Source organism: Mycolicibacter kumamotonensis, assembly GCF_002086285.1.
GTDB classification, from domain to species: domain Bacteria; phylum Actinomycetota; class Actinomycetes; order Mycobacteriales; family Mycobacteriaceae; genus Mycobacterium; species Mycobacterium kumamotonense.
The window spans coordinates 110,845-283,327 of record NZ_MVHU01000002.1 but is presented as its reverse complement, the minus strand read 5'-3'; the positions used below and the strand labels follow the sequence as shown (position 1 = coordinate 283,327).

Genomic DNA, 172,483 nt, shown 5'->3' with positions numbered 1-172,483 from the left:
GGCTCGGGCGGAGCGAGGGCGGGCGGCGGACACAGCGGTGGGCAGAACGGGAAGGCGGGCTCCGGGGACGGTGTCGGTGCCTCGGGCGTCGGTGGCGCCTCGGTCGTGGTCGGGGTGGGGGTGACCGTCTCGGTGATGGTCACCGGGGGCTGCTGCAGCCTGGTGCGCGGCACCCAGGTATAGGCCGGGTCGGGGATGAACCCGGGCGGCACCACCTGCGGGGCGGCCGGTGGTGTCGGCTCCGTGCGGTAGGTGTCGTAGACCCACCACACCGCGACGAACGCGATGATCAGCACCACGGTCGAGGTGCGGATCCGGCCATTGAACAGGTGCACCGGCCAGCGCCGCTTCGCCGCGTCGCGGGTGGCCTCCGGCTTCTTCGGGCTCAGTGTCACGAGGCCTCCCCCGGCTTGACCTCACCCGCGGTGACGACGCCGGCCGATGCCAGTGCCCGCACCACCTGGATGCGCAGCCGGCGTCCCACCTCGAATTGCTTGCCGGGCAAGGTGCGGGCCACCATCCGCAGATTGACGACGCCGAGTTCGATGCTTTCCACCCCCATGATCGACGGCTGATCCAACAGCAGATCCCGCAGTGGGGCGTCGGCCTCGCGCGCGTTCTCACAGACCTGGTGCAGTACCTCGTTGACCCGGTTCAGGTCGGCGCTGGTGGGAATGGGGATGTCGACGACGGCGCGCGCCCAGTCCTTGGACAGGTTCAGCGAGCGGACGATGTTGCCGTTGGGGACGGTGAACACTTCGCCGTCGGCGGTGCGCAGCTTGGTCACCCGCAGCGTCACGTCCTCTACGGTGCCGAGCGCCTCCACCGACGCCCCGACCATGCTCAGCTGCACCAGATCACCGAAGCCGTACTGCTTTTCGGTGATGATGAAGAAGCCGCTGAGCAGGTCCTGCACCAGCTTCTGGGCGCCGAACCCCAGGGCGCCACCGATCACCGCGGCCGGTCCCACCAAGGATCCGACCGGGACGTCGAGGATTGCGGTGATCTCCACGGCGACCACCACGGCGAGCATGGCCACCGACACCCAGGAGATCACCGAGGCGACGGCCTGCCGGTGCTTGGACGCCTCCGAGCGCACCAGCGCGTCGCTGGCCTGAAAGCCGAGCTCGAGCCGGCGGGTGACGCGGCGTGCGGCCCAGGTGATGAACCGCGACGCCAACACCGCCCCGATCAACAACAGGACGATCCGCAGTCCCTTGGTGATGACCCACTCACCGATCTCACTGCGCCACAGGGCGTGCCAGCGCTGTCCCGGCGAGAAGGCCAAAACCATGAACTCAGTCGCCTTCGGGCCTGTTGCGCCACCGGATTCCGGCTTCCAGGAATCCGTCGATATCGCCGTCGAGCACCGCGGCCGGATTGCCGACCTCGTACTCGGTGCGCAGGTCCTTGACCATCTGGTAGGGGTGCAGCACATAGGAGCGCATCTGGTTGCCCCACGAGCTGCCGCCGTCGCCCTTGAGCGCGTCGAGCTCGGCGCGTTCCTCGGAACGCTTGCGCTCCAACAACTTCGCCTGCAGCACCCGCATCGCCGACACCTTGTTCTGCAACTGGGACTTCTCGTTCTGGCAGGTGACCACGATCCCGGTCGGAATGTGGGTGAGGCGCACCGCCGAGTCGGTGGTGTTCACCGACTGCCCGCCGGGGCCGCTGGAGCGGTAGACGTCGACCCGGACGTCACCTTCGGGGATGTCGATGTGGTCGGTGGTCTCCACCACCGGCAGCACCTCGACCTCGGCGAACGACGTCTGCCGGCGGCTCTGGTTGTCGAACGGGCTGATCCGCACCAGCCGGTGGGTGCCCTGCTCCACCGAGAGCGTGCCGTAGGCGAACGGGGCGTGCACCGCGAACGTCGCGCTCTTGATCCCGGCCTCCTCGGCGTAGGAGATGTCGAACACCTCGACGCCGTACTTGTGCTGCTCGGCCCAGCGGACGTACATCCGCATCAGCATCTCCGCCCAGTCCGCGGCGTCCACACCGCCCGCCCCGGAGCGGATCGTGACCAGCGCCTCGCGTTCGTCGTACTCACCGGAGAGCAGGGTGCGAACCTCCATCGCCTCGACGTCGGCCCGCAGCGAGACCAGCTCGGCGTCGGCTTCGGCCACCGCATCGGCGGCGGCCTGGCCCTCCTCCTCGGCCGCCAGTTCGTAGAGCACCGGCAGGTCATCCAGGCGCCGGCGCAGCTCCTCCACCCGGCGTAACTCCCCCTGGGCGTGCGACAACTCACTGGTCACCCGCTGGGCGCGGGTCTGCTCGTCCCACAGGTTCGGGTCGGATGCCTCGTGTTCGAGCTTGTCGATGCGGCTGCGCAGGCCGTCGACGTCTAGCACCCGCTCCACCGTGGTCAAGGTGGTGTCGAGGGCGGCGATCTCAGGCTGGCGGTCGGGTTCCACGTTTACCGAGGTTACCGGCGGCCGTCGGGGGTCGACCTCTAGCATCGGGGTTAAGCCGGTGCATGTACGACTTCCCCACAGGAAAGAAGGTTCGAGGATGCGGCCCTACCACGTCGCGATCGTCGGCTCCGGTCCGTCCGGGTATTTCGCCGCGGCCTCCCTGCTCAAGCTGGCCGCGGGCGGCGAGGTCGATGTGCGCGTCGACATGCTGGAGATGCTGCCCACGCCGTGGGGTCTGGTGCGCTCCGGCGTGGCACCCGATCACCCGAAGATCAAGTCGATCAGTGCGCAGTTCGAGAAGACCGCCGCCGATCCCCGATTCCGGTTCTTCGGCAACATCGCCGTCGGCGAACACGTCCAGCCCGCAGAACTTGCCGAACGCTACGACGCGGTGATCTACGCCGTGGGAGCACAGTCCGACCGCCACCTCGGTATCCCGGGCGAAGACCTGCCCGGCAGCCTCGCGGCCGTCGACTTCGTCGGCTGGTACAACTGCCACCCGCACTACACCGACATGACTCCGGACCTGAGCGGTAAGCGCGCGGTGGTGATCGGCAACGGCAACGTGGCCCTGGACGTGGCCCGCATTCTGGTCAGCGACCCCGACGAGCTGCGGAGCACCGACATCGCCGACCACGCGCTGGAACTGCTGCACCCGCGCGGTATCGAAGAGGTGGTGATCATCGGCCGGCGCGGGCTGCTGCAGGCCACCTTCACCAGCCCCGAACTACGAGAACTGGGCGAGATGAAAAGCCTCGAGGGCGTCGACGTGGTGATCGAACCCGAAGAGTTAGACGGCATCACCGAGTCCGACGTCGACGCCTCCGGCAAACACGCCAAGGCGAACTTCAAGGTGCTCAGCGGTTACGTCGGCCGCGAACAGCATCCGGGCAACCGCCGGATCGTGTTCCGGTTCCGCACCTCCCCGATCGAGATCCGCGGCGAGGGCCGGGTCCAGGAGATCGTCCTGGGCCGCAACGAGCTGGTCACCGACGAAGACGGCAGGGTCAGCGCCCGCGACACCGGGGAGCGCGAGGTGCTGCCGGTCGATCTGGTGGTGCGCGCGGTCGGCTACCGCGGGGTGCCGACGCCGGGTCTGCCGTTCGACGAGCGCAGCTGCACCATTCCGCACACCGACGGCCGTATCGAGGGCACCCGCAACCAGTACGTGGTCGGGTGGATCAAGCGCGGGCCCTCGGGGGTGATCGGTTCCAACAAGAGCGACTCGCAGGCCACCGTCGATACACTCGCCGCCGACCTGGCCGCTCGGGCAGCAGCAGCCGAGTTGCCCGATGTCGACGCGGACCGCGATGTGCAGCTGCTCAAGTGGCTGCTGTCACGCCAGCCCGACCTGGTGACCGGCGAGCACTGGCAGCTGATCGACGCCCACGAGCGATCCAGCGGGGAGCCGCACGGCCGGCCCCGGGTCAAGCTGGTCAGCGTCGCCGAGATGCTTCGGGTCGGGCGCGGCTGAGCGGGGAGCGTGCTGCGACGCGCGCAAGAGTTCCCGACGCGACGCCGCCGGCCGATTCACTCCCCGGGGGATGGTGGGGCTACCAGATTCCAGTTGTCGGGGTTGCGCGGCGAGTACACCACCGGCAGCAATTCGCCGATGCGCGGCCAGTTGGCCACGTCGACCGCCAGGCGCTGATAGACCTCGTGCTCATCCAACGTGGGTCCGTTCAGCACGCCGGTGATCGTGACGTACTGCACCCCGTCGACGTCGGGTCGCGGACTGACACCGGTGACCAGCAGGGTGCCCTCCTGCGCCCCGCCGCCCGGTCCGGGCCGGAAGAACCGCGGCGCCAGGAACACCGCCAGAATCGCCAACAGCAACAGCAGCGCCCACATCTCCCACATCAGGCCATGGTAGGACTGCAGCCATGGCGCAGAGCAACGACAATCTCGACCCCGATCTCCACGAGGACCTGACCCTGGCGTTGGCCCTGGCCGACCGGGCGGACTCGATCACCCTGGCCCGCTTCGGCGCACTGGACCTGCGGGTGGACACCAAACCGGACCTCACCCCCGTCACCGACGCCGACCAGGCGGTCGAGACCGCGCTGCGCGAGATGCTGGCCGCCGACCGGGCCAACGATGAGATCCTCGGCGAGGAGTTCGGCGGCACAACGTCTTTCAGCGGCCGCCAGTGGATCATCGATCCGATCGACGGCACCAAGAACTTCGTGCGGGGCGTCCCGGTCTGGGCCACCCTGATCGCGCTGCTCATCGACGGCGTGCCGCGCATCGGAGTCATCAGCGCCCCCGCGCTGAGCCGGCGATGGTGGGCCGCCGAAGGCCAGGGCGCGTTCGGCACGTTCGGTGACGGCCCGGCGCGACGACTGTCGGTGTCGGCGGTGGGCGACCTGGACTCGGCCAGCCTGTCGTTCGCCGGCCTGACGACCTGGGCCCTGCGCGGTCTGCGCGAGCAGTTCCTCGACTTGACCGACGCGGTGTGGCGGGTGCGGTCCTACGGCGACTTCTGGGCCTACTGCCTGCTGGCCGAGGGCGCCGTCGACGTCGTCATCGAACCGGCGGTGTCGGTGTGGGACCTGGCCGCCCTGGATGTACTGGTGCGCGAGGCAGGCGGGACGTTCACCGATCTGAGTGGCGCCCCGGGCCCGCACGGCGGCAGCGCGGTGGCCGCCAACGCCCTGTTGCACGAGCCGACTCTGGGCCGCCTGACCGCGGGTTAGGGGCACCGCGGTGGGCGCCCGCTGACGAATTCGTCACACCTTACTATCGAGTCATCTTACTTCGGAGTAAGGTGGTCTCACCGATACTTTTCACTTTCAGTGAGGCCCTGACATGACTGACACCGCATCCGTCACCCCCGGCTCCAAGAACAAGCGGTCGACCCGCTCGAGCGCGATCGGCCTGGAGAAGCCCAAGCGCACCCCGATCGCGACCGCCCTGGCTCTGGTCACCCCCCTGGTCAGCCGAGAGTTCCTGGACCGGCATAACCTGCGCAACCCCCTCAACCGGACCCTGAACTATGGGGTCAAGACCGTCTTCTCGGTGGCCGGGGCCACCGGCCGCGAGTTCAAGCGGGTCCAGACCCTGGGCAAGGCCCCCACCCGGCTCAAGGCGAGCGGCAAAGACTACTTCGACCTGACCCCCGACGACGAGCAGCAGATGATCGTCGAGACGGTCGATGAGTTCGCCGCGGAGATTCTGCGCCCGGCCGCCCACGACGCCGACGAGGCCGCCGACTACCCGCCCGAACTGATCGGCAAGGCCGCCGAACTGGGGATCACCGCGATCAACATCCCCGAGGACTTCGACGGGATCGCCGCACACCGCTCCGCGATCACCAACGTGCTGGTCGCCGAGGCCCTGGCCTACGGCGACATGGGCCTGGCGCTGCCGATCCTGGCGCCGGGCGGTGTGGCCGCCGCGCTGACGCACTGGGGAAGCGCCGACCAACAGGCCACCTACCTGCCGGAGTTCGCCGGTGAGAACGTCCCCCAGGCGTGCGTGGCCATCACCGAACCGCAGCCGCTGTTCGACCCCACCAACCTCAAGACCACCGCCGTGCGCACCCCCAGCGGCTACCGGCTGGACGGCGTCAAGTCCCTGGTGCCGGCGGCGGCGAACGCCGAGTTGTTCATCGTGGCCGCCCAACTCAACGGCAAGCCGGCGCTGTTCATCGTGGAGTCCTCGGCCCAGGGCCTGACCGTCAAGGCCGACCCGAGCATGGGGATCCGCGCCGCGGCACTGGGCCAGATCGAGCTGAACAAGGTGTCGGTGCCGCTGACCGCCCGCCTCGGCGAGGACGCTGCGACCGATTCCGACTACTCCGAGGCGATCGCGCTGTCGCGCCTGGGCTGGGCCGGGCTGGCGGTCGGTACCAGCCACGCGGTGCTCGACTACGTGATGCCCTACATCAAGGAGCGCCACGCCTTCGGCGAGCCGATCGCCCACCGGCAGTCGGTGGCGTTCATGTGCGCCAACATCGCCATCGAACTCGACGGCCTGCGGCTGATGGCCTGGCGCGGGGCGGCTCGTGCCGAGCAGGGTCTGCCGTTCATCCGAGAGGCCGCGCTGGCCAAGCGGATCGCCACCGACAAGGGCATGCAGATCGGCCTGGACGGCGTGCAGCTGCTCGGCGGTCACGGCTACGTCAAGGAACACCCGGTCGAGCGCTGGTACCGCGACCTGCGGGCCATCGGCGTCGCCGAGGGCGTCCTGGTCATCTGAGTCCACGTCATTCCCACCGATAACGATCTGAAAGACCTGACATGGCAATCAATCTGGAACTCCCCAAGAAGCTGCAGAATGTCATCGAGATGACGCACGCCGGCGCCGCCGAGATGCTGCGCCCGATCTCGCGCAAGTATGACCAGCGCGAGCACGCCTACCCGGTCGAACTCGACACGCTCGAGACGCTGTTCGAGGGGGTGTCGAAGGCCGGCGGTAACGCGTTGGCCGGGGCCGAGGCGTTCCGCGAATCCGAGGGCAAAGAGGGCAACCGCAACGGCGCCAACATGGCCGCGCTGTTGCAGGTTCTCGAGATGAGCTGGGGCGACGTCGCTTTGATGCTGTCGGTGCCCTACCAGGGGCTGGGCAACGCGGCGATCTCGGGCGTGGCCACCGACGAACAGCTCGAACGCCTCGGCAAGGTGTGGGCCGCGATGGCGATCACCGAGCCGAGCTTCGGTTCCGACTCGGCCGCGGTGAGCACGACGGCCACCCTGGACGGCGATGAGTATGTGATCAACGGCGAGAAGATCTTCGTCACCGCCGGCTCGCGGGCCACCCACATCGTGGTGTGGGCGACGCTGGACAAGTCGTTGGGGCGCGCGGCGATCAAGTCGTTCATCGTGCCGCGTGAGCACCCCGGCGTCACCGTGGAACGCCTCGAGCACAAGCTGGGCATCAAGGCCTCCGACACCGCGGTGATCCGGTTCGACAACGCCCGCATCCCCAAGGACAACCTGCTGGGCAGCCCGGAGATCAACACCGAGAAGAGCTTCTCCGGAGTCATGGAGACCTTCGACAACACCCGGCCGATCGTCGCGGCGATGGCGCTCGGGGTGGCGCGGGCGGCCCTGGAGGAGCTGCGCAAGATCCTCACCGACGCCGGTGTGGAGATCTCGTACGACAAGCCGGCCCACGCGCAGAGCGCCCCGGCCGCCGAGTTCCTTCGGATGGAGGCCGACTGGGAGTCGGCGTACCTGCTGACGCTGCGCTCGGCGTGGCAGGCCGACAACAACATCCCCAACTCCAAAGAGGCGTCGATGGGCAAGGCCAAGGCCGGCCGGATGGCCACCGACGTCACCCTCAAGACCGTCGAGCTGGCGGGCACCACCGGTTACTCGGAGCAGACGCTGCTGGAGAAGTGGGGCCGCGACTCGAAGATTCTCGACATCTTCGAGGGCACCCAACAGATTCAGCAGTTGGTGGTGGCCCGCCGGCTGTTGGGCCTGTCGTCGGCCGAGCTGAAGTAGGATCGCTCGTTCACCGACCAGCCTCGATGGCGGCCATGATCGCAGCCCCTTCATGGCCGCACTTCCACTCCAGGCCGATCGGGCCGCCGCCTGCGAGATCATCTACTCTGCGCCGGATTTCACCGGACACGACGTAGGCTTGCAAGTCCGCACCCGGGCAGGACGTGCCGGACGTCAAGTCCCGGTGACTGGCCAAGGTATCGGTGCGGATCTGGAAGGTCTGTGCCGCCCACGCCAATACCAGTGCGACACTTTCAAGTTGAGCCTCTGGGACAGCCTGCTCGTCGAAATTCCCTTCGCACAGTACGAGGAAGTGCCCGGCCGGATCGTAATCCGTTGCGGTATCGCCGATCAGGCCGGTATCGCGCAGCTCGAAAATGTTGCCGTCGAGGTCGATTCCGACATGGTAGGCGATGTCGATCCAGCCGTGCTCGTCCTGGTGGTATCGCTGATGTTGGCGGAGTCGCTCGGCGATGGTGCGATTGTCACTCAAGACGACGCCGGAATGGTGGATCGTCATCCGGGTGATCCGGTGCGGCCGCCCACCGGGCAGTGCCGGCCGGGCACCCCAGGCTTCGCGGCACAGCAACACGCCCGAGGGCGGCGTCGGCTCGGCGACCGGTGGAGGCACGCTCTGCGGCGCAGCGACGGTTTCGGGGGGACCGCCGGCGTCCGTCAACGGCACTGAGTTCACGGGGGTTTCGGGCTCGGCTCCCTGCCGGGCCCTCGTCCGCTGCGAGCATGCCCCCAGTGCAACGGCCAGTCCCAACCCGCCGCATAATTGCAGCAACTGCCGTCGGCCTGCGTCCATGCCCGCCACCATACGGACACCCGCCGAGGATCTGGTGACCTCACCGGCAATGTCGGCTGGAGTCCATGATCGGGTTCCATGTCCGGGGGTCTCGATACCATTCCGCCTATGCCACTGACCGATGGTGAAAGGTTCGCCGGATACAGCATCCTGCGGCCTCTCGGTACCGGCGGAATGGGCGAGGTCTACCTCGTACAGCACCCCCGACTGCCGCGCCAGGAAGCGCTGAAGGTGCTGCCCGCCGACATCAGTGCCGACCCGGCATACAGACGACGATTCGCACGTGAGGCCGACATCGCCGCCTCACTCTGGCATCCCCACATCGTGGAGATCCACGACCGCGGAGAATACAACGACCAGTTGTGGATCACCATGGACTATGTGGCCGGTACCGATGCCGCGCGCCTGCTGCGGGACCACCACCGTTACGGAATGCCGGTCGACGATGCGCTCAAGATAGTCACCGCGATCGCCGACGCGCTCGATTACGCCCACCAGCGAAAACTGCTGCACCGAGACGTCAAACCCGCGAATATTCTCATCTCCGAGCCGGGATCCGCCGACCGTCGCATTGTCTTGGCAGACTTCGGGATCGCCCGCGATACAGATGAAATCAGCGGATTGACCGCCACCAACGTCGCCATTGGAACCGTCGACTACGCCGCGCCCGAACAACTCATGGGCCGTCCCCTCGACGGCCGTGCCGATCAGTACGCCCTGGCCTGCACCGCCTTTCACCTCTTGAGTGGTAGACCGCCGTTTGCTGACACCAATCCGGCCGCGGTTCTCGCCGCCCATCTTTCAGCGCCGCCGCCGAGGGCGGGAAACTTGCGCGTCGGCCTTGCTCCGATGGATGACGTACTCGCCAAGGCGATGGCCAAAGAACCCTCCGAACGGTTCGGAAGTTGCCGCGAATTCGCGACGATGCTGGAGCGGTACGCGGCGGGCGGCGCTGCTCCGGGCGAAAACACACGCGGCGCCGCGAATGCCGCGTCCGCGGCGAAGCCTGGTGTCGCCGGGAAAGTCGCTGACGCACCAGCCGATTCCCTTACCATCCCCCGGAAGGTGGCGCTGACCGGCGGCAGCATCGCCGCACTGGCAGCGGTCGGCATGGTCGCCTTCGTCGGTGCCCGGCTGGCACAGCCGAGTTCGGTGCACGACGCCCCGACACCGCCGGCCGCGCCCTCAACACCGGCCGATTATCAAGAGCCTGTCGCGACCGTCACCCGCCCCGCGGCACCGCCGGTCACTGTCACCCAGGCCGCACCGCCACCGATAACGGTCACCAGGCAGGCGGCACCGCCGCTGATCCCCCCTTCCCCTCGTGACACGACCAGGGCGGGGACTCGTCCGGGTGACCTCGGGCTGGGCACGCCGATCAGTTTTCCAAGCTGCGACGGCCAGGGAGTTGTCATCCTCGGGTCGGTCACCACCCCGGGGCTGTATGCGGCGGGTGTGCAACGCCTGCTCGACGCGCACCCTGGAGCGTTCTACCTGCGCACCGACACCAGCTGCCCGTCCCTGAGGCAAGCTACCGACGCCGGCAATCCCATATACGCGGTATTCAAGCCGGCCGGCACGACCCGGGCGCAGGTGTGCAGCGCCGTCCGCGCTGCGGGCGGCAACGCTTATGGCAAGTGGCTGAACGCGACCACCGACCCCGGCTACGTCATCACCTGTTGATCCCCGAGTGCACCGGCGTCCTTTGCGATCACGAGCCGGCTCGGCGGGAGAATCCGGGCCGTCCGGCGGTTGCCCCCGCTCTAAACAAAAAGTAATATCGCTTTTACTTTTGGTCGATCAGTCGGGAGCCGCCGATGGAATCCTTCGTTCACCTGCGCAAAGGCACCACTCCCCAGCGCCTGCACGCCGATCTGGACGGCCTGAAGGACGACGAGCTGGGCCGCGGCGGGTTCACCGGCCGCACCGCCAACATGTACCGGCGGCACGACCCGACCGCCTACCGCGCCCAGGGTCCGCTGCGCCCCATCGACGTCCTGGCCTCGCAGCTGCAACCCGCCGACGCCACCGACCCCGCCGGACACCCCCTGCGACTGTTCGACAACAACGACTGCTGCATCTCGCTGTCCCGGCGCTCGGCGGAGATGCCGTTTCACGTCCGCTACGTAGACGGTGACCTGTTGTGCTTCGTGCACGCCGGCACCGGACGATTGGAAACCGAGTTCGGTCCCCTGGACTACCGGCAAGGCGACTGGGTGTATCTGCCCAAGGCCACCACCTGGCGTCAGTTGCCGGCCACCGAGACGACCCTGCTGCTGATCGAGGCCACCGACGAATTCCGGGTCCCACCACCGGGCCCACTGGGCCGGCACTTCCCGTTCGACCCGTCGCAGGCGGTGATCCCCGAGCCGACCCCGCTGGAGGACGACGGGCGAGATGCCTACGAAGTCAGGCTCATCCACCGGCCTATCAATGGCGTCGAGATGACATCGCTTGTCTACCAGCATAATCCGATCGACGTGGAAGGTTGGCGCGGCGACAACTTCGCGTTCACCTTCAACATCGCCGACTACAACGTCGTCACCTCCGATTCCGTGCACCTGCCCCCGACGGTGCACCTGTTCATGCAGGCCACCGGGGTGTACGTGATGAACTTCCTGCCCAAACCCGCCGAAGGGGTGCCGGGCACCGAGCGCACCCCCTGGTATCACCGCAACGTCGACTACGACGAGATCGCGTTCTTCCACGGCGGGTCGCTCTACGGGATTCCGATGCCGCCGGGCCTGATCAGCCATGCGCCGCAGGGCGTGCACCACGGCGCCCCGGAGAAGGCGCGCGAACGGGCCCGGCGCAAGTTCGACGACTACCAGCGCGTCGACTGGCAGGTCGTCGCCATCGACACCCGCCGCCGGCTGACCCCGTCACCGGAAGTTCTCGCCCACGACCTAGGACAGCACGCATGACCGCCAAGCACGACTACGACCGCATCCCCTATCTGATTGCCTACCAGAATAATTCGGGTGTCCGTGACGTCTACGGCGGCGTCGCCGAGCTGGTGGTGCTGGAGAGTTACCTGCTGCGGCCCAAGGACGCGCCGAGCGATACCGTCCTGGTGTTCATGCACCCGATCGGCGGGGGCGCCTACCTGCCGATGGTCAACGCGCTGGCCCGCGCCGGCCATCACGTCATCTACTGCAACAGCCGATTCCGCGGCACCGACTCCGCCCTTCTGATGGAAAAAGTGGTCGAAGACCTCGGCGAATGCATCAAGGATGCCAAGAACCGGCTCGGCTACTCCAAGGTGGTGCTGGCCGGCTGGAGCGGCGGCGGCTCGCTGTCGCTGTTCTACCAGCAGCAGGCGCAGCATCCGACGGTGACATCCAGCCCGTCCGGTGACGGCCCCGACCTGACCACGCTGGGGCTGGTCCCCGCCGACGGTGTCATGCTGCTGGCGGCACACATCAGCCGGCACGGCACCATGACCGAGTGGCTGGACGCCTCGATCCTCGACGAATCCGATCCGACCAAACGCGACCCGGAACTCGATCTCTACAACCCGGACAACCCCAACCAGCCGCCGTACACCCAAGAATTCCTGGACCGCTACCGGGCCGCCCAGATCGACCGGAACCGCCGGATCACCGCCTGGGTCAAGGCGAAGCTGGCCGAGCTCAAGGCCGCCGGGCGCCCCGAGGACGAATTCGCGTTCGTCGTGCACGGCACCATGGCCGACCCGCGCTGGCTGGACCCGACCGTGGACCCCAACGACCGCACTCCCGGCAGCTGCTATCTGGGCGATCCGCAGGTGGTGAACATGAGCCCGGTCGGCCTCGCGCGGTTCTGCACGCTGCGCAGCTGGCTGTCGCAGTGGAGCTACGACGACGCGAACGGCGACGGGGTGGACTGCGGCAACGACATCGCGGTTCCCGCCCTGGTGATCGGCAACATGGCCGATGACGCCTGCACCCCCAGCCACACCCGCCGGCTCTACGCGGCGATCGGGCACCCGGACAAGGAAATGCACGAAATCCCCGGCGCCAACCACTATTACGCCGGCCCGGATCAGCGCGGTGCGCTGCGCCAGGCGGTGGACATCGTCACCGATTGGCTGGGCCGGCATGACTTCGTAGGCTCGTCGGTATGACTGCAACTCCCGTCGGTGCGCTAGACGGCATCCGTGTCATCGAACTCGGCACGCTGATCTCCGGCCCCTTCGCCGGGCGGCTGCTCGGCGACATGGGCGCCGAGGTCATCAAGATCGAGCTGCCCGGCAAACCTGATCCGCTGCGCACCTGGGGCCAGGCCGAACAGGACGGGCACCACTTCTTCTGGACCGTGCATGCCCGCAACAAGAAGGCAGTCACCCTGGACCTGCGCACCGACCGCGGCAGCGAGCTGTTCCTGGAGCTGATCGAGCACGCCGATATCGTCGTGGAGAACTTCCGCCCCGGCACACTGGAACGCTGGGGCCTGGGATTCGATCGGCTGCGGCAACGCAACAAAGGCATCATCCTGGTGCGAGTCTCCGGTTACGGCCAGACCGGTCCGGACGCGCACAAGGCCGGGTACGCCTCGGTCGCCGAGGCGGCCAGCGGGCTGCGGCACATGAACGGCTTCCCCGGCGGACCACCGCCACGGCTGGCACTGTCTTTGGGCGACAGCCTGGCCGGCATGTTCGCCGCGCAAGGTGCGCTGGCCGCGCTCTACCGGCGCACCGTCACCGGCCAGGGCCAGGTGGTCGACGTCGCGCTGACCGAATCCTGCTTGGCCATCCAGGAATCCACGATTCCGGATTACGACGTCGGTGGCGTGGTACGCGGGCCGTCCGGAACCCGCCTGGAGGGCATCGCGCCGTCGAACATCTACCAATCCGCCGACGGCAGTTGGGTGGTGATCGCCGCCAACCAGGACAGTGTGTTCGCCCGGCTGTGCCAGGCCATGGGCTCCCCCGAGCTGGCGACCGACCCCCGGTTCGCCGACCACGTGGCGCGCGGCAGCAACCAGGACGAGCTGGACGCGATCATCGGCGAATGGGCGGCGCAACGTAAGCCCGACGACATCATCGCGACGCTGAGCGATGCCGGAGTGATCTCCGGTCCGATCAACACCGTCGCCGAGGTGGTCAACGATCCGCAGCTACGCGCTCGCGGCATGCTCGCCGAGCATTGGGACGAACGTGCCGAACGCACGGTGTTGGGCCCCGGGATCATCCCGGTGCTTTCGGAAACCCCGGGCGCTATCCGTAACGCCGGGTCGGCCCGGCCCGGACAACACAACGCCGAGGTCTTCGCCGGGCTGCTGGGCAAGACCGAAGCAGAACTGGATGACCTCCGCGCCGAGGGGGTGCTGTGATTCCCAGCCAGGTCTCGATCCGCGAGGTGGCCATGCGCGACGGGCTGCAGATCGAGCAGCCGATCCCGTTGCGCGCCAAACTCGAACTGCTGGACGCGATCGCCGCCACCGGGGTACGCGAGGTCGAGGTGACCTCGTTCGTCTCCCCCACCAAGGTCCCCGCCCTGGCCGATGCCGCCGAACTCGCCGCCGAGCTGTGGCGCTACCCCGACCTGGAGTTCTCCGCGCTGGTCGCCAGCCCCGGTGGCGCCGCCCGGGCGGTGGCCGCGGGCCTGACCTCGATCGAGTATGTGGTGTGCGCCTCGGATTCGTTCAGCTCGGCCAATGTCGGCCGGCCGACCGCAGAGGCCGTCGCCGCGATCCCCGACATCGCCGGCATCGCCCACGACGCCGGAGGGACCGCCGAAGTCATCATCGCCACCGCCTGGGACTGCCCGTTCGACGGACCGACACCGCCCGCGCGCGTCACCGAGATCGCCGCATCGGCGCGCGCGTTCGGAGTCGACCGCCTGTCCATCGCCGACACCATCGGCACCACCACGCCGGCGCGCGTCACCGATCTGATCGCGGCCGTGCGCCCGATCATCGGTGAGATGGCACTGGGGGCGCACTTCCACAACACCCGCGGCGCCGGGCTGGCCTGCGCCTATACCGCGGTCAGCTGCGGTGTGACGCGCCTGGACGCCTCCGCCGGGGGCTTGGGGGGCTGCCCGTTCGCGCCCGGCGCCACCGGCAACATCGCCACCGAGGATCTCGTCTACCTGCTGGGCGACTGCGGCATCGACACCGGCATCGATTTGCAGGCCGCCATCGCCGCGGCCGGCGTGGCCAGTTCGGTCGTCGGACACCCATTGCCCAGCGCGCTGCTGGCCGCCGGTGACCGGAAGCGAGACTGAACGCCACCATGTCCAGCCAGCGGGAGCTCAGCTCGAAAGGCCGCCAAACACGCCAGGCGATCGAGCAGGCCGCTCGGAAACTGTTCGCAGAACGCGGTTTTCACGGGACCACGCTGGCCGACATCACATCCGCGGCCGGCAAGTCCCCGGCGGTGCTCTACCGGTATTTCCACGACAAAGAAGATCTGCTCGCCACCCTGGCGGAGTCATTTCTGACCGACGTGGTGGAGCCTTCCGGGCTGAAAATGGGACTGCCGGACTCCGCGCAGGACACCGAGTTCTTCACCTCGGCGGTCAGCGCCTACTGGAGCATGTTCAAGCAGAACATCGGCGTCATGATCGCCGTCGCTCAACTCGCGGCCACCGAGCAGCGATTCGCCGCGCTGCAAAACGAATTCCGCCGATTCGGTATGGAGGTCGTCGCCGCCTCGGTTCGGCGCGCGCAGCAGCAGGGCCACGGCCTCGATCTCGACCCCGACCACATCGCGGCGGCGATCGCGCTGCTGTTCGAGAACTTCACCGTCGTCTTCGTCGGTCCGTCCGGACCGGGCTGGCGAATCAGCGACAGCGACGCCATCGCTACGCTGTCGACCATCTGGAGGAAGACCCTGTACGGCTGCTGACCACCGACAAAGGACATGCCATGGACTTCACACTGCCCGAACATCTTCCCGCATTGCTGGCCGAGATGGACGATTTCATCGAGCGCGAGATCGCCCCGCTGCAGGCCGAGAACATGCAGTACTTCGACCATCGCCGCGAGTTCGCCCGCACCGACGTGGAGAACGGCGGTATCCCGAACCGGGACTGGGAGGAGCTGCTCGCCGAGATGCGCCGCCGGGCCGACGCCGCCGGATGGCTGCGCTACGGGCTGCCGTCGTCGGTGGGCGGCCGCGACGGAACCAACGTCGACATGGCGGTGATCCGGGAGCATCTGGCGCACAAGGGACTCGGCCTGCACAACGACCTGCAGGACGAGTCGTCGATCGTCGGGAACTTTCCGCAGGTGATCATGATGGAGCGGTTCGGCACCGACGAGCAGCGCCGGGAGTGGTCGCAGGCCCTCATCACCGGTGAGCGGTCGATGGCATTCGGCCTGACCGAACCCGCGCACGGCTCGGATGCGACCTGGATGGAGACCCGCGCCGAGCGCGAAGGTGCCGGCTGGGTGATCAATGGCGCCAAGCGGTTCAACACCGGCGTGCATCGCGCCACCCATGACCTGGTCTTCGCACGCACGTCCGGGGACCCCGGCTCGGCGCGTGGCATCACCGCGTTCCTGGTGCCCACCGACACACCGGGTTTCCGCGTGCCGTTCTACTGGTGGACGTTCAACATGCCCACCGACCACGGCGAGGTGGAGCTCAACGACGTCCGGGTGCCCGACGACGCGATACTCGGCGAGGTGGATCGTGGCCTGGAGGTGGCCCAGACGTTCCTGCACGAGAACCGGATCCGCCAGGCGGCCTCCAGCCTAGGTGCCGCCCAGTACTGCATCGACCGGGCCGCCGAGTACGCCACGCAACGTGTGGTCTTCGGCAAGCCGTTGTCGGTGAATCAGGCCGTGCAGTGGCCGTTGGCCGAGCTGGCCACCGAGGCCCAGATGGTGCGCCTGCTGGTGTATTACGCGGCCTGGCATCTGGACCGTGACCACCACCTGGAGGTCTCCGACAAGGTGTCGATGGCCAACTATCGCGCCAACCGGCTGGTCTGCGACGCCGCGGACCGGGCCATCCAGACCTTCGGCGGGATCGGCTACACCCGCCACGAGCCCTTCGAGCACATCTACCGCCATCACCGCCGCTACCGCATCACCGAGGGCGCCGAGGAGATCCAGATCCGCCGGGTCGCGCAGCGCCTGTTCGGATTCGACCGTCGGCGATGACTGCCGATCGGCTGGCCGAGCGGCTGCCCGGGGTACTGGCGCCGGCGTTGGGTCCGGTCGTCGTCGAGGGCCTGCGAGCGCTGACCGGCGGCGCCAGCCGGGCCACGTGGGCATTCGATGCGGTGGTGCAGTCCGGGGAATCCCCGCAGCGGCGGGCGTTGATCCTGCGCACCGGACCACCCGATGAGATCCACGCCAGCATGGAGCTGGAAGCCCATGCGCAACGGGCCGCGCGCAAAGCCGGCGCCCCGGTGCCGACGGTACTGATCGCTGACAATTCGCCTGCGGCACTGGGAAATCCGTTTTTGATTTGCGACGCTATTCCCGGCGAGACGGTGGTTCGACGCATTGAACGTCAGCTCGACGACGCCGGACGCCAAGCCCTGTTGCACCAGTGTGCGCAGGCGCTGGCGGCCATTCACCGCGCCGACCCGGCGGGCATCGCCCTCAGCGCGGAAGACCAGCTCACCGCCTGCCGCAATCAGCTGGACGCGATGAACGACACCACGGCCCCCTTCGAGTGGGCGTTTCGGTGGCTGGACTCCCATCGCCCGCCGCCGGCCCCGCCTCAGCTGGTGCACGGTGACTTCCGGATGGGCAACCTGATCGTCGACGGCGCCGAGCTGGCGGCCGTGCTGGACTGGGAGCTGGTACATCTCGGCGACGGCTGTGAGGACTTGGCCTGGTTCTGCCTCCGGGCCTGGCGGTTCGGCGCGCCGATCGAGCGCGGCGCCGGCGGGCTGGGACCGATCGAGGCGTTCCTGACCGCCTACGAGCAGGCCGCCGGCACGGCGGTCGACCGCCGGCGATTCGACTGGTGGCTGCTGCTGGGCACGCTGCGGTGGGGAATCATCTGCCGCTACCAGGCCGAGCGGCACCTGAGCGGGCAGACGCGCTCGGTGGAGCTGGCGACCATCGGCCGGCGGGTCTCCGAAACCGAATGGGACCTGCTGCGACTGCTGGCTCGCGCCCCCGACGAGGACACTCGCAGCGCAGCGACGGGCGAAGGGGCCGGGCCATCGGGGCCGGCTGTGACCGGCCGGCGCCCCACCGCGGCCGAGCTCATCGCCGCGGTCGCCGAGTTCCTCGACACCGATATCCGGGCCGCCACCGAGGGCCAGGTCAACTTCCACGCCCGGGTGGCCGCCAACGCGCTGCGCATCGTCGAACGGGAGTTGTGCGACCCCGCGGGCAGCGCCGAGACCCAAGCGCTGACCGGACTGGGTTTCGCCGACGAAGCCGCACTGGCCACCGCCATCCGTGCCGGTGAGTTCGACGACCGGCCCGATGCGCTCACCGCCTGCCTGTACACGCTGGTGCGCCACCGGCTGGCGATCGACCACCCCGGCTACGACCGCTGACGTTAGAGTCACTGCGCGACAGTCACTTCGACGGCGGTCGGCCAAACCCGCTCTACCGACGCCACGCGGGCAGTAGCATCTGCACCGTGTCTGACTCCTCGTCCTCCTCAGAAGCGCTGCGGATCCTGGTCTACAGTGACGACGCCGCGACCCGCTCCCGGGTCATCACCGCCCTCGGCACGCGCCTGCACCCGGATCTGCCGGAGCTGAGTTATGTCGAGGTCGCGACGGAACCGGTGGTGATCCGGAAGATGGATGCCGGCGGAATCGACCTGGCCATCCTGGACGGGGAGGCCACCCCGGCCGGCGGCATGGGTGTGTGCAAACAGCTCAAGGACGAGATCACACCCTGCCCGCCGATCGTCGTTCTGACCGGCCGCGCCGACGACGTCTGGCTGGCGAAATGGTCACACGCCGACGCTGCGCTGGCACACCCGGTGGACCCCATGGCCCTGAGCCGCACGGTGCTGGGTCTGCTGCGCACACCGACCCCCAGCTAGCGCGGCGACCCCAACTTCACCTTCGCGCCGTCGAGCCCCGCCGACCCACTCGGCCCATACGACGGCCCCAGCATCGGCTCTCCTCCGTCGAGCCTCGCCGACCCACTCGGCCCATACGACGGCCCCAGCATCGGCTCTCCTCCGTCGAGCCTCGCCGACCCACTCGGCCCATACGACGGCCCCAGCATCGGCTCTCCTCCGTCGAGCCTCGCCGACCCACTCGGCCCATACGACGGCCCCAGCATCGGCTCTCCTCCGTCGAGCCTCGCCGACCCACTCGGCCCATACGACGGCCCCAGCATCGGCTCTCCTCCGTCGAGCCTCGCCGACCCACTCGGCCCATACGACGGCCCCAGCATCGGCTCTCCTCCGTCGAGCCTCGCTGACCCACTCGGCCCATACGACGGCCCCAGCATCGGCTCTCCTCCGTCGAGCCTCGCTGACCCGCCGGGTTAGGGCGCCCTCAGAAGCGAATTACGCTGTGGCCGTTGACCGCTGCGATAGGTGACTCCCGTCACAGTTAACGGCAATTTCGGATTCTTCCCGACCACCCGGTTGCCGCACGTTAGGCTGTGCGTGAACTCACATCGACGCCCGGAAGGGAACTACGTCACCGCGTATGAACCTGTACATGCCGATCTTGGGGCTCGCCGCGCTCGCCGCCGGTTTCGCCGTATTCTCCGTGGTCATGGCGTCGCTGGTCGGCCCCTCGCGCTATAACCGGTCGAAGCTGGAAGCCTACGAGTGCGGGATCGAACCCACCGACCAGCCGGTCAGCGGGCCGCACGCCCCGCCCGGGCAGCGTTTCCCGGTGAAGTACTACCTGACAGCGATGCTGTTCATCGTCTTCGACATCGAGATCGTTTTTCTCTACCCCTGGGCGGTCGCCTTCGACGGGCTCGGGGTGTTCGCCCTCATCGAAATGGTGCTGTTCGCCGCCGTCGTCTTCGTCGCGTACGCCTATGTCTGGCGACGCGGCGGACTGAATTGGGATTGATCCGGAGTAGGCGGGCATAAATGGGATTAGAAGAGCAGCTGCCGAGCGGTCTCCTGCTGTCCACCGTGGAAGACCTGGCCGGCTACTTCCGCAAAGGGTCGCTGTGGCCGGCGACCTTCGGTCTGGCCTGTTGCGCGATCGAGATGATGTCGACGATGGCCCCCGACTACGACCTGTCCCGCTTCGGCATGGAGGTGTTCCGGGCCTCGCCGCGGCAGGCCGACCTGATGATCGTGGCCGGCCGGGTCAGCCAGAAGATGGCGCCGGTCCTGCGGCAGATCTACGACCAGATGGTAGAGCCCAAGTGGGTGCTGGCGATGGGGGTGTGCGCGTCGTCGGGCGGGATGTTCAACAACTACGCCATCGTGCAGGGGGTAGACCATGTCGTCCCGGTCGACATTTATCTACCCGGTTGCCCGCCCCGGCCGGAGATGCTGATGTACGCAATTCTCAAGCTGCACGAGAAGATTCGCGACATGCCGTTGGGCGCCAACCGGGAGCAGGTGATCGCCGCGACCGAAGAGGCGGCCCTGTCGGCCCCGTCCACCTGGCAGATGAGGGGGTTGCTGCGGTGAGCCAGGGCACTGTCGACGGCGACGACCGGGGCGACACCGGCGACGTGATCAAGGTCCGCCGGGGACTGTTCGGCGCCGCCGGCCCCGGCGACACATCCGGGTACGGGCGGCTGGTCACCGAGGCCGCGCTGCCCGGTGAGACCCCGCGGCCCTACGGCGGATACTTCGACGAACTCGTGGACACACTGACCGAGGCGTTGCAGCGCGACGGTGTCGAATTCGCCGACGCCATAGAGAAAGTGGTGGTCTACCGCGGCGAGCTGACCCTGTATGTCCATCGGGCGCAGCTTCCGGTGGTCGCCCAACTGCTGCGCGACGAACCGGCCCTGCGCTTCGAGCTGAGCCTGGGGGTCTCCGGCGTGCACTATCCCGCCGACACCGACCGTGAGCTGCACGCGGTCTACCCGCTGCGGTCCATCACCCACAGTCGCCGGGTGCGGCTGGAAGTTGCTGCCCCCGATGCGGATCCGCACATTCCTTCGCTGTACGAGATCTATCCCACCACCGACTGGCACGAACGGGAGACCTACGACTTCTTCGGGATCGTCTTCGACGGCCATCCGTCACTGACCCGCATCGAGATGCCCGACGACTGGCACGGCCACCCCCAGCGCAAGGACTACCCGCTGGGCGGCATCCCGGTTGAGTACAAGGGCGCGCAGATACCGCCGCCGGACCAGCGGAGGGCCTACAAGTAATGAGCAGCGAGACGCCCCGCACCGTGCTGAACGTCGGCGGGCAGGAATGGGACCAGGTGATCGAAGCGGCCAAGGCCGCCGACCCGGGTGAACGCATCGTCGTCAACATGGGACCGCAGCACCCGTCGACACACGGAGTGCTGCGGCTCATCCTCGAACTCGACGGCGAGACGGTGACCGAAGCCCGTTGCGGCATCGGATATCTGCACACCGGCATCGAGAAGAATCTGGAAAGCCGTTACTGGACCCAGGGCGTCACGTTCGTGACCCGGATGGACTACCTGTCGCCGTTCTTCAACGAAGTCGCCTACTGCCTCGGAGTGGAGAAGCTGCTCGACGTCACCGACGAGATCCCGGAGCGCGTCAACGTGATCCGGGTGCTGATGATGGAACTGAACCGGATCTCCTCGCACCTGGTCGCGCTGGCCACCGGCGGCATGGAACTGGGCGCGCTGTCGGTGATGCTGTTCGGCTTCCGCGAACGCGAACTGGTACTCGACATCTTCGAGACGATCACCGGCCTGCGGATGAACCATCAATACATCCGGCCCGGCGGGGTGTCAGTGGACCTGCCCGACGAGGTGTTCCCCCAGATCCGCGACTTTCTCGAACTGATGCCCAAGCGGCTCAAGGACATCGAGGATCTGCTCACCGAGAACTACATCTGGAAAGCCCGCACCAAGGGCGTGGGCTACCTGGACCTGACCGGATGCATGGCGCTGGGCATTACCGGACCCGTCCTGCGGTCCACCGGCCTGCCTTATGACGTCCGTCGTGAAGAACCCTACTGCGGCTACCAGGACTACGAATTCGATGTGATCACCGATGACGGCTGTGATGCCTACGGCCGCTACCTGATCCGCATCGCGGAGATCAAGGAGTCACTGAAAATCGTCGAGCAATGTCTAGAGAAGTTGGCCAAGTTGCAGGGCGATCCGGTCATGATCGAAGACCGCAAGATCGCCTGGCCGGGTGACCTCACGGTCGGCCCGGACGGCCAGGGCAACTCCAAAGAGCACATCGGCTGGATCATGGGCCACTCGATGGAGGGATTGATCCACCACTTCAAGCGCGTCACCGAGGACCTGTGGGTGCCGCCCGGGCAGGTGTTCGTCTCGGTCGAGTCACCCCGCGGCGAGCTCGGCGTGCACATGGTCAGCGACGGCGGCACCCGGCCCTACCGGGTGCACTACCGGGACCCGTCGTTCACCAACCTGCAGGCCGTCGCCGCCATGAGCGAAGGCGGACTGATCGCCGACGTCATCGCCGCGGTCGCCAGCATCGACCCCGTCATGGGCGGGGTGGACCGGTGAGCCAGACGAACGGTCAGGCCAAAAAGACGGGCCGGGGCCGACTGATGCCGCCCACCGCCGGCACCGACGGCAAGCGGGTCTTCCTGCAGCTGGGCCGGCCGCCGGAGGAACCGAACCAGTTCAACCATCCCGACGCGCCGCGCACCTACCCCGAGGAGGTGCGGGCCCGGCTGGAAGCCGACGCCAAGCAGATCATCGCCCGCTACCCGCAGCCGCGCTCGGCCATCCTTCCGCTGCTGCACCTGGTGCAGGCGCAGGACTCCTACATCACCCCTGCCGGCCTGGCGTTCATCGCCGAAGTGCTCGGCATGACCGGCGCCGACGTCGCCGGGGTCGCGTCGTTCTACTCGATGTACCGGCGTGACCCGACCGGCAAGTACCTGGTCGGCGTCTGCACCAACACCCTGTGTGCGGTGATGGGCGGCGACGCCATCTACGAGGACCTCAAGGAACACCTCGGGGTGGACAACGACCAGACCACCGCCGACGGCGCGGTCACCCTGCAGCACATCGAGTGCAACGCCGCCTGCGACTACGCGCCGGTGGTGATGGTCAACTGGGAGTTCTTCGACAACCAGACCCCGGAATCGGCGCGCGACCTCGTCGACCGGCTGCGCGACGGCCACCAGGTGCGCCCCACCCGCGGGATGCCGTTGTGCAGCTTCACCGAGACCGAACGAATCCTCGCCGGCTTCCCCGACGAACGCTCCGACGACGGCCAGGGCGGCGCCGGCGCGGCGACCCTGGCGGGCCTGCAGATCGCCCGCGAGCACGGGATGACCGCACCGGATCCCGGGACCGACGGGGGCGGAAAATGACACTGCCGGGGGGCACACCGCTGACACCGGTGTTGAGCAGCTACTGGGACGACCCCGAGTCGTGGACGCTGCAGACCTACCGTCGCCACGGCGGCTACGTCGGCATGAGCAAGGCGCTGGCGATGGCGCCCGACGAGGTCATCGAGCTGGTCAAGGACTCCGGGCTGCGCGGCCGCGGCGGTGCGGGATTCTCCACCGGCACCAAGTGGTCGTTCGTCCCGCAAGGCGATCAAGGCGCCGCGGCCAAGCCCCATTATCTGCTGGTCAACGCCGATGAGTCCGAGCCGGGCACATGCAAGGACATGCCGCTGCTGCTGGCGACGCCGCACGTGCTCATCGAGGGCATGATCATCTGCTGCTACGCCATCCGGGCGCGCCAGGCCTTCATCTACGTGCGTGGCGAGGTGCTTCCGGTGGTGCGCCGGCTGCAGGCCGCGGTCGCCGAGGCCTACGACGCCGGGTTGCTGGGCACCGACATCGACGGCAGCGGATTCGACCTGGACGTCACCGTGCATGCCGGAGCGGGCGCCTACATCTGCGGCGAGGAGACCGCGCTGATCGATTCGCTGGAGGGCTACCGGGGCCAGCCGCGGCTGCGGCCGCCGTTTCCGGCGGTAGCCGGTCTCTACGCCTCGCCCACGGTGGTCAACAACGTCGAGTCCATCGCCAGCGTGCCGTCGATCCTGCGTAACGGGGCGGAGTGGTTCCGGTCGATGGGTACCGAGAAATCCCGTGGCTTCACCCTGTATTCGCTGTCCGGGCACGTGAATCGGCCCGGACAGTACGAGGCCCCGCTGGGCATCACGCTGCGCGAACTGCTTGGTTACGCCGGCGGGATACGCGACGGACACCGGTTGAAGTTCTGGACGCCGGGCGGTTCGTCGACTCCGCTGCTGACCGAAGAACATCTCGACATCCCCCTGGACTACGAGGGTATGGCTTCGGCGGGATCGATGTTGGGCACCAAGGCATTACAGATCTTCGACGAGACCACGTGCGTGGTTCGCGCCGCTCGGCGCTGGTCGGAGTTCTACAAGCATGAGTCCTGCGGGAAGTGCACACCCTGCCGCGAGGGCACCTATTGGCTGGTCCCGATCTACGAACGGCTGGAGACCGGTCGCGGCACCCGCGAAGACCTCGACACCTTGCTCGACATCGCCGACGTGCTGTTCGGAAAATCCTTCTGCGCCTTGGGCGACGGTGCGGCGATGCCGGTGAAGTCGTCGATCGAGTATTTCCGTGACGAATACATCGCCCACCTTGACGGGGGCTGCCCGTTCGACCCGAAAGCGAGCATGTTCGTGCCCAACGGATCCCACGGCGGTGTGGCGTGACTCAACCCCCGCAGGCCGACGGCCAGGAGTCGGTGACGTTCACCATCGACGACCGGCAGATCACGGTACCCAAGGGCACCTTGATCATTCGGGCCGCCGAGCAGCTGGGCATCGAGATCCCGCGGTTCTGCGACCACCCGCTGCTCGACCCGGTCGCGTGGTGCCGGCAATGCATGGTCGAGGTGGAGGGCCAGCGCAAGCCGCAGCCGTCCTGCGCGGTCGCCGCCGCCGACGGCATGGTGGTGCGTACCCAGCACACCTCCGCCGAGGCCGACCGGGCCCAGCACCTGGTGATGGAACTGCTGCTGATCAACCACCCGCTGGACTGCCCGACCTGCGACAAGGGCGGCGAATGCCCGCTGCAGAACCAGGCGATGGCCCACGGCCGCACCGAGACCCGCTTCGAAGAGACCAAGCGGACCTACCCCAAGCCGATCAACATCTCCTCGCAGGTGCTGCTGGACCGAGACCGCTGCATCCTGTGCGCACGCTGCACCCGGTTCTCCGACGAGATCGCCGGGGACAAGTTGATCGAGATGATGGACCGCGGCGCGCTGCAGCAGGTCGGCATCTACACCGAGACGCCCTTCGACTCCTACTTCTCCGGCAACACCGTGCAGATTTGCCCGGTGGGCGCGCTCACCGGCGCCTCCTACCGGTTCCGGGCCCGCCCGTTCGACCTGGTCTCCACGCCCAGCGTCTGTGAGCACTGCGCGGCCGGCTGCGCGCAGCGCACCGACCACCGTCGCGGCAAGGTGATGCGCCGGATGGCCGGCGACGACGCCGAGGTCAACGAAGAGTGGAACTGCGACAAGGGACGCTGGGCGTTCACCTACGCCACCCAGCCCGACCGGATCAGCACGCCGCTGGTGCGCGATGACAGCGGCAACCTGGTACCCACCTCGTGGCCGCACGCGCTGGCGGTCGCGGCACGCGGCCTCGCCGCGGCGCGCGGACGCACCGGCGTGCTGGTTGGCGGGCGGATGACCGCCGAAGACGCCTACGGCTACGCCAAGTTCACCCGGGTGGCGCTGGGCGGCGACGACATCGACTTCCGGGCGCGCACCCAGTCGGCCGAAGAAGCCGCGTTCCTGGCCGCGCGGGTGGCCGGGCGCGGTGTCGCGGGGCCGTCCGGGGTCACCTACGCCGACCTGGAATCCGCCCCGGCGGTGCTGCTGGTCGGCTTCGAACCCGAGGAGGAATCGCCGATCATCTTCCTGCGGCTGCGCAAAGCGGCCCGCAAGAAGGGCGCCAAGGTCTTCAGCGTCGCCCCGTTCGCCGACCGCGCACTGACCAAGATGTTCGGCACGTTGGTGCCGACCGTCCCCGGCGGCGAGGCGGCGGCGCTGGACGCCATCATCGACGGCTCCGGCCACGCCGAACTCAACGAGGCGCTGCGCCGGCCCGGTGCGGTGGTGCTGGCCGGCGAGCGGTTGGCGGGCTCACCCGGGGCATTGTCGGCGGCGGTTCGGCTGGCCGAGGCGACCGGCGCGCGCCTGGCCTGGGTGCCGCGCCGTGCCGGGGAGCGCGGCGCACTGGATGCCGGGGCCTTGGCGGGCCTGCTGCCCGGCGGGCGCCCGCTGGGCGACGCATCCGCGCGGGCCGAAGTCGCCCGGGCCTGGGGCCTCGACGGCCCCGACGACCTGCCCGCGCAGGCCGGGCGAGACACCGACGCCATCTTGGCGGCCGCCGCCGACGGAACGCTGAGCGCGCTGCTGGTCGGCGGGGTGGAGCCGGCTGACCTGGCCGACCCGGCTGCGGCGCTGGCTGCGCTGGATGCGGTCGGATTCCTGGTCAGCCTCGAGTTGCGGCACAGCGAAGTCACCGAACGCGCCGATGTGGTGTTGCCGGTGGCCGCGGCGGTCGAGAAGTCCGGCACCTATCTCAACTGGGAGGGCCGGCCCCGCCGCTTCGGTGTCGCGCTGGGTGAACGCGGCACCCTGGCCGACGTGCGGGTGCTCGACGCGATCGCCGAGGAGATGGACGTCGCGCTGGGGCTGCCGTCGGTGGAGGCGGCGCGCGACGAGCTGGCCCGGTTGGGCGTCTGGGACGGCGAACGGGTGACCGTTCCCGACGTGGCGCCGGGCCGTCCGGGTCAGCCGGACTCCGGCGAAGCCGTGCTGGCCGGCTGGCGCATGCTGCTGGACAACGGTCTGATGCAGGCCGGTGAACCGAACCTGGCCGGCACCGCCCGCAAGCCGGTGGCACGACTGTCGGCTGCGACCGCCGCCGAGATCGGTGCCGCGCCAGGCGATCCGGTCACGGCCAGCACCGAGCACGGACAGATCACCCTGCCGCTGGTCATCACCGAGATGCCGGACCGGGTGGTGTGGCTGCCGATGAATTCACCTGACTCAGCGGTGCACCGCGACCTCGGGGTCGGCCCGGGTGCGGTGGTACGGATTGGACGCAGACCATGAGCGATCCCTGGTGGCTGATGCTGGCCAAGGTGCTGGGAATCTTCGGGTTCCTGGTGTTAACCGTGCTGTTCGCGATCGTCATCGAACGAAAGGTGCTGGGGCGCATGCAGATGCGTCCCGGACCCAACCGGGTGGGACCGAAGGGCTGGCTGCAGAGTCTGGCCGACGGCATCAAGCTGGCCCTCAAGGAGGACATCACCCCCGTCGGCGTCGACCGAGCGATCTACGTACTGGCCCCGATCATCTCGACGGTGCCGGCGATCACCGCGTTCGCGGTGATCCCGTTGGGTCCGGAGGTCAGCGTCTTCGGCCATCGCACCGCATTGCAGCTGGCCGACCTGCCGATCGCGGTGCTGTTCATCCTGGCGATGTCGTCGATCGGGGTGTACGGGATCATCTTGGCCGGCTGGTCGTCCGGGTCGGCGTACCCCCTGCTGGGCGGCATCCGCTCCACCGCCCAGGTGATCTCCTACGAGGTCGCGATGGGATTGTCGTTCGCCTCGGTGTTCCTCTACGCCGGGACGATGTCCACCTCGGGCATCGTGGCCGCCCAGGACGGGGTGTGGTTCGCCTTCCTGCTGCTGCCGTCCTTCATGGTCTATCTGACCGCGATGGTCGGTGAGACCAACCGGGCCCCCTTCGATCTGCCCGAAGCCGAGGGCGAACTCGTCGGCGGCTTCCACACCGAGTACTCGTCGTTGAAGTTCGCGCTGTTCTTCCTGGCCGAATACATCAACGTCACCACGGTTTCGGCATTGGCCGTCACGTTGTTCTTCGGCGGCTGGCATGCACCGTTCCCGATCAACCTGTGGGCCGGCGCCAACCAGGGCTGGTGGCCGCTGTTGTGGTTCACCGCCAAGGTGTGGGGTTTCATCTTCATCTACATCTGGCTGCGCGCCACCCTGCCCCGGCTGCGCTACGACCAGTTCATGGCTCTGGGCTGGAAGATCCTGATCCCGGTGGCGCTGACCTGGGTGCTGCTCGCCGCGGTGATGCGCAGCCTGCGCAACGACGGCTACCCGCACTGGGAAGTCGTGCTGATAACCCTCAGCACGCTCACCACGTTGGCGGTGCTGGCGGCACTGCATCGTCGCTTCAGCGCGGTGAACACCCAGCGCGCCGCACCCGCGCCGCCGCCCGTCGTCGAAACGCCGGGTTCATTCCCGACACCACCGCTTCCGCAGCGCACTTCGCCGCGGGTCAAGGAGGACGTCAATGGCTAAGCTCCGAGACGCTCTGGCCGGGTTCGGCGTCACCTGGAAAACGATGTTCAAACGGCCGATCAACGACGGCTACCCGGAGCGCAAGAAACCGACGGCGCGGCGCTACCACGGCCGCCATCAGCTCAACCGGCACCCGGACGGGCTGGAGAAGTGCATCGGCTGCGAACTGTGCGCGTGGGCCTGCCCGGCCGACGCCATCTATGTCGAGGCCGCCGACAACACCGACGAAGAGCGCTACTCCCCCGGCGAACGCTACGGCCGGGTCTACCAGATCAATTATCTGCGCTGTATCGGCTGCGGGCTGTGCATCGAGGCCTGCCCCACCCGCGCCCTGACCATGACCAACGACTACGAGATGGCCGCCGACAACCGCGCGGATCTGATTCTGGAACGCCACCAGCTGCTGGCGCCGCTGGAGCCCGGCATGACAGCACCGCCGCACCCGATGCCGCCCGGCGCCACGGACAAGGACTACTACCTGGGCCGGGTCAGCCCCGACGGGCTCGATGAGAACCCCGACCTGTTCGTCATGCTGGATCGCAAGAAGCAGGGTAAGGCTTGATGGGCGCCACACTGCTCGCTGCCGACATCGTCGTCCGCACCTCCACCGGGGAAGCGGTGACGTTCTGGGTTCTCGGCGCCCTTGCGCTGGTCGGTGCGGTCGGGGTCGTCACCGCGGCCAAGGCCGTGTATTCGGCGATGTTCCTGGCGATGACGATGCTCTCCCTGGCCGTGTTCTATTTCGTTCAGGACGCGATGTTCCTCGGTGTGGTGCAGATCGTGGTCTACACCGGCGCGGTGATGATGCTGTTCCTGTTCGTGATGATGCTCATCGGCGTCGACTCCGCCGAGTCACTGGTGGAGACCCTGCGCGGCCAGCGGGTCGGCGCCACGCTCGCCGGTATCGGCTTCGGGGTATTGCTGATCGCCGGGGTCGGCGGCGCCACCATGCACCTGCGCCGGATCGGCGCTCCCCCGGCGACCGGGACCTCAGCCGAGTCGGGCCAGAGCAACGTCGAGGGACTGGCGGCACTGATCTTCACCCGCTACCTGTGGGCATTCGAACTCACCAGTGCGTTGCTGATCACCGCGGTGGTCGCGGCCATGGTGCTGACACATCGGGAACGGCTGCAACCGCGGATGACGCAGCGGGAGCTGTCGATCCGGCGCTTCCGGTCCGGTCGCCGCCCGACGCCGCTGCCGACGCCGGGCGTCTACGCCCGGCACAACGCCGTCGACATCGCCGCCCGGCTGCCCGACGGGACCTATTCGGAGCTGTCGGTGTCGGACACCTTGCAACACCGCTGGGTCGGCGCCACCGGCAACGCGGCGCACGCCGGCGATGGGGAGGAGTCGGGCCAGTGAATCCGGAGAACTATCTCTACCTCTCGGCGATGCTGTTCACCCTGGGCGCCACCGGAGTGATGTTGCGGCGCAACGCTTTGGTGATGTTCATGTGCGTCGAGCTGATGCTCAATGCCGCCAACCTGGCGTTCGTCACCTTCGCCCGGCTGCACACCCAGCTCGACGGCCAGATGGTGGCGTTCTTCACGATGGTCGTCGCCGCCTGCGAGGTGGTGATCGGCCTGGCCATCATCATGACGATCTTCCGGGCCCGGCGATCCGTGTCGGTCGACGACGCGAACCTACTGCGCGGCTAGGAGTTGGGGAGCGCTATGACGAATCTGAGCCAGCTGAGCTGGCTGCTGGTGGCCCTGCCGGCGGCCGGCGCATTGATCCTGTTGCTCGGGGGGCGGCGAACCGACCGGTGGGGGCACCTGCTGGGCAGCGCCACCGTGCTCGCCTCCTTCGGGATCGGTCTGGCACTGCTGGCCGAGATGCTCGGCAGGCCCGATGACGACCGGGCGATTCACACCCACCTGTTCAGCTGGGTGCCGGTCGGAGCGCTGCACGTCGACTTCGGGGTGCTGATCGATCCGCTGTCGATCTGCTTCGTGCTGCTGATCAGCGGTGTGGGCGCGTTGATCCACATCTACTCGATCGGCTACATGGCCACCGACCCCGACCGCAGACGCTTCTTCGCCTACCTGAACCTGTTCGTCGCGGCGATGCTGCTGCTGGTCGTCGCCGACAATTACCTGGGCCTCTATGTCGGCTGGGAGGGGGTCGGCCTGGCGTCCTACCTGCTGATCGGGTTCTGGTACGCCCGGCCGGTCGCGGCGGCGGCCGGCAAGAAGGCCTTCGTGTCCAACCGGGTCGGCGATATCGGGCTGTCACTGGCCATGTTCGCCATGTTCGCCGGCTTCGGCACGCTGTCCTTCGACGGATTGTTCAGTGCGGTCGGAGACGCCGGCCCCAGTGGGCTCACCACCGCGATCGGCCTGCTGCTGTTGCTGGGGGCGTGCGCCAAGTCCGCGCAGGTGCCGCTGCAGGCCTGGTTGTTCGACGCGATGGAGGGCCCGACCCCGGTGTCGGCGTTGATCCACGCCGCCACCATGGTGACCGCCGGGGTGTACCTGATCGTGCGCTCCGGGCCGGTGTATGACCTGTCTGCCGACGCCCGCCTGGCGGTCGTGGTGGTCGGGGCGCTCACGCTGCTCTTCGGTGCGATCATCGGCTGCGCCAAGGACGACATCAAACGGGCGCTGGCCGCCTCCACCGTCAGCCAGATCGGCTACATGGTGCTGGCCGCCGGACTCGGCCCGGCCGGCTACGCCGTCGCGATCCTGCACCTGCTCACCCACGGCTTCTTCAAGGCCGGACTGTTCCTGGGCTCCGGTTCGGTGATGCACGGGATGAACGACGAGCAGGACATGCGCCGCTACGGCGCGCTGCGCGCCTTCATGCCGGTGACGTTCGTGACGTTCGGGCTGTGTTACCTGGCGATCATCGGGGTGCCGCCGTTCGCCGGCTACTGGTCCAAGGACGCCATCATCGAAGCCGCGCTGGCCAGCGGCGGAACGCGAGGCTGGATCCTGGGCGCGGTCACCATCCTGGGCGCGGGGATCACCGCCTTCTACATGACCCGGGTGATGCTGATGACGTTCGGCGGCGAGCGCCGCTGGGCCGCCGACGAGAGCGAGGTCAGTGCCGAGCGGGCACTGCAGCATCCGCACGAGTCCCCGCGGGTGATGACCTGGCCGATGATCGTGCTGGCGGTCGGCGCGGTGGTATCCGGCGCGGCGCTGACCATCGGCGGGCGGCTGGAGCACTGGCTGGAGCCGGTGGTGACCCCGGTGGCCCTGGAGCATCCGGGGGGCCATGAGACGGCGCACGCCATCCCGGCCTGGCTCACCGGCGCGGTCACCCTGGGCATCGTCCTGCTCGGTGTCGCACTGGCCTACCGCATGTATGGCCGGAGACCGATACCGGTCACGGCCCCCACCGATGTGTCGCCCCTGACGGTGGCGGCCCGCCAGTATCTCTACGGCGATGCCTTCAACGAGGAGGTGTTCATGCGTCCCGGTAACCGACTGGCGCAAGCCCTGGTCGACGTCGATGACCGGGCGGTGGACGGTTCGGTCAACGCCGGAGCCGGACTGGTCGCGATCGCGTCGATCCTGGTGCGCCGCCTGCAGACCGGCTTCGTGCGCTCCTACGCGCTGACCATGCTGGCCGGCACGGTGCTGGTCGTCGCGGTAGTCCTGGCGGTGCAACTGTGAACACGAACGTGCCCTGGCTGAGCCTGCTGTGGCTGGTGCCGTTGGCCGGCGCCGGCCTGGTCATCGTGCTGCCCGCCGGGACCGCCCGGCTGGCGAAGTGGACCGGGCTGCTGGTGAGCCTGGCGCCGTTGGCGGTGGCGATCGTGGTGACCGCCGGCTTCGACACCACCCCGGTCGCCGCGCCCTACCAGTTCGTCGAAAACCATTCCTGGATACCGGCGTTCGGGGCGAACTACACGCTCGGCGTGGACGGTATCGCGGTGGTACTGGCACTGTTGACCACCGGACTGGTGCCGCTGCTGATGCTGGCCGGCTGGAACGACGGTGGTGACCGCACCCGCGGCCCGCACGCCTTCGCCGCGCTGACGCTGACCGTCGAGGCGATGGTGCTGATCTCGCTGGTCTCGCTGGACGTGCTGCTGTTCTACGTGTTCTTCGAGGCGATGCTGATCCCGATGTACTTCATGATCGGCGGTTTCGGCACCGGCGCCAAACGCTCCCAAGCGGCGCTGAAGTTTTTGCTGTACAACCTGTTCGGCGGCCTGATCATGCTGGCCGCGGTGATCGGGGTCTACGTGGTGAGTGCCCGGGAGGGCTCCTCGGGCGGCACCTTCGACTTCCGCGAACTGGTCTCGCTGTTCTCCTCGGCAACCACCACCGTGGATCCCGGTGTGCTCAAGCTGCTGTTCGCCGGTTTCATGTTCGCGTTCGCCGTCAAGGCTCCGCTGTGGCCGCTGCACCGGTGGCTGCCCGACGCCGCCGTGGAATCCACCCCGGCCACCGCGGTGCTGATGATGGCGGTCATGGACAAGGTGGGGACCTTCGGCATGCTGCGCTACTGCCTGCAGCTGTTCCCGGACGCTTCGACGTATTTCCGCCCGGCCATCATCGTGCTGGCGGTCATCGGGGTGGTCTACGGCGCGATGGTGGCGATCGGCCAGCGCGACATGATGCGGTTGATCGCCTACACGTCGATCTCGCACTTCGGCTTCATCATCCTGGGGATCTTCGTGATGACCACCCAGGGCCAGAGCGGTTCGACGCTGTACATGCTCAACCACGGGCTGTCCACCGCGGCGCTGTTCCTGATCGCCGGGTTCCTGATCGCCCGGCGGGGCGGCACCCGGGCGATCGCCGACTACGGCGGCGTGCAGAAGGTGGCCCCGGTCATGGCCGGCACCTTCATGGTGGCGGCGATGGCCACCCTGTCGCTGCCCGGACTGGCGCCGTTCATCAGCGAGTTCCTGGTGTTGGTGGGCACGTTCAACCGGTACTGGCTGGCTGCGACGGTCGGCTCGACCGCACTGGTGCTGTCCTCGATCTACATGTTGTGGCTCTACCAGCGGGTGATGACCGGCCCGGTCACCGCGGGCAACGAACGCATCCGCGATCTGGTGCCGCGGGAACTCGTGGTCGTCGCACCGTTGATCGCGCTGCTGCTGTTCCTGGGTTTCTACCCGAAACCGGTGCTGGACATCATCAACCCGGGCGTCGAGCACACCTTGACCACGATCGGTGAGACCGACCCGGCACCGCTGACCGCTGAGGGGGCGCACTGACCATGTCGGGCATGCCAACACCCCACGTCGAATACGACCTCCTGCTGCCGCTGCTGATCGTCTTCGGCACCGCGGTCACCGGCGTGCTCTTCGAGGCGTTCGTGGCCCGGCGGGCGCGCTACCTGATGCAGGTTCTGCTCGCCATCGGCGGATTGGCCGCCGCGTTCGTCGCCGTCGTCGCCGTGGGCCGCGAGCTGCCGGCCGCCGGGCGCCTCGCGGTGCTGGGCGCGGTGGCGGTCGACCGGCCGGTGCTGGTGCTGCAGGGCACCGTGCTGCTGGTCGGGATCATGGCCGTCGTCTTCATCGCCGAACGCAACGTCGGCGCCGCCGAGGGCCCGGGCGCCGCCACCGCCCCGACCGCGCCGCCGGGCACCCGCGGCCGGGCGGGCCTGGATTCGTTCACTCCGCAGGCATCCGCGGTCCCGGGCAGCATCACCGAACTCGAGGCCGCCCGCGCCGGAGTGACCCAGACCGAGGTGTTCCCGCTGACCGTGCTGGCCATCGGCGGCATGATGGTGTTCCCCGCCGCCAACGACCTGGTCACCATGTTCGTGGCGCTGGAAGTGCTCTCCCTGCCGCTGTATCTGCTGTGCGGGCTGGCACGCTACCGTCGCCTGCTGTCGCAGGAAGCGGCGCTGAAATACTTTCTGCTGGGCGCGTTCTCCTCGGCGCTGTTCCTGTTCGGCGCCGCCCTGCTCTATGGCGCCACGGCCACTCTGGCACTGCCCGAGATCGGCGAGCAGTTGTTCGCCCACAGCAGTGACCCGCTGGCGCTGATCGGCGCCGGCCTGCTGTTGGTGGGGCTGTTCTTCAAAGTCGGCGCCGTGCCGTTCCACTCCTGGGTTCCCGACGTCTACGTCGGTGCGCCGACACCGATCACCGGTTTCATGGCGGCCGCGACCAAGGTCGCCGCCTTCGGGGCGATGCTGCGGATCGTCTATGTCGCGCTGCCGGCCCTGGAGGCGCAGTGGCGTCCGCTGCTGTGGCTGATCTCGGTGCTGACCATGGTGGTGGCCACCATCGCGGCGATCACCCAGACCGACATCAAGCGGATGCTGGCCTACTCCTCGATCGCCCATGTGGGTTTCGTGCTGACCGGCGTACTGTCCGCGATCCCGGCGGGCGTCTCCTCGACGCTGTTCTACCTTTTCGCCTACAGCTTCTCCACCGTGGGCGCCTTCGCGGTGGTGAACCTGATCCGCGGCTCGGGCGGCGAAGAAGAACTCGACATGTCCCGGTGGGCCGGGCTGGGACAGCGCTATCCCGTTGTGGGCCTGCTGTTTTCGATGTTCCTGCTGGCGTTCGCGGGTATCCCGTTGACCAGCGGCTTCGTCAGCAAGTTCGCGGTGTTCAAGGCGGCCGCCGAAGGCGGCGCCGTCCCGCTGGTGGTGATCGGCGTGATCGCCAGCGGCGTCGCCGCCTACTTCTACGTCCGGGTGATCGTGCTGATGTTCTTCACCGACTCCCCCGACGACCCGCCTCAACTCGTGCTACCCCGCGTGTGGAGCAAGGCCGCGATCGCGCTGTGCGCCGCGGTCACCATCGTGCTGGGGGTGTTCCCGCAGCCGCTGCTGGATCTGGTGGATGCCGCGACGGTATTCGCCCGGTAGCCGCCGGACGCCGGTCATCATGGACTGATGGACGACCAATCATTCGAGCGTCTGGCCGCGATGCTGGACTACAGCATGTTCGTGGTAACGACCGCGGCCGACGGGCATCGCTCGGGCTGCCTGGTCGGGTTCGCCACCCAAACCAGCCTGGCGCCGCTGAGGTTTCTGGTCGGGATATCCCGACGCAACCACACCTTCGGGGTGGCCGCCCGCTCGCAGCACCTGGCCGTTCATGTGCTGGAACGCCGCAGCCTTGAGCTCGCCCGGCTGTTCGGCGGCCAGACCGGCGACGACACCGACAAGTTCCAGCACTGCAGCTGGCACACCGGCCCCGCGGGTATGCCGATCCTCGACGACGCCGCGGCCTGGTTCGTCGGCAAGACGCTGAGCCGTATCGAACTCGGCGACCACCTGGGCTACCTGCTGGAGCCCGTCGCCGGGCATGCCTCCCGCCCGGCCGGGCGGCTGCTGGCGTTCTCCGACGTCGGCGACATCGAGCCCGGCCACGACGCCTGACTTAGGGCTCAGCTCGGCCGGCGAATCGGTAGGCCGGCGGCCTGGTAGATCGCGTCGATGACCGCCATGTTCTCGATCGCGTCCTGCGGCGTGGTCCGCACCGGCGCGCCGCGCAGCACGGCGTCGGCGAACGCGTCGAGCTGGTAGGCGTAGGAGGCGCGGTGGGTGAAGCGCTCGACGCGCCTGCCCCGCTGCGAATGGACCCGGAGCCGGTGGGGGTACTGGGGCATCAGCGGATTGAGCGCCCGCAGTTCGCCACGATCACCGGTCACCCGGGCACTGACTTGCAGCAGGTTCGACGACCACAACGAACAGCGGATCGACCCGGTGTGTCCGGCCGGGAACCGCAGCTGCGCGGTCATGGCCCGGTCGATCTGCGGATCACGCAGTTTCGCCTGCGCGGAAGCGACTTCCGGCGTCGCGCCGCCGAAAGTACGAGCCATGTGCACCGCATAACAGCCGGCGTCCATCAACGCGCCGCCGGCCAGCGTGAAGTCGTAGCGGATATCGGAGAACCGGGGCAACGGGAAGCTCAAGGCGGCGTCCACCCGCCGCAGCGTCCCCAACTCCCCCGAGGCGATGATCTCCTCGATGCGCAATGTCATCGGGTGATACCGGTAGTGGAACGCCTCCATCACCACCCGGTCGGTTTTCGCGGCCACCTCGGCGATCTGGCGGGCCTCATCGGCGTTGGCGGTGAACGGTTTTTCGCAGAGCACATGCTTGCCGGCGGCCAACGCCGCGCGTGTCCACCGTCCGTGCAGGTTGTTGGGCAGCGGGTTGTAGACGGCGTCGACATCGGGGTCGGCGATCAGCTCGTCGTAGCCGTCGTGCACCCGGCCGATGCCGTGCTTGGCGGCAAAGGCCCGGGCCCGACCGGCGTCGCGCGCCGCGACCGCGCTGACCACCACCTCGGGGTTGTCGGCAGCGGGCTTGAGCAGCGACACCGGGGTGATCCGGGCGGCACCGAGCACCCCGATTCGCAGTCTGGGCTGGGTCATCGGTCCGTGGTCCTTTCCAGGATGAAACCGGCCACCCGCCGGCCCGACAGTTCCGCGCAGGTCATGTCGATCACCGCTCGGGCCTGCTCGCGAACCGGGGTCTGCGGATCCAGCACCGATAGGTAGACCTCGTGCGCGGCCAGCGAATCCACCGCGGTGTCGAGGTAGCCGTCGACGGTCTCGACGTGGGTGGGCGCCGGTCCGTTCTGGAACAGCCAGCGCGGCGGGTCGGTCAGGCTGTCCCAGGCGCCGGTGACCGCGGCGGCGAACTCGATGTGGTCGCGTTGATTGGGGGCGCCCGAAGCGAACTCCGCGCCACCGTAAATCGCCACCACGACATCGGGGCGGAGTTCGGCGATCACCGCGGCGATCTTGTCCCGCAATGCCGGCGTGTTACGGATGTTGCTGTCCGGGAAGTCCCAGAAGTCGACGTGGGAAACCCCGACGATCGCCGCCGCCCGCCGCTGCTCGTCCTCCCGCAGCGGCCCGGCCTGCTGCGGGGCCATACCCTCAATGCCCGCTTCGCCGCGACAGGCCAGGGCGTAGCGGACGGTTTTGCCGGCGGCGGTCCATTTGGCGACCGCGGCGGCGGTGCCGTATTCGGGATCGTCGGGGTGCGGAACCAGCACCAGCAACGAATCCCAGTCGGCCGGAAAGGGCTGCGGTTCGGTCGGTGCGGTCATCGCGCTAGGCCATCACGCCGTGAGCGATGATGTCGGCGGTTCGTTGGACCCAGTCGCCGCCGAGGTCGTCGTCGGGGCGCAGCATCATTCCCAGCAGCGTTGCGCCGCCGATCAATTCGACCAGTCGGTCGGGGTCCACGTCTGCTCGCGCGACGCCGCGGCTCACCGAATCGGCCACCCAGTGGCGCATCACCTCGAACAGGCCCTCGAATCGTTCGAGGATGCGGGCGGTCAGCTCGGCGTTGCCGGCCATGTCGGCGATCAGCCCGGGCAGGGCGGCGCGCACCACCGGGCTGGTGAACGCATCGCGCGCACCGGCCGTCATGGCCCGCAGGTCGCCGGCCACATCGCCCGGCGGTGCGGTCACCGCGCTCGGCGGCACCGAGAACGCGGCCTCGTGGACCAGTTCGGCCTTGCTGGGCCACCGGCGGTACAGCGCGGTCTTGGTCGTGCCGGCCCGCTCCGCGACGGCCGCCAGGCTCAGATTCGAGTACCCGACCTCGACAACCAGTTCCGCAGCGGCCTTCAATATGGCAGCGTCGATACGGGGATCACGGGGCCGCCCGGCGCCGGATCCCTTGTCAACCGGTGAAGGTTCTGCTTTCATAACGCTACCTGTCGTATCGTAATTAGTGTGACGGAGGATGCAACCGTGGTCGACCAACCGACTGTGGAAAGGGATGTCGGCCGGATGCAACGTTCCAGCCGCGATGTCACCACGCTGCCCACGGTAATATCTCGCTGGCTTGCCACCCAGTTGCCCGGCGGGGCCACGCCGGAGATCACCGTGGAAAGCGGCGTCGACACCAACGGCATGTCGTCAGAGACGATCATGCTCACCGGCCGCTGGCTCGCCGACGGCGCCCCGGTCGAGCAGCGGTGGGTGATGCGGGTGGCCCCTTCCGACGAGGACGTCCCGGTCTTTCCGGCCTACCGGTTGGACCACCAGTTCGAGGTGATGCGGCGAGTCGGCGAACTCACCGACGTCCCGGTGCCGAAGGTCCGCTGGATCGAACCCACCGGCGAGGTCCTGGGCCGGCCGTTCTTCTTGATGGACCGCGTCGACGGCCAGGTGCCCCCCGACGTCATGCCGTACACATTCGGCGGCAACTGGTTCGCCGACGCCACCGCCGAGCAGCAGAAGACCCTGCAGGACTCCACCATCGAGGTACTGGCAAAGCTGCACGCGATCCCGGACGCGGCAACGACGTTCGACTTCCTCGACGAGGGCCGCAACGGCGAGTCCGCACTGCACCGGCACTTCGCCCATATCCGGGACTGGTATGAGTTCGCGGTGCCCGACATCGGCCGTTCGCCGCTGCTGGACCGCACCATCGCCTGGCTGGAGGCCAACTGGCCGGCCGACGCGGCCGCCGGGGAGACGGTGCTGTGCTGGGGCGACTCCCGGATCGGCAACGTGCTTTACCGCGACTTCCGTCCGGTCGCCGTGCTGGACTGGGAGATGGTGGCGCTGGGACCGCGCGAACTGGACGTGTCCTGGGTGATCTTCGCGCACCTGGTGTTCGAAGAACTCGCCGGGCTGGCCGGCTTGCCCGGGTTACCGCAGGTGCTGAGCGAAGACGACGTCCGAGCCCGCTACCAGGAGCTCGCCGGTGCCCAACTCGGGGACCTGCACTGGTTCTACGTCTATGCGGGCCTGATGTGGGCGATCGTGTTCATGCGCACCGGGGCCCGCCGGGTGCATTTCGGGGAGATGACGAAGCCGGATGACCCCGAGTCCCTCTTCTACCACGCAGGGTTGCTGAAAAAGCTGATCGGAGAACAGAACTGATGCTGGGACCACTCGACGAATACCCGGTTCACCAACTGCCGCAACCGATCGCCTGGCCGGGCTCCTCGGACCGCAATTTCTACGACCGGTGCTACCTGAACGCCCATGACCGTTCCGGGGACATCTTCTTGATCACCGGTTGCGGCTACTACCCCAACCTCGGCGTGAAAGACGCCTTCGTTCTGGTGCGGCGCGGCGACACCCAGACCGCGGTGCATCTGTCGGATGCCATCGACTCCGACCGGCTCAACCAGCACGTGGGGGGCTACCGCATCGAGGTCACCGACCCGCTACGTTCGCTGCGAGTGGTCCTGGAGGACACCGAAGGCATCGCGGTCGACCTGCGCTGGCAGGGCCTGTTCGACGTGGTGCAGGAACAGCCGCACATCCTGCGGTCGGGCAACCGGGTCACCCTGGACGCGCAGCGGTTCGCCCAACTCGGCTCGTGGAGCGGTCAGATCGTCATCGACGGCGAGGAGATCCCCGTCGACCCGTCGGTCTGGATCGGATCACGTGACCGCTCCTGGGGCATCCGCCCGGTCGGCGAACGTGAACCGGCCGGCCGGCCCGCCGACCCGCCGTTCGACGGCATGTGGTGGCTGTATGTGCCGATGGCGTTCGACGACTTCGCGGTGGTGATGATCATCCAGGAGGAACCCGACGGGTTCCGGTCGCTCAACGACTGCACCCGGATCTGGCGCGACGGGCGCGTCGAACAGCTGGGCTGGCCGCGGATCTCCACCCGCTACCGCTCCGGTACCCGGATCGCCACCGGCGCCACCATCGAGGCGACCCGGCCGGACGGCACCCCGGTGGTCTTCGAGGTGGAATCCAAACTGCCGGTGCCGATTCACGTCGGCGGCGGGTACGGCGGCGACACCGACTGGCTGCACGGGCAGTGGAAGGGCGAGAAGTTCACCGAGCGGCTGACCTACGACATGACCGATCCGGGCGTCATCGCACGCACCAGCTTCGGGATGATCGACCACGTGGGGCGTGCGGTGTGCCACGACGGCGATGCCGCCCCGATGGAGGGCTGGGGACTCTACGAGCACGGGGTGCTGGGTCGGCACACCCCGACGGGATTCCCCGACTGGGTCACCATGGCCCCCTGACCGATCGCCCGCAGCAGCGGGCGGGGCCGCGCCCGTCAGCGCAGTTCGGTGACGATCTCGCCGATCAACGCCGGCGCGATGGGCGCCGCCTGGTAGATGCAGACGGTGTCGGAGATTCCCTCGACCCGGTCACGGATGTGTGCGGCCACCTGCGCCGGTGTGCCGCAGGCGGCGATGGTGTGCAGCACCTCGTCGTCGATCCGCGCTCCCATCTCCGACCAGCGGCCCTGTTTGGACAACGCGTTGAGTTCGGGCTGCAACTCCTGCCAGCCGTGTTCGGCCAGGACCGGCGCATAGGCGGGCGTCGACGCATAGAAGCCGAGCAGCCTCCGGGTGGCGGCTTCGGCGGCCTCCCGCTCGGCGTCGGTGGCACCGGTGGCCACGATGACCTCCGGCACCACGGCGAACTCCGCTGCGCTCCGGTCGGCCCGTTGCAGCCCGGCACGCACCGCAGCCATCGTTCGCTGGTGCAGGAATCGCTTGGTGGAGAACGGCATCACCAGCAGTCCGTCGGCGTGCTCGGCGGCCGCCCGGGTCAACCGGGGCCCCAACGCCCCGACGTAGATCGGCGGGGCGCCGTGTGGGTTCGGCCCCGGGCTGAACGTCGGGGTCATCAGGGTGTGCCGGTAGTAGTCACCGCGAAAGTCCAAGCGCGCACCGGTGTTCCAGGAATCGAAGATCGCCCGCAGCGCTGCGATCAGTTCGACCATGCGGGCTACCGGCTGGTCGAACGCGGCGCCGAACCGCTTCTCGATCTGGGTGCGCACCTGAGTGCCCAACCCCAGCACGAACCGCCCACCGCTGAGCAACTGATGGTCGTTGGCCTGGTGCGCCAGATGGATCGGGTTGCGCGGGAACGCGATCGCGACGTTGGTCATCAGATCCAGCCCGCCCACGCCGGCCGCCAGCGTCAGCGGCGCGAACACGTCGTGCGGGCCCTCGAAAGTGAACACCCCGTGCACGCCGGCGTCGCGCAGCTCGCGCGCCTGGTCGGCGACGCCGGTCAGTCCGCTCAGCGCGGTGAGGACTTTCAATGCCGTTAGGAGATGATTCCGCTATCGGCCGCCAGAGTGCGTCCGGATCCGGTGGCCAGCTCGACCAGGTCACGCAGTTCGCGATTGACCGCTTCGGGGTGTTCGAGGATCGAGCAGTGGCCTCCGCTGAGTTCGACGAACCTAACGAGATTCGGTGCGGTCGAGGCGATCCGGTGCGACGCGACGATCGGCAGCAGCCGGTCACGGGTGCTGCCGATGACCAGGGTCGGTACCGTCAGACCCTCCAGGCTGATGTGCGACGGGCCGAGAGAATCGACCAGCACCCGCACCCAGTGCCCTCGGCTGGCCGCCGGGGTCTTGGCGAAAAGGTCGCAGATCAGCGATGCGACAGAGGCATCGGCCTCGCCGCCGACCGCGAGCATGTGCACGAACCGCCGCACCGCCAAGTTCGCCGGCCCGACGATCGGGGTATTGCCGAACGTCAGCAGCACGCGGCGCGCCGTCTGCACCCGCACCTGCTGCAGCGGCGGCGGAACCCGGAACAGGTCGACGTGCGCAAGCAGGTCACCGGTGGTGGTGTTGATCAACGCGACCCCGTCGGCGCGCTGAGCGACCCGGTGCCGGTAGCGATCCGACCAGGCGCTGATGGCGATACCGCCCATCGAATGCCCGGCGATCACCGCGCGCTCCCCCGGCTCCAGGGTGGCTTCCAGCACCGAATCGAGATCGGAGGCCAGGTGGGTCAGGCTGTAACCGCCGCGCTTGGGCACCTCGCTGCGCCCGTGACCACGGTGGTCGTAGGCGATCACCCGATAGTCGCGGGTCAGGTCGGCGATCTGGTGGCCCCAGACCCGGATGGCGCAGGTGATCCCGTGTGCCAGCACGATCGGGTAACCGTCGGGTGGACCGAAGACCTCGGCGTGCAGGCGGGTTCCGTCGGCTGCGCGGACCGCGACGGTGCGGCCGGACGGCAACGCCGCCGGGATCGTGCCGGCACGAAGCTGCCGGCGGGACCTAGGAGAACTCATGGCCACCTCATAGAAGATGCGGCCACACTGCCGCATCGTGAGTGTACGCCCGGTGGTCTAGGTTTCTCGTTAGCCACTGCTCTCCAGCTGACGAAGGGGTCGCCCATGCGCGCGGTACAGATATCCCAGCTCGACGGACCGGCAGCTGCCCGGGTGGTCGACCTCGAGGAACCCGCCGACGACGGCGCCGTCGTCATCGACGTCCACGCCGCCGGCGTGGCCTTCCCCGATGTGCTGCAGTCCCGCGGGCTCTACCAGTACAAGCCCGAACTGCCGTTCGTTCCCGGCGGGGAGGCCGCCGGCGTGGTGCGCAGCGCCCCACCCGGCGCCCATGTCCGCGCCGGCGACCGGGTGGCGGCACTGACCATGCTCAACGGCGCGATGGCACAGGTGATCGCGCTGCCCGCCGAGCAGGTGTTCAAGCTGCCGGACACGGTGTCGTTCGAGGCCGGGGCGGGGCTGCTGTTCAACGACCTCACCGTGCTGTTCGCGCTGACCACGCGGGGCAAGCTGTCGGCGGGCGCCACGGTGCTGGTGCACGGCGCCGCCGGCGGCATCGGCACCTCCACGCTGCGACTGGCCGGCCCGCTGGGCGCCTCCCGGGTGATCGCCGTGGTCTCCAGCCCCGCCAAAGCCGAGGTCGCCATGGCCGCCGGTGCCACCGACACGGTGCCGGCCGACGGGTTCCGCGAAGCGGTCGCCGAACTGACCGGCGGCAAAGGTGTGGATCTGGTGCTCGATCCGGTCGGCGGTGACCGGTTCACCGACTCCCTGCGCTCGCTGGCCCCCGGCGGGAAGCTGCTGGTGGTGGGGTTCACCGGCGGTGAGATCCCGATGGTGAAGGTAAACCGGCTGCTGCTCAACAACATCGACGTGGTCGGGGTCGGTTGGGGCGCGTGGGTGATGTCGCATCCGGGCGAGCTGGAGCGGCAGTGGTCGGCGTTGGAGCCGATGTTGGCCTCCGGGGCGGTGGCCGCGCCCCAACCGCAGGTGTTCGCTTTGGAGCAGGCCGCCGATGCGCTGGCGGCGCTGGAGGACCGCACCGCGGCCGGCAAGGTCGTGCTGCGGATGCGGGACTAGGGCAGCTTGGCGGCGGCCGCAGTGAGATTGCCACGTCCCCGGCCGATTTCGGCCTCAACCGGTCGTGTCGACGCCGATGAACTCAGCGCGGCATCGAGCTAGGTGTCGGCATCGTTGATGCGTGCCTTGAACTCTGGGCACTCGACCAGCGGGGTGTGAGTACACGTCACCGCGTGGGTGAGGCTGTCGCGCATCCGGACCAGGCGCGCGATTTCGGTATCGAGTTGGCGGGCCTTCTCGGCCATTCGCGCCCGCAATTCGGTGTCACTGGGCGTGGCCCGTAGAAACCGCTCGATCTGGGCGAGGGTGAACCCGGCCGCTTTGGCGCAGCCGATCAGCGCGAGCCGGTCAAGCACCTCGGGTTCGTAGGTGCGGCGAAGGCCGTTGCGCTCGCCCGAGCTGATCAGCCCGCGCCGCTCATAGAACCTCAGTGCCGATGACGCCAGGCCGGATCGTGCGGCCACCTCGGCGATGTCCAGCATCGGCCTCTCCTTGACTTGAAGTGCGGTTCAAGTCAGACACTAGCGCTGAACCACCCGCAAGGAAAGGAAACCGAGATCATGCCGCTACACCCCCAGGCCCGCGCACACCTGGAGCGACTGGCCGACAGCAACTTCGCCGACCTGCACGCCTTCGCCCCCGAACAGGTCCGGCAGGGCATGCGCCTGATGACGCATGCCCTGGGCGAGGGCCAAGCCGTCGCCAGCGTTCGTGATCGCGTCATCGCCACGCCGGCCGGCGACCTGCCGATCCGGATCTATCACCCGCAGCCGGACCAGACGCGCCCGGTGGTGGTGTTCTTCCACGGCGGCGGATTCGTGCTCGGCGACCTCGACACCCACGACGAGCTGGCCCGGGCGCTGGCCAACCGTTGCGGGCGGGTCGTCGTCTCCGTCGACTATCCGCTGGCCCCCGAGCACAAGTATCCGGCCGCGATCAACGCGGCCTTCGCCGCGACGACGTGGGTGTCCGACAACGCCGCCGAGCTCGGGGGCGACGGCGCCGACATCGCCGTCGCCGGGGACAGCGCCGGCGGAAACCTGGCCGCCGTGGTCGCCCTGATGGCACGCGACGCCGGCGGTCCGGCGATCACACACCAGGTACTGATCTACCCCGACTTGGATTTCCGGCGCTCCAACGTCTCGATCCGGGAGTTCGCGGGCAAGTACGGCAACATCAGCCGCGCAACCCAGCACTGGTTCATGGACCACTACCTCACCGGCGAGCACCAGAAGCTCGATCCGCACGTCTCGCCGCTGCTGGCCCCCGATCTGCAAGGCCTCCCACCGGCCTTCATCGTCACCGCCGAGTTCGACGCGCTGCGCGACGAGGGCGAGCAGTACGGTGCACGACTGCGCGAGGCCGGGGTCCCCACCACCGTCAATCGCTACGAGGGCATGATCCACGAGTTCATCCGCTGGCCGTTCGACGATGCCGGACGTGCGCTGGACGATATCGCCGACGCGCTGGCGCAGACACCGGTGACTCCGCGGGAGTGACCGGCGCCGCCCTGCACGCCGCCGTGTGCTGAGGCGATGACAGGATGAGCGCCTGCTCGACTGGCCGCCGCGCGGGCGGTTCGACGGAAGGAGCAACGCCATGACGACGCGCTCGGCGCACCAGGTCAAACGTCGGAGTGTCATCCAGTCGCTCACCGGGCTGAGCGTCCGCTACGTCGAACGTCTGATGCCCGATCCCTATCTGTTCGCGGTGATCCTCACGATCATCGTCGCCGGCATGGTCGCTGTGCTGGTGCGCGGAGCATCGGCTTCGGACATGGTGACCGCCTGGTACAGCGGGGTGTGGGGGCCCGAGAACATCTTCACGTTCGCCTTCCAGATGGTGCTGATCCTTGTCACGGGCTACACGCTGGCCGAGGCCCCGGTGCTCAAGCGGGTGATCGTCCGCGTCGCGGGAACACCACGAACCCAGGTGCAAGGGGCGCTGCTGTGTTTTTCTGTCAGCGTCGTTCTGTCCCTGGTGAACTGGGGCCTCGGGCTGGTGGCCGGTGCGCTGGTCGCCCGGCAGGTCGCACGCCGATTCCCCGACTCGCATTTCGGCTACCTGATCGCCGCGGCGTTCATGGGCTTCATCGTCTGGACACAGGGGCTCTCATCGTCGATCGCGCTGGCGAACACCGATGCCGCCAGCCCCATCAACGTGATCCACAAGATTGCCGGATTCACCGTGCCGTTGAGCCAGACCATTTTCCAGCCCTACAGCTGGCTGGCGGCGATCATCGTGCTGGCGGCGCTCGCGCTCGCGGTGTGGCGGATGGAGCCATCCATCGCCCTGGCGCCGGATCCCGCCGTGTTCGAAGACGAAGAACAGCCTGTCGAGCCGGCACGCGGCAGCACGTTCGCCGAATGGCTGGAAGACCAATGGATTCTCAACGTGCTCGTGTTCGCCGCGGGTATCGGGTATTTCGTGATGAGTGGTATGGGACTGAACATCTCCTCGATGATCATGCTGTTCACCATCACCAGTGCGCTGTTGCACCGCACACCGATCCGCTTCATCCGGGCATTCACCGGCGCCGCGAAGGTGTCCGGCCCACTGTTGCTGCAGTACCCGCTCTACGGCGGCCTGGTCGGCCTGCTGGCGTATCAGGGCGCCGAGGACTCCAAGCCGCTGCAGACACTGCTGGCCGAGACGCTGGTGAACGGCGCGACGCAGTACACGCTGCCCTTTTTGACGTTCATCGGCTCGGTGATCATCAGCCTGTTCGTGCCATCCGGAGGGGGTCATTGGGCGGTGCAGGGCCCGATCGCCGTCGACTCGGCACTGGCGATCGGCCAGCACTCACCCGCCTATCTCGGGTTGATCTCCATGGCCGTCGCCGTCGGTGAGGGCGTGGCGAACATGATCCAGCCGTTTTGGCTGCTGCCGCTACTGGCCATCGCCAAACTCAATGTGCGCCAAGTGATGGGCTTTACGGTCGTGGCTTTCGTGATCGGCGTGGCGGTGCTGGGGACTATGACCTTGATTGCGCCGTGGGTGCTGTGAACCGGAGCGATCACCCACCCGCCTAGGGGCTCTTTCTCGCCGCGCCGAACCGCCGCGCACCGTAGGCGGCGATTCCGACGGCGAACACCGCGATCCCGGCCAGGATCGAGGAAAGCGGCAGTGCGAACGCCACGATCACGCACCCGGCCAGCCCGACGATCGGGATCAGCCGCGGTGGACGGCCTTCTTGGGCCGACAACGTCCAGGCCGAAGCGTTCGCCACCGCGTAGTAGACCAGGACGGCGAACGACGAGAATCCGATAGCGGCACGGATATCGGTGGTGGCAGCCAGGATCGCGACCACGACACCCACGCCCAGCTCGGCGCGATGGGGCACCCCGAACCGCGGATGCACCGCGGCCAGCACCGGTGGCAGATACCGGTCGCGGGCCATTGCCAGCGTCGTGCGCGACACCCCCAAGATCAGCGCCAGCAACGACCCCAAGGCCGCGACCACCGCCCCGATCCGTACCACCGGGGTCAACCAATGCGCACCGGCCTCAGTGGCGATCTGCGCCAGCGGCGCAGCAGATTCGGCAAGACCCTGCGCGCCAAGCATATTCAATGCCGCGACCGCTACCAGCACATAGACCGCCAGCGTGATACCCAGAGCGATCGGGATCGCCTTGGGAATGGTGCGCGATGGGTCACGCACCTCTTCACCCAATGTGGCGATACGTGCGTAGCCGGCGAAGGCGAAGAACAGCAGCCCCGCCGCCTGGAGCACTCCGCCCGCCGACGGCGAGGACCCGCCGGCCTCCGCCGCTGGAACGCTGTGGGCGCCGAGGCCGGTAATGATCACCGCGGCCAGCACCGCCAGCACGATCGCCACGATCACCCGCGCCAGCCACGCCGACTTCTGCACGCCCACCAGGTTCACCGCGGTCAAGGCGGCCACGGCGGCCACCGCGACGGCGTGCGGATGCTCCGGCCAGGCGTAGAAGCCGACCGTCAACGCCATCGCCGCACACGACGCGGTCTTGCCGACCACGAACCCCCACCCGGCCAGGTATCCCCACAAGGGCCCGAGGCGCTCACGCCCGTACACGTACGTGCCACCCGAGGTCGGATACGCCGCCGCCAAGCGTGCCGAGGAGGTCGCATTGCAGTATGCGATGACCGCCGCGATCGCCAACCCCGCCAGCAGCGCCCCGCCGGCCGCTCGCGCCGCCGGAGCCAGGGCCACAAAGATCCCGGCGCCGACCATGGACCCCAGTCCGATCGTCACCGCATCGAAGACACCCAATTGGCGAGGCAATGCCGCGGACGCGCCCGTTTCGACACCGGGCACGGGCTTATCCGGTCGGGGCGGTTCGTCCGGCATCGAAGATCCTCACCCCGCAGACACGTCGACATTGCACCGAGTCTGTCCACGATATTCGCTGGTGATGGCGCAGGCATTTCAGCGGAGACGACAACGGCCCCCGGAGGAATCTCCGGGGGCCGTGGCCACTAGTAGCGGGGACAGGATTCGAACCTGCGACCTCTGGGTTATGAGCCCAGCGAGCTACCGAGCTGCTCCACCCCGCGTCGGTAGCTACGAGGTTACCGAACACATGACCAAGGCGCCAAATCGCCTCGTCCGGCCGCGCTCCTGCCCCGACAACCGCAGGCCCGGTCAGGGGTCCCACCGCCACCGCAGTACCTCGCCGGCCCCGGGCGACGGCTTCGCTAGGATCGCTGAAATGTCGACCTGTCACGAACAGGATCTGACCCGGGCACCGGATTTTTGGCCGGCCACCGGAGTCGAGCGGTCCGATGCCGAGCAGCGATCAGCCCGAGAATCCGACGCACGCTACCGGTTCCGTCGACGCAAGGCACCGATGTGATCATGTCGTCACCCGTGGTGCAGGACCTGGACCGCAACAGCATGCTGTGGCATGTGCTGGCCGACCGGCGTTTTCTGTTCGTGTTGCCCAGGGCGGTGTGTCTGCTGATGCTGCATCCGGGCATCGCCGCCGGCATCACCGAGCATGCGCTGATGCGCGATCGGATCTGGCTGCATAAGAAGCGGACCGTCACCCAGGCGGTCAACTATGTCTACACCGATGTCGACATGAGCCCTCAGATCCGGTTCTCCCACGAACACGTCAAGGGCGTGGATGGTTTCGGCCAGAAGTACCATGCGCTCAGCCCCGAAACCTTTCACTTTCAGCATGCCGCATACGTCGAGTCCCTGTTCTTCATGGTCAACACCTTCATCCGGCCACTGGACGGGAGCGAACACGAGCAGCTCTACCAGGAGTGCTGCGCTTGGTACCGCCGGTACGGCATATCAGCCCGGTCGATGCCGCCGACCTGGCCGGAGTTCCTCGATTATTTCGAGAACTACTGTCAGACACAGCTTTTCGCCGGGCCGCACTTCGAACCGTACCGCCGGCAGATTTTCGCTCCCACCGACTGGTGGATGCGCACGGTCCCGCACCGGGCAATCCGGGCCCTGCAGCACCCGCGCGCCCGGGAACTCACCGGGGTCAGCGTCACAGTCGCCGACCGTTTAGCGCTGCGGCAGTTCGTCCAGCTGGCTCGACTGTCCGCACTTACGCCCCGACACCACTGGAATGCCCGGGCACGCGCCGCACTTCGCACGGACATCACGCGGGATTCCGCCTGACAGCAGCGGGCGCCTGATCTGCCCGCTACTTGGTGTTGTTGAACTTCTCCATCGCGTCGTCGAGGCGCTGCAGCGCCGACCCGTAGCCCGCGAAGTCACCGCGGCGCTGGGTGTCGCGCACCGCGGTGATCGCCGCTTCGATCTCGCGCAGCGCCGCGGCCTTGGCCGGAGACAGCTCCGCGCTGCCCGCCGGCGGGGCCGGCACCGCGGCGGCGGGCGGGGCGGCCGCCGGCGGCGGCTGCTGGGCGGTGCCGCCGTCGGTGGGTGCGATATCGGTCGCCGCCGCGCTCGCCCCGGGCCCGAACAGTCCGGTGAGCGCATCGGAGACGGTCGGCCCGTAGCCGATCTTGTCGTTGTACATCATCGCCACCCGGATCAGCCGCGGGTACGACGACGCCGCGTCACTGGAGCCAGGAGAGGCGTAGACCGGTTCGACATAGAGCAGGCCACCCTGGGCGACCGGCAGCGTGAGCAGGTTGCCCCACCGGATGCGGTTCTGGTTGTCGCGTCCGATCACCCCGAGGTCCTGGCTGACCGCGGTGTCGGTGGTGATCGCGTTGTTGGCCAGCTTGGGGCCATTGACCTGACCGGGAATGGTCAACACGGTGATCTTGCCGTAGGTGTCCGGATCCGAGCTGGCGGAGATGTAGGCGGCCAGATAGTCGCGCTTGAACCGGTTCATCGCGCTGGTCAGCTGATAGGACGCCGAACCGTCTTCCTTGACAAGGTTTTTCGCGACGATGTAGTACGGCGGCTGGAAGCTGCTGGCGGTCGGGTTGGGGTCCAGCGGCACGTCCCAGAAGTCCGACGTGGAGAAGAACGTGATCGGGTCGTTGACGTGGTACTTGGCCAGCAGCATCCGCTGCACCTTGAACAGGTCCTCGGGGTACCGCAAGTGCTCGGCGAGCTCGGGCGAGATCTCCGACTTGGGCTTGACCGTCCCGGGGAACACCCGCATCCACGCCTTGAGCACCGGGTCGGCCTCGTCCTGGGCGTAGAGGCTCACGGTTCCGTCGTAGGCGTCGACGGTGGCCTTCACCGAGTTGCGGATGTAGGACACCCGCCGGTCGGGCAGCAGCCGGTTGAACTCCACCTCTTTGGAGTCCGCGGTCGCCGACGACAGCGACGTCAGCTGCGAGTAGGGGTAGTTGTCCAGCGTGGTGTAGCCGTCGATGATCCACACCAGCCGCTTGTTGACGATCGCGGGGTACACCGTCGAATCGGTGGTCAGCCACGGCGCCACCGCCTGCACCCGGCTGGCGGGGTCGCGGTTGAACAAGATCTTGCTGTCCGAGCCGATCACGTTGGAGAACAAGAAGTTGCGTTCGGCGAACTTCGCGGCGAACACGCTGCGCGCCAACCAGTTTCCGATGGGTACACCGCCGGCACCGGTGTAGGTGTAGTTCTTCGTCTCGACGTTGGTCTCGTAGTCGTATTCACGGTCCGGGCCGTTGCGTCCGACGATGGCGTAGTCGGCGATGGTGTCGGCGATCACCGGGCCGTAGTAGACGCGCGGCTGGTCGAGGCGGGCCGGCCCCTGGGAGACCACACTGCCGTTGGCGCCGACCACGTTCGCCAGGAACTCCGGGTAGCCGCCGTTCTGGTTGGGGTCGTTGGCGATTCCGCGCACGGTGTTGGCCGGCGAGGCGATGAACCCGTTGCCGTGGGTGTAGACGGTGTGCCGGTTGATCCAGTCGCGCTGGTTGTCGATCAGCCGATCGGGGTTGAGCTCACGGGCGGCAACCACGTAGTCGCGCAGCTGGCCGTCACTGTCGCGATAACGGTCGATGGTGAGCTGATCAGGGAAGAAATAGAAGTTCTTGCCCTGCTGGAACTGGGTGAACGCCGGGCTGACGATGGTCGGGTCCAGCAGCCGGATGTTGGAGGTGGTCGCGACATCGGCCCCCACCTGCGCGGCCGTGGCCCGCGCGTCACCGCTGTAGTCGCGGTAGGTGACCACGTCCTCGGTCAGCCCGTAGGCCTGCCTGGTCGCGGCGATCGAACGCGAGATGTACTCGCTCTCTTTCTGCGCCGCGTTGGGTTTGACGCTGAACTGCTCGACGATCAGCGGCCAGCCCGCACCGACGACCACCGACGACAACAGCAACAGCACCAGACCGACCGCCGGAATCTGCAAGTCGCGTAGCACGATCGCCGAGAACACCGCGACCGCGCAGATCAGTGCGATCGCCAGCAGGATCATCTTGGCCGGCAGCACCGCGTTGATGTCGGTGTAACCGGCCCCGGTGAACGGCTTGCCGGCGCGGGTGTGGCTGAGCAACTCGTAGCGGTCCAGCCAGTAGGCCGCGGCCTTGAGCAACACCAGGGTGCCGATCAGGCTGACCACCTGGATACGCGCCGGGCGGCTCAGGACGCCGGCACGGCCGGACAAGCGGATGCCGCCGAAGATGTAGTGGGTCGTCAGGTTCGCGACGGTGGCCAAGAACAACGTCACCAGCAGCAGCCCGACCACCAGCCGGTAGAACGGTAGATCGAAGGCGTAGAACCCGAGGTCCTTGCCGAACTGCGGATCGGCGATCCCGAAATCATCGCCGCGCAGGAACAACTGGATGCGCACCCAGTAGCTCTGGGCCACGATCCCGGCCAGCAGACCGATGCCCGCCGGTATCCCGAAGCCGACCAGCCGCAGCCGCGACAACACCGCCGTGCGATAGCGGGCCACCGGATCGTTGGCGCCGTTGCTCGGCACGAACACCGGCCGCACCCGGAAGGCCATTGCCAGCGCGGCGAAGACGATCCCGCCGACGACCAGCCCCACCACCACGAAGGCGACCAGCCGGGTCAGCAGGGTCGTGACGAAAACCGACCGGTAGCCCAACTCCCCGAACCACAACCAGTCGACATAGCCGTCGATCAGCCGCGGCCCCACCAACAGCAACAGGATCACGGCGAGAGCGCTCCCGATCATGATCCGGCTGCGCGGGGTCAACTTCGGCATTCTCGCGGTGGGCCGCATACCCACGTGCCACGCTCCCTAGCTCGGTTGTCCTGACGGCCCCACTGTAGCCAACTCCGGTCTCAGCAAGAGGGTGGCTGACCTCCGCCGGTGAGGGTCCGCAACGCATCCACCGCCTGGGCGAGGCTGTCGACCTTGATCAGTTGCAAGCCGTTGTTGTCAGATCGGGCCTCGTAGCAGTTGTCGGCGGGGACCAGAAACACCGTCGCACCGGCCTCCCGGGCCGCGATCATCTTGTGCGTGATGCCGCCGATCGCGTCGACCTCACCGTTGGCCTTGATGACCCCGGTGCCGGCGACGAAGTTCTGGCCGGCGAGCCCGCCGGTGCTGAGTTTGTCGACGACGGCCAGGGAGAACATCAGGCCGGCGGAGGGACCGCCGATGTTGGCGAGATTGAAGTCGATGGTGAACGGCGCCCACGGCGCGTCGAGCACCGAGACGCCGAGGAATCCGTTGGGGCGGTCCTTGTTCTCTCCCAGCGTAATCCGCGCCGTACCGGGCGCGGCGTTCTTGCGCCGGTAGTCGATGACCACCGTCTCGCCCGGCTTGGTGTCGGCCAGCCGGGAGGTGAACTGTTCGACGGTGTAAACGGGTTCGCCGTCGACCGCGTCCACGGCGTCACCGGCCTGCAGCGCGCCCGCCGACGGCCCCGGGTCGTGGACGTCGGCCACGGTCACCGCGCTCGGGTAGCGCAGGTAGCCCAGCGCGGCGTATTCGGCGCTCTGCTCGGATGCCCGGAAATCGGCGTTGTTGTCCTCGTCGACCTCCTCCCGGGACTTTCCGGGCGGATAGACCAGGTCACGGGGCATGAGCTGTTCACGTCCGGACAGCCACAGGGCCAGCGCCTCACCCAGTGTCAGCCCGTCACGCTGGGACACGGTGGTCATGTTCAGATGACCCGTGGTGGAGTGCGTCGTCGTGCCCTGGATGTCGACCACCTGCTTGCCGTCGACCATCCCCAGCGTGTCGAAGGTGGGGCCGGGCCCCAGCGACACGAAGGGCACGGTCACCGCTGCCAGCAGTACGCCAAACACGGCCACCGGCAGCAGTGCCGCCAACAGCGTCAGAATCCGCCTGTTCACCCCGGGTATGGTAAACGGCCGCGGCCCGGGCCCGTCCGCTCCGGGCCGGAGCGACCGCGCATCGCACATCGCCGGATGCCGGTGGGTACGGTTGTGTCTATGGCTGATCTGCCCTTCGGTTTCTCTTCCGGGGACGACCCCGACCGCGAGCGGCCCGGGGGGCGCGATCCTGGTTCGGGCTCCGGGCCGAGCGATCCGTTCGGCGTGGGTGCCGCTTTCAACATCGCCGATCTGGGCCAGATCTTCACTCAACTCGGCCAGATGTTCAGCGGTGCCGGCACCGTGGCCGCCGGCGGCCGGCCGGCCGGGCCGGTCAATTACGACCTGGCCCGCCAAGTCGCGGCGAAGTCGATCGGTTCGGTGCCACCGGTCACCGCCGCGACCAACACCGCCATCGGCGATGCGGTGCATCTGGCCGAGACGTGGCTCGACGGAGTGACCTCATTGCCGGCGGGCACCACCAGCGCGGTGGCCTGGACCCCGGTGGACTGGGTGGAACACACCATGGCCACCTGGCAGCGGCTGTGCGACCCGATGGCCGCGCAGGTGTCGTCGGTGTGGGCCTCGGCGCTGCCGGAGGAGGCCAAGAGCATGGCCGGTCCGCTGATGTCGGTGATGTCGCAGATGGGCGGGCTGGCGTTCGGATCGCAGCTGGGCCAGGCGCTGGGCCGATTGTCCGGGGAGGTACTGACCTCGACTGACATCGGGTTGCCTTTGGGCCCCAAGGGGATTGCCGCGCTGCTGCCCGGTGCGATCGAGGAATTGGCCGGCGGCCTAGAGCAGCCGCGCAGCGAGATCGTCACCTTCCTAGCCGCCCGTGAGGCCGCGCATCACCGGCTGTTCTCCCACGTGCCGTGGCTGGCCAACCAATTGTTGAGCACCGTCGAGGCCTACGCCCGGGGCATGAAGATCGACATCCGTGGCATCGAGGAGCTGGCGCAGGGTTTCGACCCGATGTCGATGGGCGACCCCTCGGCCATGGCCGACCTGCTCAATCAGGGGGTGTTCGAGCCCAAGTCGACTCCCGAACAACTGGCCGCCCTGGAGCGGTTGGAGACCATGCTGGCGCTGATCGAGGGCTGGGTGCGCACGGTGGTGACCGCGGCGCTGGGCGATCGGATCCCGGGCACCGCCGCACTGTCGGAGACCCTGCGTCGCCGCCGGGCCACCGGTGGCCCGGCCGAGCAGACCTTCGCCACCCTGGTCGGCCTGGAGCTGCGCCCCCGCAAGCTGGCCGAGGCAGCGGTGCTGTGGGAGCGGCTGACCACGGCGGTCGGGGTCGATGCCCGCGACAAGGTGTGGCAGCACCCCGACCTGCTGCCCGAGGCCGCCGACCTCGATGACCCGGCCGCCTTCATCGACCGGATGCTCGGCGGTGACACCAGCGGTATCGATTCCGCGATCGACCAGGCGATCGCCGAGTTTCAGCGCGAGACCGACGAGACCGGCGACACCGGCGAGGAGTAGCGGCGCCGGGTTGTCAGGCCTTCCCGGCCTTTCGACCCCTGTGGATGACGGGCGGCGCCGGCACCGTAGGACATGACAGGGTCGGCCCGTGAGCAGGGTTGATTCCGAGGGGCCCGCCTACACGCTGGACCCGGTACGCCCGGTGCTGCTGCGCCCGGACGGGGCGGTGCAGGTCGGGTGGGACCCTCGACGGGCCGTCCTGGTTCAGCCGCCACGCGGCCTGACCACTACCGGCCTGGCAGCCGTGCTGCGCGCGATGCAGTCCCCGACCACGGCCGCCGAGCTACGGATCGAGGCCGCCCGGCACGGCCCGGTCGACAGCGCAGAGCTGGACGACCTGCTGGCCGAGCTGCTCGACGCGCGCGTCGTCGTCCGCGCCGGCGGCCCACGCCGGCCGCGCCACGCGGTGTCGCTGCGGGTGCACGGCCGCGGGCCGCTGTCGGACCTGCTGGTCGAGTCGCTGCGCTGCTCGGGCGCCGTAGTCCGGCACAGCAGCCACCGGCACGCCGAAGTGAGCACCGCCGGCACGGATCTGGTGGTGCTGACGGACTATCTGGTAGCCGACCCGCGGCTGGTGCGCGAATTGCACGCCGAGCGGGTGCCGCACCTGCCGGTGCGAGTGCGCGACGGCACCGGCGTGGTCGGCCCGCTGGTGCTTCCCGGCAGGACCAGCTGCCTGGGCTGCGCCGACCTGCACCGCCGCGACCGGGACGCCTCCTGGCCGGCGGTGGCCGCCCAGTTGCGTGACACTGTCGCTCACACCGACCGCGCGACGGTGCTGGCGACGGTGGCGCTGGCCCTGAGCCAGGTCGAAAAGGTGATCGCGGCGGTGCGCGGGATAGCCGCCGACCGGGTCCTGGCTCCCCCGCCGACGCTCAACGCCACCCTGGAATTGGATCTGGCCACCGGCGCGGTCCTGACGCGGCGCTGGACGCGTCACCCGCTCTGCGATTGCTGACGTCGCACCCCACCGGCAATCCCGCACGCGGTGACCGGCGACACAACGCCGTCATGGATGATGGACAGGTGTCAGAAATCAAGCGCGGGAGCGCGGCGCGCAATGCGAAGCTGGCCAGCCTGCCCGTCGGCTTCGCCGGGCGGGCCGCCCTCGGTCTCGGGAAGCGGCTGACCGGCAAGTCCAAGGACGAGGTCACCGCCGAGCTGATGGAGAAGGCGGCCAACCAGCTGTTCACCGTCCTGGGTGAGCTCAAGGGCGGCGCCATGAAGGTCGGTCAGGCACTGTCGGTGATGGAGGCGGCCATCCCCGAGGAGTTCGGCGAGCCCTACCGGGAGGCGCTGACCAAACTGCAGAAGGACGCCCCGCCGCTGCCCGCGGACAAGGTGCATCGGGTCCTCGATGCCCAGCTGGGCACCAAGTGGCGGGAACGGTTCTCCTCGTTCGACGACACCCCGATCGCCTCGGCCAGCATCGGCCAGGTGCACAAGGCGGTGTGGGGCGACGGCCGTCCGGTGGCGGTCAAGATCCAGTACCCCGGCGCCGATGCGGCGCTGCGCGCCGACCTGAAGACCATTCGGCGGTTGACCGGCGTGTTCAAGCAGCTGGCGCCCGGGGTCGACGTCCAGGGTGTCGTCGATGAGCTGATCGAGCGCACCGAGATGGAGCTGGACTACCGGCTGGAGGCCGACAACCAGCGCATCTTCGCCAAGGCCTATGCGGGCCACCCGCACTTCCTGATCCCCAACGTGGTGGCCAGCGCACCCAAGACGGTGATCCAGGAGTGGATCGACGGTGTCGGCATGGCCGAGATCATCCGCAACGGCACCGTCGAGCAGCGGGACCTGATGGGTACCCGGCTGGCCGAATTCACCTGGGACGCGGCGCGCCGGCTGGAGCTGATCCACGGCGACGCCCACCCGGGTAACTTCATGCTGCTGCCGGACGGCCGGATGGGCGTCATCGACTTCGGTGCGGTGGCTCCGATGCCCGGCGGCTTCCCCCCGGAGCTGGGCGCCGCCGTGCGGTACGCCCGAGACAAGGACTACGACCAGGTCATCGCGACGATGCGCAAGGGCGGCTTCATCCAGAAGGGCCAGGACGTCTCGGTCCGCGAGATCGACGAGATGCTGCGCCAGTACGTCGAGCCGGTGGAGGTCGAGACGTTCCACTACAGCCGCAGATGGCTGATGAGGATGGCCGGCAAGCAGCTGGAGCGCCCCGTCGAGCAACTCAAGACCGCCCGTCAGCTGGACCTGCCGCCGAAGCTGGCGATGCCGATGCGGGTGCTCGCCTCGACCACGGCGATCATGTGTCAGCTCGACGCCCACGTGCCGGTCAAGCGGCTCTCCGAGGAATTGGTGCCGGGGTTCACAGATCCTGACGTCGAAGCGGTCGGGCCCTCGGCCTGACCGCGCCGGCCGCTCACGCGGCCACCGGCTCCTTGCGGGGCCGGCCGCGGGGCCGCTTGCGGCCGATGACGGCGCCGCGGTCGAGGATCTCCCCGCCCCACACCCCCCAGGGCTCGGCGCGCTGCAGCGCCAGCGCCAGACACTCCCGGCGGATCGGACAGTGGCCGCACAAGGCCTTGGCCCGCTCCAGGTCGGTCGGGTCGTCGGCGAACCACAGGTCGGGGTCGCGATTGCACGGCAACTCGGGGAGTCTTCGGGTGCGCACTTCGGTGGTGGACATCGGCTGATCACCTGCTTTCCGGTCTGGGGTGATCCGGGCCGGGCGGCGAATTGCCGGGGAAAAACAATGGCCACGGATCCTGGTCGGGTCCGTGGCCTTCGGGCGGCTGGGGCTGGCGGTTAGGGCGAACCCCGATGCACGGACGCGTCGACGGCGGCGGCATGACGTGCCGCCGCCTCGGCAGCGGCATGGCGCGCGCCGGCCGGACGTACTCGCAAGCCGCTGATCGTGGTCATGATGTCCGAGGTTAGCCGGTCGGCGCCGGGACTCACAACCGAATTAACTGTCACGAGGGTCACCCCCGGTTGCGGACCAGCTCGAGCACGTCGGGACCGAACTGTTCCAGCTTGCGCGCGCCGATGCCCGGGATGGCGACCAGGGCGGCCTCATCGGCGGGCAGCATCTCGGCGATCGCGGTGAGCGTGTTGTCCGAAAAGACGATGTAGGCGGGCACTTTCAGCTCGGTCGCGGTGCGCAGCCGCCAGTCTTTGAGCGCGACCAGCAGCTCGGTGTCGACGTCGACCGCACACGTCTCACACCGGCTCAGCATGATGGCGGCCGGTGTGCTCAGCGCCTTGTTGCACACCCGGCAGTGCTTCGGACCACCGCGGGAGCGGCGCCGGGCGGAGGTCTGCGACGCGGACTGCGTCACCGCGCCGTCGATACCGTTCAAGAACCGTGACGGCTTGCGGCCTGCCCGCCCGCCGGGGGCGCGGGCCAATGCCCAGCTCAACGCCAGGTGCACCCGGGCGCGGGTGACGCCGACGTAGAGCAGCCGGCGTTCTTCTTCGACGGCTTCGCTGTCGGCGCCGTGCGCCAGGGCGTGCGAGATGGGCAGGGTGCCGTCGGCCAGGCCCACCAAAAACACCGCATCCCACTCCAGCCCCTTGGCGGCATGCAGCGATGCCAGCGTGACACCCTGCACCGTGGGCGGGTGGCGGGAGTCCGCGCGCATCCGCAGTTCGGTCAGCAGGCCGGGAAGGTCCAGGTCGGGGCGCTGCGCGACTTCGTCGTCGACGAGTTCGGCCAGCGCACCGAGGGCCTCCCAGCGTTCCCGCGCCTTGGCCCCGCTCGGGGGTTCGGCCGTCAGCCCCAGCGGTTCGAGCACGCCGCGGACCAGCTCCGGCAGCGGCGACCCGCCGTCGTCGCCGCGCTGGGCGACTCGCTGCAACGCCACCAGTGACTGCCGGATCTCCTGGCGGGTGAAGAATCCCTCTCCCCCGCGGACCTGGTAGGCGATGCCGGCTTCGGTGAGCGCCTCTTCGTACACCTCCGACTGGGCGTTGATCCGGTAGAGCACGGCGATCTCGGCCGGCGCGGTGCCGCCCTCGATCAGCCGGGCGATCGCCTTGGCCACCGCGGTGGCCTCGGCGACCTCGTCGGGATACTCCCGAAAGCTCGGCGCCGGACCGGATTCGCGCTGACCGACCAGCTTGAGCTTGCTGCCGGCCACCCGGCCGCGGGCCGCGGCGATCACCCGGTTGGCCAGCGACACCACCTCGGGAGTGGACCGATAGTCGCGTTCGAGGCGCACCAGGGCGGCGTCGGGGAACCGGCGGGTGAAGTCGAGCAGGTAGCGCGGGGAGGCGCCGGTGAACGAGTAGATGGTCTGGTTGGCGTCACCGACGACGGTCAGATCGTCGCGCTGACCCAGCCAGGCCGACAGCACCCGCTGCTGCAGCGGGGTGACGTCTTGGTATTCATCGACGACGAAGCAGCGGTAGCGGTCCCGGAATTCGGCTGCCACCGCCGCGTCGTTCTCGATGGCGGCGGCGGTGTGCAGCAGCAGGTCGTCGAAGTCGAGCATCGCCACCTCGCCGCGGGCCTTCAGCGCCTCGTAGCCGGCATAGATCTCGGCGAGCTTGGCGGCGTCGACCGGGGTGTCCCGGCCGGCGGCCGCCACCGCCTCCGGATACTGCTCCGGCCCGATCAGCGACGCCTTGGCCCATTCGATCTCACCGGCGACGTCGCGGACATCGTCGTTGCTCAGGCGCAGCCCGGCATGGCCGGCGGCCCGGGCGACCACCCCGAACTTGCGGTCCAGCAATTCCCAGGCGGTGTCGCCGACCACCCGCGGCCAGAAGTAGCGCAGCTGCCGCCGCGCGGCGGCGTGAAACGTCAATGCCTGAACCGCGCCGACGCCGGCCGGGTTGCCGGCGGCCGAGCCCAGGGCGCGCAGCCGCGAGCGCATCTCACCGGCGGCACGCTGGGTGAACGTCACCGCCAGCACCTGCCCGGGCGCGACGTGACCGGCCGCAACCAGTTGGGCGATCCGGTGGGTGATGGTGCGAGTTTTGCCGGTCCCGGCACCGGCCAGCACGCACACCGGCCCCCTTGGCGCCAGCACCGCGGCGCGCTGCTCGTCGTCCAAGCCGGCGATGAGCGCATCCATGGCGTCCATCTTGACAGGGACCTCCGACGCCCGGCCGCGAGCGGCCCGGGATTCACAACGACTAGCGTTGAGCACTATGACTGTTAGCGATCCGCCGCTCATCATGTACACCACGCAATGGTGCGGTTACTGCCGCCAGCTCAAGAAGGCCCTGGAGAAGTTCGAGATCGGCTACGACGAGATCGACATCGAGCAGGATCCCACCGCCGCCAAGTTCGTCGAGGAGGCCAACGGCGGCAACCGCACGGTGCCGACGCTGCGCTTCGCCGACGGTTCGACGATGACGAACCCGACCGGGCGTGAGGTCAAGGCGAAGCTGGACCGGCTCAGCAGCTGATTCATTGCGCGAGCCTTAGTTGCGCGAGCAGACGCAGAATCGCATGGTTTTTGTCCGAATAGTGCGATTCTGCGTCTGCTCGGCCACTAAAGCGCGGCCCAGGACTCGATGATCGTCCGGGCGATCGAGATCGACCCGGGCAGCAGCAGTTTGGCGTCCGCGGAGCCGCCGTTCCAGGCCCCCGCAGCCAAGGCGGCCCGCACCTCATCCCGGGTGAACCAGTTGGCCTCGGTGATCTCACCGTCACTGAACACGAACTCCTGGCCCGGGTCGGCGACGGCATGGAAGCCGACCATCAGCGAGCGCGGGAACGGCCAGGGCTGACTGCCCAAGTAGCTGACATCGCGCACCGCCAGGCCGACCTCCTCGTGGACCTCTCGGACCACGCAGGCTTCGAACGACTCGCCGGCCTCGACGAACCCGGCCAGCAGCGAGAACATCCGCACCGGCCAGTTGTGCTGGCGGGCCAGCACCACCCGGTCGGCGCCGTCGTGCACCAGGCAGATCACCGCCGGATCGATCCGGGGGAACTCCTCGGCGCCGGTGATGGGATTGACCCGCGCCCACCCGCCGCGCACCGGTTTGGTCGGTGTGCCGTCGACGGCGGAAAACCGTGCGTTCTCATGCCAATTCAGCAGGGCGATGGCCGAGGACACCAGCTGTGCGCTGGTGTCGTCGAAGACGTCTCCGATGGCCCGCAGGTCCAGCACCGAGACATCGCCGTCGGGCGGCGCCTGCAGTGCACCACGGATCGCCCAGACGTGCCGGCCGTCCTCGAGGCGGCCCAGGAACACCGCGTCGGGCGGCGGCGCGTCACCTAGTTCACCGGCGTCGTGCAACACCACCCGGCCATCGGCGACCAGCACCTGGTTGCGGGGATCGACCCGCAGCAGCGCGGCGGCCCGCCAGCCGGCGACGGCCGCGTCGGTATCGGTGCGCAACTGATCGGCCCGGTCCGCCCCGATCCGCGACAGCAGGGGCACCTGGCGCAGCTGGAAGCTCACTGGTTGCCCACCGTTCGGACGTAGAGCAGCCGGTCGCCGGCCTCGATCGCATCCACTTCCGGTGCGTCCAACCGCAGCAGCTGCCCGTCGCGGACCACGCCGAGCACGATCTCGCTGAGATGCTTGGCCGATGCGCCGACCTCTTTCTGCTCCACCTCCCGCTCGGCGATGGAATACCCGGCGTCGGGGGTGAGCAGATCCTCGATGATCTCCACCACGTTGGGCGTGGTGGTGGCGACGCCGAGCAGCCGCCCGGCGGTCTCGGAGGACACCACCACCGAGTTGGCCCCGGACTGCTCCAGCAGGTGCTGGTTCTCGGCTTCCCGGATGGCCGCCACGATGGTGGCGTTGGGGGCGATCTCGCGGGCGGTGAGGGTCACCAGCGCCGCCGTGGCATCGGAGCCGGTGGCCACCACGATCGCCGACGCACGCTGGGCGCTGGCCAGCCGCAGCACGTCCGACCGGGTTGCGTCGCCGTCCACCGTCACCAGCCCGGCGCTTTTCGCGCGCTCGAGCACGGCCCGGTCGTTGTCCACCACGACGATGTCGCTCGGGGTGGTCTCGTCGTCGCCGAGCATGGCCGCGATCGCGGTCTTTCCCTTGGTGCCGTATCCGATGACGATGGTGTGGTCTCGCACTCTTCTCCTCCAACGCTGAATACGGAATGCCTGCCGGGAAGTCTCGGTGAACGCCTCCACCGTCGTTCCGACCAAGAGGATCAGGAACGCGATCCGCAGCGGGGTGATGACCGCGACGTTGATCAGGCGGGAGAACTCGGTGACGGGCGTAATGTCGCCGTAGCCGGTGGTCGACAGTGTCACGGCCGAGTAGTAAAGGCAGTCCAGGAATGTCAGCCGGTCACCCTGCACGTCCTGGTAGCCGTCCCGGTCGACGTAGACGAAGATCGTGGACACCAGCAGGGCCGCCAGCGCGATGGCCGAGCGCCGGTAGACGGTGCGGCCGGGACTGGACTGCCCATGAGGGATGCGCAGGACCCCGACGAGCGCATAACTGGGCTGGGCGGTCAGCGTCTCGTCGAGACGACGCAACCGTCGCCAGCTAGCTCCTGCCACGACGGGCGGTCATCGGTCGCACCTGACGCACGGACCCACTGTAACCACACGTGTCGTCAACAGTTGAGCAGTGCGGCCAGCTCGGCGAAATCGGGTAGTTCATCGGGCACGACGGTGGTGCCGCTGCGCACGTAGTGGAAGGCGGCCCGAACCTTGGCCGGCGGGCAGCCCGTCAGCGCCGCCCACGCCAGCCGGTACACGCCGAGCTGAACGGCGGCGTGGCGCAGGGCCTCCGGCCCGGCCGGCGCCGACCCGGTCTTCCAGTCCACCACGGTGACGCCGCCGTCCGGTTCGGCGAACACCGCGTCGATGCGGCCGCGCAGCATGGTCTGCCCGAAGGCCATCTCGAAGGGCACCTCGACGGCGACGGGCGAGCGGGCCGCCCACGCCGAATCCAGGAATGCGGCCTGCAGCTCCGCCAGTTCCTGCGCATCGGCCCGGGCCGTGTCGGCGTCGGCCGCACCGGGCAGATCGTCGAGTTCGAAAAGCCGCTCGGCGCCGAAGAGCCGCTGTACCCAGTCGTGAAACGCGGTACCCAGCAAGGCGTGTGGGTCCGGGCGGGCCGGGAGCCGGCGGGTCAGCCGCTGCGCCGCACCGGCCGGGTCGCGACTCAACTCGACCAGGTTGCTCACCGAGACCTGGCTGGGCAGCGTCCGGGCCGGCTGCGCGGCGGCCAGGGCCCGCTCGGCCAGCAACGCATCGACGTCGGCGGCCCACGGGCTGTCGACCGGCGGCAGACCATCCTGTGCTTCCCCGGCCCGCAGCGCCGCGGTGACCAACGCTGCGCCGCGGTCGACGTCGCCACGCTGCCCGGCCAGTGGATCTGCCGGCCAAACCGCTTCCCTGGCGGTGTCGCACAGCGGGTTTCGCTCCCCGGCGGCCGGCGCCTGCGCCCACTGCTCGACCACCCCGCAAGCCCGCCCGGCGGACGCCGCGCTGTCGATGACCGCCTTGAGTTCGGTCAAAAACTCCGACGGGCCGCGCGGCTTGGTCTCCCCGACACCCCAGTGATGACCGGAGACCAGCAGGGTGTCCTCGGCGCGGGTGACCGCAACGTAGAGCAGCCGGCGCTCTTCGTCCACGCGGCGCTGATCCAGCCGGCTCTGATGCTCGGAGATGGTGTCTGACAACTGCTTTCGATCGGTGACCGCGCCGGTGTCGAGTACCGGGACACCGTGGGCGCCCAAATCGGCGCGGTCGCCGCGCAGCAGCGGCGGCAATTCGGAGGCATCCGAGAGCCAGCTGCGCCGCGACGCGGTCGACGGGAATACCCGCGCCACCAGGTGCGGCACCGCCACCACCTGCCATTCCAGTCCCTTGGCGGCGTGCACCGTGAGGATCTGGACCCGGTCGGCGGCGACCGCGGGTGCAGCAGGGGCCAACCCGTTCTCCACCACGGCCGCGGCATCCAGGTATGCCAGCAGGTCCGGCAGCGACGCCGGGCCCCCGATACCCTCCCCGTAGCCGGCGACCACACCGGCGAACGCGTCGAGCTGTTCGGTGCCGGACACCGCCACCGGCTGCGCCGCGAGCACCTCACAGTCCAGGCCCATCACCCGGCGCACCTCGGCGACCAGGTCGGGCAGCGGGTGCCAGAGGTGTCCACGCAGCACGGTCAGCTCCTCGGCCAGTGCGACGATGCGCCGGTACCCGGTGGCCGAATAACGCTCCGCCGGCCCCGGATCGGCCAGCGCGTCGGCCAGGCATGCGGTGTCGGCATCCGGGCCGGCCTGCGCGGCGACCTCGGCAGCCGAGACCGACCCGGCCGGGCGATCGGGGCGGGCCAGCTCAGTCGCCCGCCGCCACAGGGCGGCCAGGTCGGCGGCGCCGAGCCGCCACCGCGCTCCGGTCAGCACCTGGATCGCCGCGGCCCCGGCAGTCGGCTCGGCGACCAACCGCAACATCGCCACCAGATCGGCGACCTCGGGCACCGACAGCAACCCGGCCAACCCGACCACCTCCACCGGGATGCCGCAGGCCCGGATCGCCTCGGCGAACGGCGCGGCGTCGGAGTTCCGCCGTACCAGCACCGCGGCGGTGGGGGGAGCGACGCCGTCGGCCGCTGCTTGCCGGTAGCGCTGTTGCAGCGCCTCGGCCACCCACCGGTGTTCGGCGGCCACGTCGGCCAGCAGCGCCAGCCGCACCCCGCCCGGGGGCGCGTCCGGCCGCGGCCGCAACGTGTGCACGGTGACGGAACGCCGCCGGGCCTCCGCGGAGATCTCATTGGCGACGTGCAGCACCTCCGGCGGGTTGCGCCAGCTGGTCCGCAGTTCCAACGTCGGGGCGGGGGTGCCGTCGGAGAGCGGGAAGTCGGTGGCGAATCGGGGCAGGTTGGTCGCCGAGGCGCCGCGCCAGCCGTAGATCGACTGAATCGGGTCGCCCACCGCCGTCAGGGCCAGCCCGTCATCGACGCCGCCGCCGAACAGTGATGACAGCGCGATGCGCTGAGCGTGGCCGGTGTCCTGATACTCGTCGAGCAACACCACCCGGTAGGTGGCGCGCAGCCCGGCGCCGACGGATTCGTCGGCCTGGGCCAGCCGTGCGGCGGTGGCCATCTGCGCACCGAAGTCCATCACCCGCTCGGCGCGCATCCGCTGATGCAGGGCGTCGATCAGCGGCACCAGCTGGGCGCGTTCGGTCTGGGTGTCGAGCATCTTGAGCAATGACTGGTTGGGTTCGGCGCGTTGACGCGGCCCCGGTGGCAGGGTGTGCACCAGCCGCTCCAACTCCAGATGGGTGTCACGCAACGCATCGGTGTCCACCAGGTGTTCGGCCAGCTGCCCGGCCAGGCGTAGCACCATGGCGGTGACCGCGGCCGGATCCCGGTCGGTGCGCAACTCGCCGCGATAGCCGCTGACCACGTCGAACGCCAGCTGCCACAGCCCGGTCTCGGTGAGCAGCCGGGTGTCGGGCTCGATGCCCAGCAGCAGACCGTGCTCACGCAGCAGCGCGCCGGCGAACGCGTGGTAGGTGCTCACCACCGGGGCCGACACCACCGGGCCGAAGCCGGGGGCCCCGGGTTCGGCGACCATCAGACCGGCGCCGGCCAGCCGGGCCAGCCGGGAGCGGACCCGCCGCAGCAGTTGCCCGGCGGCCTTGCGGGTGAACGTCAGGCCGAGCACCTGGCCGGGGTCGGCGTAGCCGTTGGCGACCAGCCACACCACCCGGGCGGCCATCGTCTCGGTTTTGCCGGCCCCGGCCCCGGCGATGACCACCAGCGGGCCCGGCGGCGCGGCGATGACCGCGGCCTGCTCCTCGGTGGGCTGGTGCAGCCCGAGTGCGGCCGCCAACTCGGCCGGGCCGTAGCGGGCGGTCATGCGCCGCTCCCGCCGGTGTGGGCCGGGCAGATCGGCCGGATCGGGCAGTGCCGGCAGCCGTCGTTGACCCGGGCGGTGAACTGCGGGCCGGCGGTGGCGGCGGCCGCCTGCGCGATCCGCCGGCGCCATTGGTCGCCGGTCTCGGTGGTGAGCGGGTCCTGTTCGCGCTCGGCGGCGCCGACGGCTCCGGGCTTGGCCGGATACACCAGCCGGGCGCCGCCGGGCTGCTCGTCGGGCCCGAGGAGCCCGGCTTCCACCGCCAGCTGGTACACGGCCAGCTGCGCGTGCTGTTGGGCGTCGTCCTTGCTGACCGGGGTCTTCGCGGTCTTGACGTCGACGACCACCAGCCGCCCGGCGGCGTCTCGTTCGATCCGGTCGATCCGGCCGCGTAGCCGCACCCCGTCGCCGGTGTCGAGCGGCCCGTCGAAGGCGACCTCGGTGCCGACCTCAGTGAGCTGGCCGCGGGTATGCGCCCGCCACGCCAGGAACGTCTCGATCATGGCGCGGTGCCGGTCACGTTCGTTGGCCGAGTACCACGGCGACTCGAACGGCAGTTGCCGCCAGGCCCGGTCCAGTTCAGCCAGCAGTTGTTCTGCGGTGACCGCGGATTCGGCGACCAGGGCGTGCATCACCGACCCGATCGTTGAACGCAGATCGCGGCCGTCGGTTCCGCCGTGGCGTTCGGCCAGCCAGCGCAGCGGGCAGTCCAGCAGGCTCTGCAGCGCCGAGGGCGACAACGTCACGACCCGCCCGTCACCGGCACGCCACAACGGCTCCTCGGTGCTGACCGGAGCCGTGCCGTGCCAGCCGGCCGGGTCGGCCCCGGGCACCCCGGCACGTGCCAGGCGCGCCAGTTGCGTTGCGGCGTCAGCGCGTTCGGCCTCAGCGACAGTTCCGGCCGGGGCGCACACCACGGCCCGCAGCCGCCCGACAAGCCCGGCCGCCGACAGCACCGGCGGCGCCACCACCGGTGGCGCCGGTGCCCGATCAGTGTCGGAGGTTGCGCAGGCCGCGAGTTCGGTGACGAATTCCGACGGGAGCTGCTCCTCGGCCCCGTCGGTACTCCCCTCCCCGTCGACGGCGGTGAGCATCAATTGCCGGCGCGCCCGGCCCATCGCCGCCACCAGCAGCCGCCGCTCCTCGGCCAGCAGCGGCGCCCGGGCCGAGACGTCGTCACCGAGGCCGTGCAAGGTGTCCAGCAGCCGCTGGGTCCCCAGCACACCGCCGCGCGGAACGGTATTGGGCCACAGTCCTTCCTGCACACCGGCAATGACGACCAGATCCCACTCGCGGCCCAGGGCGGCATGCGCGCTGAGCACAGCGACCGCCTCGGCGCCGGCCGCGGGCTCGGCCCTGGGCATCACCAGTTGCATGGCGCTGACGTGCTCGACGAGCCCGGCCAGGGTCGCGCCGGCGGTACGCGCGGTGTACTGCTCGGCGAGATCGAACAGCGCGGTTACCGCATTCAAGTCTCGGCCGGCTTGGGCGCCGGCCGTCCCGCCGCGCTCGGTTGCCGACAACCAGCGCTGCTGCAGCCCGGACCGATTCCAGGCCTGCCACAGCGTGTAGTGCGGGTCCCGGCCGTCGGCGTGGCTGCGGGCCGCGGCCTGCAGCACCGCGCGCACCCGCCGCAGCGGGCGGGCGTGCGCGGCCGGCAGCTGGCCGGAGTCACCGGACAACACCGCCGCCAACCGGTCGCCGGAATCTGCTTCCAGCGCGCCACCGCGGCGCAGGATGCGCTGCAACTGCCGCAGCGAGATCGGATCCATCCGCCCGATCGGGCCGGTGAGCAGTTCCAGCGCCCGACGGCCGTCCACGCCGTCGGCGGCGCACTCCAGCACGCTCAGCAGGGCGGCCACCGCAGGCTGCTCGGCCAGCAGGCCACCGGGTGCGGGCAGGGTCACCGGAATGCCCGCGGCGGCCAGGCTGCGGGGCAAGCGGGCCGCCGCGCGCGGAACCGAGCGAACGATCACCGCCATCTGCGACCACGGCACACCAGAGATCAGGTGGGCGCGTCGCAGCGTGTCGGCGATCAACGCGGCCTCGGCGTGACCGGAGGCCGCGGTGCGCACGGTGACCGAGCCGTCCTCGGGCCCGGCGCCCGTCAGGCGGCGGGCGGTGCCGGGCCCGGGCAGCCGGGCGGCGATGGTGTTGATGGCGTTAGCCACCGCCGGGGCGCAGCGGTGCGAGACCGTTAATGTCACCGCCGGGGTGGCGGCGCCGTCGGTGTCGTCGGCCAGCAGGGCGGCGGGCTCGGCGCCGCGGAACCCGAACACCGCCTGATCCGGGTCGCCGGCGATGACGGTGCGCTCGACGCCGGCGGCAAGCACCCGCACCAGCCGGGCCGCCTGCGGGTCGAGTTGCTGGGCATCATCGACCAGCAGCAGCCGGATCCGGCGGCGTTCCTCGATCAGCAGGTCGGGGTCGGTGGCGAAGGCCTCCAACGCGGCCCCGACCAATTCCGCGGCGCCCAGGGCCGGGGTGGTCGCCTGGGGGGCGGCGGTGCCGACCGCGGCACGCAACAGCATCACCTGTTCGTACTGCCGGGCGAAGCGCCCGGCGGCGGCCCACTCCGGGCGACGGCACCGCCTGCCCAGCCGGATCAGCTCGGCCGGATCGACGCCGCGTTCGGCGCAGCGTGCCATCAAGTCCCGCAGTTCGGTGGCGAAGCCGTCGGTGGCCAGGGCCGCGTGCAATGACGCCGGCCAGGCCCCGGCGCCGTCACCGGCGAGCAGTTCGCGGATGACGCTGTCCTGCTCGGCCCCGGTGACCAGCCGGGGCGGTGCGGCCTCGGCGCGCCGGGCAGCCCGCTGGAGCACCGCGAAGGCGTAGCCGTGCACGGTGCGAACCAGCGGTTCTCTGACCGCGCGGGCCGAAGTGGGCCCGCCCGCCGCCAGCACCGTGGCGGTCAGCGCCCCACGGACCGCCGCCGGCAGCCGGCCCGACCCCGTCAGCAGCAGCAGCGAATTCGCGTCGGCGCCCGCGGCGACGTGAGCCGCGGCCACCTCGACCAGCAGGCTGGTCTTGCCGGTCCCCGGGCCGCCACGCACCCGCAGCACGCCGCGTGCACGCGGGTCCAGCGCCGCCTCAGTGTCGGCGGCCGGCGACTCCCGGTGCTGCGTCATACCGCCCATGACAGCACTGCCCTCTGACAACTCCGGCCGCGGCTGGCACCATCGACGGGTGAATTCCGATCATCTCCTGCACGTGCACCGCTACGGACCGCCCGCACCGGCCCAGATCCTGGCGATCCACGGTCTGACCGGACACGGCCAGCGCTGGCAACACTTGGCCGACGATCATCTGGAGGAATTCAGCGTCGCGGCACCGGATCTGATCGGTCACGGCCGCTCGTCGTGGGCGGCGCCGTGGACCATCGACGCCAACGTGACCGCGCTGGCCGCGCTGCTCAAGCGCTGCGCCGATCAGCCGGTCCTGGTGGTCGCGCATTCTTTCGGCTGCGCGGTGGCCCTACAGCTGGCCGCCAGCCATCCGGATTTGGTCGGCGCGCTGGTGCTGCTGGACCCGGCGGTCGGCTTGGACGGCGGCTGGGTGGCTCAGATCGCCGATGCGATGCTGGCCTCCCCGGACTATCCCGATGCCGCCGAAGCACGCGCGGAAAAAGAACACGGCTCCTGGGCCGACGTGGCCCCGGCCGTGCTCGACGCCGAAGTCGACGAACACCTCATCACCTTGCCGAGCGGGCGGGTCGGCTGGCGCATCAGCATCCCGGCGATGATGTCCTACTGGAGCGAGCTGGCCCGTGACATCGTTCTGCCCGCGCCGGGTACCGCCACCACGCTGGTGCGGGCCACCCGAACCTCACCCCCGTATGTGGGCGAAGACCTCATCACCGCGCTGACCGAACGGCTGGGACCGGATTTCCGGCTGGTGGACCTCGACTGCCAGCACATGGTGCCACACGCCAGGCCCGGCGAGGTTGCCGAGCTGATCCGCGCCCGGTTGCCCGTGTGCTGATGGCTCCGGTGACCGAAGCCCAAGTGGAGGCGGTGCGCGCGCTGGTCGCCGCGATCCCCGCCGGCCGGGTCGCCACCTACGGCGACATCGCCTCGGCCGCAGGGCTTTCCAGTCCCCGCATTGTCGGATGGATCATGCGCACCGATTCCGCCGATCTGCCGTGGCATCGGGTGATCCGGGCATCCGGTCAGCCGGCGCCGCACCTGAGCACGCGGCAGTTGGAACGGCTTCGCGCCGAAGGGATTCTGGCCGCCGACGGCAAGGTGGATCTGCGCACCGCGCGCCACCGGTTCTGACGCTACAGCGCCAGGCGTACCAGTGCCGCGGTGCGCGCCAGCCCGGGGAACGCCTCGGCCGTCGACCGCGGGTGCAGGGCGTGTACCGCTAGCCGGAACATCAACGCGCGCAACAACATCTGCGGCCATTCGGGCAGTGATTCCCAGCGTTCGATGAGGCCGTCGTCGGCGTCACCCCAGGACAGGGCGTCGACCACCACCACGCCGGCGGCCCAGGATGCCGGGCGCCAGTACGGGGTGATGTCGGTGATGCCGGGCGCCGCGGCACCGGAGAACAGCACCGTGCCGTACAGATCGCCGTGCACCAGCTGGCTGGAGCTCTTGGTGGGCTTGCGCAAGGTGGCGAGCTGATTGATCAAGTCGATCGAGCGCTGGCCGTCCACCGAACCCGGGGCCAGCTGGGCACCGGCCTGCAGTGAAGCGAACGGCCGTTCCTCCCACGCGGCCCGATCGGCGGCGATGAACACGTCGACGTCGGCCCACGGCGCCACCGGCGCCTGGGTGAGGAACCGGGGCCGCTCCAGCTTGGCGGTGGCCTCGTGCAGCCGAACCGCCGCGGAGACCACCTCGTCGTGACGGGGCTCCGGGCTGCCGGCCACGTAGGTGTCGGCCCGCCAGCCCGACACCACGTAGCGTCCGTCGGTGGAACGCACCGGCCGGGCCAGCCGGATGCCGTCGGCGAACAGCGTCTCGCGTACCTTCGCCGACCAGGCGGCCCTGGCGTGGTCGGCGACCATCGACACCACCACTTCCCCGCACTTCCAGCCGTCCTCCCATCCGGCGCCCAGCGGGGTGGGTGAAACGCCGCGAAGGCCGAACGTCGCCAGCACATGTTCAGGCGGCGGCTCGACAGTCACACGGTCAGCCTAAGCGGTGATCACAAGCGTGGCGCGGAGCCTCGCCGGGGGTCGGTGCGGTCGTCCCAGCTTCGGCTCTCCTGCGTCGAGCCTCGCTGAACCGCCGGGTTCTAGCGGCGGTCCCAGCTTCGGCTCTCCTGCGTCGAGCCTTGCTGAACCGCCGTCAATACATGACCATGTCGGGCTGCATCTGCTTGGCCCACGCCACAATTCCCCCTTGCAGGTGGACCGCGTTGGCAAAGCCGGCCTTCTTCAGGGTGGCCAGGGCCTGGGCCGAACGGACCCCGGTCTTGCAGTACAGCACCGACATTCGGTCTTGCGGGAGCTTCGCCAGGCCCTCGCCGGTGTTGATCATCGACTGCGGGACCAACTGGGCACCCTCGATGCGGTTGATCGCCCACTCTCCCGGCTCGCGCACGTCGATCAGTGCCAGCTGTTGCCCGGAGTCCAGCAGCTCACGCAGCTCGGCGGGCGTAATCGTGGACCCGGCGGCCGCGGCGGCGTCCTCCTCGGGAACCACGCCGCAGAACGCGTCGTAGTCGACCAACTCGGTAATCGCCGGCGTAGCGGGGTCCTTGCGGATCGCAATGGTGCGATAGCTCATCTCCAACGCGTCGTAGATCATCAGCCGCCCCAGCAGCGGTTCTCCGATACCGGTGATCAGCTTGATCGCCTCGGTGCCCATCACCGACCCGATCGAGGCACACAACACCCCAAGCACTCCGCCCTCGGCGCACGAGGGCACCATGCCCGGCGGCGGGGGCTCGGGGTACAGATCGCGGTAGTTGAGGCCGCGCCCGTCCGGCGCATCCTCCCAGAACACCGACACCTGGCCCTCGAAGCGGTAGATCGACCCCCAGATGTAGGGCTTGTGCGCCAGCACCGCCGCGTCGTTGACCAGGTAGCGAGTGGCGAAGTTGTCGGTGCCATCCAGGATCAGGTCGTACTGCGCGAACAGTTCGACGGCGTTGGTCCGGTCCAGCCGCACCTGGTGCAGCTGCACCCGTACGAGCGGGTTGACCTCGGCAATCGAGTCGCGGGCGCTTTCGGCTTTGGTGCGGCCGATGTCGGAGACCCCGTGGATGACCTGGCGCTGCAGGTTCGACTCTTCGACGACGTCGAAGTCGATAATCCCGAGGGTGCCGACGCCGGCGGCGGCCAGATACAGCAGAATCGGCGCGCCCAGTCCGCCGGCGCCGATCACCAACACCCTGGCGTTTTTAAGTCGCTTCTGCCCCTGCACGCCGACATCGGGAATGATCAAGTGGCGGCTGTAGCGCGCTACTTCATCCCTGGTCAGCTCGCCGGCCGGCTCCACCAGCGGCGGCAGTGATATCGGCACCGGGCAATCTCCTCAACGTCGCGTCTGCCAACCCATCACAGCAGCTGGTGGGGGCAACGACAAACCGCGGGTGAAGCTTCCCGAAGGGCAGTTGACCGGCTCAGGGAATCGGAGCCGGCCACGGGTTGAACCGGCAGGTCTTGCCGTCGGGCTTGACCCAGTCCGGGTCGAACTTCGCCGCGTCGTCATTGGAGGTGCCGAACGTCTGCTGCATCATCACCGGCGCCAACGCGTCCTGCTTCTCGCACGGTTCGTGGTGTTGATAGCCCAGGGCGTGACCGACCTCGTGGTTGATCAGGTACTGCCGGTAGGAGCCGATGTCGCCCTGGAAGGGCACCGCGCCGCGAACCCAGCGGGCCTCGTTGATGAACACCCTCGGTTCCGACCTCACCCCGTAGGACGGGTTGTAGCAGGACGCTTCCAGCGGGATCTCGTAGCCGCAACCCTCCCGGACCGTCATCGGCGAGGTCAGCGAGATGCGGAAATCCGGTTCGACGCCGCTGGTCGCGTCCACTCGGACGAACCCGATCTGCGGCGTGTGCGTCCACCCCTTGGGGTTGCGCAGGGTCTGGTCGACCATCCGGGCGAAGGCGTCGTCGCCGCCGAAAGCCGTGGTGTCGATGCCGTTCTCCACCTCGATGGTGTAGGCGAACACCTTCTCGGTGCCTCGCCCGAACACCGGTGTGGTGCCCGGAATGATGTGCCAGGCCATGTCACCGGCCTCGGTGAACGGCCCGCCGTCGGGCAGCACACCGGTCGGCAGGTTGACGTCGAATTCGGTGAGGCCGCGCGGTGGCGCGCCGATGATCGACGTGCCGGCCGATCCGATCGTCGGCGGGCCCTGGACCGGTTCGTTGGTGTCCGGGGCACGCACCCCGGTGCCGGTCACGGTCTGATACACCACGACGACGGTGAGCACCATCAACACCGGCAGCGCGTAGGCGCGCCAGCCGTAGGTGGACACGAACCTGCCCAGCCAGCTCTGCCGGCGCCACTGCCGATGGACGTCGCGATCGGAGCGCAGCCGTCCGGCGCCGGCGGCCAGCGGGTCACGTTGCGCGCGCAGCGGTTCGCGGAAACGATCCCGAAGCACCGGGGCTCGACCGCCGCCGTGTTGCCCCGGGTCGTAGGTCACCGTCCCAGGATGACACAACCGCTGCGAGCTGCGACTCTTCGCCGCGCCAGGGAGGGGTGGTCGGGGCCGTCGGGACACCAATCGACACCGTCTTGGTGGATGTCGCTGGCGGAAGTGGCGGGTGCAGCGCGTAGTCTCGCTCTCACGCACCGGCCGACGGGCACTCGTTCCGTCGGTCGGCCGAATCCGGATTGAGGAGTCGATGAGCAAACCGATCGACACGGCCGAGCGGGGTGGCGCCAAGCCGGCCGGCCGCGGCTCGGGCAATGCCAAAACGCCGGCGGTCAGCGGCCGCCGGGGTAGTCGGCTGCCGCGCGACGAGCGGCGCGGCCAACTGCTGATCGCGGCCAGCGAGGTCTTCGTCGACCGCGGCTACCACGCGGCCGGGATGGACGAGATCGCCGACCGCGCCGGTGTCAGCAAACCGATCCTCTACCAGCACTTCGCCTCGAAGCTGGAGCTGTACCTGGCCGTGCTGGCCCGGCACGTGGAGAACCTGGTCTCCGGGGTGCGGCAGGCGTTGCGGACCACCACCGACAACCGGCAGCGGCTGCGCTCGGCGGTGCAGGCGTTCTTCGACTTCATCGAGCACGACGGTCAGGGCTACCGGCTGATCTTCGAGAACGACAACGTCGCCGAGCCGCAGGTGGCGGTGCAGGTGCGGGTGGCGACGGAATCGTGCATCGACGCGATCTTCGATCTGGTCAGCCACGACTCGGGCCTGGACCCGCACCGCGCCCGGATGGTCGCGGTGGGGCTGGTCGCGATCAGCGTGGACTGCGCCCGGTACTGGCTCGACAGTGATCGCCCGATCTCCAAGGAAGACGCCGTCGAGGGCACGGTGGCGTTCGCCTGGGGCGGACTGTCACACGTGCCGCTTACCCGGTAGCGGCTTCCGAACCGATCCCGAACCCGACCCGCCGGCTGTCGGCAATGCCGATCTCCACATAGGCGATCTTGGCGGTCTGCACCAGGAATCGGCGGCCCTTCTCGTCGGTGAGCGACAGCAACCCCGGGTTGTCGGGCGCCTGGCTCAGCGCCGCGGCGACCAGTTTCTCGACCTCATCCGGCGTCTGCGCGCTGTTGATGACCAGTTCGCGCGAACTGTCAGTGACCCCGATCTTGACCTCCACGCCGGCCCCTTTCATTTCGCGTTGGGCGTTGCTAAGCAGGCTAGTGGACGGCCGCGGGATTGGGGCGCACCGGCCGTTCGCCGTCGGCGATAACGACGTTTCGCGCCGTGGTCGATGCGGACCCAGTCACCGGCGGGATCCCGAAACGCGCAGTCCCGCACCCACTATGGCGACATCTCCGGTCGCCAGTCGAACGTGTCGTGGGGCGACGGGTGGGTCGCGTGCCCGTCAGGCCAGTCCGAGTTCGCGCATGCGTTCGTCGTGGGTGCGCTGGATTCGTTCGAAGAACCCGGCCAGATGCGTCAGCCCGGCGGCCCCGGACATCACCAGGTCGACCAGTTCGTCGTGGTCGGCCAGCACGTACTGCGCCTGGGTGATCGCCTCGCCGAGCAGCCGCCGCGACCACAGCGCCAGCCGGCTGCGTTGCCTGGCGCTGGAGGTGACCGCACTGCGCACCTGTTCGACGACGAACTGGGAGTGCTTGGTCTCGGCGAGCACCGCCCGCACCACGTCGGCCGCCTCGCCGGGCAGACCGTCGGCGATCGCCAGGTAGAAGTCGGCGGCCATCGCGTCCCCGACGTAGGTCTTGACCAGTGCCTCCAGCCAAGTGCTGGGCATCGTCAGCCGGTGATAGTTGTCCAACGCGGTGGCGTATTTCGACATCGCAGCCACCACGTCGACCCCGCGGCTTTCCAAGGCTTCGCGCAGCAACTCGAAGTGGCCCATCTCGGCGGCGGCCATGGCCGCCATCGAGATCCGCCCGCGTAGATCGGGTGCCATGCGGGCCTCGTCGGTGAGCCGGTAGAAGGCCGCCACCTCGCCGTAGGCGAGCACGGCGAAAAGCTCGTTGACACCGGGATGATCGGCTGATATTCGCGGCTGGGATGCCTGCGTGACCGGATCGGCTGAGGGAACCGAATTCATCACCACACTGTAGGCGTTGCGCCGCAATCGACCGATCCCCGGCCCGACCAGGTACTGTGGGTGGCAGGCAGTGCCATTTCGGCGCTGCCGCGCAATGTGCGTACACGCGGTTGGCCCGCCTCCTCGGCGAGTGCAGGGCCCCCGAATCGGCAAGTCAGGTATCGACCGTCACAGCGTGTGCGCCCCGACCACACCGCGATCGACTCACATACCGCGCCGAATTCGAAAGGCCCCTGCCAACGCATGACCCCGCTTATCTCCACCACCCGTCCCACCTCCCCACCGAGCTTCGCCGAACTGGGCGTTCGCGACGAGATCGTCCGCGCACTCGCCGAGGACGGCATCGAGCACGCCTTCGCGATCCAGGAGCTGACGCTGCCGCTGGCCCTGGCCGGCGACGACCTGATCGGCCAGGCACGCACCGGCATGGGCAAGACCTACGGCTTCGGCATTCCGCTGCTGCAGCGCGTCACCACCAGCCCGGACCGGCCGCTGACCGGCGCACCCCGAGCGTTGGTCGTGGTGCCCACCCGTGAGCTGTGCATCCAGGTCTCCGGCGACCTGGCCGACGCGGCCAAGTACCTGACCGCCGGGGATCGTCCCCTGTCGGTGCAGGCCATCTACGGCGGCCGGCCCTACGAGCCGCAGATCGAGGCGCTGCAGGCCGGCGCCGACGTCGTGGTCGGCACCCCCGGCCGGTTGCTCGACCTGGCACAGCAGGGCCACCTGCAGCTGGGCGGCCTGTCGGTGCTGGTGCTCGACGAGGCCGACGAAATGCTGGACCTGGGCTTTCTGCCCGACATCGAGCGCATCCTGGCCCGCATCCCCGACGACCGGCAGTCCATGCTGTTCTCCGCGACCATGCCCGGCCCGATCATCACGCTGGCCCGCAGCTTCATGAACCAGCCGACCCACATCCGCGCCGAGGCGCCGCACTCCTCTGCGGTGCACGACGCCACCGAGCAGTTCGTCTACCGGGCCCACGCCCTGGACAAGGCGGAACTGGTGGCCCGGGTGCTGCAGGCCCGCGGCCGCGGCGCCACGATGATCTTCACCCGCACCAAACGCACCGCGCAGAAGGTCGCCGATGACCTCAATGAGCGCGGATTCAAAGTGGGCGCGGTGCACGGCGACCTCAACCAGGTGGCCCGCGAGAAGGCCCTCAAATCGTTCCGCACCGGCGACATCGACGTGCTGGTCGCCACCGACGTGGCCGCCCGCGGCATCGACATCGACGACGTCACGCACGTCATCAACTACCAGTGCCCCGACGACGAGAAGACCTACGTGCACCGCATCGGCCGCACCGGCCGCGCCGGCAAGACCGGCGTCGCGGTCACCCTCGTCGACTGGGACGAGCTGGCCCGCTGGACGCTGATCGACAAGGCCCTCAACCTGTGCTGCCCGGACCCGGCGGAGACCTACTCCAGCTCCCCCCACCTCTACACCGAGCTGAACATCCCCGCTGAAGCCGGCGGCACCGTCGGTAAGCCGACCCGGGCACCGGCCAAGCGGGCCGACGGTGAGACCCGCCAGACCGCCGATCGGCAGCGGGCGCCCCGTAACCCCAACCGGTCCCGGCGGCGTACCCGCGGCGGCCAGGCCGGCACGGCCGACGCCGCGCCGCAGGCCGCCCGGCCCGGCGATGCCGGCGAGGCCCGCACCGCCGGCACATCCGAGGACACCGGGCAGAGCGCGCCGCGCCGTCGTCGTCGCCGGCGGCCCAGCAAAGCGGCAGCCGCCACGGTGAACGGCAGCTGAGTCGGGCCGACGAGATGGTGCGACCGGAGCGCCGTACCCCCGGCGATCTGGTGGCCGCAGTGGTGATCGCGGCCGCGGTCGTCGTCGCCGGGGTGATCGTCTGGTGGACCAGTGACGCCCGCGCCACCGTCAGCCGGCCGGCATCGGACTCGACGACCAATCCCCCGTCGGCCACCGTGGTGCCGGCAGCGCTGAAGCAGCTGTGGACGGCGTCCAGCCCGGTCACCAGGGCTCCGGTTTTGGTCTCCGGCACGGTGATCACCGGAGACGGGCCGCAGATGACCGGGCGCGACCCGGTCACCGGCGAGGAACGCTGGAGCTATGCCCGCGGGGTCGACCTGTGCGCGGTGTCGTGGATCTACCGCTATGCCGTCGCGGTGTATCCCGACGCCCGCGGCTGCGGTCAGGTCAGCGCGGTGGTCGCCGCGACGGGCTGGCGGGGGCCGGCTCGAACCAGTTACGCCGACAAGAGCGTGACCGTCACCTCCGAGGGCAGCGCGGTGCTTTCGGCCGGAAGCACTCGTCTGGAACTGTGGCGCTCGGACTTGGTGCGGGTGTTGTCCTACGGCGAGATCGACGCCCGGGTCAAACCGTCGGCCCGCGGGCGCGGCCAGGGCTGCACCCTGGTGTCGGCTGCCGCGGCGTCGTCGGCGGTCTCGGTGCTCGAATCCTGCCCGGGGCAGGATGATCTGCAGCTGACCCTGCTGCGCCCCGGCAAGGAAGAAGACGAACCCGAGCGCCAGCATGTTCCCGAGCCCGGTGTCACCGCCGACTCCGGGGCCCGGGTGCTGGCGGTCACCGACTCCGACTCGGGCACCAACACCGCCGTGTATCTGCCCACCCCGCAGCCCCGGGTGGAAGTGGTCGACCAGACCGGCACCACGATCGCCAAGACTCTGCTGCCGGGCAAGGCCAGCCCCGACAGCGCCGCCCTTCAGGTGTCCCGGCCCACCGGGTTGGTCTGCTGGTGGACCGGCGACGCCGTGATGGTGTTCGACTCGGGCAGCCTGGCCTACCGCTACACCGTTGCGGCGGCCGGGGCCACCGTTCCGCTGGGGCCGGCGGCGCTGATGGCCGATCGGCTGCTGATCCCGGTGACCGGCGGGGTCGGCGTGTTCAACCAGCGCACCGGCGCACCCGAACGCGTCATCCCGGTCAGCCGGCCGCCCGGAGTGTCGGCGGTGTTCCCGGCGGTGTCGGGTCCCACGGTGCTGGAACAGCGCGACGACACCGTGGTCGCGCTGGGCTGAGCCGCGCACCGGTCGCCGCCGTCACCGCCGCGAACGTGCGCAGTTGTACGGCCCAACACGGCGTGTCGGTGTACAAACACGCACCCTCGCCGGATTAGAGCCCTCGCCGGGCGGCTAGACCTCGGGGGTGAAGGTGGGCAGTGCCGTGCCGCTCTCCCAGTGCTTGAGCAGCGCTTCGGCCAGCTCCCGATAGGCCTGGCCCCCCTTGTTCTTTCGTCCCGCGAGCACCGACGCGCCCGAGGCGCTGGCCTCGGCGAAACGCACGGTGCGCGGGATGGGCGGGCCCAGCACCGCCAGACCGTACCGGTCGGCGATGTCGAGCAGAACGTCGCGGGTGTGGGTGGTGCGCGAGTCATACAGCGTCGGCAGCGCCCCGAGCAGACGCAGCTTCGGGTTGGTGATCTGCTGGACGTCGGCGACGGTGCGCAGGAACTGGCCGACGCCGCGATGGGCCAGGGTCTCGCACTGCAGCGGCACGATCGCCTCTCCGGCCGCGGTAAGCCCGTTGAGGGTGAGCACCCCCAGCGACGGTGGGCAGTCGATGATGGCGACGTCGAACTCGTCGTCCAGCTTGGCCAGTGCCCGCTGCAGGGCGTACTCCCGGCCGGCTCGCATCAACAGCATCGCCTCGGCGCCGGCCAGATCGATATTGGCCGGCAGCAACGTCATGCCTTCCTCAGTCGTCACCAGTGCGGCGTTGGGTTCGACCTCGCCGAGCAGCACCTCGTGCACCGACACCGGCAGCTTGTCGGGGTCATGCCCCAGGGAGAAGGTCAGGCAGCCCTGCGGGTCGAGGTCGACCAGCAGCACCCGCTGGCCAAGTTCGGCCATCGCCGCCCCCAGTGACGCCACCGTCGTGGTCTTGGCCACGCCGCCCTTCTGGTTGGCAACCGCCAATATCCGCAGCCGGCTCATGTGGCGCCGCCCCTCTCCCGATCAAGCGGGTGGTACCCCCACATCGCTTCCTCCCTATGCAACACACGCCATACTGGCACGGCTTGGGGTCCGGCAGCACCAAACGCGGCTCGCTGTCCGCCGTCGGGCAGAATCGACGGGCGTGGGCATCGAGGAGCACCGACTGCTGTTGCTGCGCCACGGTGAAACCGAGTGGTCGAAAAGCGGGCGGCATACCGGGCGCAGCGATTTGGACCTGACCGACACCGGTCGGCGCCAGGCGGTCGCCGCCCGCGCAACAGTGGCCAAACTCCGGCTCGACAACCCGCTGGTGGTCTGCAGTCCGCGGCGGCGCGCCCAGGTCACCGCGGAGCTGGCCGGCCTGCACGTCGACGAGGTCTCCGACGATCTCGCCGAGTGGGATTACGGCCGCTATGAGGGTCTGACCACCGCCCAGATCAGGGAATCCGAATCGGACTGGTTGCTCTGGACGCACGGCAGCGCGGGCGGGGAGACCGTGGCGCAGGTCAGCGATCGCGCGGACCGGGCGGTCGCGTCGGCGCTGCGGCAGCTGGTCGCGCGGGACGTCGTCTTCGTCGGGCACGGTCACTTCTCCAGGGCGGTGATCACCCGTTGGCTCCAGTTGCCGTTGGCCGATGGTGCGCGGTTCGGGATGCCGGCTGCGTCGATCGCCGTCTGCGGGTTCGAGCACGGGGTGCGCCAGCTCGCCGCACTCGGGCTGACCGGGCCGGGGGCCTAGGGGTTTGACGACACCGCCGACCAGGACGCCGCCGACGGCACCGGCGTTCGTACTGTCCGGACCGGCCGGGACGCTGGCCGCCGACGGGATGGCGACCGGATTCTGCGATGTCGGTGCGGCGCAGGCCGCGCTGATCTCCGGGGAAGCACCGATTGTGGTGGGGGCGTTGCCTTTTCATCCACGCGGTGCCGCCGCACTATTCGTCCCGGACCGGGTGCGCGACGACTACCCGCGGGCGCCGCGCGCCGGTGCAGCCCTGCCCGCGGTGCATATCGTGGCGCAGCTGCCGGAGCCTGATGAGCACCGCGCCCGGATCCGCCGGGCACTCGGCGAACTGACCGCACCGCGAGGTGAGCTGCGCAAAGTGGTGCTGGCCCGTGGCCTGCGGCTGGCCGCCGATGCGGCGTTGGACGCCGGCACCGTCCTGCGCCGGTTGATCGCCGCCGATCCGAGCGGTTACGGCTATCTGGTCGACTTGAGCGCGGCCGGGAGCGCATATGCCGGGGTGGTCCTGGTGGGCGCCAGCCCCGAGTTGCTGGTCGCTCGCAACGGCGACCGGGTCACCTGCCGGCCGTTCGCGGGCTCGGCGCCGCGCTCCCCCGACCCGGCCGTCGACGCCGCCAACGGGGCCGCGCTGGCCGCATCGGGCAAGAATCGCCACGAGCATCTGCTGGTCGTCGATCAGTTGCGCAGCGCGCTCGGGCCGCTGTGCACCGAGCTCGACGTCGCGCCCGAGCCGCAGCTCAGCAGAACCGCCGCGGTGTGGCACCTGAACACCCCGATCACCGGAAGACTGCGCGACACCTCCACCACCGCACTGGATCTGGCCCTTGCCCTGCATCCGACGGCCGCGGTCGGCGGCGTGCCGACCGCCGCAGCGGTCGACCTTATCACCGAGCTGGAGGACGACCGGGGTTTCTACGCCGGCACGGTCGGTTGGTGCGACGCCCGCGGCGACGGCCGGTGGGTGGTGTCGATCCGCTGCGCGCAACTGTCCGCCGACCGGCGATCGGCGCTGGCCCACGCCGGCGGCGGGATCGTAGCCGAATCCGACCCGGATGAGGAACTGGCCGAAACCGTGACGAAGTTCAGCACGATCCTGTCGGCGCTGGGCGTTGCGCCGCCCAGCGCACCGCGGCGGGACTGAACAGCGCCGCCAGCACCGCGACCGCGGCCACGCCGACCACGACCCCGTAGCCCCAGCGGTGCGAGCCGACTCCCAGGTACCAGGCCACCGGCAGCAGGGTCAGGTTGAGGAACACCGCGATGCCGCGGCCGAGCCGACGGCCCCGCAGCAAACCCCAGCCCGAGGCCAGTACCGCCGCCCCGACCAGCGCGAACCACGCCGCGGTGCCGTAGCCGTTGACCACCCGCTGATCCGCCCCGGCCACCGCGCGTACCACCAGCACCAGCGCGACGACCAGGCCGAGCGCCCCCTGTGCCGCAACGATCAGGCCCGCACCGCGCACCGCGCGCGGTGGATCGACGACGGCGTTCACGCCGCCAGCCTAACCATCGGGTGCCATTCCCTGGATGCCCATAGACTGATGCGTTGTGCGTGCCGTGCTGATCGTCAATCCCAATGCCACCTCGACGACCCCGGCCGGTCGTGACCTGCTGGCCCATGCGCTTAAGAGCCGGCTCGACCTGAGCGTCGTGCACACCGACTACCGCGGTCACGCCATCGAGATCAGCCAGGCCGCGGCCGCAGACGGGATCGATCTGGTCATCGCCCATGGCGGCGACGGAACGGTGCACGGCGTGGTCAACGGCCTACTGGGAGCGCCCGGTTCGGCGCCGCCGAAACACCTGCCCGCGGTGGCGGTGGTGCCCGGCGGTTCGGCGAATGTCTTCGCCCGTTCACTGGGCATCTCCGCCGACCCGACGGTCGCCACCAATCAGCTGATCGAATTGATCAACGGCCGTGGGGGCCAACCGAATTGGCGCCGGATCGGGCTGATCGACTGCGGCGAGCGGTGGTCGGTGCTCAACGCCGGGATGGGTGTCGACGGCGAGGTGGTGGCCGCCGTCGAGGCCGAGCGCGAGAAGGGCCACGCCGTCACCGCGCTGCGCTACGTCCGGGCGGCGATTCCCGCCGTGCTGGCCACCACTCGCCGGCCGCCGACGTTGACGCTGCAGGTGGGCGACGAGGAGCCGGTTGCCGGCGTGCATTTCGTGTTCATCTCGAACTGCAGCCCGTGGACCTATGCCGACCAGCGCTGCGTGTGGACCAACCCCGACACCACGTTCGAGTCCGGGATGGGCGTGTTCGCGACCACCAGCATGAAAGTGCTGCCCACCTTGCGACTGGTCCGGCAGATGCTGTCGAAGCGGCCCAAGCTGAGCGCCAAGCAGCTCATCCGTGACGACGATGTGAGTGCGCTGCGGGTGGACGCGGGCGACACACCGATCGCCACTCAGATCGACGGCGAGTACGTGGGATTGCGTAGCGCGATGACGTTCCGTGCGGTTCCCGACGCCCTCGACGTCGTCGCTCCCCCACACAAAAAGGCTGACTGACCTGCGGAGATGCTGCTCAATTCGGTCGATGAGCACACAGTTGAAACCACTGTAGTACACGTCGGCGGCCAGACCGGGACCAACCCCTCGCAGGCGTGACGTTGGCCACGTGATAATGCACACTCTTGACATCTGTCCAGGCTGTGAAACGATCGAGCGATCGGATGCAAGCCGTAATCATTTCTTGCCGCCGCTTATTACAGCCGAAAACAAAGTTGCGCGCCCCGCTGCGCTCAGAGTGAGGAGTTGGAGACTTATGGATTGGCGCCACAAGGCGGTCTGTCGCGACGAGGACCCGGAGCTGTTCTTCCCGGTGGGAAACAGCGGGCCGGCACTCGCCCAGATCGCTTCCGCTAAGCAGGTCTGCGCCCGGTGTCCCGTGGTCACCGAGTGCCTTACCTGGGCGCTGGAAACCGGCCAGGATGCCGGCGTGTGGGGCGGCATGAGCGAGGACGAGCGGCGCGCGCTCAAGCGGCGCAACGCCCGGACCCGGGCGCGCAGCGGGGTCTGACCCAGCAGCCAACTTTCGACGCGGCCCCGACCTGGTCGGGGCCGCGTCGTTTTGCGCCGGCCCCGCCGGGCCTTACAGGATCGGACGGGTCCGCCGGCTTCCGACCGGAATCCTCAGCACCATCTCGGTGCCGCCCCCGGGAGCGTCGCGCGCGGTCAGCGACCCGCCCAGTTCCGCCGACACCAATGTGTTGACGATCTGCAGGCCGAGCCGGTCGGAGGTCTCCAGGCGGAAACCGGCGGGCAGGCCGTGGCCGTCATCGTGCACCACGACGTCGAGCCAGCGCGCCGACCGTTCGGAGCGGATCGTCACACTGCACCGTTGCGCATCCACATCGAAGGCGTGCTCGATGGCGTTCTGCACCAGTTCGGTGATCACCATGACCAATGCGGTCGCCCGGTCGGCGTCGAGTGTCCCGAAGGTTCCGGTCCGGGCCACCCGGATGGGGGTGTCCACACTGGCTACGTCGTTCATCATCGGCAGGATCCGGTCGATCACCTTGTCGAGGTTCACCACCTCGTCGACCGACATCGACAGCGCTTCGTGCACCTGGGCGATCGATGACACCCGCCGAACCGATTCCAGCAGCGCCTCGCGCCCTTCGGCGTTGGCGGTGCGGCGGGCCTGCAGGCGCAGCAGCGCCGCCACGGTCTGCAGGTTGTTCTTCACCCGGTGGTGGATCTCGCGGATCGTCGCATCCTTGGACAGCAGGGCGCGGTCACGGCGCTTCACCTCGGTGACATCACGGACCAGCACCGCGGCGCCGGCCGGCCGGCCGTGCACGATCAGCGGCAGCGTACGCAGCAGCACCACCGCGCCGGCCGCGTCGACCTCGAACCGCATGCTCGATCCGCCGGCCAGCGAATCACGGACGTGCTCGGCCAACTCGTGCGCCTCGAACGGATCGGAGATCAGCGGCCGGGTGACGGCGACCAGGTCGTGGCCGGCGAGTTCGGCGGCCAGGCCCATCCGGTGGTAGGCCGACACTGCGTTCGGGCTGGCGTAGCGGACCGTGCCGTCGACGCCGAGCCGGATGAAGCCGTCGCCGACCCGCGGGCTCGAACGCGACACCGCGATGTCACCGACGTCGGGGAAGGTGCCCTCGGAAAGCATGTGCACCAGGTCCGCCGCGCAGTCCAGGTAGGCCGCCTCCAGCCGACTGGATTCGCGCTCGCCGGTCAACGCGGTCTGGTGGGTCAGCACGGCCACCACCCGGTCGCCGTGCCGTACCGGGACGGCTTCGGTATTGCGTTGGCCCGCAACACCTTCCCGCCCGATCACACCCGATTCGAATGCCCGCGCCACCAGCGGCATCGACTCCGCGTCGGCGAGGCTTCCGACCGCGTCGGTGAGCAACACCGTGGGGGCGGTGTTGGGCCGGCACTGTGCCACACACACCAGGGCGCCGCTGGCGTCGGAGTCGCGGCGCACCCACATCAGGTAGTCGGCGAACGACAGGTCCGCCAGCAGTTGCCACTCCCCGACCACCGCGTGCAGGTGGTCCACCGCGTTGCCCGGCAAAACGGTGTGTTCGGCAAGCAGGTCACCGAGGGTGGACATCGGTCACGTCACGCCGTGGGAATGCGGCGGTCAGCTGATCACGGCAATGAGATCGCCGGCCTGGATGACGTCGCCGACCTTCACCGCCACCTTGCTCACGGTGCCCGCGGTCTCGGCCAGCACTGGAATCTCCATCTTCATCGACTCCAGCAACACCACGGTGTCGCCCTCGTTGATCTGTTCGCCCTCGTGGACCACGACTTCGAGCACGCTGGCCACGATCTCCGCGCGAACGTCCTCGGCCATCTTCACCTCGTTCATCACCCAGTCAACGATTCCTAGTCACCCAAAATTCTTCGTCTTATGGAACCACAACCCCGCTCCGCCGTTGAGTAGGGCGCACAGTTGGCGCCCCGGCGGGCTCCCCGGCCGCCGACTAAGCGAACTCCAAGACAACTAAGGAGACGTTGAGAGTTCGATCCGTGACCGTGTCGTGTTTCTGCTGTGACAATTGCATAGCACCGTTACTCGAGTGTTTCGAACGCGTGACGAATTCGCCGTGACGCGGGGGACGAATCGAAGTCGAGCTGAGGAGTGCGCGTTGTCTGAAAACCGTTTTGCAAACCCACGTGTCCGGTTGCCCCTGGTGTGCGCCGGCGCGATGACACTGGCCACGCTGGGATTCGGTGTCGCCTCGGCCAAGGCCGCCCCGACGCTGGTCGACGAGCCGATGCCGCTCCCGGCCCCGATCGGCGCCCCGGCGCTGCCCGGCGTGCCGGGACCGGCCGCCGCAGGCCCGGCCGCCGGCGTGAACGCCGCCAACTCCTTCCTGCAGGCGCTCAACGGCATGCTCAACCGTGTGGTGCCCGGAGTCGGGTCGATCATGCCCAGCGACGTCAGTTCGCTGACCCCGCCGACCGCGGCCGTGCCCGGCGCGCCCGCGCTCGGCACTCCGCCGGCGTTCGGCGCTCCCGCGGCCGCCGCCCCGGCCGCGCCCGTGCCGCAGACCCTGGCGGGGGCGCGCAGCTTCCACTGAGGCGCACGCGCTGAGACGCACAGACCGCGGTGGCGGGGCCGGTTGTCCACGGCCCCGCCACCCGCGTCATACCCGGGTGTGAGAGACTGGCCAGCCGGAAGATGCTAGGAGGATCGATCATGGCAAAGCGTGGACGCAAGAAGCGCGATCGCAAGCACAGCAAAGCCAACCACGGCAAGCGCCCCAACGCGTAGCGCGCTGTCTCAGGCCGTCCCAGCCTTCCCAGGCCGTCCCGGACCCGCCCGCCGCTAGCCTTCGCGGTGGATGATCGTGGTACGGCCGATCTCCAGCCGGACCCGCTCGTAGAGCTGCCGCGGCGCCTTGTCCCCGCTGCACTTGCGCGCGATCAACGCCTTGATCCGCTCCTCGACCCCGTAGTGGCGCAGGCAACCCGGGCATTCCTCGAGGTGCCGGCGCAGTTTGGCCTTGGTTTCGGCGGTGCATTCGCCGTCCAGCAGCGTCCACACCTCGGCGATGACTTCCGAACAGTCGGCGGCCGGGCCGTCGGGGTCCGGTGTAGCGCACTCACTGCGGTGCTCGGTCACGACGACACCTCCTCCGATGCCTGACCGTCACGGATGAACCCGCGGTCCCTGGCGACATCGGCCAACAGGCTGCGCAACTGGCGTCTGCCGCGGTGTAGGCGCGACATCACCGTGCCGATCGGCGTATCCATGATCTCGGCGATCTCCTTGTACGGGAATCCTTCGACGTCGGCGTAGTACACCGCCATCCGGAATTCTTCGGGAAGCTGCTGCAGGGCCTCTTTGATCTCGGCGTCCGGCAGCGACTCCAAGGCCTCGACCTCCGCCGAGCGCAGACCCGTCGACGAGTGCTCGGCGGTGGCGGCCAGCTGCCAGTCGGTGATCTCGTCGGTCGGGTACTCGGCGGGCTTGCGCTGCTTCTTGCGGTAGCCGTTGATGTAGGTGTTGGTCAGGATGCGGTACAACCACGCCTTGAGGTTGGTGCCGTCCCGGAACGACCGGAAGCCGGCGTAGGCCTTGACCATGGTCTCTTGCAGCAGGTCCTCGGCGTCAGCGGGATTGCGGGTCATCCGCAGCGCACCGCCGTAGAGCTGGTCGAGCATCGGGATCGCATCGCGTTCGAAGCGCGCCGTCAGCTGCTCGTCGGTCTCGTCGGAACGAACCGGGGCCGCCGTCTCGGTCCCGGTATCGGTCGCGCTATCGCCGTCAGCCATCGTGATCGCTGCAGTCCCTTCTGTCGCGGTGCCCACAACCAGCCCAGCCGATGGCTCGATTTCCAGCAGACCAATCGCCGTTGACACCCGGACTCCTTCCCGATCCTAGGACGGTGGACCACAGCCGCGCGTAGTGACCGCGCACTGCCTTGCTCAACAGCGTCGGCCATGACGCTATTTCCCGCCGTATTCTGGCCCGGTGAGTCGCGCGGCAACCCGGGCCATCGCGGCCCTGACCACCGCGCAGGTACCCCATGAGGTGCTGCGCTACCACCACGCACCGGATCAGCGCTCGTTCGGCTCCGAGGCCGTCGAACAGCTCGCCGCCGCGGGGCCGTCCGGGGTGCGGCCCGAGCAGATCTTCAAAACACTGATCGTGCGGCTTACCGGGGCGGCGCCGCCCGCCTTGGCGGTCGCGGTGCTGCCGGTACCGGCGACGCTGTCGTTGAAGGCCGCCGCTACCGCGCTCGGCGCGTCCAGGGCGGCGATGGCCGACCCGGCGGCGGCGCAACGGGTGACCGGCTACGTACTGGGCGGGATCTCTCCGTTCGGCCAGCGCAAGGCGTTGCCGACGGTCGTGGACGCCTCGGCGGTGACGTTCGAGCGGGTGCTGTGCAGTGCGGGCCGGCGCGGCTGGGACCTGGCGGTGGCGCCGGCGGATCTGATCCGGCTCACCGATGCGGTCGTAGCCGACCTCAAGGCCCGGTGAGCACCGTCAGGCGCTGGATCCCTGGACCGGCCCGGGGCCGGCACTCGGCGTATCTCCGAGCGCCTCGCCGAGGGTCGCGCAGAACGACAACTGCCCCTCAAGGCCGACCGCCTTCACGACCCGGGCCACGATGGGTTGGCTACTCACCAGGCAGAGCGCGACGCCCCGGCGCCGACACCCGCTCGCTTCCTCGGCCAATGCCGCGAAGCCACAGATCCCGATGAAGTCCAGTTTGCTGGTGTCAACGATCAGCGGACCCGGGGCCGCGGTGATCGCGGCGGCCTCGCCGACCAGTCGCCGCCACACCGACACGTTGGACGCGTCGACGCTGCCGGCCGCGGACACCAGCAGCGCTGAACCGCTGCGTTCCAGAATCACGCGCACTTCGTCGTCCGGCCGGGCCATCATCGCGGCGAGCGCCTCACGGCGGGCGCGACCGTTTTGGGCCGGGACCTTCGCGTCGGTCCCCACCTGATCCGGCGCCTGCCCGCCGTTGCGCCGTCCCCCGCGGCGACGGAGTTTACAACGTAAACCGAACAGCATGTCGATGAAGCTACGCCAGTCGGTTTACGTTGTAAACCCGGCCGCGGCCGCGAGGAGACCGATCGCCACCAGCGCCACGGCCCACGCACGCCGGCTCGACCGAGGACTGGCATCGGGCCACGTAGTTGGTGTGCGGCACGGCCTGACCGGCGATCAGCACGGTGGCCACGTTGTTGGCGTTGGCGTCCGGGCGTATTGCCATCAGCCGCTCCCGGGCGGGGCCGTGCCTTATCGGGATGTCAGTCGCGGAAGGCGTCTTTGATGTTCTCGCCAGCCTGCTTCAGGCTGGATTTGCCCTGGTCGGCCTTGCCCTCGTTCTTCAGGTCGTCGTTGCCGGTAGCCCTCCCGGTGGCCTCTTTGACCTTGCCTGCGGCGTCCTGCGCGATGTTTCTCACCTTGTCCATCAGTCCCATGCGAAGCTCCTCCCTCACTCGTGCCGAACTCGTGTGCGCTACGTACCCACGGTGTTTACGTCGTAAACCCGTGGTCGGGCGGGCGCCTCAGCGCCGGGTGAGCAGTTCGAGCCGGTCGAGGATGGCTTCCAGCGCCTCTTCGAATTCGGCGCCGCTGTGGTCCTGGGACAGCATCGGCTGCAAGCGCCGCAGGTGCGGATAGTCAGTCAGGTCGCGTACCGGCCGGTTACCGTCCTCCAGCAGCCCCTCCTCGGGGTGCAGGTCCGCCCCGCGGGCAGAGACCTCCAGCAGCAGATGTCCGATCAGAAACGTCGTATAGGAGCGATAGGCCGCCACCGCGGCAGTGTCGTCGAACCCATACGAAATCAGCGTGTCGAGGAAGCTTTCCATCCAGCGCAGGCTGCGCAGCGGCGGCCGAACCCACGGGGCCTCGGGGGCCTGCGTGGCAACTAGCGGGAAGACCTCCGGATGGTCGAGGGCGATCTTGCGAACACCGTGCGCCAGCCGCACCAGGTAGTCCTGCCAGCCGTCTTCTTGGCGGCGCGCGGCGAGCTGATCGGCGTAGAGCCGGTCGATGATGTGGTCGACGACACCGGTGAGCAGGTCACCGCGGCCGTGCACGTAGCGGTAGAGCGCCATCGCCTCGACTCCGCAGGCCGCTCCCAGCGCGCGCATGGTCAGCTTGGACAGGCCGTGGCGGTCGATGAAGGCGATGGCCATCTCCAGAATCCCGTCGCGGCTCAAGTGCGACGACGAGCGCAGACCATCGACGCCGCCGGACCCCTCGGCGGCCGGCGGCCGCCGGGCGTCGCGATCGTCGGCAACCATCCGAACCACCTCTCTTGGCGATTGATCCGTCAGTTTACGGCGTAAGCGGACCGGCGGACCGCGCTCGGCCGGTATCTGCCCCGCATGCTCACGGCTGCCCGCGCTGCAGCATAGGGTGAGTCCATGCCTACCCCAGGACCACTCTCCGGCAAGACCATGTTCATCTCGGGCGCCAGCCGCGGGATCGGCCTGGCGATCGCCAAGCGGGCAGCCGCCGACGGCGCCAACATCGCGCTGATCGCCAAGACCGCCGAACCGCATCCCAAGCTGCCCGGCACCATCTACACCGCGGCCGCCGAGATCGAGGACGCCGGCGGACAGGCGCTGCCGATCGTCGGCGACATCCGCGACGGGGAGTCGGTGGCCGCCGCGGTGGCCGCGACCGTGGAGCGGTTCGGCGGGATCGACATGTGCGTCAACAACGCCTCGGCGATCAACCTCGGCTCGATCCTCGAGGTGCCGCTGAAGCGCTTCGACCTGATGAACGAAATCGAGGTCCGCGGCACGTATGCGGTGTCGCAGGCCTGCATCCCGCACATGATCGGCCGGGACAACCCGCACATCCTCACCTTGTCCCCGCCAATCCGTCTGGAGCCGAAGTGGCTCAAGCCGACCGCCTACATGATGGCCAAGTTCGGGATGACGCTGTGCGCACTGGGTATGGCCGAGGAGCTGCGCGAGCATCAGATCGCCTCTAACACCTTGTGGCCGCGCACCCTGATCGCGACCGCCGCGGTGCAGAACCTGCTCGGCGGCGACGAGGCGATGGCCCGGTCCCGCAAACCCGAGGTCTACGCCGACGCCGCCTACGCGATGCTGACCCGGCCGGCCGGCTCCTACACCGGCAACTCGGCGCTCTGCGAGGACGTACTGCTGGAGTCCGGCGTCACCGACCTGTCGGTCTATGACTGCGTTCCCGGCGGCGACCTGGGCGTCGACCTGTGGGTGGACACCGTCAACCCGCCGGGCTACGTCGCGCCCTAGTCGACCTCCGCTCAGAACAGCGCCGCAACGGCCGCCGGGGCCGCATCCGGTGCGATGGCCAGTTGCGGCATGAAACTGGACCAGCGAGGTGGCCATGGCGGCCACGTCGTCGTCGAGCGATCAGCGGGAATCGCCCGGGGCGCCCGGCTCCTCCGCCCGCAGGGGAATGACCAGCCGGAAGCACGCGCCGCCGGAGTGCGGAACGCAGGTCAGCTGACCACCGTGCGCGTCGGCCAGCGCCCGCGCGATCGGCAGGCCCAGCCCGGCGCCGCCGTGGTCGCGGCCGCGGGCGCTGTCCAGGCGTACCAGCCGGTCGAAGATGCGCTCGGTGTCCTCGGGGCGGATACCGATCCCGGTGTCGGTGACGGTCACTTCGGCGGCGCCGCCGACCCGCTTCACGTCGACGGTGATGCGCCCGCCGGGCGGGGTGTAGCGGCGGGAGTTGTCCAGCAGGTTCGACAGGATCTGTGCCAGCCGGGTCGGGTCCGCCCGTACGGTCAGGGTGTCCAAGCCGGTGCGAGCCAGGTGCAGTTGCGGGGCCAGCAGAGCCGCCCGCTCGAGCTGGGTGTCGACCATTCCGATCAGGTCGATGTCTTTGAGCTCCAATGGCAGTCCGGCGTCGATGTAGCTCAGGTCGAGCATGTCGGTGACCAGCCGGGTGGCGCGACGGGCCTCGGCGAGCAACATCGTGGCGCGGCGGTGCTGGCGCAGCACCTCGGGCTCGACGGAGTCCTCGTCGGCGCACTGGCCGACATCCTGGCCGACATTGCCGGCGATCTGTTCGGCGGCGGCCTGAATGCCCGCGATCGGGGTGCGCAGCTCGTGCGCGGCGTCGGCCAGAAAACGCCGTACCGCCGCTTCCGCCCGCTGCGCTTGGTCAGCGGCCCGCCGGGCGCGCTCCTCGGAGTCCTCGAGCTCGTCGAGCATGTCGTCGAAAGCGCTTGCCGCGCGGCCGAGTTCGGTTTTCGGCCGGTCGGGCCGCAGGCGCCGGCCCCGGTCCCCGGTGGTGATGTCGCGGGCCAGATCGGTGAGCCGGTCCAGCGGCGCGAGCATGGCCCGGCTCACCCCGGCCAGCAGGATCGCCGCCACGGCCAGGGTTCCCAGCCCGGCTTCGATCATCAGGTGCTGCAATCGGTGCAGCGTCTCGACCGCCTCGGTGGTATCGGCGACCAGGATCACCCGGTCGCCGTTGGCGAGCGGATGCACCAGCACCGTCGCGGTGTCGTCGGGCTCCAGGGGCGGCGGTGGAAGCCTCGATCCGGTGGTCGCATCGGGTTCGATCGCGGGGTCGCCGTAGCTGGTCCCGTCCGCGGTGACCACCAGCGCACCGATGACCCCGCCGTTGAGCTGCTCAGCCAGCTGATCGGGAGAGATCCCTAGTGCGACAAGGGAATCAGCTCGCTGGGTGGCGGTGGACAGCCGTTCGTGAAGGCTACGGTTGGCCAGCGCGGTCAAGGTGGCGTTGATCACCAGGCCCATGGTGATCATCAACAGCGCGAGCAACCCCAACGCCATCACCGTCAAACGACGCCGCAGTGACGGTGTGGCTGTCATGAGGCCGACAATTGCAGCCGATAGCCGATCCCGCGCACGGTGTGCAGGATCCGCGGCCCGTGTGCCTCCAGCTTCTGTCGCAGCCCGCTGATGTGGACCTGGACCAGGTTGGCGTCGTAGGCCTCATACCCCCACACCGCGTTGAGGATCTGCGCGCTGCTGACGATGCGGCCACGCTGTTCGACGAGGTAGACCAGCACCCGCAGTTCGGTGGCGGTCAGGCCCAACGGGGTGCCCGAGCGCGACGCCACCCCGGCGTCGACGTCGACCATCAGGTCGCCGAACTGCACGGCCGCCGGCAGCCGGCCGCGGCGGCGCAGCACCGCACCGACCCGCGACACCAGCTCGGCGAGCTCGAACGGCTTGACCACGTAGTCGTCGGCGCCGCCGTCGAGACCCCGCAGCCGGTCGGGCAGGCCGTCGCGCGCGGTCAGCAGCACCACGCCGACCTCACCCCAGCGCAGGATCACATCCATCAGCGCGAAGCCGTCGCGGCCGGGCAGCATCACGTCGAGCACCACCAGATCCGGCCGGAACCCGTCCAGCACCTCCTCCAGGCCGCTGCCGTCGGCCTGGGCGTCGGTCAGATAGCCGGCGTCGGCCAGCGCTTCGCTGACCATTTCGCGGATGGTCTCGGAATCCTCCACCACCAGCACCCGTGGGGTTCCCACGCTGAAGCTCTCGGCGCCCCGCGCCGAGGGATTGCCGCCTCGCCGCTCGGCGGACCGGGAATCGGCCATGGTCCATTGATAACACCGTCGCGCCCGGTTGGGGAGCACCCGCCGGCCGGTTTTCGTCGGCCCCGGGTTCTTCAGGTTCACTTCAACTTCACCGTTTACCGTCGGCATCAACGACTGCGGACAGTGGTGCGCCCAGCTGTGCGTCGACCGGCGCGAACAGGGGGAATTCAGGAGAGACCATGATCCCTACCGCTAACAGAATGGTCTAACAATGGATTTCGCGATGTTGCCGCCGGAGGTCAACTCGGCCCGAATGTATTCCGGCGCCGGCGCCGGACCGTTGCTGGCCGCTGCCTCAGCCTGGAGCTCACTGGCCGCCGAACTGAACGCCGCCGGCGTGGCCTACGACTCGGTGATCGACGAATTGTCCAGCGGCTGGGCCGGACCCAGCTCCGCGGCGATGGCGGCCGCTGCCGCACCCTATGCCCAGTGGATGCATGCCACCGCAGCCCAGGCCGAGCACGCGGCGGCACAGGCCAGAACCGCCGCGGCAGCCTATGACACCGCGTTCGCGCTCACCGTGCCACCGCCGGTGGTCACCGCCAACCGCGCCCAGCTGATGACCCTGCTGGCCACCAACTACCTGGGCCAGAACACCGCGGCCATCGCCGCCACCGACGCCCATTACTACGAGATGTGGGCCCAGGACGCCACCGCGATGTACGGCTACGCCGGCAGCTCGGCCGCCGCCAGCAGGCTCGCCCCGTTCACCCCGCCGCCCAAGACCACCAACCCCGCCGGGGCGGCCAACCAGGCCGGCGCTGTCGGGCAGGCGGCCGCCACCGCGGCCGGAAGCCACACCGACACCGTGGCCGCAGCGATCACGCAGGCGCTGCAGGGCCTGACCACGCCCGGTTCGGCGGCCGGATCGAATGCGTCCCTGGTCAGTTCCATCGGGTCGGCGGCGGCGCTCGAGCCCGGCCTGGCGGCGTCGTACGCGGCGCTGGCGGCCAGCCTGTTCGGCACCTTCGTCATCGACTCGGCCGGCACCTTCGGTGTCGACGCAGCCGGCTCCTTCGGTATCGACCTGATCGGGGTCGGCGAGATCGAGAGCGAACTTCTGCCGGAGATGGCGCTGGCCAACGCCGTGACTCCGGTGACGGCCGAGATGGGCGAGGCAGCCACCCTCAGTGGCTTGTCGGTGCCGCAGACCTGGGCTACCGCGGCCCCGACCACAACGGTCATCCAGCAGGTCGGCGGGGCGTTGCCGACGGCCGCCGAGAGCGCCATCCCCACCGCGGCAGGGGCCACCACGCTGCCGCTGGCCGCGATGGCCGCCGCCGGTCTGGCCGGCCGCGCCACCGCCGGCGTCGGGCGCGGTCGCGGTGGCGGCGCCGCGGCCACGAAGGCGAAGGCGACAGCTCCCCCGCGCGTGCCGCGCCCGGTCGTCCAAAAACGTGACCCGAAGCCGGAGTCACCGCCGATGCGTCCGCTGAACGGTCCGATCACCCGGATCTCCGGCGAGCTTCGGGAGCTGGCCGACCTTCGCGACGCCGGGATCCTCACCGAAGAAGAGTTCAACGAGGAGAAGCGGCGCCTGCTCGGCCGGTAACACTATGGATTTTGCGTTCTTGCCGCCGGAGATCAACTCGGGCCGGATGTATTCCGGCGCGGGCGCGGGCCCACTGCTGGCGGCCGCGGCATCCTGGGATGCGCTGGGCACCGAACTGAACACCGCGGGCCTCGCCTACGAATCGGTGCTCACCGAGCTGTCGGCCGGCTGGGCCGGGCCCAGCGCCGCGGCCATGGCCGCGGCCGCCGCACCGTACGCCCAGTGGCTGCGCGCCGTCGCGGTCCAGGCCGAAGAGACCGCCATCCAGGCCCGGGCCGCCACCGCGGCGTATGAGACCGCATTCGCCATGACCGTGCCGCCGCCGGTCATCGCCGCCAACCGCAGCACGCTGATGGCGCTGGTCGCGACCAATTTCCTGGGGCAGAACACGGCCGCGATCGCGGCCACCGAAGCCCACTATGCGCAGATGTGGGCCCAGGACGCCACCGCCATGTACGGCTACGCCGCCGGTGCCGCCGCAGCCACCAAGCTCGTTCCGTTCGCTCCACCGCCGCGCACCACCAATTCGGCGGGGGCGGCCGCCCAGGCCTCCGCGGCCGGGCACGCGGTGGGACAGGCCGCCGCCACCGCCGCCCAGGGGCAGGGCGGGGGCATTGTGGCCGGGCTCGGCCAGGCGCTGCAGGGTCTCACCGCCCCGTCCGCCGCCGGTTCGTCGGCGGGTGTTTCCGCGCTGGCCGGTCTGATCGCTCCGCTCACGGCCGCGGCCTCGGCCAGCGCCCCCACCGTCGAGCTCGCCAACGCCGGCCTCGAACTGATCGTCGACTCGATGGGCACATTCGGCATCGACGCGCTCGGATCGTTTCTGTTCGATCCGCTCGGCGTCGCCGGTGTCGGCGAGGAACTGCTGCGCGCCGCGATGGCCGGTGCCTTACCGGTGACCGCCAGCATGTCCTCGGCGACGTCGATCAGCGGCTTGTCGGTGCCGCTGGCCTGGGCCTCTGCGGTGCCCTCGGCGATCGGTCAGGTCGGCGTGTCGTTGGCGTCGACCGCGACGTCCGCCGCCCCGGGTGTCGCCGCCGGCGAGACGATGGTGCCCGCGGTGGGGATGGCCGCGGCGGGCCTGGCGGGCCGGGCCAGCGCGGCCGCCGCCCCGGGCCGCCGGGTCCCGACCACCGGCAGCACCGCCACCCCGGGCCCGGCGGCTTCACGACGGCCGAGCGAGCTGCCGGAGCTATCGCCGGAGTCGGCGTTCGGCCTGCTGATGGGCGCCGACGTCGAACTGCGTGAGCTGGCCGAGTTGCGCAGCGCCGGAATCCTCACCGACGAGGAGTACGCCGCCGAGAAGCAAGCCCTCGTCGGCCGCTAGGGCGCGCTACAGCAGGTAGGGCTGCTCGGGCTGCGGCGCGGCCGGCGCGATCAGCTCTGGGCCGTTGTTGCCGACGCTGTTGACCAGCGTGGAAACCTCACGCAACACGATCCCCTGCTCTGATGGGCGGTGGGCCAGTAGCGCGGTGTCAACCGGCGAATCGGGATCCAGCCAAGTGTCCCAATGGTTTTCGGGAAGCAGCAGGGGCATCCGGTCGTGGATCTCGGCGAGTCGGCCGACCGCCCCGGTGGTGATGATCGTGACACTGAGCAGCGGGGCGGATCGCCGATCGCCTCGCCACACCGACCACAGGCCGGCCGCGAACAACATCGCGCCGTCACCGTGGATGTAGAACGGGGTTTTGCGGGCCTTTTTCCCGGCCGGTGCGCCGGATTGCTGCGGCGCGGGCCGCCATTCGTAGAAGCCGTCCATCGGAACCAGGCAGCGCCGGTGCTCGGCGGCCGAGCGGTAGGCCGGCGAGGTGGTGATCTTGTCGGCGCGGGCGTTGATCAGCAGCGGCCCCCCGGCGACCGGCGCACCGTCGGGGCCGGCTTTCGTCCATGGCGGCACCAGCCCCCACCGCATCAGCCGGACCCGACGGGTGGGCACATCGTCGGGGTCGGTGTGCCGGCTCACCACGGTGGCGACGGCGTCGGTCGGCGCCACGTTGTAGCTCGGACCCGGATACGCGTCCGCCGGAATCTCATTGACCGCGTCGATCTGCTCGGCCAGCAGCGCCGGGTCGACGGTTACCGCGAAACGCCCGCACATACCCTCATGGTGACAGCTAGTCGAGCCGGGTGGCGGTGACGGCCCAGAACGGCATGTGCACCAGGTTGTCTTCCAGCAGGGGCTGCAGGATCGCGAACCGCTCCGCCAGCGCGCGGACCCCGGCCACCAGGTCCTCCCGGCCGAGCGCCTCCATCACCGCGATCATCTCGGTGAACGCATTGGGGTCAAAGGTGCCTTGATAGGTGGTGGTCCCGATGTGGTCGATTCGCCACCCCGCCTCGGCGAGCAACGGCCCGAAACGCTCCGGCGACAGGCCGTCCAGTTGCCAGCCGTTGACGTTGTGGCGGCCGGCCTCGAACATGAACAGCCGTGCCTGCGGCTTGGTGGCCCGATGCAGGGCACGCGCGTAACGAAGCTGGCTGTCCTCGTCGTCTTGAAAGACGTGATAGAACGCGCTGTCGACGACGGTGTCGAAACGGCCGTCGAACCCGGCGAGCTCGACCGCATCGGCCACCTGGAAGTCGACCGTCACCCCGGCTGCCGCGGCGTTGCGCTGCGCCTGCGCGATCGCGACCGGAGACTGATCAACTCCCGTTGTCGAATAGCCTTGAGCCGCATAGTGAATGGCGTGATGCCCCGGACCGGTGCCGGGATCGAGGACCTCTCCGCGCAGCGCTCCGTAAGCCACCAGCTGCTGCACCGCCGGCTGCGGGCGGCCGATGTCCCAGGGCTCGGGCGGACCGGCGGGCGCTACGAACTCGGTATCGCTGCTCATCGCTGACCACTGTGCGCGACGCCGGTGAACGGCAACACAACGGCTGGTGTACGAACGGCGATGACCGGCCCGGTGATGGCAAGATCGCCGCTGTGCGCCTCTCAGTGCTCGACCTCGCGCCGGTACGCACCGACCAGTCCAGTGCGGACGCGCTGGCCGCCACCACGCGCCTGGCGAAGCTGGCGGACCGGCTCGGCTACCGCCGGTACTGGGTCGCCGAGCACCACAACATCCCGTCGGTGGCGGCGACCAGCCCCGCGGTGCTGATCGCGATGCTGGCGGCCGCCACCTCGCGGATGAGGGTCGGTTCGGGCGGGGTGATGCTGCCCAACCACGCACCGCTGGTGGTGGCCGAGCAGTTCGCGCTGCTCGAGGCCGCCCACCCCGGCCGCATCGACCTGGGCGTCGGACGGGCGCCGGGCGCCGACCCGGTGGCGTCGATGGTGTTGCGCGGCCCCGTCGGCCGCGGCGATCGGGACACCGACGACTTCCCCGACCATCTCGATGACCTGATCGCCCTGCTGGGCTCCGCCGGCGTATCGGTAGCGCTGCCCGACGGCAGCTATGTCCTCAAGGCGACACCGCACGCGCTGAGCTCACCGCGGGTCTTCCTGCTCGGGTCATCGATGCAGTCCGCCCGCGTCGCCGCCGCCAAAGGTCTTCCGTACGTGTTCGGCCATCACCTGTTCGGCGAGCACACCGCCGAGGCGCTGGCTCTCTACCGGTCGGAGTTCGTGCCGAGTGCGGTCGCCGCAGAGCCGGTCACCTTCTTGACCGTCAACACCGTTGTCGCCGAAACACACGCGGAGGCAACCGCTTTGATACTTCCCCACTTGCACCTGCAGGCACGCACTGCGACGGGGCAACCACCGAGTCGACTGGAACTGGTCGAAGAAGCCCAGCAAGCGACGCTGACCCCGCAGCAGCACCACGTCGCCCGCGGTGAGCTCGAGCGCGCCGTGGTGGGAACACCGGCCGAGGCGCTGGCGCGGTTGCGGGAGCTCGCCCGCCGGTTCGGGGTCGACGAGGTGATGCTCAATCCGGTCGCCTCGGCTCGGCGGGGCGCCGATCCGGGCACCGCGCCGGGACGCGAATCCACCCTGGCGCTGCTGGCCGACGCACTGGACTGAAGGTGAACCGCTGGTGACGGCTGCCCGACTTCGGGGTGCCGATCGGTGAATGAATCAGGTGCGGTTCCGAACGGTCGGTGAACAACTGCTGACAGTCTGCGAAAAGCCAGCTCCGCGGGTGGGTCGCGGCGTTCAGATCGCCTAGCGTCGGCGGTGTACCCAACCGGGTAGCGCGATCCGCATCTCGACGATCGCAGATGACGAAGGACTCGACGAGGAGCGTTATGTCGTTCGTAACAACGCAACCCGAGGCGCTGATGGCCGCGGTTGCAAACCTGCGGACAATCGGGTCGGCGATGACCGCCCACAGTGCCGCGGCCGCGGCACCGACCACCGGCGTGGTTCCGGCCGCCGCCGACGAGGTCTCCGCGCTGACCGCGGCGCAGTTCGCCGCGCACGCCCAGGCCTACCAGATCGTCAGCGCCCAGGCCGCGGCCGTCCACGAGATGTTCGTGAACGCCTTGAGCAGCGGGGCCGGCGCCTACGAGGCCACCGAGGCGGCCAACGCCGCCGCGGCCGGTTAGGCCACCGCGATGGATTACCTGTCGTCACCGCCGGAGGTGACCTCCACCAAGATCTATTCCGGACCGGGTTCGGAACCGATGACGGTTGCGGCGTCGGCGTGGAGCTCGCTGGCCGCCGAACTGAAATCGATTGCGGCCTCCTATCGGGCGGTGATCAACCAGCTCACCACCGAGGAATGGCTCGGGCCGGCGTCGGCGACCATGGCAACCGCGGCGGCGCCCTACATCAACTGGATGGAGCTCACCGCTGCGCAGGCCGAGCAGGCCGCCGGACAGAGCCGTTCCGCCGCGTCGGCCTACGAGACCGCGCGTGCGACGATCGTGCCGCCGATGGCGGTCATGGCCAACCGCCAGCAGTTGCAGCAGCTGGTCGCCACCAACATCCTCGGACAGAACACCCCGTCGATCGCGGCCACCGAGGCCGAGCACGGTGAGATGTGGGCGCAGGACACGCTGGCGATGTACGGCTACCACGCCCAGTCCAGCGCAGCGACCAAGCTCAGCGACTTCACGGCGCCGCCGAACCCGACCAACCCGGGCGGCGAGGCCGCCACCGGCAACGCGGTCGCCCAGGCGGTCGGCTCTGCCTCGGCGACCCAGGCCACCAAGGCGTCCAGCACATTGCAGAGCCTGGTGAACTCGCTGACTACGAAGGCCGCCGACGCCACTACCGGCAACCCCGCCCAGGACATCCTCAACGACCCGAACTACCTGCTCGGCAACCAGGCGATGACTCAACTGGTGACTAACGCGAACCTGCAATCCAACAACGTCTGTGCGGTCTGGCGTGGTGTGAGCGGTGTGCTCGGCCTGCAGAAGCTGGCGGCCGACTCGGCCAAGGCCGCGTCGTCGGGAGCCGCGAGCGCGGCCTCGGGGGCGGCCGGAGCCGCCTCGGGCGCGGCCAACGCCGCCACCGGTGCCGCCGGTTCGATCGGGGGCCTGTCGGTGCCGCCGACCTGGGTTCCGCCGGCCCCGCCGGTGAGCACGCTGGGCCCGGTGTCCGGCGGCTCCTGGGTGCCGGTCGGTCCCGCGGCTGCAGCACCGGTCCCCTCGGCGGGCGGAATTCTCGGCACGACTCCGATGGCCCCCCCGGCGGGAATGCCCGGTATGCCCGGCGTCCCCGCCGCGGCCGCGGGCGCGGCCGGAGCCGGATACCGCGGGTTCGGTGCGCCGCGCTACGGAACCGCGTTGACGGTCATGCCGCGACGTCCATTCGGCGGATAGCACCAAGGGGCCTAGTGATCGACTACGGGGCACTGCCACCGGAGATCAATTCCGCGCGGATGTACGCGGGAGCCGGCTCCGGTCCGATGCTGGCAGCTGCGGGCGCCTGGGATGTGCTGGCCGAAGAGTTAAGCCTGACGGCGGCCGCGGTGGACATGACCATCGCGGATCTGACCAGCGGCCCGTGGCGTGGGCCCTCGGCCACCGCGATGGCGGCGGCGGCGCTGCCGTTCACCACCTGGTTCAAGACCACCGCCGCGCAGGCCGAGCTGGCGGCGAGCCAGGCCAAAGCCGCCGCGGCCGCGTTCGAGGCCGCCTTCGCGATGACGGTTCCGCCCCAGGTGGTGGCGGCCAATCGGGCGCAGCTGTTGCTGTTGGTCGCCACGAACTTCTTCGGCCAGAACACCCCGGCCATCGCGGCGACCGAAGCCCACTACGCGGCGATGTGGGCGCAGGACGCCGCGGCGATGTACAGCTACGCGGGTGGGTCCGCCGCGGCCACGCAGCTGTCGGAGTTCACCTCGCCGCCACAGACCACCAATCCGGCCGCGCCCGCGGGGCAGGCCGCCGCCTCCGCCCAGGCCGCCGGCAACTCCGCAGCATCGCAGGCCGTGACCGCGACGCAGTCCTTGACCGCGGCCCAGTCGGTCGCCCAGGCAGGCACCGCCACCGGGACCGCGGGTTCCTCGGGCACCACCGTGCCGCCGGCCACCGCGGGCCTGCAGCAGCTGGTCAGCCAGCTCACCACGCTCACCGGCTACACCAACTCGGCGATGGGACTCTTCCGGATCAGCGATTCCGTCGGTCAGGGCCTCAACGGCTGGGAGGTGTCCGGGCAGGCAATCTCGGAGTCCCGGGCGTTCCTGACCGACATAGCCAAGGCCGCCGAAAGCTCCATCAAAGGTGTGGGAACCGCGTCGATCCGGACACCGGGTTTCGGCGCCATGAGCCCGTCTGTCGCACTCGGTAAAGGCATGCAGATCGGCGGCCTATCGGTGCCACAGAGTTGGCCGACGACGCCCAGTTCGGTCAACCCGGCGACCCTGGTGTCGAGCCGGATCGCCGCGTCGGCCGCCTCGGAGGCCGGCATTATGCCCCGGACCGGCATGGCGGGCATGGCCGGCCTTCCCGGCGCCAGTGCCGCCGCCGGCGGGCCAACCGGCTTCCGGTTCGTGCCGCGCTACGGCTACCGCCACCGCGTGATGAACCGGCCGCCCAGCGCCGGATAACGACCGGCTCCACGCCGGCATGCCCCGAGGCCGGGCGACGCCGGTGTCAGGCCGGTCTGGCGGGCTTCGTCTCGACGTCACCGATGATCTCGGCCGGCGCGTCACCGAAGCGGCTCGCGACCACCGGGACCCAGATCTGGGCGCCACGCTGACCGCACTCGTTGGTGTCGACGGTGGCGACCATCGCGCCGTGCAGCACACCCGGGATGGTGGGCTCCAGCGACAGCACCTGGGTGGTGGTCTGATTGTCCAGCCGCCCGTCGGCGCCCACGCACGGTACCTGCAGCTCTTGTGGCCGAGACCGCCAGGTGCCCCGGTCGTATTCGAGCACCATCTGGGTGCCCCCGTCGGGCATGGTGGCGGCCTTATGGTGGTCCTTCTGGTCGAGCATCGTCGCCGTGGCGGTGCACAGTTTGTCGTCGCACGAGGAGCCGACGGCCCACCAGGTGCTCACGTTGGGCGGCTGCGGGTTGGGGACGCCGTTGTACTTTTCCCCCGCCCGGTTGGCGTCGACACGGAAGGTGCCCTCGAACGCCGGCGCCGTCGGGGGCGCCACCACGCCGGCCGGTGCCTCCTCGGCGGCGGTCGCCGTCTCCGTCGGCTCGTCGGTAAGCAGCCGCGGAATCACGGTCGCCACCGACCCCACCAGCACCAGGGCCAGCGGCAGCACGATGGCCGGGCGAGCCAGCACCGCGAGCCGGCGTCGAGGTACCGCGGCGGGCCCCGCCGGCCGCGGGACGCCCCGGACGACGGTGCTGGCCGCGTCGGATGCCTCGTCGGCGTCCGGGTCTTCGAGCCGCTCGGCGAGTGCCGCAACGAAATCCGAACAGTTCCGGAACCGTTCGGCGGGGTCTTTGGCCAGCGCCGCGGCGAGCACGTCGTCGAACGGCTGCAGCTCGGGACGCTGCTCGCTGACCAGCGGCGGGGGCGTGTTCAGATGGTGGCTGATGACCGTCACCGGGTTGTCGTGCTGGAACGGCGGCGTCCCGGCGAGCATCTGGAACGTGGTGGCGGCCAGCGCGTACTGGTCGGCCTGTGCCAGGCCCTCCGAACCCATCAGTTGCTCCGGGGCGGCGTAGGCGATGGTGCCGATCGCCAGGTTGCTCGCGGTCAGCCCGCTGGGACCGCTCAGTTGCCGGGCGATGCCGAAGTCGGCGAGCACCGCGTTCAGGTCGCCGTCGTCTTGCTCGGTCACCAGGATGTTGCTGGGTTTGACGTCGCGGTGCACCACGCCTTTGCGGTGGGCGTAGTCGAGCGCGCCGGCGATGGACGCCACGATCGGAATGACGGCCGCAGCGGGCATGCCGGCCGGAAACCTGCGGCAGATCAGTTCGCCGAGTGTCTCGCCGTCGATGTACTCCATCGCGATCCACAGCCGCCCGCGATACTCACCGCGATCGTGCACCCGCACGATGTTCGGGTGATCGAGCACCGCGGCGGCTTCGGCTTCCCGCCGGAAGCGCTCCTCATACTCGTCGTCGGCGCTCAACGACCGGCGAAGCACCTTCAGCGCGTCGTGGCGCGGCAGCCGGGGATGCTGAGCGAGGTACACCTTGCCCATCCCGCCAGCGCCCAGCAGTTTGAGGATGGTGTACTCAGCAAAAATCGAGCCCGCTGCCAGAGCCATGCCGCCGATCGTAACGATCCAGGGTGAACGGCCGGGTGATGCGAAGCGGCCAACCGGCAAAGAACGCCCCACGTGCGCCGGATACCGGCGCCGGCGAAACGCTGGCAGGATGAAACGGTGACGACTTGGCCGGCACCGACCACCAGCACCCCTGTCAACGCAACGGTCACCGTGCCCGGTTCGAAGTCCCAGACCAACCGGGCCCTGATCCTGGCGGCGCTGGCGGCGGCGCGCGGCGGCGAAGTCTCCACCCTCTCCGGCGCCCTGCGCAGCCGCGACACCGACTTGATGCTCGACGCGCTGCGCGCCCTGGGTCTGCGGGTCGAGGCGGTGGCCCACCAGGTCACGGTCAGCGGCGAGCTCGATCCCGAGCCGGATACCCGGGTGAACTGCGGGCTGGCCGGCACCGTGTTGCGGTTCGTGCCGCCACTGGCGGCGCTGGGCACCGCCACGGTGATCTTCGACGGTGACGAACAGGCCCGGGCCCGGCCGATCGCGCCGCTGTTGGACGCGATGCGGGGCCTGGGCATCGCGATCGACGGTGACACCCTGCCGTTCGCGATCAAGGGCGCCGGGTCGGTCCCCGGCGGCACCGTTCAGATCGATGCGTCGGCGTCCTCGCAGTTCGTCTCCGGCCTGCTGCTGGCCGCTGCCGCGTTCGACGACGGCCTGACCGTGGAGCACACCGGCGCTTCCCTGCCCTCGGCGCCACACATCGCGATGACGGTGGCGATGCTGCGCCAAGCCGGAATCGACGTCGACGACTCGGTCGCGAACCGCTGGCGGGTGCGGCCGGCGGTTCCGGCGGCCCGCCACTGGGAGATCGAGCCGGACCTGTCCAACGCGACACCGTTCCTGGCAGCCGCCGTCGTGACCGGGGGCGAGGTGCGCATCGCCGACTGGCCGGCCGTCGGGGTTCAACCGGCCGATGCCATCACCGACATCATCGGCCGAACGGGCGCGGTGATGCGCCACGCCGAGTCGCAGCTGCAGGTGCGGGGGCCGGGCAGCTACGCCGGCTTCGACGTCGACCTGCGCGCGGTCGGTGAGCTCACCCCCACGGTGGCCGCACTGGCCGCCCTGGCCGAACCCGGATCGGTGTCGCACCTGCGCGGTATCGCGCATCTGCGCGGGCACGAGACCGACCGGCTGGCGGCGCTGACCACCGAGATCAACCGGCTCGGCGGCGACAGCATCGAGACCCCCGACGGCCTGGTGATCACCGCGACCCCGCTGCACGGCGGAACCTGGCATTCCTACGCCGATCACCGGATGGCCACCGCCGGCGCGATCATCGGATTGCGGGTCGCCGACGTCGAGGTGCAGGACATCGAGACGACCGCCAAGACGCTGCCCGCGTTCCCCCGCATGTGGGCGGAGATGCTGACCGAATCGGGTTCGGTCGCTTGAAGCCCGGCGACTACGACGAGTCCGACGTCAAGGTCCGCTCCGGCCGTGGCTCCAGGCCGCGCACCAAGATCCGCCCCGAGCACGCCGACGCGCAGTCGGCGATGGTGGTCAGCGTCGACCGCGGCCGCTGGGGTTGCGTGCTCGACGACGACCCGGACCGCCAGGTCACCGCGATGCGCGCCCGCGAGCTGGGCCGCACCCCGATCGTCGTCGGCGACCACGTCGACGTAGTCGGGGACCTCTCCGGCCGGCCCGACACGCTGGCCCGCATCGTGCGGCGGGGACCGCGACGAACAGTGTTGCGGCGCACCGCCGATGACACCGATCCCACCGAACGGGTGGTGGTCGCCAACGCCGACCAGCTGCTGATCGTGGTGGCACTGGCCGACCCGCCGCCACGCACCGGGCTGGTCGAGCGGGCTCTGATCGCGGCCTACGCCGGTGGCCTGACGCCGATTCTGTGCCTGACCAAGACGGACCTGGCCGATCCCGAGCCGTTCGCCCAGCAATTCGCCGATCTGGATCTCACGGTGGTCACCGCCGGCCGTGACGACCCGCTCGAGGCGGTGGCAGAATTACTGGCCGGCCGAATCACCGTGCTGCTGGGCCACTCCGGTGTCGGCAAATCAACCCTGGCGAACCGCCTTGTTCCCCAAGCTGACCGAGCTGTCGGCGAAGTCACCGACATCGGCCGCGGGCGGCATACCTCGACCCAGTCGGTGGCGCTGCGACTGATCGGATCCGGCTGGGTGATCGACACTCCGGGTATCCGATCCTTCGGCCTGGCCCACATCTCCCCCGATGACGTGCTGATGGCGTTCTCCGATTTGGCCGAGACGATCACCGAATGTCCGCGCGGCTGCGGGCATCTGGGACCTCCAGCCGACCCCGAGTGCGCCCTGGACACGCTCACCGGACCTGCGGCACGACGGGTCTGCGCCGCACGGCAGCTGTTGGCGACGCTCCGCGAGGGCTAGCGCCCCCGGTCAGCAGCGCTCAGGCCGCCAGCGGGACCCGCTTGGCCCGGCGCCAGCCCCGCACGGTCGCGATCGCAGTCTTGAGCCCGCGGCGCCGCCCGGTCGCCGGGTCGGTACCGGAGTAGCCGGGTTCCAGTGCGGCGAACATCTTCTCACTGCGGGTCTCCGGAGCATCGTCGGCGCTGTCGCGCAGGAACCGGTCCGGCAGCGACAGTTTGGCGATGGTGCGCCAGGTCTTGCCGTACTGCACCAGGAACGGTCCTGAGGTGTAGGGCAGGTCGTACTTCTCGCATACCTGACGCACCCGCTGCGCGATCTCGGGGTAGCGGTTACTGGGCAGGTCGGGGTACAGGTGATGCTCGATCTGATGCGACAGGCTGCCGCTGAAGAACCGCATCGCCGGCCCGGCGTCGATATTGGCGCTGCCCAGCAGCTGGCGCAGATACCAGTGGCCGCGCGACTCACCGACCATGTCGGTCTTGGTGAATTTATCGGCGCCGTCCGGGAAGTGACCGCAGAAGATGATCGCGTTGGACCAGATGTTGCGGATCACGTTGGCGATCACGTTGGCCTTCACCGTCGAGGCGAACGTCGCGCCGGGCGACAGCGCAGTCAGAGCCGGGAAGGCGACGTAGTCCTTGAACACCTGCCGGCCGGCCTTGCCGGCGAACTCCCGCAGCCGCACCAGGGTCGCCGCACGGTCGCTGCGCCCCATGAAGATCCTTCCGATCTCCAAGTGCTGCAACGCGACTCCCCACTCGAAGCCAACCGCCAACATGATGTTGTAAAACACGTTGAACAGGTTGAAGCGCTTCCAGGGCACGTCGCGGGTGACCCGCAGCAGGCCGTAGCCCACATCGTCGTCCATGCCGAGGATGTTGGTGTACTTGTGGTGGGCGAAGTTGTGGGTGAAACGCCAGTGCTTGGACGACCCGGCCATGTCCCACTCCCAGCCGCTGGAGTGGATCTCCGGATCATTCATCCAGTCCCACTGGCCGTGCATGACGTTGTGGCCGATCTCCATGTTCTCGATGATCTTGGCCACGCCCAGGGTGGCGGTGCCGGCCCAGCGGGCCGAGCGGCGCGTGCCGGCGGCCAGCAGCACCCGGCCGGTCACCTCGAGAATGCGCTGGGCGGCGATGGTCCGGCGGATGTAGCGGGCGTCGCGCTCACCGCGGGAGTCCTCGATGTCACGGCGGATGGCGTCGAGCTCAGCGGCAAGGTTCTCTACATCGGCGTCGCTGAGGTGCGCGAACACCTCGACGTCGGTTACCGCCATCAGACCGCCTTCCAGGGAGCTTTCACTACTTGACCTACGCCATCGTAACCTACGTCTGCGTAGGTTACCAGCGGGTAACTGTCAGACGTCCAGCTTGCAGTCGCCGGCGGCCGTCGAGACGCAAGTCTGGATGCGGGTGCCCGGTTCGTGGTCGGCGCCGCTGCGCAGGTCGCGGACCCGGCCGTCGACCAGCTCCACCACGCAAGACTGACAGATGCCCATCCGGCAGCCGAACGGCATCTGGACCCCGACGCTCTCCCCCGCTTCCAGCAGAGTCGTCGCCGCATCCGTGACGACGCTCTTGCCGCTGGCCGCGAAGGTCACGGTACCCCCACCCTCGGCCACCGCGGTACGCGCGACCGCGAACCGCTCGATGTGCAGTTGATCTGCGATCCCCGCGGCCGCCCAGAGGCGCTCGGCGTCGCCCAGCAGCGCCGCCGGCCCGCACGCCCAGGTCTGCCGGCCGCGCCAGTCGGGCACCTCCGCGTCCAGCGTGTCGGGCCCGGACAGGTCCAGTCGGCCCTGCGAGCGGGTGGCGCGAAACAGCAGCCGGTAACCGGGGTGTTGGCGCGCCAGGGCGGCCAATTCGTCGGCGAAGAGCATGTCGGCGGTGGTGGGAGCCGAGTGCACGTGCACCACATCGGTGATGCCGTCCCGGCGGGCCAGGGTGCGCAGCATCGACATGACCGGTGTGATCCCGGACCCGGCGGTCACGAACAGCACCGTGGCCGGCGGCGGGTCGGGCAGCACGAATTCGCCCTGCGGAGCGGCCAGCCGCACCACGGTTCCCGGCGCGACGCCGTCGACAAGGTGGCTGGACAGGAAGCCTTCGGGCATCGCCTTGACCGTGATGGCGATGGTGCGCGCGCCGCTGACCGGGGTCGAGGTCAGCGAGTAGGACCGCCAGCGCCAGCGGCCGTCGACCAGCAGGCCGATGCCGATGTACTGGCCGGCGGAGTAGTCGAAGTGAAAGCCCCAGCCGGGCTTGATGACCAGGGTCGCCGAGTCGGCGGTTTCTCGCCGCACCTCCAGCACCCGGCCGCGCAGTTCGCGGGCCGACCACAGCGGGTTCGCCAGCCGCAGATAATCGTCCGGCAGCAGCGGCGTGGTGATCCGGGTGGCGATGCGGCGCAGCGCATTCCAGCCCGGATGGCGGTCTGCACCGACGACGGTGGGCCGCCTGGTGTCTCCCACGTTGGCGGTGATCGTCGAATGCTTCTTGCTCACTGATTCAGCCCCTGCTCGCTAACCCGAAGGTCGATAAACCTACGGTAGCGTAGCTTGTCCTGGCCGGCATCAGAGCAGGTCAAGCAGGAACGGCAGCTCCTGGGTGGCGTACCAGGCCAGGTCGTGGTCCTGGGCATCGCCGACGGTCAGCTCGGCATCCTCGTTGCCGAGGTCTGCATCGTCGATCACGGCCACCGCCGCGCGCACGGCGGGCTCTGCGGCCGCGTTATCCACATACGCCGCGACCACGTCGCCGATCGTGACCGGCCCGTCCAGCCGCACCACGGCGGCATCCAGGTCGGGTCGGGCGGTGACCGGCTCGACCTCGGCGACCAGCACCGCTCTGCGAGTGGGCAGTGACTGGTCGGCCGGGGCCGGGTCGGCGGCACCGAGCAGCCGCAGCGATGCCAATGCCGCTTCGCCGAGGGCGACCTCGGCCAGTTCGTCCTCGTCGCCGTGCGCGTAGGACTCCCGCAGGGCCGGCGTCACCGCGAACGCCGTCCCGCTGACCGGCCGGAGTGAACCGTCGGCGACCAGCTGCGTCAGCATGGCCAGCGTCGCCGGGATGTACACGCGCATGAGTCCAGACCCTAACCCGCCCGGGCGCGGCAGCTCATGCCTCGCCCATCAGTGTGGCGGCGTAGTCGTCCACGTAGTGGTAGTTCCCCCGATCGGGGCGCTGATAGTCACCGCTACCGACGGGTTGCTCCGGCAGGTCCACCTGTGGGAGCGCCACCTCGCCATAGGGAATCGTCGACAGCAGGTGCGCCATCATGTTCAGTCGCGCGTGCTTCTTGATCTCCGACTCGACCACGTACCAGGGGCTTGCCGCAACGTCGGTGTGCGCCATCATCTCGTCGCGGGCCCGCGAGTAGTCCTCCCAGCGGTTCACCGCCTCGAGGTCCATGGCAGACAGCTTCCACTGCCGCAGCGGATCGTTGCGCCGCTTGCGGAACCGGCGCAGTTGCTCGCCCTGCGAAACCGAGAACCAATACTTGCGCAACAGGATCCCGTCGTCGATCAACAGCCGCTCGAAGACCGGGGCCTGCGCCAAAAACCGCGCATGCTCGTCCGGCGTGCAGAACCCCATCACCTTTTCCACGCCGGCGCGGTTGTACCAGGACCGGTCGAACAAGGTGATCTCGCCGCGAGCCGGCAAGGCCGCGACGTAGCGCTGGAAGTACCACTGCCCACGTTCGCGCTCGGTGGGCGCCGGAAGCGCTGCGACGTGCACCACGCGCGGGTTGAGGCCTTCGGTGATCCGTTTGATGGCGCCGCCTTTGCCTGCCGCGTCACGACCTTCGAAGATCACCACGACCCGGGCACCGGTGGCGCGCACCCATTCCTGAAGTTTGACGAATTCGATCTGCAGGCGTCGCAATTCGGCCTCGTAGACGTGGTCGGCTATCCGACGCCCGGCCGGCGCGCCGCTCACGTGGCCGCCTCCAGCAGCTCCGCGAGTGCCTCGTCCAACAACGCCGAGACCAGCCCGACGTCACTCATCGACTTGCGGTCGGCGTTGACCCCGTAGTACAGCGTGCCGTTGTAGGACGTGACGCCGATGGTGAACGCCTTGTTGGGCAACAGCGGTGGCACGCTGTAGGTCTCGAGCAGCTTGGCGCCGCAGATGTAGAGCTGGCGCTGGGCGCCGGGTGCATTGGTGATCAGCAGGTTGAACACCCGCCCGGAGAACCCGGCGAAGGCGGTCGCGACCCGGACTCCCATCGCGTGCAGGGTCGGCGGCGCGAATCCCGAGACGGTCAGGATGGTGCGGGCGTCGACCAAACCGGTCGACGTGGGATGGGATTCGGTGGCATAGGCGATCTGGGAGAGCCGGACCACCGGATTGGGTTCTCCGACCGGCAGATCCACCAGGAACGGGGTGACCGCACCGATGGGCTGGCCCGCGGTGTCGTATTCATGGTCCGGGTACACCGACAGCGGAGCCATGGCCCGCACCGTGCGGGTCGATCCCACCGGCTCGCCGCGGGACAGCAGCCAATTGCGCAATGCTCCGGTGATCACCGCGAGCACGACGTCGTTGATGGCACAGTCGTAACGGGCCCGTACCGTGCGGTAGTCCTCCAGCGCTCCCTGCGCCACCGTGAAGAGCCGGTTCTGCGACACCTGGGTGTTGAGCGGACTCTGCGGCGCCGTTCCGCGCGCGATCACCCGCGCCGTGTCGAAGGCCTTGCGGCCCAACCAGGTCAGCGGGCTGCCGACGGTCGATCCGACCGCTTGCAGCTGGGTTCGGGGCGCCGCCACCCAATCCGCGACCGCGCCGAGGACCAGCTCGGCGGCGCCGGGCTCGCGCCGCGGAACCCAGATGTCCTCGTCGAACGGCGGCGGGCGTTGCGTCCGGTCGACCAGGACGTGCCCGAGGGCCGGTGCCGCCATTCCGTTGACCAGGGTCTGATGCGACTTGATGTAGAGCGCGATCCGGTTGCCGGCCAGGCCCTCGATCAGATACATCTCCCACAGCGGCCGGAGCCGGTCCAGCGGCTGCTGGCTGAGGTAGGCGGTCAGCTCGTGCAGCTGCTGGTCGCTGCCGGGAGACGGCACCGCCAGATGTCGTACGTGGTAGGTGATGTCGAAGTCGTGATCGTCCACCCATACCGGGCGGGCCAGGCCCATCGTGACTTCGCGGATCTTCTGCCGGTAACGCGGGATCTGCGGCAGCCGTTGCTCCACCGTCTCCAGCAACTTCTCATAGGGAAGTCCGCCACGCGGGTTGCGCAGGATGTACAACGACTGGACGTACATCGGTGTGGTGGTGTTGTCCAGGCGATAGAAGGAGGCATCCGTCGCCGACAACCGGTTCACCATGCGGCCCGTCCTCCCTACTGTCTCGATCCGAATGGGCGCTGCGGGCACCCCGAACCGGAGAAAAACACTGCCGCCCACGGTAGCCCGCCCGAGCCGCGCAGCGCACGCGGATACGGCCCGGCCGCGCACGCGAATACGGCCATGCCGCGATTGTGCGATGATCTCCGGACACCTGCCACTCTCCAGCAGGACCGTCCGATCGGATCGACCGTGGAGAGCTGCCATGACCGCCGACCCCACCCCAGCCGTGCGCTCGACCGTCGCGCCGGTGATCGACTTCGAACCACCGGCCCGCGCGGTGGTACCGCGCCGGCCGGTGCAGCGGGCATCGGCACCGCTGTCGCGACCCCGCCGCGGTCATCCGCCGGGAATGCGGGCGGACCGGCCCGCGCGCGGCGGGCTGCCGGAGGCGCTGCAGTCGGCCGCCGTGTTCGCCGATGCCGCGCTGCGCCGGGTCCTGGAGGTCGTGGACCAGCGCCGCCCGGCGAAACACCTGCATCCACTGCTCGCCGCCGGGCTCGCCGAATCGGTGCGGTCGCTGCGCCCGGGCGCAGCGGCGGCCCGGGGCGGGCTGGCGACACTGCAGCGGGTGCGCGTCCAACCGGCCGGACCCTCCGAGCCCGCCACCGCCGTCGAGGCGTTCGGCACCTACCGGCGTGGCCGGCGTACGCATGCGCTGGCCTGCCGCATCGAGCGGGTCGCCGGGCCCGGCGGTGTCACGGCCTGGCAGATCGTCGCCCTGCACATCGGCTGAGGGCTTCGCGCTGTTGCAGGCCGAATCAGCTCTTGCGCGTCTTGGGCGGTTTGGGTCCGCGGCCTTCGCGGCGGGCGGCCTCCCGGCGCTCCCGCCGTGATGTCGCACCCGCCGGCTGCAGGTCGCGGCTGCGCCGCACCTGAGCCGAGCCGTCCTCGTCGGGGCCGGTGTAGGTCAGCCCCGCGGTACCGTCGGCACCCGGGGCCCCGTTGGCGCCGTCGATCCCCTTGGCGCGCAATCCCATGTCCGCCAGTCCCTCGGGCGCGTCCATCGGTGCCACCGACGGCGCCGGGGCGGCCTCGACGGCGACGTTGAACAGGAAGCCCACCGATTCCTCTTTGAGCCCCTCGAGCATGCCCGTGAACATGTCGAAGCCCTCGCGCTGGTATTCCACCAGTGGGTCGCGCTGAGCCATCGCCCGCAGACCGATGCCCTCCTTGAGGTAGTCCATCTCGTAGAGGTGTTCGCGCCACTTGCGGTCCAAGACGGACAGCAGCACACCGCGTTCCAGCTCGCGCATGGCCCCGGGCCCGGCGGTCGCGTCGACCTCGGCCTCCCGTGCGGCATAGGCGTTCTCGGCGTCGGCCAGCAGCGCCTCGAGCAACTCCTCGCGGGTCAGGTCGTCGGCTTCGCCGACGTCGTCGGCGTGCAGCAGTTCGTGGTAGTCGATGCCGACCGGGTACAGGGTCTTCAGCGCGGTCCACAGCTGTTCGAGATCCCAGTCCTCGGCGTAGCCCTCACTGGTGGCGCCGCTGACATAGGCGGTGATCACGTCGACGAGCATGTCGTGGGCCTGCTCGGCCAGGTTCTCGCCGTCGAGGATCCGGCGGCGCTCGGCGTAGATCACCTTGCGCTGCTGGTTCATCACCTCGTCGTACTTCAGAACGTTCTTGCGGATCTCGAAGTTCTGCTGCTCGACCTGGGTCTGGGCGCTCTTGATCGCCCGGTTGACCATCTTCGCCTCGATCGGCACGTCGTCGGGCAGGTTCAACCGGGTCAACAGCGACTCCAGCGCGGCACCGTTGAACCGCCGCATCAGCTCGTCACCCAGCGACAGGTAGAACCGCGACTCCCCCGGGTCGCCCTGTCGGCCGGATCGCCCGCGCAGCTGGTTGTCGATGCGCCGCGATTCGTGCCGCTCGGTGCCCAGCACGTAGAGGCCACCGGCCTCGATCACTTCCTTGGCCTCGGCGGCTGCCTCCGCCTTGATCGCGGTCAGCGTCTCGTCCCAGGCGGCTTCGTACTCCTCGGGGGTTTCCACCGGGTCCAGGCCCTGGCTGCGCAGCTTCTGGTCGGCCAGGAAGTCCGGGTTGCCGCCGAGCACGATGTCGGTGCCGCGGCCGGCCATGTTGGTCGCCACGGTGATCGCGCCGCGCCGGCCGGCCTCGGCGATGATGTGCGCCTCACGCTCGTGCTGCTTGGCGTTGAGCACGTTGTGCGGAATGCGCCGCTTGGTCAGCTGCTTGGACAGGTACTCCGAGCGCTCCACGCTGGTGGTGCCGATCAGCACCGGCTGACCCTTCTCGAAGCGTTCGGCGATGTCGTCGACGACCGCGGCGAACTTCGCCTCCTCGGTCTTGTAGATCAGGTCGATCTGATCGGTGCGGGCCATCGGCTTGTTGGTCGGGATCGGCACAACGCCCAGCTTGTAGATCTCGTGCAGCTCGGCGGCTTCGGTCTCGGCGGTGCCGGTCATCCCGGCGAGCTTGTCGTAGAGCCGGAAGTAGTTCTGCAGGGTGATGGTGGCCAGCGTCTGGTTTTCGGCCTTGATCTCCACCTGCTCCTTGGCCTCGATGGCCTGATGCATGCCCTCGTTGTAGCGCCGCCCGACCAGCACCCGGCCGGTGAACTCGTCGACGATGAAGACTTCGCCGTTGCGAACGATGTAGTCCTTGTCGCGGTTGAACAGCTCCTTGGCCTTCAGTGCGTTGTTGAGGTAGCTGACCAGCGGCGAGTTGGCCGCCTCGTAGAGGTTGTCGATGCCGAGCTGATCCTCGACGAACTCGACCCCGGCCTCGTGCACCCCGATGGTGCGCTTGCGCAGGTCCACTTCGTAGTGAACGTCCTTCTCCATCATCGGCACGATCCGGGCGAACTCGGTGTACCAGTGCGAGCTGCCGTCGGCCGGCCCGGAGATGATCAGCGGGGTGCGGGCCTCGTCGATCAGGATGGAGTCGACCTCGTCGACGATGGCGTAGTTGTGCGCGCGCTGCACCAGCTGATCGAGCGAATGCGCCATGTTGTCGCGCAGGTAGTCGAAGCCGAACTCGTTGTTGGTGCCGTAGGTGACGTCGGCGTTGTAGGCGGTGCGGCGCTCGTCGGGGGTCATTTGGGACAGGATCACCCCGACCTCCAGACCCAGGAAGCGGTGCACGCGCCCCATCCACTCGCTGTCGCGTTTGGCCAGGTAGTCGTTGACGGTGACGACGTGCACGCCCTTGCCGGAGATCGCGTTGAGGTAAGCCGGCAGCACACAGGTCAGGGTCTTGCCCTCACCGGTCTTCATCTCGGCGACGTTGCCGTAGTGCAGGGCCGCGCCGCCCATCAGCTGCACGTGAAACGGCCGCTGGCTCAGCACCCGCCAGGCCGCCTCGCGAGCCACCGCGAAGGCCTCCGGCAGCAGGTCATCGAGTGATTCGCCGGCGGCGTGGCGCGCCCGGAACTCGTCGGTCTTGGCTCGCAGTTCGGCGTCGGTCAGACTCTCCGCGTCGCCGGAGAGGGTGTCGATGTAATCGGCGACCTTTCTGAGCCGTTTGACCATGCGGCCTTCACCAAAACGCAGCAACTTGGACAGCACGGCTATGTCCCCTACTCAGTCTTCGGCATTACGGTCTTGCGCATTACGAGCGTCACCCATGGTAGGCGACACCGCCGCGGTGCCCGGCTTTGCCGCGTCGGAGAGGTGTTCGGGCCGGCTCAGACCAACCGGATCAGGCCGTAGTCGTAGGCGTGGCGTCGATAGACCACCGACGGCTGGTCGGTCTCCTTGTCGTGAAACAGGAAGAAGTCGTGGCCGACCAGCTCCATCTCATACAGCGCGTCATCGACGGACATCGGCGTCGCCGGATGCTCCTTGATGCGCACGATCCGGCCCGGCTCGTGGTCGTGGTCGACAGACAGCCCGCCGTCGGCCGGTCCGGCCCCGGCGCGGCGGTCCGGCTCGGCGGTGCCGTCGCGGTCGAACGCCGCCGCCAGGAACTCCGGGTCCAGCGCGGTGGACCCGGTCGCCTCGGCCACCGAGACCGGGGTCTTGTCGCCGTAGGAGACGTTGCGGCGGTCCTTGCCGCGACGCAACCGGCTCTCCAGGCGGTCGATCGCGGCCTCGAACGCCGCGTAGAAGCTGTTGGCGCGGGCCTCGCCCCGCACCACCGGCCCGCGGCCGTGCGCGGTGATGTCGATCTGCTGGCAGGATTTTCGCTGCCGGCGGTTGTTCGCGTGCTTGAGCTCGACGTCGAACAGTCGAATGGATCGGTCCAGCCGCTCCAGGCGCGCCAGCTTCTGCGACACATAGACGCGGAAGTGGTCCGGGATCTCGACGTTACGGCCCTTGACCACGATTTCGGCACGCCCCGACTGATCGGGGCTCTCGTCGGCATCGACCGGCGTACGGCTGGTTTCCACGAATTGACTAACCATGCTCGACACTCTTCTTTCGTCGTCTCGACCACGTACTCCCACGGTTCCCCGTCCCTTGATGACGACCGTAGCCATGCCGCCCGATACGTGCCACCGGTTTGACGCACCCGTTGCCAGTTGGTGGCCGGGTCGGCATCAAGCCGCCGCGATCACCAGCGCGGCGGCCACCCGAACCCCGCCACGACGCAGCACCCGCACCGACTCGGCCAGGGTGGCGCCGGTGGTGACGACGTCGTCGACGATCAGGACGTCACCGCCGCGACCGGCGGCGACCGGCAGCCGGCGCCGGTTCAACAGCACCCGGCCGGCGATGTTGCGTTCGCGGGCGCCGCTGCCCAGGCCGACCGAGTCCCGGGTCAGTGCCCGCATCCGCAGCGCCGGCGCCACCGTCACGCCGGGATGTCCCGCCGACGCCGCGACCGCGATCCGACCGATCGGGTCTCCGCCGCGCTGCCGGGCGGCGCTGCGCCGGGTGGGCGCGGGGACGATCGTCAGGGGCGAATCGAGCATCCGCCAGCACAGCAGCCGCTGCAGCGCGACGGCCAGTGTCAACGCCAGCGGTGCGATGAGATCGGTGCGCCCGTGCTCTTTCACCGCGACGATCGCCTGCCGGCGGGCTCCGGCGTAGCGGCCCAGCGCGAACACCGGCACCTGCGGGTCGAGCCGAGGGCTGGCCAGGCGGGGCTCGCCGGGCCCGACGGCGAGCTGCGCCGCGCAGTCGGCGCACCATCGCGTCGCCGGGGCGCCGCAACCACCGCACTGCCGGGGAAGCACCAGATCCAATCCAGCGTCGAGCACCTGCCGAGACTGCCACCGGGCACCGACAGACCGGCCCCGAAAATTGCTACTACGCTATGTAGTATCCCCATGTCAAGGGGTATTTAGTCCACGGCGACCCTGTCGCCAGACCCCAAAACCGTGAGGTCCCTAACAGATCGACGGTATTTGCTCCGCGACGCTGTTAGCGTCCCCGTCCATGACCACCAAATCGACACAGATGGGCACGCCCACCGGCGATTCCGGCCGCGCCGGGGCGCTGGTCGGCAAGGGCTGGGCCCAGGGCGTGGCACTCGTGATGATCTTCGGGTTCCTGGTGATGGGGATCCTGGCCTATCGCACCTACACCGCATCGATGCCGATGCCGGACAAGGTCGTCACCGAGACGGGCCGGCAACTGTTCACCGGCGACGACATCACCCGCGGGCAGGAGCTGTTCCAGGCCCGCGGGCTGATGCAGTACGGGTCGGTGCTGGGCCACGGCGCCTACCTCGGCCCGGACTACACCGCCGAGTACCTGCGGCTGGCCACCGAGAACGTGGCCGGCCAGTTCCAGGCACAAGGCGTGCCCGACCCGCACAATGAGGTGGTCGCCGAGTTCCGGACCAACCGCTACAACGCCGACACCGGCACCCTGGTCTTCACCGACAAGCAGGCCCGGGCCTTCACCGACATCCAGCGCCACTACGCCGAATACTTCGGCGAAGACTCCACCAAGTACGGCCTGCTGCCGCGCATGATCACCGACCCCGGTGAGATCCGCGACCTCACCGCGTTCTTCGCCTGGACCGCCTGGGCCTCGGCCGCCGACCGGCCCGGCCACACCTACAGCTACACCAACAACTGGCCCTCGGAGCCCCGCGTCGACAACGGCCCCACCGGATCGGTGGTGGTGTGGTCGATGCTGTCGTTGATCGCGCTCCTGGGCGGCATCGGGATCATGTTCACCGTCTACGGCCGCTGGAGCCAGAACATCGGCTGGCACGGCACCGAGATGACCAAGCTGGAGTTCCGCCAGCCCGGCGACGTGCCGTTGACCCGCTCGCAGCGGGCCGCGATCTGGATCTTCGCCGTCGTCGCGGTGCTGTTCCTGGCGCAGACGCTGTTGGGCGGCGCCGTCGAGCACTACCGCGCCGACCTGTCGGCGTTCTACGGAATCGACCTGGCCAAGATCCTGCCCTACAACCTGGCCCGAACCTGGCACCTGCAGTTGTCGCTGTTCTGGACCGCGGCGGCGTTTTTGGCCGGCGGCATCTTCCTGGTGCCGTTCATCACCCGCCGCGAGCCCGGAAAGCAATCGGTGCTGGTCTACGGCCTGCTCGGGGCGCTCGCGGTCGTGGTCTTCGGATCCCTGGCGTTCGAGGCGCTGTCGATCTTCGGGGTGATCAAGCCGGGCACCGCGCTCTCCCAGCAGTGGGAGTTCCTGGACCTGCCGCGGCTGTTCCAGGTGCTGCTGATCGTCGGGTTGTTCCTGTGGATCTTCATCATCTGGCGCGGCATGCGCGCGAAGCTGGCGACCACCTCGAAGATGAACCTGCCCTGGCTGTTCTTCTTCACCGGTCTGGCCATCCCGAGCTTCTATGCGGTCAGCTTGCTCGCCGGCAGCGACACCCACTTCTCGGTCGCCGACTTCTGGCGCTTCTGGATGGTGCACCTGTGGGTCGAGGACTTCCTGGAGCTGTTCACCACGGCGATGGTGGCCTACATCTTCGTCCAGCTCGGGGTGGTGCGCGAACGCGTTGCGCTGCTGGTGATCCTGCTCGACATCATCTTGTACTCCGCCGGTGGCGTGATCGGCACCATGCACCACCTGTACTTCTCCGGCACCCCGGTGGAGCACATGGCGCTGGGCGCGTTCTTCTCGGCCGCCGAGGTGATCCCGCTGACCTTCCTGACCGTGGAGGCCTGGGCATTCCTGCAGCTGGGTGCGCGTCAGGAGGCCGGTGGCCAGCACAACTTCCCGGCGCGCTGGGCGGTGATGTTCCTGGTCGCGGTCGGATTCTGGAACTTCCTGGGGGCGGGCATCTTCGGTTTCCTGGTGAACCTTCCGGTGGTGTCCTACTACGAGATCGGCACCGCACTGACGGCCAACCACGCGCACGCGGCGATGTTCGGGGTCTACGGCATGCTCGCGGTGGCGCTGGCGATGTTCGCCTTCCGGTACGTGATCCCGGCGGACAAGTGGCCCCACAAGCTGGCCCGAATCTCCTTCTGGGGCATGAACATCGGCCTGGCCTGGATGGTGTTCATCACACTGCTGCCGCTGGGTGTGCTGCAGTTGTTCCACTCGGTCAACGCCGGCTATTTCGAGGCGCGGTCCCTGGGCTACATCACCAAGCCGGGCAACGCGCTGCTGGAGTGGCTGCGGCTGCCGGGCGACCTGATCGTCATCGTCGGCGGGGTGCTGCCGTTCTGCTGGATCGCCTGGACCGCGCTGCGCCACTTCCGCTCCGGTGAGACCGTCGAGGAGTTGCCCGAGCACCCGCTCTACACCTCGGTCACGGCCGGTACCGAGTCCGCCGACACGAAGAGCTGACGACGATGACGATGCCGGGAGCGTGGGTGTGGCTGATATCCGGCTACGCCCTGCTCCTGCTCGTCTTCGCATGGGGCTTCGACACCATGGCCAAGCGGACCTCCGAACGCGCCGCCCAGTGGCGCACCGGAAAGTTCGTCTACCACGAGGACCACGACGCCTGGAAGTGCCCGCAGGACCAGTGGCTCTGGCCCACCTCGTTCGACCGGGCCGACCGGGTGATGCGCTACCGCGCGACGCCGTCGATCTGCAACTCCTGCCCGGTCAAGGAGACCTGCACCACCTCGGATCACGGTCGGGAGATCAGCCGGCCGGTGGACCCGTGGCCGCACTCGGAGGCCGGCCGGTTCCACCGGGGGATCGCCTGTGCGGTGGCCGGATTCGGGGTGATCATGCCGCTGGCGACGCTGTTCGCCAACCACCGGCCCGCCGATGTGGCGGTGCTGGGCGCCGCGATCGCGATCGTGCTGGCCGGCGGGTCCCCGCTGGTGCGCCATCTGTGGAACACTCCGGCCAACGCACCCGATGAGACACCGCATCCGGCCGACGCGCAGGCGCGGGCCGTGCAGGCCGAAGCCGCCATCGACCGGTACTCCACCCGGTGGGGCGGGTTCTCCGACAGCACGAGGAAGGCAGCACCTAAGTGAGTGAAGGGCTCATCACCGTTGCGGTGATCGTGATCGTGGCGCTGCCCGTCCTGGCGTACTTCTCCATCAAAGTGCTGCCGGAATACGAACGGGGCGTCGTCTTCCGGGTGGGCCACGCCCGGCCCCTCTACCAGCCCGGCCTTCGGTTTCTGATCCCTTTGGTGGACAAGATGATCCGCGTCGACGAGCGGGTCGTGACGCTCACCATCCCCCCGCAGGAGGTGATCACCCGCGACAACGTCCCAGCCCGAGTGAACGCGGTGGTGATGTTCCAGGTGGTCGATCCGCTCAAAGCGATTCTGGCGGTGGAGAACTACGCCGTGGCCACCTCCCAGATCGCCCAGACGACACTGCGCTCACTGCTGGGCCGAGCCGACCTGGACACCCTGCTGGCGCACCGTGACGACCTCAACGCAGACCTGCGTACCATCATCGACAAGCAGACCGAACCGTGGGGCGTGCAGGTCCGGGTGGTCGAGATCAAGGATGTGGAGATCCCGGAGTCGATGCAGCGCGCCATGGCCCGGGAGGCCGAGGCCGAGCGTGAACGCCGGGCGAAGGTCATCAACGCCCGCGGCGAGCTGCAGGCCTCCGAGGAACTGAGCCAGGCCGCCGAGACACTGTCGCGCAATCCCGCGTCGCTACAACTGCGTTACCTGCAAACCCTTTTGGAGCTCGGCGCTGACCAGAATTCGACCGTGGTCTTCCCGTTGCCGGTAGACATCATCACCCCGTTTTTGGGCGGAGCGGCCGCGGCTCTGCGCGATGCCGGGCGGGGCAAGTAGGCAGAACCGGTCGCCGCAGCCCTCCAGTGTCACCGTCGGTGGCGGCCACGATACGCCGCTCGACGCAGAATCTCGTATTGCAGACCCGAGACACCGGGGGCCCAGATCGCAACAACCACCGCGGCGGCCAGGGCGACACCGCCGAGCATCAACAGCGACGTGTCCATCGCCTCGACGAATGCGTACTTGGCGTCGACCCGTAAACGTTCTCCAGTCGGCCCGAGCCGATCCGCGATGGCGAATGCCTGGGCAAGTGAGCCCAGGGACAGCTCTTGGATCTCGTCGGGGTAGACACTGACGGCCGGGGTAAGCGCCTTGCTGTAACCGGCCGCAAGCGTCGAACCGGCCAGTGCGATGCCCAGCGCGCCGCCGACTTCTCTGGTGGCGTCGTTGACGGCCGAAGCCACGCCCTGTTTGTTGTGCGGGACGGCTCCGGTGATAGCGGTGGTCGAAGGCGCGTTGCACAGGCCCATCCCGGAACTCAAGACGACCAAAGGCCAAGCCAGGTCGAAATAGCTGGAATCGACGTGGACCAAACGCATACAGAACAGTCCGGCCGCCAAGATGCCCAGTCCGCCTGCAACGCGAGATCCGCAGCCCCAGACGTGGTAGATACCACGGGGTCAGTGCAGCCAGGAACAATAGCGGTACCGCCAACGGGCACAACGCGATCGCCGTCTGCATGGCGCTGTATCCCACGACAAGCTGCATGTACTGCATAACCAGGAAGAAGAAGCCGAAGATGGCGAAGAACATCGTGGTGATGCCGATGGAACCGCTGAGCATGTCGGGGCGCCGAAACACCCGCACGTCCAACAGTGGGTGGGTCAGGCGGAGTTCGACCCATCCGAACAACAGTCCAAGCGCCGTTCCCGTGACCAGGCCGCCCACCACCAGGCCATCACTCCAACCTCGCAGCGGAGCTTCGATCACGCTGTAGACGAACACCGCCACGGCCGCGGCGATCAGCAGCGCACCCCACCAGTCGATCGGGGTGGCGTCGGGGTCTTTCGATGACGGGATGCTGAGTGCCAGGATGTACAGCAGTATTGCGGCGACCGCGAATGCCCAGAATATCGTTGTCCAGGACCCGAATTGGGTTAGAAGTGCGGTACCTGTAAAACCGACCAGCGCGCTCGATGCGCACACGCCCGCCCAGATACCGACCGCCTTGTTGCGCTCGTCTTCGGGAAACGCGGTGGTCAGCAATGACAGGGTGGCGGGCAGGATGGCGGCGGCACCGACGCCGGCGATCATCCGGGCCACGATCAGCCCCACGGGACTGCTGCTGATCAATACCGGCGCGAGCGAAGCGTCGGCGAAGATGGCCATCCCCACCAGCAGCGCGCCGCGGCGTCCGTAACGATCACCCAACGCGCCCGCGGGCAACAACAGGCAGGCCATCACCAGGGTGTAGCCGTCGACGATCCACGTCAGCTGGGATTGCGTGGCCCCGGTATCGACCGCCATTGCGCCCAGCGCGGCGTTGAGCGACACCACCGACGAGATCACCAGCAGGACACCCAGCGAGCACACGACCAGCAGCCAGCGCCGCGACCCAGCGCTCAATAGCGGCTGCGGCGCGGGGGTGCCCCGGTCGATGACCGAGTCGGTGTCGGGAGCCGGTGGCGCGGCGAGAGGCTGGTCCTCGTCGACCGCCGGCGCGGCCGATTCCACGTCCGGCAACAGCGTTGACGCGCTCATGCAATCACCGGGATCCGCGTGCGGATGTCCTGTAACACCGTGACGGCGAACCCCCTCCCCGAGTCAGCTCCACAGAGGCGACCCGGCCCGATCGACATACAAGTTGTATGTGACATTCGGACTGTATGTTGACTACTCCAGGTCTGCAATACCCTGGCAGCATGGGCGCGGAGGCGATGGACACCAAGGCCCGTCGCGCTGCCCAAGCCGAAGCCACCCGCCATGCGTTGGTGGACGCCGCGCGCCGGTTGTTCGTGGAGAAGGGCTACCACCACACCAGCACCGAAGAGATCGTCGCCGCGGCCGGAGTCGGAACGCGCGGCGCGCTCTATCACCACTTCACCGACAAGCAAGCACTGTTCGAGGCGGTGTTCCACAGCGTGGAGGTCGATCTGGTCACGGCCGCCGCGCAGAATCTCGCCGATCCGGCTGACGGCGCCCTGAACCAGCTGCGGCAGGGCCTGATCGGATTTCTGGACGCTTCGCTCACACCGCACGTACAGCGCGTGCTGCTTGTCGACGGCCCCGCCGTCCTCGGCTGGACCCGCTGGCGCGAACTCGAAAACCTCTATGGGCTCGGCGCCGTCCGGGCGATGCTCGGGCGCGCCGTCGAAGAGGGCGACCTCGGGCCCCATCTGCCCGTTGACGTCATGGCGCATCTGCTGCTTGCGGTGGCCGACGAAGCGGCTCTGTTCATCGCCAACGCCCCCGACCAGCACGCAGCACGCGACCGAGGCGTGCAAGCTCTCAACGCCCTGCTCGACGGCCTTCGCACCCGGTAAGGACCGGTGTGCCCGGCGAGGACTTAGTCCCCTGGGAAAGTGCAGTTCACGCCGATATCCTGGGGCTGTGCCGAGCGCGGATCGACGCTTGGCCGGCCATTCGGGAGCCACCATGGGTGATCGAAAGTCAACACACGCGGTCGTCGTCGGCATCGACGGATCACCGGCCGCATGCAGCGCCGCGGTCTGGGCGGCCCGGGAAGCGGCCGACCGGAACCTGCCACTGCACCTGGTGTACGTCATCCACGCTGCCAGCGATCCGGCCGATCCCCCCGACGCGCAGGCCGCCGCCTCCAGCGCCCTGTCGCAAGCCCGCCGGGCGGTGCAGGACAGCACCGGAGTGCGGGCCGAAATCGAGTCGGTGCGCGGAAACCCGCTCGCCACCTTGATCGACCGGTCCCATTCGGCGGCGATGGTCGCGGTGGGATCGGTCGGGGTGGCCCACACCTGCCATCGCGCCGGTTCGACGGCGGCCGCGCTGGCCGGGTCAGCGGGCTGCCCGGTGGCCGTGATCCGCAGTCCCGACACCCACCGAGACGGTGGGGCGATAGTTGCCGAAGTGGATGCGTCACCGGACAATAGGACCGTGCTGGGATGGGCCATGGCCGAAGTCAAGCTGCGTCACGCGCCCCTGCGGATGGTCACCTCCGATGAGCAGGTTCGTCGCCGGCTGCAGGACTGGGCCCAGCGCCACCCCGACCTGCCGATCGAGTCCATCACCGCCGGCGACGTCGCCGACTACCTCGCCGGCTGTCTGGCCGAGGAAGCCGAGTCCGTCCAGTTGTTCGTCTCGGGCACCCGCGACCGACGGAGCCTCGGCTGGGCCGGCGGCACCTGCGGCTGTTCGGTGCTCACCGTCGGCGGGGCGCCGCGATGACGACTGCTACGAAGGGACGCGGCGTGGTCACCGTCTTCCTAGTGGACGATCACGAGGTGGTGCGCCGCGGCCTGATCGACCTACTCGGCGCCGACCCGGAGCTCGACGTCGTCGGTGAGGCCGGTTCGGTCGCCGAGGCGATGGCACGCATCCCGGCCCTGCGGCCCGACGTGGCGGTGCTCGACGTACGGCTTCCCGACGGCAACGGTATCGAGCTCTGCCGTGATCTGCTGTCGCGCATGCCGGAGCTGCGCTGCCTGATCCTGACCTCCTTCACCTCCGACGAGGCGATGCTCGACGCCATCCTGGCCGGCGCCAGCGGCTACATCGTCAAGGACATCAAGGGCATGGAGTTGGCCCGCGCCGTCAAGGACGTCGGCGCCGGACGCTCCCTGCTCGACAACCGCGCCGCCGCCGCACTGATGGCCAAACTGCGCGGCACCACCGCCAAGCCCGACCCGCTGTCGGGACTGTCCGAACAAGAACGCACCCTGCTGAGCCTGCTCGCCGAGGGCCTGACCAACAAACAGATCGCCGACCGGATGTTCCTGGCGGAAAAGACCGTCAAGAACTACGTGTCACGGCTGCTGGCGAAGCTAGGCATGGAACGCCGAACCCAGGCCGCGGTGTTCGCCACCAAACTCGAGCGCTCCCGGAATGACTGACGACCCACCCGCGGACGGCCCGAACCCCCTGCGCGACACACTTTCCCAATTGCGGCTGCGCGAACTGCTGGTCGGCGTTCAGGACCGGGTCGAGCAGATCGTCGAGGGACGTGACCGCCTCGACGGCCTGCTGGCGGCGATGCTGGTGGTCACCTCGGGGCTGGAACTCGACGCCACCCTGCGCTCCATCGTGCAGACCGCCACCAACCTGGTCGAGGCCAAATACGGTGCGCTGGAAGTACATGATCACGACCGCCGAATGCTCGAGTTCGTCTACGAGGGCATCGACGACGACACCTTCGCCCGGATCGGGCGGCTGCCCGAAGGAGTGGGCGTGGTGGGCCTGCTGATCGACGACCCCCACCCCCTGCGGCTGGATGACCTCAGCAAACACCCTGCATCGGTAGGGTTTCCGGCATACCATCCGCCGATGCACACGTTCCTCGGCGTGCCGGTGGGCGTACAGGACGAGGTCTTCGGCAATCTGTATCTCACCGAGAAGGCCAACGGGCAGCCGTTCAGCGAGGACGACGAGGTACTGGTGCAGGCGCTGGCGGCCGCCGCCGGGATCGCCATCGCCAACGCCCGGCTGTACGCGCAGGCCAAGGCGCGGCAGTCCTGGATCGAATCCACCCGTGACATCGCCACCGAACTGTTGTCCGGAACCGATCCCACCACGGTGTTCCGGCTGATCGCGGAGGAAGCCAGCAAGCTCACCGGCGCCGAATGTGCGCTGGTGGCCATCCCGCTGGACGAGGACACCCCCGAATCCGAGGTCAAAGAGCTCCTGGCTGTCGAAACCGTGGGTGCCGCAATGGATTCGATCGCCGGTGAGGCCATCCCGGTCACCGGGACCCCGGTCGGCGACGCATACTCCCAGCGCATGCCGCGCAAGGTGGACCGCCTGCGGTTAGACGGCGTCGACGCGGTCGGTCCGGCATTGATCCTGCCGTTGCGCGCCGCCGACGCGGTGGCCGGCGTCGTCGTGGTGGTGCGCCCGGGCAACGCGAACCCGTTCAGCGTCGAACAACTCGACATGATGGCCGCGTTCGCCGACCAGGCGGCGTTGGCCTGGCAGTCGGCCACCTCCCAGCGCCGCATGCACGAACTCGACGTGCTCACCGACCGGGACCGCATCGCGCGGGACCTGCACGACCATGTGATCCAGCGGCTGTTCGCCGTCGGGCTGTCACTGCAGGGCACCATTCCGCGGGCCCGATCCGCCGCGGTGCAGCGCCGGCTCTCCGACGCGGTCGACGACCTGCAGGAGATCATCGGCGAGATCCGCACCACCATCTTCGACCTGCACGGCACCTCCTCGGCGGTGACCCGGTTGCGCCAGCGGCTCGACAGCGCGGTCGCCCAATTCTCCGGTTCGGGGCTGCACACCACCGTTCAGTTCGTCGGCCCACTATCGGTGGTCGAACCCGCCCTGGCCGATCATGCCGAGGCGGTGGTCTCCGAAGCGGTCAGCAACGCGGTCCGGCATTCCGGCGCCACCGAGCTGAGCGTGCAGATCAAGGTCGAAGACGACCTGGCCATCGAGGTGACCGACAACGGCCGCGGGCTGCCGGAGGTCCTCACCCCCAGCGGCCTGGACAACCTGCGACAGCGTGCCGCCCAGGCCGGCGGCACCTTCAGCGTCGAATCGGCCCCCGGTGGCGGCACCGTGCTGCGCTGGTCGGCACCACTGATGACGCAGTAACCCGTCACACGCACACCGTCCGGCATTCGGCATCGGCCGCGGTGCCACGATGATCGACTGCGGGCAGCCATTCCACGGTGTCGTTGAGGAAACGTCGCGGGGTCGCCGCCAGTGGGTCGGCGTTGATGGGGGCCCAGCCCACCCGCAGCAGCATCTGCGGATAGCCGCTGACACCGAAGACGTCGCGGCGCACCGCGGCGCGGGTTTCAGCGATCTCCAGCGGCTCGGTGACCGGACAGCTGGCCAGCCCCAGTGCCGTCGCGGTCAGCAGCACCACGCTGGTGGCCTCACCGGCGCGCAGTTGGGCCAGACGGTCGTCGTCTTCGGTGCCCAATGCCAGCATCACCGCGCGGTCCTCGGCCGGGTCGGCACCGGGCGGCTGGGCCAGCAGCGGGTCGGCGAACAGCCGCCCCGGAATCGGCGCACCGGCGGTCGGCGCCGGAACACTGTGGGCCGGGACGCCGGCCACCGAGCCGTACCGGCCACTCCAGCGCGTCAACTCCGCGAGGTAGTCGTAGTCGGTGCGGTGGGCGACGACGGCTTGGGCCACAAGCGTGTTCAGCCGGTCGAGCCCATCGATCCGGCGCAGCATCACCCCGGCGCGGGCGGCACGGGCGCCCATCAGGGCGATGTCGGCCGCCGCCACCGGCCAGCCACTGAAGCAGCGGCGATCGGTGCGCCGCCGCGGTATCGCGGCGGCCAGCGCCACGTCGACCTGTTCGGGAAGCCGCCCGGGATCGGGCCCGAACAGCTCGATCGTCGCCAGGTGGTCGGGTCGGGCCGGATCGGGCAACCGGTGGACTTTGGCGCGCCAGCCCAGCGCGGCCAGGGCGACCACGCAATGGTGCAGCGCCGCGCCGCAGCTCAGAATCAGCCCGCGGCCGTCGAGATCCACGCGGCGCAGGTGCAGGTCGGGTTCGGCGAACAGCTCCAGCCGAGGCTGCTGTGTCGCCGTCTGCACCCGCCAGCGCCACGGCTGGGAATTGTGCACCGACGGGGCGCGGGTCGCCAGCTGCAGCGCGGTGCGAACGGTCTCCCTGACGGCCGCGGTGTCCGGGTAGCCAGCAGGCTGATCGTCCACGATCCGGCCCCCTTTCCTCCGCCACGGCCCGGGCCGCCCTCGCAGCCCGACCGTGACGGTTTCACGATGCCCCCGCGCGATCAGACCCAGACAGAGCAGGAAGGCCCCGGCCGGAGGGACTTTGGGCCACCGGAGGCCGCCCACCGCACCCGTCACCATGGACTCGGGACTTCCGGCCCTGCCGACGCCGACCGACGGGGGCGGATCATTAGGAGCGGGGCGCAGGCAGGAGGTCCGCATCATGGAGCAACTGACCACACTGGACGCCGGTTTCCTGGAGGCCGAGGATTCCGATCCCCATGTCAGCCTGGCCATCGGCGGGCTGGTCGTGTTGGAGGGGCCACCGCCGGACTACGCCACGCTGGTCTCCACGCTGGGCGCGCGGATCAGCGCCTGCCGGCGCTTCGGTCAGAAGCTGCAGGTGCACCCGCTCGACCTGGCGCCACCGCGGTGGGTGCCCGACCCCGACTTCGACATGGGCCATCACGTGCGGCGGGTCGCCCTGCCGCATCCCGGCGGCGACACCGAACTGTTCGGCTTCGTCGCCGACCAGATGGCGCGCCGGTTGGACCGGGACCGGCCGCTGTGGCACATCTGGGTGATCGAGGGCCTGAGCCAGGACCGGTGGGCGATGCTGGTCAAGGTTCACCACTGCGTCGGTGACGGCATCGCGACCTCTCACCTGTTCACCGGGTTGTGCGATGAAAGCGGCGCTTCCGGCGAAGGGGTCACCAGCTTCGTCGACAATATTCGCGGTTCACGCGAAACCCATTCGGGCATACTGCATTTCGGACTCGACACGCTGAATCCCGCGAACTGGGCGGCCGAGCTGTGGAACACCTCGACTGCGGTGGGCGCCGCGGCTCTGCGGGCCGCCCGCGGCACCGTCGAGCTGTCGGCCGGGCTGCTGCGCCCGAGCACCCCCACCTCGTTGAACGGGCCGATGAGCGCGATGCGCCGGTACAGCTCGGCCAAGGTGGCCCTGGCCGACGTCAACCAGATCTGCCAGGCGTTCGGCGTGACCCTCAACGACGTCGCGTTGGCCGCCCTGACCGAGGCCTACCGGGGCATGCTGGACCGCCGTGGCGAACACCCCCGGCCCGAAACATTGCGTACCCTGGTGCCGGTGTCCACGCGGGGCGGCGACGCCGTCCGCGTGACGGACAACCGGGTGTCGGTGATGCTGCCCTACCTGCCGGTCGAGGAAGAGAACCCGGTGCGACGGCTGAGGCTGGTGCACTCGCGGCTGAACCGAACCAAGTCCACCGGCCAGCACCAGGCCGGCAGCGCCTTCGTCTCGGCGGCCAATCACCTCCCGTTCCCCCTCACCGCCTGGGCGGTGCGGCTGTTGACGCGGCTGCCTCAGCAGAACGTCACCACGCTTGCGACCAATGTGCCGGGCCCGTCGCAGAGCCTGCACATCCTGGGCCGCAACGTGCTCGATGTACTCCCGGTGCCGCCGATCGCGCTGCAGTTGCGCACCGGGGTGGCGATGCTCAGCTACGCCGGAAGTCTGTCCTTCGGGATACTGGCCGACTACGACACCATGCCCGACGTCGACGAATTCGCGCACAGCATCGAAGCCGCGGTGGCTCGCCTGGTGGGCGCCGCCAAGCGGCGCCAGAACGTCTCGGAGCGCGCCGAACGCCGGCGGCTGTCGCTGATCGTCAGCGGATGAGCCAGGGCTAACCGGGCAGCACCGGCACCGCCCCACCGACCATGAACGGGCCCACCGGTGACCAGCTCTGTTCGTCCTCGGCCCGCGACGACGACAACGCCAACACCCCGCGCGGATCGGCCACATAGACCGTGGAGGGGTCGGCGACGATCGTCGACACCGGCAGCTGCAGATTGCCGTTGGGCGCATCGGAGTTCACCCCGTCGATGTTGACGTAGGACACCGGGTGCTTGGGGTCGGAGCGGCTGACCACGATGTCGTCGCCGGTGCGCCAGCTCAGCGACACCACCGAGGAGCCGAGCCCGAAGCCCAGCCGGCGCGGATAGCTCAGCACGAACTGGCCCGCCGGGGTCTGCTCGACACCGGCCAGGATCACCTGCCCGCCGATCACCATGGCGGCCCGGGTGCCGTCGCGGGACAGCTGCAGTTCGCTGATCGGGCCGGGGAACCTCGCGTTGATCGCCCCGGAGTCCACCGGAATCCGGGCCGGGCGGCCGGTGGCCACCTCCTGGATCGCGCGAAGCACGTTGTTGCCGTCGACCACGACCCACACCGCTTCGTCCAGCGACCAGCTGGGCCGGGACAGGGTGTGGCCCTCGGCCGCCTGCACCGCCTCACCGCCGAGGTCTCCGATCCACAGGGTGGCCTCCGGGTCACCGGGATGCACCACCACCGAGGCCACCTGGCGGCCGTTGCGCGACAACGCGCACGACTCCTGATCGGGTTCCCGGCCGAACGCCCCGGGCACCCGGTTGGCCTGCTGGCCGTCCAGCACCAGCAGCGATCCACCGACCAGCGCGTGAATCCCGGCCCCGGCCCCGTCGGAGGCGCCCGGGTCGGTGGTGGCCACATCGGAGGTCGTCCAGCCGTCCGGGAACCGGTCGTCGAGCGCCGCACCGTCGGCGGTGATCACGTAGGGCCCCTTGATGTCCGCCCGGGCCAGTGTCCAGATCAGTTGGGCGGCAAGCAATTGCCTGCTGTTCGGGTCGGTGGTCGACAGGCTGTCCAGGTCGATCTTCGCCCCACCGTAGCCGCGGCCCACCCCGCTCTTGCCGCCGTCGGCGCGGGTCACCGGCCCGCGCAGCCGCAACGGTGCCGCCAGCAGGTTGCGCACGCCGGCCATCTCCGGGCGGGGGCCGGCGATCAGCTTGGACACCAGTTCGGTGGCCAACTGGTCGGGGTCGGACACCGCGACGTAGCGCGGGTCGGGCACCACCGTCTTGCCGGTGGGGTCGACGAAATACAGCGTGTTGCGCTTGTAGGTGGCCTGGAACTGCTGCCAATCCAGGAAGACCCCGTTGGGTAGCCGGTCGATGCGCCAGCCGTCGGAGGTCTTGAGCAGTTCGATCGGCTCCGGGGGCGGCAGCGCGCCCTCGGCGGTCTCGAACACCCCCATGTCCGACAGCGAACCCAGCATGTCGGCGCGCATGGTGACCGCAACCCGGTCGGCACTGCGGGTTTCGACGAACACCACGTTGTCGATCAACAGCGCACTGCCGGCGTCGTCCCAGGCATCCGACGCCGACTGGGTGAGGAACTGCCGTGCCGCGCGGTGCCGGTTGGCCGGGTCGGCGGTCGCCTTGAGGAATTCGCGCAGCAGCACATCGGGGTCCATCCCCGGGGTAGGTTTGGGCAGCACCGTCGGCGGCGGCGCCTGCACCGTGCCGATCGCCTGCGGCGCCGACGTGCTGGGCACTCCGGCGCAGCCCGCCAGCGCAACAGTGGCGGCGAGCATCAGCGCCACGACGCGGAGCCGGCGCATCACCCGCTCCTTTCGGCGTGTTCGCGCGCTCGCTGCCGACGTTCCCGACGCTCGGCGGCGCTCACCGGCTTCATCGGCAGCGGGCTGGTCGTGACCTTGTGCCCGCGCACCAGTGGCAGGGTGAGCCGGAAACAGGCGCCCTTGCCGGGCTCACCCCAGGCCTCCAGCCGGCCCTGGTGCAGGCGAGCGTCCTCGACGCTGATCGCCAGGCCCAGCCCGGTCCCCCCGGAGCGCCGCACCCGCGACGGGTCGGCACGCCAGAACCGGCTGAACACCAGCTTCTCCTCCCCCGGCCGCAGCCCCACCCCGTGGTCGCGGACCGTGACGGCCACGGTGTCGGCGTCGGCACCCATCCGGATCACCACCGGCTTGTGTTCGGCGTGGTCGATGGCGTTGGCGATCAGATTGCGCAGGATGCGTTCCACCCGGCGCGGATCGACCTCGGCGATCACCCCTTGGTCGGGCATGTCCACCTTGAGTTCGACGCCGGCGTCGGCGGCCAGATGGCCCACGTTGTCCAGCGCGCTCTTGACCGTCGAACGCAGGTCCACCGACTCCACGGACAATTCGGCCACACCCGCGTCGTGCCGGGAGATCTCCAGCAGGTCGTTGAGCAGCGACTCGAACCGGTCGAGCTCACTGACCAGCAGCTCGGTGGAGCGCCGCAGCGAGGGCTCCAGGTCTTCGCTGTGGTCGTGGATCAGATCGGCGGCCATCCGCACCGTGGTCAGCGGGGTGCGCAGCTCGTGGCTGACGTCGGAGGTGAATCGGCGCTGCAGATTGCCGAACTCCTCGAGCTGAGTGATCTGCCGTGACAGGCTCTCGGCCATATCGTTGAACGACACCGCCAGGCGCGCCATGTCGTCCTCACCGCGCACCGGCATCCGTTCGGACAGATGCCCTTCGGCGAACCGTTCGGCGATCCGCGAGGCCGACCGCACCGGCAACACCACCTGCCGCGACACCAGCAGTGCGATGCCGGCCAGCAACACCAGCAGCACCAGTCCCCCGGTGGCGATGGTGCCCCGCACCATGCTGATCGTGTTGCGCTCGGTGCCCAGCGGATAGATCAGGTAGAGCTCCAGGTTGGTGATCCGCGACGTCGTCGGCGTTCCGATCACCAAGGCCGGGCCGGAGAACCCCTCGACATGCACCATGGCGTACTGGTAGCTGACCTGGCCCGCCTTGACGAATTCGCGTAGCGCGACCGGCACCTGGTCGACCGGGCCGGCGGTGGTCGCCGCGCGCGGGCCCTCGCCGAGCACCACCAGCACCGCGTCGAACGCGCCCGCGATTCCGCTGCCGGCGGCCGGATCGGTTTTGCTCATCAGCGTGTTACGGGCCAGCTGCAGGCTCGAGGTCAGCGAACGGGCTTCCTCGCCGCCGACGATGCCGCCGGCCGTGATGCGGGCCCGTTCGATCTGCTCGGTGGCCGCCCGGACCTTGACGTCGAGCACCCGATCGGTGATCTGACTGGTCAAGACGAACCCGAGCGCCAAGATGACCGCCGCCGACAGCCCCATCGTCAGGGCCACCACCCGCAGCTGCAGCGAACGTCGCCAGGCGAGCTGGACCGCGCGGCGCAGTGTGTTGACCCCGAGCAGCAGCGGGCCCGACCGACGCGGGCGCCGTCTGGAACTGAAGATCACCGACGCCGCTCCCCGGCGGGGATCACGGAGGTCCGGCCTTGTAACCCACTCCTCGAACGGTCAGCACCACGGTCGGGTTCTCCGGGTCTTGCTCCACCTTGGCCCGCAGGCGCTGAACATGCACGTTCACCAGCCGGGTGTCGGCCGGGTGCCGGTATCCCCAGACCTGTTCGAGCAGCACTTCACGAGTAAACACCTGGCGGGGCTTGCGTGCCAGGGCCACCAGCAGGTCGAACTCCAACGGAGTCAGGGAGATCTGCTCACCGGCGCGGCTCACCTTGTGCGCCGGCACGTCGATGTCGATGTCGGCGATCGAGAGCATCTCGGCCGGCTCGTCGTCGTTGCGGCGCAGCCTCGCGCGCACCCGGGCCACCAGCTCCTTGGGTTTGAACGGCTTCATGATGTAGTCGTCGGCGCCCGACTCCAGCCCGAGCACCACGTCGACGGTGTCGGTCTTGGCGGTGAGCATCACGATCGGCACGCCGGAGTCCTTGCGCAGCACCCGGCACACGTCGATGCCGTTCATGCCGGGCAGCATCAGGTCCAGCAGGACCAGATCGGGCCGCAGCTCGTGCACCGCGGTGAGCGCCTGGGTGCCGTCACCGACGACCGCGGTGTCGAAACCCTCCCCACGTAGCACGATGGTGAGCATCTCGGCCAGCGAAGCGTCGTCGTCGACGACGAGAATCCTTTGCCTCATGGCGTACATGGTGTCACCCGATCGTGACAAAGTCCTGCTATCACACGCGCGTTTCGCAGGTTAACCGCGCAGAACGCCGGCCAGCTCGGCCGCCGCGACGGTCGGACCGGCCAGCTGCCAGCGCCCCCCGAACCCGGCCCGGGCCAGCCCGCGATACACCTGCCCGGTCCGGCGCTGCAGGCCGTCGTCGCGTTCGTAGCTGTCGCGGGCCCGGGTGGTGTCGTGCGCCTCGCGGTTCCGGGCCCGCTCGGCGGCCAACTCGGCGGGGACATCCAGCAGCACCTGCCAGTCCGGCACGGGCAGCCCGAGCCGCTCGAATTCCAGCTGCCGCACCCAGCCGACCACCGCGCCGTCGGCGTCCTGATGCAGGCGGGCGGCACTGTAGGCGGCGTTGGAGGCCACATACCGGTCCAGGATCACCACGTCGTAGCCGCTGCGCAGGGCGGCGATCTCGTCCTTGGCGCCGGCGCGGTCCAGCGCGAACAGCAGTGCCATCGCGTACACCGAATCCGCCAGATCGCCGTGCTGCCCCCGCAGCGCCTCGGCGGCGACGTCGGCGGTCAGCGAGACGCCGTAGCGCGGGAACGCGCAGGTGGTCACCGACTTCCCGGCGGCCTCGAACGCCGCGCGCAACCCCTGGGTCAGGGTGTTCTTGCCGGCGCCGTCAACGCCCTCGATCGCGATCAGCACGCGCCGAGCCTAATCCGGCGCGCAGACGCAGAATCGCACACATGGGTATCCCATGGTGCGATTCTGCGTCTGCTCGGGCTAGGGAGCCGGAGATCAGTACCGGTAGTGGTCCGGCTTGTAGGGGCCTTCGACGTCGACGCCGATGTACTCGGCCTGCTCCTTGGTGAGCTTGGTCAGGGTGCCGCCCAGGGCCTCGACGTGGATGCGGGCCACCTTCTCGTCCAGGTGCTTGGGCAGCCGGTAGACCTCGTTGTCGTACTCGTCGCCCTTGGTCCACAGCTCGATCTGGGCGATCACCTGGTTGGAGAAGCTGTTGCTCATCACGAACGAGGGGTGCCCGGTGGCGTTGCCCAGGTTGAGCAGCCGGCCCTCGGACAGCACGATGATCGACTTGCCGGTGTCCGGGAAGGTCCACACGTCGACCTGCGGCTTGACGTTCTCCCGGATGGCGCCGGAGGTCTCCAGCGCAGCCATGTCGATCTCGTTGTCGAAGTGGCCGATGTTGCCCAGGATGGCCTGGTTCTTCATCGCCTTCATGTGCTCGAGGGTGATGATGTCCTTGTTGCCGGTGGTGGTGATGACGATGTCGGCGTCGCCGATGGCCTGCTCGACGGTCTGGACGTCATAGCCCTCCATCAGCGCCTGCAGGGCGTTGATCGGGTCGATCTCGGTGACCGTCACCCGCGCGCCCTGGCCCTTGAGCGACTCCGCGGAGCCCTTGCCGACGTCGCCGAAGCCGCACACCAGCGCCTTCTTGCCGCCGATGAGCGCGTCGGTGCCGCGGTTGATGCCGTCGATCAGCGAGTGCCGGCAGCCGTACTTGTTGTCGAACTTGCTCTTGGTGACCGAGTCGTTGACGTTGATCGCCGGGAACACCAGCTCACCGGCGGCGGCCAGCTGGTACAGGCGCAGCACACCGGTGGTGGTCTCCTCGGTGACACCCTTCACCGACGCGGCGATCTTGGTCCACTTGGTCTTGTCGGTCTCGAAGCGCTCACGCAGCGTGTTCAGGAAGACCTTCCACTCGTGCGAGTCGCCGTCCTCGGCGGGCGGCACCACGCCGGCCTTCTCGTACTGGGCGCCGCGCAGCACCATCATGGTGGCGTCGCCACCGTCGTCGAGGATCATGTTGGCCGGCTCGCCCTCCCAGGTCAGAGCCTGCTCGGCGCACCACCAGTACTCCTCCAGGGTCTCGCCCTTCCAGGCGAAGACCGGGGTGCCCTTGGGCTCCTCGGCGGTACCGTGCGGACCGACGACGACCGCGGCGGCGGCGTGGTCCTGGGTGGAGAAGATGTTGCAGGACGCCCACCGCACCTCGGCACCGAGCGCGACCAGGGTCTCGATGAGCACGGCGGTCTGAATCGTCATGTGCAGCGAGCCGGTGATGCGGGCGCCCTTGAGCGGGTTGACGCCGTGGTACTCCTGGCGCAGCGCCATCAGGCCGGGCATCTCGTGCTCGGCCAGCCGGATCTCCTTGCGGCCGAAATCGGCCAGCGACAGGTCGGCAACCTTGAAGTCGATGCCGTTGCGGCTGTCCGCGGTCAAACTCATCAGTGCGCCCCCGTAGGTTCGGTGAAATCAGCTCCGCTACAAGCTACCGGCGAACGTCCGGGACGGCTCGGGCGGGTCAATCGACGTCGATAACCCCGTAGGCCTCGGCCGCCGGAGTGAACAATCGGGCCAGGTCAGCTGCCACATCATGGTCGGCTTCGGGAGGCATCGAGACATAGCTCATGGCCAGCCGGACGATGGCCCGGGCCAGGATGCCGGCGTCTTCCTCGCTGGCCTTGACCCAGCTGTGCATGAACGACGACGTGAGCCGCTGCGAGCAGCGGGTGATGATCGGCCCGCTGTCGGTGGTGATGATCTGCAGCAGGTCCGGTTTGGCGACACCGGTCAGCAGCGAGATCACCAGCGGGTCGGCGGCCGATTCGGTGAAGAAGGACCGGAACCCTTCCAAAAAAGCGGCGTGGACGTCGCCCACGTTGCCGTAGATGGCGCCCTCGACGGCGTCAACGAGCCGGTCGGCCAATCGGATCGCGTAGCCCTGCGCCAAGCCCTGGCGCGAACCGAACTCGTTGTAGATGGTCTGCCGGCTGACCCCGGCCGCCGCGGCGACGTCGGCCAACGTGATCGACGACCAGTCCCGGCTGGTCAACAACTCCCTCATCGCCTCGAGCACCGAGTCGCGCAACAGCGCCCGGGATGCCTCGGCGTAGGGGATGCGTTTCACCACCGCGAGATTAGCGGGTGTCACGGCCGCACGACTTCAACCATCTCGAAATCCGCCTTGGCCGCGCCGCAGTCCGGGCAGCTCCAGTCCTCGGGGATGTCCGCCCAGCGGGTACCGGGGGCGATCCCGTCCTCAGGCCAGCCCGCCGCCTCGTCGTATTCGAAGCCGCACTGCAGACACCGGAACAGTTTGTAGTCGCTCACGTCGTCTCCTCACGTTCGAAATCCGGCTTCTCGCGGACCGCACAGTCCGGGCAGCACCAGTCCTCGGGAATCTGCTGCCAGGTAGTGCCGGGCGGGAATCCTTCGCGTGGCGCGCCGAGCGCCTCGTCGTAGACGTAGTCACAGCCCGGGCACCGGTAGGCCGCCATCACGCCGCTGCCTGCTCGGGGGCGATGGTGGCGTAGCGGCGCAGGATCTTCACCCGCCGGCGCGGCTCGATGTTGACCAGGGTGATGTCGCCGCCGTAGTGCTGCAGCACCCGGTGGTCCATCAGCCTGCGCCACAGCGGCGGGAAGTAGGTCAGCCCGATCAGCGAGGCGTATCCGCTGGGCAGGTTCGGCGCCTGCTCCATGCTGCGCAGGGTCTGGTAGCGCCGGGTGGGGTTGGCGTGGTGATCACTGTGCCGCTGCAGGTGGTAGAGGAACAGGTTGGTCACCAGATGGTCGGAATTCCAGCTGTGTTCGGGCGTGCAGCGTTCGTAGCGGCCGTTGGCGCGGGTCTGGCGCAGCAGGCCGTAGTGCTCGATGTAGTTCACCGACTCCAGCAGGGAGAATCCGTAGACGGCCTGGATGACGACGAATGGGATCAGCGCCGGGCCGAACACCGCGATCATCACGCCCCACAGCAGTACCGACATCAACCACGCGTTGAGCACGTCGTTGGAGATCCGCCAGGGCCCCTTGTCCAGCCGGCGCAGCCGCGCGGCCTCCAGCTGCCAGGCCGAACGCACCCCACCGAAGACACTGCGCGGCAAGAACTCCCAGAAGGTCTCACCGAACCGGCCCGACGCCGGGTCCTCGGGGGTGGCCACCCGTACGTGGTGGCCGCGGTTGTGCTCGATGTAGAAGTGCCCGTAGCAGCTCTGCGCCAGGGTGATCTTGGACAGCCAGCGCTCCAGGCTCTCCTTCTTGTGCCCCAGCTCGTGGGCGGTGTTGATGCCGACACCACCCAGGGCGCCCACCGACAGCGCCAACCCGATCTTGGCGAACCAGCTGAGCGACCCCTCGACGCCCAGCCAGCTCAGATCGGTTGCGGTGAACAGGTAGGCGCCCAGCACGACGCTGGCGTACTGGCACGGGATGTAGGCATACGTGCAGTACCGGTAGTACCGGTCGTTCTCCAGCGCGGTCATCACCTCGTCGGGCGGGTTCTGCCCGTCGGCGCCGAACCGCAGATCCAGCGCCGGCAGCAGCACGTAGATCAGGATGGGCCCGATCCAGAACGGCACCTGCGCGGCCGTGTGCCAGCCGAACCGGTTCAGCGCCCACACGAACGGCAGCATGGTGAAGATCAGCGTGGGGGCGATCAAGCCCATCAGCCACAGGTAGCGCTTCCTGTCGCGCCACACCTCCGCGCCTGCCGCCGCAGTGCCCGTCTGCGCCGTTGCCGCCATCCGCGCCCCTCCTTGTGAGTTCGACCACCGTCGCGGATGGACATTACCGTGTGGTTCGTCGGCTGTCTAGACATTTGACCGTATTTTGTCCACGAGACAGATGGTGCACCGGCTCGCTGCGCCGGTCCACCGCCAAACGGCGGCCCGGCCCCGGGCCGCGCCGCGCACACCATCCGGGCCTGCCACCGGGGTGTGACCCAGCTCCCAGGTCCATGCCACACTCAGGGCATGGCTTACGCGATCGCCCGCCCGCAGATCGAGGGCAACATCGCCGTCGGTGAGGACCGTCAGCTCGGCTTCGCCGAGTTCGGCGCGCCGCAGGGCCGGCCGATGTTCTGGCTGCACGGCACCCCCGGCGCCCGCCGCCAGATCCCGGTCGAGGCACGGATCTACGCCAAGGAGGCGAATATCCGCTTGATCGGCGTGGACCGGCCCGGTATCGGTTCCTCGACGCCGTATCAGTACGAGACGGTGTCCCAGTTCGCCGATGATCTGCGCACCGTGGCCGACACGCTCGGCATCGACAAGATGGCGGTCATCGGCCTGTCCGGTGGGGGCCCTTACACGCTGGCGTGCGCCGCGGCGATGCCCGGGCGGGTGGTGGCCGCCGGGATCCTCGGCGGCGTCGCCCCGGCGGTAGGCCCCGAGGCCATCGACAGCGGCCTGATGACGCTGGCCCGCATCGCCGAGCCGGTGCTGCAGCGCGCCGGGCGCCCGATCAGCATTGTGGCCACCGGGCTGATCCGGATGATCCGGCCGGTGGCCGAACCGGCGCTGGAGCTCTATGCGCTGATCTCCCCGGAGGGTGACCGCCGGCTGCTGGGCCGGCCGGAGTTCAAGGCGATGTTCCTCGACGACCTGCTCAACGGGGCCCGCAAGCAGCTCGCCGCGCCGATCGCGGACGCCGTGCTGTTCGCCCGGTACTGGGGCTTCCGGCTCGACGAGGTGAAGGTGCCGGTGCATTGGTGGCACGGCGACGCCGACCACATCGTGCCGTTCGCCCACGGGGAACACGCCGTCTCGCTGTTGCCCGACGCCCGGCTGTATCCGATCCCCGGGGAGAGTCATCTCGCCGGCCTCGGGCGCGCCGAGGAGATTCTGCGCACCATGTCCGAGGCCTGGGACCGCGCCGAGGCGCGCTGACCGACACGATGACCGCACCCCAATCGATCCGGGAGCTCTTCGCCCAACTCGGCCTGCAGGAGGTGCCGTCGGCCGAGGGCACCCTGACCATGGAGATGCCTGTCGACGAGCGGGTGGTCAACACCGCCGGCGGCCTGCAGGGCGGGTTGATCGCCACCATGGCCGACGTGGCGGCCGGGCAGCTCGCGGCCCGCAGCACGACATTCGGCAACCACATCGCCACCACCGACCTGTTCATCCGCTACCTGCGGCCGATCAAGATCGGGCCGGCCCGGGCCGTCGCGGTTATCCTGCGCACCGGCCGGCGCTCGGTGGTGGTCCAGGTCGACATCTACCGAGGCAACGACGACGAGCTCGCCGCCACCGCGACGGTGAACTTCGCCGCCATCGACGTACCGGGGTGAGCTCCGGCACCGCCGATCAACCGCGGACGGCGGCGAGAACGGTTTCGAGTTCGCGGTGTCGTAGATCGATATCGGTCATGTCGAGGTTTTTCCCACCAGTACGGCGCGGTTGGCCTCCAGCCACAGTTGTTCCGCACCGGGCTCGGGCAGGATCGCCCCCGCCTCCATCGCGTTCGCGGGATCGACCTCGGTCAGCACAACCAGGATCTCGGCCTCCGACTGCCCGGTGGCCTGTGCACACATCCGGGAGAGTTCACCCAGCATCGCCTGCCGTTTCGGTAGCTCACGTCCATGGCGGATCAGACCGAAGATGTAGGAGTAGGCGGCCGGCTGGCCCGCAACGAAGCAGTCGCCGTCCGGGATCTCGTGGAACAGCACGTTGACGTAGCGCCTGGGAGCCCCGGTCGTGCGCGTGTGAATGTCGGTTATCCCTTCGGCGACAGCGGTTTTCGCCGACCTGCTCAACAGACCTGCGGGGCTGAAGCATCGGTAGACGGGCATGATGTTCTCCGATCGAAAGCGTTGCCGGTCCAAGTCGCCTAGACCTGTGGAAAGCGTTTGCTGAGTTGTTGCAGGGTGAGTCGTTCGCGGCCCCCGTCATCGAGGTAGGGGATGCCGATGCCGTATTCGGACCAGCGGGCGGCGATTCGGGCTTCCAGTTCGGGGCTGAGCCGGTCGGTGGGCGGGAAGCGACGTCCGCCCCAGATGGGTCTGGGGTCGATGTCCCAGCTGCGGGTGGCATCGATGAGCACCCGCGTCCATTCGCCGGTGCCGTATTTGTTGGCGTCGTTGCGCTCCGGTGCGGTCGACGGGTCCAGCGAGGACCCGAGGCCCGGCCCGAAGAAGGCGATATCACCGCGACCGGCATTGACCCGGTAGGACAGCGCCCAGTCCAGGGCGACGGGGTCGTGGATGTCGATGTCTTCCTCGACGACGATGACGTTCTTGTGAAACCACATCGAGCCGCCGGTGCCCCACAGCGCGGAGGCGATCTGCTGGGCGTGGCCGCGGTAGCGTTTCTGGATCTGCACCACGGTGTTCTGGCCGTTGGTGACCTCGCTCATCCACAGGTCGGTGATGCCGCCGATACCCAGATCGTCGAGCACATTCCAGGTGATGGCCGAGCGGGCGAAGTTGACGATGCTGTCCTCGTTGAGCATCCCGGGGCGGATACCCTCCAGGGTGCCGCGCAGCACCGGGTCGTCGCGGTGGGTGATGCGGGTGACGCGCAGCACCGGTGCCGGTGCGGCGTCGCCGATGAAGCCGGGATACTCGGCGAACGGGCCCTCCATGGCAAAGCTCGCCGGGTCCGGATCGATGTAGCCTTCCACGACGATCTCGGCGGTCGCCGGCACATGCAGTGGCACGGTCTGGCAGGCCACCAGATCGACCGGACGGCCCAGCAGGGCACCCATCATGTCCCATTCGCAGATGTTCTTCGGGAATGGGCTGCCCGCGCAGAACGGCAGCACATCGTGCCATCCGTACACGATGGCAACCGGCATCGGCTCCGGTTTGTACTCGGCCATGTGCCCACCCCAACCTTGGCTGGGGACCAGCAGTTTGGCGATCTTGTCGCGGTCGACGATCATGCCCCGATACAGGCCGATGTTGTCGCGGCCGGTCACTTTGTCCTGGGTGATGACACCGCAGAAGGTGTCGAGATAGCGGCCGCCGTCCTCGCCATGCCATTTGGGTACCGGCAACTCGTTCAAGTCGATGTCGGCGCCGTCGATGACGTTCTGCTGGACCGGGCCGGTCTCGACGATGCGCGGCGCGAGGGGATTCTTGAAGGCCTCGCGAAGGTGCGCCACGATCGCCGAATCACCGGTGCCCTCGGGCAGGCCCAGCAGCAACTGGACCTGGCGTCGGCTGCCGATCGCGGACGTCAACAGCTTGGTGCACCACGTGTTCTCGTGGCCGATGATGTTCTCGAACAGCAACGCCGGCCCGCCCAGGCACAGGTTGGCGCGGGTGATCGCCCCGATCTCCTCATCCCAGTCCACCGGGACGCTGATACGGCTCAACTGCCCCGCGGCCTCCAGGGTGGCCAGCCAACTGCGCAGATCAGGACCCGGGTGCTGCCCGATCGGCCCGCTGTCGGGCCCGGTGGCGGTCGGGTGTGTGGTGGTGGTCATTTCGTGGTCCTGACAATCGCCAGGCCGGCTTCGCCGGTGCTGCTCGGATGCCGCGCGCCTTTCCACCGGTCGATCAGCGAATGCTCGATCCCGAGCTGATCGATGACCCGGCCGACCACGTGGTCGGTCACCTCCTCGACCGAACCCGGCCGGGAGTAATAGGCCACCGTCGGGGGAAAGATCACCGCACCGGCGCGCGCCAGGTAATGCATGTTGTCCAAATGGATTTCGCTCAGCGGCGCCTCGCGGGCCACCAACACCAGCTTGCGGCGCTCCTTGAGCGTCACATCGGCTGCCCGGGTGATCAGGTTGTCGCTGAAGCCGATCCGGATCGCACTCAACGTCTTCATGCTGCACGGACACACGACCATCCCATCGGTGCCGAACGAGCCACTGGAGACGGCCGCCGCGAGATCACGAGCACTGTAGGTGTGGGTAGCAAGATCCCGGACCTGCTGAACACTGAAATCGGTCTCGATCTTGATCGTCGCCCGCGCCCACTCACTGAGCACCAGATGCGTCTCGACACCAAGCTGGCCCAACACCTCCAGCAGACGAATACCCAATGCCGCACCGGTCGCCCCGGTCATCGCAACTACCAAGCGCATCATCGGCCTCCTCTTTCTGTCCGCTGCTGACCAGGATGTTGCGCACCAGGCAGGCCTCGCATCCGCCGGTGGCCAGTCATTGCGATCGCCGGCGGGTGGCGGTGAGGTAGTGCAGGGCACCCTGCCCCCCGGGACCGGTGTCCATGTCTCCGACAGGCACTTCGGCCGCGGCGAGCAGATCGGTGAGGCGGTAGCTGACGGTCTGCCATCCGTGGGCCTGCAGCGAGGATTGGACGTCGTGGGGGCCGTGGGCGTAAGTGAGGTTGCCGAAGTCGACGGCGTAACCGCGCCGCCTCCAGTCCTCGGCGGTGCGCAAGATCAACGATCCCATCGAGGCGGAGCCGCTACGCAGGTAGTCGGCGGCCAGCCGGCTGCCCGGTGCGCTCAACGCGGTGATCTGCTCCAGCATGCGGGCCTGGGTGTCGCCGGGCAGGTATCCGATCATCAGCCCCTCGGCCAGCCAGGCGGTGGGCTCGGCCGGGTTGAAGCCTGCCGCGCGCAGCGCCGCGGGCCAGTCCTGACGCAGATCGATGCCCACCGGACGCACCTCGGTCTTCGCGTCGGCGCCCAGGCGACCCAGCGTCACGGCCTTGAACGCGAGCACCTCGGGCTGGTCGATCTCGTAGACGACCGTGTCCGGTGCCCACTCCAATCGGTACGCCCGTGAATCCAGGCCGGATCCCACGATCACCGCCTGCCGTATGCCGGCGCTGGACGCCCCGGGGAAGAAGGCGTCGAAGAACCGGGCGCGAGCCCCGAAATAGTCCGGCATCCACGCGGATCCGATTTCGGCGTATTCCAGCTCGCCGCTTGCCAATCGCGCGAACAGCTCGACACCGGCAGCGCGGACCAACGGTTCGGCGAACGTGTCGCTGATGATCGGATCGGCTCGTCTGCTGGCCGCCGCCCTGGCCGCCGCGACCATGGTCGCCGTGGCGCCGACACTACTGGCCAGATCCCAGGTGTCGTTGTCGCTGCGGTTCACCGTCATGCCTGCCTGCAGATCACGTGAGACGTTGCGGCGGCGGGAACCGTCGGACCGAGAGCTGTAGAAGCGATCACCGATCGAGCTTCGCGCGTCCGGCCGGCACGGGGATCGGCAAGATGCGACAGCTTTCCCACAATCTGCGCCAGCCGGCGTCGTCCCGAACTTCTGCAGTAACGGCCCTAGTTGACTGGCCGATGCGAGCGCGAGTCGGGGCGCGACAAGCTGGTGCGTCGATGCGCGCCGGTCGCCGGTTCAGGGCGCGGTGGTCCGCCGGGCCTCGATGAAGTGCGGCAGCCGGAACCGCCGCGGCTCGTGGGCGATCGGGGCCTGCTCCACTCCCCCGTTCTGGGCGGCGGCATAGGCCCCGGCGTTGCCGGTGACGTGCAGCACCTGGCCGCGCCAGGTGATGTCGGCCTCCCGGTAGGCCTCGACCAGCGCGCGCTCGAGCAGTTCGTCGGCCTGCTCGATCGACAGCGCCGCCAGCTCGACGAATTCGCCGTCGCGGGCGTCGAGCTTCAACGTCGTCGGGCCGGTCTCGACCAGGTCGCAGTTGGCACGGATGCTCAGCTCGGCGTTCGAGCGCGCCAGTCCGGCCAGCGCGTAGGCGCCCAACAATGCCCGGCACGCCTCGTCGCCGGCGGGCCCGCAGTCGAACCGCAGTTGCCGCAGCGCGGCGAAACTGAGCACCTGGGTGCGAAGGATGCGGCTGCAGCAGACGGTGTCTGCACCCGCGCGCGAATCCGTCGGCATACCGTCGACGAGCACGCCGATGATCTCACCGGACAGCACGCCGCGAAAGCGGCTCTGGCCCGTGCTGCGCGCGGCGTCGATCGCGCCGAAAATCAGGCTGCCGGGACTCAATTTCAAAAGCGCCCGGGCATTGTCGGGGGTGGCTTCGCGAGCGGCCCGGTAGGCCGGGTGGGCGATCGCCGGCTTGCCGTCGATCGAGCCGGTCAGGAAATGACCGTCGAAGATCCGTTGCGGCAGTTCAAGATCGGTGTAGACCGACCGGCCGCCCTCGTAGGACACCTGCAGGTGCGGCACCCGGCTCAGGATCGGGTGCTGGTCGCGGATGGCTTGCAGGATCGCGGTTTCGACGCGCTGGATTTGGCTCTGGTTGTCGTCGATGACCACGGTCGGCGTCGGTTCACCGTCGATCAGCCGGATCTCGTGGGCGATGGCCGACGGACCGCGTCCGGGGCGGTGGGCCGGGGCGATCGCCGCATGGGGCCCGCCCGCCGGGGCCAACTCGGTGGCCACGCTCAGCGTGCTGGCGCCGCCGGCCTGGCAGGCGGCGGTCAGCTGTTGGTAGGAGAAGCTGGACAAAGCGGTCAACCTTTCTGCTCCAGCGAGTCTGGCACAGGCGTGCGGTCCAGGTCAGGTTCGAGATAGATGACCCGGGCTGCGGGCACGGCAGCGCGGATATTGGCTTCGGCGGCATCGATGGTGGCTGCGATCGCGGCCAGGTCCAGCCGGGGAACCACCGCGATCTTGGCCCCCACCAGCATCTCGTCGGGGCCCAGGTACTGGGTGCGGATGTGGATCAGCCGGGTGACGTTGGCGGTGCCTTCCAGCGCCGCCCGGATGGCCCGATCCTCGGCGGAGGTGGCACCCTCACCGATCAGCAGGCTGTGCATCTCGATCATCAGGAACACCGCGATCACCCCGAGCAGCGCGCCGATGCCCAAGGTTGCCACGCCGTCCCAGACCGGGTTGTCGGTGAGCATGCTCAGGCCCACCCCCGCCAGCGCCAGCACCAGGCCGATCAGCGCACCGGTGTCCTCCAGCAGCACCACCGGAAGCTCCGGGTTGCGTGAGGTGCGCAGGAACCGCATCCAGCTGCCGTCGCCCTTGAGTGGGCGCGACTCGCGCACTGCGGTCCGAAAGCTGAAGGCCTCCAACAGGATTGCCACGATAAGAATCGTCACTGCCACCACCGGCGAGCTCAACTCGACCGGGTGGCGGACCTTTTCGTAGCCCTCGAACATCGCGAACATCGAGCCCAGGCTGAACAGCACGAGTGCCACCACGAATGACCAGAAGTAGCGACTGCGCCCGTACCCGAAGGGATGCAACGCATCCGGCGCCTTGGCCGCGGCCCGCTGGCCGAACAGCAGCAGCGCCTGGTTGGAGGTGTCGACCACCGAGTGCACCGCCTCGGCGAGCATGGCGGCGCTGCCGGTGATCACGTACCCGATGAACTTCGCCGCCGCGATTCCGGCATTGGCGCACAGCGCCGCGATGATCGCCCTGGTACTACCGGACGAGGACACTCACAGGCCTATCGTCGCCCGGAACAGTGCTGCCCGTTGCTGGGCCAGCAGCCGGATCGGCCCGTCGTCGCTGGGCACCCAGGCCGACTCGCCCCGGTGCAGCGTCAACGTCTTCGACTTGGCGTGCACCGTGACCGAACCCTCGGTGCACAGCAGGATCTGCGGTCCGTCATGGTGCGCCGGGGCGTCCACCTCGTGGCCGAGGTAAGCACCGTCCAGCGTCAGCCGGGACACCGCGAACTCCTCGGCGGGGGTCTGGTAGACCACTTCCGGCCCCTCGATGTGCACCGCCGGCCGCAGCGCCTCCTCGGTGGTGGGCGTGAAGTCGAGCACCCGCAGCAGTTCGGGCACGTCGACGTGCTTGGGGGTCAGTCCGCCGCGAAGCACGTTGTCCGAGTTGGCCATCACCTCCACACCGACACCGTGCAGGTAGGTGTGCAGATTGCCGGCAGCCAAGAAGATCGCCTCACCCGGGGCCAGGCTGACCCGGTTGAGCAACAGCGCGGCCAGCACGCCGGCGTCGCCCGGGTAGCGCTCCCCGAGTTCGAGCACCGTCTTGGCTTCCGCGGCGAATTCGCCGGCCTCGGAACTGAGGTATTGAATGGCCCCCTCGAGCACCGCCGGAACCAGGACGTCGAGATCGGGCTGCGGCGCGGTGATCCAGGTGGTGAACAGTGCCCGCAGGCCGTCGGCGTCGGACTGGTCGCCGTCGGGAGAGTCCCCGAGCAGGGCGATGAACGGGTCGAGGTCCGAAACCGCCAGCGCCCGCAGCAGCTCGCTGGTGCGCGCCGCGGGCCGGAAGCCGGCCAGCGCCTCGAACGGCTGCAGCGCCACCAGCAGTTCGGGTTTGTGACTGGTGTCGCGGTAGTTGCGGATCGGCGAGGACACCGGCACCCCGAGCCGTTCTTCACGCTCGTAGCCCTCGATGGCCTGCATGGTGCTGGGGTGGGCCTGCAGGGACAATGGCTCGTCGGCGGCCAGCACCTTGACCAGGAACGGCAGCCGGTCACCGAAGCGGGCGTGAGCCACCGGACCGAGCTGGCCCTCCCAGTCGGCGGTCAAGACCTCCAGCAGCGACATCTCGCCCTCGGACGTCTCCAACCAGGCCGGGTCCCCCGGGTGCGCGCCCAGCCACAGCTCGGCCTCCGGGTGCGCGGCCGGGACCGGCCGTCCGGTGAACTCGGCGATCGCGGTCCTCGAGCCCCAGGCGTAGGTCCGTATCGCGCCGCGTAGTGGTTCCACTGTTCTCGTCAACCCCGCAAAAGTCGCACGTAGGCGGCGGCCATCTCCAACCGCACCGCCAACACCGCAAGCTGCTGTTCGGCCGGGCCCGCACCGGCTGGCCCGCCTACCCCCACAGGCTCCGCGGGTCCCACGGATTCCTCGGGCGCCCCCGGGGTCAGCGGCACGTCCCCCGCGCCGATCAGGTCGACGTCGCTCAGACCGCTGATCCGGGCGGCCACCACGGTACGGTCGGCGGCCAACGCCAGGGCCAGCACCCGCAGCCGGTCACCGGCCGGGCCGTCGATCTGTTCATCATGAAAGATATCGGCCGATCCCGCGGCGGCCCGGGCCCGCAGCGCGCTGACCGCATCGGCCAGCCCGGTCGCCGCCACCGTCGTCCGCCCGATCCGCAGCATCGCCGCCGAGCCGTGCCGGGCCAGCGCCAGCGTCGCCATGCAGTCACCGGCCAGTGCGACGTCGCGGCCGACGATCCGGTCCGCCAGCATCTTCGCCGGGTTGGTGAAGAGCTCGCGCCCGGCGCTGTTGCGCAGCGCCTCGGCATCCAGTTCGTCGGCGAGCGCACCCAGGTCGGTCGGCGTACCGGCGGGCCCGGCATCCACCGCGTCGAGCACCGCCAGCCCGGCAGCCAGATAGCGCGGCAGGCCGAACTCGTCGGGAACACCCAGCCGCGGCTCCAGCACTGCGGCCCGGCCGGCGGTGGCGTCACGCAGCGGGCCCGCGTAGGGAGCGACCACCACCACCCGCGCACCGCGCCGCACCCCGGCTGCGGCCGCGGCGACCAGCGCCGGGTCCCCGGGATCGTCACCGGCGACGACCAGCACGTCCAGCGACCCGATCCAGGCCGGGGCCTCGGCGGCCAGCACCAGCGGTTCGCGGGCCGAATCTCCGCGGGCCGCCGACAGCAGGCTGCCCGCCGTCGCCGCCGTTCCGCGGGTAGCCACCCAGATCAGCGTGCGTGGCGGGTAGTCCCGGCTGTCGCTGCGCACCGCGTCCAGGGCGCCCTCGGCGACCGCGGCGGCGGTGGCGCGTACCTGCGCCCCGGCCATCGATGCGGCTCGCAGCGCCCCGTCATGGTCGGCGGCCAGCAGCGCCTCGGTGTCATCGAGGTCGACGGTGGAGGAAAAAGATCCGGAGAACGCGTTCACGACCGTGACTTCTCGGCGGCGGTGACGGCCTCGATCTGCTCGCCGACCTTGGCCACCACCGCGTCGACCGCGGCGGTGTCGGGTGCCTCCACGTTGAGCCGCAGCAGCGGCTCGGTGTTGGAGCTGCGCAGGTTGAACCAGCTGCCCCCACCCAGGTCGACGGTCACCCCGTCCAGGTGGTCGACGGACACCTGCTCGCCGAATGCTGCGACGACGGCGTCGGCGAGAACGGACGCGTCGACTCCCTCGGTCAGGGTGAAGTTGATCTCGCCGGATGCCGCATACCGCTGATAGTCGGCGGTCAGCTCCGACAGTGGCCGCTGCTGTTCACCGAGTGCGGCCAGCACGTGCAGGGCGGCCAGCATGCCCGAGTCTGCGCCCCAGAAGTCCCGGAAGTAGTAGTGCGCCGAGTGTTCCCCGCCGAAGATGGCGCCGGTCTCGGCCATCAGCCCCTTGATGTAGGAGTGCCCGACCCGCGACCGCAGCGGCGTGCCGCCGCGCTCGGCCACCAGTTCGGCCACCGCCCGGGAGGTGATCAGGTTGTGGATCACCGACGCACCGGGCTCGCGGGCCAGTTCGCGGGCGGCGACCAGGCCGGTCACCGCCGACGGGGACACCGGCTCGCCGCGTTCGTCGACGACGAAGCACCGGTCGGCGTCACCGTCGAAGGCCAGCCCGATGTCAGCACCGCTGTCCCGGACGAACGCCTGCAGGTCGACGAGGTTCGCCGGGTCCAGCGGGTTGGCCTCGTGGTTGGGGAAGTTCCCGTCCAACTCGAAATACAACGGCAGCAGCGTGATCGCTTCGATCGAGCCGAACACCGCCGGGGCGGTGTGGCCGGCCATCCCGTTCCCGGCGTCGACGGCCACCCGCAGCGGGCGCGAGCCGCTGATATCGACCAGGGAGTGCAGAAACGCCGCGTAGTCGGTCAGCACGTCGCGATCGGTGATGTTGCCGCGGTCCGCGGACCGGCCGGCGTCGGAGTCCACGCCCGCGATCAGCTCGTCACGGATCCGGCCCAGGCCGGTGTCTGCGCCGACGGGTTTCGCGCCGGCCCGGCACAGCTTGATGCCGTTGTAGGCGGCCGGATTGTGGCTGGCGGTGAACATCGCACCCGGGCAGTCCAGCGAGCCGGACGCGAAGTACAGCTGGTCGGTCGAGGCCAGACCGATCCGGATCACGTCGAGGCCCTGGGCGACCACCCCCGCGGCGAACGCCGCCGACAGCGGGGGCGAACTCTCGCGCATGTCGTGGCCCACCACCACCTGGCGGGCGCCCTCGTCGCGCATCAGCCGGGCGAACGCCGCTCCGACCTCGGCAACCAGGGATTCATCGATCTCCGAACCGACCAGGCCACGTACGTCGTACGCCTTGATCACACGGTGGACAGCCGCAGCGGGCCGAGACATGGACAGGGCTCCTGACGAAGTGGACTCTTGACGCTCAAGCCTAGCCCGGAACGCGCGATCAGTCCGACGGGTCGGGTAACACGCGCAGGTGACCGCGGCGCCGGCCGTTGCTCTTGCCGGTCGGGCCGGGCGGGGCCAGCACCCCGCCACCGGGGGCGGTGGTGGGCGCGCCCCGGGCGCCCGAATCCGCGGGGCCGGCCTGCGGGTACCACCCGTTGGCAGGCGCGGCTTGCCCGGACTGGCCCTCGCGAACCGCTTCGGCGAGGGCGATCAGATCGTCCTCCTCGGGAGAGACCCAGGGGCCGGGGTGGCGGACCAGTTCCCAGCCCCGGGGGGCGGTGATCCGGCCGGCGTGGCTGAAGCACAGGTCCCACGAATGCGGTTCGGCGGCGGTCGCCAGCGGGCCGACCACAGCGGTGGAGTCCGAGTAGACGAACGTCAGCGTCGCCACCGCATAGTGCGGACACCCTGGCCGACAGCAGCGGCGGGGAACGTTCACGCTCGTGAGGCTATCGTGGCCGCGTACCGCCGCCGCGCCGGACACGCGCAACGGGCAGGCACCCTATGCGCAACCGTTACCATCGTCTGCGTGATCGCCACGCGTCGGCATTGGCGCGGCCGCGAACCCCGCGGGCCGCTGTTTCCGCCGACGGTGCCGGGTTGGCGCACCCGTGCCGAACGGTTCGACATGGCGGTGCTGGAGGCCTACGAGCCCATCGAACAACGGTGGAAACAACGGCTATCGGCGCTCGACGTCGCCGTCGACGAGATCCCGAGGATCGCCGCCAGGGATCCCGACAGTGTGCAGTGGCCCCCGGAAGTGGTCGCCGACGGGCCGATTCCGCTGGCACGCTTGATTCCCGCCGGGGTCGATGTTCGGGGCAACCCGACACGGGCGCGAATCCTGTTGTTCCGCAAGCCGATCGAGCAACGGGCGAACGACAGCACGGAGCTCGGGGATTTATTGCACGAAATTCTGGTGGCCCAGGTCGCCACCTACCTGGATGTCGATCCGACCGTCATCGACCCGACGATCGACGATTGACTCCCGGCAGCCGTAACGCGAACGCGCTCAGATGATGCCGCGCTTGAGGCGACGGCGCTCACGCTCGGACAGGCCACCCCAGATCCCGAAACGCTCGTCGTGGGCCAGTGCGTATTCCAGGCATTCGCTGCGCACCGAGCACCGCTGGCAGATCTTTTTGGCCTCGCGGGTGGAGCCGCCCTTTTCCGGGAAGAACGCCTCGGGGTCGGTCTGGGCGCACAGGGCGCGGTCCTGCCATTGCTCATTGGTGGCCGAGGCGGGGTCAAACGGGTCGAATTCGTCGTAGTCCGCGGGTTCGGGAACCAGACTCAGGTGCGGCCGGCTGGGCGCCGGTTCGGCCTCGGTCGGCATCATTCCGGTATGGGCGTGCGGTGTCCCCCCCATTACGCCCCAAAGGTGCTCGTAGGACATCCTGGGCCTCCTCACCTGGTTGCGCGATCCTGATATGTCGCCCGCTATTGCGCTGTTGTCAGTAGCAATTCGAACATGTGATCGAATCTCGGTCTGCGACACCGGAATCGGCTGGCCAACCGGGAAATGACACTGATGTGATTAGACACGTGTTAGCTGGCCCGGTCAAGCCGAATGGCGAAATTCCTTACCATCCCGTGACCGATTTCCGACGTGTCCGAGACCGGCGAGTCCCTGTCATCTAGACCACACCGGGCTTACGGCGTGTCTTGCGGAGCCTTCCGCGCGCCCGCTGCAACGCACCGCCACACCGGCCGCATCCTCACCAAAGGTACTGTCGTGCGCTGTGAAGGTCACGGTTCTGGTCGGTGGTGTCGGCGGTGCCCGCTTCCTGCTGGGCGTGCAGAAACTGCTGGGCCTGGGGCAGTTCAGTGGCGGCTCCGACGACCACGAACTGACCGCGGTGGTCAACGTCGGTGACGACGCCTGGATGCACGGGGTGCGGATCTGTCCGGACCTCGACACCTGCATGTACACCCTGGGTGGCGGCGTGGACCCGGAACGGGGCTGGGGTCACCGCGACGAAACCTGGCACGCGATGGAGGAGTTGGCCCGCTACGGCATGCAGCCGGACTGGTTCGGTCTCGGCGACCGCGACCTGGCCACCCACCTGGTCCGCACTCAGGCGCTGCGCGCCGGTTATTCGCTGACCGAAGTGACCGCGGCACTGTGTGACCGCTGGCAGCCCGGCGCGAAGCTGCTGCCGGTGACCAACGACAGCTGCGAAACCCATGTCGTCATCACCGATCCAGACGACGACTCCCAGCGTGCGATCCACTTCCAGGAGTGGTGGGTGCGCTACCGGGCCGAGGTGCCCACCCACGGGTTCGGGTTCGTCGGCAGCGAGAAAGCCAGCGCGACAGCGGACGTCACCGAGGCCATCGCCGAAACCGACATCGTGCTGCTGGCCCCGTCCAATCCGGTGGTGAGCATCGGCGCCATTCTGGCCGTTCCCGGCATCCGGGCGGCGCTGCGGTCCACGCCCGCCCCGATCGTCGGCTACTCGCCGATCGTCGCCGGAAAGCCGTTGCGCGGTATGGCCGACACCTGCCTGAGCGTGATCGGCGTGGAGTCCACCTCGCAGGCGGTGGGCGCGCACTACGGGGCCCGCAGCGGAACCGGGATCCTGGACTACTGGCTGGTGCACGAGGGCGAGAACACCCAGGTGGACGGTGTGGCCGTGCACAGCGCCCCGCTGCTGATGACCGATCCGGCAGCGACGGCTGAGATGGTCCGCGCCGGACTGGATCTCGCGGGGGTGTGATGACAGAGCACGGCAGCGCCGCCAAGGTCGAGATCCTGCCGGTCACCGGTCTGGGGGAATTCCGGCCGGGAGACGACCTGGCGGCCGAGCTGGCGCAGGCCGCGCCATGGCTGGCCGACGGCGACATCGTGGTCGTCACCAGCAAGGTGGTATCCAAGTGCGAGGGCCGTATCGTGCCGGCACCGCATGACGCCGAAGCACGAGATGCGTTGCGCCGCCAGCTGGTCGAAGCCGAGGCGGTGCGGGTGCTGGCGCGCAAGGGCCGCACCTGGATCACCGAGAACCGGCTCGGGCTGGTGCAGGCCGCCGCGGGGGTGGACGGATCCAACGTCGGCTCTGATGAGCTCGCGCTGCTGCCGGTCGACCCCGACGCAAGCGCCGCCGCGCTGCGGGCGGGCCTGGCCACGCGGCTCGGTGTCGAGGTGGCGGTGCTGATCACCGACACGATGGGCCGTGCCTGGCGCAACGGGCAGATCGATGTCGCGATCGGGGCGTCCGGCCTGACCGTGCTCAACGGCTACGCCGGCGCCGTCGACCGGCACGGCAATGAGTTGATCGTCACCGAAGTGGCGGTCGCCGACGAACTCGCCGCCGCCGCCGACCTGGTCAAGGGCAAGCTCACCGATGTTCCGGTAGCGGTGGTGCGCGGTGTGTCCAGCCCCGACGACGGCTCCACCGCGGCCGCGCTGGTGCGCTCCGGCTCCGACGACCTGTTCTGGCTGGGCACCGCCGAGGCCATCGAGACCGGGCGGCGCCAAGCACAGCTGCTGCGCCGCTCGGTGCGCGCGTTCTCGGGCGAACCCGTGCCGGCCGGGCTGATCACCGACGCCATCGCCGAAGCCCTGACCGCCCCGGCGCCGCACCACACCCGTCCGGCACGGTTCGTCTGGCTGCAGACCCCGGATGTACGCACCCGGCTCCTCGACGCGATGGCGCAGCGGTGGCGCGCCGACCTGTCCGCCGACGGCAAGTCCCCCGAGGCGATCGAGGCCCGGGTGTCGCGCGGCCGGATCCTCTACGACGCACCCGAAGTCGTCATCCCGGTCATGGTGCCCGATGGTGCTCACCACTATCCCGACCCCGCCCGCACCGCCGCCGAGCACACCATGTTCACCGTGGCCGTCGGCGCCGCCGTTCAGGCGCTGCTGGTGGCCCTGGCGGTGCGCGGCGTGGGCAGCTGCTGGATCGGGTCGACGATCTTCGCCCCCGAGTTGGTGCGCGCCGAGCTGGATCTGCCGGCGGACTGGGAACCGTTGGGCGCCATCGCGATCGGCTACTCCCCCGATCCTCTCGAGCCACGCCCGCCGGCCGCCGTCGACGACCTTTTGGTGCACCGGTGAGCACGCACTCCTCCGCGGTCGCAACACTGAAGGCGTGGGCGGCACCGGATTCCGCGCAGGACGCGCTACGCCATGCGGTGCTGGCCTTTCTCGATGCCCGCACCGATGCCTGTGCACGCGAATGCGTACCCGGCCACATCACCGCCTCGGCGGCGGTGCTCGACCACACCGGTGAGCGGGTACTGCTGACCCTGCACCCGCGGGTGGGCCGCTGGGTGCAACTGGGCGGGCACTGCGAGGACGCCGACGCCGACATCGTCAACGCCGCACTGCGGGAGGCCACCGAGGAATCCGGCATTACCGGGCTGCGGCTCGACCCGCGGTTGGCGGCCGTGCATGTGCACCCGGTGACCTGCTCGCTGGGGGTGCCGACCCGGCATCTGGATCTGCAGTTCGCGGCGCACGCGCCCGACGGCGCGCAGATCGGCATCAGCGATGAGTCGATCGACCTGCGCTGGTGGCCGGTGAACGCGCTGCCGCCGGATGCCGACGATGCGCTGCGGTATCTGGTGGCGCGAGCGGTCGCGATCGTCCGGCCCGGCCGCACCTGAGCTCGGCGGCGAGCTCACCCGCCCTCGGGCACCCGCGTCCAGGGCTGACAGTTCTGCGACTCGAAGGCCTTGACCGTTGCGGGAATTCCCGCATACATCGGGCCGATCGACGTGTTCGTCTGGACTACATGGTCTTTGGCGGCATCGGGTGTGCTGTAGGTGAACCACGAACACATCGACTCCTGGGTGGGCACATTGTTGATCCACACACCGAAAGCCGACCCCGACCCGCCGGTGTGGTAGAGGCCCGGTTCGATATCGGTGCCGACCTGGAAGACACCGTTGCCGGGAATGGGGTCGAGTGGTTCTGCTACCGCCGGGGGCAGCGCCGTGACCGCTGCGACGCACGCGGCGAACCCTGCGCACAGATGTATTCGTAGGGACATGGCCGTCTCCCACCTTCGCCATCCGCTGGTGCGGCCATGCTATCCCGCCACGAACCCCGGCGGAGCTCAGATGTCGGACGAATACCGGATCCCGCAGTCGGGGATCGACACCCCCGGCCACACCCGCGCCCCGCGCAGCAGCTCGCAGCGCGCCCCGATGTCGGCGCCGTCGCCGATCACCCCGTCGCGGATCAGCGCCCGCGGGCCGATCCGGGCGCCGAACCCGATGATCGACCGCTCGATCACGCAGCCGGCCTCGACGCGCACCCCGTCGAAGATCACCGCGCCGTCCAGCCGGGCGCCCGGGCCGATCTCGGCGCCACGGCCGACGACCGTGCCGCCGATCAACACCGCACCCGGGGCCACCGCGGCACCGTCGTGCACCAGTGACTCGCCGCGCTGGGCGCCTAGCGCCGGCGACGGCGCGATGCCGCGCACCAGATCCGCGGAGCCGCGCACGAAGTCCTCCGGGGTGCCCATGTCACGCCAGTAGCTGGTGTCGACGTAGCCGCAGACCTTCACCCCGTCGGACAACAGCGCCGGGAACACCTCACGCTCCACCGAGACCGCCCGTCCGCGCGGAATGCGGTCGATCACGTTGCGGGACAGCACATAACAGCCGGCATTGATCTGGTCGGTCGGCGGGTCCTCGGTCTTCTCCAGAAATGCGGTGACCCGGCCGTCGTCGGTGGGCACGCAGCCGAACGCGCGCGGGTCGCCGACTCTCACCAGGTGCAGGGTGGCCTCGGCGTCATGCTCGCGGTGATAGGCGTACAGCTCGCCCAGGTCGGCCCCGGAGAGCACGTCGCCGTTGAACACCATGGTGGTGTCGTGGCGCAGTTTGGCCGCGACGTTGGCGATACCGCCGCCGGTGCCCAGCGGCTCGTCCTCGGTGACGTAGTCGATCTGCAGGCCCAGCGCCGAGCCGTCGCCGAACTCTTGCGAGAACACCGCCGGCTTGTAGGAGGTGCTCAAGATGACGTGCTCGATGCCGGCGGCGGCGATCCGCGAGAGCAGGTGGGTGAGGAACGGCAGACCGGCGGTCGGCAGCATGGGCTTGGGCGCCGACAACGTCAGGGGCCGCAGCCGGGTGCCCTTGCCGCCGACCAGCACCACGGCGTCGACTTGCTGAAGTGTCACAGGCGTCCCTTCGTCAACTTGCGGCGGGCGCTGCGCACCGCCAGGCGCGAGCGCACCGCCAGCGCGCCGCGCATGGTCGCGCGCAGCGGCGCCCGCCACCAACCGGTGTGCCGGTCGGCGAGATAGGTGTAGGTGCTGCGGTGGTGCGCCGCCAGGTTGGCCGCCGGGTCCTTGCCGGTGGCGTGCCCCTTCTGGTGCAGCACTTCCGCGGACGGAACGTAGACGTTGAGCCAGCCGGCCTTGCCGAACCGGTCGCCCAGGTCGACGTCTTCCATGTAGAGGAAGTAGCGCTCGTCGAAGCCACCGATCTGATCGAACGCGGCGCGGCGCACCAGCAGGCAGGCCCCGGACAGCCATCCCACCGGCCGCTCGGTGGGCTCCTGGTGGTCCTGCCGATAGGCCCGCGACCACGGATTGTTGCGCCACAGTGGGCCGACCACGGCGTGCATGCCGCCGCGGATCAGGCTGGGCAGCTGGCGCGCCGAGGGGTACACCGAGCCGTCGGGGTCCCGGATCAGCGGGCCCAGTGTCGCCGCGTGCGGCCACCGGGCGGCCGCCTCCAGCAGGGCGTCGATGCTGCCCGGGCCCCACTGGACGTCGGGGTTGGCCACGATCAGAAACTCACTCGGCGCGCCCAGCTGCGCCACCGCGCTGTTGACCGCGCCGCCGTAGCCGAGGTTGGACCCCGTCTCGAACAGCTGCACGTTGGGGTAGCGCTGCACCGCTTCCTGCGGCGCGCCGTCGGTCGATCCGTTGTCGGCCATCACCACCTGCACCGGGCGATCGGTGGCCAGCGACAGCGATGCCAAAAAGCGGTCCAGATGCCAACCCGGAGAATATGTCACCGTCACCACCGGCAGGGCCTCACTCACGGCGTAGAGGTTAGCTGCCCAGTGCCGCGGCCAGCGCATCGCTCCATGGGCGCAGCGGCGCCAGGCCGGCCCGCGCCGATTCGACGCCCGACAACGCCGAGTAGGCGGGCCGGGCCGCCGGGCGGGGGTGGACGGCACTGCTGACCGGAAGCACCCGGTGCGGATCGGCGCCGAGCGCGGTGAACACCGCACGGGCCTGCTCGTAGCGACTGGCCGCACCACTGTTGGCGGCGTGCAGTACCCGCGCGGCGGGCCGGGCCTGCGCCAGCGCCAGCAGTGCGTCGGCCAGGTCGCCGACATAGGTCGGTGAGCCGATCTGGTCGTCGACCACCTGCACCGTCGAAGCGCCCGCGGCCCGCTCGCGCATCACCGCGACGAAGTCCGACCCGCCGGCAGCGCCGGTGTAAACCCAGGCGGTGCGCACCACCACGGCGTCCGGGCACGCCGCCAGCACCGCGTTCTCCCCGGCCAGTTTGGTGCTGCCGTAGACACTGAGCGGCCGGGTCGCGTCGCCGGGCTCGTACGGGCGCGGTGGCGCACCGCCGAAGTCGCCGTCGAAGACGTAGTCGGTGGAGATGTGGATCAGCCGCGCACCCGCGCGCGCGCAGGCGGTGGCCAGGTTGCCCGGCCCGGCCGCGTTGACCGCGTGCGCGCGGTCGGCGTCGGTCTCGGCGGCGTCGACGGCGGTGTAGGCCGCACAGTTGATCAGCACGTCGCCGGGGCGCAGGCCGATGGCCTCGACGGCGGCTGGGTCGGTGATGTCGCACTGCGCCGACGTCAGCCCGACGACGTCCCGGTGGCCGGCCTCGGCGGCGCGCACCGCCAGAAAACTGCCGACCTGGCCGCCGGCCCCGGTGATCACGATCCGCTGAGTCCCTGTCACCTAGCCGCCGCTTCCTCTCATCAATGCCAGCTTCGCCTCTCCTTCGTCGAGGCTCGCTAAGCCGCCCGGTCATCCGGCGGCCCCAGCTTCGCCTCTTCTTCGTCGAGGCTCGCTAAGCCGCCCGGTCATCCGGCGGCCCCAGCTTCGCCTCTCCTTCGTCGAGGCTCGCTAAGCCGCCCGGTCATCCGGCGGCCCCAGCTTCGCCTCTCCTTCGTCGAGGCTCGCTAAGCCGCCCGGTCATCCGGCGGCCCCAGCTTCGCCTCTCCTTCGTCGAGGCTCGCTAAGCCGCCAAGTCTGGCACGCCGACCCCGGCTACCGCAGATACACCCGTGACGCAAGTAGCCTGATGTGATGCCTGCGCAACGTGTGATTCGTGTGATCGCTACGGTGGCAGCCGTCACCATCGTCCTCGGCACCGGCGTGGCCTGGAGCCGGGTCCGGTCCTTCGAGGACGGCATCTTCCACGTCGCGTCGCTGGCACTGGGCAACGGCGGATCCGATGGCGCGGTCGACATCCTGCTGGTCGGGATGGACAGCCGCACCGACGCCCACGGCAACCCGCTGACCCCCGAGGAGCTGGCGGAACTGCGGGTCGGCGACGACGACGCCACCAACACCGACACGATCATCTTGGTCCGCATCCCCAACAACGGGCGCTCGGCCACCGCGATCTCGATCCCCCGCGACTCCTACGTGGCGGCGCCCGGACTGGACAAGACCAAGATCAACGGCGTCTACGGCGCCACCAGGCTCGAGACCGCCGACGCTCTGGTCGAGGCCGGGATGGATCCGGTGCAGGCCCAGGCCCGCGGCACCCAGGCGGGCCGGGAGGCCCTGATCAAGACGGTGGCCGACCTGACCGGGGTCACCGTCGACCACTACGCCGAGGTCGGACTGCTGGGCTTCTCGCTGATCACCGACGCGCTGGGCGGCGTGGACGTCTGCCTCAAAGAGCCGGTGTATGAAGAACTCTCCGGTGCCGATTTCCCGGCCGGCTGGCAGCGCCTCGGCGGCGCGCAGGCGCTGAGCTTCGTGCGGCAACGCCACGAGCTGCCGCACGGCGACTTGGACCGGGTCCGCCGCCAGCAGGCGGTGATGGCGGCGCTGGCCCACAAGGTGATCTCCGGCAAGACGCTGTCCAGCCCGGGCACCCTGACGCGACTGCAGGCGGCGGTCCAGCGCTCGGTGGTGCTCTCGGAGGGTTGGGACGTCATGGACTTCATCACCAAACTGCAGGATCTGGCGGCGGGCAAAGTCGCCTTTGCCACCATTCCGGTGCTCGAGGAAGCCGGCTGGAGCGACGACGGCATGCACAGCGTGGTGCGCGTCGACCCGGCGCAGGTGGCCGACTGGGTGGCCGGACTGCTGCATGACACCGACGAGGGCAAGACCGACCAACGCGCCTACGACCCCGAACACATCACCGCCAGCGTGTACAACGACACCGACATCAACGGCTTGGCCGCGGCCGTCTCCGGGGTGCTCAACGCCAAGGGATTCGGCACCGGCTCGGTCGGCAACAACGAGGCCGGCCACGTGGCGACCAGCCAGGTCCAGGCCGCCGACACCGACGACCCCGGCGCCCAGGCGGTGGCCCGGGATCTCGGCGGGTTGCCGGTGGTGTCCAACGAGTCGGTGCCGGCCGGCGCGGTACGGGTGGTGCTGGCCAACGACTACACCGGGCCGGGGTCGGGCCTGGGCGCAGGCGATCGCGCCGAGGCGGCCGGCTACTCCAGCGTCGACGACGGCGAGCTGCCCCAAATGCCCGCTCCGTCACCGATTCTGACCGCGGGTTCCAACGACCCGCAATGCGTGAACTAACGTCGGTGAGGTGACCAACCTCAGCTCGGCGATCCTTGATCCGATCATGCGCGCCGACCCGGTGGGGCCACGGATCACCTATTACGACGACGCCACCGGCGAACGCATCGAATTGTCCGCGGCGACACTGGCGAACTGGGCCGCCAAGACCGGCAATCTGCTGCGCGACGAACTCGGCGCCGGGGCGGGCAGTCGGGTGGCGGTGTTGCTGCCGGCGCACTGGCAGACCGCGGCGGCGCTGTTCGGCGCGTGGTGGATCGGCGCGGAGGTGCTGCTGGACGCATCGAACGGCGACGCCGATATCGCCTTGTGCACCGCGGATCGGCTCGGCGAGGCCGACGCGGCGGTGGCCGGCCGCGGCGGAGAGGTGGTGGTGTTGTCCCTGGACCCGTTCGGGCGTCCGGCCCCGGACCTGCCGGTGGGGGTCACCGACTACGCGACGGCCGTGCGGGTGCACGGCGACCAGATCACCCCGGAAAGCAGGCCCGGCCCGGCGCTGGCCGGTTCGTCCCCCGACGAGGTGCTGACTCTCTGCGAGAAATCCGCGGCGGCAACGGGTTTGACGCCGTCGGATCGGGTGTGGTCGGCCAACGACTGGCGCACCCCGGCCGCGTTGGTCGACAACATGCTGGCGGTCTTCGCCATCGGCGCGTCATTGGTGCAGGTCGGCAATCCGGATCCGGGCGCCCAGGAACGCCGCCGCGACAGCGAGAAGGTGACCCGGGTCCTGAGCTGAACAGCCCAGCCGTCGAGTGTGCGGTCCGGTACGCCTGAGCGGCGTGTTGCGTGCCAAACCGCACCCTCGACACATTTTTCCCGGCGGATCCCGGCTCGATATATGCAGAAATGCTTATATGCTGATAGCCTCACTGGCTAAGACGGACCACCCACGAAAGGGACTACTCATGGCGGTGCAGGGGCTGCTGGCGAAGGCGGCGACGACGGTGTTCACCGGGCTGGTCGGGGTGAGCGCCTACGAAGTGGTGCGCAAGGCACTGGAGAAGGCTCCGCTGCACGAGGCCGCGGTCACCGCCACCGAGTGGGGACTACGCGGGACCCGGCGGGCCGAGGAGGTCGCCGAGTCGGCGCGGCTGAAGGTGGCCGACGTGGTCGCCGAGGCGCGCGAACGCGTCGGCGAGGAGGCGACACCGCCGGCGGTGGCCGTCGCACACGACCACGAGCACTGATCGCAGCAACGTGAGTGCCGCAGACAGCGCAGAACTGCTCGTCGTCTCCGACGCCGCGGGCCGCATGCGGGTGCGGGTTCCCTGGGTCCGAAGCGACTCACGGCGGGCGGTGGCAGTCGAGGAGACGGCCGGCCGGGTCAACGGGGTGCGCACCGTGCACGCCTACCCGCGCACCGGCGCGGTGGTGGTGTGGTACTCCCCCCGACGCTGCGACACCGCAGAGATCCTGGCGGCGATCCGCGACGCCGCCGGCGTCGCAGCCGAGTTGATCCCGGCCCGCGCACCGCGCTCGGCCGACATCCGCAACACCGACGTGCTGCGCATGGTGATCGGCGGCGCCGCACTGGCACTTTTGGGCATGCGCCGCTACGTTTTCGCCCGGCCGCCGCTGCTGGGCCCCAGCGGCCAACTGGTCGCCACCGGCGCGACGGTCTTCATGGGCTATCCGTTCCTGCGGGGCGCGCTGCGCTCGATCCGCTCCGGCCGGGCCGGCACCGACGCGCTGGTGACCGCCGCGACGGTGGCCAGCCTGGTGCTGCGGGAGAACGTGGTCGCGCTGACCGTGCTGTGGCTGCTCAACATCGGTGAGTACCTGCAGGACCTGACGCTGCGCCGCACCCGCCGGGCGATCTCGGATCTGCTGCGCGGCAGCCAGGACAGCGCCTGGGTGCGGCTGGCCGACGGCACCGAAGTGCAGGTCGCGATCGACACGGTGCAGATCGGCGACGACGTCATCGTCCACGACCACGTCGCGATCCCGGTCGACGGGGAGATCATCGACGGCGAGGCCATCGTCGACCAGTCCGCGATCACCGGTGAGACCCTGCCGGTCAGCGTGATCGCCGGGGCGCGGGTGCACGCCGGTTCGGTGGTGGTGCGCGGCCGGGTGGTGGTGCGCGCCACCGCGGTCGGCAGCCAGACGGTGATCGGCCGGATCATCAGCCGTGTCGAGGAGGCGCAACACGACCGCGCCCCGATCCAGACCGTCGGTGAGAACTTCTCCCGCCGCTTCGTCCCGGCGTCGTTCATCCTCTCGGCTTTCACCCTGCTGGTCACCGGTGATGTCCGCCGGGCGATGACCATGCTGCTGATCGCCTGCCCCTGCGCGGTGGGGCTGGCCACACCGACGGCGATCAGCGCGGCGATCGGCAACGGCGCCCGGCGCGGCATCCTGATCAAGGGCGGCTCCCATCTCGAGCAGGCCGGGCGGGTGGACGCCATCGTGTTCGACAAGACCGGGACGCTCACCGTGGGTCGCCCGGTGGTAACCAATATCGTTGCTGTCCACAAGGATTGGGAGCCTGAGCAGGTGCTCGCCTACGCCGCCAGCTCGGAGCTGCACTCGCGGCATCCGCTGGCCGAGGCGGTGATCCGCTCCACCGAGGAACGCCACATCGTGATCCCGCCGCACGAAGAGTGCGAAGTGCTGGTCGGGCTGGGCATCCGCACCTGGGCCGACGGGCGCACCCTGCTGCTGGGCAGCCCGAACCTGCTGCGCGCCGAGAAGGTTCGCATCTCGAAGAAGGCGGCCGACTGGGTCACCAAGTTGCGCGCCCAAGCCGAGACGCCGCTACTGCTGGCGGTCGACGGCACCCTGGTGGGCTTGATCAGCCTGCGCGACGAGGTTCGCCCGGAAGCGCACGGCGTGCTCGAGCAGTTGCGTGCCAAGGGAATTCGACGCATCGTGATGCTCACCGGTGACCACCCGGACACCGCCGCCGCCGTGGCCGCCGAACTCGGCATCGCCGAATGGCGCGCCGAGGTGCTGCCCGAGGACAAGCTGCAGGTGGTCCGCGACCTGCAGGACGAGGGCTACGTGGTCGGCATGGTCGGGGACGGCGTCAACGACGCTCCCGCGCTGGCCGCCGCCGACATAGGGATCGCGATGGGTCTGGCGGGCACCGATGTGGCGGTCGAGACCGCCGACGTCGCCTTGGCCAACGATGACCTGCGGCGGCTGCTGGACGTCCGTGACCTGGGCAGCCGGGCCGTCGAGGTGATCCGGCAGAACTACGGCATGTCGATCGCGGTCAACGCCGCAGGCCTGCTGATCGGCGCCGGCGGTGCGCTGTCTCCGGTGCTGGCGGCGATTCTGCACAACGCGTCGTCAGTGGCCGTGGTCGCCAACAGCTCGCGCTTGATTCGCTATAGACTGGGCGCCGAACCGATGGCGTCCGCCCCCGCCGGGGCGTAATCTGTGTCCGTCCCGACTGTCCCTGTCGAGCAACACCACCAGCTCCAGGGCAGTCGGGACTTTGTTCGGCGATCGTCAGCGGCGATCAGCAGCCGCAGCCCTCACCGCGCCAGGACCGGAAGCCCTGCCATATCGACACGGCTGCCACCCCCAGCCCGATCAGCGGGTCCAGCCACCATCCGCCCGACCATTGCGCGGTGAGGGTCAACCCCACCAGCACCGCGGCGGCCTGGATCGCACACAGATAGTTCTGCACGCCCTCACCGACGGTGGCCGCCGAACCCAGCCGGGTGCCCAGCCGCCGCTGCGCGCGGCCCAGAATCGGCATCACCAGCACCGCCACGGCGGTGATCGCGATCCCGATGACGCTGCCCTCGGTGCGCTGATCACCGAACAGGTGACGCAGCGATTCGGCGGCGATGTAGGGGGCGTTGATCCAGAACGACACCGCCACCCCGATCTGGGCACGCCGCTCGGCCGTCGGCGACAGCGTGCGGGCACCGGTGAATCGCCAGATCACGACCGCCCCGGCCATGGCCTCGGGGATGGCGCCCAGCGCCCAGCCGGTCAAGGCGATCGAGCCGGCTGCCAGGCCCTGCCACAGGCCGACCACGCCTTCGAACCCGACCACCACCAGGCTGACCCAGGCGAGCCGGCGCGCCCATCCGGCGGCGCGGTGCCAGCCGGCATCGAGCACCGGGGGAACCGAATGGCGGTGCCCGGCGTGATCGTGGTGCTGGACAGCCGCGGCATCCGTATCGGTCAGGCCGACCTCCGGGCCCGCCACACGACTGTCCACGACGAAAATGCTACCGCCGATCGGCGCCGCCCCGCGCCCGACGGCGCCGGGTCACCCGCTGTGACGACCGGCTCAGCCCGCGGCGAGCCGCACCACCCGGTTGTTGCCGCGGTCGGCGACGAAGACCGTCCCGTCCTTGTCCACCGCGAGGTCCAGCGGAGTATTGAGCCCGGTGAACGCCAGCGTGGTCGGGGTCGTTGCACCGGCTGCCAGCTTGAGCACCCGGTTGCCGTCGTGCTCGGTGATGTAGACGTTCGCCCCGGAGTCGACCGCGATGCCCCACGGCACGGCGACCCCGGTGAACGGCAGCACCACCTGGCTGCTGGAGCCGGCGGCGAGCTTGAGTACCCGATTGTTGTCGGTATCGGTGACGTAGACGGTGCCGGAACCGTCCACCGCCACCCCGTCGGGATTGTTGAGGCCGCTGAACGGGAGCACGGTCTGGGCGTTCGCCCCGGAAGCCAACTCCAGCACCCGGTTATTGCCGCGGTCGGCGACGTAGACGTTGCCGCCGGCGTCCACGGCAAGCCCCTCCGGATAGTTCAGGCCGCTGAACGGCAGCACCACCTGATCGTGGGACCCGGCAGCAAGTTTGACGACCCGATTGTTGAAGTCGGAGACGTAGATGGTGCCGTTGCTGTCGACCGCCACTCCCTGCGGTTGGTAGAGCCCGCTGAACGGCAGCACGGTCGGGCCGTTCGACCCGGCCGGAAGTTTCACCACGCGCCCATACATGCCCTGGCTGGCGACGTAGACGTCGCCGTTGGAGGTCAGCGCCACCCCGCTCGGGGAGAGCCGGAAGTTGATACCGCTGAACTGCAGTTCGCTCTGGCCGGCCGGCGCCTTCGCCGCCGACGGGTTCGACGGCCGTGCCACCAGGTAGCCGACGACGCCCAGCACCGACACCAGCGCCACGATCGCGGCGGCCATAATCATCCAACGCCGGCCGCCGGCGGCGGGTGCGGCACGAAAAGTCGGCGGTGCCGGCGCGGAGTAGCCCAGCGGCCGCTGTATCGGGAGGGGCCGCTGTACCGGCTGATCCCGCCAGCCGGTGGGCGACGAGGGCGACGGCGCCGCCGCGATCGCGGAGGAACCGAAGGTCGCCTCTTCGCCGAGGCGCAGAATGGTGGCCGCCTGATCCTGCTGCGGGCCGGTAAGCGCATCGTTGGCGGCGGCGGCCAACTCCCCGGCGCTGCGGTAACGGTCCTCGGGCCGTTTGGCCATCCCCCGAGCGATCACCTGGTCGAAGGCCGGCGGCACCTGACCTGGGCGCTGGGCGCTGGGCCGCGGAGCGGGTTCGGTCAGGTGTGCGGCGATCATCCGCTCGATGCTGTCGGCCCGATACGGCGGTGTACCGGTCAGGCATTCACCGAGCACGCAGGCCAGCGAGTAGATGTCGGCCCGATAGGTGACGTCGCCGCCGGTGAACCGCTCCGGGGCCATGTAGTTGTAGGTGCCGACCGCGGTACCGATCTGGGTCAGCCCCGGGTCGGTGGCTGCGCGGGCGATGCCGAAATCCACCAGGTAGACGAAGTCCTCCCCGGTCACCAGGATGTTCTCGGGTTTGACGTCGCGGTGCATGATCTGCGCGGCGTGCGCGGCGTCCAGCGCGGCGGCGACCTGGCGGATCACCGCCACCGCCCGGGCCGGGCTGAGCGGACCGTGGCGATTGAGCAGGGTGCGCAGCGAGTCGCCTTCGATCAGACGCATCTCCACGTAGAACTGTCCGTTGATCTCGCCGTAGTCGTGGATGGGGACCACGTGCGGTTCGGTGAGCCGCCCGGCGGTGTCGGCCTCGCGCCGGAGCCGGGCGTGCAGTACCGGGTCGTCGGAGACTTGCGGGGAAATCAGTTTCAGCGCCACCATCCGGTGCTTGCGGGTGTCCGCGGCCTCGTAGACCTCACCCATCCCGCCATTGCCTAACAGCCGGATCAGCCGGTAGTGCCCGAACTGGGAACCGGCTCGCGAACCAGGGCCGCTGTTAGGCACCGGTCCTCATCGGTTCGCGTCCACCATGACCACCCGGTCGTTGCCGCGGTCGGCGACGTAGACGTTGCCGTGCTTGTCGACGGCCACGTCCAGCGGGCCGTTGAGGCCGGTGAACGGCAACACCTCCGGGATTGCGGCCCCGGCGGCCAGTTTCACGACCTTGTTGCGGTTGTGCTCGGTGACGTAAACGTCGCCGGCGTCGTCCACCGCGATGCCCCGCGGGGAGATGATCCCGGCGAACGGCAACAACACCTGCTCGTTGGAGGTGGCCACCAGTTTGAGCACCCGATTGTTGCCGGTGTCGGCGACGTAGACGTTGCCGGCGGAATCCACCGCCACCCCGCCCGGCTTGTTGAGGCCGACGAACGGCAGCACGGTCTGGACGTTCGAGCCGGATTCCAGCCGCACGACCATGTCGGCGCCGCGGTCTGCGACGTAGACGTCGCCGTCGGAATCCACCGCCACCCCGGCGGGCTCGTCCAGACCGGTAAACGGCAGCACCGTGGGCGCGTCGGAACCGGCCGCCAGCTTGACCACCCGGTCATTGAGGTCGGAGAAGTACACGTTGCCGACGCCGTCGACCACCAGCCCCCGCGGCTGATACTGGTCACTGAATGGCAGCACGGTGGTGGTGTCCGTGCCGGTCGTCAGTTTCACCACGCGCCCGCGCATGCCTTCGCTGGTGACATAAACGTTGCCGTCGTCGTCCAGCGCCACCCCACCCGGGGAGAGCCGGTAGTCCAGGTCGGTGAACGGCAGCACCTCCTGCGGGGCCGACGCCACCGCCGACGCGGGCGAGGGACGGCTCACCAGGTGACCGATGCCGGCCACCGCGGTGACCGCGGCGAGGGTGGCGGCGGCCACCAGGACCGGCTTGCGCGACAGCCGTCGGCGCCAGGACGCGCTGGGCATCGCCGGGGTCTCGGTGCGAACGTCGGTGCCCAGTAGTGGGGACACCGGGAACGGTGTCGGAAGCGGCCCGCCCAGGCCGGCGCCGAAATCGGCGTCCGGCGAGGCCCCTGCCGGCCCGGCCGGCACCGACCGCAGTGCGGCTTCGCCCCAGCCCCCGGTCCTGGAGTCGGCTCTGGTCTCCGCTTCCAGGCCGCCGGGCAGATGCATCGCGGGCTCGCCTCGGCGCAGGATCCGGACCACCTGGTGGCGTTCGGGCTCGGTCAGCGCCTCGTAGGCGGCCGCGGCCAGTTCACCGGCGCTGCTGTAGCGGTCCTCGGGTTTAGGGGCCAGCCCGCGCGCCAGCACCTCGTCGATGGCCACCGGGACGCGTCCCGGGCGCAGCTTGCTGGGTCGCGGCGGCGCCGTCGTCCGGCGTTCTTCGACCGCGTCGTCGACGGTGTCGGCCGAGAACGGCGGCACCCCGCCCAGGCACTCGGCCAGCACGCAGGCCAGCGAGTAGATGTCGGCGAGGTGGGTCACCTGCTCGCCGGTCAAACGCTCGGGAGCCATGTACCGCACGGTGCCGGTCGCCGGGTCCGCCCGGGTAGCCGGATCCGCGATGGCCGCGGCCACCCCGAAGTCCATCAGGTAGGCCAGGTCGTCGGCGGTGACCAAGATCTTGTCGGGTTTGACGTCCCGGTGGATGACGTCGGCATTGTGGGCCGCATCCAGCGCCGCTGCGATCTGGCGCACGATGGCCACCGCGCGCGGCGGGCTCAACGGGCCACCGTCTGCCAACAGGGCGGCCAGGTCGGTGCCCCCGATCAAATCGGTCTCGAGGTAGAGCACGTCGTCGATCTCGCCGTAGGCGCGGATCGACACCACGTGGGGTTCGGTCAACTGACCGGCGGCCTCGGCTTCGTCCTCCAACCGGCTGCGGAATGCCTCGTCGCCCGAAAACGACTCGGAGATCAGTTTCAGCGCCACCATCTCGTCGTTGCGGGTGTCCTCGGCCCGGTAGACCTCGCCTACGACGCCGTGGCCCAACAAACGCTCAAGCCGGTAGGGGCCGAACCGCGACCCGGCCCGCGAACCCGGCTCGGTGTTGTTCACCGACGACGCTCCCTTCGCCTCACCAGCACCCCAGTGCCGCGAACCCGCGGCGAAAGACTGTCTACCAGCCTAACCGGCGTCACCTCCACAAATGGTCACGAGATGGCGTTCACCGCCGCCAGGAGCTTCGATTTGAAGGAATCCGGCAACGGGATGGAGCCGTACTGATCCAGTCCCTCCTGCCCAGGGCCGATCGCGGCCTGCATGAACGCCCTGACCGCCGCGCCGGTGGCGGCGTCGGGGTATTTCGAACAGACGATCTCGTACGTCGCCAGCACGATCGGATAGGCGCCCGCCTCGGTCGGCTTGTAGAACGACGACGTATCGAGCACCAGGTCGTTGCTCTGGCCGGAGTTCGACATGAACTTGGCCCCGGCGATCGTCTTGCCGACCGAGTCCGCGGAGATCGATACCGGGTGCGGGCCGGCCGCAGTGATGATCTGCGCCATCGGCAGTTGCTTGCCGACCGCGAAGGACCACTCGTTGTAGGTGATCGAGCCGTCGGTGTTCTGCAGCGCCGCGGACGTGCCGTTGTTCCCGGCGGCTCCTTCGCCGACACCGCCGTTGAACATCTCGCCGGTTCCCCCTCCCCATGCCCCATCGGAGGCGACATCGAGATACTTCTGGAAATTGGCCGTGGTCCCCGACTTGTCGCTGCGGTAGACGACATGGACGGGTGTTGAGGGCAGCGGCACGCCCGCGTTGAGCGCCTTGATAGCGGGATTGTCCCAGGTGCCGATCGTCCCGTTGAAAATCTTCGCCAGCGTGGGGCCGTCCAGGCTCAAGGAGTTGACGCCGCTGATGTGATAGGTGACCGCGATCGGGCCGAACACGATCGGCAGGTCCCACGCCGGTGAACCGCACCGCTCCGCTGCGCGTTCCGGTTGGCCCTTAGAGGGGTCGAGCGCCACATCTGATCCGGCCAGATCGGTTTCGTTGGCGATGAAGTCGTCCACCCCGGCCCCGGAGCCATTGGCGTTGTAGTCCAGCGTGTGGCCCGGGCACGCCCGGATATAGGCGTAGACGAATTGCTCGATCGCGTTCTCCTGCGCGGTGGAGCCGCTGGCATGCAGTTCCTGCTTGCCTCCGCAGTCCACCGACGACCCCGCGCCGTCGGCAGAGCCGGATTGACCGGAGTTGTCGCCGCATGCCGAAACCGTCAGCGCACCCACTACGAGCAGGGCCAGCAACCCGTTCCATCGGCCGCGTCTCACGGCACAAAACCTTACCGCTGCTGCCAGCGGGCAGACGTAGCATTGCCCGATGCGGTCTTGCCAGACACGCTTCGCCGAACTGTTCACTGCCACGGTGATCCTGAGCACGGCGGCGTGCGGACCGGCCACCACCGGCGGTACGGACGCGACGCCGGCGCCGGTGTCGTTGTCGGAGACCGGCAGCACCCTGCTCTACCCGCTGTTCAGTGAGTGGGGACCGGCGTATCACCGGCAGTACCCCAAGGTCACCATCACCACCCAGGACGGCGGGTCCGGCGCGGGTATCGCCCAGGTCGCCGCCGGCGCCGTGGACATCGGCGCCTCGGACGCCTACCTCTCCGAAGGCGACATGAAGGAACACCCGGGCCTGATGAACATCGCGCTGGCCATCTCCGCCCAGCAGATCAACTACAACCTGCCCGGCGTCACCGACCCGATCAAACTCAACGCCAAAGTACTGGCAGCCATGTACTCCGGCACCGTCAAAACCTGGAACGACCCGCAGATCACCGCCCTCAACCCCGGCCTGAACCTGCCCGACACCCCGGTGATCCCGCTACACCGCTCCGACGGCTCCGGCGACACCTTCCTGTTCACCCAATACCTGTCCAAACAAGACCCCGACGGCTGGGGCACAACCCCCGGCTTCGGCACCACCGTCGACTTCCCCGCGGTACCGGGCGCCATCGGGGAGAACAGCAACGGTGGAATGGTCACCGGCTGCGCCGCCAATCCCGGGTGCGTGGCCTATATCAGTGTCAGCCAAAGCGACGAGGCGCGCGATCATCGCCTCGGCACCGCGCAGCTGGCCAACGCGGCCGGCAACTACCTGCAGCCCGACGCCGAGAGCATCCAGGCAGCCGCGGCCGGCTTCGCCGACCAGACCCCCGACAACCAGGCCATCTCCCTGATCAACGGCCCATCCCCCGACGCCTACCCGATCGTCAACTACGAGTACGCCATCGTCAACGCCGAGCAAAAAGACCAATCCACCGCCCAAACCCTGCAGGCATTCCTGCACTGGGCCATCACCGAGGGCAACACCCCCACCTTCCTCGACAAGGTGCACCTGCAGCCGCTGCCCGACGCCGTGGCCAAACAGTCACAGGCCCAGATCGCAACCATCGCAGGGCATTGACCGTCGCAGGATATTGACAACTGATCCGCAGGAATCGGTCGTAACATGGCGGCGATGCCGCCCGTCGAACTCGACAGCGAGACCGGGAATGTCAGCGCGTCAGCAATGAGCGCTGAGGGCCTCACCTTGGGTTTTGGCACGAAAACCGTCCTGAACGAGGTGAATCTGGCGTTTCCCGCCCGGGCGATCACCGCGCTGCTCGGGCCTACCGGCTCGGGCAAAACGACCTTTCTGCGCACCCTGAATCGGATGAACGACAAGGTGACCGGCTATCGGCACAGCGGTGACGTCCTGCTCGGCGGGACCAGCATCTTCGGCGGCCGGGATCTGATGGAGTTACGGCGCAGTGTCGGCATGCTGTTTCAGCGCCCCAATCCGTTCCCGATGTCGATCATGGATAACGTCATCGCCGGTGTGCGCGCCCATAAAATAGTGCCCCGCAAGCAGTTCCGCAGTGTTGCCGAAGAGAAGCTGCGAATGGTCGGACTCTGGGACGCGGTCAAGGACCGGCTGGGGGACTCCCCGTTCCGGCTCTCCGGCGGCCAGCAGCAGCTGCTATGCACCGCCCGGGCGCTGGCCGTCAACCCCGATGTGCTGTTGCTCGACGAACCCACATCGTCGTTGGACCCGAACACGACGGACAAGATCGAACAGCTCATTACGTCGCTGGCCGGCCGGTTGACGGTGATCATGGTGACCCACGACCTGGCCCAGGCCGCCCGGATCGCCGACCGCACCGCGTTCTTCTTCGACGGACGGCTGGTCGAGGAAGGCCCTACCGCACAACTGTTCTCGTCGCCGCAGCACGAAGAGACCGTCCGCTACGTATCGCGGGGGCAGTTGACGGCCGAGAACCCCCAGATGTTCGCCGAACACGAGGAAAGGGTGTCACCGTGAAAACTCGCCTTCAAAGCAGGCTACGTAACATGCTGGCCCTGTCGGCCACCGCGCCGCTCATCCTGGCCGGAGCGGCCTGCGGCGGGAAAACCGCTACCGCGCCGTCGGATTCGACTCCCGAGGGCGGTGTGGCCACCGCGCCGGCATCGTCGGACGTGTCGTTGTCGGAGACCGGCAGCACGCTGCTCTATCCGCTGTTCAACCAGTGGGGTCCGGCCTACAGCCAGAAATATCCCAACGTGACGATCACCGCGCAGGGCACGGGTTCGGGCACCGGTATCTCGCAGGCCGCCGCCGGCGCCGTCGACATCGGCGCCTCGGATGCCTACCTGTCCGAAGGCGACATGAAAGAACACCAGGGCCTGATGAACATCGCGCTGGCGGTGTCGGCGCAGCAGGTCAACTACAACGTGCCCGGCATGACCGACCCGATCAAGCTCGACGGCAAGGTGCTGGCCGGCATGTACAACGGCACCGTCAAAGCCTGGAACGACCCGCAGATCACCGCCCTCAACCCCGGCCTGAATCTGCCCGACACCCCGGTGATCCCGCTGCACCGCTCCGACGGCTCCGGCGACACCTTCCTGTTCACCCAATACCTGTCCAAGCAAGACCCCGACGGCTGGGGCAAAGCCCCGGGCTTCGGCACCACCGTCGACTTCCCGGCCGTACCCGGTGCCCTCGGCGAAAACGGCAACGGCGGCATGGTCACCGGCTGCGCCGAGACTCCCGGGTGCGTCGCCTATATCGGGATCAGCTTTCTGGATCAGGCCCGCGACAAGGGCCTCGGTGAGGCGCAGTTGGCCAACGCCGCGGGCAACTACCTGCAGCCCGACGCCAAGAGCATGCAGGCAGCCGCGGCCGGCTTCGCCGACCAGACCCCCGACAACCAGGCCATCTCCCTGATCAACGGCCCATCCCCCGACGCCTACCCGATCGTCAACTACGAGTACGCCATCGTCAACGCCGAGCAAAAAGACCAATCCACCGCCCAAACCCTGCAGGCATTCCTGCACTGGGCCATCACCGAGGGCAACACCCCCACCTTCCTCGACAAGGTGCACTTCCAGCCGCTACCCGACGCGGTGGCGAAACAGTCCGAGGCGCAGATCGCCAAGATCAGCTCGAAGTAAGCCGGCCGATGAGCCGATCCGGGGCGCGCGCCGGCCCGGCCGTTCGCTGGCTGGGTACGGCGAGCGCGCTGGTTCCGCTGCTGGCGCTGGTGTTCGTGCTGGCGACGCTGCTCATCGAGGCGCTGCCCGCGATCACCGTCAACGGGCTGCACTTTTTCACCGGAACCGACTGGAACCCGGGCAACACCTACGGCTCGGCCACCGTCACCCGCGGTGTCGAACATCCGACCGGCGCCTACTACGGGGCGCTGCCCTTGATCGTCGGCACGCTGGCGACATCGGCTATCGCCCTGGTGATCGCGGTTCCGGTGTCGATCGGTGCGGCGCTGCTGATCGTGGAGCGCCTCCCGCGAGCGATCGCCTCCGCGGTCGGGATGATGCTGGAACTGCTGGCCGGCATTCCCAGCGTCATCGTCGGGCTGTGGGGTGCGATGACGTTCGGGCCGTTTATCGCCGGCTTCGTCGCTCCGGTGATCGCCCGCAACGCCCCGGATGTGCCGGTGCTGCGCTATTTTCGGGGCGATCCCGGCCATGGGGAGGGACTACTGGTGTCCGGCCTGGTATTGGCGGTGATGATCATTCCCATCATCGCCAGCACCAGCCGCGACCTGATCCGCCAGGTGCCTCCGCTGCCCCGCGAGGGCGCGATCGCGTTGGGTATGACCGAGTTCGAGTGCGCCCGCCGGGTCACCCTGCCGTGGGTCACCAGCGGCATCGTCGGGGCGATCGTGCTGGGGCTCGGGCGCGCGCTCGGCGAGACGATGGCGGTGGCGATGGTCTCCGGCGCGGTGCTGGGGACCATACCGACCACCATCTATTCGACCATGACCACCATCGCCGCCACTGTTGTCTCTCAGCTTGATTCGGCGATGACGGACTTCACCGATTTCGCGGTCAAGACCCTCGCGGAGGTGAGCCTGGTGCTGATGGTGATCACCTTACTGACCAATATCGCCGCCCGTGTCCTGGTCCGCCGGGTGTCGGGGACCGCTCTGCCGGTGGGACGCGGAGTCTGAACGGGGGCCGAAGTGAACCGCCGCAAGATCGTCAACGCCGCGTTCTGGGCGGGCTGCCTGGTATGCCTTGCGGTGGTGGTGGTCCCGACAGTGTGGATGTTGATCGAGGTGATCGGGCGCGCCCTGCCGGTGTTCGACTGGCACGTGTTGACGGAGAACACCCGAGGTAACGGCGGCGGGCTGCGCAACGCGATCATCGGCACCGCGGTACTGGGCCTCGGCGTGCTGCTGGTGGGCGGGACGGTGAGCGTGCTGACCGGGATCTATCTGTCCGAATTCGCCACCGGGAGAACACAATCCCTGCTGCGCGGCGCCTACGAGGTACTGGCCGGAATTCCATCCATCGTGCTCGGCTACGTCGGCTACCTGGCGCTGGTGGTGTTCTTCGGTTGGGGGTTCTCGCTGGCGGCCGGGGTGTTGACGCTGTCGGTACTCGCGATCCCCTACATCGCGAAAGCGACCGAAGCCGCGCTCGGCCAGGTACCGACTTCCTACCGAGAGGGCGCCGAAGCGCTCGGACTGCCGGTGGGCTTTACCCTGCGCAAAATCGTGCTGAAGTCGGCGATCCCCGGGATCGTCACCGGCATGCTGGTGGCGCTGGCGCTGGCGGTCGGCGAGACGGCCCCGATGCTCTACACCGCGGGCTGGTCCAACACCGCCCCCACCGGCGAACTCACCCATTCGCCGGTCGGCTACCTGACCTACCCGATCTGGACGTTCTACAACCTGCCGTCGCAATCCGCCCGCGATCTGTCCTACAACGCCGCATTTCTGCTGATCTTGTTTGTACTGTTGCTGATACTCATCGGGCGGCTGGTCAGCTGGCGGTCGCGTAGGCATGCGGAGGGCTGAGCAGATGACCGACGATTCGGCCCCTAGACCGCTGGACGGACTCCGGGTCCTGGACTTCACCCAGAATGTGGCCGGACCGTTGGCCGGCCAGGTGCTGGCCGACCTGGGCGCCGAGGTCATCAAGGTCGAGGCGCCGGGCGGTGAGGCAGGCCGGCAGATCACCTCCGTGTTGCCGGGCCGTCCACCGCTGGCCGTCTATTTCCTGCCCAACAACCGCGGCAAGAAGTCGGTGACCGCCGATCTACGCACCGCGCAGGCCCGTCGGCAGATTCTGGCGCTGGCCGACACCGCCGATGTCGTGCTGGAGGCATTCCGGCCCGGCGTGATGGAGCGGCTCGGGTTGGGCCCGGACGAACTGCGCTCCCGCAACCCGAAACTCATCTACGCCCGGTTGTCGGCATACGGCGGCAACGGCCCGAACGGCGACCGGCCGGGGGTCGATCTGATGGTGGCGGCCGAGGCCGGGATGACCTCGGGTATGCGCACGCCCGACGGCAAGCCGCAGATCATCCCCTTCCAACTGGTGGACAACGCCAGCGGGCATGTGCTGGCCCAGGCGGTGCTGGCCGCACTGCTCAACCGGGAGCGCCACGGTGTCGCCGACGTGGTCGAGGTGGCCATGTACGACGTCGCGGTGGCTTTGCAGGCCAATCAGCTCACCGTGCACCTGAACCGCCCGCCATCACCTGCCCCGGAATCACCGGCGGCCGCACCGGCCAAGCGGCGCAAGGGAGTCGGGTTCGCCACCCAGCCCTCGGATGCCTTCCGCACCGCTGATGGCTACGTCGTGATCAGCGCCTACACGCCCAAACACTGGGATACGCTCTGCCGCACCATCGGCCGCCCCGAGCTCATCGAGGACCCGCGGTTCGCCGACCAGCGCGCCCGGTCGATCAACTACGCCGAGCTCACCGATGAACTGGAGGCCACCCTGGTCTCGGCGACGTCGGCCGAATGGGTGGATCGGTTGCAGCGCAACGGTTTGATGGCGTGCCTGGCCAACACCTGGAAGCAGGTCGTCGATACCG

161 protein-coding genes, 1 tRNA gene and 1 pseudogene (1 of these 163 cut by a window edge) are annotated in these 172,483 nt (G+C 69.1%); 84 read left to right on the top strand and 79 right to left on the bottom strand.

Annotation, left to right across the window (positions count from 1 at the left end; all coding sequences use genetic code 11):
* The 3 genes from BST28_RS02870 to prfB form a co-directional block, all read right to left on the bottom strand.
* Positions 1-395, bottom strand: a 395-nt coding sequence (locus BST28_RS02870) for an Rv3103c family proline-rich protein (protein ID WP_083079762.1), incomplete at its 3' end; no start/stop codon positions are given.
* Positions 392-1,294 carry a mechanosensitive ion channel family protein gene (locus BST28_RS02865; RefSeq protein ID WP_065287432.1) on the bottom strand — a complete coding sequence of 301 codons (903 nt, stop codon included), beginning with the start codon at positions 1,292-1,294 and terminating at the stop codon, positions 392-394. The genes BST28_RS02870 and BST28_RS02865, both read right to left, overlap by 4 nt.
* A 4-nt stretch (positions 1,295-1,298) precedes the next feature.
* Complete coding sequence (gene prfB / locus BST28_RS02860) at positions 1,299-2,414, bottom strand: peptide chain release factor 2 (RefSeq protein WP_083079761.1); 1,116 nt, start codon at positions 2,412-2,414, stop codon at positions 1,299-1,301.
* 97 nt (positions 2,415-2,511) lie between these two features.
* On the opposite strand from prfB, the gene BST28_RS02855 reads away from it, so the two are divergent.
* Positions 2,512-3,888 carry an FAD-dependent oxidoreductase gene (locus BST28_RS02855; protein ID WP_083079759.1) on the top strand — a complete coding sequence of 459 codons (1,377 nt, stop codon included), beginning with the start codon at positions 2,512-2,514 and terminating at the stop codon, positions 3,886-3,888.
* A gap of 56 nt (positions 3,889-3,944) precedes the next feature.
* Here the strand turns inward: BST28_RS02855 and BST28_RS02850 are convergent, their stop codons facing one another.
* Complete coding sequence (locus tag BST28_RS02850; RefSeq protein WP_065287435.1) at positions 3,945-4,274, bottom strand: hypothetical protein; 330 nt, start codon at positions 4,272-4,274, stop codon at positions 3,945-3,947.
* Positions 4,275-4,297: 23 nt separating this feature from the next.
* Here BST28_RS02850 and hisN point away from each other — a divergent pair, with 23 nt between their 5' ends.
* The 3 genes from hisN to BST28_RS02835 all read left to right on the top strand — a co-directional run bounded on the left by hisN (position 4,298) and on the right by BST28_RS02835 (position 7,864).
* Complete coding sequence (gene hisN, locus BST28_RS02845) at positions 4,298-5,110, top strand: histidinol-phosphatase (RefSeq protein WP_083079758.1); 813 nt, start codon at positions 4,298-4,300, stop codon at positions 5,108-5,110.
* Between the two features lie 112 nt (positions 5,111-5,222).
* A complete protein-coding gene (locus tag BST28_RS02840) occupies positions 5,223-6,614 on the top strand; it encodes an acyl-CoA dehydrogenase family protein (protein WP_083079757.1) in 1,392 nt (463 codons plus the stop codon).
* A gap of 41 nt (positions 6,615-6,655) precedes the next feature.
* On the top strand, positions 6,656-7,864 hold the full coding sequence (locus BST28_RS02835) for an acyl-CoA dehydrogenase family protein (protein ID WP_065287438.1): 1,209 nt from the start codon (positions 6,656-6,658) through the stop codon (positions 7,862-7,864).
* Positions 7,865-7,874: 10 nt separating this feature from the next.
* Here BST28_RS02835 and BST28_RS23960 read toward each other — a convergent pair whose 3' ends face one another.
* Positions 7,875-8,675, bottom strand: a complete 801-nt coding sequence (locus BST28_RS23960; RefSeq protein ID WP_165607028.1) for a peptidoglycan recognition protein family protein — start codon at positions 8,673-8,675, stop codon at positions 7,875-7,877.
* A 108-nt stretch (positions 8,676-8,783) separates the two neighbouring features.
* On the opposite strand from BST28_RS23960, the gene BST28_RS25020 reads away from it, so the two are divergent.
* The 24 genes from BST28_RS25020 (at position 8,784) to BST28_RS02705 (ending at position 35,316) form a co-directional block, all read left to right on the top strand.
* Positions 8,784-10,358, top strand: coding sequence for a serine/threonine-protein kinase (locus BST28_RS25020; protein WP_083079756.1), 1,575 nt, complete (start codon positions 8,784-8,786; stop codon positions 10,356-10,358).
* A gap of 134 nt (positions 10,359-10,492) precedes the next feature.
* Entirely contained in the window at positions 10,493-11,599 is a 1,107-nt protein-coding gene (locus tag BST28_RS02820; protein ID WP_083079754.1) for a homogentisate 1,2-dioxygenase, read from the top strand.
* The gene (locus tag BST28_RS02815) at positions 11,596-12,780 is read left to right on the top strand and encodes an alpha/beta hydrolase family protein (protein ID WP_083079752.1); all 1,185 of its coding nucleotides are present in this window, start codon (positions 11,596-11,598) and stop codon (positions 12,778-12,780) included. Before BST28_RS02820 ends, BST28_RS02815 begins: the two co-directional genes overlap by 4 nt.
* A complete protein-coding gene (locus tag BST28_RS02810; RefSeq protein ID WP_065287442.1) occupies positions 12,777-13,988 on the top strand; it encodes a CaiB/BaiF CoA transferase family protein in 1,212 nt (403 codons plus the stop codon). The genes BST28_RS02815 and BST28_RS02810 overlap by 4 nt, the downstream gene beginning before the upstream one ends.
* Entirely contained in the window at positions 13,985-14,884 is a 900-nt protein-coding gene (locus tag BST28_RS02805) for a hydroxymethylglutaryl-CoA lyase (RefSeq protein WP_109560613.1), read from the top strand. Before BST28_RS02810 ends, BST28_RS02805 begins: the two co-directional genes overlap by 4 nt.
* An 8-nt stretch (positions 14,885-14,892) precedes the next feature.
* A complete protein-coding gene (locus tag BST28_RS02800) occupies positions 14,893-15,507 on the top strand; it encodes a TetR/AcrR family transcriptional regulator (protein ID WP_019738033.1) in 615 nt (204 codons plus the stop codon).
* Between the two features lie 20 nt (positions 15,508-15,527).
* Complete coding sequence (locus BST28_RS02795) at positions 15,528-16,769, top strand: acyl-CoA dehydrogenase family protein (protein ID WP_065287443.1); 1,242 nt, start codon at positions 15,528-15,530, stop codon at positions 16,767-16,769.
* Positions 16,766-18,130: a phosphotransferase family protein gene (locus BST28_RS02790; RefSeq protein WP_065287444.1), complete on the top strand. Its 1,365-nt coding sequence runs from the start codon at positions 16,766-16,768 to the stop codon at positions 18,128-18,130. The genes BST28_RS02795 and BST28_RS02790 overlap by 4 nt, the downstream gene beginning before the upstream one ends.
* Before the next feature lie 86 nt (positions 18,131-18,216).
* Positions 18,217-18,630, top strand: a complete 414-nt coding sequence (locus BST28_RS02785; protein ID WP_065287445.1) for an Rv3143 family two-component system response regulator — start codon at positions 18,217-18,219, stop codon at positions 18,628-18,630.
* A gap of 619 nt (positions 18,631-19,249) precedes the next feature.
* Positions 19,250-19,627 carry an NADH-quinone oxidoreductase subunit A gene (locus BST28_RS02775; RefSeq protein WP_019739089.1) on the top strand — a complete coding sequence of 126 codons (378 nt, stop codon included), beginning with the start codon at positions 19,250-19,252 and terminating at the stop codon, positions 19,625-19,627.
* 20 nt (positions 19,628-19,647) lie between these two features.
* Complete coding sequence (locus tag BST28_RS02770) at positions 19,648-20,202, top strand: NuoB/complex I 20 kDa subunit family protein (protein WP_019739088.1); 555 nt, start codon at positions 19,648-19,650, stop codon at positions 20,200-20,202.
* On the top strand, positions 20,199-20,900 hold the full coding sequence (locus BST28_RS02765) for an NADH-quinone oxidoreductase subunit C (RefSeq protein ID WP_019739087.1): 702 nt from the start codon (positions 20,199-20,201) through the stop codon (positions 20,898-20,900). The genes BST28_RS02770 and BST28_RS02765 overlap by 4 nt, the downstream gene beginning before the upstream one ends.
* Positions 20,900-22,213, top strand: coding sequence for an NADH dehydrogenase (quinone) subunit D (gene nuoD / locus BST28_RS02760; protein WP_083079748.1), 1,314 nt, complete (start codon positions 20,900-20,902; stop codon positions 22,211-22,213). The genes BST28_RS02765 and nuoD overlap by 1 nt, the downstream gene beginning before the upstream one ends.
* A 44-nt stretch (positions 22,214-22,257) precedes the next feature.
* A complete protein-coding gene (gene nuoE / locus BST28_RS02755) occupies positions 22,258-23,031 on the top strand; it encodes an NADH-quinone oxidoreductase subunit NuoE (protein ID WP_065287536.1) in 774 nt (257 codons plus the stop codon).
* The gene (gene nuoF, locus BST28_RS02750; protein ID WP_065287447.1) at positions 23,028-24,365 is read left to right on the top strand and encodes an NADH-quinone oxidoreductase subunit NuoF; all 1,338 of its coding nucleotides are present in this window, start codon (positions 23,028-23,030) and stop codon (positions 24,363-24,365) included. The genes nuoE and nuoF overlap by 4 nt, the downstream gene beginning before the upstream one ends.
* Entirely contained in the window at positions 24,362-26,785 is a 2,424-nt protein-coding gene (locus BST28_RS02745; protein ID WP_083079746.1) for an NADH-quinone oxidoreductase subunit G, read from the top strand. Before nuoF ends, BST28_RS02745 begins: the two co-directional genes overlap by 4 nt.
* The gene (nuoH, locus tag BST28_RS02740; protein ID WP_019738316.1) at positions 26,782-28,008 is read left to right on the top strand and encodes an NADH-quinone oxidoreductase subunit NuoH; all 1,227 of its coding nucleotides are present in this window, start codon (positions 26,782-26,784) and stop codon (positions 28,006-28,008) included. The genes BST28_RS02745 and nuoH overlap by 4 nt, the downstream gene beginning before the upstream one ends.
* Positions 28,001-28,570 carry an NADH-quinone oxidoreductase subunit NuoI gene (gene nuoI, locus BST28_RS02735; RefSeq protein ID WP_019738315.1) on the top strand — a complete coding sequence of 190 codons (570 nt, stop codon included), beginning with the start codon at positions 28,001-28,003 and terminating at the stop codon, positions 28,568-28,570. The genes nuoH and nuoI overlap by 8 nt, the downstream gene beginning before the upstream one ends.
* Positions 28,570-29,373, top strand: coding sequence for an NADH-quinone oxidoreductase subunit J (locus BST28_RS02730; RefSeq protein WP_019738314.1), 804 nt, complete (start codon positions 28,570-28,572; stop codon positions 29,371-29,373). The genes nuoI and BST28_RS02730 overlap by 1 nt, the downstream gene beginning before the upstream one ends.
* The gene (nuoK, locus tag BST28_RS02725; RefSeq protein WP_019738313.1) at positions 29,370-29,669 is read left to right on the top strand and encodes an NADH-quinone oxidoreductase subunit NuoK; all 300 of its coding nucleotides are present in this window, start codon (positions 29,370-29,372) and stop codon (positions 29,667-29,669) included. Before BST28_RS02730 ends, nuoK begins: the two co-directional genes overlap by 4 nt.
* Positions 29,670-29,684: 15 nt before the next feature.
* A complete protein-coding gene (gene nuoL / locus BST28_RS02720) occupies positions 29,685-31,631 on the top strand; it encodes an NADH-quinone oxidoreductase subunit L (RefSeq protein WP_019738312.1) in 1,947 nt (648 codons plus the stop codon).
* Entirely contained in the window at positions 31,628-33,190 is a 1,563-nt protein-coding gene (locus BST28_RS02715; RefSeq protein ID WP_083079744.1) for an NADH-quinone oxidoreductase subunit M, read from the top strand. The genes nuoL and BST28_RS02715 overlap by 4 nt, the downstream gene beginning before the upstream one ends.
* Positions 33,191-33,192: 2 nt before the next feature.
* A complete protein-coding gene (gene nuoN, locus BST28_RS02710) occupies positions 33,193-34,800 on the top strand; it encodes an NADH-quinone oxidoreductase subunit NuoN (RefSeq protein WP_065287452.1) in 1,608 nt (535 codons plus the stop codon).
* A gap of 27 nt (positions 34,801-34,827) precedes the next feature.
* Positions 34,828-35,316 (top strand): flavin reductase family protein, encoded by a 489-nt coding sequence (locus BST28_RS02705; RefSeq protein WP_019734748.1) that lies wholly within the window; start codon positions 34,828-34,830, stop codon positions 35,314-35,316.
* A gap of 8 nt (positions 35,317-35,324) precedes the next feature.
* Here the strand turns inward: BST28_RS02705 and BST28_RS02700 are convergent, their stop codons facing one another.
* Genes BST28_RS02700 through BST28_RS02690 form a run of 3 tightly spaced genes read right to left on the bottom strand, consistent with a single transcriptional unit; the run spans position 35,325 to position 37,607 of the window.
* Complete coding sequence (locus BST28_RS02700) at positions 35,325-36,317, bottom strand: Gfo/Idh/MocA family protein (protein WP_065287453.1); 993 nt, start codon at positions 36,315-36,317, stop codon at positions 35,325-35,327.
* A complete protein-coding gene (locus tag BST28_RS02695) occupies positions 36,314-37,000 on the bottom strand; it encodes a PIG-L deacetylase family protein (RefSeq protein WP_019737839.1) in 687 nt (228 codons plus the stop codon). The genes BST28_RS02700 and BST28_RS02695 overlap by 4 nt, the downstream gene beginning before the upstream one ends.
* Before the next feature lie 4 nt (positions 37,001-37,004).
* Positions 37,005-37,607 (bottom strand): TetR/AcrR family transcriptional regulator, encoded by a 603-nt coding sequence (locus BST28_RS02690; RefSeq protein WP_019737838.1) that lies wholly within the window; start codon positions 37,605-37,607, stop codon positions 37,005-37,007.
* An 84-nt stretch (positions 37,608-37,691) separates the two neighbouring features.
* On the opposite strand from BST28_RS02690, the gene BST28_RS02685 reads away from it, so the two are divergent.
* Entirely contained in the window at positions 37,692-38,792 is a 1,101-nt protein-coding gene (locus BST28_RS02685) for a phosphotransferase family protein (RefSeq protein WP_052312291.1), read from the top strand.
* Entirely contained in the window at positions 38,792-39,907 is a 1,116-nt protein-coding gene (locus tag BST28_RS02680; protein WP_019737836.1) for an Rv3169 family protein, read from the top strand. Before BST28_RS02685 ends, BST28_RS02680 begins: the two co-directional genes overlap by 1 nt.
* 35 nt (positions 39,908-39,942) lie before the next feature.
* Here the strand turns inward: BST28_RS02680 and BST28_RS02675 are convergent, their stop codons facing one another.
* Positions 39,943-40,941: a TIGR03617 family F420-dependent LLM class oxidoreductase gene (locus BST28_RS02675; RefSeq protein WP_019737835.1), complete on the bottom strand. Its 999-nt coding sequence runs from the start codon at positions 40,939-40,941 to the stop codon at positions 39,943-39,945.
* Between the two features lie 5 nt (positions 40,942-40,946).
* On the bottom strand, positions 40,947-41,930 hold the full coding sequence (locus tag BST28_RS02670) for an alpha/beta fold hydrolase (RefSeq protein ID WP_052312293.1): 984 nt from the start codon (positions 41,928-41,930) through the stop codon (positions 40,947-40,949).
* A 105-nt stretch (positions 41,931-42,035) separates the two neighbouring features.
* Here BST28_RS02670 and BST28_RS02665 point away from each other — a divergent pair, with 105 nt between their 5' ends.
* Positions 42,036-43,010 (top strand): NADPH:quinone oxidoreductase family protein, encoded by a 975-nt coding sequence (locus BST28_RS02665; RefSeq protein WP_019737833.1) that lies wholly within the window; start codon positions 42,036-42,038, stop codon positions 43,008-43,010.
* Between the two features lie 98 nt (positions 43,011-43,108).
* On the opposite strand, the gene BST28_RS02660 is transcribed toward BST28_RS02665, so the two are convergent.
* A complete protein-coding gene (locus BST28_RS02660) occupies positions 43,109-43,492 on the bottom strand; it encodes a MerR family transcriptional regulator (protein ID WP_019737832.1) in 384 nt (127 codons plus the stop codon).
* Positions 43,493-43,570: 78 nt separating this feature from the next.
* Here BST28_RS02660 and lipP1 point away from each other — a divergent pair, with 78 nt between their 5' ends.
* Both lipP1 and BST28_RS02650 read left to right on the top strand, forming a co-directional pair.
* Positions 43,571-44,509, top strand: a complete 939-nt coding sequence (lipP1, locus tag BST28_RS02655; protein WP_083079742.1) for a LipP1 family hormone-sensitive lipase — start codon at positions 43,571-43,573, stop codon at positions 44,507-44,509.
* 100 nt (positions 44,510-44,609) lie between these two features.
* On the top strand, positions 44,610-46,016 hold the full coding sequence (locus BST28_RS02650) for a TIGR00366 family protein (RefSeq protein WP_083079740.1): 1,407 nt from the start codon (positions 44,610-44,612) through the stop codon (positions 46,014-46,016).
* 22 nt (positions 46,017-46,038) lie between these two features.
* On the opposite strand, the gene BST28_RS02645 is transcribed toward BST28_RS02650, so the two are convergent.
* Entirely contained in the window at positions 46,039-47,223 is a 1,185-nt protein-coding gene (locus BST28_RS02645) for an APC family permease (RefSeq protein WP_234808176.1), read from the bottom strand.
* A gap of 249 nt (positions 47,224-47,472) precedes the next feature.
* Positions 47,473-47,546, bottom strand: a tRNA-Met gene (locus tag BST28_RS02640).
* A 301-nt stretch (positions 47,547-47,847) separates the two neighbouring features.
* Here BST28_RS02640 and BST28_RS02635 point away from each other — a divergent pair.
* Positions 47,848-48,630 carry an oxygenase MpaB family protein gene (locus tag BST28_RS02635; protein ID WP_234808172.1) on the top strand — a complete coding sequence of 261 codons (783 nt, stop codon included), beginning with the start codon at positions 47,848-47,850 and terminating at the stop codon, positions 48,628-48,630.
* Between the two features lie 25 nt (positions 48,631-48,655).
* Here the strand turns inward: BST28_RS02635 and BST28_RS02630 are convergent, their stop codons facing one another.
* Together BST28_RS02630 and BST28_RS02625 are read right to left on the bottom strand one after the other, a co-directional pair.
* Complete coding sequence (locus tag BST28_RS02630; RefSeq protein ID WP_083079736.1) at positions 48,656-51,613, bottom strand: UPF0182 family protein; 2,958 nt, start codon at positions 51,611-51,613, stop codon at positions 48,656-48,658.
* A gap of 56 nt (positions 51,614-51,669) precedes the next feature.
* Positions 51,670-52,689, bottom strand: coding sequence for a YlbL family protein (locus tag BST28_RS02625; protein ID WP_083079734.1), 1,020 nt, complete (start codon positions 52,687-52,689; stop codon positions 51,670-51,672).
* A 99-nt stretch (positions 52,690-52,788) separates the two neighbouring features.
* Between BST28_RS02625 and BST28_RS02620 the strand changes: the two genes are divergently transcribed.
* From BST28_RS02620 to BST28_RS02610, 3 genes are all read left to right on the top strand, one after another.
* Positions 52,789-54,156 carry a zinc-dependent metalloprotease gene (locus tag BST28_RS02620; RefSeq protein WP_083079732.1) on the top strand — a complete coding sequence of 456 codons (1,368 nt, stop codon included), beginning with the start codon at positions 52,789-52,791 and terminating at the stop codon, positions 54,154-54,156.
* Between the two features lie 88 nt (positions 54,157-54,244).
* Positions 54,245-55,114, top strand: coding sequence for a TOMM precursor leader peptide-binding protein (locus BST28_RS02615; RefSeq protein WP_083079730.1), 870 nt, complete (start codon positions 54,245-54,247; stop codon positions 55,112-55,114).
* Positions 55,115-55,167: 53 nt separating this feature from the next.
* A complete protein-coding gene (locus BST28_RS02610) occupies positions 55,168-56,523 on the top strand; it encodes a macrolide-binding ATPase MABP-1 (protein ID WP_029249339.1) in 1,356 nt (451 codons plus the stop codon).
* 13 nt (positions 56,524-56,536) lie between these two features.
* On the opposite strand, the gene BST28_RS02605 is transcribed toward BST28_RS02610, so the two are convergent.
* Positions 56,537-56,803: a WhiB family transcriptional regulator gene (locus BST28_RS02605; protein WP_019737810.1), complete on the bottom strand. Its 267-nt coding sequence runs from the start codon at positions 56,801-56,803 to the stop codon at positions 56,537-56,539.
* A 295-nt stretch (positions 56,804-57,098) separates the two neighbouring features.
* Positions 57,099-59,204 (bottom strand): ATP-dependent DNA helicase UvrD2, encoded by a 2,106-nt coding sequence (locus BST28_RS02600; RefSeq protein ID WP_083079728.1) that lies wholly within the window; start codon positions 59,202-59,204, stop codon positions 57,099-57,101.
* 67 nt (positions 59,205-59,271) lie between these two features.
* Here BST28_RS02600 and BST28_RS02595 point away from each other — a divergent pair, with 67 nt between their 5' ends.
* The gene (locus BST28_RS02595) at positions 59,272-59,532 is read left to right on the top strand and encodes a mycoredoxin (RefSeq protein ID WP_083079726.1); all 261 of its coding nucleotides are present in this window, start codon (positions 59,272-59,274) and stop codon (positions 59,530-59,532) included.
* Between the two features lie 86 nt (positions 59,533-59,618).
* On the opposite strand, the gene nudC is transcribed toward BST28_RS02595, so the two are convergent.
* The 4 genes from nudC to BST28_RS02575 are packed head-to-tail and all read right to left on the bottom strand — an operon-like array spanning position 59,619 to position 68,051.
* Positions 59,619-60,536 (bottom strand): NAD(+) diphosphatase, encoded by a 918-nt coding sequence (gene nudC, locus BST28_RS02590; RefSeq protein WP_083079724.1) that lies wholly within the window; start codon positions 60,534-60,536, stop codon positions 59,619-59,621.
* Positions 60,533-61,609 (bottom strand): potassium channel family protein, encoded by a 1,077-nt coding sequence (locus BST28_RS02585; RefSeq protein ID WP_065287466.1) that lies wholly within the window; start codon positions 61,607-61,609, stop codon positions 60,533-60,535. The genes nudC and BST28_RS02585 overlap by 4 nt, the downstream gene beginning before the upstream one ends.
* A 56-nt stretch (positions 61,610-61,665) precedes the next feature.
* Entirely contained in the window at positions 61,666-64,926 is a 3,261-nt protein-coding gene (locus BST28_RS02580; RefSeq protein WP_083079793.1) for an ATP-dependent helicase, read from the bottom strand.
* Positions 64,923-68,051, bottom strand: coding sequence for an ATP-dependent helicase (locus BST28_RS02575; RefSeq protein WP_065287540.1), 3,129 nt, complete (start codon positions 68,049-68,051; stop codon positions 64,923-64,925). The genes BST28_RS02580 and BST28_RS02575 overlap by 4 nt, the downstream gene beginning before the upstream one ends.
* A 58-nt stretch (positions 68,052-68,109) precedes the next feature.
* On the opposite strand from BST28_RS02575, the gene BST28_RS02570 reads away from it, so the two are divergent.
* Together BST28_RS02570 and BST28_RS02565 are read left to right on the top strand one after the other, a co-directional pair.
* Positions 68,110-68,904 (top strand): alpha/beta fold hydrolase, encoded by a 795-nt coding sequence (locus BST28_RS02570; protein ID WP_065287467.1) that lies wholly within the window; start codon positions 68,110-68,112, stop codon positions 68,902-68,904.
* Positions 68,904-69,200 (top strand): MGMT family protein, encoded by a 297-nt coding sequence (locus tag BST28_RS02565; protein WP_019734756.1) that lies wholly within the window; start codon positions 68,904-68,906, stop codon positions 69,198-69,200. The genes BST28_RS02570 and BST28_RS02565 overlap by 1 nt, the downstream gene beginning before the upstream one ends.
* 2 nt (positions 69,201-69,202) lie before the next feature.
* Here the strand turns inward: BST28_RS02565 and BST28_RS02560 are convergent, their stop codons facing one another.
* The 3 genes from BST28_RS02560 to BST28_RS02545 all read right to left on the bottom strand — a co-directional run bounded on the left by BST28_RS02560 (position 69,203) and on the right by BST28_RS02545 (position 72,552).
* Positions 69,203-70,057 carry a TIGR02569 family protein gene (locus tag BST28_RS02560; RefSeq protein WP_019734757.1) on the bottom strand — a complete coding sequence of 285 codons (855 nt, stop codon included), beginning with the start codon at positions 70,055-70,057 and terminating at the stop codon, positions 69,203-69,205.
* A gap of 163 nt (positions 70,058-70,220) precedes the next feature.
* Positions 70,221-71,399 carry an adenylyltransferase/sulfurtransferase MoeZ gene (gene moeZ / locus BST28_RS02550; RefSeq protein ID WP_065287468.1) on the bottom strand — a complete coding sequence of 393 codons (1,179 nt, stop codon included), beginning with the start codon at positions 71,397-71,399 and terminating at the stop codon, positions 70,221-70,223.
* A 100-nt stretch (positions 71,400-71,499) separates the two neighbouring features.
* On the bottom strand, positions 71,500-72,552 hold the full coding sequence (locus BST28_RS02545; protein WP_170306277.1) for a DUF3152 domain-containing protein: 1,053 nt from the start codon (positions 72,550-72,552) through the stop codon (positions 71,500-71,502).
* A gap of 184 nt (positions 72,553-72,736) precedes the next feature.
* On the opposite strand from BST28_RS02545, the gene fasR reads away from it, so the two are divergent.
* The gene (gene fasR, locus BST28_RS02540; RefSeq protein ID WP_019737640.1) at positions 72,737-73,423 is read left to right on the top strand and encodes an HTH-type transcriptional activator FasR; all 687 of its coding nucleotides are present in this window, start codon (positions 72,737-72,739) and stop codon (positions 73,421-73,423) included.
* Here the strand turns inward: fasR and BST28_RS02535 are convergent.
* Complete coding sequence (locus BST28_RS02535) at positions 73,413-73,667, bottom strand: DUF3107 domain-containing protein (RefSeq protein WP_083079792.1); 255 nt, start codon at positions 73,665-73,667, stop codon at positions 73,413-73,415. The genes fasR and BST28_RS02535 overlap by 11 nt on opposite strands.
* A 228-nt stretch (positions 73,668-73,895) precedes the next feature.
* Positions 73,896-74,591 (bottom strand): ferritin-like fold-containing protein, encoded by a 696-nt coding sequence (locus BST28_RS02530; protein WP_029249303.1) that lies wholly within the window; start codon positions 74,589-74,591, stop codon positions 73,896-73,898.
* Between the two features lie 243 nt (positions 74,592-74,834).
* Here BST28_RS02530 and BST28_RS02525 point away from each other — a divergent pair, with 243 nt between their 5' ends.
* Together BST28_RS02525 and BST28_RS02520 are read left to right on the top strand one after the other, a co-directional pair.
* A complete protein-coding gene (locus BST28_RS02525; protein WP_065287470.1) occupies positions 74,835-76,352 on the top strand; it encodes a DEAD/DEAH box helicase in 1,518 nt (505 codons plus the stop codon).
* Positions 76,353-76,366: 14 nt separating this feature from the next.
* The gene (locus tag BST28_RS02520; RefSeq protein WP_065287471.1) at positions 76,367-77,602 is read left to right on the top strand and encodes an Rv3212 family protein; all 1,236 of its coding nucleotides are present in this window, start codon (positions 76,367-76,369) and stop codon (positions 77,600-77,602) included.
* A 114-nt stretch (positions 77,603-77,716) separates the two neighbouring features.
* Here BST28_RS02520 and BST28_RS02515 read toward each other — a convergent pair whose 3' ends face one another.
* On the bottom strand, positions 77,717-78,517 hold the full coding sequence (locus tag BST28_RS02515; RefSeq protein WP_019737192.1) for a ParA family protein: 801 nt from the start codon (positions 78,515-78,517) through the stop codon (positions 77,717-77,719).
* 142 nt (positions 78,518-78,659) lie between these two features.
* On the opposite strand from BST28_RS02515, the gene BST28_RS02510 reads away from it, so the two are divergent.
* Positions 78,660-79,256, top strand: a complete 597-nt coding sequence (locus BST28_RS02510; protein ID WP_065287472.1) for an acid phosphatase — start codon at positions 78,660-78,662, stop codon at positions 79,254-79,256.
* An 88-nt stretch (positions 79,257-79,344) separates the two neighbouring features.
* Positions 79,345-80,403 (top strand): isochorismate synthase, encoded by a 1,059-nt coding sequence (locus BST28_RS02505; RefSeq protein WP_065287473.1) that lies wholly within the window; start codon positions 79,345-79,347, stop codon positions 80,401-80,403.
* Here BST28_RS02505 and BST28_RS02500 read toward each other — a convergent pair.
* Positions 80,345-80,755: a hypothetical protein gene (locus BST28_RS02500; protein ID WP_019737189.1), complete on the bottom strand. Its 411-nt coding sequence runs from the start codon at positions 80,753-80,755 to the stop codon at positions 80,345-80,347. The genes BST28_RS02505 and BST28_RS02500 overlap by 59 nt on opposite strands.
* 55 nt (positions 80,756-80,810) lie before the next feature.
* Between BST28_RS02500 and BST28_RS02495 the strand changes: the two genes are divergently transcribed.
* Complete coding sequence (locus BST28_RS02495; protein WP_019737188.1) at positions 80,811-81,776, top strand: diacylglycerol/lipid kinase family protein; 966 nt, start codon at positions 80,811-80,813, stop codon at positions 81,774-81,776.
* Positions 81,777-82,032: 256 nt separating this feature from the next.
* Complete coding sequence (locus BST28_RS02490; RefSeq protein ID WP_019737187.1) at positions 82,033-82,287, top strand: WhiB family transcriptional regulator; 255 nt, start codon at positions 82,033-82,035, stop codon at positions 82,285-82,287.
* A gap of 72 nt (positions 82,288-82,359) precedes the next feature.
* Here the strand turns inward: BST28_RS02490 and pdtaS are convergent, their stop codons facing one another.
* Both pdtaS and BST28_RS02480 read right to left on the bottom strand, forming a co-directional pair.
* The gene (pdtaS, locus tag BST28_RS02485; RefSeq protein WP_019737186.1) at positions 82,360-83,847 is read right to left on the bottom strand and encodes a two-component system sensor histidine kinase PdtaS; all 1,488 of its coding nucleotides are present in this window, start codon (positions 83,845-83,847) and stop codon (positions 82,360-82,362) included.
* Positions 83,848-83,877: 30 nt separating this feature from the next.
* Positions 83,878-84,093, bottom strand: coding sequence for a biotin/lipoyl-binding carrier protein (locus BST28_RS02480; RefSeq protein ID WP_043336658.1), 216 nt, complete (start codon positions 84,091-84,093; stop codon positions 83,878-83,880).
* A 331-nt stretch (positions 84,094-84,424) separates the two neighbouring features.
* On the opposite strand from BST28_RS02480, the gene BST28_RS02475 reads away from it, so the two are divergent.
* A complete protein-coding gene (locus tag BST28_RS02475) occupies positions 84,425-84,823 on the top strand; it encodes a hypothetical protein (protein WP_133054278.1) in 399 nt (132 codons plus the stop codon).
* 119 nt (positions 84,824-84,942) lie between these two features.
* Positions 84,943-85,017, top strand: coding sequence for a 50S ribosomal protein bL37 (locus BST28_RS25220; protein ID WP_011728008.1), 75 nt, complete (start codon positions 84,943-84,945; stop codon positions 85,015-85,017).
* A gap of 54 nt (positions 85,018-85,071) precedes the next feature.
* Here the strand turns inward: BST28_RS25220 and rsrA are convergent, their stop codons facing one another.
* Together rsrA and BST28_RS02465 are read right to left on the bottom strand one after the other, a co-directional pair.
* A complete protein-coding gene (gene rsrA / locus BST28_RS02470; protein ID WP_019735559.1) occupies positions 85,072-85,368 on the bottom strand; it encodes a mycothiol system anti-sigma-R factor in 297 nt (98 codons plus the stop codon).
* Complete coding sequence (locus BST28_RS02465; protein WP_207570017.1) at positions 85,365-86,021, bottom strand: sigma-70 family RNA polymerase sigma factor; 657 nt, start codon at positions 86,019-86,021, stop codon at positions 85,365-85,367. Before BST28_RS02465 ends, rsrA begins: the two co-directional genes overlap by 4 nt.
* A 199-nt stretch (positions 86,022-86,220) precedes the next feature.
* On the opposite strand from BST28_RS02465, the gene BST28_RS02460 reads away from it, so the two are divergent.
* On the top strand, positions 86,221-86,730 hold the full coding sequence (locus tag BST28_RS02460; protein WP_083079720.1) for a YbaK/EbsC family protein: 510 nt from the start codon (positions 86,221-86,223) through the stop codon (positions 86,728-86,730).
* Positions 86,731-86,736: 6 nt separating this feature from the next.
* Here BST28_RS02460 and BST28_RS02455 read toward each other — a convergent pair whose 3' ends face one another.
* The 4 genes from BST28_RS02455 to BST28_RS02440 all read right to left on the bottom strand — a co-directional run bounded on the left by BST28_RS02455 (position 86,737) and on the right by BST28_RS02440 (position 88,514).
* Complete coding sequence (locus tag BST28_RS02455) at positions 86,737-87,273, bottom strand: anti-sigma factor antagonist (protein ID WP_019735556.1); 537 nt, start codon at positions 87,271-87,273, stop codon at positions 86,737-86,739.
* 10 nt (positions 87,274-87,283) lie between these two features.
* Positions 87,284-87,475 (bottom strand): hypothetical protein, encoded by a 192-nt coding sequence (locus tag BST28_RS02450; protein ID WP_019735555.1) that lies wholly within the window; start codon positions 87,473-87,475, stop codon positions 87,284-87,286.
* 37 nt (positions 87,476-87,512) lie between these two features.
* Complete coding sequence (locus tag BST28_RS02445) at positions 87,513-87,686, bottom strand: CsbD family protein (RefSeq protein ID WP_019735554.1); 174 nt, start codon at positions 87,684-87,686, stop codon at positions 87,513-87,515.
* An 87-nt stretch (positions 87,687-87,773) separates the two neighbouring features.
* Positions 87,774-88,514 carry a TetR/AcrR family transcriptional regulator gene (locus BST28_RS02440; protein ID WP_207570015.1) on the bottom strand — a complete coding sequence of 247 codons (741 nt, stop codon included), beginning with the start codon at positions 88,512-88,514 and terminating at the stop codon, positions 87,774-87,776.
* A 123-nt stretch (positions 88,515-88,637) separates the two neighbouring features.
* Between BST28_RS02440 and BST28_RS02435 the strand changes: the two genes are divergently transcribed.
* Positions 88,638-89,498 carry an SDR family oxidoreductase gene (locus tag BST28_RS02435; protein ID WP_083079718.1) on the top strand — a complete coding sequence of 287 codons (861 nt, stop codon included), beginning with the start codon at positions 88,638-88,640 and terminating at the stop codon, positions 89,496-89,498.
* A gap of 120 nt (positions 89,499-89,618) precedes the next feature.
* Here the strand turns inward: BST28_RS02435 and BST28_RS02430 are convergent, their stop codons facing one another.
* The gene (locus BST28_RS02430) at positions 89,619-91,052 is read right to left on the bottom strand and encodes a sensor histidine kinase (RefSeq protein WP_083079716.1); all 1,434 of its coding nucleotides are present in this window, start codon (positions 91,050-91,052) and stop codon (positions 89,619-89,621) included.
* Positions 91,049-91,792, bottom strand: coding sequence for a response regulator transcription factor (locus BST28_RS02425; protein WP_029248881.1), 744 nt, complete (start codon positions 91,790-91,792; stop codon positions 91,049-91,051). Before BST28_RS02425 ends, BST28_RS02430 begins: the two co-directional genes overlap by 4 nt.
* A 211-nt stretch (positions 91,793-92,003) precedes the next feature.
* Between BST28_RS02425 and BST28_RS02420 the strand changes: the two genes are divergently transcribed.
* Both BST28_RS02420 and BST28_RS25015 read left to right on the top strand, forming a co-directional pair.
* Positions 92,004-93,344: a PPE family protein, SVP subgroup gene (locus BST28_RS02420; RefSeq protein ID WP_083079714.1), complete on the top strand. Its 1,341-nt coding sequence runs from the start codon at positions 92,004-92,006 to the stop codon at positions 93,342-93,344.
* A 4-nt stretch (positions 93,345-93,348) separates the two neighbouring features.
* Positions 93,349-94,671 (top strand): PPE domain-containing protein, encoded by a 1,323-nt coding sequence (locus tag BST28_RS25015; protein ID WP_065287484.1) that lies wholly within the window; start codon positions 93,349-93,351, stop codon positions 94,669-94,671.
* Between the two features lie 6 nt (positions 94,672-94,677).
* Here the strand turns inward: BST28_RS25015 and BST28_RS02410 are convergent, their stop codons facing one another.
* Together BST28_RS02410 and BST28_RS02405 are read right to left on the bottom strand one after the other, a co-directional pair.
* Complete coding sequence (locus BST28_RS02410) at positions 94,678-95,442, bottom strand: SOS response-associated peptidase (protein ID WP_065287485.1); 765 nt, start codon at positions 95,440-95,442, stop codon at positions 94,678-94,680.
* A 16-nt stretch (positions 95,443-95,458) separates the two neighbouring features.
* Entirely contained in the window at positions 95,459-96,178 is a 720-nt protein-coding gene (locus BST28_RS02405) for a class I SAM-dependent methyltransferase (protein ID WP_065287486.1), read from the bottom strand.
* Positions 96,179-96,270: 92 nt separating this feature from the next.
* Between BST28_RS02405 and BST28_RS02400 the strand changes: the two genes are divergently transcribed.
* From BST28_RS02400 to BST28_RS02385, 4 genes are all read left to right on the top strand, one after another.
* Positions 96,271-97,308 carry an LLM class flavin-dependent oxidoreductase gene (locus BST28_RS02400; RefSeq protein WP_065287543.1) on the top strand — a complete coding sequence of 346 codons (1,038 nt, stop codon included), beginning with the start codon at positions 96,271-96,273 and terminating at the stop codon, positions 97,306-97,308.
* A 224-nt stretch (positions 97,309-97,532) separates the two neighbouring features.
* Positions 97,533-97,832: a PE family protein gene (locus BST28_RS02395; RefSeq protein ID WP_019739181.1), complete on the top strand. Its 300-nt coding sequence runs from the start codon at positions 97,533-97,535 to the stop codon at positions 97,830-97,832.
* Positions 97,833-97,841: 9 nt separating this feature from the next.
* Positions 97,842-99,056 carry a PPE family protein gene (locus BST28_RS02390; protein WP_065287487.1) on the top strand — a complete coding sequence of 405 codons (1,215 nt, stop codon included), beginning with the start codon at positions 97,842-97,844 and terminating at the stop codon, positions 99,054-99,056.
* A 14-nt stretch (positions 99,057-99,070) separates the two neighbouring features.
* Positions 99,071-100,285 (top strand): PPE family protein, encoded by a 1,215-nt coding sequence (locus BST28_RS02385; protein WP_065287488.1) that lies wholly within the window; start codon positions 99,071-99,073, stop codon positions 100,283-100,285.
* A gap of 46 nt (positions 100,286-100,331) precedes the next feature.
* Here BST28_RS02385 and BST28_RS02380 read toward each other — a convergent pair whose 3' ends face one another.
* The gene (locus BST28_RS02380) at positions 100,332-101,912 is read right to left on the bottom strand and encodes a serine/threonine-protein kinase (RefSeq protein WP_065287489.1); all 1,581 of its coding nucleotides are present in this window, start codon (positions 101,910-101,912) and stop codon (positions 100,332-100,334) included.
* Positions 101,913-102,029: 117 nt separating this feature from the next.
* Here BST28_RS02380 and aroA point away from each other — a divergent pair, with 117 nt between their 5' ends.
* Positions 102,030-103,322 carry a 3-phosphoshikimate 1-carboxyvinyltransferase gene (aroA, locus tag BST28_RS02375; RefSeq protein WP_065287544.1) on the top strand — a complete coding sequence of 431 codons (1,293 nt, stop codon included), beginning with the start codon at positions 102,030-102,032 and terminating at the stop codon, positions 103,320-103,322.
* Complete coding sequence (rsgA, locus tag BST28_RS02370) at positions 103,319-104,299, top strand: ribosome small subunit-dependent GTPase A (RefSeq protein WP_065287490.1); 981 nt, start codon at positions 103,319-103,321, stop codon at positions 104,297-104,299. The genes aroA and rsgA overlap by 4 nt, the downstream gene beginning before the upstream one ends.
* A gap of 19 nt (positions 104,300-104,318) precedes the next feature.
* On the opposite strand, the gene BST28_RS02365 is transcribed toward rsgA, so the two are convergent.
* The 5 genes from BST28_RS02365 to BST28_RS02345 form a co-directional block, all read right to left on the bottom strand.
* Positions 104,319-105,578: a fatty acid desaturase family protein gene (locus tag BST28_RS02365; protein ID WP_065287491.1), complete on the bottom strand. Its 1,260-nt coding sequence runs from the start codon at positions 105,576-105,578 to the stop codon at positions 104,319-104,321.
* A gap of 81 nt (positions 105,579-105,659) precedes the next feature.
* Positions 105,660-106,805, bottom strand: a complete 1,146-nt coding sequence (locus tag BST28_RS02360) for a ferredoxin reductase (protein WP_065287492.1) — start codon at positions 106,803-106,805, stop codon at positions 105,660-105,662.
* Positions 106,806-106,874: 69 nt separating this feature from the next.
* A complete protein-coding gene (locus BST28_RS02355) occupies positions 106,875-107,384 on the bottom strand; it encodes a DUF6912 family protein (protein ID WP_065287493.1) in 510 nt (169 codons plus the stop codon).
* Between the two features lie 34 nt (positions 107,385-107,418).
* On the bottom strand, positions 107,419-108,240 hold the full coding sequence (ppk2, locus tag BST28_RS02350) for a polyphosphate kinase 2 (RefSeq protein ID WP_065287494.1): 822 nt from the start codon (positions 108,238-108,240) through the stop codon (positions 107,419-107,421).
* Positions 108,237-109,631 carry a WS/DGAT/MGAT family O-acyltransferase gene (locus BST28_RS02345; protein WP_065287495.1) on the bottom strand — a complete coding sequence of 465 codons (1,395 nt, stop codon included), beginning with the start codon at positions 109,629-109,631 and terminating at the stop codon, positions 108,237-108,239. The genes ppk2 and BST28_RS02345 overlap by 4 nt, the downstream gene beginning before the upstream one ends.
* A 223-nt stretch (positions 109,632-109,854) precedes the next feature.
* Between BST28_RS02345 and BST28_RS02340 the strand changes: the two genes are divergently transcribed.
* Positions 109,855-110,385 carry an Rv3235 family protein gene (locus tag BST28_RS02340; protein ID WP_065287496.1) on the top strand — a complete coding sequence of 177 codons (531 nt, stop codon included), beginning with the start codon at positions 109,855-109,857 and terminating at the stop codon, positions 110,383-110,385.
* Positions 110,386-110,410: 25 nt separating this feature from the next.
* On the opposite strand, the gene secA is transcribed toward BST28_RS02340, so the two are convergent.
* The 3 genes from secA to BST28_RS02325 form a co-directional block, all read right to left on the bottom strand.
* Complete coding sequence (gene secA / locus BST28_RS02335; protein ID WP_065287497.1) at positions 110,411-113,182, bottom strand: preprotein translocase subunit SecA; 2,772 nt, start codon at positions 113,180-113,182, stop codon at positions 110,411-110,413.
* Between the two features lie 119 nt (positions 113,183-113,301).
* Positions 113,302-114,021, bottom strand: a complete 720-nt coding sequence (hpf, locus tag BST28_RS02330) for a ribosome hibernation-promoting factor, HPF/YfiA family (protein ID WP_065287498.1) — start codon at positions 114,019-114,021, stop codon at positions 113,302-113,304.
* Between the two features lie 135 nt (positions 114,022-114,156).
* Complete coding sequence (locus BST28_RS02325; RefSeq protein ID WP_234808171.1) at positions 114,157-114,819, bottom strand: ComF family protein; 663 nt, start codon at positions 114,817-114,819, stop codon at positions 114,157-114,159.
* A gap of 199 nt (positions 114,820-115,018) precedes the next feature.
* On the opposite strand from BST28_RS02325, the gene BST28_RS02320 reads away from it, so the two are divergent.
* The 3 genes from BST28_RS02320 to BST28_RS02310 are packed head-to-tail and all read left to right on the top strand — an operon-like array spanning position 115,019 to position 118,766.
* Positions 115,019-117,334, top strand: coding sequence for a nitric-oxide reductase large subunit (locus BST28_RS02320; RefSeq protein WP_065287499.1), 2,316 nt, complete (start codon positions 115,019-115,021; stop codon positions 117,332-117,334).
* 5 nt (positions 117,335-117,339) lie between these two features.
* Positions 117,340-117,981 carry a hypothetical protein gene (locus tag BST28_RS02315; RefSeq protein ID WP_065287500.1) on the top strand — a complete coding sequence of 214 codons (642 nt, stop codon included), beginning with the start codon at positions 117,340-117,342 and terminating at the stop codon, positions 117,979-117,981.
* A complete protein-coding gene (locus BST28_RS02310) occupies positions 117,978-118,766 on the top strand; it encodes a slipin family protein (protein WP_065287501.1) in 789 nt (262 codons plus the stop codon). The genes BST28_RS02315 and BST28_RS02310 overlap by 4 nt, the downstream gene beginning before the upstream one ends.
* Positions 118,767-119,417: 651 nt before the next feature.
* On the opposite strand, the pseudogene BST28_RS24535 reads toward BST28_RS02310, so the two are convergent.
* Positions 119,418-120,236, bottom strand: a pseudogene (locus BST28_RS24535) (MFS transporter); the annotation flags it as partial.
* Between the two features lie 395 nt (positions 120,237-120,631).
* Here BST28_RS24535 and BST28_RS02300 point away from each other — a divergent pair.
* From BST28_RS02300 to BST28_RS02285, 4 genes are all read left to right on the top strand, one after another.
* Positions 120,632-121,252: a TetR/AcrR family transcriptional regulator gene (locus BST28_RS02300; RefSeq protein WP_205634571.1), complete on the top strand. Its 621-nt coding sequence runs from the start codon at positions 120,632-120,634 to the stop codon at positions 121,250-121,252.
* Between the two features lie 112 nt (positions 121,253-121,364).
* Entirely contained in the window at positions 121,365-122,129 is a 765-nt protein-coding gene (locus tag BST28_RS02295; RefSeq protein ID WP_065287502.1) for a universal stress protein, read from the top strand.
* Between the two features lie 23 nt (positions 122,130-122,152).
* A complete protein-coding gene (dosR, locus tag BST28_RS02290) occupies positions 122,153-122,794 on the top strand; it encodes a hypoxia response regulator transcription factor DosR/DevR (RefSeq protein ID WP_065287503.1) in 642 nt (213 codons plus the stop codon).
* Positions 122,787-124,499, top strand: a complete 1,713-nt coding sequence (locus BST28_RS02285) for a GAF domain-containing sensor histidine kinase (RefSeq protein ID WP_065287504.1) — start codon at positions 122,787-122,789, stop codon at positions 124,497-124,499. The genes dosR and BST28_RS02285 overlap by 8 nt, the downstream gene beginning before the upstream one ends.
* Positions 124,500-124,503: 4 nt before the next feature.
* Here BST28_RS02285 and BST28_RS02280 read toward each other — a convergent pair whose 3' ends face one another.
* Entirely contained in the window at positions 124,504-125,580 is a 1,077-nt protein-coding gene (locus tag BST28_RS02280) for an Acg family FMN-binding oxidoreductase (protein ID WP_065287505.1), read from the bottom strand.
* Positions 125,581-125,821: 241 nt separating this feature from the next.
* Here BST28_RS02280 and BST28_RS02275 point away from each other — a divergent pair, with 241 nt between their 5' ends.
* Positions 125,822-127,258: a WS/DGAT/MGAT family O-acyltransferase gene (locus tag BST28_RS02275; RefSeq protein WP_065287506.1), complete on the top strand. Its 1,437-nt coding sequence runs from the start codon at positions 125,822-125,824 to the stop codon at positions 127,256-127,258.
* A gap of 7 nt (positions 127,259-127,265) precedes the next feature.
* Here BST28_RS02275 and lpqB read toward each other — a convergent pair whose 3' ends face one another.
* The 9 genes from lpqB to BST28_RS02230 form a co-directional block, all read right to left on the bottom strand.
* Positions 127,266-129,020: an MtrAB system accessory lipoprotein LpqB gene (gene lpqB, locus BST28_RS02270; RefSeq protein ID WP_020425501.1), complete on the bottom strand. Its 1,755-nt coding sequence runs from the start codon at positions 129,018-129,020 to the stop codon at positions 127,266-127,268.
* A complete protein-coding gene (gene mtrB / locus BST28_RS02265; RefSeq protein ID WP_019737851.1) occupies positions 129,020-130,669 on the bottom strand; it encodes an MtrAB system histidine kinase MtrB in 1,650 nt (549 codons plus the stop codon). Before mtrB ends, lpqB begins: the two co-directional genes overlap by 1 nt.
* Before the next feature lie 22 nt (positions 130,670-130,691).
* Positions 130,692-131,378, bottom strand: a complete 687-nt coding sequence (gene mtrA / locus BST28_RS02260; RefSeq protein WP_019737852.1) for a two-component system response regulator MtrA — start codon at positions 131,376-131,378, stop codon at positions 130,692-130,694.
* Positions 131,379-131,429: 51 nt separating this feature from the next.
* Complete coding sequence (locus tag BST28_RS02255; protein ID WP_065287507.1) at positions 131,430-132,059, bottom strand: dTMP kinase; 630 nt, start codon at positions 132,057-132,059, stop codon at positions 131,430-131,432.
* A 93-nt stretch (positions 132,060-132,152) separates the two neighbouring features.
* A complete protein-coding gene (gene ahcY, locus BST28_RS02250; RefSeq protein ID WP_083079712.1) occupies positions 132,153-133,610 on the bottom strand; it encodes an adenosylhomocysteinase in 1,458 nt (485 codons plus the stop codon).
* 76 nt (positions 133,611-133,686) lie between these two features.
* A complete protein-coding gene (gene alkX / locus BST28_RS02245; protein ID WP_029249643.1) occupies positions 133,687-134,292 on the bottom strand; it encodes a TetR family transcriptional regulator AlkX in 606 nt (201 codons plus the stop codon).
* A 20-nt stretch (positions 134,293-134,312) separates the two neighbouring features.
* On the bottom strand, positions 134,313-134,495 hold the full coding sequence (locus tag BST28_RS02240) for a rubredoxin (RefSeq protein ID WP_083079710.1): 183 nt from the start codon (positions 134,493-134,495) through the stop codon (positions 134,313-134,315).
* Positions 134,492-134,662 carry a rubredoxin gene (locus BST28_RS02235; protein WP_083079707.1) on the bottom strand — a complete coding sequence of 57 codons (171 nt, stop codon included), beginning with the start codon at positions 134,660-134,662 and terminating at the stop codon, positions 134,492-134,494. Before BST28_RS02235 ends, BST28_RS02240 begins: the two co-directional genes overlap by 4 nt.
* The gene (locus BST28_RS02230) at positions 134,662-135,906 is read right to left on the bottom strand and encodes an alkane 1-monooxygenase (RefSeq protein ID WP_083079705.1); all 1,245 of its coding nucleotides are present in this window, start codon (positions 135,904-135,906) and stop codon (positions 134,662-134,664) included. The genes BST28_RS02235 and BST28_RS02230 overlap by 1 nt, the downstream gene beginning before the upstream one ends.
* 228 nt (positions 135,907-136,134) lie before the next feature.
* Between BST28_RS02230 and BST28_RS02225 the strand changes: the two genes are divergently transcribed.
* Complete coding sequence (locus tag BST28_RS02225; protein ID WP_019737798.1) at positions 136,135-137,049, top strand: alpha/beta fold hydrolase; 915 nt, start codon at positions 136,135-136,137, stop codon at positions 137,047-137,049.
* Between the two features lie 8 nt (positions 137,050-137,057).
* A complete protein-coding gene (locus BST28_RS02220; protein WP_083079703.1) occupies positions 137,058-137,453 on the top strand; it encodes a PaaI family thioesterase in 396 nt (131 codons plus the stop codon).
* Positions 137,454-137,528: 75 nt separating this feature from the next.
* Here the strand turns inward: BST28_RS02220 and BST28_RS02215 are convergent, their stop codons facing one another.
* From BST28_RS02215 to BST28_RS02170, 10 genes are all read right to left on the bottom strand, one after another.
* Positions 137,529-137,954, bottom strand: coding sequence for a tautomerase family protein (locus tag BST28_RS02215; RefSeq protein ID WP_083079702.1), 426 nt, complete (start codon positions 137,952-137,954; stop codon positions 137,529-137,531).
* Between the two features lie 38 nt (positions 137,955-137,992).
* Positions 137,993-139,591 carry a UbiD family decarboxylase gene (locus BST28_RS02210; RefSeq protein WP_083079700.1) on the bottom strand — a complete coding sequence of 533 codons (1,599 nt, stop codon included), beginning with the start codon at positions 139,589-139,591 and terminating at the stop codon, positions 137,993-137,995.
* A complete protein-coding gene (locus BST28_RS02205) occupies positions 139,588-140,199 on the bottom strand; it encodes a UbiX family flavin prenyltransferase (protein WP_083079698.1) in 612 nt (203 codons plus the stop codon). Before BST28_RS02205 ends, BST28_RS02210 begins: the two co-directional genes overlap by 4 nt.
* 76 nt (positions 140,200-140,275) lie before the next feature.
* A complete protein-coding gene (locus BST28_RS02200; RefSeq protein WP_420093419.1) occupies positions 140,276-141,184 on the bottom strand; it encodes an SAM-dependent methyltransferase in 909 nt (302 codons plus the stop codon).
* A 255-nt stretch (positions 141,185-141,439) separates the two neighbouring features.
* A complete protein-coding gene (locus tag BST28_RS02195; protein WP_234808170.1) occupies positions 141,440-142,522 on the bottom strand; it encodes a type I-U CRISPR-associated protein Cas7 in 1,083 nt (360 codons plus the stop codon).
* Positions 142,519-143,460, bottom strand: a complete 942-nt coding sequence (locus BST28_RS02190; protein ID WP_019737791.1) for a cation diffusion facilitator family transporter — start codon at positions 143,458-143,460, stop codon at positions 142,519-142,521. Before BST28_RS02190 ends, BST28_RS02195 begins: the two co-directional genes overlap by 4 nt.
* A complete protein-coding gene (gene manA, locus BST28_RS02185; RefSeq protein WP_083079694.1) occupies positions 143,461-144,702 on the bottom strand; it encodes a mannose-6-phosphate isomerase, class I in 1,242 nt (413 codons plus the stop codon).
* 8 nt (positions 144,703-144,710) lie between these two features.
* Positions 144,711-145,850, bottom strand: coding sequence for a TobH protein (locus BST28_RS02180; protein ID WP_083079692.1), 1,140 nt, complete (start codon positions 145,848-145,850; stop codon positions 144,711-144,713).
* Positions 145,847-147,259, bottom strand: a complete 1,413-nt coding sequence (locus BST28_RS02175) for a phosphomannomutase/phosphoglucomutase (protein WP_029249018.1) — start codon at positions 147,257-147,259, stop codon at positions 145,847-145,849. The genes BST28_RS02180 and BST28_RS02175 overlap by 4 nt, the downstream gene beginning before the upstream one ends.
* Positions 147,260-147,317: 58 nt before the next feature.
* Complete coding sequence (locus BST28_RS02170; RefSeq protein ID WP_080575648.1) at positions 147,318-147,758, bottom strand: DUF3499 domain-containing protein; 441 nt, start codon at positions 147,756-147,758, stop codon at positions 147,318-147,320.
* A gap of 90 nt (positions 147,759-147,848) precedes the next feature.
* Here BST28_RS02170 and BST28_RS02165 point away from each other — a divergent pair, with 90 nt between their 5' ends.
* On the top strand, positions 147,849-148,304 hold the full coding sequence (locus tag BST28_RS02165; RefSeq protein WP_019736150.1) for a metallopeptidase family protein: 456 nt from the start codon (positions 147,849-147,851) through the stop codon (positions 148,302-148,304).
* Positions 148,305-148,331: 27 nt separating this feature from the next.
* On the opposite strand, the gene BST28_RS02160 is transcribed toward BST28_RS02165, so the two are convergent.
* Positions 148,332-148,610 carry a WhiB family transcriptional regulator gene (locus BST28_RS02160; RefSeq protein ID WP_170306630.1) on the bottom strand — a complete coding sequence of 93 codons (279 nt, stop codon included), beginning with the start codon at positions 148,608-148,610 and terminating at the stop codon, positions 148,332-148,334.
* Positions 148,611-149,061: 451 nt separating this feature from the next.
* On the opposite strand from BST28_RS02160, the gene cofD reads away from it, so the two are divergent.
* The 3 genes from cofD to BST28_RS02140 are packed head-to-tail and all read left to right on the top strand — an operon-like array spanning position 149,062 to position 151,930.
* The gene (gene cofD, locus BST28_RS02150) at positions 149,062-150,039 is read left to right on the top strand and encodes a 2-phospho-L-lactate transferase (protein ID WP_019736148.1); all 978 of its coding nucleotides are present in this window, start codon (positions 149,062-149,064) and stop codon (positions 150,037-150,039) included.
* Positions 150,039-151,379: a coenzyme F420-0:L-glutamate ligase gene (locus BST28_RS02145; protein ID WP_019736147.1), complete on the top strand. Its 1,341-nt coding sequence runs from the start codon at positions 150,039-150,041 to the stop codon at positions 151,377-151,379. The genes cofD and BST28_RS02145 overlap by 1 nt, the downstream gene beginning before the upstream one ends.
* Positions 151,376-151,930, top strand: a complete 555-nt coding sequence (locus BST28_RS02140) for an NUDIX hydrolase (protein ID WP_019736146.1) — start codon at positions 151,376-151,378, stop codon at positions 151,928-151,930. Before BST28_RS02145 ends, BST28_RS02140 begins: the two co-directional genes overlap by 4 nt.
* 14 nt (positions 151,931-151,944) lie before the next feature.
* Here the strand turns inward: BST28_RS02140 and BST28_RS02135 are convergent, their stop codons facing one another.
* From BST28_RS02135 to rfbD, 4 genes are all read right to left on the bottom strand, one after another.
* Positions 151,945-152,316 (bottom strand): Rv1352/Rv1906c domain-containing protein, encoded by a 372-nt coding sequence (locus BST28_RS02135; RefSeq protein ID WP_019736145.1) that lies wholly within the window; start codon positions 152,314-152,316, stop codon positions 151,945-151,947.
* A gap of 66 nt (positions 152,317-152,382) precedes the next feature.
* Positions 152,383-153,456: a mannose-1-phosphate guanylyltransferase ManB gene (gene manB / locus BST28_RS02130; protein ID WP_019736144.1), complete on the bottom strand. Its 1,074-nt coding sequence runs from the start codon at positions 153,454-153,456 to the stop codon at positions 152,383-152,385.
* Positions 153,453-154,328 (bottom strand): glycosyltransferase family 2 protein, encoded by an 876-nt coding sequence (locus tag BST28_RS02125; protein ID WP_083079788.1) that lies wholly within the window; start codon positions 154,326-154,328, stop codon positions 153,453-153,455. Before BST28_RS02125 ends, manB begins: the two co-directional genes overlap by 4 nt.
* 10 nt (positions 154,329-154,338) lie before the next feature.
* On the bottom strand, positions 154,339-155,211 hold the full coding sequence (gene rfbD / locus BST28_RS02120) for a dTDP-4-dehydrorhamnose reductase (protein ID WP_109560610.1): 873 nt from the start codon (positions 155,209-155,211) through the stop codon (positions 154,339-154,341).
* Between the two features lie 351 nt (positions 155,212-155,562).
* Here rfbD and BST28_RS02115 point away from each other — a divergent pair, with 351 nt between their 5' ends.
* The 4 genes from BST28_RS02115 to ctpC all read left to right on the top strand — a co-directional run bounded on the left by BST28_RS02115 (position 155,563) and on the right by ctpC (position 160,413).
* Entirely contained in the window at positions 155,563-157,032 is a 1,470-nt protein-coding gene (locus tag BST28_RS02115) for an LCP family protein (RefSeq protein WP_019736195.1), read from the top strand.
* A gap of 10 nt (positions 157,033-157,042) precedes the next feature.
* Positions 157,043-157,768 carry a TIGR03089 family protein gene (locus BST28_RS02110; protein ID WP_019736194.1) on the top strand — a complete coding sequence of 242 codons (726 nt, stop codon included), beginning with the start codon at positions 157,043-157,045 and terminating at the stop codon, positions 157,766-157,768.
* Between the two features lie 169 nt (positions 157,769-157,937).
* Positions 157,938-158,219 carry a DUF1490 family protein gene (locus BST28_RS02105; protein WP_083079691.1) on the top strand — a complete coding sequence of 94 codons (282 nt, stop codon included), beginning with the start codon at positions 157,938-157,940 and terminating at the stop codon, positions 158,217-158,219.
* A 64-nt stretch (positions 158,220-158,283) separates the two neighbouring features.
* Entirely contained in the window at positions 158,284-160,413 is a 2,130-nt protein-coding gene (gene ctpC / locus BST28_RS02100) for a manganese-exporting P-type ATPase CtpC (protein WP_207570023.1), read from the top strand.
* Positions 160,414-160,498: 85 nt separating this feature from the next.
* On the opposite strand, the gene BST28_RS02095 is transcribed toward ctpC, so the two are convergent.
* The 4 genes from BST28_RS02095 to pstS (BST28_RS02080) form a co-directional block, all read right to left on the bottom strand.
* Positions 160,499-161,110 carry a cation efflux transmembrane domain-containing protein gene (locus BST28_RS02095; protein WP_065287553.1) on the bottom strand — a complete coding sequence of 204 codons (612 nt, stop codon included), beginning with the start codon at positions 161,108-161,110 and terminating at the stop codon, positions 160,499-160,501.
* Between the two features lie 174 nt (positions 161,111-161,284).
* Entirely contained in the window at positions 161,285-163,201 is a 1,917-nt protein-coding gene (locus BST28_RS02090; protein ID WP_019736930.1) for a serine/threonine-protein kinase PknD, read from the bottom strand.
* 6 nt (positions 163,202-163,207) lie between these two features.
* Entirely contained in the window at positions 163,208-165,205 is a 1,998-nt protein-coding gene (locus tag BST28_RS02085) for a serine/threonine-protein kinase PknD (RefSeq protein ID WP_083079688.1), read from the bottom strand.
* Positions 165,206-165,300: 95 nt separating this feature from the next.
* Complete coding sequence (pstS, locus tag BST28_RS02080; protein WP_207570013.1) at positions 165,301-166,419, bottom strand: phosphate ABC transporter substrate-binding protein PstS; 1,119 nt, start codon at positions 166,417-166,419, stop codon at positions 165,301-165,303.
* A 49-nt stretch (positions 166,420-166,468) separates the two neighbouring features.
* Between pstS (BST28_RS02080) and pstS (BST28_RS02075) the strand changes: the two genes are divergently transcribed.
* The 6 genes in view from pstS (BST28_RS02075) to BST28_RS02050 are tightly spaced (at most 45 nt apart) and all read left to right on the top strand, a layout consistent with a single transcriptional unit that may run on beyond the window.
* Positions 166,469-167,557, top strand: coding sequence for a phosphate ABC transporter substrate-binding protein PstS (gene pstS, locus BST28_RS02075; RefSeq protein ID WP_083079687.1), 1,089 nt, complete (start codon positions 166,469-166,471; stop codon positions 167,555-167,557).
* A gap of 45 nt (positions 167,558-167,602) precedes the next feature.
* A complete protein-coding gene (locus BST28_RS02070) occupies positions 167,603-168,454 on the top strand; it encodes an ATP-binding cassette domain-containing protein (RefSeq protein WP_083079685.1) in 852 nt (283 codons plus the stop codon).
* 29 nt (positions 168,455-168,483) lie between these two features.
* Positions 168,484-169,587, top strand: a complete 1,104-nt coding sequence (pstS, locus tag BST28_RS02065) for a phosphate ABC transporter substrate-binding protein PstS (protein ID WP_083079684.1) — start codon at positions 168,484-168,486, stop codon at positions 169,585-169,587.
* Positions 169,588-169,595: 8 nt separating this feature from the next.
* Positions 169,596-170,603 carry a phosphate ABC transporter permease subunit PstC gene (gene pstC, locus BST28_RS02060; protein ID WP_019734995.1) on the top strand — a complete coding sequence of 336 codons (1,008 nt, stop codon included), beginning with the start codon at positions 169,596-169,598 and terminating at the stop codon, positions 170,601-170,603.
* A 12-nt stretch (positions 170,604-170,615) separates the two neighbouring features.
* Positions 170,616-171,455 (top strand): phosphate ABC transporter permease PstA, encoded by an 840-nt coding sequence (pstA, locus tag BST28_RS02055; protein ID WP_019734996.1) that lies wholly within the window; start codon positions 170,616-170,618, stop codon positions 171,453-171,455.
* 4 nt (positions 171,456-171,459) lie between these two features.
* On the top strand, positions 171,460-172,483 hold the 5' portion of the coding sequence (locus BST28_RS02050) for a CoA transferase (RefSeq protein ID WP_083079786.1). Its footprint extends 170 nt past the window's final position; 1,024 of the gene's 1,194 nt are visible here — the first part of the coding sequence; its start codon is at positions 171,460-171,462; its stop codon lies off the right edge, out of view.

Coding starts and splice junctions, on each gene's coding strand:
- BST28_RS02815 (WP_083079752.1), top strand. CDS start 11,596: ATGACCGCCAAGCACGACTACGACCGCATCCCCTATCTGATTGCCTAC.
- BST28_RS02295 (WP_065287502.1), top strand. CDS start 121,365: ATGGGTGATCGAAAGTCAACACACGCGGTCGTCGTCGGCATCGACGGA.
- lpqB (WP_020425501.1), bottom strand. CDS start 129,020: ATGCGCCGGCTCCGCGTCGTGGCGCTGATGCTCGCCGCCACTGTTGCG.
- BST28_RS02680 (WP_019737836.1), top strand. CDS start 38,792: ATGCTGGGACCACTCGACGAATACCCGGTTCACCAACTGCCGCAACCG.
- BST28_RS02730 (WP_019738314.1), top strand. CDS start 28,570: ATGGGCGCCACACTGCTCGCTGCCGACATCGTCGTCCGCACCTCCACC.
- fasR (WP_019737640.1), top strand. CDS start 72,737: ATGAGCAAACCGATCGACACGGCCGAGCGGGGTGGCGCCAAGCCGGCC.
- ctpC (WP_207570023.1), top strand. CDS start 158,284: ATGCGGGTGCGGGTTCCCTGGGTCCGAAGCGACTCACGGCGGGCGGTG.
- BST28_RS02800 (WP_019738033.1), top strand. CDS start 14,893: ATGTCCAGCCAGCGGGAGCTCAGCTCGAAAGGCCGCCAAACACGCCAG.
- BST28_RS02450 (WP_019735555.1), bottom strand. CDS start 87,475: ATGGCAATACGCCCGGACGCCAACGCCAACAACGTGGCCACCGTGCTG.
- BST28_RS02665 (WP_019737833.1), top strand. CDS start 42,036: ATGCGCGCGGTACAGATATCCCAGCTCGACGGACCGGCAGCTGCCCGG.
- nuoF (WP_065287447.1), top strand. CDS start 23,028: ATGACACTGCCGGGGGGCACACCGCTGACACCGGTGTTGAGCAGCTAC.
- BST28_RS02695 (WP_019737839.1), bottom strand. CDS start 37,000: ATGACCGCACCGACCGAACCGCAGCCCTTTCCGGCCGACTGGGATTCG.
- BST28_RS02145 (WP_019736147.1), top strand. CDS start 150,039: ATGACAGAGCACGGCAGCGCCGCCAAGGTCGAGATCCTGCCGGTCACC.
- BST28_RS02850 (WP_065287435.1), bottom strand. CDS start 4,274: ATGTGGGAGATGTGGGCGCTGCTGTTGCTGTTGGCGATTCTGGCGGTG.
- BST28_RS02205 (WP_083079698.1), bottom strand. CDS start 140,199: ATGCGCTTGGTAGTTGCGATGACCGGGGCGACCGGTGCGGCATTGGGT.
- BST28_RS02520 (WP_065287471.1), top strand. CDS start 76,367: ATGGTGCGACCGGAGCGCCGTACCCCCGGCGATCTGGTGGCCGCAGTG.
- BST28_RS02405 (WP_065287486.1), bottom strand. CDS start 96,178: ATGAGCAGCGATACCGAGTTCGTAGCGCCCGCCGGTCCGCCCGAGCCC.
- BST28_RS02425 (WP_029248881.1), bottom strand. CDS start 91,792: ATGGCCGATTCCCGGTCCGCCGAGCGGCGAGGCGGCAATCCCTCGGCG.
- BST28_RS02300 (WP_205634571.1), top strand. CDS start 120,632: ATGGGCGCGGAGGCGATGGACACCAAGGCCCGTCGCGCTGCCCAAGCC.
- BST28_RS23960 (WP_165607028.1), bottom strand. CDS start 8,675: ATGGACGCAGGCCGACGGCAGTTGCTGCAATTATGCGGCGGGTTGGGA.
- BST28_RS02705 (WP_019734748.1), top strand. CDS start 34,828: ATGGACGACCAATCATTCGAGCGTCTGGCCGCGATGCTGGACTACAGC.
- BST28_RS02600 (WP_083079728.1), bottom strand. CDS start 59,204: ATGGACGCCATGGATGCGCTCATCGCCGGCTTGGACGACGAGCAGCGC.
- BST28_RS02480 (WP_043336658.1), bottom strand. CDS start 84,093: ATGGCCGAGGACGTTCGCGCGGAGATCGTGGCCAGCGTGCTCGAAGTC.
- BST28_RS02440 (WP_207570015.1), bottom strand. CDS start 88,514: ATGGTTGCCGACGATCGCGACGCCCGGCGGCCGCCGGCCGCCGAGGGG.
- BST28_RS25020 (WP_083079756.1), top strand. CDS start 8,784: ATGCCACTGACCGATGGTGAAAGGTTCGCCGGATACAGCATCCTGCGG.
- BST28_RS02530 (WP_029249303.1), bottom strand. CDS start 74,591: ATGAATTCGGTTCCCTCAGCCGATCCGGTCACGCAGGCATCCCAGCCG.
- BST28_RS02320 (WP_065287499.1), top strand. CDS start 115,019: ATGGGCACGCCCACCGGCGATTCCGGCCGCGCCGGGGCGCTGGTCGGC.
- BST28_RS02525 (WP_065287470.1), top strand. CDS start 74,835: ATGACCCCGCTTATCTCCACCACCCGTCCCACCTCCCCACCGAGCTTC.
- BST28_RS02230 (WP_083079705.1), bottom strand. CDS start 135,906: ATGGCGGCAACGGCGCAGACGGGCACTGCGGCGGCAGGCGCGGAGGTG.
- hpf (WP_065287498.1), bottom strand. CDS start 114,021: ATGGTTAGTCAATTCGTGGAAACCAGCCGTACGCCGGTCGATGCCGAC.
- BST28_RS02275 (WP_065287506.1), top strand. CDS start 125,822: ATGGAGCAACTGACCACACTGGACGCCGGTTTCCTGGAGGCCGAGGAT.
- BST28_RS02790 (WP_065287444.1), top strand. CDS start 16,766: ATGACTGCCGATCGGCTGGCCGAGCGGCTGCCCGGGGTACTGGCGCCG.
- pdtaS (WP_019737186.1), bottom strand. CDS start 83,847: ATGTCCACCCTCGGTGACCTGCTTGCCGAACACACCGTTTTGCCGGGC.
- nuoI (WP_019738315.1), top strand. CDS start 28,001: ATGGCTAAGCTCCGAGACGCTCTGGCCGGGTTCGGCGTCACCTGGAAA.
- BST28_RS02700 (WP_065287453.1), bottom strand. CDS start 36,317: ATGACCCAGCCCAGACTGCGAATCGGGGTGCTCGGTGCCGCCCGGATC.
- BST28_RS02505 (WP_065287473.1), top strand. CDS start 79,345: ATGGCGACCGGATTCTGCGATGTCGGTGCGGCGCAGGCCGCGCTGATC.
- BST28_RS02855 (WP_083079759.1), top strand. CDS start 2,512: ATGCGGCCCTACCACGTCGCGATCGTCGGCTCCGGTCCGTCCGGGTAT.
- BST28_RS02515 (WP_019737192.1), bottom strand. CDS start 78,517: ATGAGCCGGCTGCGGATATTGGCGGTTGCCAACCAGAAGGGCGGCGTG.
- BST28_RS02135 (WP_019736145.1), bottom strand. CDS start 152,316: ATGTCCCTACGAATACATCTGTGCGCAGGGTTCGCCGCGTGCGTCGCA.
- lipP1 (WP_083079742.1), top strand. CDS start 43,571: ATGCCGCTACACCCCCAGGCCCGCGCACACCTGGAGCGACTGGCCGAC.
- BST28_RS02070 (WP_083079685.1), top strand. CDS start 167,603: ATGGCGGCGATGCCGCCCGTCGAACTCGACAGCGAGACCGGGAATGTC.
- BST28_RS02395 (WP_019739181.1), top strand. CDS start 97,533: ATGTCGTTCGTAACAACGCAACCCGAGGCGCTGATGGCCGCGGTTGCA.
- pstS (WP_083079684.1), top strand. CDS start 168,484: ATGCTGGCCCTGTCGGCCACCGCGCCGCTCATCCTGGCCGGAGCGGCC.
- BST28_RS02565 (WP_019734756.1), top strand. CDS start 68,904: ATGGCTCCGGTGACCGAAGCCCAAGTGGAGGCGGTGCGCGCGCTGGTC.
- BST28_RS02115 (WP_019736195.1), top strand. CDS start 155,563: ATGCCTGCGCAACGTGTGATTCGTGTGATCGCTACGGTGGCAGCCGTC.
- BST28_RS02605 (WP_019737810.1), bottom strand. CDS start 56,803: ATGTCCACCACCGAAGTGCGCACCCGAAGACTCCCCGAGTTGCCGTGC.
- BST28_RS02865 (WP_065287432.1), bottom strand. CDS start 1,294: ATGGTTTTGGCCTTCTCGCCGGGACAGCGCTGGCACGCCCTGTGGCGC.
- nuoH (WP_019738316.1), top strand. CDS start 26,782: ATGAGCGATCCCTGGTGGCTGATGCTGGCCAAGGTGCTGGGAATCTTC.
- BST28_RS02580 (WP_083079793.1), bottom strand. CDS start 64,926: ATGACCGCCCGCTACGGCCCGGCCGAGTTGGCGGCCGCACTCGGGCTG.
- BST28_RS02645 (WP_234808176.1), bottom strand. CDS start 47,223: ATGGTCGGCGCCGGGATCTTTGTGGCCCTGGCTCCGGCGGCGCGAGCG.
- BST28_RS02660 (WP_019737832.1), bottom strand. CDS start 43,492: ATGCTGGACATCGCCGAGGTGGCCGCACGATCCGGCCTGGCGTCATCG.
- BST28_RS02315 (WP_065287500.1), top strand. CDS start 117,340: ATGACGATGCCGGGAGCGTGGGTGTGGCTGATATCCGGCTACGCCCTG.
- BST28_RS02770 (WP_019739088.1), top strand. CDS start 19,648: ATGGGATTAGAAGAGCAGCTGCCGAGCGGTCTCCTGCTGTCCACCGTG.
- pstS (WP_083079687.1), top strand. CDS start 166,469: ATGCGGTCTTGCCAGACACGCTTCGCCGAACTGTTCACTGCCACGGTG.
- nuoD (WP_083079748.1), top strand. CDS start 20,900: ATGAGCAGCGAGACGCCCCGCACCGTGCTGAACGTCGGCGGGCAGGAA.
- nuoN (WP_065287452.1), top strand. CDS start 33,193: ATGTCGGGCATGCCAACACCCCACGTCGAATACGACCTCCTGCTGCCG.
- BST28_RS02365 (WP_065287491.1), bottom strand. CDS start 105,578: ATGGCGGTAACCGACGTCGAGGTGTTCGCGCACCTCAGCGACGCCGAT.
- BST28_RS02345 (WP_065287495.1), bottom strand. CDS start 109,631: ATGGTGAACCGGTTGTCGGCGACGGATGCCTCCTTCTATCGCCTGGAC.
- BST28_RS02355 (WP_065287493.1), bottom strand. CDS start 107,384: ATGCGCGTGTACATCCCGGCGACGCTGGCCATGCTGACGCAGCTGGTC.
- BST28_RS02835 (WP_065287438.1), top strand. CDS start 6,656: ATGGCAATCAATCTGGAACTCCCCAAGAAGCTGCAGAATGTCATCGAG.
- BST28_RS02105 (WP_083079691.1), top strand. CDS start 157,938: ATGGCGGTGCAGGGGCTGCTGGCGAAGGCGGCGACGACGGTGTTCACC.
- nuoL (WP_019738312.1), top strand. CDS start 29,685: ATGACGAATCTGAGCCAGCTGAGCTGGCTGCTGGTGGCCCTGCCGGCG.
- BST28_RS02490 (WP_019737187.1), top strand. CDS start 82,033: ATGGATTGGCGCCACAAGGCGGTCTGTCGCGACGAGGACCCGGAGCTG.
- BST28_RS02820 (WP_083079754.1), top strand. CDS start 10,493: ATGGAATCCTTCGTTCACCTGCGCAAAGGCACCACTCCCCAGCGCCTG.
- BST28_RS02435 (WP_083079718.1), top strand. CDS start 88,638: ATGCCTACCCCAGGACCACTCTCCGGCAAGACCATGTTCATCTCGGGC.
- BST28_RS02430 (WP_083079716.1), bottom strand. CDS start 91,052: ATGACAGCCACACCGTCACTGCGGCGTCGTTTGACGGTGATGGCGTTG.
- BST28_RS02775 (WP_019739089.1), top strand. CDS start 19,250: ATGAACCTGTACATGCCGATCTTGGGGCTCGCCGCGCTCGCCGCCGGT.
- BST28_RS02465 (WP_207570017.1), bottom strand. CDS start 86,021: ATGGCTGACGGCGATAGCGCGACCGATACCGGGACCGAGACGGCGGCC.
- BST28_RS02575 (WP_065287540.1), bottom strand. CDS start 68,051: ATGACGCAGCACCGGGAGTCGCCGGCCGCCGACACTGAGGCGGCGCTG.
- BST28_RS02410 (WP_065287485.1), bottom strand. CDS start 95,442: ATGTGCGGGCGTTTCGCGGTAACCGTCGACCCGGCGCTGCTGGCCGAG.
- BST28_RS02340 (WP_065287496.1), top strand. CDS start 109,855: ATGACCGCCGACCCCACCCCAGCCGTGCGCTCGACCGTCGCGCCGGTG.
- BST28_RS02690 (WP_019737838.1), bottom strand. CDS start 37,607: ATGAAAGCAGAACCTTCACCGGTTGACAAGGGATCCGGCGCCGGGCGG.
- BST28_RS02635 (WP_234808172.1), top strand. CDS start 47,848: ATGTCGTCACCCGTGGTGCAGGACCTGGACCGCAACAGCATGCTGTGG.
- BST28_RS25015 (WP_065287484.1), top strand. CDS start 93,349: ATGGATTTTGCGTTCTTGCCGCCGGAGATCAACTCGGGCCGGATGTAT.
- BST28_RS02420 (WP_083079714.1), top strand. CDS start 92,004: ATGGATTTCGCGATGTTGCCGCCGGAGGTCAACTCGGCCCGAATGTAT.
- ahcY (WP_083079712.1), bottom strand. CDS start 133,610: ATGAGTTTGACCGCGGACAGCCGCAACGGCATCGACTTCAAGGTTGCC.
- BST28_RS02210 (WP_083079700.1), bottom strand. CDS start 139,591: ATGACCACCACCACACACCCGACCGCCACCGGGCCCGACAGCGGGCCG.
- BST28_RS02670 (WP_052312293.1), bottom strand. CDS start 41,930: ATGAGTTCTCCTAGGTCCCGCCGGCAGCTTCGTGCCGGCACGATCCCG.
- BST28_RS02235 (WP_083079707.1), bottom strand. CDS start 134,662: ATGGCGGCCTACCGGTGCCCGGGCTGTGACTACGTCTACGACGAGGCG.
- BST28_RS02390 (WP_065287487.1), top strand. CDS start 97,842: ATGGATTACCTGTCGTCACCGCCGGAGGTGACCTCCACCAAGATCTAT.
- BST28_RS02455 (WP_019735556.1), bottom strand. CDS start 87,273: ATGCTGTTCGGTTTACGTTGTAAACTCCGTCGCCGCGGGGGACGGCGC.
- BST28_RS02445 (WP_019735554.1), bottom strand. CDS start 87,686: ATGGGACTGATGGACAAGGTGAGAAACATCGCGCAGGACGCCGCAGGC.
- BST28_RS02380 (WP_065287489.1), bottom strand. CDS start 101,912: ATGGCTCTGGCAGCGGGCTCGATTTTTGCTGAGTACACCATCCTCAAA.
- BST28_RS02685 (WP_052312291.1), top strand. CDS start 37,692: ATGCAACGTTCCAGCCGCGATGTCACCACGCTGCCCACGGTAATATCT.
- BST28_RS02810 (WP_065287442.1), top strand. CDS start 12,777: ATGACTGCAACTCCCGTCGGTGCGCTAGACGGCATCCGTGTCATCGAA.
- BST28_RS02220 (WP_083079703.1), top strand. CDS start 137,058: ATGACCGCACCCCAATCGATCCGGGAGCTCTTCGCCCAACTCGGCCTG.
- BST28_RS02840 (WP_083079757.1), top strand. CDS start 5,223: ATGACTGACACCGCATCCGTCACCCCCGGCTCCAAGAACAAGCGGTCG.
- nuoE (WP_065287536.1), top strand. CDS start 22,258: ATGCCGCCCACCGCCGGCACCGACGGCAAGCGGGTCTTCCTGCAGCTG.
- BST28_RS02620 (WP_083079732.1), top strand. CDS start 52,789: ATGGCTGATCTGCCCTTCGGTTTCTCTTCCGGGGACGACCCCGACCGC.
- BST28_RS02225 (WP_019737798.1), top strand. CDS start 136,135: ATGGCTTACGCGATCGCCCGCCCGCAGATCGAGGGCAACATCGCCGTC.
- BST28_RS02795 (WP_065287443.1), top strand. CDS start 15,528: ATGGACTTCACACTGCCCGAACATCTTCCCGCATTGCTGGCCGAGATG.
- BST28_RS02215 (WP_083079702.1), bottom strand. CDS start 137,954: ATGCCCGTCTACCGATGCTTCAGCCCCGCAGGTCTGTTGAGCAGGTCG.
- pstC (WP_019734995.1), top strand. CDS start 169,596: ATGAGCCGATCCGGGGCGCGCGCCGGCCCGGCCGTTCGCTGGCTGGGT.
- mtrA (WP_019737852.1), bottom strand. CDS start 131,378: ATGTACGCCATGAGGCAAAGGATTCTCGTCGTCGACGACGACGCTTCG.
- BST28_RS02285 (WP_065287504.1), top strand. CDS start 122,787: ATGACTGACGACCCACCCGCGGACGGCCCGAACCCCCTGCGCGACACA.
- BST28_RS02595 (WP_083079726.1), top strand. CDS start 59,272: ATGACTGTTAGCGATCCGCCGCTCATCATGTACACCACGCAATGGTGC.
- BST28_RS02175 (WP_029249018.1), bottom strand. CDS start 147,259: ATGTCTCGGCCCGCTGCGGCTGTCCACCGTGTGATCAAGGCGTACGAC.
- BST28_RS02650 (WP_083079740.1), top strand. CDS start 44,610: ATGACGACGCGCTCGGCGCACCAGGTCAAACGTCGGAGTGTCATCCAG.
- BST28_RS02610 (WP_029249339.1), top strand. CDS start 55,168: ATGGATGATGGACAGGTGTCAGAAATCAAGCGCGGGAGCGCGGCGCGC.
- hisN (WP_083079758.1), top strand. CDS start 4,298: ATGGCGCAGAGCAACGACAATCTCGACCCCGATCTCCACGAGGACCTG.